This is a genomic window from Dyadobacter sp. AC419 (genome assembly GCF_979253085.1).
Genome location: NZ_CEEDCD010000027.1, coordinates 171,450 through 402,135, shown reverse-complemented (window position 1 = coordinate 402,135; position 230,686 = coordinate 171,450). Strand labels below are relative to the sequence as shown.

194 protein-coding genes, 4 tRNA genes and 11 pseudogenes (2 of these 209 only partly in view) are annotated in these 230,686 nt (G+C 45.1%); 108 read left to right on the top strand and 101 right to left on the bottom strand.

Going from position 1 to position 230,686, the window contains the following annotated elements:
- From AC0IYG_RS26700 to AC0IYG_RS26690, 3 genes and pseudogenes are all read right to left on the bottom strand, one after another.
- Nucleotides 1-613: pseudogene (locus tag AC0IYG_RS26700) on the bottom strand (outer membrane protein assembly factor BamB family protein) (it extends 1,482 nt beyond the left edge of the window).
- A gap of 22 nt (nucleotides 614-635) precedes the next feature.
- On the bottom strand, nucleotides 636-1,259 hold the full coding sequence (locus AC0IYG_RS26695) for a sugar phosphate isomerase/epimerase family protein (RefSeq protein ID WP_471714149.1): 624 nt from the start codon (nucleotides 1,257-1,259) through the stop codon (nucleotides 636-638).
- A complete protein-coding gene (locus tag AC0IYG_RS26690) occupies nucleotides 1,240-1,590 on the bottom strand; it encodes a twin-arginine translocation signal domain-containing protein (RefSeq protein WP_471714148.1) in 351 nt (116 codons plus the stop codon). The genes AC0IYG_RS26695 and AC0IYG_RS26690 overlap by 20 nt, the downstream gene beginning before the upstream one ends.
- A 273-nt stretch (nucleotides 1,591-1,863) precedes the next feature.
- Here AC0IYG_RS26690 and AC0IYG_RS26685 point away from each other — a divergent pair, with 273 nt between their 5' ends.
- The 9 genes from AC0IYG_RS26685 (at nucleotide 1,864) to AC0IYG_RS26645 (ending at nucleotide 11,559) form a co-directional block, all read left to right on the top strand.
- Nucleotides 1,864-2,550, top strand: a complete 687-nt coding sequence (locus AC0IYG_RS26685; protein ID WP_471714147.1) for a Gfo/Idh/MocA family protein — start codon at nucleotides 1,864-1,866, stop codon at nucleotides 2,548-2,550.
- Nucleotides 2,540-3,151 (top strand): hypothetical protein, encoded by a 612-nt coding sequence (locus AC0IYG_RS26680; protein ID WP_471714146.1) that lies wholly within the window; start codon nucleotides 2,540-2,542, stop codon nucleotides 3,149-3,151. Before AC0IYG_RS26685 ends, AC0IYG_RS26680 begins: the two co-directional genes overlap by 11 nt.
- A 158-nt stretch (nucleotides 3,152-3,309) precedes the next feature.
- Nucleotides 3,310-3,732, top strand: a complete 423-nt coding sequence (gene tsaE / locus AC0IYG_RS26675; protein ID WP_471714145.1) for a tRNA (adenosine(37)-N6)-threonylcarbamoyltransferase complex ATPase subunit type 1 TsaE — start codon at nucleotides 3,310-3,312, stop codon at nucleotides 3,730-3,732.
- 28 nt (nucleotides 3,733-3,760) lie between these two features.
- Nucleotides 3,761-4,987: an alanine dehydrogenase gene (locus AC0IYG_RS26670; protein WP_471714144.1), complete on the top strand. Its 1,227-nt coding sequence runs from the start codon at nucleotides 3,761-3,763 to the stop codon at nucleotides 4,985-4,987.
- Nucleotides 4,988-5,017: 30 nt separating this feature from the next.
- Nucleotides 5,018-5,422, top strand: a complete 405-nt coding sequence (locus tag AC0IYG_RS26665; protein ID WP_471714143.1) for a hypothetical protein — start codon at nucleotides 5,018-5,020, stop codon at nucleotides 5,420-5,422.
- 132 nt (nucleotides 5,423-5,554) lie between these two features.
- Nucleotides 5,555-5,989, top strand: a complete 435-nt coding sequence (locus AC0IYG_RS26660; RefSeq protein WP_471714142.1) for a hypothetical protein — start codon at nucleotides 5,555-5,557, stop codon at nucleotides 5,987-5,989.
- 170 nt (nucleotides 5,990-6,159) lie between these two features.
- A complete protein-coding gene (locus AC0IYG_RS26655; RefSeq protein WP_471714141.1) occupies nucleotides 6,160-7,074 on the top strand; it encodes an ABC transporter ATP-binding protein in 915 nt (304 codons plus the stop codon).
- A gap of 33 nt (nucleotides 7,075-7,107) precedes the next feature.
- Nucleotides 7,108-8,433 (top strand): ABC transporter permease, encoded by a 1,326-nt coding sequence (locus tag AC0IYG_RS26650; RefSeq protein WP_471714140.1) that lies wholly within the window; start codon nucleotides 7,108-7,110, stop codon nucleotides 8,431-8,433.
- 153 nt (nucleotides 8,434-8,586) lie between these two features.
- Complete coding sequence (locus AC0IYG_RS26645) at nucleotides 8,587-11,559, top strand: glycosyltransferase family 117 protein (protein WP_471714139.1); 2,973 nt, start codon at nucleotides 8,587-8,589, stop codon at nucleotides 11,557-11,559.
- Nucleotides 11,560-11,674: 115 nt separating this feature from the next.
- On the opposite strand, the gene AC0IYG_RS26640 is transcribed toward AC0IYG_RS26645, so the two are convergent.
- The 3 genes from AC0IYG_RS26640 to AC0IYG_RS26630 form a co-directional block, all read right to left on the bottom strand.
- Nucleotides 11,675-12,853 (bottom strand): endonuclease/exonuclease/phosphatase family protein, encoded by a 1,179-nt coding sequence (locus tag AC0IYG_RS26640; protein ID WP_471714138.1) that lies wholly within the window; start codon nucleotides 12,851-12,853, stop codon nucleotides 11,675-11,677.
- A 98-nt stretch (nucleotides 12,854-12,951) separates the two neighbouring features.
- On the bottom strand, nucleotides 12,952-14,118 hold the full coding sequence (gene dnaJ / locus AC0IYG_RS26635) for a molecular chaperone DnaJ (RefSeq protein WP_471714137.1): 1,167 nt from the start codon (nucleotides 14,116-14,118) through the stop codon (nucleotides 12,952-12,954).
- 16 nt (nucleotides 14,119-14,134) lie between these two features.
- The gene (locus AC0IYG_RS26630; protein WP_471714136.1) at nucleotides 14,135-14,767 is read right to left on the bottom strand and encodes a nucleotide exchange factor GrpE; all 633 of its coding nucleotides are present in this window, start codon (nucleotides 14,765-14,767) and stop codon (nucleotides 14,135-14,137) included.
- 112 nt (nucleotides 14,768-14,879) lie between these two features.
- On the opposite strand from AC0IYG_RS26630, the gene queG reads away from it, so the two are divergent.
- From queG to ppk1, 20 genes and pseudogenes are all read left to right on the top strand, one after another.
- Nucleotides 14,880-15,827, top strand: coding sequence for a tRNA epoxyqueuosine(34) reductase QueG (gene queG / locus AC0IYG_RS26625; RefSeq protein WP_471714135.1), 948 nt, complete (start codon nucleotides 14,880-14,882; stop codon nucleotides 15,825-15,827).
- Nucleotides 15,828-15,929: 102 nt separating this feature from the next.
- Nucleotides 15,930-16,343: a DUF1761 domain-containing protein gene (locus tag AC0IYG_RS26620; protein ID WP_471714134.1), complete on the top strand. Its 414-nt coding sequence runs from the start codon at nucleotides 15,930-15,932 to the stop codon at nucleotides 16,341-16,343.
- A 380-nt stretch (nucleotides 16,344-16,723) separates the two neighbouring features.
- A complete protein-coding gene (locus AC0IYG_RS26615) occupies nucleotides 16,724-19,786 on the top strand; it encodes a SusC/RagA family TonB-linked outer membrane protein (RefSeq protein ID WP_471714133.1) in 3,063 nt (1,020 codons plus the stop codon).
- Between the two features lie 26 nt (nucleotides 19,787-19,812).
- A complete protein-coding gene (locus AC0IYG_RS26610; protein ID WP_471714132.1) occupies nucleotides 19,813-21,384 on the top strand; it encodes a SusD/RagB family nutrient-binding outer membrane lipoprotein in 1,572 nt (523 codons plus the stop codon).
- A gap of 104 nt (nucleotides 21,385-21,488) precedes the next feature.
- Nucleotides 21,489-22,466: an FG-GAP repeat domain-containing protein gene (locus AC0IYG_RS26605; protein ID WP_471714131.1), complete on the top strand. Its 978-nt coding sequence runs from the start codon at nucleotides 21,489-21,491 to the stop codon at nucleotides 22,464-22,466.
- Nucleotides 22,467-22,509: 43 nt separating this feature from the next.
- Complete coding sequence (locus tag AC0IYG_RS26600; RefSeq protein ID WP_471714130.1) at nucleotides 22,510-23,259, top strand: CRTAC1 family protein; 750 nt, start codon at nucleotides 22,510-22,512, stop codon at nucleotides 23,257-23,259.
- Entirely contained in the window at nucleotides 23,222-24,802 is a 1,581-nt protein-coding gene (locus AC0IYG_RS26595) for an FG-GAP repeat domain-containing protein (RefSeq protein ID WP_471714129.1), read from the top strand. The genes AC0IYG_RS26600 and AC0IYG_RS26595 overlap by 38 nt, the downstream gene beginning before the upstream one ends.
- A gap of 237 nt (nucleotides 24,803-25,039) precedes the next feature.
- Nucleotides 25,040-28,146, top strand: a pseudogene (locus AC0IYG_RS26590) (SusC/RagA family TonB-linked outer membrane protein).
- A pseudogene (locus AC0IYG_RS26585) lies at nucleotides 28,143-29,762 on the top strand (SusD/RagB family nutrient-binding outer membrane lipoprotein). The pseudogenes AC0IYG_RS26590 and AC0IYG_RS26585 overlap by 4 nt, the downstream one beginning before the upstream one ends.
- A gap of 137 nt (nucleotides 29,763-29,899) precedes the next feature.
- On the top strand, nucleotides 29,900-33,214 hold the full coding sequence (locus tag AC0IYG_RS26580; protein ID WP_471714128.1) for a VCBS repeat-containing protein: 3,315 nt from the start codon (nucleotides 29,900-29,902) through the stop codon (nucleotides 33,212-33,214).
- The gene (locus AC0IYG_RS26575; RefSeq protein ID WP_471714127.1) at nucleotides 33,211-34,530 is read left to right on the top strand and encodes a vanadium-dependent haloperoxidase; all 1,320 of its coding nucleotides are present in this window, start codon (nucleotides 33,211-33,213) and stop codon (nucleotides 34,528-34,530) included. Before AC0IYG_RS26580 ends, AC0IYG_RS26575 begins: the two co-directional genes overlap by 4 nt.
- Nucleotides 34,531-34,612: 82 nt before the next feature.
- Complete coding sequence (locus tag AC0IYG_RS26570; RefSeq protein ID WP_471714126.1) at nucleotides 34,613-35,284, top strand: outer membrane beta-barrel protein; 672 nt, start codon at nucleotides 34,613-34,615, stop codon at nucleotides 35,282-35,284.
- A gap of 166 nt (nucleotides 35,285-35,450) precedes the next feature.
- A complete protein-coding gene (locus tag AC0IYG_RS26565; protein WP_471714125.1) occupies nucleotides 35,451-36,317 on the top strand; it encodes a ThuA domain-containing protein in 867 nt (288 codons plus the stop codon).
- A 43-nt stretch (nucleotides 36,318-36,360) separates the two neighbouring features.
- Nucleotides 36,361-39,535, top strand: a pseudogene (locus AC0IYG_RS26560) (PVC-type heme-binding CxxCH protein).
- Nucleotides 39,536-39,821: 286 nt separating this feature from the next.
- Nucleotides 39,822-40,313, top strand: coding sequence for a hypothetical protein (locus AC0IYG_RS26555; protein WP_471714124.1), 492 nt, complete (start codon nucleotides 39,822-39,824; stop codon nucleotides 40,311-40,313).
- The gene (locus AC0IYG_RS26550) at nucleotides 40,223-42,382 is read left to right on the top strand and encodes a beta-galactosidase (RefSeq protein ID WP_471714123.1); all 2,160 of its coding nucleotides are present in this window, start codon (nucleotides 40,223-40,225) and stop codon (nucleotides 42,380-42,382) included. Before AC0IYG_RS26555 ends, AC0IYG_RS26550 begins: the two co-directional genes overlap by 91 nt.
- A 199-nt stretch (nucleotides 42,383-42,581) precedes the next feature.
- Complete coding sequence (locus AC0IYG_RS26545; RefSeq protein WP_471714122.1) at nucleotides 42,582-43,463, top strand: hypothetical protein; 882 nt, start codon at nucleotides 42,582-42,584, stop codon at nucleotides 43,461-43,463.
- Between the two features lie 2 nt (nucleotides 43,464-43,465).
- Nucleotides 43,466-44,281: a hypothetical protein gene (locus AC0IYG_RS26540; RefSeq protein ID WP_471714121.1), complete on the top strand. Its 816-nt coding sequence runs from the start codon at nucleotides 43,466-43,468 to the stop codon at nucleotides 44,279-44,281.
- 185 nt (nucleotides 44,282-44,466) lie between these two features.
- Nucleotides 44,467-46,424, top strand: a pseudogene (gyrB, locus tag AC0IYG_RS26535) (DNA topoisomerase (ATP-hydrolyzing) subunit B).
- A 168-nt stretch (nucleotides 46,425-46,592) separates the two neighbouring features.
- Nucleotides 46,593-48,923 (top strand): polyphosphate kinase 1, encoded by a 2,331-nt coding sequence (ppk1, locus tag AC0IYG_RS26530; RefSeq protein ID WP_471714120.1) that lies wholly within the window; start codon nucleotides 46,593-46,595, stop codon nucleotides 48,921-48,923.
- Here ppk1 and AC0IYG_RS26525 read toward each other — a convergent pair whose 3' ends face one another.
- From AC0IYG_RS26525 to AC0IYG_RS26515, 3 genes are read right to left on the bottom strand one after another with little or no spacing between them, the layout of a single operon-like run.
- Nucleotides 48,924-51,398: a bifunctional UDP-N-acetylmuramoyl-tripeptide:D-alanyl-D-alanine ligase/alanine racemase gene (locus tag AC0IYG_RS26525; protein ID WP_471714119.1), complete on the bottom strand. Its 2,475-nt coding sequence runs from the start codon at nucleotides 51,396-51,398 to the stop codon at nucleotides 48,924-48,926.
- 36 nt (nucleotides 51,399-51,434) lie between these two features.
- Nucleotides 51,435-52,526 (bottom strand): magnesium/cobalt transporter CorA, encoded by a 1,092-nt coding sequence (corA, locus tag AC0IYG_RS26520; protein ID WP_471714345.1) that lies wholly within the window; start codon nucleotides 52,524-52,526, stop codon nucleotides 51,435-51,437.
- 52 nt (nucleotides 52,527-52,578) lie between these two features.
- Nucleotides 52,579-53,427, bottom strand: coding sequence for a universal stress protein (locus AC0IYG_RS26515; RefSeq protein ID WP_471714118.1), 849 nt, complete (start codon nucleotides 53,425-53,427; stop codon nucleotides 52,579-52,581).
- Nucleotides 53,428-53,783: 356 nt separating this feature from the next.
- On the opposite strand from AC0IYG_RS26515, the gene AC0IYG_RS26510 reads away from it, so the two are divergent.
- Nucleotides 53,784-55,184 carry a dicarboxylate/amino acid:cation symporter gene (locus AC0IYG_RS26510; RefSeq protein ID WP_471714117.1) on the top strand — a complete coding sequence of 467 codons (1,401 nt, stop codon included), beginning with the start codon at nucleotides 53,784-53,786 and terminating at the stop codon, nucleotides 55,182-55,184.
- A 22-nt stretch (nucleotides 55,185-55,206) separates the two neighbouring features.
- Nucleotides 55,207-55,560 (top strand): ArsC family reductase, encoded by a 354-nt coding sequence (locus AC0IYG_RS26505; protein ID WP_471714116.1) that lies wholly within the window; start codon nucleotides 55,207-55,209, stop codon nucleotides 55,558-55,560.
- Here the strand turns inward: AC0IYG_RS26505 and AC0IYG_RS26500 are convergent.
- Nucleotides 55,557-56,786 carry a THUMP-like domain-containing protein gene (locus tag AC0IYG_RS26500; RefSeq protein WP_471714115.1) on the bottom strand — a complete coding sequence of 410 codons (1,230 nt, stop codon included), beginning with the start codon at nucleotides 56,784-56,786 and terminating at the stop codon, nucleotides 55,557-55,559. The genes AC0IYG_RS26505 and AC0IYG_RS26500 overlap by 4 nt on opposite strands.
- A 254-nt stretch (nucleotides 56,787-57,040) precedes the next feature.
- On the opposite strand from AC0IYG_RS26500, the gene acs reads away from it, so the two are divergent.
- Nucleotides 57,041-58,930, top strand: a complete 1,890-nt coding sequence (acs, locus tag AC0IYG_RS26495; RefSeq protein WP_471714114.1) for an acetate--CoA ligase — start codon at nucleotides 57,041-57,043, stop codon at nucleotides 58,928-58,930.
- Nucleotides 58,931-59,001: 71 nt separating this feature from the next.
- Here acs and AC0IYG_RS26490 read toward each other — a convergent pair whose 3' ends face one another.
- The 7 genes from AC0IYG_RS26490 to AC0IYG_RS26460 are packed head-to-tail and all read right to left on the bottom strand — an operon-like array spanning nucleotide 59,002 to nucleotide 62,716.
- Entirely contained in the window at nucleotides 59,002-59,151 is a 150-nt protein-coding gene (locus AC0IYG_RS26490; protein ID WP_471714113.1) for a FeoB-associated Cys-rich membrane protein, read from the bottom strand.
- Nucleotides 59,152-59,171: 20 nt separating this feature from the next.
- A complete protein-coding gene (locus tag AC0IYG_RS26485) occupies nucleotides 59,172-59,705 on the bottom strand; it encodes a YfiT family bacillithiol transferase (protein ID WP_471714112.1) in 534 nt (177 codons plus the stop codon).
- A 50-nt stretch (nucleotides 59,706-59,755) separates the two neighbouring features.
- Nucleotides 59,756-60,547 (bottom strand): inositol monophosphatase family protein, encoded by a 792-nt coding sequence (locus AC0IYG_RS26480; RefSeq protein ID WP_471714111.1) that lies wholly within the window; start codon nucleotides 60,545-60,547, stop codon nucleotides 59,756-59,758.
- Between the two features lie 7 nt (nucleotides 60,548-60,554).
- On the bottom strand, nucleotides 60,555-61,388 hold the full coding sequence (locus tag AC0IYG_RS26475; protein WP_471714110.1) for a hypothetical protein: 834 nt from the start codon (nucleotides 61,386-61,388) through the stop codon (nucleotides 60,555-60,557).
- Nucleotides 61,357-61,743, bottom strand: coding sequence for a lipoprotein N-acyltransferase Lnb domain-containing protein (locus AC0IYG_RS26470; RefSeq protein ID WP_471714109.1), 387 nt, complete (start codon nucleotides 61,741-61,743; stop codon nucleotides 61,357-61,359). Before AC0IYG_RS26470 ends, AC0IYG_RS26475 begins: the two co-directional genes overlap by 32 nt.
- Complete coding sequence (gene rsmI / locus AC0IYG_RS26465) at nucleotides 61,733-62,434, bottom strand: 16S rRNA (cytidine(1402)-2'-O)-methyltransferase (RefSeq protein WP_471714108.1); 702 nt, start codon at nucleotides 62,432-62,434, stop codon at nucleotides 61,733-61,735. Before rsmI ends, AC0IYG_RS26470 begins: the two co-directional genes overlap by 11 nt.
- A 36-nt stretch (nucleotides 62,435-62,470) precedes the next feature.
- Entirely contained in the window at nucleotides 62,471-62,716 is a 246-nt protein-coding gene (locus AC0IYG_RS26460; RefSeq protein WP_471714107.1) for a 4a-hydroxytetrahydrobiopterin dehydratase, read from the bottom strand.
- A 261-nt stretch (nucleotides 62,717-62,977) separates the two neighbouring features.
- Between AC0IYG_RS26460 and AC0IYG_RS26455 the strand changes: the two genes are divergently transcribed.
- Genes AC0IYG_RS26455 through AC0IYG_RS26445 form a run of 3 tightly spaced genes read left to right on the top strand, consistent with a single transcriptional unit; the run spans nucleotide 62,978 to nucleotide 64,885 of the window.
- Nucleotides 62,978-63,406, top strand: a complete 429-nt coding sequence (locus AC0IYG_RS26455; protein ID WP_471714106.1) for an OsmC family protein — start codon at nucleotides 62,978-62,980, stop codon at nucleotides 63,404-63,406.
- A 39-nt stretch (nucleotides 63,407-63,445) separates the two neighbouring features.
- On the top strand, nucleotides 63,446-64,267 hold the full coding sequence (locus AC0IYG_RS26450) for a thymidylate synthase (protein ID WP_471714105.1): 822 nt from the start codon (nucleotides 63,446-63,448) through the stop codon (nucleotides 64,265-64,267).
- A gap of 9 nt (nucleotides 64,268-64,276) precedes the next feature.
- Nucleotides 64,277-64,885 (top strand): trimeric intracellular cation channel family protein, encoded by a 609-nt coding sequence (locus tag AC0IYG_RS26445; RefSeq protein WP_471714104.1) that lies wholly within the window; start codon nucleotides 64,277-64,279, stop codon nucleotides 64,883-64,885.
- Nucleotides 64,886-65,098: 213 nt separating this feature from the next.
- Here AC0IYG_RS26445 and AC0IYG_RS26440 read toward each other — a convergent pair whose 3' ends face one another.
- Nucleotides 65,099-66,334 (bottom strand): DUF2911 domain-containing protein, encoded by a 1,236-nt coding sequence (locus AC0IYG_RS26440; protein WP_471714103.1) that lies wholly within the window; start codon nucleotides 66,332-66,334, stop codon nucleotides 65,099-65,101.
- 75 nt (nucleotides 66,335-66,409) lie between these two features.
- On the opposite strand from AC0IYG_RS26440, the gene AC0IYG_RS26435 reads away from it, so the two are divergent.
- Nucleotides 66,410-66,946, top strand: coding sequence for an NUDIX hydrolase (locus AC0IYG_RS26435; RefSeq protein ID WP_471714102.1), 537 nt, complete (start codon nucleotides 66,410-66,412; stop codon nucleotides 66,944-66,946).
- Here the strand turns inward: AC0IYG_RS26435 and AC0IYG_RS26430 are convergent.
- The 5 genes from AC0IYG_RS26430 to AC0IYG_RS26410 form a co-directional block, all read right to left on the bottom strand.
- Nucleotides 66,936-68,600, bottom strand: coding sequence for a S8 family peptidase (locus tag AC0IYG_RS26430; protein WP_471714101.1), 1,665 nt, complete (start codon nucleotides 68,598-68,600; stop codon nucleotides 66,936-66,938). The genes AC0IYG_RS26435 and AC0IYG_RS26430 overlap by 11 nt on opposite strands.
- Nucleotides 68,601-68,691: 91 nt before the next feature.
- A complete protein-coding gene (locus AC0IYG_RS26425) occupies nucleotides 68,692-70,269 on the bottom strand; it encodes an FMN-binding glutamate synthase family protein (RefSeq protein ID WP_471714100.1) in 1,578 nt (525 codons plus the stop codon).
- Between the two features lie 25 nt (nucleotides 70,270-70,294).
- On the bottom strand, nucleotides 70,295-71,530 hold the full coding sequence (locus AC0IYG_RS26420) for a 3-phosphoshikimate 1-carboxyvinyltransferase (protein ID WP_471714099.1): 1,236 nt from the start codon (nucleotides 71,528-71,530) through the stop codon (nucleotides 70,295-70,297).
- Between the two features lie 100 nt (nucleotides 71,531-71,630).
- Nucleotides 71,631-72,203, bottom strand: a complete 573-nt coding sequence (locus tag AC0IYG_RS26415) for a hypothetical protein (protein ID WP_471714098.1) — start codon at nucleotides 72,201-72,203, stop codon at nucleotides 71,631-71,633.
- 86 nt (nucleotides 72,204-72,289) lie between these two features.
- Nucleotides 72,290-72,913, bottom strand: coding sequence for a DUF502 domain-containing protein (locus tag AC0IYG_RS26410; RefSeq protein WP_471714097.1), 624 nt, complete (start codon nucleotides 72,911-72,913; stop codon nucleotides 72,290-72,292).
- 159 nt (nucleotides 72,914-73,072) lie between these two features.
- Here AC0IYG_RS26410 and AC0IYG_RS26405 point away from each other — a divergent pair, with 159 nt between their 5' ends.
- The 10 genes from AC0IYG_RS26405 (at nucleotide 73,073) to AC0IYG_RS26360 (ending at nucleotide 84,492) form a co-directional block, all read left to right on the top strand.
- A complete protein-coding gene (locus AC0IYG_RS26405; RefSeq protein WP_471714096.1) occupies nucleotides 73,073-74,152 on the top strand; it encodes an Ldh family oxidoreductase in 1,080 nt (359 codons plus the stop codon).
- 57 nt (nucleotides 74,153-74,209) lie between these two features.
- Entirely contained in the window at nucleotides 74,210-75,247 is a 1,038-nt protein-coding gene (gene mltG / locus AC0IYG_RS26400) for an endolytic transglycosylase MltG (RefSeq protein ID WP_471714095.1), read from the top strand.
- Nucleotides 75,247-75,660, top strand: a complete 414-nt coding sequence (locus tag AC0IYG_RS26395) for an acyl-CoA thioesterase (RefSeq protein ID WP_471714094.1) — start codon at nucleotides 75,247-75,249, stop codon at nucleotides 75,658-75,660. Before mltG ends, AC0IYG_RS26395 begins: the two co-directional genes overlap by 1 nt.
- Before the next feature lie 11 nt (nucleotides 75,661-75,671).
- Nucleotides 75,672-76,610 carry a YihY/virulence factor BrkB family protein gene (locus tag AC0IYG_RS26390; RefSeq protein WP_471714093.1) on the top strand — a complete coding sequence of 313 codons (939 nt, stop codon included), beginning with the start codon at nucleotides 75,672-75,674 and terminating at the stop codon, nucleotides 76,608-76,610.
- Nucleotides 76,611-76,718: 108 nt separating this feature from the next.
- The gene (locus tag AC0IYG_RS26385; protein WP_471714092.1) at nucleotides 76,719-77,711 is read left to right on the top strand and encodes a glycosyltransferase; all 993 of its coding nucleotides are present in this window, start codon (nucleotides 76,719-76,721) and stop codon (nucleotides 77,709-77,711) included.
- 30 nt (nucleotides 77,712-77,741) lie between these two features.
- The gene (locus AC0IYG_RS26380) at nucleotides 77,742-78,368 is read left to right on the top strand and encodes an L-threonylcarbamoyladenylate synthase (RefSeq protein WP_471714091.1); all 627 of its coding nucleotides are present in this window, start codon (nucleotides 77,742-77,744) and stop codon (nucleotides 78,366-78,368) included.
- Between the two features lie 103 nt (nucleotides 78,369-78,471).
- Entirely contained in the window at nucleotides 78,472-79,131 is a 660-nt protein-coding gene (locus AC0IYG_RS26375; protein WP_471714090.1) for a WbqC family protein, read from the top strand.
- A gap of 66 nt (nucleotides 79,132-79,197) precedes the next feature.
- Nucleotides 79,198-81,738: an ATP-dependent Clp protease ATP-binding subunit gene (locus AC0IYG_RS26370; protein WP_471714089.1), complete on the top strand. Its 2,541-nt coding sequence runs from the start codon at nucleotides 79,198-79,200 to the stop codon at nucleotides 81,736-81,738.
- Between the two features lie 153 nt (nucleotides 81,739-81,891).
- Nucleotides 81,892-83,574 carry a carboxylesterase family protein gene (locus AC0IYG_RS26365; RefSeq protein WP_471714088.1) on the top strand — a complete coding sequence of 561 codons (1,683 nt, stop codon included), beginning with the start codon at nucleotides 81,892-81,894 and terminating at the stop codon, nucleotides 83,572-83,574.
- 33 nt (nucleotides 83,575-83,607) lie between these two features.
- Nucleotides 83,608-84,492 (top strand): sugar phosphate isomerase/epimerase family protein, encoded by an 885-nt coding sequence (locus tag AC0IYG_RS26360; protein ID WP_233795724.1) that lies wholly within the window; start codon nucleotides 83,608-83,610, stop codon nucleotides 84,490-84,492.
- 70 nt (nucleotides 84,493-84,562) lie between these two features.
- Here AC0IYG_RS26360 and atpH read toward each other — a convergent pair whose 3' ends face one another.
- The 6 genes from atpH to AC0IYG_RS26330 all read right to left on the bottom strand — a co-directional run bounded on the left by atpH (nucleotide 84,563) and on the right by AC0IYG_RS26330 (nucleotide 87,815).
- Nucleotides 84,563-85,099, bottom strand: a complete 537-nt coding sequence (gene atpH, locus AC0IYG_RS26355) for an ATP synthase F1 subunit delta (protein ID WP_471714087.1) — start codon at nucleotides 85,097-85,099, stop codon at nucleotides 84,563-84,565.
- 23 nt (nucleotides 85,100-85,122) lie between these two features.
- Nucleotides 85,123-85,617, bottom strand: coding sequence for a F0F1 ATP synthase subunit B (gene atpF, locus AC0IYG_RS26350; protein WP_471714086.1), 495 nt, complete (start codon nucleotides 85,615-85,617; stop codon nucleotides 85,123-85,125).
- A gap of 139 nt (nucleotides 85,618-85,756) precedes the next feature.
- A complete protein-coding gene (gene atpE / locus AC0IYG_RS26345) occupies nucleotides 85,757-86,020 on the bottom strand; it encodes an ATP synthase F0 subunit C (protein ID WP_471714085.1) in 264 nt (87 codons plus the stop codon).
- Between the two features lie 46 nt (nucleotides 86,021-86,066).
- Nucleotides 86,067-87,161 carry a F0F1 ATP synthase subunit A gene (atpB, locus tag AC0IYG_RS26340; RefSeq protein ID WP_471714084.1) on the bottom strand — a complete coding sequence of 365 codons (1,095 nt, stop codon included), beginning with the start codon at nucleotides 87,159-87,161 and terminating at the stop codon, nucleotides 86,067-86,069.
- Nucleotides 87,162-87,184: 23 nt separating this feature from the next.
- A complete protein-coding gene (locus tag AC0IYG_RS26335) occupies nucleotides 87,185-87,544 on the bottom strand; it encodes a hypothetical protein (protein ID WP_471714083.1) in 360 nt (119 codons plus the stop codon).
- Between the two features lie 22 nt (nucleotides 87,545-87,566).
- Entirely contained in the window at nucleotides 87,567-87,815 is a 249-nt protein-coding gene (locus tag AC0IYG_RS26330; protein ID WP_471714082.1) for an AtpZ/AtpI family protein, read from the bottom strand.
- A gap of 195 nt (nucleotides 87,816-88,010) precedes the next feature.
- On the opposite strand from AC0IYG_RS26330, the gene porW reads away from it, so the two are divergent.
- From porW to uvrC, 4 genes are read left to right on the top strand one after another with little or no spacing between them, the layout of a single operon-like run.
- Entirely contained in the window at nucleotides 88,011-90,155 is a 2,145-nt protein-coding gene (porW, locus tag AC0IYG_RS26325; protein WP_471714081.1) for a type IX secretion system periplasmic lipoprotein PorW/SprE, read from the top strand.
- A gap of 50 nt (nucleotides 90,156-90,205) precedes the next feature.
- The gene (locus AC0IYG_RS26320; protein WP_471714080.1) at nucleotides 90,206-92,503 is read left to right on the top strand and encodes a transglycosylase domain-containing protein; all 2,298 of its coding nucleotides are present in this window, start codon (nucleotides 90,206-90,208) and stop codon (nucleotides 92,501-92,503) included.
- Nucleotides 92,504-92,524: 21 nt separating this feature from the next.
- Entirely contained in the window at nucleotides 92,525-93,658 is a 1,134-nt protein-coding gene (locus AC0IYG_RS26315) for a glycerate kinase (protein WP_471714079.1), read from the top strand.
- 30 nt (nucleotides 93,659-93,688) lie between these two features.
- A complete protein-coding gene (gene uvrC / locus AC0IYG_RS26310) occupies nucleotides 93,689-95,497 on the top strand; it encodes an excinuclease ABC subunit UvrC (protein WP_471714078.1) in 1,809 nt (602 codons plus the stop codon).
- Between the two features lie 5 nt (nucleotides 95,498-95,502).
- On the opposite strand, the gene AC0IYG_RS26305 is transcribed toward uvrC, so the two are convergent.
- Nucleotides 95,503-96,720, bottom strand: a complete 1,218-nt coding sequence (locus tag AC0IYG_RS26305) for a BaiN/RdsA family NAD(P)/FAD-dependent oxidoreductase (RefSeq protein WP_471714077.1) — start codon at nucleotides 96,718-96,720, stop codon at nucleotides 95,503-95,505.
- Between the two features lie 110 nt (nucleotides 96,721-96,830).
- Here AC0IYG_RS26305 and AC0IYG_RS26300 point away from each other — a divergent pair, with 110 nt between their 5' ends.
- From AC0IYG_RS26300 to AC0IYG_RS26265, 8 genes are read left to right on the top strand one after another with little or no spacing between them, the layout of a single operon-like run.
- On the top strand, nucleotides 96,831-97,013 hold the full coding sequence (locus AC0IYG_RS26300) for a Rossmann-fold NAD(P)-binding domain-containing protein (RefSeq protein WP_471714076.1): 183 nt from the start codon (nucleotides 96,831-96,833) through the stop codon (nucleotides 97,011-97,013).
- Nucleotides 96,973-97,884 (top strand): saccharopine dehydrogenase family protein, encoded by a 912-nt coding sequence (locus AC0IYG_RS26295; protein WP_471714075.1) that lies wholly within the window; start codon nucleotides 96,973-96,975, stop codon nucleotides 97,882-97,884. Before AC0IYG_RS26300 ends, AC0IYG_RS26295 begins: the two co-directional genes overlap by 41 nt.
- 27 nt (nucleotides 97,885-97,911) lie before the next feature.
- Complete coding sequence (gene amaB, locus AC0IYG_RS26290; protein WP_471714074.1) at nucleotides 97,912-99,450, top strand: L-piperidine-6-carboxylate dehydrogenase; 1,539 nt, start codon at nucleotides 97,912-97,914, stop codon at nucleotides 99,448-99,450.
- Nucleotides 99,451-99,510: 60 nt separating this feature from the next.
- On the top strand, nucleotides 99,511-99,780 hold the full coding sequence (locus AC0IYG_RS26285) for a PqqD family protein (protein WP_471714073.1): 270 nt from the start codon (nucleotides 99,511-99,513) through the stop codon (nucleotides 99,778-99,780).
- A 4-nt stretch (nucleotides 99,781-99,784) separates the two neighbouring features.
- A complete protein-coding gene (locus AC0IYG_RS26280; RefSeq protein ID WP_471714072.1) occupies nucleotides 99,785-100,225 on the top strand; it encodes a lasso peptide biosynthesis B2 protein in 441 nt (146 codons plus the stop codon).
- Between the two features lie 15 nt (nucleotides 100,226-100,240).
- On the top strand, nucleotides 100,241-101,158 hold the full coding sequence (locus AC0IYG_RS26275) for a serine kinase (protein WP_471714071.1): 918 nt from the start codon (nucleotides 100,241-100,243) through the stop codon (nucleotides 101,156-101,158).
- The gene (locus AC0IYG_RS26270) at nucleotides 101,124-101,435 is read left to right on the top strand and encodes a hypothetical protein (protein ID WP_471714070.1); all 312 of its coding nucleotides are present in this window, start codon (nucleotides 101,124-101,126) and stop codon (nucleotides 101,433-101,435) included. Before AC0IYG_RS26275 ends, AC0IYG_RS26270 begins: the two co-directional genes overlap by 35 nt.
- The gene (locus tag AC0IYG_RS26265; protein ID WP_471714069.1) at nucleotides 101,374-102,297 is read left to right on the top strand and encodes a nucleotidyltransferase family protein; all 924 of its coding nucleotides are present in this window, start codon (nucleotides 101,374-101,376) and stop codon (nucleotides 102,295-102,297) included. The genes AC0IYG_RS26270 and AC0IYG_RS26265 overlap by 62 nt, the downstream gene beginning before the upstream one ends.
- Here AC0IYG_RS26265 and AC0IYG_RS26260 read toward each other — a convergent pair.
- From AC0IYG_RS26260 to rsfS, 3 genes and pseudogenes are all read right to left on the bottom strand, one after another.
- Nucleotides 102,294-103,241, bottom strand: a complete 948-nt coding sequence (locus tag AC0IYG_RS26260; RefSeq protein ID WP_471714068.1) for an aldose epimerase family protein — start codon at nucleotides 103,239-103,241, stop codon at nucleotides 102,294-102,296. The genes AC0IYG_RS26265 and AC0IYG_RS26260 overlap by 4 nt on opposite strands.
- Nucleotides 103,242-103,330: 89 nt before the next feature.
- Nucleotides 103,331-105,391, bottom strand: a pseudogene (ftsH, locus tag AC0IYG_RS26255) (ATP-dependent zinc metalloprotease FtsH).
- 73 nt (nucleotides 105,392-105,464) lie between these two features.
- Nucleotides 105,465-105,849: pseudogene (gene rsfS, locus AC0IYG_RS26250) on the bottom strand (ribosome silencing factor).
- Between the two features lie 141 nt (nucleotides 105,850-105,990).
- Between rsfS and AC0IYG_RS26245 the strand changes: the two are divergent.
- Together AC0IYG_RS26245 and AC0IYG_RS26240 are read left to right on the top strand one after the other, a co-directional pair.
- Nucleotides 105,991-106,452, top strand: coding sequence for a biotin--[acetyl-CoA-carboxylase] ligase (locus AC0IYG_RS26245; protein WP_471714067.1), 462 nt, complete (start codon nucleotides 105,991-105,993; stop codon nucleotides 106,450-106,452).
- 4 nt (nucleotides 106,453-106,456) lie between these two features.
- A complete protein-coding gene (locus AC0IYG_RS26240) occupies nucleotides 106,457-106,669 on the top strand; it encodes a hypothetical protein (RefSeq protein ID WP_471714066.1) in 213 nt (70 codons plus the stop codon).
- A 38-nt stretch (nucleotides 106,670-106,707) separates the two neighbouring features.
- On the opposite strand, the gene AC0IYG_RS26235 is transcribed toward AC0IYG_RS26240, so the two are convergent.
- Both AC0IYG_RS26235 and AC0IYG_RS26230 read right to left on the bottom strand, forming a co-directional pair.
- Complete coding sequence (locus AC0IYG_RS26235; protein ID WP_471714065.1) at nucleotides 106,708-107,001, bottom strand: transmembrane 220 family protein; 294 nt, start codon at nucleotides 106,999-107,001, stop codon at nucleotides 106,708-106,710.
- Between the two features lie 82 nt (nucleotides 107,002-107,083).
- Nucleotides 107,084-107,785 (bottom strand): tetratricopeptide repeat protein, encoded by a 702-nt coding sequence (locus tag AC0IYG_RS26230; RefSeq protein ID WP_471714064.1) that lies wholly within the window; start codon nucleotides 107,783-107,785, stop codon nucleotides 107,084-107,086.
- 282 nt (nucleotides 107,786-108,067) lie between these two features.
- Here AC0IYG_RS26230 and fsa point away from each other — a divergent pair.
- Together fsa and AC0IYG_RS26220 are read left to right on the top strand one after the other, a co-directional pair.
- Nucleotides 108,068-108,729: pseudogene (fsa, locus tag AC0IYG_RS26225) on the top strand (fructose-6-phosphate aldolase).
- A 6-nt stretch (nucleotides 108,730-108,735) separates the two neighbouring features.
- Complete coding sequence (locus tag AC0IYG_RS26220; protein ID WP_471714063.1) at nucleotides 108,736-109,413, top strand: cell division ATP-binding protein FtsE; 678 nt, start codon at nucleotides 108,736-108,738, stop codon at nucleotides 109,411-109,413.
- Nucleotides 109,414-109,484: 71 nt separating this feature from the next.
- Here AC0IYG_RS26220 and porX read toward each other — a convergent pair whose 3' ends face one another.
- Nucleotides 109,485-111,053, bottom strand: a complete 1,569-nt coding sequence (porX, locus tag AC0IYG_RS26215; protein ID WP_471714062.1) for a T9SS response regulator signal transducer PorX — start codon at nucleotides 111,051-111,053, stop codon at nucleotides 109,485-109,487.
- 158 nt (nucleotides 111,054-111,211) lie between these two features.
- Nucleotides 111,212-111,952: a 3-deoxy-manno-octulosonate cytidylyltransferase gene (kdsB, locus tag AC0IYG_RS26210; RefSeq protein ID WP_471714061.1), complete on the bottom strand. Its 741-nt coding sequence runs from the start codon at nucleotides 111,950-111,952 to the stop codon at nucleotides 111,212-111,214.
- 54 nt (nucleotides 111,953-112,006) lie between these two features.
- On the opposite strand from kdsB, the gene AC0IYG_RS26205 reads away from it, so the two are divergent.
- The 4 genes from AC0IYG_RS26205 to AC0IYG_RS26190 are packed head-to-tail and all read left to right on the top strand — an operon-like array spanning nucleotide 112,007 to nucleotide 114,862.
- Complete coding sequence (locus tag AC0IYG_RS26205) at nucleotides 112,007-112,795, top strand: DUF4905 domain-containing protein (RefSeq protein WP_471714060.1); 789 nt, start codon at nucleotides 112,007-112,009, stop codon at nucleotides 112,793-112,795.
- A gap of 3 nt (nucleotides 112,796-112,798) precedes the next feature.
- Nucleotides 112,799-113,842: a LysM peptidoglycan-binding domain-containing protein gene (locus tag AC0IYG_RS26200; RefSeq protein WP_471714059.1), complete on the top strand. Its 1,044-nt coding sequence runs from the start codon at nucleotides 112,799-112,801 to the stop codon at nucleotides 113,840-113,842.
- Nucleotides 113,843-113,859: 17 nt separating this feature from the next.
- On the top strand, nucleotides 113,860-114,072 hold the full coding sequence (locus AC0IYG_RS26195) for a hypothetical protein (protein WP_471714058.1): 213 nt from the start codon (nucleotides 113,860-113,862) through the stop codon (nucleotides 114,070-114,072).
- Nucleotides 114,059-114,862 (top strand): TIGR02757 family protein, encoded by an 804-nt coding sequence (locus AC0IYG_RS26190; protein WP_471714057.1) that lies wholly within the window; start codon nucleotides 114,059-114,061, stop codon nucleotides 114,860-114,862. Before AC0IYG_RS26195 ends, AC0IYG_RS26190 begins: the two co-directional genes overlap by 14 nt.
- Before the next feature lie 76 nt (nucleotides 114,863-114,938).
- Here AC0IYG_RS26190 and AC0IYG_RS26185 read toward each other — a convergent pair.
- The 4 genes and pseudogenes from AC0IYG_RS26185 to AC0IYG_RS26170 form a co-directional block, all read right to left on the bottom strand.
- Nucleotides 114,939-118,347: pseudogene (locus AC0IYG_RS26185) on the bottom strand (ThuA domain-containing protein).
- A gap of 91 nt (nucleotides 118,348-118,438) precedes the next feature.
- Complete coding sequence (locus AC0IYG_RS26180; RefSeq protein ID WP_471714056.1) at nucleotides 118,439-119,491, bottom strand: sugar phosphate isomerase/epimerase family protein; 1,053 nt, start codon at nucleotides 119,489-119,491, stop codon at nucleotides 118,439-118,441.
- Between the two features lie 18 nt (nucleotides 119,492-119,509).
- Nucleotides 119,510-120,655, bottom strand: a complete 1,146-nt coding sequence (locus AC0IYG_RS26175) for a Gfo/Idh/MocA family protein (protein ID WP_471714055.1) — start codon at nucleotides 120,653-120,655, stop codon at nucleotides 119,510-119,512.
- Nucleotides 120,656-120,692: 37 nt separating this feature from the next.
- Nucleotides 120,693-121,820 (bottom strand): Gfo/Idh/MocA family protein, encoded by a 1,128-nt coding sequence (locus AC0IYG_RS26170; RefSeq protein WP_471714344.1) that lies wholly within the window; start codon nucleotides 121,818-121,820, stop codon nucleotides 120,693-120,695.
- Between the two features lie 243 nt (nucleotides 121,821-122,063).
- On the opposite strand from AC0IYG_RS26170, the gene AC0IYG_RS26165 reads away from it, so the two are divergent.
- The gene (locus AC0IYG_RS26165; protein ID WP_471714054.1) at nucleotides 122,064-123,299 is read left to right on the top strand and encodes an MFS transporter; all 1,236 of its coding nucleotides are present in this window, start codon (nucleotides 122,064-122,066) and stop codon (nucleotides 123,297-123,299) included.
- 71 nt (nucleotides 123,300-123,370) lie between these two features.
- On the opposite strand, the pseudogene AC0IYG_RS26160 reads toward AC0IYG_RS26165, so the two are convergent.
- Nucleotides 123,371-125,780, bottom strand: a pseudogene (locus tag AC0IYG_RS26160) (endonuclease MutS2).
- A 4-nt stretch (nucleotides 125,781-125,784) separates the two neighbouring features.
- Nucleotides 125,785-126,303, bottom strand: coding sequence for a DUF7935 family protein (locus AC0IYG_RS26155; RefSeq protein ID WP_471714053.1), 519 nt, complete (start codon nucleotides 126,301-126,303; stop codon nucleotides 125,785-125,787).
- A gap of 134 nt (nucleotides 126,304-126,437) precedes the next feature.
- On the opposite strand from AC0IYG_RS26155, the gene AC0IYG_RS26150 reads away from it, so the two are divergent.
- Complete coding sequence (locus tag AC0IYG_RS26150; protein ID WP_471714052.1) at nucleotides 126,438-126,734, top strand: HesB/IscA family protein; 297 nt, start codon at nucleotides 126,438-126,440, stop codon at nucleotides 126,732-126,734.
- Between the two features lie 13 nt (nucleotides 126,735-126,747).
- Here AC0IYG_RS26150 and AC0IYG_RS26145 read toward each other — a convergent pair whose 3' ends face one another.
- Nucleotides 126,748-127,320: an NUMOD4 domain-containing protein gene (locus tag AC0IYG_RS26145; protein WP_471714051.1), complete on the bottom strand. Its 573-nt coding sequence runs from the start codon at nucleotides 127,318-127,320 to the stop codon at nucleotides 126,748-126,750.
- 147 nt (nucleotides 127,321-127,467) lie between these two features.
- On the opposite strand from AC0IYG_RS26145, the gene AC0IYG_RS26140 reads away from it, so the two are divergent.
- Entirely contained in the window at nucleotides 127,468-127,827 is a 360-nt protein-coding gene (locus tag AC0IYG_RS26140; RefSeq protein WP_471714050.1) for a CoA-binding protein, read from the top strand.
- Nucleotides 127,828-127,833: 6 nt separating this feature from the next.
- On the opposite strand, the gene AC0IYG_RS26135 is transcribed toward AC0IYG_RS26140, so the two are convergent.
- The 5 genes from AC0IYG_RS26135 to AC0IYG_RS26115 all read right to left on the bottom strand — a co-directional run bounded on the left by AC0IYG_RS26135 (nucleotide 127,834) and on the right by AC0IYG_RS26115 (nucleotide 131,933).
- A complete protein-coding gene (locus AC0IYG_RS26135) occupies nucleotides 127,834-128,835 on the bottom strand; it encodes a 3-oxoacyl-ACP synthase III family protein (protein WP_471714049.1) in 1,002 nt (333 codons plus the stop codon).
- Between the two features lie 52 nt (nucleotides 128,836-128,887).
- The gene (gene pssA, locus AC0IYG_RS26130) at nucleotides 128,888-129,607 is read right to left on the bottom strand and encodes a CDP-diacylglycerol--serine O-phosphatidyltransferase (protein ID WP_471714048.1); all 720 of its coding nucleotides are present in this window, start codon (nucleotides 129,605-129,607) and stop codon (nucleotides 128,888-128,890) included.
- The gene (locus tag AC0IYG_RS26125) at nucleotides 129,604-130,281 is read right to left on the bottom strand and encodes an MBL fold metallo-hydrolase (RefSeq protein ID WP_471714047.1); all 678 of its coding nucleotides are present in this window, start codon (nucleotides 130,279-130,281) and stop codon (nucleotides 129,604-129,606) included. The genes pssA and AC0IYG_RS26125 overlap by 4 nt, the downstream gene beginning before the upstream one ends.
- A 152-nt stretch (nucleotides 130,282-130,433) precedes the next feature.
- Entirely contained in the window at nucleotides 130,434-131,138 is a 705-nt protein-coding gene (locus AC0IYG_RS26120; protein ID WP_471714046.1) for a hypothetical protein, read from the bottom strand.
- Between the two features lie 90 nt (nucleotides 131,139-131,228).
- A complete protein-coding gene (locus tag AC0IYG_RS26115; protein WP_471714045.1) occupies nucleotides 131,229-131,933 on the bottom strand; it encodes an SAM-dependent methyltransferase in 705 nt (234 codons plus the stop codon).
- A gap of 144 nt (nucleotides 131,934-132,077) precedes the next feature.
- On the opposite strand from AC0IYG_RS26115, the gene AC0IYG_RS26110 reads away from it, so the two are divergent.
- The gene (locus tag AC0IYG_RS26110) at nucleotides 132,078-132,443 is read left to right on the top strand and encodes a hypothetical protein (RefSeq protein WP_471714044.1); all 366 of its coding nucleotides are present in this window, start codon (nucleotides 132,078-132,080) and stop codon (nucleotides 132,441-132,443) included.
- On the opposite strand, the gene AC0IYG_RS26105 is transcribed toward AC0IYG_RS26110, so the two are convergent.
- Nucleotides 132,436-133,212, bottom strand: a complete 777-nt coding sequence (locus tag AC0IYG_RS26105) for an alpha/beta fold hydrolase (RefSeq protein ID WP_471714043.1) — start codon at nucleotides 133,210-133,212, stop codon at nucleotides 132,436-132,438. The genes AC0IYG_RS26110 and AC0IYG_RS26105 overlap by 8 nt on opposite strands.
- A gap of 350 nt (nucleotides 133,213-133,562) precedes the next feature.
- On the opposite strand from AC0IYG_RS26105, the gene AC0IYG_RS26100 reads away from it, so the two are divergent.
- Complete coding sequence (locus AC0IYG_RS26100) at nucleotides 133,563-136,913, top strand: TonB-dependent receptor (RefSeq protein ID WP_471714042.1); 3,351 nt, start codon at nucleotides 133,563-133,565, stop codon at nucleotides 136,911-136,913.
- 64 nt (nucleotides 136,914-136,977) lie between these two features.
- Here AC0IYG_RS26100 and AC0IYG_RS26095 read toward each other — a convergent pair whose 3' ends face one another.
- Together AC0IYG_RS26095 and AC0IYG_RS26090 are read right to left on the bottom strand one after the other, a co-directional pair.
- A complete protein-coding gene (locus AC0IYG_RS26095) occupies nucleotides 136,978-137,868 on the bottom strand; it encodes a glycerophosphodiester phosphodiesterase family protein (protein ID WP_471714041.1) in 891 nt (296 codons plus the stop codon).
- Nucleotides 137,846-138,790, bottom strand: a complete 945-nt coding sequence (locus AC0IYG_RS26090) for a patatin-like phospholipase family protein (RefSeq protein ID WP_471714040.1) — start codon at nucleotides 138,788-138,790, stop codon at nucleotides 137,846-137,848. Before AC0IYG_RS26090 ends, AC0IYG_RS26095 begins: the two co-directional genes overlap by 23 nt.
- Before the next feature lie 173 nt (nucleotides 138,791-138,963).
- Between AC0IYG_RS26090 and AC0IYG_RS26085 the strand changes: the two genes are divergently transcribed.
- Together AC0IYG_RS26085 and AC0IYG_RS26080 are read left to right on the top strand one after the other, a co-directional pair.
- Nucleotides 138,964-139,938, top strand: a complete 975-nt coding sequence (locus tag AC0IYG_RS26085) for a polyprenyl synthetase family protein (protein ID WP_471714039.1) — start codon at nucleotides 138,964-138,966, stop codon at nucleotides 139,936-139,938.
- A 118-nt stretch (nucleotides 139,939-140,056) separates the two neighbouring features.
- Complete coding sequence (locus tag AC0IYG_RS26080) at nucleotides 140,057-141,433, top strand: leucine-rich repeat domain-containing protein (protein ID WP_471714038.1); 1,377 nt, start codon at nucleotides 140,057-140,059, stop codon at nucleotides 141,431-141,433.
- Between the two features lies 1 nt (nucleotide 141,434).
- Here the strand turns inward: AC0IYG_RS26080 and AC0IYG_RS26075 are convergent, their stop codons facing one another.
- The 7 genes from AC0IYG_RS26075 to AC0IYG_RS26045 form a co-directional block, all read right to left on the bottom strand.
- Entirely contained in the window at nucleotides 141,435-143,612 is a 2,178-nt protein-coding gene (locus AC0IYG_RS26075; protein WP_471714037.1) for a DUF5916 domain-containing protein, read from the bottom strand.
- A 46-nt stretch (nucleotides 143,613-143,658) separates the two neighbouring features.
- Nucleotides 143,659-143,958, bottom strand: coding sequence for a DUF3817 domain-containing protein (locus AC0IYG_RS26070; RefSeq protein ID WP_471714036.1), 300 nt, complete (start codon nucleotides 143,956-143,958; stop codon nucleotides 143,659-143,661).
- Nucleotides 143,959-144,123: 165 nt separating this feature from the next.
- The gene (ccsA, locus tag AC0IYG_RS26065; RefSeq protein WP_471714035.1) at nucleotides 144,124-146,718 is read right to left on the bottom strand and encodes a cytochrome c biogenesis protein CcsA; all 2,595 of its coding nucleotides are present in this window, start codon (nucleotides 146,716-146,718) and stop codon (nucleotides 144,124-144,126) included.
- Complete coding sequence (locus tag AC0IYG_RS26060) at nucleotides 146,715-147,149, bottom strand: cytochrome c maturation protein CcmE domain-containing protein (protein WP_471714034.1); 435 nt, start codon at nucleotides 147,147-147,149, stop codon at nucleotides 146,715-146,717. Before AC0IYG_RS26060 ends, ccsA (AC0IYG_RS26065) begins: the two co-directional genes overlap by 4 nt.
- A gap of 6 nt (nucleotides 147,150-147,155) precedes the next feature.
- Nucleotides 147,156-147,380 carry a CcmD family protein gene (locus tag AC0IYG_RS26055; RefSeq protein ID WP_471714033.1) on the bottom strand — a complete coding sequence of 75 codons (225 nt, stop codon included), beginning with the start codon at nucleotides 147,378-147,380 and terminating at the stop codon, nucleotides 147,156-147,158.
- Between the two features lie 71 nt (nucleotides 147,381-147,451).
- Nucleotides 147,452-148,138, bottom strand: coding sequence for a cytochrome c biogenesis protein CcsA (gene ccsA / locus AC0IYG_RS26050; RefSeq protein ID WP_471714032.1), 687 nt, complete (start codon nucleotides 148,136-148,138; stop codon nucleotides 147,452-147,454).
- Nucleotides 148,139-148,173: 35 nt separating this feature from the next.
- Nucleotides 148,174-148,851 carry a heme exporter protein CcmB gene (locus tag AC0IYG_RS26045; protein ID WP_471714031.1) on the bottom strand — a complete coding sequence of 226 codons (678 nt, stop codon included), beginning with the start codon at nucleotides 148,849-148,851 and terminating at the stop codon, nucleotides 148,174-148,176.
- A gap of 170 nt (nucleotides 148,852-149,021) precedes the next feature.
- Here AC0IYG_RS26045 and AC0IYG_RS26040 point away from each other — a divergent pair, with 170 nt between their 5' ends.
- Complete coding sequence (locus tag AC0IYG_RS26040; RefSeq protein WP_471714030.1) at nucleotides 149,022-149,249, top strand: FeoA family protein; 228 nt, start codon at nucleotides 149,022-149,024, stop codon at nucleotides 149,247-149,249.
- Nucleotides 149,250-149,278: 29 nt separating this feature from the next.
- Nucleotides 149,279-151,414, top strand: a complete 2,136-nt coding sequence (gene feoB, locus AC0IYG_RS26035) for a ferrous iron transport protein B (RefSeq protein WP_471714029.1) — start codon at nucleotides 149,279-149,281, stop codon at nucleotides 151,412-151,414.
- A 183-nt stretch (nucleotides 151,415-151,597) separates the two neighbouring features.
- Here the strand turns inward: feoB and AC0IYG_RS26030 are convergent, their stop codons facing one another.
- Nucleotides 151,598-153,079: an NAD(P)H-hydrate dehydratase gene (locus tag AC0IYG_RS26030; protein ID WP_471714028.1), complete on the bottom strand. Its 1,482-nt coding sequence runs from the start codon at nucleotides 153,077-153,079 to the stop codon at nucleotides 151,598-151,600.
- 132 nt (nucleotides 153,080-153,211) lie between these two features.
- On the opposite strand from AC0IYG_RS26030, the gene rplS reads away from it, so the two are divergent.
- Together rplS and dapF are read left to right on the top strand one after the other, a co-directional pair.
- The gene (gene rplS / locus AC0IYG_RS26025) at nucleotides 153,212-153,574 is read left to right on the top strand and encodes a 50S ribosomal protein L19 (RefSeq protein WP_233796335.1); all 363 of its coding nucleotides are present in this window, start codon (nucleotides 153,212-153,214) and stop codon (nucleotides 153,572-153,574) included.
- Between the two features lie 128 nt (nucleotides 153,575-153,702).
- On the top strand, nucleotides 153,703-154,488 hold the full coding sequence (gene dapF / locus AC0IYG_RS26020) for a diaminopimelate epimerase (RefSeq protein ID WP_471714027.1): 786 nt from the start codon (nucleotides 153,703-153,705) through the stop codon (nucleotides 154,486-154,488).
- Nucleotides 154,489-154,510: 22 nt separating this feature from the next.
- Here the strand turns inward: dapF and AC0IYG_RS26015 are convergent, their stop codons facing one another.
- Both AC0IYG_RS26015 and AC0IYG_RS26010 read right to left on the bottom strand, forming a co-directional pair.
- Entirely contained in the window at nucleotides 154,511-154,816 is a 306-nt protein-coding gene (locus tag AC0IYG_RS26015; RefSeq protein WP_471714026.1) for a rhodanese-like domain-containing protein, read from the bottom strand.
- Nucleotides 154,817-154,818: 2 nt separating this feature from the next.
- Entirely contained in the window at nucleotides 154,819-155,961 is a 1,143-nt protein-coding gene (locus AC0IYG_RS26010) for a DEAD/DEAH box helicase (RefSeq protein WP_471714025.1), read from the bottom strand.
- A 177-nt stretch (nucleotides 155,962-156,138) separates the two neighbouring features.
- Between AC0IYG_RS26010 and AC0IYG_RS26005 the strand changes: the two genes are divergently transcribed.
- Nucleotides 156,139-156,960, top strand: a complete 822-nt coding sequence (locus AC0IYG_RS26005) for a hypothetical protein (RefSeq protein ID WP_471714024.1) — start codon at nucleotides 156,139-156,141, stop codon at nucleotides 156,958-156,960.
- A gap of 4 nt (nucleotides 156,961-156,964) precedes the next feature.
- On the opposite strand, the gene AC0IYG_RS26000 is transcribed toward AC0IYG_RS26005, so the two are convergent.
- From AC0IYG_RS26000 to AC0IYG_RS25915, 18 genes are all read right to left on the bottom strand, one after another.
- On the bottom strand, nucleotides 156,965-158,695 hold the full coding sequence (locus tag AC0IYG_RS26000) for a M14 family metallopeptidase (protein WP_471714023.1): 1,731 nt from the start codon (nucleotides 158,693-158,695) through the stop codon (nucleotides 156,965-156,967).
- A 20-nt stretch (nucleotides 158,696-158,715) separates the two neighbouring features.
- Nucleotides 158,716-159,870 (bottom strand): lipase family protein, encoded by a 1,155-nt coding sequence (locus AC0IYG_RS25995; protein WP_471714022.1) that lies wholly within the window; start codon nucleotides 159,868-159,870, stop codon nucleotides 158,716-158,718.
- Nucleotides 159,871-159,949: 79 nt separating this feature from the next.
- Nucleotides 159,950-160,978: a hypothetical protein gene (locus AC0IYG_RS25990; protein WP_471714021.1), complete on the bottom strand. Its 1,029-nt coding sequence runs from the start codon at nucleotides 160,976-160,978 to the stop codon at nucleotides 159,950-159,952.
- A 5-nt stretch (nucleotides 160,979-160,983) separates the two neighbouring features.
- Nucleotides 160,984-163,668, bottom strand: a complete 2,685-nt coding sequence (locus AC0IYG_RS25985; RefSeq protein ID WP_471714020.1) for a DUF3352 domain-containing protein — start codon at nucleotides 163,666-163,668, stop codon at nucleotides 160,984-160,986.
- 11 nt (nucleotides 163,669-163,679) lie between these two features.
- Nucleotides 163,680-164,423, bottom strand: coding sequence for a glycosyltransferase family 2 protein (locus AC0IYG_RS25980; protein WP_471714019.1), 744 nt, complete (start codon nucleotides 164,421-164,423; stop codon nucleotides 163,680-163,682).
- Nucleotides 164,424-164,499: 76 nt separating this feature from the next.
- The gene (locus tag AC0IYG_RS25975; protein ID WP_471714016.1) at nucleotides 164,500-165,618 is read right to left on the bottom strand and encodes an acyltransferase family protein; all 1,119 of its coding nucleotides are present in this window, start codon (nucleotides 165,616-165,618) and stop codon (nucleotides 164,500-164,502) included.
- Between the two features lie 2 nt (nucleotides 165,619-165,620).
- Entirely contained in the window at nucleotides 165,621-167,315 is a 1,695-nt protein-coding gene (locus tag AC0IYG_RS25970; protein ID WP_471714014.1) for a hypothetical protein, read from the bottom strand.
- Nucleotides 167,312-167,842, bottom strand: coding sequence for a transketolase family protein (locus AC0IYG_RS25965; protein WP_471714012.1), 531 nt, complete (start codon nucleotides 167,840-167,842; stop codon nucleotides 167,312-167,314). Before AC0IYG_RS25965 ends, AC0IYG_RS25970 begins: the two co-directional genes overlap by 4 nt.
- Nucleotides 167,826-168,233 (bottom strand): transketolase family protein, encoded by a 408-nt coding sequence (locus AC0IYG_RS25960; RefSeq protein ID WP_471714010.1) that lies wholly within the window; start codon nucleotides 168,231-168,233, stop codon nucleotides 167,826-167,828. Before AC0IYG_RS25960 ends, AC0IYG_RS25965 begins: the two co-directional genes overlap by 17 nt.
- Nucleotides 168,234-168,254: 21 nt before the next feature.
- On the bottom strand, nucleotides 168,255-168,443 hold the full coding sequence (locus AC0IYG_RS25955) for a hypothetical protein (protein ID WP_471714008.1): 189 nt from the start codon (nucleotides 168,441-168,443) through the stop codon (nucleotides 168,255-168,257).
- An 11-nt stretch (nucleotides 168,444-168,454) separates the two neighbouring features.
- Complete coding sequence (locus AC0IYG_RS25950) at nucleotides 168,455-168,748, bottom strand: type II toxin-antitoxin system HigB family toxin (protein WP_471714343.1); 294 nt, start codon at nucleotides 168,746-168,748, stop codon at nucleotides 168,455-168,457.
- 76 nt (nucleotides 168,749-168,824) lie between these two features.
- Nucleotides 168,825-170,819 (bottom strand): NAD-dependent epimerase/dehydratase family protein, encoded by a 1,995-nt coding sequence (locus tag AC0IYG_RS25945; RefSeq protein WP_471714006.1) that lies wholly within the window; start codon nucleotides 170,817-170,819, stop codon nucleotides 168,825-168,827.
- Entirely contained in the window at nucleotides 170,812-171,639 is an 828-nt protein-coding gene (locus AC0IYG_RS25940) for a transketolase (protein WP_471714004.1), read from the bottom strand. The genes AC0IYG_RS25945 and AC0IYG_RS25940 overlap by 8 nt, the downstream gene beginning before the upstream one ends.
- Before the next feature lie 115 nt (nucleotides 171,640-171,754).
- Nucleotides 171,755-173,623, bottom strand: coding sequence for a glycosyltransferase family 39 protein (locus AC0IYG_RS25935; RefSeq protein WP_471714002.1), 1,869 nt, complete (start codon nucleotides 173,621-173,623; stop codon nucleotides 171,755-171,757).
- Between the two features lie 108 nt (nucleotides 173,624-173,731).
- Entirely contained in the window at nucleotides 173,732-175,783 is a 2,052-nt protein-coding gene (locus AC0IYG_RS25930) for an OmpA family protein (protein WP_471714001.1), read from the bottom strand.
- Nucleotides 175,784-175,872: 89 nt separating this feature from the next.
- Entirely contained in the window at nucleotides 175,873-177,156 is a 1,284-nt protein-coding gene (locus AC0IYG_RS25925; RefSeq protein WP_471713999.1) for an apiosidase-like domain-containing protein, read from the bottom strand.
- Nucleotides 177,157-177,209: 53 nt separating this feature from the next.
- On the bottom strand, nucleotides 177,210-177,857 hold the full coding sequence (rpe, locus tag AC0IYG_RS25920; RefSeq protein WP_471713997.1) for a ribulose-phosphate 3-epimerase: 648 nt from the start codon (nucleotides 177,855-177,857) through the stop codon (nucleotides 177,210-177,212).
- Between the two features lie 30 nt (nucleotides 177,858-177,887).
- Complete coding sequence (locus AC0IYG_RS25915) at nucleotides 177,888-178,409, bottom strand: Uma2 family endonuclease (RefSeq protein ID WP_471713995.1); 522 nt, start codon at nucleotides 178,407-178,409, stop codon at nucleotides 177,888-177,890.
- A gap of 198 nt (nucleotides 178,410-178,607) precedes the next feature.
- Between AC0IYG_RS25915 and ligA the strand changes: the two genes are divergently transcribed.
- The 12 genes from ligA to AC0IYG_RS25855 all read left to right on the top strand — a co-directional run bounded on the left by ligA (nucleotide 178,608) and on the right by AC0IYG_RS25855 (nucleotide 190,753).
- Complete coding sequence (ligA, locus tag AC0IYG_RS25910) at nucleotides 178,608-180,698, top strand: NAD-dependent DNA ligase LigA (RefSeq protein ID WP_471713994.1); 2,091 nt, start codon at nucleotides 178,608-178,610, stop codon at nucleotides 180,696-180,698.
- A 61-nt stretch (nucleotides 180,699-180,759) separates the two neighbouring features.
- Nucleotides 180,760-181,650, top strand: a complete 891-nt coding sequence (gene dapA / locus AC0IYG_RS25905; protein WP_471713992.1) for a 4-hydroxy-tetrahydrodipicolinate synthase — start codon at nucleotides 180,760-180,762, stop codon at nucleotides 181,648-181,650.
- Between the two features lie 6 nt (nucleotides 181,651-181,656).
- Nucleotides 181,657-182,715, top strand: coding sequence for an aminotransferase class V-fold PLP-dependent enzyme (locus AC0IYG_RS25900; protein WP_471713991.1), 1,059 nt, complete (start codon nucleotides 181,657-181,659; stop codon nucleotides 182,713-182,715).
- A gap of 73 nt (nucleotides 182,716-182,788) precedes the next feature.
- Nucleotides 182,789-183,502: an NUDIX hydrolase gene (locus AC0IYG_RS25895; RefSeq protein WP_471713990.1), complete on the top strand. Its 714-nt coding sequence runs from the start codon at nucleotides 182,789-182,791 to the stop codon at nucleotides 183,500-183,502.
- An 88-nt stretch (nucleotides 183,503-183,590) separates the two neighbouring features.
- Nucleotides 183,591-184,160 (top strand): MarC family protein, encoded by a 570-nt coding sequence (locus tag AC0IYG_RS25890; RefSeq protein ID WP_471713988.1) that lies wholly within the window; start codon nucleotides 183,591-183,593, stop codon nucleotides 184,158-184,160.
- Between the two features lie 44 nt (nucleotides 184,161-184,204).
- Nucleotides 184,205-184,669 (top strand): pyrophosphohydrolase domain-containing protein, encoded by a 465-nt coding sequence (locus AC0IYG_RS25885; protein WP_471713986.1) that lies wholly within the window; start codon nucleotides 184,205-184,207, stop codon nucleotides 184,667-184,669.
- Between the two features lie 25 nt (nucleotides 184,670-184,694).
- The gene (gene pepT, locus AC0IYG_RS25880) at nucleotides 184,695-185,930 is read left to right on the top strand and encodes a peptidase T (RefSeq protein ID WP_471713984.1); all 1,236 of its coding nucleotides are present in this window, start codon (nucleotides 184,695-184,697) and stop codon (nucleotides 185,928-185,930) included.
- Between the two features lie 61 nt (nucleotides 185,931-185,991).
- Complete coding sequence (locus AC0IYG_RS25875) at nucleotides 185,992-186,627, top strand: ribonuclease H1 domain-containing protein (protein WP_471713983.1); 636 nt, start codon at nucleotides 185,992-185,994, stop codon at nucleotides 186,625-186,627.
- A gap of 7 nt (nucleotides 186,628-186,634) precedes the next feature.
- Nucleotides 186,635-187,357 (top strand): tRNA1(Val) (adenine(37)-N6)-methyltransferase, encoded by a 723-nt coding sequence (locus tag AC0IYG_RS25870; RefSeq protein ID WP_471714342.1) that lies wholly within the window; start codon nucleotides 186,635-186,637, stop codon nucleotides 187,355-187,357.
- A 61-nt stretch (nucleotides 187,358-187,418) separates the two neighbouring features.
- Nucleotides 187,419-188,387 (top strand): glycosyltransferase family 2 protein, encoded by a 969-nt coding sequence (locus AC0IYG_RS25865; protein ID WP_471713981.1) that lies wholly within the window; start codon nucleotides 187,419-187,421, stop codon nucleotides 188,385-188,387.
- A gap of 57 nt (nucleotides 188,388-188,444) precedes the next feature.
- A complete protein-coding gene (locus AC0IYG_RS25860) occupies nucleotides 188,445-189,056 on the top strand; it encodes an inorganic pyrophosphatase (RefSeq protein ID WP_255699004.1) in 612 nt (203 codons plus the stop codon).
- Nucleotides 189,057-189,157: 101 nt separating this feature from the next.
- Nucleotides 189,158-190,753 (top strand): peptide chain release factor 3, encoded by a 1,596-nt coding sequence (locus AC0IYG_RS25855; protein WP_471713979.1) that lies wholly within the window; start codon nucleotides 189,158-189,160, stop codon nucleotides 190,751-190,753.
- 72 nt (nucleotides 190,754-190,825) lie between these two features.
- Here the strand turns inward: AC0IYG_RS25855 and AC0IYG_RS25850 are convergent, their stop codons facing one another.
- From AC0IYG_RS25850 to AC0IYG_RS25830, 5 genes are all read right to left on the bottom strand, one after another.
- Nucleotides 190,826-191,230, bottom strand: coding sequence for a hypothetical protein (locus tag AC0IYG_RS25850; RefSeq protein WP_471713977.1), 405 nt, complete (start codon nucleotides 191,228-191,230; stop codon nucleotides 190,826-190,828).
- A 68-nt stretch (nucleotides 191,231-191,298) separates the two neighbouring features.
- Nucleotides 191,299-191,583 (bottom strand): hypothetical protein, encoded by a 285-nt coding sequence (locus AC0IYG_RS25845; protein WP_471713976.1) that lies wholly within the window; start codon nucleotides 191,581-191,583, stop codon nucleotides 191,299-191,301.
- Complete coding sequence (locus AC0IYG_RS25840; RefSeq protein WP_471713975.1) at nucleotides 191,555-192,043, bottom strand: DUF3307 domain-containing protein; 489 nt, start codon at nucleotides 192,041-192,043, stop codon at nucleotides 191,555-191,557. Before AC0IYG_RS25840 ends, AC0IYG_RS25845 begins: the two co-directional genes overlap by 29 nt.
- Nucleotides 192,040-192,678 carry a hypothetical protein gene (locus AC0IYG_RS25835; RefSeq protein ID WP_471713973.1) on the bottom strand — a complete coding sequence of 213 codons (639 nt, stop codon included), beginning with the start codon at nucleotides 192,676-192,678 and terminating at the stop codon, nucleotides 192,040-192,042. The genes AC0IYG_RS25840 and AC0IYG_RS25835 overlap by 4 nt, the downstream gene beginning before the upstream one ends.
- A gap of 82 nt (nucleotides 192,679-192,760) precedes the next feature.
- Complete coding sequence (locus tag AC0IYG_RS25830; protein ID WP_471713971.1) at nucleotides 192,761-193,051, bottom strand: hypothetical protein; 291 nt, start codon at nucleotides 193,049-193,051, stop codon at nucleotides 192,761-192,763.
- 80 nt (nucleotides 193,052-193,131) lie between these two features.
- Between AC0IYG_RS25830 and AC0IYG_RS25825 the strand changes: the two genes are divergently transcribed.
- Nucleotides 193,132-196,158 (top strand): amidohydrolase family protein, encoded by a 3,027-nt coding sequence (locus AC0IYG_RS25825; protein WP_471713970.1) that lies wholly within the window; start codon nucleotides 193,132-193,134, stop codon nucleotides 196,156-196,158.
- A gap of 26 nt (nucleotides 196,159-196,184) precedes the next feature.
- On the top strand, nucleotides 196,185-197,510 hold the full coding sequence (locus AC0IYG_RS25820) for an amidohydrolase family protein (protein ID WP_471713968.1): 1,326 nt from the start codon (nucleotides 196,185-196,187) through the stop codon (nucleotides 197,508-197,510).
- A 36-nt stretch (nucleotides 197,511-197,546) separates the two neighbouring features.
- Here the strand turns inward: AC0IYG_RS25820 and AC0IYG_RS25815 are convergent, their stop codons facing one another.
- From AC0IYG_RS25815 to AC0IYG_RS25785, 7 genes are all read right to left on the bottom strand, one after another.
- Nucleotides 197,547-198,386, bottom strand: a complete 840-nt coding sequence (locus AC0IYG_RS25815; RefSeq protein WP_471713967.1) for a CvfB family protein — start codon at nucleotides 198,384-198,386, stop codon at nucleotides 197,547-197,549.
- A 48-nt stretch (nucleotides 198,387-198,434) separates the two neighbouring features.
- Nucleotides 198,435-200,840: a TonB-dependent receptor gene (locus AC0IYG_RS25810; RefSeq protein WP_471713966.1), complete on the bottom strand. Its 2,406-nt coding sequence runs from the start codon at nucleotides 200,838-200,840 to the stop codon at nucleotides 198,435-198,437.
- A gap of 177 nt (nucleotides 200,841-201,017) precedes the next feature.
- Nucleotides 201,018-202,301: a TolC family protein gene (locus AC0IYG_RS25805; RefSeq protein WP_471713965.1), complete on the bottom strand. Its 1,284-nt coding sequence runs from the start codon at nucleotides 202,299-202,301 to the stop codon at nucleotides 201,018-201,020.
- A gap of 78 nt (nucleotides 202,302-202,379) precedes the next feature.
- Nucleotides 202,380-205,484 carry an efflux RND transporter permease subunit gene (locus AC0IYG_RS25800; protein ID WP_471713963.1) on the bottom strand — a complete coding sequence of 1,035 codons (3,105 nt, stop codon included), beginning with the start codon at nucleotides 205,482-205,484 and terminating at the stop codon, nucleotides 202,380-202,382.
- 39 nt (nucleotides 205,485-205,523) lie between these two features.
- On the bottom strand, nucleotides 205,524-206,621 hold the full coding sequence (locus tag AC0IYG_RS25795) for an efflux RND transporter periplasmic adaptor subunit (protein WP_471713962.1): 1,098 nt from the start codon (nucleotides 206,619-206,621) through the stop codon (nucleotides 205,524-205,526).
- Between the two features lie 147 nt (nucleotides 206,622-206,768).
- Nucleotides 206,769-208,016 carry a chorismate-binding protein gene (locus tag AC0IYG_RS25790; RefSeq protein WP_471713961.1) on the bottom strand — a complete coding sequence of 416 codons (1,248 nt, stop codon included), beginning with the start codon at nucleotides 208,014-208,016 and terminating at the stop codon, nucleotides 206,769-206,771.
- Between the two features lie 49 nt (nucleotides 208,017-208,065).
- Complete coding sequence (locus AC0IYG_RS25785) at nucleotides 208,066-208,491, bottom strand: hotdog fold thioesterase (RefSeq protein ID WP_471713960.1); 426 nt, start codon at nucleotides 208,489-208,491, stop codon at nucleotides 208,066-208,068.
- An 85-nt stretch (nucleotides 208,492-208,576) separates the two neighbouring features.
- On the opposite strand from AC0IYG_RS25785, the gene AC0IYG_RS25780 reads away from it, so the two are divergent.
- The 4 genes from AC0IYG_RS25780 (at nucleotide 208,577) to AC0IYG_RS25765 (ending at nucleotide 212,011) form a co-directional block, all read left to right on the top strand.
- A complete protein-coding gene (locus AC0IYG_RS25780) occupies nucleotides 208,577-209,221 on the top strand; it encodes a histidine phosphatase family protein (RefSeq protein ID WP_471713959.1) in 645 nt (214 codons plus the stop codon).
- A gap of 102 nt (nucleotides 209,222-209,323) precedes the next feature.
- Complete coding sequence (locus tag AC0IYG_RS25775; RefSeq protein ID WP_471713958.1) at nucleotides 209,324-210,391, top strand: sensor histidine kinase; 1,068 nt, start codon at nucleotides 209,324-209,326, stop codon at nucleotides 210,389-210,391.
- 48 nt (nucleotides 210,392-210,439) lie between these two features.
- Nucleotides 210,440-211,174 (top strand): LytR/AlgR family response regulator transcription factor, encoded by a 735-nt coding sequence (locus AC0IYG_RS25770; RefSeq protein WP_471713956.1) that lies wholly within the window; start codon nucleotides 210,440-210,442, stop codon nucleotides 211,172-211,174.
- A gap of 27 nt (nucleotides 211,175-211,201) precedes the next feature.
- On the top strand, nucleotides 211,202-212,011 hold the full coding sequence (locus AC0IYG_RS25765; RefSeq protein WP_471713955.1) for a DUF3298 and DUF4163 domain-containing protein: 810 nt from the start codon (nucleotides 211,202-211,204) through the stop codon (nucleotides 212,009-212,011).
- Here the strand turns inward: AC0IYG_RS25765 and radC are convergent, their stop codons facing one another.
- From radC to AC0IYG_RS25745, 4 genes are all read right to left on the bottom strand, one after another.
- Entirely contained in the window at nucleotides 212,012-212,716 is a 705-nt protein-coding gene (gene radC, locus AC0IYG_RS25760) for a RadC family protein (protein WP_471713953.1), read from the bottom strand. It lies immediately after the preceding gene.
- Nucleotides 212,717-212,777: 61 nt separating this feature from the next.
- Entirely contained in the window at nucleotides 212,778-214,085 is a 1,308-nt protein-coding gene (locus AC0IYG_RS25755; protein WP_471713951.1) for a hypothetical protein, read from the bottom strand.
- A gap of 291 nt (nucleotides 214,086-214,376) precedes the next feature.
- On the bottom strand, nucleotides 214,377-215,123 hold the full coding sequence (locus AC0IYG_RS25750) for a zinc ribbon domain-containing protein (RefSeq protein ID WP_471713950.1): 747 nt from the start codon (nucleotides 215,121-215,123) through the stop codon (nucleotides 214,377-214,379).
- Nucleotides 215,124-215,167: 44 nt separating this feature from the next.
- Nucleotides 215,168-216,268 carry a Nif3-like dinuclear metal center hexameric protein gene (locus AC0IYG_RS25745; RefSeq protein ID WP_471713949.1) on the bottom strand — a complete coding sequence of 367 codons (1,101 nt, stop codon included), beginning with the start codon at nucleotides 216,266-216,268 and terminating at the stop codon, nucleotides 215,168-215,170.
- Nucleotides 216,269-216,428: 160 nt separating this feature from the next.
- On the opposite strand from AC0IYG_RS25745, the gene AC0IYG_RS25740 reads away from it, so the two are divergent.
- The 3 genes from AC0IYG_RS25740 (at nucleotide 216,429) to AC0IYG_RS25730 (ending at nucleotide 217,235) form a co-directional block, all read left to right on the top strand.
- Nucleotides 216,429-216,505: transfer RNA gene (locus AC0IYG_RS25740), tRNA-Asp, on the top strand.
- 25 nt (nucleotides 216,506-216,530) lie between these two features.
- A tRNA-Asp gene (locus AC0IYG_RS25735) sits at nucleotides 216,531-216,604 on the top strand.
- A gap of 497 nt (nucleotides 216,605-217,101) precedes the next feature.
- Nucleotides 217,102-217,235 (top strand) — tRNA-OTHER (locus tag AC0IYG_RS25730).
- A gap of 89 nt (nucleotides 217,236-217,324) precedes the next feature.
- Here AC0IYG_RS25730 and AC0IYG_RS25725 read toward each other — a convergent pair.
- The gene (locus tag AC0IYG_RS25725; RefSeq protein WP_471713948.1) at nucleotides 217,325-219,040 is read right to left on the bottom strand and encodes an arylsulfatase; all 1,716 of its coding nucleotides are present in this window, start codon (nucleotides 219,038-219,040) and stop codon (nucleotides 217,325-217,327) included.
- Between the two features lie 36 nt (nucleotides 219,041-219,076).
- On the opposite strand from AC0IYG_RS25725, the gene AC0IYG_RS25720 reads away from it, so the two are divergent.
- From AC0IYG_RS25720 to AC0IYG_RS25685, 8 genes and pseudogenes are all read left to right on the top strand, one after another.
- Nucleotides 219,077-219,445 (top strand): iron chaperone, encoded by a 369-nt coding sequence (locus AC0IYG_RS25720; RefSeq protein WP_471713947.1) that lies wholly within the window; start codon nucleotides 219,077-219,079, stop codon nucleotides 219,443-219,445.
- A gap of 85 nt (nucleotides 219,446-219,530) precedes the next feature.
- Nucleotides 219,531-222,414, top strand: a pseudogene (locus tag AC0IYG_RS25715) (PVC-type heme-binding CxxCH protein).
- Nucleotides 222,415-222,956: 542 nt separating this feature from the next.
- Complete coding sequence (locus AC0IYG_RS25710; RefSeq protein WP_026630987.1) at nucleotides 222,957-223,427, top strand: Lrp/AsnC ligand binding domain-containing protein; 471 nt, start codon at nucleotides 222,957-222,959, stop codon at nucleotides 223,425-223,427.
- Nucleotides 223,428-223,523: 96 nt separating this feature from the next.
- Nucleotides 223,524-223,877 carry a PadR family transcriptional regulator gene (locus tag AC0IYG_RS25705; RefSeq protein ID WP_471713945.1) on the top strand — a complete coding sequence of 118 codons (354 nt, stop codon included), beginning with the start codon at nucleotides 223,524-223,526 and terminating at the stop codon, nucleotides 223,875-223,877.
- A gap of 37 nt (nucleotides 223,878-223,914) precedes the next feature.
- Nucleotides 223,915-224,937 carry a TonB family protein gene (locus AC0IYG_RS25700; RefSeq protein WP_471713944.1) on the top strand — a complete coding sequence of 341 codons (1,023 nt, stop codon included), beginning with the start codon at nucleotides 223,915-223,917 and terminating at the stop codon, nucleotides 224,935-224,937.
- A 111-nt stretch (nucleotides 224,938-225,048) separates the two neighbouring features.
- Nucleotides 225,049-225,576 carry a 3'-5' exonuclease gene (locus AC0IYG_RS25695; RefSeq protein WP_471713943.1) on the top strand — a complete coding sequence of 176 codons (528 nt, stop codon included), beginning with the start codon at nucleotides 225,049-225,051 and terminating at the stop codon, nucleotides 225,574-225,576.
- 70 nt (nucleotides 225,577-225,646) lie between these two features.
- Nucleotides 225,647-225,823, top strand: coding sequence for a hypothetical protein (locus tag AC0IYG_RS25690; RefSeq protein WP_471713942.1), 177 nt, complete (start codon nucleotides 225,647-225,649; stop codon nucleotides 225,821-225,823).
- Nucleotides 225,824-225,944: 121 nt separating this feature from the next.
- A tRNA-Ala gene (locus AC0IYG_RS25685) sits at nucleotides 225,945-226,018 on the top strand.
- A gap of 114 nt (nucleotides 226,019-226,132) precedes the next feature.
- Here the strand turns inward: AC0IYG_RS25685 and AC0IYG_RS25680 are convergent.
- Both AC0IYG_RS25680 and AC0IYG_RS25675 read right to left on the bottom strand, forming a co-directional pair.
- Nucleotides 226,133-227,530 carry an MFS transporter gene (locus AC0IYG_RS25680; protein ID WP_471713941.1) on the bottom strand — a complete coding sequence of 466 codons (1,398 nt, stop codon included), beginning with the start codon at nucleotides 227,528-227,530 and terminating at the stop codon, nucleotides 226,133-226,135.
- A gap of 292 nt (nucleotides 227,531-227,822) precedes the next feature.
- Nucleotides 227,823-228,065, bottom strand: a complete 243-nt coding sequence (locus AC0IYG_RS25675; RefSeq protein ID WP_471713939.1) for a hypothetical protein — start codon at nucleotides 228,063-228,065, stop codon at nucleotides 227,823-227,825.
- Between the two features lie 441 nt (nucleotides 228,066-228,506).
- On the opposite strand from AC0IYG_RS25675, the gene AC0IYG_RS25670 reads away from it, so the two are divergent.
- Nucleotides 228,507-229,730 (top strand): hypothetical protein, encoded by a 1,224-nt coding sequence (locus AC0IYG_RS25670; protein ID WP_471713938.1) that lies wholly within the window; start codon nucleotides 228,507-228,509, stop codon nucleotides 229,728-229,730.
- A 57-nt stretch (nucleotides 229,731-229,787) separates the two neighbouring features.
- Here AC0IYG_RS25670 and AC0IYG_RS25665 read toward each other — a convergent pair whose 3' ends face one another.
- On the bottom strand, nucleotides 229,788-230,291 hold the full coding sequence (locus AC0IYG_RS25665; protein WP_471713937.1) for a GNAT family N-acetyltransferase: 504 nt from the start codon (nucleotides 230,289-230,291) through the stop codon (nucleotides 229,788-229,790).
- Nucleotides 230,291-230,686 carry the 3' portion of an arsenate reductase ArsC gene (locus AC0IYG_RS25660; protein ID WP_471713936.1) on the bottom strand. It continues 18 nt past the right edge of the window, so only the last 396 of its 414 coding nucleotides appear in the window; its start codon lies off the right edge, out of view; it ends in the stop codon at nucleotides 230,291-230,293. The genes AC0IYG_RS25665 and AC0IYG_RS25660 overlap by 1 nt, the downstream gene beginning before the upstream one ends.

The following is a 230,686-nucleotide window of genomic DNA, read 5'->3' as shown; positions in this document are numbered from 1 at the left end:
CATCGCCCAGAAGCGCAGTTTCATTTTCTGCAACCCTGCCTCCAACAATGATCAGGTTTTTATAGGTCGTGTTCGGCGTGTTGGAAGATATAAAATCGTCTGAGCCAGGCCGTTCAATGCCGGTTTTAAGATTGATCTTTCCGTGATCGCCAAAGGAATCGATGCTTTTCCCGGTTGTTGCGTCGAGCGCATATAACCAGTTTGCAGCACCAAAAAAGATGCGTTTATTCTGATTGTCAGACCAGTAAGTGACGCCTCGGCTCAATGTTCCTGCAACGTCAGGCAGATCGCTTTTCCAAATTTCTTTTCCCGTCGCCGCATCAACGGCAAACGCTTGAATGGAACCCGAAACGCCATAAAGAATGCCATTGATGATGATCGGATTGCATTGGATCTGGCTGCGGTTACGCGCCGTGTCCGCCCCGCCCGAGGCATACGTCCAGGCGACTTTTAGCTTTGCAACATTATCCTTATTAATCTGATTAAGCGCCGAATAGTGGCTCCTTTCACCATTTCCATTGTATTCCGGCCAGTCTACATTGTTCAGCAGCGGAGCCAGCACAAAACCGGACACCACGATGGAAATCAATGAAAATAAGGCCAGACGTTTCATAGTGACAGGTTGCAGTTTATGGTTATGCTTCCTGCCAAAGTTCTTTTGCTCTTTGCAAATCCCTCTTCATCGCGTCGAAAACGACTTTCTTATCCACAGTAATTTTATCAGCGCCCTGATCCGCACCGCCTAGCGGATATTCCAAATGCAGGCAAATAGGGACGTCCACCTTATTGTCTTTCAATAATTTAAAATAGGTTTTGAAATCTACCATGCCTTCACCCAGCGGAACGCTTTTCGGTCCCCATTTTCCATTGGTTTTTTCCCACATAAAATCTTTCAGCACAATGGTTTTAATGCTTGGGCGAATCAGATTAAAACCCGTCTGCCACGAAAGTCCTCCTTCCAATGTCGCATGGCGAATATCATATTGTGCTCCCATGCTCTTCGGGTCGGCTTTTTGTAGAATTTGCCAAATCTCAAACATACTAGCGCCAACCAGCCGTCCCGCATGATTTTGATAACATCCTGTGAGTCCAAGCTTGTTGTTCAACTGACTTAGCTCAGCCATTTTATTCTTATATTCTTCCAGCGATTGTGGAATGGTTTGCTGCTCATTGTATTTATACCAATTCATGCGGTAGTATTTGAAACCTAGCTTGGAAGCCGTTTCAAGCAGTTTTTTGTCAAACCGGATTAGCGGCATCTTCCACAGCCGTGCAAAACATCAGGGGCGTAAAGCCCACTTTTTTCATGGCTTCAGTCGCCTTAGGCAAGTCTGTTTCAACATTTTCTGGCAAAACGTGGCCTTTCGGACGAATCGTTAAGTCAATGCCATCAAACCCGAGCTCCTTAGCCGCATCGGCCATATCGCTATAATTCAGGAAATGCAGGTGTTTTGAGAAAATATTGATCTTAGGAACATCTGCAAATGTCGTTGCCGGTTTTGCAAAAGCATTTTCCGCAATGAATGGCGCTGCCGTTGCGGCCATTGCGCTGTTGATAAGGAAATCGCGTCGTGTAATGTTGTGTGGCATGGGGGTTAGGAGTTTATTTTCATATGAAAATTCAATGATGATAAGTGTGAAAAAATGATTTTTTACTAAATGATGACAATGTTTATGTCCATACGAATGCTCCAAAAAAATTTTTCATAATAAGTATTTTCCGTTGGTTTAAACCAACGGGAATGGGGCATTTGCATCGGAATGGGGCATTTGCATCGGAATGCGGCACGGGATATGGAATTTTTTAGTAGAATATCGGGGTTCTGGGGTTTTGAAAAATATCGGCACTCAATTTCTTGTAACATGGAAATCAATACATTGAATCGCAGAAACTTTCTGAAAGCAGGGGCGGTTATTTCATCTTTCATGATCGTTCCCAGGCATGTTTTGGGGAAAGGATATCTTGCTCCGAGTGATAAAATCGCGCTGGGCTTCATTGGCTGCGGCCGGCAAAGCGGTGGTTTGCGCAACCGTTTTTTAGACACAATGGAAACGCAGATCGTGGCTGCTTCGGACGTGTATGCGATCAAGCGGGAAAGTTTTGTGACCAATGTGAATAAATGGTATGCTGAAAAATCAGGTCAAACAGATTACAAATCTGCCGTCGGTATTGCGGATTTTCGTGAACTGCTTGCCAGAAAAGACATCGACGCCGTGGTCATAGCAGCACCCGATCACTGGCATGCTTCCATGGCGGTGCGTGCTGCTGAGGCCGGCAAAGACATTTATTGCGAAAAACCTTTATCCTTAACGGTGAAAGAAGGACGCGCAATGGTGGATGCCACCCGGAAGCACAAGCGCGTTTTTCAAACCGGCAGCATGCAGCGGTCAGCCAAAGAGTTCACGCAGGCTGTGCAATTAGTGCAAAGTGGCGCAATCGGAAAGGTTAAGCAGGTTTTTGTCAATGTTGGCGGACCGCCGAAAGCCTGGGATCCTGAAAGAAGAAACGAAGCCCGAGGGCCTGAACTGGGAAATGTGGATGGGCCCTAATGCCACGAACAGACCTTATAATAACGAACTCGCTCCTGCGATGGACGCCACATTCTGGCCCAAATGGCGCGATTACATTGAATTTGGCGGCGGCGGAATGACCGACTGGGGCGCGCATATGTTTGACATTGCACAATGGGGACTTGGAATGGACGACAGCGGGCCCGTTGAACTGTTTTATTCCCAGCCGGGGAAAGGCTTGGTTTATAAATATGCCAATGGCTCCGAAGTGGTACACAGGCCGATGGAAGGCAAGCAGCATTGCCATTTTGTGGGAACGGACGGGGAGGTTTTTGTGGCAAGAGGAGAACTGAGAACGACGCCCGAATCACTGAAAGACAAGGTTTTCAACGAAGAAAACTCGAAAGTTTACGTCAGTACAAATCATTATAAAGACTTCCTGAATGCCATACGCACGAGAAAGCCGCCGATTTGTGACGTAGAAGTCGGGCATAGAACGGCCTCAATTTGCAACATTGGCAACATTGCGTACCGGCTGCAGCGTTCATTGGAATGGAATCCCAAAAAAGAAGAGTTCAAAAAAGACGCCGAAGCCAATGCGCTTCTCGGACGTGATATGAAAGCCGAATGGAAAGTGTAAACTTTTGATCAAAAATATATCTCAAAAAACCGGTGGTACGTTAAGCGCGCCTCCGGTTTTTGAGTTTTTATGCCAGCCGTGTCACAACAGTCGGCGATTAATGTCATGAGTTTTTCCAAATTGTGTATTTTTGTAGCATGGTCGGAGCGTCTGCTATAATGCATTTTAAAGAACTGGATGAACTCGACAGGGTTTCTTCGGAATTGCTGGAAATTGGTAAAAAAACGCCTGTATGGCTGTTTGAAGGCCATATGGGTGCTGGAAAAACAACCCTTATCAAAGCACTTTGCAAGCAACTGGGTGTTAGGTCACACGTTCAAAGCCCGACTTTTTCTCTGGTCAACGAGTATGAAGCAGAAGGAAAGCTGGTTTATCATTTTGATTTTTACAGGATTAAGGATGAAACGGAAGCGCTGGATATGGGCGTGGAAGAATATTTTGACTCCGGGTATTTTTGTTTCGTAGAATGGCCAGGGAAGATCGAGTCATTATGGCCGTTGAATTATCTTGCTGATCCACTTGGAGGCGGACGAAGACGGCACGAGAACATTAACAGCCAAAAGGGTATAAAGAGGTTATAATCATTTTTCACATTCATTTTGCTATTCAATGCCACAACCTCAGATTACCGGTTTCGAAGAGCTAGCCAAGCAGTCGGCATTGTATCCGCAGGAGTCGCTGCTGGCGGTTCGTAAGGATCAGAATTCGTTGCATATTGGCTTGCCGCGTGAAGTTTCATTGCAGGAAAACCGGATTGCCCTCACGCCCGACGCAGTTAAGATTCTGGTCCGTAACGGACATGAAGTATGGGTTGAAAAAGACGCAGGAAAAGGAGGCAACCTCTCGGATCACGAGTATAGTGAAGCCGGCGCGCAGATCGTGCAAAGTGCAAAGGAAGTTTATCAGGCCAATGTGATCCTGAAAGTGGAGCCATTGGTTGAAGAGGAATTCTGTTATATCCGGTCAGGCACGACGCTTATATCAGCAATGAACCTGCCGTCGCTTGAAAAAAAATATTTTGAAAAACTCAACGAGCTGAAAATAACCGGCATTGGTTACGAGCTCATTGAAGATAAAGTAGGAGGGAAGCCCATCATCCGGGCCATGGGGGAAATTGCGGGCAGCACGGTTTTGCTTATCGCAGCCGAATATCTTTCAACACCCAATGGCGGCCGGGGCATTATTCTGGGCGGCATAACCGGCGTTCCACCCACGAAAATTGTGATTTTAGGCGCAGGAACAGTTGCTGAATATGCAACCCGCGCAGCCATCAGCGTAGGAGCGGACATTAAGGTTTTTGACAAACATATATACAGGTTACAAAGATTAAAATACGCCATTGGCCAAAACCTTTACACTTCCATCATTGATTCAGATACATTAGGCGAGGCCATTGCGCGGGCCGATGTGGTTATTGGCACCATGCGTGCAGAAAACGGGATCAGTCCGTTGGTGGTGACGAAGGAAATGGTGTCGCAGATGAAGCCGGGTTCGGTCATTATCGACGTCAGCATTGATCAGGGCGGTTCTTTTGAAACTTCCCGCATGACGACGCACAAGCATCCGACATTTAAATACAATGATGTCATCCACTATTGCGTCCCCAACATTCCGTCACGCGTTGCGCACACGGCGAGCACCGCATTAAGCAATGTTTTTCTGCCATTTTTGCTTCAAACGGGCACAATTGGAGGCATTGAGGAAATGATTTTTGCCAATCGTTGGTTTATGAAAGGAGTGTATTGCCACAAAGGAACGCTTACAAATTCGCACATCGCAAGGAGTTTTAACATGCGTTATAAGGATTTGACATTGCTGCTGGCAGCGAGAATGTAAGCTTAACGGCTTTTTTAATTTAACACAATCATGATCAATAATAGTAATGAAAATGCCCTCATGGATGATGCCAACTCGCCGGAGTTGAATCAGAAACTGATGGGTTACATATCGCAGGATTTTATCAAAGTGGCGGATCAGCTTAAAGACGCGTCTTACCAGATCCGCAAAAGGGGTTTTTCCGACTATCCGATCTTTATAGTAACCAATAGTGAGCTTGAATTAGGCGCATTGCTGATCGATCGGACGGAGCTTACCAACAATTATGCATATCGGGCGAGTTTCATGCAGGAGTTTGTGGATAGGAAGCTGATTGGCGAAGAATCGGTTTTAATGTTCACCGAGAATTACAAGAATGCAGATGAATATTGCTGCTTGTTTGCTTTGATCGGTGATTTCTCCGGATTTGTTTTTGTGCCTTATCCGGAAGATTAACTTACCACCAAAGTGCAGTGTGCCGGTAAATAACCATTCGGGACGGTTACGAAATCAGTTAGAAAGGGTGTGGCGGTTTCTTTATAGTTTTAGTTTTTAAATTATTGATTTTCAGCTAAACATCCTCTTTTTATGGATTCAAACTTACCATTGGAAAAAGAACTTGCACCCATTTTTCTAGACAAATTTCCTCCCTTTTCAGAGTCAGTTAAAGAGTTTTTGGTTCAGTATGGACCTTACATTATCCTGGTTTTATCAATTATCGGGGTTCTGGGGCTGCTTACCGCATTGGGAATCGGCGGCGCGGCACTTGGCCTTGGCGCAGTTTCGGTCGGCATTGGCTTTAACTTTTATCTGAGCATTGCGCTGGGAATAATCACGCTGATCATGTATCTGATGGCTTTTTCACCATTGAAAGCACGGAAACGGGCAGGCTGGAACTTGCTTTATTACGCACTGCTTGTTGGGTTGGTAAGTAACCTGATACAACTCAGCATTTTAGGCGCATTAATCAGCGGCATAATCGGTTTTTGGGTTTTGTTCCAGATCCGCGAAAAGTATATCTGAAAACTTACAGCACATTCAAATTGAAAGCGAGCGGTCATCCGCCCGCTTTTTTTATTTTACCACTAATCAGGCAATTTTCAATGCTCATAATGTAACTTTAATCCGGTCACATATTACTTTGCATTTTTGGCTGCCGTGCGTGCGGCATTCTCACAGACGTATCCATACATATGAATATCATCGAAGTCAGGAATGTTACAAAAGAATATTCCAATCATGTCGCGTTGGACGATGTCAGTATTAATATTCCAAAAGGTTGTATTTTCGGTTTGCTTGGTCCGAATGGAGCGGGAAAGACTTCTTTGATCCGCATTATCAATCAGATCACAGGTCCGGACAACGGCGAAATTCTTTTTGATGGCCAGCATTTGAATGAAAACCACATTTCGCGAATCGGCTATTTACCCGAAGAACGCGGGCTTTATAAAAAGATGAAAGTGGGCGAGCAATTGCTTTATTTGGCGCAATTAAAGGGTTTATCTCAAAAGCAGGCCATGGAAAAGCTCAAAACCTGGTTTATCAAATTCGACATTAAGACCTGGTGGGATAAAAGCGTTTCTGACCTGTCAAAAGGAATGCAGCAAAAAGTGCAGTTTGTTTCCACCGTTCTGCACGAGCCCGACCTGATCATTCTCGATGAGCCGTTTTCCGGTTTTGACCCCATTAATGCCAATCTGATCCGCGACGAGATTTTAGAACTGAAACAGAAGGGCAGCACAATCATTTTTTCAACGCACAGAATGGAAACGGTTGAGGAGCTTTGCGACAACATTGCATTGATCCACAAAGCCAAAAAAGTGCTGGATGGGCCTAAAAAGCTCATTAAGGAACAATTTAAAACGCACACGTATTTCGTTGAATATAAAGGAGATCTGAGCGGGCTGGAAGATTTTTACACGCTCACGCCTGAAAAAGAACTTGAAAACGGTTACCGGCGCATCAACATTCATTTGGGACAATGTGCGAGTCCGAATGATCTGTTGAGAGACTTACTTCCCAAAGCCGAAATCAGGTCTTTTGGTGAAAACATCCCGAGTATGAGCGACATTTTTATGCGTTCGGTCAATGAAATTCCGGAAGCTTAGCAGCCGCTGTTCCCCACATCTAAACCTTTCCCAATGCGCAATATATTTTTAGTAATCCGAAGAGAATATCTGGTCAGGGTCAAAAAGAAGTCGTTTTTGATCATGACCTTGTTAGGGCCGTTGCTTTTTGTTGCCTTTTACGCCGCGGTCATCTGGATTGCAATCGGTTCGGTCGACACCAAAACGGTCCAGGTTCTCGATGAGAGCGGTTTGTTCAAAAATGAATTCAAGGATATTGAGACATTGAAGTTCAGTTACCTGGATTCTTCGCTCGATTCGGCCAAAGCAGCATTCAAAAATAGCGAGGCCAATGCATTGGTTTACATTCCTCAAAACGTCATTAAGGAGCCGAAAAGCGTGCGGATTTATGCTGCAAAGAATGTCAGCATGGATTTGAAATCGGAAATTGAAAATGTTATTGAAAAGCAGATCGAAGACATTAAGCTCGGAGAGGCAGGGATAACGCATAAAATTCTGGAAGATTCGCGGGTGAATGTTAATTCAGAAACCATCAGCCTGAGTGAGGAAGGTGAAAAGACGAGCAGTTCAGGCGCCGCAACGGTCATTGGCGGCATTTGCGCATTCCTTATTTATATGTCGGTTTTCATTTACGGAACGCAGGTTATGCGCGGCATTACGGAAGAGAAAACCAGTCGCATTGTCGAAGTGATCATTTCGTCGGTCAAGCCTTTCCATTTAATGTTGGGTAAAATCATTGGTGTTGCATTGGTTGGACTAACTCAGTTTGTTCTTTGGATTTTGCTTACAACGGCCTTAACCAGCGCAACTTCGGCGATTTTGAGTAATAAAATGTCAGAACAATCTCCCGAAATGGCGCAGGAAATGCAAAAAGTTCAGGAAGGAATGCCGGGGCCGGGAATGCCTGGAAACAATGTTGAAAATCCGGTTTCGGAAGTTTTGGGTGCCATTAACAGCCTTAATATTCCTTTGATCCTGGGTTGCTTTTTGTTCTATTATTTAGGAGGGTATCTGCTTTACAGCGCTTTGTTTGGTGCAGTTGGAGCCGCTGTTGACAATGATGCAGACACGCAGCAATTTATGCTCCCCATCACTTTGCCCATTATTTTCTCCTTCGTTTTTGCCCAGTTCGTACTCCGCGATCCCGACGGCACACTGGCTTTCTGGACCTCCATTATTCCTTTTACGTCCCCGATTATTATGATGGTCCGGATTCCATTTGGTGTCCCGGCCTGGGAAATCGCACTTTCAATGGTTCTTTTGGTGCTCGGTTTCATGGGCACAACCTGGCTGGCAGCGCGCATTTACCGTGTAGGAATTTTAATGTATGGTAAAAAAGTGAGTTATCGTGAGCTGGCTAAATGGATCTTTTACAAGTGAAATGCACGGGCTAATTAACACTTTTTAAGAGAAGGAAGATCTTGCCGTTGTGGTAATTTTGCTAATTTTGGCCGACCATTGATAAAACTGCTCAACAAGAGTTGCCATCTTTGCGCATCGTGCTTATAACATTTTAAATTTACCGTCTGTCAAATGACCCGTTTCAACCGTTCCAACAACCTTACGGGTTGGATTGTTTTCGCAATTGCACTAATCACATATACGCTTACAGTCGAACGAACTGCCAGTTTCTGGGATTGCGGAGAATTTATTGCTTGTGCTTTTAAATTACAGGTGCCACACCCTCCGGGAGCACCTTTTTTCCTGTTAATAGGACGCCTTTTCTCGCTCCTAGCATTCGGTGACCTCACCAATGTTGCTTACTGGGTGAACATGGTCTCGGTAATGAGCAGCGCATTTACGATTCTTTTCCTTTTCTGGACCATTACATTGCTTGCCCGCAAGCTGATCGCTAAAAGTGATGAAGAGCTCACTTCCGGCGATATTATTTTGTTAATGGGAGCTGGAATCGTTGGTGCACTCGCTTATACATGGTCCGATTCGTTCTGGTTTTCGGCTGTTGAAGCGGAGGTTTACGGGATGTCATCATTCTTTACAGCAATCGTAATCTGGGCTGTTTTCAAATGGGAGCGCGTCGACGATCCAGCTGCTGAAAACCGCTGGCTGATCTTTATCGCATATCTTGTCGGACTTTCGATTGGTGTCCATTTGCTGAATTTGGTTACTATTCCGGCATTGGCGCTTGTTTATTATTTCAAAAAATATCCAAAAAGAAGCGTTGGCGGTGGCATTTTAGCTTTCGTTGGCGGACTTGTAATTCTGGCGATCATCAACTCCGGAATCATTCCGGGCTTGCCTAGCATTGCCGGTAAATTTGAGATCTTCTTCGTTAACTCACTCGGACTTCCTTACAAATCTGGTGTGATCTTCTTCATCATTATCTTCATCGGAGCCATCATTTGGGGAATTCGTTATTCGCACCAAAAAGGCAATGTGCTGCTCAATACAAGCCTTCTTTCACTTGCATTCGTTTTGATTGGTTATGCAAGTTATCTGATGGTGCTTGTTCGTGCAGAGTATAACCCGCCAATCAATGAAAACAACCCTAATGACGTCCTGAGCTTTGTTTCTTATTTGAAAAGAGAGCAATACGGCAGCCGTCCTTTGCTTTACGGGCCATCCTATGTGTCCCGTCCGGTGAGCCAGAAACGGGGCGCGCCAATGTATCGCAAGCAAGATGGTAAATATGCGATTTACGACTATCGTCCTGAGTATGAATATGAACCGGGAAGCAGCATGCTGTTGCCTCGGATGTATTCAACACAATCAGGTCACCCGCAGCTCTATCAGCAAATGACCGGCCTGGCAGAAGGTCAGAAACCGACAATGGGCGCTAACCTGTCGTTCATGTTCTCCTATCAGATCGGGCACATGTACTGGCGCTATTTCCTGTGGAACTTTGTCGGCCGCGAAAGTGACGAAGAAGGAGCTGGTAACATGCTTCCCTGGGATGCCGGCAAAAAATATCCTGCTCCGATTGCTAATAACAAAGCGCATGACAACTATTTCATGCTACCGTTTATTCTGGGGCTGCTTGGGATTGTGGTTGTTTATTTCAGACAAAAACGTGATCTGCTTGTTCTTGGATTGTTGTTTGTCCTAACCGGCGTAGCACTCGTTGTTTACCTTAACTCTCCGCCGACAGAACCACGCGAACGTGACTACATTTATGTTGGATCATTCTATATTTTCTGTATCTGGATTGGTTTCGGTGTGATTTCAGTGGCAGATGCGCTGAGCAAATTTGTCAAAAGCGCGACTACGCGTGCAGGTGCTGCAACGGCCATTTGTTTAGTTGTGCCCCTTATTATGGGTGTAAAAGGCTGGGATAATCACAACCGTGATAACAGATATCATTCTGTTGATTTTGCCAAAAACCTTTTGAATTCCTGTGCACCCAATGCAATTCTTTTCACAGGCGGTGACAATGATACATTCCCGTTATGGTATGTTCAGGAAGTGGAAGGCTTCCGGACCGACGTGCGCGTTTGTAACCTCAGCTTGCTGGGAACGGACTGGTATATCGATCAGATGAAGCGGAAAACGTATTTGTCAGAAGCATTGCCGATTTCATTGGATAAAAACAATTATGCTTTTGGTAAAAACGACATTGTGCCTTTCTATGAGATTCCAAGTGTGAAAGCCGGGATCAATTTGAAAGAATATCTTGGACTGGTAAAACAAGAAAATAAAGCCATCCAGGTGCCGTTAACAAGTGGCGATATGACATCGATTTTGCCATCTTCTGTTCTGTTTTTGCCTGTTAATGCAGAAGCGGTTAAGAAAATGAACATTATCAAAAGCGATCTTATTCCGTTCGTAAGCGATTCAATTAGCTGGACAATCGGTAAAGGTGATTTGTATAAATCAGATCTGATCATGCTCGACATTATCGCTACAAATGACTGGGTGAGACCAATTTATTTCTCATCAACATTGGGCGGTTCAAGTTATCTGAATCTAAAAGAATACATGCAGCTTGAAGGCTATGCATATCGTTTGCTGCCGGTGAAAGTGCCTGGTGCAAGCGATGGTTATGTGAACTCGGATGTGATGTATAACAATCTGATGACTAAGATGTTCTGGCGTGAACTGGATAATCCGAACACGTATTATGATAACACTTATCTCGGATCTCCAGTTGCCACAGCACGTATCGCATTCTTACGCCTTGCAGGTCAGCTTATCGCCGACGGCCGCAAAGACGAAGCGAAGAAAGCACTTGATAAATCACTTGCTACAATGCCAGACAAGAGCATTCCATACGATCAGTTCTCGGCTAACTTCATTGGACCATTGTTTGATCTGGGAGAGACAAAACGTGCATTGGAAATCGCCGAAACGATGGCAACCCGCGCAGACGAAGTGCTGACCTGGGCACAAGACAACGGCACCACCAAGCGCCGCGACACCAACGTGTATCTCTACATTATGCAGATCATCGTCCAGGAATGCCGCGAAGCCAAACAAGAAGCCGTAGCAAAAAAATACGAAGCCATCTTCCAAAAGCATCTGGCCGCTTTCAATATGTACGGTCAGCAATAGATTTTTAGATTGAAAAGCAGAAGGGGCGTTATCTAGTCAGATAGCGCCCCTTTTGCTTTTTGGGAAAACAACAAAGCCTTTTCTGTCGGCAATGTCGAACGGAAATCTCTAAATATCAATCCAACTTAACCTTTACCCAAACCAACCGGTGATCCGAAGTTAGTTCTCGCTTCGCGACCAGCTCGGCCATGGGTTCGCCTGTTGCTGGCCAGAAGACGCCGCTGTCAATTACTTTTAGTCCGGCTCTTGAAGGCAGCACATAGTCTGCGCGCATGCGCCATATGGCTGTGTGATTTTTGGCGAATGGGTTGCTGCTGCTGTGCTGCGGGCCGCCTTTGCTGGCAGGAGCTGCGTCGTTGTTGATTTTTGGATGAGCAAGTAATGCCTTGATTCCCGCTCCGATGGCATTTCCTTCATCCGGCGAAGCATTTTGGTCACCCAGGATGACGAATGATTCGTTTTGTGCGAGTGCCCCGCGCTGTCCTTTGTCGTCATAAATGTAAGCGCCTTGTTCACCGCTGATATAATCTTTCCAAAAGCGGATCTCGTCATGATTGCGCTTGCCATTGCGGTCCTCGGTGCCGTCAAAACTCGGTGGGGTAGGATGGCTGGCCAAAATGTGGATGGTCTTGTCACCTGCTTTAACCGGAATATCCCAATGCGACTTGGATGAAAGCGGAAATTGTTGCCACGCTTCGGGGGCATACCAGTCTGTGTTATCAGGTTTTTTGGTTTGTAACGCTTCCGGTATGTCCTTCCATTTGAAATGCTGGAAAGTCCTGACATGCTCCATATCAATCGGGTATTTCGACAAAAGTACCATTCCATACTGCCCTGGATATAAACCATAACCCCAAGCATCCGCACCAAACCGCTCCGCTTTTCCATTATTGTCCAGATCAAAAGGGCTGGGCTGACCGGTGTTGACAGTCGAGTAATAATAATATGGATAATCAATCGCTTTCTGACCATCCGAATCCGTGTTCAAATATGCTTTCACGAATTGCAAAACACCTTGCTTCGGGTCTTGGACGTAATCAAATTCATTCAGCAAAATCACATCCGGACGCACGGTTTTGATGATCCGGGCAATGTTATGGATCTGTGCATTGCTGCCCGAAGCGAGCTCTTTAATCAGTATTTGTTCAGAGATATCTTTGGTGCCTTTTGGAACATAATTCTCCGCTTCCATACTCACATTGTAAGTTGCAAAAGTCAGTTCAGAAGGTTTATTGGTTTGTGCAAACAGCATGCTGGGAAGTAAAAGGGCAATCGAAACAAAAATGTTTTTCATAATAAGGTGTTATTCAAATAAGCATAAAGGGTCAAAATAAACAAGCCGCCTCATTGCTGAAACGGCTTGTTCTATATTTAATGATTTATTAACGACGATCAATGAAAGAAATCTTTCATTTTGTCAAAAAATCCTTTCTCGTTTTTGCCCGGTTTCGGTTGGAAATTAGGTGAATGACGAAGCGATTCTAAGGTTTCACGCTCGTCGGAAGTCAGCTGCTGTGGCGTCCATACGTTAATGTGAACCAGTTGATCTCCTTTGCCGTAACCATTCAGGTCTTTTATTCCTTTTCCTTTCAGGCGCAGGATCTTGCCGGCTTGTGTTCCCGACTCAATGTTGATTCTGGCTTTGCCGTCAATCGTTGGAATTTCCATTGAAGTTCCCAATGTCGCGTCAATAAAGCTCAGATGCATATCGAAAACAATGTTGTTTCCGTCTCTTTTCAACTGCGCATCTTCCTCTTCTTCGATCACAATCAGCAGGTCACCCGCCACGCCACCGCGCGTAGGCACATTTCCTTTGCCAGACATGGATAGTTGCATGCCTTCCGCCACACCGCCCGGAATGTTCAATGTGATCAGGTCGTCTTGCAGCAATCTGCCTTCGCCTGCACAGGCGTCGCAACGCTCGCTGATGATCTTTCCATCGCCATTACAAGTTGGACATGTGCTGGTAGAAACCATCTGGCCAAGCATTGTGCTCACCACTTTTCTAACCTGGCCTGTTCCGTTACAAGAATTACAGTTGGTCAGCGAAGTGCCGTTTTTAGCACCATTGCCACCGCAGGTGTTGCAGGTAACATGTCTTTTAACCTTTATTTTTTTCTCAACACCATTGGCAACTTCTTCCAGGTTCAATTTAAGCTTGATCCTCAAATCAGAACCTTTGCGAACCCTGCGACCGCCTCCGCCGCCACCGCGTCCGAAAATATCGCCAAATGGACTGCTATCGCCGAAAATATCGCCGAATTGCGAGAATATATCGTCCATCGTAAATCCGCCGCCGCCAAAACCGCCAGCGCCGGCTCCTGATGCGCCGCCCACACCCGCATGGCCATATTGGTCATAACGCGCACGTTTGTTTTCATCGCTCAGGATGCTGTAAGCTTCCGCAGCTTCTTTAAATTTATCTTCCGCTGTGGGATCATCCGGGTTTTTATCCGGGTGAAATTTGATCGCGAGCTTGCGGTAAGCCTTCTTAATGTCGTCAGCAGCTGCGCCGCGGTCTACGCCGAGAATTTCGTAGTAATCTCTTTTCTTTGCCATTTTTTGTTGCTAAAAATTAAGCTCCTACGATCACTTTCGCGTAACGTATCACTTTGTCGTTAAGATAATATCCTTTTTCAATCTCATCGATCACTTTCCCTTTCAGGTCATCCGACGGTGCCGGGAACTGCGCTATGGATTCATGCAGCTCAGCATCGAATGCCGCGCCTTTCGATTCCATTGGTTTAAGTCCCTTGGCTTCAAGCGTTTTTAATAATTTTGTATAAATCAGATCCACCCCTTCTTTCAAGGCGTCAATTTCGGAAGAAGATTCAAAAGAAACCTTTGCGCGTTCGAAGTCGTCCACGATTGGCAGAATAACCTTCACCATGTCTGCACTTGCACCGGAGATCATTTCAAGCTTTTCCTTCGCAGTCCGGCGGCGGAAGTTCTCAAAATCGGCATACAGACGAATATATTTATCTTTCAGCTCAGCAATTTCAATCCTGGCTTCTTCTAATGGATCTTTTGCCGGTGCCTCAGCTGCTGGCGCTTCACCCTTAATTTCCTGGCCTGCGTTGTCCAATGGAACAGAATTAGCCGCAACTGTTTCTTCGTTTTCTGTATTGTCAGCCCCAAGCGGCGCTTTTTCTTCGTTCATTTGGTAACTTTTGTCTTGATCTATGTTGGATTCGTTGTTTTCAGGCATAATTCTAAATGATATTGTGACGTTTTAATCAACCTTTTTCAACCTAAATTATTTTGCCAGGCCTAAAATACTGACAAGATGGCATTTTACAATCAATTCGTAACTTTGTATTATGACAACAGAAGATCTTGTACGGCAGCAGAGGAGTCAGTTTATCAAAGCAAAAGCATTGGAAGCTGGGTTCGATTTCTGTGGCATATCGAAAGCAGATTTTCTGGAAAGTGAAGCCCCGAGACTGGAAAACTGGCTTAATAAAAATCACAATGGGGCAATGGCTTACATGGCCAACCATTTTGATAAAAGGCTTGATCCCCGCAAACTTGTCGACGGCGCAAAGAGCGTCATTTCCGTTCTCCTCAATTATTACCCCGAGCAAAAGCTGGCCGAAGGTCCGGATGATCTCAAAATTTCCAAATATGCTTACGGAACAGATTATCATTTCGTATTAAAAGAGAAATTAGGCCAGTTGCTTGCTGCGATCCAGGAAGAAATCGGGGAAGTGAGCGGCAGGATTTTCGTCGACTCCGCGCCGGTTATGGACAAAGTCTGGGCTGCAAAAAGCGGTTTGGGCTGGGTAGGAAAGCATTCTAATCTGCTCAACCGGGATATGGGCAGCTTTTTCTTTATTGGTGAAATCATTTGTGACCTTGACCTGGCTTACGACGGCGCGGTTCAGGACTATTGCGGGACTTGCACACGTTGTCTGGAGGCTTGCCCTACGGATGCGATTACCGAGCCATTCGTCGTCGACGGAAGCAAATGCATCAGTTATTATACAATAGAATTAAAGGAAGCAATTCCGCAAGAAGCGCAGGGGAAGATGGAAAACTGGATCTTCGGCTGCGACATTTGCCAGGACGTCTGTCCGTGGAACCGTTTTTCTAAACCACATACAACCAAAGAGTTCAACTTGCCGGGAAGTCTGACAGACTTCACCAACAGCGACTGGCAGGAAATCACGGAGGAAGTTTTCCGTGAACTTTTCAGACGTTCTCCCATCAAACGGACCAAATTTGAGGGTTTAAAGCGCAACATAGAATTTGTTCGACCTTCCAAATAAAAAAACACAACTAATTCCGAAACATCTTATATTTGAGATCGGACGACCCGTCCTTTGGAGGCGCTCCAAGTTGCGCCGATGACTGAATAAAACACTCAAAACATGAGAAAACAATCTGTCAATCTTTGGGCCGTGCTTGTATGTGTGGTGTTAGGTCAAATCATACCAGCGCTATGGTATACCATCTTTTCTGAACGCTGGATGGCGCTGAACGGCTTCACTATGGAGCAGATCAAATCCGCAACGAGCCCCATTCCTTATCTTGCCAGCATTGTTTCCAGCTCTTTCATGGCTTACACATTAGCCTGGGTTTTTACAAAAATTCCTGTAAAGTCACTTGCCTCAGGTCTAATAACCGGTCTGCTTTTTGGCGTCGTTTTCGTTCTCTTCGAAATCATTGTGAAAGACATGTTTTCGATGCGCCCGCTGATGCTCTCATTCATTGACGGCGGTGTAAGTGTGCTCGTTTACGCAGTAACGGGAGCAATCCTGGGCGCGTGGCGGAAATACGACTGAGCTGCACTTTTTTTTCGCGTTACTTCTTGCAATAATACTAGTTATGTCGCCTGTGCGATGTATAAAGGTCACCGTGCGATGCTTTAACAATTCTAATATTTCCCATTTTCTTTTTCCCGAAATCCGTAAATAGGATCATTTGCAGAAACTGCGTTTGCGTGCCTGTGTTTCGAGCACGCAAGAAAAAAGGCGCTTTTGTAATAAATGTTGATCAGACAAATAATATTTCTTTCTACGTCTTTAATGTCGCTTTAATGTCTCTTATGTAGCAAAAAGGCGAAATATTAGTTTAGTGCAATTAAATTTCGCCAAATAAATTGTTTGTCTTCTTTATTAATTATACATTTCATAAAAATTCAAAGAAACCCAATTTTTAACCTATGAAAAGAAGTGTACTTCGTATGCTGCTCATGCTTCTTGCTGCGGCATCTTTTAGCTTACCATCCTACGCCCAGGACCGACAGGTTACCGGGAAGGTTAGTGATGAAAACGGCGCGGGACTTCCCGGTGCCAATGTGCTCATTAAGGGTACAACACGGGGTACAACATCAGATGCAGATGGTGCTTTTTCTATCGGGGTTGCTCCATCAGGAACAACACTGATCATTTCTTCAGTTGGCTACACATCCAAAGAAGTAAGCGTAACATCGGCCATGACAACCGTGCAGGTAAGTCTTGAACCGGATGTCAGAAATCTGGGTGAAGTGGTGGTAACCGCTCTTGGGATCGAGAGAAGTGCCAAGTCATTGACTTATGCAACGCAGCAGATCGATGGTAAACAGCTTACTGACGTCCGTGATGCCAACTTTGTCAACACATTATCTGGTAAAGTGGCCGGGATTGTGGTAACGCAAGGTTCAAGCGGTCCTGGTTCTGCAACGCGCGTCGTGCTTCGTGGTAACCGTTCGATCAGTGGAAATAACAATGCATTGTTCGTTGTGGATGGGGTGCCTATCGATAACACGGTGCAAGGCCAGGTTGGAAACGACTTTGGAGGAACAAACGGAAGTGACGGTGCGTCCAACATTAACCCGGACGACATTGAATCAATGAACGTATTGAAAGGTGCAGCTGCATCCGCCCTGTACGGAAGCCGCGCTGCCAATGGGGTCGTAATGATCACCACCAAAAAAGGTAAAGCTGGCGCAGTAACTGCAAACATCAACTCAGGTGTGGTTGTTGAAAATCCATTTCTGCTTCCTGAATTTCAAAACACATATGGCCAGGGCGCGGGTGGAACAACATCCAATTCTTACGGCAGCTGGGGTCCTGCAACGACCACTTTTCCTGACAATGTGAAGAATTTCTTTCGTACAGGTGTGTCAACCAACAATTCTTTCGGCATTTCTGCAGGAACGGACAAAGTTCAGACTTACACTTCCTACGCCCATAGCGGTGTGCAAGGCATTGTTCCAAACAACAGCCTTCAGCGTCACACATTCAATGTGCGTATCAACACCCAGTTGTCAAAACGTTTCTCCACGGATGCAAAAATCACTTACGTAAATCAGGACATTAAGAACAAGCCTAAGTCTGGTGAAGAAAGCGGTTTGGTAATGAATGTTTACAAAGTGCCGAGAAGTGTTGATTTGAACACATATAAGGAATTTGAGGACGAAGCGGGCGAGCCGACTTACTGGACTTCTTCATCTATTTATATGAATCCATATTGGACCATGAACAAAACGGCGGACGATGAAAAACGTAACCGTATCACAGCGCTTGGTTCCGCAAAATACAACCTTACCGACTGGCTTAATGTGCAGGGCCGTATCAGCTATGACCGTTACGACGACCGCATCAACAGAAGCTGGGCTAACCGCACATTGCTTTTCGCTGGCCCGGGTGGATCTTATCAGGATTTCTCCGTTGCAATTCTTGAAAAAAACCTTGACGTGATCGTTTCGGGAAATAACAAGATCGGTGAGAATGTTGCTTTGACTTACAACTTCGGTGCAGGACAAACTTACAAGCGTTATTCACAAGTGGGTGGCAATGCAAACGGCTTGCTCGTTCCTAACAAGTTTGACCTTTCTTTCGCAGCAACATTATCGCAGATCGCCAATTTCAATGAAAAGGAATTGCATTATGTTTTCGGAACTGCATCTTTCTCTTACAAGGATTTCTTCACGGTTGATGCAGCTGCAAGAAATGACTGGTCGTCTACATTGCCAAAGCCTTACTCATTCTTTTATCCGTCATTCGGTGCTAACCTGATCCTTACTGAGGCATTCCAACTGCCAAATTTCATCAGTTTTGCCAAAATCCGCGGATCCTGGGCACAAGTGGGTAACGACACAGATCCTTATCTGCTTTCGCAGACTTACACATTCACCCAGGGCGGCACAGGCGGTTATGTTTATCGTGACCCGACTCAGCCTGCTACTAACCTGAAACCTGAAATTTCTTCTTCTACGGAATTCGGACTTGACCTGCGGTTATTTGGCGGAAAACTTGGACTTGATGTTACATACTATAACTCGAACACGGTTAACCAGTTGCTTTCACTTTCTCTGGCACCGGCGTCAGGTTTCTCTCAGCAGTTTATCAATGCGGGGAAAATCAACAATAAGGGTTTTGAGCTTTCTGTTACAGGAAAGGCAGTGAAAACGGATAATTTCAGCTGGGACGTAACATTGAATCTTGCCAAAAACAAAAACACAATTGTAAAGCTTGATCCAAACGTAAAGCGTGCATTCCTGGGCGGCGGATTTGGTCGTACAGCCACACCGGTTGTTGAAGAAGGCGGTTCTTATGGTGACATGATCGCGCAGCGCTGGAAGAGAGACAGCCAGGGCAGATTTGTCGTAACAGCACCTGATACAGCAGGCAATAATGGTGGAAAACCAGTTGTAAGCGATCAGAATGAGTTTATCGGAAACTTCAACCCTAAATTTACTGCTGGTTTGAACAACTCATTCTCTTACAAACGCTTCACGGCAAGCTTCCTGATCGACGGTCGTTTTGGTGGTGTAATGACTTCCGGAACAGCTGCTAACCTTGCATTTGACGGGACAGGTGATTTTACAACTGAGCACCGCGAAGGCGGCTGGGTGTTGCCGGGCGTAACGGCTGATGGAGAAGCTAACACTTCACCGATCAATGCGGAAACTTTCTGGACAACCGTTTCAGGCGGGCGCTATTCTTGGGGTGAGTTCTTCACTTATTCGGCAACCAATGTTCGTTTGAGAGAACTTAGCGTTGGTTACGACATTCCAACCGGATCAGGCTTCTTTATCAAATCGGCAAGATTGTCATTCATCGCTCGCAACTTGTTCTTCATTTACAGAGGATCTTCAACGCTTGACATTCCTGGTGTGAAAAAACGCAAGCTGCCATTTGACCCGGATGTAAACCTGGGTGCGGGTAACTTCCAGGGAATTGAATACGGAAACCTTCCTTCTACAAGAACAGTAGGATTAAACCTGAAACTAGGATTTTAGTAAAAACCACTTCTTTCGATAAAAAAATGAGCATTTTAAAAACATATAAAAAACTTGCATTTGCAGGACTGGTAGTCGGCTCGGCGGGTCTTATGCAGGCGTGTACGGGTGATTTTGAGGAGATGAATACGAGCAAAACCAAGCTCACACAGCTCTCAGCAGATGAATTGCCTTTCCTTTTCTCCCGTGCGGAGCAGCAGGCATCGTATCAAAGCGGAACTTATCAGATTGCACAAAACTTGTTCGCTGACCTTTACGCGCAGTATTTTGCAACATCGGCCACTTATTTCCCGTCGGATCGCTATGTAATGCGTTATGACTGGCTGACTGGTCACTGGAACCCGATCTATACGCAGGTGGTGCCGCAGCTGAAAACGCTTTTTGAACAAACTGATCCGGGATCAGCGGAATATGCTTTGGCCAACGTAATGTGGGTGTACGCATTCCACCGCCTGACGGATTATTACGGACCCATTCCATATTTTGATGCAGGTGTTCCGGCTATCAGCGTTAAATATGATGCGCAATCAGAGATTTACAAAGACTTTTTTGTTCGTCTTGATGCCGCATCCACCGCTTTGAAAGCCAATGCTGCTGCAAAACCTTATGGCACTTTTGACCTGATTTACGCTGGTAATGTGGCCAAATGGATCAAATTCACCAACACATTGCGTCTTCGCCTTGCGTTGCGGATTTCAAAAGTGGATCCTGCAGAAGCCAAAAAACAAGCGGAAGCTGCTTACGCAGGCGGTGTAATGACAGAAATCGCGGACGACGCTTACATGGTGAAAAAACTTGTGGGTGATGATGCCAACGGATTGAGCCGGATCGCGGTTTGGAATGAGTTCCGTATGAGTGCCTCCATGGAATCGGTTTTGAAAGGTTATCAGGATCCCCGGATGGGCATTTACTTCCAGCCTGCAACCACAGGCGGAACTTTTGAAGGCTTGCGCAACGGACTTAACCCGACTCAGCTTGCACTTCCTAAAAACCTGAACAATGCAAACTCAAATGTGGGAACACGCTGGGTAACCGGATCAGGAGCTGCATGGAATACCAACTTTGAGACGCCACAAAACATCTTGCATACTGCGGAAGCATATTTCCTGCGTGCAGAAGGTGCATTGAACGGATGGAACATGGGTGGAACACCTAAGGAATTGTACGAAAAAGGAATCGCCGCTTCCATGGCACAGTGGGGACTTACGGGCGCAGCAGTAACTGCTTACATTAACAGCCCTGCAAAACCTGTTGCACCTGGTGATCAGCAGAATTCACCTGCATTGTCTGATGTTTCCATTAAATGGGATGAAGCTGCGACATTGGCTCAAAAGCGTGAGAAAGTCGGAACGCAAAAATGGCTGGCACTTTATCCGGACGGAATCGAAGCATGGGCTGAATACAGAAGAACACGTTTCCCTAAACTGTATCCGGTTGTTAACTCCGAAAACGCGGACGTTCCCGCAGGAGCAGTGCTGAGACGGATTCCGTTCATTACAGCAGAAAAAGAAACAAATAAAGCAGCCGTTGAGGCAGCTGTCCAGTTATTGGGTGGTCCCGACAAAGCAAGCACACCACTGTGGTGGGATAAAAACTAAGCAGGCAAATGTGCTAGGAATGAGCAAAAAGGCGGGCGCTATGCCTGCCTTTTTGTTATAGGAAGTATTCCTTTCTTTTGTAATACAATCAGTACGAATTGATAATGAAAAATAGCTGCGCCCTCTTCCTTTTCCTATTGCTGCTGGCTTCATGCCAGTCAAAAGATACACTTTACACATCGCTCAGTGCCAATGAAACGGGCATTGATTTTAACAACTTTATTGACGAGGACGCCGAGAACAATGTTCTTGAATACGGTTATTTCTACAATGGCGGCGGCGTAGCAGCGGCTGATTTCAATAATGACGGACTTGTTGACCTGTATTTCACAGGAAATATGGTGGCGAATAAGCTCTATCTCAACAAAGGTAATTTTGAATTTGAAGACGTTTCTGAAAAATCTGGAACAGCATTAAATCAGGGCTGGAAAACGGGCGTTTCTGTGGTCGACATTAATGATGACGGCTGGATTGATATTTACGTTTGCCGGGCAGGCGCACAGGATCCGCGTCTGAGGAGCAAGCTTTTATATGTCAACAATGGTAAAACCGCAGACGGCATTCCAACATTCACCGAAAAAGCTGCCGAATACGGACTCGAAGACAAATCTTACACCACGCAATCTGTTTTCTTTGATTACGACCGCGATGGAGACACCGACTGTTTTTTGCTTAATCACTCCGTTCAAAAATATGCGGGTTTCAGCAATTTACTGGGTAGTTACAGAGCGCAGCGCAATGATGCTTATGGCAATAAACTGCTTCGGAATGATGGTGGAAAATATGTAAATGTGACCGATTCTTCGGGCATCGTTTCAAACGTATTGAGCTTTGGGTTAGGCATTAATGTCAGTGATTTCAATGACGACGGCTGGCAGGACATTTACATTTCCAATGATTACAACGAGAATGATTATCTCTATCTGAACCAAAAAGACGGGAAATTCAAAGAGGTGATTCGCGAAGCAACCGGTCACGTTTCCCTTTATTCGATGGGGACCGATGCGGCTGATTTGAACAACGACGGACTGACGGATATTCTGACTCTAGATACTGCTGCCCGCTTCCAACGAGCGCATTAAGCTCACGGCCGGCGACGACAATTATGACAAATATCAGCAGCTGTTGAGAGCGGGTTTTCATGAGCAAACCATGCGGAATATGCTGCAATTGAACAATGGAGTGAATGCAAATGGCGTCCCGGTTTTTAGTGAAATAGGGCAGTTGGCAGGCGTTTCCAACACAGATTGGAGCTGGGCCGCATTAATGGGCGATTTTGATAATGACGGCTGGAAGGACATTTTTATTTCCAACGGTTATGCGCGGGATTATACGAATATGGAGTTTTTGAAATACTCCACCGACGTTCAGGTTAAGGCTGGACAAGGAGGAAAAGTGCCAAACCAAATGGAGATCATTGCAGAGATGCCGCCGATCAATGAGCCCGATTTTATTTTCCAAAATCAGAAAGGACTGACTTTTAGCAAAAAGGTGAAGGAGTGGGGTTTTGATCAGGCAAACCAGTCCAATGGCGCTGTTTACGCAGATTTGGATAATGACGGCGACCTGGACATTGTGACCAACAATGTGAATCAAAAAGCATTTGTTTATAAAAACAATGCAGAAACCAAGATCAAGAACAACTTTCTGAAAGTGAAGCTGGAATCGCCGAAATATGCCTTTCTAGCTGGCGCCAAGCTGACCCTCTATTCAGATTCATTGACACAAACGCAGCATTTTATGCCTGTTCGCGGGTTTCAGTCTGCGCAATGGGACGATGTGCATTTCGGATTGGGTGGTGATAGCAAAGTGGATTCTCTTAAAGTCACCTGGGCCGATGGGAAGCCTGCAGGTTTTGAAAAATCCGACCATTAACAAATCGCTTCTTGTAAAATATGCCGATGCTCGAAAAGCCGTTGAAACGCCTTTAATGAAGGCGTCAACTTACTGGGAACCAGTTTCCGGCATTGATTTTACACACACGGAAGACACACGTAACGATTTCAGAATACAGACATTACTGCCCAATATGCTTAGTTATCAAGGTCCGAAACTAGCGCAAAAAGATCTGAACGGTGACGGGACAGATGATATTTACATTGGCGGCGGAAGAGGGCAGGCTGGCAATTTATTTGTGAGCAAAAACGGCAGTTTTGTCAAGTCCGCGCAGGCCGACTTCGAAAAAGATGCAGCATATGAAGACGCGGATGCCGTGTTTTTTGATGCGGACGGCGACGGAGATGCGGATTTACTCGTTGCGAGCGCAGGTTATGAATTGAATTTGAATGATCCGTTATTGCTGCCGAGATTGTATTTGAACACCAGCGGCACATTCAAAAAAGCAACATTTCCGCAAGCAGGCGTGAACGCGGGAACAGTTGCGGTTTCGGACATTGATCAGGATGGTGATCTGGATATTTTCCTGGGCAGCCGCGTAACGCCAGCCCGTTTTCCCGAAAGCACTGGTGGCATCATTTTGCGCAATGACGGAAAAGGCAATTTTACAGATGTTACCAAAAGCATTGCGCCACAACTCGCTCAGTGTGGCATGGTTACGGGCGCAACATTCCAGGATTTGAATAAAGACGGCTATCCTGAATTGGTTATTACAGCTGATTGGAGCCCTGTTCAGGTGTTTGACAACCGCAATGGAAACCTGTCTAATGCCAGCGAAGCCAGAGGAACGTCAGCACTGAATGGTTGCTGGAATGTGATAAAAGCAGCTGATCTGGACAAGGATGGCGACATGGATTTTGTGGTAGGAAATATGGGCGCCAACTGGCAGTGGAATGTCACTTCTCCTTCCGGGCTTTCCATGTACGCCGCAGATTTTGACAATTTGAACCGCGTCGTGCCAGTCATTGCTGTAACAGAAGGCGGTGTAGAAATGCCTTATGCAAGCCGTGACGAGCTATTAGACCAAATTCCATCGCTTAAAAAGACATACACCGATTATGTCAAATATTCAAAAGCCACACTCGCCGAAATTCTTCCCGCAGAGAAACTGAAAAGCGCCCGGAAGCTTTCCGCCAAAGTTTTCCAAAGCGGAATCCTTGAAAACGAGAACGGAAAACTTGTTTTTCATGCATTACCCGTTGAAGCGCAGTTTGCGCCGGTGTACGCGATTTCCCTTTTTGATGTCAATGCTGATGGCAAATCCGACATTATTCTGGGTGGCAATCTCAAACAAACGCGCGTCCGAATGGGAAAAAGTGACGCGAATCTTATTCAGGTTTTCCTCAACAAAGGCAATCTCAAATTTTATTATCTTCCTCAAAAACAAAGCGGTCTTTTCACAACCGGCGAAGTCCGCGACCTGGCCATCATTACATCTGGTCAGGAAACACATTTGCTCGGAGCCATGAACAACGCACCGTTGGTGACTTACCGCCTTCTCAAAAAGTTCGCTTCCAAATAGTCTGACTACACCAGAAACTCACAAATTTTCGGGCACCTGCACTATAACTTAATAGTTATTAAAATGTGTTATTCCAATACAAAAAGTTGGAAAAAAAAATAAATATGTCCGAATGCATTATTAAAATTATTTAATTAGCACAGAACTTAGGATATTTGCCCACCAAAATACGCACCCGTGTATTCTTTGGCAGATACCAATTTTAACATAATTTTTTAGTACTAATTAATCCTAACTATGAAAGAAAAGCTATCAAAAAGCTGTTCAAGGGGATTCGTCTCGCTTGCAGTCTTTCTGCTATTTACTTCATTATCGGTCTTTGCGCAAGACAGGACGATAACTGGTAAAGTGTCAGATGAGAAAGACCAGGGCCTTCCTGGTGTGGCGGTGACAGTGAAAGGTTCCACAAGAGGGACCAATGCAGATGCCGAAGGAAACTACTCCGTTTCCGGCGTTAAGGACAGCGATGTGCTTGTTTTTAGCTCTATCGGTTATTTGAAACAAGAATTGAGCGTTGGAAACAGAACGACACTGGATGTGAAAATGGCTCCGGACGTAGCAAATCTTGAAGAAGTTGTTGTAACAGCACTTGGTATTTCCAAAGAATCCAGAAAACTGGGTTATGCAGTAACTACAATCGGTGGCGAAGTGATGACAAGAGCGCGCGAAACCAACGTAGCGAACTCATTGGCAGGACGTGTTGCCGGTTTGAACGTAAAAGGAACAAGCAGCGGTCCTGGCGGAACGGCCAAGATTTTGATGCGTGGTATGCCAAGTATGAACTCAGGCGGTTCACCATTGATCGTGATCAACGGCGTTCCGATGGATAATACGCAGCGGGGAAGTGCAGGAGAATGGGGTGGCGCTGACGGCGGAGACGGAATTGGTAACCTTAACCCGGACGATATCGAGTCAATGACCGTTTTGAAAGGTCAGGCTGCATCTGCTTTGTTTGGTGCACGTGCATCCAATGGCGTTATTTTGGTTAAGACAAAAGCAGGTAAAAAAGGCGATTTTTCAGTTGATTACAACATGAACTATTCGCTGGATCAGCCTCGCGATATGACTGATTTTCAATATGAATATGGTCAGGGAATCGGCGGTGCAAAACCTACGACAGCACCATTGGCGCAGCAAACTGCACGTATGAGCTGGGGAGCAAAACTGGACGGTTCACAAGTGATCCAGTTTGACGGCAACAATTATGCATATTCTGCTCAGAAAGACAATGTGAAGAACTTCTATCGCAATGGTTCAAACTTCACAAACAGCGTTTCGGTAACAAAAGGCGGTGATAACGGCTCATTCCGTTTGTCATTGGCGAACCTGGACAACAAATCCATCATCGAAAACAGCGGTTTGGACAGAAAAACGGTTAACCTTACTGCCGATCAGAACATTACAAAGAGGCTGAGCATCAATGTAATGGCTAACTACATCGACGAGAAGATCAAGGCGAAGCCTGTTTTGAGCGATGGCCCTATGAACGCAAATAACGGAATGTTCCTGGCAACAAACATTGATCAGCGCATCCTTGCTCCGGGTTACAATACAGAAACCGGAAAAGAGGTTGTTTTCAGCGATGATGAATATGTTACCAACCCTTACTTTGTTACAAATCAGTTTGTTAACGACGTAACACGCAAGCGTATCATCTCTGCACTGGCAGTAAAATACCAATTCGCAGACTGGCTTTACGCACAGGCAAGATTAGGTTATGACAATGCAAACGACCGCATTTTCAAAGTAACACCTTGGGGAACAGGTTTTTCTAACGCAGGAAAAGGTGCTTTGGATGAATTGTCCAATGCACAGCGTTCAGAGCTTAACGTGGACGGTTTGATCGGTTTCAATAAAACGTTCGGTGCGGATGATTTCAGCATTGACGCGATCGTTGGAGCTAACCTTCGTAAAAACAATTACGAGAAAGTACAGGTTGGCGGCAGCCCGTTCGTGCTTCCATACTTGTACAGCTGGAACAACGTGGTGAACTTCAACCGTAACTACGAAGTGAGCAACACCGAAGTGCAGTCTGCTTACTACAACATTGACCTGGGTTACAAAGGCATTTTGAACCTGAGCACAACGGGACGTTATGACACTTACTCCACATTGCCAAGCGCAGCAAGAAGCATTTTTACCCCTTCGGTAACGGGAGCATTCATCTTCACAGATCTTGCAAGCATTCCAGAACTGAGCTTTGGTAAAATTCGTGCTTCGTATGCACGTACAAGCGGCGAGCCAGCAACGGCTTACGGAACAGCGATTTATTACGGTGTTGGTAACGCATTCAACGGCGTGGCAACAGGAAATTTCAGCGATGAGCTTCCTAACCTTTTCCTGAAACCATTTACAAAAAGCGAAGTGGAAGTTGGTCTTGAATTGAAATTCTTCGGAAACCGTTTAGGATTGGATCTTGCTTATTATGACCAAAAAACCAAAAACGAAATCATGCCTGCCAATTACAGCAGCGCGACGGGTTACGTGAGAGGTGTGATTGGATCAGGTTCTGTTCAAAACCGCGGTCTGGAAGTAATGCTGACAGGTTCACCGGTAAGAACTACGAAGTTTGACTGGAATGTTTCCTTCAACCTGACTTCTGTTAAAAACAAGATCCTGAGCACAGATGCGGACAACAACCAGATCACTTTGGGTTCCAACCGTGCAACATTGGGTAATGCAGTAACCGCGTTCGTAGTAGGAGAGGCCGGCCCGCAAATCCGCGCTTATGACTACAAATATGCAAGCAATGGTCAAATCGTGGTTGATGCATCGGGCTTGCCGGTTCGTGGCGATCTGAAAAGCTACGGAACTGTGCTGCCAACGTTATATGGTGGTTTGAACAATGATTTGAGATTCGGAGACGTGAACTTGTCATTCCTGGTTGACTACAACTTTGGTAACAAGATCCTTTCCGCCACTGAAAACTACGCTTACAGACGCGGATTGCACAAGGCAACATTGGAAGGCAGAGAAGGCGGCATTACGACCGGCGTATCTGAATCCGGCGCTGCTAACACGGTAACCGCAACTGCTCAAAATTACTACACAGCATTGGCCAACAATATCACTGGTTTGAGCGTTGTGGATGGTGATTTTATTCGAATTGCGCCAGATCACATTGGGTTACAATCTGCCTGCTAAAATGGTAGAAAAATGGCCTTTGATCCGTGCGGTGAATGTTTCAATCGTAGGACGTAACCTGTTCTACCTCATGAAGAAAACAACAAATATTGATCCGGAAGCAACTTTCGGAGCTAACCTGAGATACGCTGGTATCGAGGGAACCAGTTTACCTGCCAGCCCGCAATTATGGTGTGAACGTAAACTTCAAGTTTAAATGATAAGCAATATGAAAAAGAGACTGTTATCAATAATAATACTGGCGGGATTGCTTCCATTGTCTTGTACAGACGAATTTGACGCACTCAACACCGACCCTACAAAGGCATCAGGCGAAAGCTTTGATGCAAACCTGTTGCTGCCATCGGTTCAGCAAAACCACGTAGCGGCCACAGCAGGTTATAATGGTGGTATTTTGTTCCAAAGCATGTGGATGCAGATTTTGTCCTCAACCACTTCCGGTGCGGCAAATTACTATTCCAATGGAGACAAATATGTGATTTCCAGCAACACCAACTCGTATCTGGCGAGCACCTGGAACACGGATTTCCGTGCGGCCAGCCTTGCATACGAAATGGAGCAGCTTTCCAAGGACAAGCCTGCACTGGCTAACCTGATGAACATTGCGATCATTATGCAGGTGCAGACAATTTCTACGATCTCGGATGTTTACGGAGACGTGCCTTACACGCAGGCATTGCAGGCGAAATCAGGCATTACGCTTCCTGCTTACGACACGCAGGAATCTGTTTACAAATCATTGCTGACACGCCTGGAAACAGCCACTGCCAGCGTTATCCGCAGACGCAGCGTTGCCAACCAATGACGCATTCGCAGGCTACAAAGGTGATATTACCAAATGGAAAAAATATGGTTACTCACTGATGTTGAAACTGGCGATGCGCCTGGCGAAAGTGGATCCGGCAACGGCAAAAACTTACGCAGAAAAAGCAGCAGCAGGCGGAACATTCGCCAGCGTTGCAGATGATGCATATGTGGTGATGGACGATGCAAATGGTTATACAAATGGAAACGGCGCAGCATTGTCTACACCGGCTGACATTTATCAGGTAAGATGGAGCGAAACTTTTGATCGATTATCTGAAAGCGACTAATGATCCACGTTTAGGTAAAATTGCAGAAGTTCCTGCTGCCGGCTTGCCAGCAAACCAGGAATTCACAGCAGGCGGAAACGCATCAGCAGCAGTGCAATTAGGCCTTCCAAATGGTTTTGACATGAATGGTGGCGCGACGGATATCAGCAGATCGGCTGGCTATCCTGGCGGAACCGGAACAGGCGCGAATGTTACGCCAATCGGCAGATATTCACGTCCGGTTGCAGCATACAGAGGAAGAAGTGCACCGCTTTTTGTATTGACTTATGCTGAAACGGAATTGTTGCTTGCAGAAGCGGTAACAAGAGGATTTGCGGTCGGCGGAACAGCCGCAGCACATTATAAGAATGGTGTTTCTGCCGGAATCCAGTCGCTTGCAAGATATGGCGCAACTTTGGAAGTTCCTGCGGCAACAGCAGATGCTTATGCAACAGCCAACCCATTGGTTGCAGCAAACGCATTGAAACAGATCAACGAGCAGATCTGGGCAACGACGGGCATTCTTTTCAACTTCACAGAAGCCTGGAACAACTGGAAACGCTCAGGTTTCCCGGTGTTGAGCTCCGGTGAATTATGTGGGTAACTTCTCAGGAGGCGCTATTCCAAGAAGACAGCCATATCCGACAACGGAAGCAACACAAAACAGCGCGAATTACAGTGACGCAGTAGGCAGACTTGCCAGCGGCGACAACTGGGTGTCACGTGTTTGGTGGGACAAATAAATAAAATTAAAGCGGTAAGAAATGTAAATTTTCTTACCGCTTTAAAACAAATTGAATGCACTAAGTTTTAACTTCAACCTTTCGTTGAAGTTTTTTATTTACAGGAGATCTTCCTCTTTAACAGGCAAAAAAGCTTAATGCTCACACAAAAGCGCCATCGTTACTTTGTTTTTGTATTGCTCCTGTCGCTGCATTTAACCGCAGTGAGGGCGCAGCAGCCATTATTCCAGCTTCTCCCTGCCAAGCAGACCGGCATTGCTTTCGCCAACATGATCATCGAGGACGAAAAGCAGAATGTGATGTCGTACGAATACTTTTACAATGGCGGCGGCGTGGCCGTAGGCGACATTAACAATGATGGTTTTGAAGATCTTTTCTTCACCTCCAACATGGGCGATAACAAGCTCTATCTCAATTTGGGAGCCACAAAAGGACAGGCTTTAAAGTTCAAAGACATTACCAATGCAGCCGGAAAAGGCCTCGAAGGTCGAAAAGGCGGCTGGAAAACGGGCGTGACCATGGCCGATGTTAACGGCGACGGATTGCTGGACATTTACATTTGCTACTCCGGAAAAGTGGCCGATGAAATGCGCAAAAACCAGCTTTTTGTCAATCAGGGCAACCTTAAATTTTTGGAACAGGCCGCTCAGTATGGCCTCGATAATATCAGTTACAGCACACAAGCAGCATTTTTTGACTACGACAACGACGGCGACCTGGATATGATGCTTCTGAACCATAGCGTCAAAAAAATTGACAATATGGAGCTAGCGAAGTTCAAGCAGGAAACGGATATGCTCGCAGGCAACAAGTTATTTGAAAATAACAAAAATTATTTTGAAGAAGTAACCCAAAAATCGGGCATTCACCAATATCCGCTCACATTCGGGCTCGGAATGGCCATTGCGGACGTGAACCAGGACGGTTGGCAGGACATTTACGTAACCAACGATTATAACGAGTCGGATTATTTATATATCAATAATAAAAACGGAACATTCACGGATGTCACGCAACAGTATTTCAGGCATTTAGCGCAATTCTCGATGGGGATCGACATTGCGGATTTCAACAATGACGGCCTGCCCGATGTGATGTCGCTTGACATGTTGCCGGAAGATAATCAGCGTCAAAAATTGTTGCAGTTGCAGGAAAATTATGAAGCATTTGAGCTCATGATGAACCAGAAACTGCACAAGCAATACATGCGTAACATGTTGCAGCTCAACAACGGTGACGGCACATTTAGTGAAATTGCCCAGTTTTCCGGCGTTTCCAACACGGACTGGAGCTGGACGCCGCTGCTCGCGGATTTTGACAATGATGGTTTCAAAGACCTTTTCGTTTCCAATGGTTATTTAAGGGATTACACCAATAAGGATTTTCTCAAATATTGGGGCGATTACAAGATCAGAAGGGCGGTGGATAAAGAGCCTTTCCAGCTCATGGACCTCATTAAGGCGATGCCTTCGACCAAGCTGGCCAGCTATATTTTCCGCAATAATAAGGATCTTACATTCACCAAAATGCAGGAACCGTGGGGAATGGCGCAGCCTGCGATTTCCAGCGGGGCCATTTACGCAGACCTCGATAATGACGGCGACCTGGATCTGGCGGTGAACAACATTAACGACCCCGCTTTTGTGTATCAGAACCTGAGCCAGGAGCAAGCCGGGAATGCCTGGTTTCAGGTTAAGTTGAAAGATAATGTGGCCAACAAAAATGCCGTGGGTGCGAAGGTTTATGTTTATTCCAATGGCATTCAGCAATATCAGGAAGTGAATCCCAACCGCGGTTATTTGTCCTGCACGCCCACGCGGCTGCATTTCGGCTTGGAGAAAGCGACTGCGATTGATTCCGTAAAAGTGATCTGGCCGGATGGGGCAGTGGAGGTCTTGAAAAATATCAAAGCCAATCAATTATTGGTTTTGGAAAAATCTGTAAAAGCGAATGCCAAGCCCTTAATGGCAAAAAATGCCGTGCCCATTTTTCAAAAACAAAACAGCAGCATTGCATATCAGCACGAAGGATTTAACGAAAATGATTTCAAGCGCCAGCCTTTAATGTTGTCGATGTATTCGCAAACCGGGCCGATCGTGGCGAAAGGGGATGTGAATAAGGATGGCTTGGAAGATGTTTTCGTGAGCGGCGACCAGAATAAGCAGGCGAAGATCTGGTTGCAGCAAACAGACGGAACATTCAAGGAAATGCCAGACTTTGCGGTCGGTGACGAGAACATTTCAGCAGCCACTTCGGCCATCTTTTTCGATGCCAATGGCGATGGTTTTGATGATCTGTATGTGGCCAAGGGCGGTTATTCCATGTTTGAGCCGAATACAATTTCGTTGCAGGATGAAATGTATCTTAATGATGGAAAAGGCAAACTCAGCTTGTCAGTTCTGTCTTTGCCTAATCTGAAATCCAGCAGCAAATCCTGCGTGCGTGCATTTGATTTTGATAAAGATGGTGATCAGGATTTATTCGTAGGCGGCCGCATTATCCCCGGCCGTTATCCCGAAACGCCCGTTTCCTATTTGTTGATCAATGATGGAAAAGGTAATTACAAAGTAAAAGATTCGCCGTTCTTCAAAATCGGCATGGTAACCGATGCGCAATGGGCGGATCTGGATGCAGACGGCAATGTGGAGTTGGTTATGTGCGGTGAGATGATGGCCGTAAAAGTGTTCTCTTTCAGTAACAACGACTTTACAGACAAAACATTAAAGTTTTTCAAAAGGGAAGAATCCGGTTTCTGGTCATCCCTGCAAATTATCGATCTGGATCAGGACGGAAAGCTGGACATTGTCGCGGGAAATATGGGTCTGAACACGCAGATCAAGGCATCAGAAAAAGAGCCCGCCGAGCTATATTATGCCGATTTTGACAAAAATGGCTCCATTGACCCGTTTTTCAGTTTTTACGTGCAAGGCAAATCTTATCCCTTCGTAAGCCGCGATGAGTTGAATGATCAGATTTATCCCATGCGCAAGAAATTTCCTTACTATAAGGATTACGCGAATGCTTCGATCACCAACATGTTCACACCCGAAGACCTGAGCAACGCAACCAAGCTGGAAGTCACAGAAATGCGCTCCGTTTGCTTTTTGAATAAAAACGGAACATTTGAAAAACAGTCCTTACCCGTGCAGGCACAATTTGCCCCGGTAACCATGATCGCTTCCGGCGATTATAATAAGGATGGTAAAACAGATCTCCTTTTATTAGGAAATAAAACGGATAACAGGCTGAAAATCGGGAGTATGGATGCCAATTATGGCTGCGTGCTGGCAGGCGATGGCAAAGGCGGTTTTAATTACCTAACACAGCCGGTTTCGGGTTTATCAGTTGTGGGTGATGTGAAATCCTGCATTCAGATTGACATTAATAAGGAGCCCTGTCTGGTGATAGGCGCATTCAATGAGTCGTTACAATTTTATAAAAGAGCAAAGTGATCCGTGTATTTTTCATGTTGGCGTTGCTGGTGAGCCAGGTTGCAGTGGGGCAGAAGAAAAAAGTGGATCTGCGCACGCATTTGCAGCCTTCCGTTTTTGCCGTCACCATGGTGATGATCCACGACGTGGTTAACCCACCCGCTGCAAGTCGGTTTTACACTTATTGCATGATGGGCGCTTACGAAATCGTGGCCCAGAACAACAAGCAGATCACGTCTCCAACCGCATTCATCCGGAGCATTAACCCGATCACGATCACCGCCGCACGTGCTTATAATTACCAGATTGCGGCACTTTACAGCATTCTGGAAACGGGCCGGCTCATTCTGCCGTCGGGTTACATGCTGGAAGAAGATCAGAAAAAGCTGATCATTAATCTATTAAGAGAAGGCCATAAGCAGCAAACGATTGATGATGCCGTGGCCGTAGCCCAGGAAGTTGCCAAGAAAATCGCTGCCAATGCGGCCACAGACGGTTATCTGAAATTAAGCACGCGACTGCGTTACCGTCCCAAAAAGGGCGATGCTTACTGGTATCCCACGCCGCCGGGTTACATTGAAGGCATTGAGCCGCATTGGAAAACCATCCGGCCAATGATGCTCGACACGTGCAACCAGTTTTTGCCAAAACCACCCGTAGAATTCAGTAAGGACACCGCAAGTGCATTTTTTAAGCTGACCAGGGAAGTTTACGAAGTTGGCAATAAGCTGACGGATCAGCAGCGCTTTATCGCATCTTATTGGGATTGTAATCCGTTCGCGATCAACACTTCCGGGCATATGTCTATCGGTTTCAAAAAGATCAGTCCGGGCGGACATTGGATGAACATTACGGGCATAGCAACGTCCAAAGCCGGTCTGGACCTCGACAAAGGCATTATGGTGCACGCCATAGCAGCCGCAACATTAATGGACGCATTCATCAGTTGCTGGGACGAAAAATACCGGAGCAGCCGCGTCAGGCCTGAGACCGTTATCACCCGCATGATTGATCAAAAATGGCAGCCGTTGCTTCAAACGCCACCGTTTCCTGAATATACAAGCGGCCACAGCGTCATTTCCACTGCCATCGCCGAAACATTAACTTATCTGCTTGGCGATAATTTTGCCTTTCGGGACGACACCGAAGTGATCTTTGAATTGCCTGTGCGCGATTTCAAATCATTCCGGCAAGCAGCCGAAGAAGCGGCGATTTCAAGGTTGTACGGCGGCATTCATTATCGCGACGCCATCGAAAACGGACAAGATCAAGGGCGGGAGATCGGGCAGTTTATTGTTGAAAAATTAAAAAGCAATGGCATAAAGCCCGCAATCTGACAAATATGCATGTTGCCGTCCGTTCTTTTTTGCTCCTAAATCAGTAGTTTTGGGATCGATGCATTTCAGGTTCACTCACATCATGATGCGATTTACGGTTACTTTCCTGCTGATCACCTTTTTATCCTGCCTGCGGTTAAGCGCGCAGGATGTTACCAAGGCCGAAGCGCAGGTGAGCAATTCGAAATGGGGCTTCGGGGTGAATGGCGGTTATGGTCAAAGACTTTTCCGTCCGTCCGGGCTGATTAACCAGGAACGAAAGCGCTACATCAAGGAATTCAAATCGGGCATTGCGTTTGGCGGCGAAGTCACTTATTTTCCCTGGAAAAAGGTTGGTTTTGGCGTGAAATACGATCGCTATCAAAGCAAAGCAAGCCAGGACAATGAATTGACGGAGGACGTCGCAATACAATTTTTGGGTGGAGAAGTGATTCACCGTTCGGTGATGAAAAATCCCAAAAACAGCGTGCTGACATCCTTATTGCTTGGTTATCAGCCTTATCAAAACAAAACGCAAGTCGGCGAGAACAACTTTACATTCAACGGAAAAACAATGGGCTGGGGCGTGTGTGTTGGCTTCGAGCATCGCATCAGCCAAAAGTTCGCGATCAACTTAACCGGTTCCGCCATCATGGGCGCCGTTTACCGCCTGGACCGCACCACGGCATTCAATAAAGAGACACTTCATTTATCCAAAGACGACAGCGTAGACCTTTCCAGGTTTGCTGCGACGATCGGATTCAAGTTTTACTAATGCCACTTTTTAAGCGTCAGGCGCTTGTTTTGCCAATTACTTAGCTTATTTGTATAATAAAGTAAGGGAAAAATTGGATGAAACAGTCTTCAAAAAGAAGAACAGTAGTTATTCAGGTTCTTTGCGTTATATCTCATAGTTAAAGACATTCCTAAATCGCTTCCTAATGAGTTTGAGACAACGTTTCACTTTCCTTTTTGCATTGCTGTTTATCGTTTTATCCAATGCAACCGGTGTTTTTGCCCAAAAAGATAAAAAACCGCTCGTCGTATTTGTCACCGGCGACCATGAATATAGCGGCGAAGAAACATTGCCGCTCATTGCCGCAGAACTTGAAAAAAATTACGGCATGCGCACCATCGTGCTCAAAGCCTATCCAGGCCCGAACAGTGAAAATGACATTCCCGGTCTGGAAGCTTTAAAGGACGCAGATCTGGCTGTTTTTTATCTCAGATGGAGACAACTTCCCAAGGAACAGCTCGCTTACATCGACGCTTATCTTAAATCCAAAAAGCCATTAATGGGCTTCCGCACCACGACGCACGCATTCAATTATCCCAAAGGAAATGAAAATGAAAAGTGGAATGCATTCGGTGAATTCGCGTTAAACTCGCCTCCGGGCTGGGGCGGCGCTGCCAAGCACACGCATTATGGCCACACCAGCAGCACGGATGTGACTGTAATTCCGGATCAAGCCAAGAACCCGATTCTCACCGGTGTTACCACGCCATTTCACGCCAGATCCTGGCTTTACAGAGTTCTTCCCGATTATCCAACCAAAGGTTCTACATTATTATTAATGGGCAAAGCGGTTAACCCGGAGCACGCTGCGATTGAAAATCCGGTTGCCTGGTCGGGGACAAATTCGTTTGGTGCGAAAATATTCATGACCACATTAGGACATCCCGATGACTTCAAGATCGAATCATTTCAGAGGTTGATTATCAATGCCATTCACTGGGATCTGGGCTTGAAAATTCCGAAATGGAAAGGCAAAATGGACATTAATGTTCAATACAGAGAAGCGAAATAATTGAAAGAATACATCCTGAATCCCCACTTAAAGTTTACCGAAAATGTCTAAACCCAAAAAGATCAGTCTTCACGTATCACTTATTGTGTTTGCGCTGGTGATTATCGCGTTCAGCGCATTCAAATTCAATCAATCTGCAACGCTTCCCATTAAGAAAGGCTCCCGCATTGTTTTGCTGGGGAATAACCTGGGTTCACGGATGATGAATTACGACAATTTCGAAACCGAATTGCAGGTTCGCTATCCAGAGGACATGCTTTATATCCGCAATATGTGCGATGGCGGCGACACGCCCGGGTTCAGGCCGCATGCGAGCAGGAATTCGCCATGGGCGTTTCCTGGAGCTGAAAAGTTTCAGACCGAACTCGCGAATCCGTCTCAAAGCGAAGGACATTTTGACACGCCGGATCAATGGTTAACGCGCTTGAAAGCAGACGTTATCATTGCTTTTTTTGGTTATAATGAGTCGTTTCAGGGAAAAGAAGGGCTCGAAAACTACAAAGCTGAGCTTGATGCATTTATCAAATACACATTAAGCCAGAAATACAATGGTGCCGCAGCGCCGCAGCTCGCTATCATTTCGCCGATCGCTTTCGAAGATCTCTCTGCAAAGTTTGACCTTCCTAACGGCAAAAAGGAAAATGAAAACCTCGCGCTTTATACAAAAGGAATGAAAGAGGTTGCCGAAAAAAACAATGTGCTTTTTGTCGACGCATTCACGCCTTCTAAACAATGGTATGCCGACAGCAAAGACGATCTGACCATTGATGGCTCGCAATTGAATGAAGCGGGTTACAAAAAACTGGGCTTGCTGCTTGCTGATCAGGTTTTTGGCAAAGCATCGCCGAAAGCGGAGGCAAACCGCAAACTGGTGAAGGATGCTGTCGATGAAAAAAACTGGATGTGGCACAACGACTTTAAAGTTCCGAACGGCGTGCACGTTTATGGGCGTCGTTACAACCCATTTTGGGCCGGATAACTATCCAGCGGAAATCGAGAAAATTCGTGAAATGACAGACATCCGGGACAAGGCGATCTGGCTGGCGGCTTCCAAAGGTGAGAAAACCGATCTTGCTGCTGCGGATAAAAATACTAGGCAGCTTCCGCCTGTTAAGACCAATTTCAATCCCGAAAAAAATGGAAGTCTGGAATATTTGTATGGAAAAGATGCATTAGCAAAGCTAAAAGTGCCGGAAGGTTATAAAATCGAGCTTTTCGCATCAGAAGAAGAATTTCCTGATCTGGCGAAACCGATGCAAATGTCGTTTGACAACAAAGGCCGACTTTGGATCGCGACCATGCCAAGTTACCCGCATTATAAGCCGGGTGATACGAAGCCGAATGACAAGATCATCATTCTGGAAGACACCAATAATGATGGTAAGGCGGATAAGCAAACCGTTTTTGCGGACGGCCTGCATTTGCCCCTTGGATTTGAAATTGCACCGGAAGGCGTTTATGTTTCACAAGGCACAAACCTGAAATTTTTCGCAGACACGGACGGCGACGGCAAGGCAGATAAAAGTGAAATTTTGCTAAGCGGATTTGACGACCACGATACGCACCACAACAGCCACGCATTCACAGTCGATCCTTCCGGAGCGATTTATTCTGGCGAAGGTGTGTTTTTGCATACCAATGTTGAAACTTCTTATGGTCCTGTGCGGGCAACGAATGGCGGTTTTTACAGATATGCGCCACAATTGAAAAAACTAGAACGCACTGCGCAGCTTTCCATTCCTAATCCCTGGGGCATTGCATTTGATGATTGGGGACAGCCATTTTTTGCTGAAACTTCAAGTCCTGACGTTCGCTGGATGATGCCGGGTTCGATTTTGCCACGTTATGGCGAAGCAAATCACAAGTCTGTGCAGCTGATTGAAGAAAAACACAGGGTAAGGCCAACGTCCGGACTTGAATTTGTTTCCAGCCGCCATTTTCCTGATGAGCTGCAAGGCGACTTTTTGATCAATAACACGATTGGTTTCCTTGGAACAAAAGAACATACATTGAAGGACGAAGGCACGGGTTACAAAAGCACGCACCGCATGGATCTTGTTGTGAGTGAAGACCGTAATTTCCGCCCTGTGGACATGGAATTCGCACCCGATGGCTCACTTTACGTGATTGACTGGCACAACATTCTGATCGGTCACATGCAGCACAATGCCCGGGATCCTTTGCGTGACCATTCGCATGGACGTGTTTATCGCATTACGTATCCATCACGTCCATTGGTTAAGCCATCGAAAGTGGCAGACGCCAGCATTGACGAACTCCTTGAAAACCTCAAATTGCCCGAATATCGGACGCGTTACAGAACAAGACGTGAGTTACGCGGCCGTGATGCGTCACAGGTTTTGCCAAAAATATCAGCCTGGACTGCGGCATTAGACAAGAAAGATCCACGTTACGAACATCATTTGCTTGAAGCGCTATGGGTGACGTGGGGACTTGATAAAGTGGATCAGAAACTTTTAAAGCAGGTTTTGAATGCCAAAGATTACCACGCGCGGGCCGCTGCCGTCCAAGTGGTGCGTTACACGGGGCATCAGGTTAAAGACCAGGCCGAACTGCTGATGGCTGCTGCACGCGATGAAAACAGCCGCGTAAGACTCGTTGCAATCGTTGCTGCATCCTGGATTGGTAAAGAAAAAGGACTCGCCGTGCTCGCAGAGGCCAAGAAAATGCCGCTCGATGACTGGACTATTCACGCCTACGAAGGTGCTTATGCACATTTGAATGGCCAGAATATGAAAAAGGAAAAGGTGGAAGTTGCTCAGTCGGGTCTGAAAGGAAAAGCGCTTGATATGTACACATTGGGCAAAACCATTTATTCCAAAGAGGGATATTGCGCAACCTGCCACCAGCCCGATGGAAAAGGATTGACGGCTTCGGGATTCCCACCGCTAACGGCAAACAACTGGGTGCTAGGAAGCGACGAACGCTTAATTAAGCTTGCATTGAAAGGATTATTGGGGCCGATTGAGGTGAGTGGTCAAAAGTATCCGGGACAGGTGCCGATGACGCCGTTTGCAGGATTGCTGAATGATGACGAGCTCGCAGCCGTGCTGACTTATGTCCGGAATTCATTCGGTAATAAAGGAGCGGCCATTATGCCGGAGCAGGTGAAGAAAGTTAGGGCGGCGACGGAGAGCAAAAAAGACTTCTATTCGCCCGAACAATTGCTCAAAGAACATCCGATGGAAAAAATGTAGTATATCCGCCTCCGTGCGCTGAAAAGGCTATTTTCTGGAAACGGAAAATAGCCTTTTTTTTAGATTCACATGAGTCACTTATTCCTGTGTGTTGTAGAATATTTTTGTAGTTATCCGGGATGATAAAAACCGTTTAATCATTCATTCCAGCCGAATATTCATTTTTTTAACGGAATAGTATTATTTATTTAAAATATGCTAAAAATTTTAAAAAATTGCGAGCCGTAAAGTAGAATTATTTACATTTACAAATCGAATAATTTGTAACAGGCTGTTGATAAAGAATATGAAAAAACGTATATTCGTTGGTTGGAACATTTGCACACTACTATTTTCTTCCTCACTATTATTTTCCCCGCTGGAATCAGCAGCACAACAACCCCGCTATTTTGCAGTTTCGCTTGTCAACGAGAATGACAAGCCATCACTGGAAACAATTGAGTCGGCCAAAGGGCTTGGCTGCAATGCGGTTGCTCTGACAGTGCAGTGGGGAAGTATCGAGGGTAAACTTTCCAGGATTCTCAAATCAGAAAATGGACCGGGCTACAATGTCTGGAAACAGTATGATGATCAGATTGCCAAGGCGCTGTCCCTGGGCATGAAAGTGGCGCTGAACATTGCCGTAAGCACGGGCGATGATGTAACAAATGGCATTTCGGACCGTTACGGCGTGGACACGGGTGACGGTTGGAAAAAGAAGAGCGTATGCTCGTTGCCAATTACAATGGTCAGGAAGCCGTGTTTCAAAAACAAGGCGGACCGATCAGGCCGAATGTGAATTTGCAGTTTGTAATGACCTCGCTCGCAGCACAATCTACACGCGATCGCATTACCGACTTTGCTTCGAAAGTGATGAACCGCTATAAATATGTTCAGGATGGCGGTAACCTGCTTTATGTGAGCTTAATTTATTCACGCCAGGGTGAAGGTGAGTTTGAAATGGGCTCGACGAAATATCATTACGAGCAGCAGCTGGATATGTCCGACGCATTGACGGATTACTCGCAACCAATGACTAATGCTTACCGAAACTGGCTTAAATCAAAATACGGTCATATCGAGTATCTGAACTCTGCATGGGGAAGCAATCATTCCTCATTTGATCAGGTTGGACCAAAAAGACCTTCTAACTCAACATTCACCGGCCCGGACGGAACCGACTGGTTTACATTCCGGACACTTGTTCTGAAAGAAACCAATAATCTTTTCAAGAATGTTGTAAAAGGGATTAGTCCAAATACAAAGGTGCTTGCGCATCACGGATCGGTGTATGACAAGCTTTCACGTGCCCGTGGAACATTGCCTTTCAACGAAATCGGCGCTGACCTGGACGGTGTGAAAATCAACGACGACATTCATTATGATCACCGGTTCGGGATAGATTTACTCCGCTCCAACCTGCCCGGCAAGTTATATGTTAACGAAGCGGCCTATGTAACAGGCACGCAATCGATTATCAACCTCACCACGGAAAGCTATACACACGGCGCCCAGATTGTTACTGTTTTTTATCTGGAAAACGCATTGCAGTCTCCGCAGGCAGTTAGCGACTTAAAAGCGCTGACTGCCCAATGGGTTAAGGACAAGCAGGTTACAACGCCGTCGGCTTCTAACGGAGATAGCTTCACATTGTCAAGCCTGATCGACAGCGATGGCTGCACGACGCAGCGTGATAACTATTCCAATGATTGTGACGCCTATAAAAATTGGAGATCTGCCTACCAGAATGCGGGTAACAAGCCGGTCAATATTTATTTGCAAAACAATGTGATCCAGTCAGGCTGCTTTTACAACAGTATGTCGCTCGCAACCAGCGGACAGCAGGCTTCTTCAACAATTCCTGACAACAAATTTACACACCTTACCGGGCCTGGCTGCAAGCTGATCGGAACGGTTAAAGGCGCAGGGTTGACTAATGGAAATAACCAGTTTGTGGCCAAAGTAACAGTGGATCCGCAGGTTAAGATGCATGCCGGACAGCCATATGTACAACGACATTTTGAATTTACGCCAGGAGGCGGCAACCCGAAAAGCGCTAACATTACGCTTTATGTAAGTCAGGATGAATTGAATGCATTCAATGCAGTGAGTTCTGTAAAACTTCCCGGCAATGCGTCCGACGCAGAAATTAACAGAAAAAACCTGCGCATCCTGCAATGGCACGGCACAACGATGACGCTCAAACCGGATGTGATCATTGACCCGGCGGACAACGACATCCAGTGGGATTCTGCATTGAATTTGTGGCGCATCAGATTCGATGTGACCGGATTTTCATCATTCTACATCACAGCCAATAATGCAGGGCCACTTCCTGTTACGCTGGTGAACTTCTCTGGTAAAAAGCAGGAAAACGCAGTTGCGCTGGACTGGCAGACATCGGAGGAAACCAACAGTGCTTATTTTGAAATTCAGCACGGCGTAAATGGTAAGGATTGGACGAAAGTAGGTGAGGTAGAAGCTTCTACGGAAAGCAAGGTTTTGAAAACGTATAACTTCCTGCACGCTGCTCCGCTTGCCGGCGAAAATCTTTATCGCCTCAAAATGGTCGACAGAGACAGCACATTTGCTTATTCGCGGATTATCACGGCAGGTTTTGAAGGCAAAGACGAAGTGACACTTTATCCGAACCCGGTAACGGCAGGCATATTTTCAATCCAGTACACCGGCTCTAAACCAAGCATTACGCTCAATGACATTACCGGAAGAGTCGTTCCTGTGGAGACAGAGCAGGTTGCTACGGACAAGCTGGAAGTGAGAGCAAAATCTAAGCTGGTGCCCGGATTGTATATTCTCAATGCAGGATATGGAGCGAGGCAGGTGAGGCATAAGCTCGTTGTTAATTAGCAAATCGGGATTACGAGTAAACGAAAGCACAGCGAAAGATCATTTCGCTGTGCTTTCACTTTTTAGCGGTCATAGTCACGTTGCAAATCCGGAAAAAAGCAGGTGAAATTTACAATTCCGGTTTTAATGGTTTAGTTTTGAACCCATAACTCCGGGTGCAAGTATCCTGGTAAGCAAAGTCAAATCTAGTCTACTTTCTATGAAGTTACGATTTCTCTCGGGTGTCGTTATATGCTTGGTCATTCTTGTATACATTGTTTACAACTACTATTATTCTGTCAATTTCCCCTATCAGGACGATTTTCTGCTCATTCAGTTTATTGAGGTCGTATCGCAGGGCGGACTTGGTTTTACGGGCCTTATAACCGAGCTTTTCCGGACATTCAATGATCATAAGGCTGTAATTCCGCGTACGATTTCGCTCATTGAATACACCATAACGGGTCATTTGAACTTCCGCTTTTACATTGCGCTGGTTTCATTTAATGTAACCTACATTTTCTACTTCATTTACCTGCAATACAGGAAGACAAAGCTTCCCTTATATTATTTCATTCCTGCCGCTTTTCTGTATTTTCAGCCGCTTTACTATGACATTTCGGGCTGGGCATTGAACGGCATGCAGCATTCGTTCCTGACGGCTTTTACGGTTACTGCAATTATCCTGGCATCGAGGCGGACCAATCTGGCGCTTTACGGGGCCATGCTTTGCTGCTTCCTGGCCACATTCACGCATGGAAACGGCATTCTCTCGTTTCCCGCGATTATCTTCTATTTTCTTTGTTTCAAAGATTTCAAACGTGCGATCATCACCGGTGTTTTCATGGTGCTCTGTCTGGTCATTTACCTTGCTGGTTATGAGTCTGGGCAGGCCGTTAATTTGCCGAAAGATCTGGTGGTTTTCTTCTCATCGCTTTTTGGGTTTATCGGATCTGCGATGTCATTGTGGGCGTATCCAGTGTTCTTTTCAGCGGTTTGGGGCGCGATTATCATTGCGTTTATGGTTTACATCACCTGGCGCGTTGCGGCTATTTATTTTAACAAACCGGTCAACATTAAACCGGGACTGCAGAGTTGCTAACATTGTTTGCATTTATCTTCATTACCAGCTCAGTTATCGCACTTTTCCGCTCGTGGGCAGGAAGCACCATTGCCAGCCGCTTCCAGATTTACGCCTCGCTCTCGACGGTCATATTTTACATTCTGCTGCTCGATTACACGCATTACTTCCGTAAACGGGCGGTTTTTTACGGCATTACAGCATTCAGCATTTTCTATTGCGTTTATTCCTATTACAAATTCACAGGCTTCGTTGCGGTAAAGCGCACCACATATCTGGCCGATGTTTACAATTGGAAAACCAATCGGAATATGTTCTCGGTTGAAAAAACGATCACCAGAAACGGAAGTTTTTATCTGATTCCAGGTTATGAAAAGGGTTTTTTCAAACTGCCCGAAGCAATTGTGGAGAAGGGTGAGCTGGATTCCATGTTCAATGCAGAGCCTATGGCATCCAGGAATTATGAGTTATACGTGGAGGAATGGCCGGTGGAGCGCATGATCCGCGATGGCGTTGAGCACCTGACTTATTACTACGTGGCAAGCAATGCGCTTCCAGAACGAAAAGGGCTTGCCGGCGACCGCTTCCTGATTTTACGCGATCAGAAAACAGGCGTAATCCATATGGCCAACGCAAATCCGAAAGTGGAGGCCCGAAAAGTGATTTTAACAAGCATGCATTACTACAAACCCGGTTTCAGCACCCTTTTCCGACAGGACGATCTCGCCTCGGGGACCTATGACCTGGGCGTGCTGGACGTGAGCAATAATGGCGGTAAAATCTTTTACAAGCTCGACAAAGCGCTCTTTACATCCGGTACGGAATACAGTCTGCGTTAGGTTTCATTCCGAGGTTATCGCCTTTTAATACTGACTTTCAACCCGGAAAAGTCATAACAGCCGAACATTCATTTCGTGTCATCTTCATTGCTTTTTCTGCTAGGTTAAGCGGTAAAAAAATCGTATCTTTACGTGCTTAAAAAGCCTGAAAATGGTTCTTTTTATCCAAGTGTAAAACAAACTTTATGTCAAACGAAACAGTGATAGAAGTAAATAGTTATTCAGCCGAAAACATCCAGGTTCTTGAGGGTTTTAGAGGCCGTTCGTAAACGTCCGGCCATGTACATTGGTGACACTGGTTTTAAGGGGGTTCACCATCTGATTTGGGAAGTTGTCGACAACTCCATTGATGAAGCGATGGCTGGCTATTGCGACACCATCAATGTTACGATTGAAAAAAATAACTCCATTACCGTTCAGGATAATGGCCGCGGGATTCCGACAGGAATGCACCCAAAAGAGAAAAGATCCGCATTGGAGGTCGTTCTGACCGTTTTGCACGCCGGCGGTAAGTTTGATAAAGATACATACAAGGTTTCCGGAGGTTTGCACGGCGTAGGGGTTTCCTGCGTTAACGCGCTTTCAATCCATTTGAGAGCTGAGATCCACCGTGAGGGAAAAATATTTGAACAAGAGTTTAGCGAAGGCAAGCCGCTTTATCCTGCAAGGGTGATCGGTGACTCCGAAAAAACAGGGACATTTATTCATTTCCTTCCGGATGCAACCATTTTCACGGTTACAGAATTCAAATACGAGACCGTAGCAACGTGGTCTCCGGGAATTATCCTATTTGAACAAGAAAATCAGAATCACGCTGGAAGACAAACGTGAGGAAGATGAGGAAGGGAAATTCAGAGGCGAAGAGTTCTATTCCGAAATCGGTTTGAACGAATTTGTTACTTATCTGGATGCAACCCGTCAGCCGCTGATTCCGGAGCCGATCCACATGGAAACCAATAAGGGATCTGTGCCTGTGGAAGTGGCGATGATGTACAACACTTCTTACAGTGAAAATGTGTTTTCTTATGTGAACAACATTAACACGGTGGAAGGCGGAACGCACGTTTCTGGTTTCAGAGCGGCATTAACGCGTACATTGAAAAATTACGCGGAGAAAACAGGGATTCTTGCCAAAGAAAAAATCGAGATCAGCGGGGACGATTTCCGCGAAGGTCTGACTGCCGTTATTTCCATTAAAGTTGCTGAACCGCAATTTGAAGGACAAACAAAAACGAAGCTTGGTAACTCAGAAGTGACGGGTGTTGTAAGTCAGGTTGTGGCTGAAATGCTTGACACATATCTTGACGAACACCCGAAAGAAGCGCGTGTGATCATTGATAAAGTGATTCTCGCTGCGAAAGCTCGTATCGCTGCTAAAAAGGCACGTGAAATGGTGCAGCGCAAGAACATTCTGACGGGAACCGGATTGCCGGGTAAATTATCCGACTGCTCTGAAACAGATCCGAATGTTTGCGAACTCTATTTGGTCGAAGGAGACTCGGCGGGTGGAACTGCCAAACAAGGCCGTAACCGCGCTTACCAGGCGATTTTGCCATTAAGGGGTAAAATTCTCAACGTTGAAAAAGCACAAGAATACCGGATCTACGAAAACGAAGAGATCAAAAATATGTTCACCGCTATGGGTGTTCAGATCGGAAAAGATGGCGACGAAAGAGCTTTGAACATTGACAAGCTGCGTTACCATAAGATCGTGATCATGACGGATGCGGATATTGATGGAAGTCACATTCGTACGCTGATCCTGACATTCTTCTTCCGTTATATGAAGATCTTGATCGATCACGGATACATTTACATTGCTCAGCCGCCGCTTTATCTTGTTAAAAAAGGTCGTGAAGAGCGTTACTGCTGGACAGAAGCACAAAGAGAATCTGCAATCCGTGAAATAGGAGCGGGACGTGAAGAATCGGTTAACGTGCAGCGTTACAAAGGTTTGGGAGAGATGAATGCGGAACAATTATGGGAAACAACCATGAATCCTGACAAGAGAAGCCTTAAACAGGTTTCGATTGAATCGGCAGCCGAAGCAGACCATTTGTTTTCGATGCTGATGGGTGATGAAGTTGCACCGCGGCGCGATTTTATTGAGAAAAATGCCAAGTACGCACGAGTTGACGTATAGCTGTTAGCTCCCATAAATTTTTGGAAACGGATGGCTGTCAAATTCAGTCATCCGTTTCTATTTTTAAGGCCAAAATTTAACAGAAACTTCACGTATCCAAAACAATACATGCCTAGATTCGTTGAATTTTTAATGCCATTTACAACACAACCCTTAAAGAAATAAGTTATGTCAGGCTCAGGCGATCCAATATATAGCAACGGGAAAAAAGGCAGATTGAATAATCTGTTCGCTTTTTTTAAAAGTACAAAAGGAAACGTTTCCACGGACGAGGCGAAAATCATCAGCCCTTCGTCAGAAAAAGCCAACACGCTTGTACAGCAAAGTGACCTGATCAGCAGGGATTTAAGCTGGCTTAAATTCAATGACCGCGTCCTGGAACAAGCGACCAACAGCGAACGGAATCTATTTGACCGCCTGAAATTTCTTGCCATAACGTCGTCTAACCTGGACGAGTTTTTCACGATCCGGGTCGGTAGCCTTTATAATTATCTCGATTTTGGAAAAGAGCGCCTGGATTACTCGGGACTGAGAGAAATTCCTTTCCGCAAAGTGCTGATGCGCGAGCTGCACGAATTTGTCAGGAAACAAAACGATTGCTACAAAAACCAGCTTTTGCCATTATTCGAAAAACATGGCTTCAAGATCATCAAACTCAATGAAGTCCATGACGATGAAAAAGCGGCGGTTGAAGAATATTTTGAAAGAACGGTGTATCCAATGTTGACGCCGATGCTTTTTGATTACACCCACGCATTTCCGGTTTTGCTGGCGAAAGTGCTCATTCTGGGTGTAATTACGCAGGTTAAGGGCACGACGGCAGAAGAGGATCGGAAGCTTTCATTTGTGCAGCTGCCGCTGAATCTGCCTCGTTTTTATGTGATCGACAGGGAAGACGAGCTGTTGTTTTTGCCAATTGAAGACATTGTCAGGGCTTATATTTACAAGCTTTACCGCAATGTTGACATTGTTTCTACGAACCTTTTCAGGATCATCAGAAATGGTGATTTCTCGCTGGAAGAAAGTGATGATGTCGAGTCGGATTTTATTGATGAGATCAAACAAAAGATAAAAAGCAGGCGTTTGGGGCGTGTAGTGCAGGTTTCTGTTGAGCACGACACCAATCCGGACTTGCTGAGCCTGATTAAGAAACGTTGGGAAATTGACGACTATAATGTTTTCCCGATCGATGGTTTTATCGATTACACGTCTTTCTGGGGCATTATCAAGCATCCGGAATTTAAGGATCAGATTCCGGCAATCCATCCGCCCGTGCCACCGCTCGGATTGGACCGAGATCGCATTCCGGATATTTTCGAAGTAATGCGGGAGCGCGATATTCTGTTGCACCATCCTTATAACAACTTTGAACCCGTTTTGCAGCTTTTGGAGCAAGCCTCCGAAGATCCCAAGGTTTTGTCTATCAAGCTGACTATTTACAGGTTAGCGAAAAATTCAAGGGTTACCGAGGCACTTTTGCACGCGGCAGAAAATGGCAAGCACGTGGCCGTGCTGTTCGAGGTTAAGGCGCGATTTGACGAAGAAAACAACATCAGGGAAGCGCAGCGCTTGCAGAAGGCAGGCTGTTTTGTCATATATGGCATTGGTCTGCTTAAAACGCACACGAAACTGCTTCTTATCGTCCGTAATGAGGGAAATCGTGTGCTTCGCTACGCGCATTTGTCAAGCGGAAATTATAATGAAGACACATCCCGGCTCTACACGGATACGGGTTTACTGACTTCTAATGAGAAATACACAGAAGACATTTCGGAGTTTTTCAATGTCATCACCGGACATTCCATCCCATCAGAATATCAAAACCTGATTACTGCCCCGCGTTATATGCGTGACAAGCTGGTTGCTTTAATCCAGCAAGAAGCGGAAAACGCTCGTGCGGGTTTGCAAAGCGGCATTTGTATAAAAATCAATTCATTGGAAGACCGGACGACGATCCTTGAACTATATAAAGCATCCGAAGCTGGCGTGCCCATTAAGCTGATTGTGCGCGGCATGTGCTGCTTGCGTCCGCAGCGTGTCGGACTGAGTGAGAATATCACGGTCAGATCGCTGGTAGGAGACTTTTTAGAACATTCCAGGATATTTTATTTCCATCAAAACGGCGATCCGGTTGTGTATGGCGGAAGTGCCGATGCAATGGTCCGCAGCTTTGATAAACGCATTGAATCCCTGTTCAAACTCGTTGATCCGCGCGTAAGGCAGCAGGCGATTCACATTCTCTATTATAGTTTGATGGACAATGTGAATGCCTATGAAATGCAGGAAGACGGCAATTACATCAAGTGTGAAATTGAAGAAGGCGTGGAGCCGCTGAATGTGCACCAGGCCTTTTATAATGTGACTTTGGACGAGGTTATGGCCACACATTTGTTCGAAGACGAGCCTGTAAAACCGGCGCAACCGGACTCAGCCGAAACCGTTCTCGAAACAGAAAATGTGGCTGTGCAACTTCCGGTTGACGGCGAAGCGCAGGTTTGATTATTCTTTAAAAAAGACCCTTTTAACACGGTCCCCGATTCCTGTCAGGAGTTCATAAGGGATCGTGTTTATTTGTTTTGCGAGCTCAATGATCGGCATTTCCTTGCCAAAAACAATCACTTCGTCGCCTTCATTTGCATGGGCGCCCGTGACATCGATCATGGTCATATCCATGCAAATGTTACCTATGGTCGGGCATAGTGAGCCATTGACCCAGATCTTTCCCACACCATTTCCAAGCCCCCGGTCATAACCGTCCGCGTATCCAATGGCAAGTGTTGCAATGGCCGCATCGTGATCCAGATGTCCGCGGCGGCTGTAACCCACGGTTTCGCCTGCTGACAGATATTTGATTTGTGAAATAACGGTTTTTAGAGTGCCGGCCGATTGTAAAGACTGCTGTTCCTGCCCCGTTGCCTCAACGCCGTAAAGTCCAATGCCTAATCTCACCATATCGAGCTTATACTCAGGAAAACGGACGATTCCAGCCGAATTAAGGATATGTTTGATCGTTTCATAGCCCAATGCATCCTCAATGCGTCTCGCTCCTTCCAGGAATAATGCATATTGCTGTTTGGAAAAAGCATTGTGAACGCCTTCATCCGCACCCACCAGATGCGAGAAAATGGAAGCCACCTGAATGGCCGGGTTCGCTTTCAATGTGTCAATGAGCCATTCGAGATCATCATTAATGAAGCCGAGCCGATGCATGCCGGTGTCCAGTTTCAAGTGGATCTTTGGAATTTCGGTTGTAATGCGGTTTTTATTAACAAATGCGATCCAATCTGTGAAAATCCTTCGACTGTAAATCTCAGGTTCAAGCTGATATTGCAGCAGCAAATCAAAAGCCTGAACGCTTGCGTTCATCACCATAATGGGAAGCGTAATGCCGCTTTGACGCAATACAACACCCTCATCCGCATACGCAACCCCCAGATAATCAACGCGGTGAAATTGCAGCAATGACGCCACCTCGCTGCTGCCGCTTCCGTAAGCAAATGCTTTCACCATGGCCATGATCTTCGTCTGCGGTCCGACTTTGGATCTGTAAAAATTCAGGTTGTTAGACAATGCATCCAGATTGATTTCCAGAACCGTCCCATGCGCTTTTTGCTGCAACCGCTGCACGATCTTTTCAAAAGAAAATGGCCGCGCACCTTTAATTAAAATCAGGCTGTCGGACAGTGAGCCAAATGGAAAGTCGCGCAAAAAAGCAGTGGTGTCCGGGAAGAAATCAACGCGTTCGACATCAAATAATGCGGCCTGGCTGCTGATTTCAGGGCCTATGCCGATTAAATGCGTGATCATTTTCTCATCCAGCAGCTTGGCGACAGTTTTATAAAGCTCAACAGGCGCCTGACCGGTTTGCAAAAGATCAGAGAGAATTAGGGTTCGCTTTTGTCTTTGTTCTTGCAGCGAAAGGAAATTGAGCGCCATCGACAAACCGTTAATGTCGTTGTTGTAGGCGTCGTCAATAATGTAATTATGATTAATGCCTTCTTTCAGCTCCAAACGCATGGAAACGGGCTTCAACAAGCGGATGCCATCTTGGATCGTCGCAACATTGAAGCCAAAGTCGAGCAGAAAAACAATGCAATGTGTGAGGTTTTCGAGCGAAGCGTCATCAGTGAATCCTGTTTCAAATTTAAGATCTCCCAGTTTTCCTGATAATGTGATTGCGGTTTTTGATCTTTCTTTTTGGAATAAAACATTTACATCAGCTCCGGAAGCAGGTTTTCCCCAGCTTAATGTTTTCAAAAACGTGTTGACCGGTTTTAAAATCAGATTGATCTCCTCGTCGATTTCAGTATAATCCTTGCTATATATCAGTTTTCTGACCTTTGTAAAAAGGCGCAGCTTCTCAGTAATTTTTTGTTTTCTGCTTTTGAAACCATCGTCATGCGCAGGGCCGATATTGGTAAAAATTCCGATCGTTGGCTGCATGACCGGTTGCAGATATTCCATTTCATGGGCTTTGGAAATGCCTGCTTCAAAAACGCCGAGCGTATGCGCGTCCGTAATGTTCCAGACCGATAACGGAACGCCTATCTGTGAGTTGTAACTTTTTGGGCTGGCTACAACATGCACCTGAGCAGCAGCCAGTTGAACGAGCCATTCCTTAACAATTGTTTTTCCATTACTGCCCGCAATGCCAACCACCGGCAAGTTGAAATGACGTCTTTTCTCAGCCACGAGCATTTGCAACGCCTTAATGCTGGACGGCACCACCCAGATTTTGGCATCGTCCCAAGCAGAGGTTTCCAGCCTGAGCTTTTCATTGAATGAAGCCTCTTCAACCACAAATTCCCGAACGCCTGTTGCATACAAATCGGCCAGAAACTGATGCCCGTCGTGCCTTTCTCCTTTGATAGCGAAAAAGATGCTTTGTTTGGGAAAAGAGATTTGGCGGCTGTCTGTAAGCAGGTAAGCTGCGTCGGTCGGGATAGTTTGAAAGCTGTTTGCGGTAAGGTTCATTCCAATGCGTTTTTCAGGCCACAAATGTATCAAACCTTACATCCATTTTTTAGACTTGAAATAAAATATAAGTGCTGTCGTCACCACCGTCATCAGTCCCCAAACGTAGAAATAACCATATTGAAGCCTCAGTTCGGGCATATAGTCGAAGTTCATGCCGTACACACCGACGATAAAAGTAAGCGGCATAAATACGGCTGAGAAAATGGTGAGCGTCTTCATCACCGAGTTCATGCGGTTGCTCATTGTAGACAAATGCACGTCTGCAAGGCTGGCCACAAGCTCGCGATAGGAGTCGATGGTGTCCAAAACCTGCATAATGTGGTCGTAAAGATCCCGGAAATAGGGGATGGATTCTTTGCTGATCAGCGGGTTGTCTTCCCTGATCAACTGGTTGATCATGTCGCGAATCGGCCAGATGAGCCTTCTCGCAGTCGTAAGCTCCCTTTTTAGTGCGTAAAGCTCTTTTAAAGACAGGTCTTCGTCTCCTTTTATAACCTGATCTTCAATTTGATCCAGACTGTCGCCAAGTTTTTCAAGGACAATAAAGTAATTGTCGATCACAATGTCCATTAATGCAAACAACAGATAATCAGGACCATTGCGGCGGGTTTTCCCAACAGAAGCCTGTAGTCTGTCAAGCACCGGCGTGAAAATATCAGACGTTAATTCTTCCTGAAACGAAAGCAAATATTTGTCACTCAATACAAAACTGACATGTTCCGAGGATATGCAAATGGGCGATTCCACATCCACATGCAGCATTTTCATGGTCAGGAACATGTAACCGCCGGTGTCATAAATTTCCAGCTTCGGTTTGTGTTCCGTGTTAACCACGTCTTCGAGCAGCAGCGGATGCAGCTTGTACAAATTGCCCAGCTTGGCTATTAATGTGGTGTCATGAATGCCATCGACGTCCAGCCAGGTCACTGTTTGCTGTTCTGAGCCATCCAATGTGCATTCCTGCAAAGACTTTACCAGATCATTGCGGAACACCGCCTCATTGTAAACGATGCGCCGCACTTTGGTTTTCAGCCCGATCTCCGGGCCAATGTAAGTAAGTGTTCCCGGCGAAGTAAGAAGGTTTTTTCGCTTGTAGCGCCTGGCCTTGCGGTCCGTGTGCTTCAATTCATCTGGCTGAAAGGTCCGTCTGTTCTCTGCCTTGTCCAATGTTTTTTACTTAAAGGTGAAATACCAGCAATGGCACGTGTGTATCAATAATCAGCTTTCTGGTAACGCTCGGATTGATCAAAAATTCTTCAATAAACGACCGTTCTCGAGAAGACATGATCAGCAGATCCGCACCGACTTCATCACAATAATCTTCAATCCCATCTAGCACATGACGCGCTGTGCGGAAAACGATCTGGTCATCCGAAATCGTGAACTTTGATTTTAGCTCGGTAATGTATTGATTATCGGATTGAATGTTAGGCTGAGAATCTGAATGCACTTTTAATAAGGTAAGATTGGCGCCCAAATGATTTAACAAAACAAAAACCTCTTTGAGAATGTCCGCTTCGTCATATTCAAACTGCGCTGCATAAACCACTTTTTGAAACCGGTTTGGCGCGCTTTGCGGCGGGATTACCAGCACCGGACAGGTTGCGTGCAAGCCGATATTTGTGGCCGAGCTTCCGATTAACTTGTCCATAAAACCACCCGTTCCGGTTCTTCCAATTACGATCAGATTAGGCTTATGCTCCTTAATGGCCTCTTCCACAGTAGATTGTACACTTCCTATTGCCCATATCGCCCGCGCATGATAGCCTTCCGCAATGACCGCATCAACATAAGTGTTTAGCCTTTTCTGAAATTCTTCTTCCAGCTCTCCGGTCATTGAAAGGAAATCCGTTCCGTCGATGCCCGGCAGCACATTGCCCGGCGTAAGGTTCACATCTGCAATGTATGGCTGATAAGCGTGCAGGATCAGTAACTCGGTGGCTTCTTTTTCTGCTAAAATTTTTGCTGCTGCCAATGCACGCTCTGCGTTTTCAGAAAAATCAATCGGAATGAGGATTTTGTTCATGCGTTCGGGCCTGTTTTTGAGTTGGAAATAATGTAATTTCCGAACATATCAAATTTACTGACTCAAACCAAAGAATCATGCCCCTTTTAAAATAAAGATAATGTGGGTGTAAAATCCGGCTGAGATGCCAGCGTTAATAAGAAGGATTTCAATTTTTTAATGGCTTAGCAAAAAATCGTTGAACCAACATTTATTTTAAATATATAGTTTAGTTTAATACAAACAATAAACATTTTAGTCCAATACATACTAATAATTTTGCTTTTCGTCTCAAATGCATTTATTGAGATAGTTGGTCTTAAATTGATTTTTTATAAGTTTACCGTACAAATGAATTCCTCATCTTAATATCCTGTATGAAGAGCAAGATTACCATCATCAACATTGCCTTAGTTACCATTGCTGCAATAGCCACCGTGCTGGATGCTTACAATTTCATCTCGTTATCTGATACTGTTTTACTTAGCCTGCGCTGGGCTGCCCTGATTGGGCTCATCATATTTGCCATTATCAAAAAGAATCTGACGACATCGATCCTGATTTCGATGCTGGTCGGGACTGAAATCGGATATGACTTTCCAAAGATGGGCACCGAGCTCCATTTCCTGAGACAGATCTTTTTGCAGATGATCAAAACCGTGATCGCTCCGTTGCTTTTTGCAACGCTTGTTACGGGGATCGCCGGACATTCGGACTTGAAACAAGTGGGCCGGATGGGTTGGAAATCTTTACTTTATTTTGAAGTCGTAACGACTTTTGCGCTGTTAATCGGCTTGTTTTTTGCCAACTGGTTCAAGCCCGGTGTCGGCATCATTCCTCCCGCATCATTGAATGCAACATTGCCGAAAGTGGCTGAGCAAACGTGGCAGGACATTGTTTTGCACTCGTTTCCTGAGAACATTGCAAAATCCATTTACCACGGAGAAGTGCTTCAAATCGTTGTATTCAGCGTTTTGTTCGGCATTAGCCTTGCATTGCTGCCAGCTGCGAAGAAAGAGAAATTTGTCCACGGCGTTGAGCTGCTTGCCGAGGTGATGTTTAAATTTACCAAAATCATCATGCTATTTGCGCCGATCGGCGTGGGAGCGGCCATTGCCGAAACGGTTGGCCATATGGGCATCGATGTGTTGAGAAACCTGGCGCTTTTGCTGGCGACATTGTATTGTGCGCTGATCGTTTTCATCCTTATTGTTTTCGTTCCAATCGCCTTGTTCGCAAGAATTCCTGTGATCAAGTTTGCGAAAGCCATTTTTGAGCCCGTGTCCATTGCATTTGCAACCACAAGTTCGGAGTCCGCGCTTCCTAAGGCGATGGAAAAAATGGAAAAATTCGGAGTGCCCCGGCAGATCGTTTCCTTTGTCATGCCAACCGGTTACAGTTTCAACCTCGATGGTTCCACGCTTTATCTGGCGCTTGCCACCGTTTTCGTAGCACAGGCGACCGGAACGGAAATGTCTATCGGACAGCAGCTTACAATGGTTTTATTGTTAATGTTAACGAGTAAAGGTGTGGCCGGGATTCCAAGGGCAACGCTGGTGATCCTGCTTGGTGCCATTGCAAACTTCGGCATGCCGGAATGGCCCGTGCTGCTAATTATGGGCATTGACGAGCTGATGGACATGGCCCGGACTTCCGTTAATGTTACCGGAAACTGCCTTGCAACTGCGGTTATCGCGCGCTGGGAAGGAGAACTGGACGATGAAAAAATGCATAACTCGGACCTGATTAAGGAAGAGCCGGTTGTTACAGAAGCTTAGTTTTAGTGAATAAATATTTTTTATGTTGACGGTTTACGGAATCCCCAATTGCGATACAGTTAAAAAGGCCCGCACGTGGCTGGATAAGCACAATGTTAAATACGCTTTCCATAATTACAAAACGGAAGGAATTAACGAAGACAGGATTAATGTCTGGTTTAAAAAATTTCCATGGGACAAGGTTGTGAATAAAGCCAGTGCAACCTGGAAAGGGCTTTCTGACAACGAAAAAGCGTTGGTAACCGACGAAAAATCAGCTGCCAACCTCATGATTTCCCACACTTCGGTGATCAAAAGACCATTGATAGAAGACGAATCCGGAGCAGCTGTGGCACTTGGCTTTTCTGAAAAAGACTACGAAGAAAAATTCCTTTAAGCGTTTTCCGGCTTAATAGTAACGATAACAACTTTGGAATGATCGGCGAGGGTGGTGGCGAAAAGATAATATTTGCCACCATCTTTCAGCTTCCATTTCTTTCTCAACTCCTCACTTTTCGCTGGAAAATTACGGACGGTGATATTGGCTTTATCGCCATCCATGTGCTTGCCAATATCACGCATATCGGGTTTGCAAACTGCAATCACTTCAAATGAACGGCCCGGAAAATCAGGATGCAATTGGTGCGACGTATATAACTGGCTGTTAATCGAAAGTTTATCCAATTGAAATGCTTCACTCATCGTTTTGAAAGCGCCTGCCTTCAACACAGCTGCATGCGGCTCGTATAAATATTGCAGCGGATCGGCATAAGCGACCTTTGCTAAACGCTCACTTTCCCGATCAAAATCCAGCTTATGAAGGACGGCTCCTGAGCCATCCACAATGCGCACTTTAATGTCGAATGTGTCCGAATCATGGCCTTTCTGCATGACAAATAACAATTCCTTACACTCACTTTCATACCCGATCACGTGCACTTCTTTCAGGTTTTCCAGGGATTTTACGGCAAGGTCAATGTCCAGAAGCGGAGATGTTTTTAAGAGAATATTCGGCGCGCTTTGAAACAAAAGGTCCAGATTGGTCACAATGTCCGGGGTGCAGTCGGAAAGGAGCACGACTTTCTCCCGGTTCGCATTGCGTCTGGCAGGATCAGCGTAAATCCAGTCTGCCTGGATTGCATTTTGTGCCAGACTTTCGAGCGAATTTACCGCATTAACCATCACATTTCGCAAGCCTAATTGTTGAAAATTGGCTTTGGCCGTTGCCGCCACTTCGGGTTGCTGTTCAAAATAATGCACATTTTGAAACTGCCGGCTCATGTAATAGCAATCAACGCCCATGCCGCCCGTAATGTCAATCAGCTGATTGCCAGACACAATGCTCGCTTTATAACGCGCTGTGCCTTCGGAAGAACTTTGCTCGACGGACAGGGCAGGAGGGAAAATCAATGCGGGATTGGCGGACCATTCGGGAAGCTTTTTCAGGGCTTTTTGCCTCGACTGGATTTGTAAGGCCAGCTTTTTTATGTCAAAACCTTTGAACTGGTTCGCGCGCAACATAAGCTGGCTCACGTCGTCATGCATATGCGCCTGAATGAAGCTGATTTCCTGTTCTGAAAAACCGGTTTCCTCTTCTTCACCTTCGGACATTATTTTGCGCATGACATTCATCTCAGATCATTGAAGCCCGAAAATACATCTTTTTGTCCGCGGGTCACAGTTTTGCGTCGTGTTAACGAAAGCTATCAACATTATTAAAAAAGCTGCTGCACTGCATTATCCGGCTTGCGCTTGATAATCAATGTAATGCGTTTTTTCAGCGGTATTTTCTGTTTTGCATTAAGTAGGACTAACCAAATGAAAATTATAAATTGTCGCCTCATATCCCTTAATCCTAAGTCTAACCTTTATTTATCATGAAAATTAAGACCTTTGAAGCGTATCAGGCTGCCTACAAACAAAGTGTAGACGATCCCGAAGGTTTCTGGGCGGAAGTTGCCCAACAATTTGAGTGGCGCAAACCTTGGAAAAAAGTCCTGAGCTGGGATTTTAATGAAGCCAATATCAAGTGGTTTGAAGGCGGAGTGCTCAATATTACTGAAAATGCTTTAGACCGGCATCTTGCAGAGCGCGGCGACCAGCCTGCCATTATCTGGGAATCCAATGATCCCGAAGATCCATCCGTAACCATTACATACCGCGTTTTATACGACCGCGTTTGCCGTTTTGCCAATGTGCTTAAAAAGCATGGTGTTAAAAAAGGCGATCGCGTCTGCATATATCTGCCTATGGTGCCCGAGCTTACCGTCGCGGTGCTCGCATGCGCGCGCATAGGGGCCATTCATTCCGTTGTTTTTGGCGGATTTTCAGCAAAATCAATTGCAGACCGCATTAATGATGCAGAGTGCAATATGGTGATCACATCCGACGGTTCATTCCGCGGGTCGAAGGTGATTCCGATGAAAGAAACGGTTGATGCAGCATTGGATCAATGTCATTCGGTGAAAAAAGTGATCGTTATGACGCGTACCCGGACGCCTGTTTCGATGTTGAAAGGCCGCGATCTTTGGTGGGAAGAGGAAGTGAAGCACGTTGATTCCGTTTGTCCGGCCGAGCCGATGGATGCAGAAGACACCTTGTTTATCCTTTACACGTCAGGTTCCACCGGCAAGCCAAAAGGCGTCGTACACACCTGCGGAGGTTACATGGTCTACGCGACTTACACATTTGCGAATGTGTTTCAGTATGAACCCGGCGAAGTTCATTTTTGCACGGCAGACATCGGCTGGATCACCGGCCACAGTTACATTGTTTACGGACCGCTTTGCTATGGAGCCACTTCGGTGATTTTTGAAGGCGTTCCAACTTATCCGGATGCAGGTCGCTTCTGGGAAATCGTTGCCAAACACAAGGTTAACATTCTTTACACGGCTCCGACGGCCATTCGTTCGCTAATGAGTTTTGGATTGGATTTTGTTAAAAAACATGATCTTTCCTCGCTTACCAAACTGGGCTCTGTTGGAGAACCGATTAATGAAGAAGCTTGGCATTGGTTCAAAACAAACATTGGCCACGATCATTGTCCGCTTGTCGACACCTGGTGGCAGACAGAAACCGGTGGAATTATGATCTCGCCACTGGCCGGCATCACGCCTGAAAAACCCACATTTGCAACATTGCCATTACCAGGAATTCAGCCCGTTTTGGTGGATGAAAACGGTCAGGTAATCGAAGGGAATGGTGTTAGCGGAAATCTTTGTGTCAAATTCCCGTGGCCGGGCATTATCCGCACCACTTATGGCGATCATGAGCGTGCAAAGCAAACTTACTTCTCGACTTATCCTGGCATGTATTTCACGGGTGACGGCTGTTTGCGTGATGAGGAAGGTTATTACCGGATCACAGGCCGTGTTGATGATGTTTTGAATGTTTCGGGTCACCGGATTGGCACAGCAGAAGTTGAAAATGCCATTAATATGCACTTAGGCGTTGTCGAGTCGGCTGTCGTTGGTTATGCCCATGACATTAAAGGACAGGGAATTTACGCCTATGTGATCGCAGAAAATGAGCCGGACGATCCCGAAATGTTTAGAAAAGACATTGCCGCCACGGTTTCCCGGATCATCGGCCCGATTGCGAAACCGGATAAAGTCCAGTTCGTGACAGGCTTACCCAAAACCCGTTCAGGTAAAATCATGCGCCGGATTTTAAGAAAAATTTCTGAAGGTGATATGAATAACCTGGGTGACACTTCTACATTGCTTGATCCCGCCGTTGTGGAGGATATTAAGAAGGGGGCGTTTTAAAAAAGCAAACAAACAGAAAGAGGGAGCTCCATCCGGAACTCCCTCTTTCTATATATAAATAAATGTGTTGATTAACTTTTAGCCATCGCTTTATCGGCGGCGCAGCCGCAGCCTTTCGCGCATCCGCCGCCGTTGCGGTTGTCAAATGCTTTCCAGATTCGCCAGCCCATGAAACCGGCCGCCGCCAGAAATAATATGAGGATGATAATTTGCTGCGCCATGATTTGTTAACAGCGGGGATTTACCAATTGTTCCTTGCCGCAAGTCTGAAAGCATGCTGGTAATGGTGCTCGCTATGCCACGCATAGTTCGCGATCACTTCGTCCAAACGAATGGTGCGGCCCGAAGCGGGGTGCACATAAGTCCTCGCCAGATCATTTTCATCCAATGAATTCAAAAGCAGCACCCAGCGCAAATGAATGTAGCGCAGCAGCTGCAACGACAACTCAACCTGAGCCGTTTTGGCATCCGGAAGTTCTGCCCAAAGTTGCTCTTCATAAGGCTTGATGATTGGATTTTCTTCCGTCATAGCAAGTCTGCAACGCACGTAAGCATTCATGTGACTGTCTGCAACGTGGTGAATGAGCTGGCGGATTGTCCAGCCATCCGGCCGGTAAGGCGTGTTATATTGATCATCGTTCCACCCACCAAGCAAATTGATGAACTTGGAAGGCAAGGCGCTGATAATCTGAATGTTTGATTTTATTTCGGCAGGCGTGTAAATTTCCTGCTTTTCAAATCCGCCTATCGGGTAACGTAATTCGTCTAAGGGCATGACTGGGTTATGAATGGTGAATGACCGGCTTACGGTTGAATGTTTTTTAACTAGAAATTTTCGCGGATTACTTCAACGAGTTCCCTGTGGCCACCGGCTGCTGCAACAATGTCGCCGCCAAAAAGGTAATTATCGCCGCCGCTGAAATCGGTGACTGTTCCGCCGCCTTCTTTGATCATCAGCACGCCAGCCGCCATATCCCAGGAATTGAGATTGTATTCATAAAAGCCGTCAAACCGGCCGGCTGCCACGTATGCAAGGTCCACAGCCGCTGCGCCCATTCTTCTGATGCCATGCGTTTTTTGCATGAGCAGTTCAAGAATGTACATATAACGTTTCTGTTTCTCGAATTTATAATAAGGAAAACCGGTTGCAATGAGGCTCTCAGCAAGTGACCCGACATTCGAAACCTTCATTGGTTTGCCGTTACACCATGCGCCGCCACCTTGCCAGGCGTAGAACATTTCGTCCAAATTCGGTTCGTGGATAACGCCAACCAGCAGCTCTTTTCCACGCGCAAGGCCTACGCTCACGCAATAAACCGGAATGCCGTGAATAAAATTAGTCGTTCCATCCAGCGGATCAATGATCCAGTTCAATGCTGCCGGATCGGGTTCCTGGCCCGTGGTCCCTTCTTCGGTGATGAAGCTAGCCTCCGGAAGTATTTTTGTCAGACCTGCAACCAGCAGCTTTTCAGCCTCCTTATCCACGTAAGAGACCAGGTTATTGAGGTCTTTATATTCAATTTTATCTCGTGAAAATGACGCAGCTTCCTGTTGGATAAAAGCAGAAGCTTGTCTCACTAGTTCAATGGTTTGTTGTGTAAGCTGTTCGAGATTCATTACTATATTATCCTTTTTCGGGGATTTTAGAAAGTGAATTATTGATGTAGTAAACCCTGATAATCAGTGTTAAAAGGATTGGAATAACAACATAATTGTGTTTTAAGACATTGCCTGTTGCGCAAAGTAAGAGAAATCCGTAAAATATCAACAAGAACTGGAACCACGATGGTTTCTTTGTTTTGGAAATAAAGAAAATAAGCGGCATCCAGAGCGGAAAGGCCCAAAGGATATCGTAATTCCACTTTGTATCGCTGTGTTCTGTTGCAAACCATAATAAGGAAAGCAGCCAGCCGACCAGTCCTACGATGCCAAAAAGCACTTTATCGAAAGTAAAATCAACAATCTCTTTCTTAATCTGCCAGTAACTGAGCGCCATGGTAATAACGGCCAGGATCCAGAAAACAACAGAAGGTTTAAAAATCCCTTGATATACAATAGGTTCGGCCGTGAAATAATCGTGTTTGTTAAGCACCAATGGTGCCAGGCCGGTCGCAGTCTTCACCTTTGCGTCTGCAAAAGCAATGGCCAGATTATCGGGTAAAAATGTGGCTTGTTCGGGCGTAGCAATCTCATCCGCAGGCGTGCCTAACGCAAGGTCCATGCCAAAGTCCGCCCAGGGATTTTGCTTGTAAGCGTAGCGGTCGATCCATTGCCGGAAACTGAGTTTTTCGTGCGTGTAACCTTTGTAAACGAGGCTGTCGCCACATGCTGCTTTTAGGGCAATGGCAAGTCGGCTGGCGCAATTATCATAAAAGAATTTGTAAGGATAAACCCTGTTTTGGGGCAGATAATTGTTTTCTAAATAATTATAAAGCTTTTGTTTCTGGGCAGTTGTCAAATTTAGGACCTGCTCGAGAAATGGAGCGGTTTTCTGCGCGATAGTAATCCAGCTGCGGCCCCAGCGGATGCACAGAAATGCTGTAAGGCAAGTAACCGCGCATGAAATTGATATAGAAATTGCCCTGATCGAAACTGAAAGTGCCATAACTATACGCATTATCCAGCCGGAGAACGGGATCATAAATCCATAGCACGCTATGGCCGAATCCGGAATAAAGCTCATTGCCGGGCCCGAAAGTCACGAGACTAACCTTTGCCTCGGGGCTCAATGTTGCGAATTGCGCTTTCGCAAATGCAGTCGTGAAAATGAACAAAAAGGCGAACAAAACAGACCGCAGCATATTAATCCTCATATTTTTCTGATTTCTTTTTTTCTTCGGGTTTTCCGGCCAGTATAATGACAATTTCTCCCTTAATCGTTTTTTCTGAAAAGTAGGCGATGACTTCCTGCAATGTTCCGCGCACATTTTCCTCATAAATCTTGGTCAGTTCACGCGCAACCGAAACCTGACGCTCCGGCCCGAAAAACTCGACAAATTGCTGCAATGCTTTCACCAGCCGATGCGGCGACTCATAAAATATCATCGTTCTTTCCTCGGAAGTGAGATTTTGCAGGCGCGTTTGCCGGCCTTTTTTATGCGGCAAAAAACCTTCAAATGTAAAACGGTCGCTTGGCAGACCTGAGTTCACCAAGGCAGGAACAAAAGCGGTCGGGCCCGGGAGACATTCAACGGCAATGCCTTCTTTAATGCATTCTCTCACAAGCAGAAAGCCCGGATCAGAGACAGCAGGCGTACCCGCGTCAGAAACCAGCGCCATCGTTTCGCCTTTCAAAATGCGTTCAACAACGCGCGTAACCGTCTGATGTTCATTGTGAATGTGGTAACTGTGCATCGGTTTCGAAATGCCCAGATGTTTGAGCAGCAAGCCCGAAGTCCGTGTGTCTTCCGCCAGAACGACATCGACATTTTTCAAAACATTGATGGCACGGAGGGTAATGTCTTCCAGATTGCCGATCGGCGTGGGGACTATGTAAAGTTTCATTGAAAGCAAATGGGCCTTGATTGGCCGGCCACGCAGTTATTTTTTAAATTCTTCAACTATTTTGTCAATGGCGTCCGCAAGCTTTTTGTCTTTATCTGTAACGATATCGCCCGCGTCGTGTGTGTTCAGTTCGAACGTTACTTTGTTGTAAGTGTTTGTCCAAAAGGGGTGGTGATCCATTTCATCGACCGTTTTTGCGACTGCTGTCATAAATGCAAATGCCTCCTTGAAATCTTTAAAGGTGAAGCTTTTTTTCAATTTGTTATCCTCTTCTTTCCACATATCGTTTCGCATTTATTTTACTAAAAATCCATTATACAGCATAATGAAACGAATATACAAGGATTATGCTTCTTTTTAAATTATTAGGGTAAATAGCCGAAACGGGTTTGATGAAGTATATTTGAACTTTGATCCGGTTCAGATCCTTATCATAGTAGAGCGGTCAAACGAAGCATTTATAGATTGCAAAACTTCGCTTAACGTGCTTTTTTAACTCATTTATAATCAAACAAACCTCTGCCTATCAGCTGAGTAAGTATCATGAAAGTAGAACTCGTTCGTGTTAATGACGCCTTTCACTTCGAAGGCACCGGTTCATCAGAAGTAAAAGTCCACACCGACGGATCGCCTGAAATTGGCGGCGGCGGTTTTGGTGTAAGGCCAATGGAATTGTTGTTAATGGGTTTGGCCAGTTGCAGCGCCATTGACGTTGTGCTGATCCTCAAAAAGCAACGCCAGGACATCACCGATTTTCGCATCACTGCCGACGGTGACCGTACGCAGGAAGAAAATACACAGCGTAAGCCGTTTACAAAAATTCACCTGACATTCAAATTCGCAGGCAACCAGCTGGACGAAAGCAAGATTAACCGCGCAATCGGCTTGTCTATGGAAAAATATTGCTCGGCAACCGCACAGCTTGAAGCACTTGCTGAAATCACTTACGCGGTTGAGATCGCGACTGTTTAAACTTTGATTTTTTTATAAAGCATTAATAAATACCCCAAAATGCAGCAATACCACGATTTGTTACGCCACATTCTTGATAACGGCGTGCGTAAAACAGACCGGACCGGCACAGGAACGATCAGTGTTTTTGGCTATCAGATGCGCTTTAATTTGAAGGACGGTTTTCCTTTGGTAACCACCAAGAAAGTGCATACGAAGTCGATCATTTACGAGCTTTTGTGGTTTTTGAGAGGGGATACCAACATTCAATATCTGAAAGAGCACGGGGTGTCGATCTGGGACGAGTGGGCAGATGAAAACGGCGATCTCGGACCGGTTTACGGCAAGCAATGGCGCAGCTGGGAAGGCCCTAACGGCAAGACGGTCGATCAGTTGCAAGAAGTGTTGAAGCAACTGAAAAACGCACCGGACTCGCGCCGCATCCTCGTTTCGGCATGGAATCCATCGCAGTTGTCAGAAATGAAATTGCAGCCTTGTCACGCGTTATTCCAGTTTTACGTGGCGCCACCCAATGAAGATGCAGGCGAAACCAAAGGTAAACTGTCCTGTCAGCTTTATCAGCGCAGCGCCGATGTATTTCTTGGCGTGCCGTTCAATATTGCCAGCTATGCATTGCTGACGATGATGATTGCGCAGGAATGTGATCTGGATCTGGGAGATTTTATCTGGACCGGTGGCGATACGCACATTTATCTCAACCATTTGGAACAGGTGGATCTGCAACTGAGCCGTGAGCCACGCGCGCTTCCTGTTATGGCGATCAATCCCGATGTAAAAAGTGTTTTTGACTTCAAGTTTGAGGATTTCGAGCTTCAAAATTACAATCCGTGGCCCGGAATCAAGGCGCCTGTCGCGGTTTAAGGCAAGGGGATGAGTATCCAATATATTTTAGAGATCATCGGAACATTCGCTTTTGCCATTTCCGGGGCGCTGGCTGTGAAAGACCAGAAGCATCAGGATTGGTTTGGCGCGAGCTTCACGGCGTTCATTTCGTCGATCGGCGGAGGAACGCTGCGTGATATTTTGTTAGATGCTTACCCGTTGGTCTGGATCAGTGACATTACGATCATTTACGCCATTATGGCCGGGATTCTGGTCACATTTATTTTTTACAAATTTTTGTTGCGACTGCGAAAGACGCTGTTTCTTTTCGACACATTCGGGATCGCATTGTTCACCATTGTAGGAACGGAAAAAGCCCTTCACTTAGGTGTAAGGCCAGAAATTGCAGTGATTATGGGCGTTTTTACAGCCACAATGGGCGGCGTAGTGCGCGATATGATGACGAATGAAATCCCCATCATTTACCGGAAGGAAGTTTATGCAACTGCTTGTCTGGCAGGAGCCTGCGTTTATTTGTTATTAGACGATTTCGGCGCCGGGCGGAACATTGCGTTTATTTCCGGATCAATTGTCATCATCGTCATCCGCATATTGGCCGTCCGTTACGAATGGAGCGTTCCGCGGTTTTTTCGTTGATTGGATTTGTTGCGTCGGAAGCGCGTTGTGGACGTTGTTGCATGCCTCCGGCATTTAATTTTCCTTCGAACATATTTTTCTACCAATATTACGTCGCGCCGCGACTTGCATTGGTGCACGTAATGCCAGAGGCATGAAATATCGGTCGCAACTAAAGGATGTGATATCGGTAGCAAAAGGAAATCACACGTAAGCGGAAATGCCAGAGGCATGTTAATATCGGTAGCAAACGGAAATCACACGACAGCGAAAATGCCAGCTGCATGCAATCTTGGTAGCAAAAGCATGTAACACGAAAGCGGAAATGCCAGAGGCATGCAATCTTGGTAGCAAATGGATATCACACGAAAGCGGAAATGCCAGAGGCATGCAATCTCGGAAGCAAAAGATATCACACGAAGCGAAAATGCCAGAGGCATGTAATATCGGTAGAAATGGTCGTCCATGCGTAAATCGCAAATCCCGGCAGGGATGTAACAACGTGTAAAACGCAAAATGTCGGGACGCAAACGACCACGCTGCATCCCGACACAAATTACTTCTTCTTTTTCCCTTCACGTTCGAAACTGCTTGTTTCGGAGCGCTGGAAACTTTTGACTGCATCTGCGTGATTCCTTTTTCGATCTGACCTTTGTAGAAACTTGTGAATGCGCCGTTAGGCGTTGCGGTTCCTAATGTCAATGCTTTCTGAGCGACAGGCAATGCTTCTGCATTCTTTCCTAATTTGCTTAAAATCTGTGCTTTCAGCCACAAGTTGGAATAGGATTCTTTCAAACCAATCGCCTTATCTGCCAGGGAAAGCGCCACTTGCAAATCTTTGCCTTGCGATAATAAATAACCCGCTGTGCTTTGCAAAACCGCAATGTCTTCGGGCTTTTCGGCCACAGCTTTGTTCAAACCGGCCATTGTCAATGTTTCTGTGGTTACTGCCAACGGAACCGGCACATTAACCGATGACCATGAAATGTTCAGGAAGCCGGTGCTGTCCGATGTCGGGTCAATGCTGATCTTGAAGCTTTCGGTGTACTCAGCGGAAGTTGGTACGACCATTATTCTTGCTACATCTTCCGATTCTTTGTAATCCTGCGTTCCACCCTGGTTGAAATTTTTATTCAAAATTACCGTCCACGCAGCGCCCGATGGAATGGAGAATAACGCATACTTTCCTGCTGGCACTTTTTTGCCGCCAAATGAAAAGTCAGTTCCTGCTTCCAATGTCGTTGCCATGTTTGCGCCGGTGCGCCAGATTTGATTGTAGGGAGCCAGTTCGGAGCTGTCGGTGAACACTTTACGTCCTTTTATCGCCGGGCGGGAATATTTTACTGTGAAATCAGTGACACCAATGCTTTGCATAACGCTCGCGGACGGACTGGCTTGCGGCGTGCGCTGCGCTATGGCTGAGGTTGCGAGTAAAGCGGCAATGGACACTGATAAGAAGTATTTTTTCATTTTCAAATAAGGTGGTTTATTTCTTGAAGTATTAAACTTGTGGTGAAATTAGAATGAAAAAATCACATAGCCTACATGAAGCGAAACAGTTTATTGGCCCTTTTGCACGCATATACGCCTGAAATCGGACTCGAAAATGAAATGTATCTTGAAACCATTGATTTTATCGAAAATCACGAAGATTGCTTCGAGCGAAGCTTGCAAATCGGACATGTAACTGCTTCTGGGTTAATGCTTTCCGCGGATGGAAGCGCTGTTTTGCTCATGCATCACCAAAAGTTGGGACGATGGTTGCAGCCTGGCGGACATTGCGACGGAGATCCTGATACGGAACGGGTTGCACGCAAGGAAATATGGGAAGAAACAGGCATCAAGGAGCTTGAATTGGCTAAGGAAGGCATATTTGACGTCGACATTCACCTCATTCCGGAACGGAAAGGACTTCCGGCACATTATCATTACGACATTCGTTTTTTGTTCAAAGCCGTTGAAGGTCAGGAAATTGTCGTGAACGACGAGTCATTGGATGTGCAGTGGATTCTGCTTAAAAATGTTGGTGAGCTGAATGATTCTGAATCGGTGGTTCGGATGATCCGTAAGGTTACTGCTTGATAAATTTCAGGGCTTTTTCCTGATTAGCAACTTTGATTTTGACAAGATAAAGTCCCGCAGGAAGTTGTGAGGAAGTAATGGGCTGGTTAGCGGTCAGCTTGGCTTCCAGGGTGTTTAATGTTTTGCCATTTTGCCCGTAAAGACTTAGCACCGCCTTTTTCCCAACCAAATGTTGCGGAATTGACAGACTTGCATTTTCCTGAACAGGGTTTGGCGATAAGACAATGGAAGTGAGTAAATTATCTTCCGTGCCAAGCGGAGAAAACTCTTCCTGAATAATTTGTTCAGCCCGAACAGCGCTTGGCACGCCGTAACCAAGGCGATTGTCAGGTGCACTTGCCTGGTGCCCCGATTTTTTGATGACATAAATAAGCTGTTGCGCGGTCAGATTGGGATAAGCCTGCCAAAGAATAGTCGAAAATCCGGCCATTAATGGTGAAGAAAATGACGTCCCGTTGCTGCTGGAAACATTGCCCGATGTGCTTCCGACAACTGCTCCCAAGCCAACCGCCGCAACATCCGGCTTCTGCTGTCCGGCTGCATTCGGGCCCAGGGAACTCAATGCGGCATAACTCCGCTCATAATTTGTCGCGCCGACGGTTAGCACAGAATCCACGTCCGCAGGCGCGCCCACGTAACGCCAGGCTTTGTTGCCATCATTCCCGGCCGAATTGACCACCAACATTCCCGTGCGTGTCGCAAAACGGGCTGCACGGCTCACAATGGTCGTTTTGCCGTCCATATCTTCGTAAGTGTAACTGTATTCCGGCTTGGCAAATTCGTCATCAAACTGCGTGTAACCGAGTGAAGAGTTAATTACATCGGCTCCGACGCTGTCGGCACGCTCAGCTGCCATAAGCCAAGCGATTTCTTCATAAGGCGATTCCAGGAAGTCGTTTTCAGTGCGGTAAAGTGCGTAAGTTGCTTTAAATGCTGCGCCAATCATTACACCGGATTGCTCGGCAGCCATGGTTGAAATCACATTTAAGCCATGCGAGCCGTCATTGTAAACATCAGTTTCGCGGCCCATGAAATCATATGTATCAATGATTCGGTTTTCGTCACGGAGCGGTTTGAGGAACGGCACCACGTCACCATTTGCAAATCCGTTGTCAATAACGGCGATGAGCATTCCTTCTCCATGAAAACCTTTGTTATGCAAGCTGGGGACGTCCATAAGTGCCAGCTGCGCATTCATATTGCCATAATTCAGATCTTCGGTTGTGCCAAATTTCCGGTTTACACTGCCTATGCGTTCCACTCCGGGTGATTTTGAACCAATGTTTGCCACAGGCAAATCAAATTCAATGCTCTTGAAAAATGGCAGTTTTCTGATGTCGGCAAGCTGGGCAGCTGTTGCTTCCACAACGGCGCCATTAAACCACCGGGACGTGAAAATCACAGAAGCGCCCACTTGTTTGATCGCAAAAACATAACCGGGATTTACAGGGAAATCCTGCGTTCTGATGGGAATATTTTGTCGCGTTCTACGGGCGATTGCACGTGCGGAAAGAAATTCAGCTGGCTTTTCAGTGGAGAAAGTCGTGTTGTTTTTGTCTTTAAATAAAACAAAATAGCGCGGATTACTTTGCGCAGCGCTGTAACCAAAGCTCAGAAAAAACACGAAGAATGTAAATAGCAGAGTTCTGGTCATAATTCACACATTTAAATGGCGCTCACTTCATAACAAACCAACGCCGGCAGCATAAGTTTCCATATGCTTTGTTTTAAACAAATATGTGAAATTATTTGCTTTTTCTTCCGCCCAGATGCTGGCAATCCAGTAACGGTTTTATGCCCGCATACGGAACTATGGTTTTCAGATAACCATAATTGTCGGCCAATGTGATCGTGCGGTTGTGGTCGCCCATGGAAATGTCAATGTCGTTCATTCCAAACTGGCAGGGATGCTCGTAGCCGGTCGCGTGGGTAATCTCGATAATTTCCTTCGCCAGCGTGCTCATATAACTGTTGAAACGCTCACTTTTCAGTGCAGGATCAATGCCTGCTTCGAGCCATTTGTTATTTGTTGCTATGCCGGTCGGGCAGCGGTTTGTATGACAAATTTGCGCCTGAATGCAACCGATGGACATCATTGCTTCGCGCGCTACATTGATAATGTCGGCGCCCATAGCAAATGCCATCGCTGCCTGCGCGGGAAGGCCGAGCTTGCCGGATGCGATGAATGTAACTTTATCCGTGAGATTTCTTTTTTGGAAAATCTTGTAAACCGTGCTGAAAGCAAAAACAAGCGGTAACGAAACGTGGTCTGCAAATGAGGGCGGTGCCGCTCCCGTGCCGCCTTCGCCTCCGTCAATTGTAATGAAATCGGGTCCTTTTCCAGTCTCAGCCATCAGATTGGCCAGTTCTTCCCACATGTCGGTTTTGCCAACTGCCGATTTTATGCCAACTGGCAAGCCGGTTTCCGCAGCCATGGATTCGATGAAATCGACCATGCTTTTGATGTCGGAGAATGCGCTGTGATAAGGAGGCGAGACCACATCTTTTCCAATGGGCACGCCGCGGATCTCAGAAATTTCGGCGGTGATTTTACTGGCTGGCAGCACGCCGCCTTTTCCCGGTTTTGCGCCCTGCGAAAGTTTGAGTTCGATCATGCGCACGGCTGGGTTTTCCTGCGTCATTTTCACCAGCTTTTCCATGACAAAATTCCCTTCGTCATCCCGCACGCCAAAATAGGAGGTGCCCATATTGAAAACCACATCCGCGCCAAACTTGTGATAAGGCGACAATCCACCTTCGCCGGTGTTGTGATAATTCCCGAATTGAAATGAGCCTTTGTTCAAAGACTCAATGGCACGTGAGGAGAGCGAGCCGAAGCTCATGGCACTAACGTTCACGACCGAACGCGGGCGATAGGGTCTTTTTCTGTTATGAAATTCACCGATAATCTTGGCCGACGGAATGGTGTAATGATGCGGATCGTTGCCGTTTTTTACATGGTGATTATGCGTTGCATCCAGCTTAAAAGGCAGCATAGCAGGTTTTATGAACACATATCCCGGCTCTTGCATATTCTGGTCGGTCCCAAAACCCTGATAATTGTTTTCTTTTTTGGAAGAAGCGTAAATCCACGAACGCTGGCGGCGATTGAACGGCAATTCCTCCCGATTACTGGCAACGATGTATTGCCGCAACTCCGGACCGATCGTTTCGAGCATGTAACGAAAGTGGCCGACCAATGGAAAGTTATGCTGAATGGTGTGCTTCCGCTGCAAAACGTCCCGGATTGCAATGGCAATGGGGACAATCAGGATATAAACCCAAACTGGGATCGCGGCAAAGAACGAAGCAAGCATTTCCATAAGTCAGTGTGTAAATTGAAGCAAATCAGACTTCTTCCCAGGTTGTGACAACGGAAAGATCTTTCCAGTAACCCGGATAGGATTTAACTACAACACCCGGTTCTTCAATTGTAATTGGTGCAACCATTCCAGCCGGTGCGAAGGCCATCGCCATCCGGTGATCGTCGTAAGTATGAATGGACGGCGTTTCTTTTTGTTCAAAATCCGGAATGCGGCTAACTTCGTAAAGATGGTCTTTTTCAACTTCTTTAAGCGTTGCGCCTAATTTTTGCAACTCCTGTTGTAATGCAAAAACACGGTCCGTCTCTTTAATTTTCAAGCTTTCAATGCCGGTTAGTGACAGGCGAATTCCTTTTACAGCGCAACAAACGGCCACGGTTTGGGCCAGATCCGGACAATCTGTAAAATCCCAGCCTATGGAAGCTGCGGGCGTGGTTTTGGTCAACAGCACACCGCGTTCGGTGAATACACTTGCAACGCCCAAATGTTCCATAATCTGAACAATGGCACTATCGCCCTGCAATGAATCTTTTTTCAAACCCAGGAGCTCAACTTCTGCATCTTCGGCTAATGCCACAATGCTATACCAGTAACTCGCGCCAGACCAGTCCGATTCAATCGCATAAGGATGCGGCTGATATTTGAATGGCGGAACGATAATCGTGTTTGCCTGCCAATCTGCCTTGTATTCAATGCCAAAATGCGCCATTTGGTTAAGCGTCATTTCAATGTAAGGCTTCGATCCAACTTCCCCTTCCAGATTTATTTTCAAACCGCTTGGCAAACTCGGCGCAATAAGCAGCAAAGCAGAAATATACTGGCTGCTTACGTCGCCGCGCATCACAATTTCATTTGTGCCCGAGTAAGAAAAACCATTCAGTTTTAATGGCGGATAACCTGTTTCCTGCTGATATTCAATGTCTGCACCCAAAATCCGCAATGCGTCCACCAGAATGCCAATCGGCCTTTCACACATGCGTGGCGTGCCGGTCATGATTTTGTTCTGATTTGTAACAGCAAAATAAGCAGTCAGAAACCGCATAGTGGTGCCGGCATCGATCACGTCGGCGATGACATCTGGCGAATCAAGCAGTCTCAGCATGGTTTGCGAGTCGCGGGCTTCGGAAATATTGGAAAGCTCGCATTGAAAACCTGTTAATGCATTGATGATCAGCGCGCGGTTGCATTCACTTTTCGATGCTGCCAGTCTTATTTCTGCGCGTATGGATTGTTTGGGTGGGTGTACTAGAATGGATTTCACTTCAAAAATCAGATTAGGGAAAGCAAAGGCAACTTGGCCTTTGGGGCATTGTTCGTATTAATAGGTTTCGAGGACTTTCAATTTGTTCCTGCCATTGATCTTAAAGTGAAGAGAATGTCAGTTTGTAACAAACAAAACCTGCTGCCATAAACGCTCCGCCAACGACCAGCGACGAAGCATCGGTTGTATATCTTTTATTATCAATTCCTTTGTTAAAAAAGTCGGCGCCAATGTAGATCAGTCCGGCAAGCGGAAGCAATGGCGCTAACTGCGAAATGAATGGGATACGGCGCGAAACTTTCATGAGCCTGATGTCTTTCAAAAGAATTTCCTGGTAATCCATCCGGCCTACTGCTTCATTAATAATCGCAATGCTGAATGATGAATCTGTCACGCTTGCAATGGTTTCGTTGAAGCGAATGGTTTCATTGTGCATCCGGAACTTAATGTTGTCGCCGGGGAAAAAGCGATATCTGTGAAAGCCGCCGATTGCGGGCGACGCGTCGAGTACAAGATATTTTTGTCCGGGTGAGGCGATTACGCGGTTTGCGCTGCCATTTTTAAGGAAAAGTTCTTCGCTGGAAAGTGCTTTTTTGGCGTCATAATGGTCCTGGGACCATGCTTGGAAACTCCCTGTGAGTATAAAAACGACAATATAGAAGAGTTGTCTCATAGCATTAAAAGAATGGTTCAAATATAGGGAATCATTCTTTTAAACGGGCAAAAGTGTTGCATTGTTGCCCATATTTTAAGTGTAAATTAATCTTCCTCAGCCGTTTCCTCTCGCGGAACTTTCACTGAAACACCGCCAGAAATCAGCATTTTCATCACGTCTGTCGCACTTGCATCGAGCACCGAAACGTGCTCGCAAGGCACAATGAAGAGCTCGCCGGACAAGGAGTAGGAGAGCGGCATGTAAACTGCCACATGCCCCGCAATGTTCAGATGTCCGAGATCGGTTTGCGTGATGAAGCCTATCTTTTTGATCTGCGTTTCCTGATACATGGTCACCAGCACGGGCTGATTAAATTTCTTTTTGTCACCAACAAATGCGAGAATAAGGTCTTTGACAGAATAATAAATCAGGCTCACCAGCGGAATGCGCCGCATAATGCGCTCCGTAAACCTGAAAAACGATTGTGGAACGACCGTCGAGAAGAAAAAGCCAAGAAAAATGATGAACAGAAGGATCAGCAGGATTCCGAGGCCGGGGAGATAAACATATTGGTTGTTGGAAATCGGAATGTCAACGGAAATGATGTTATCCAGATATTCGACGCCTGTCCATATGATAAGTGCCGTTGCATATATGGGCACCACAAGCACGAGACCGCGGATAAAATATCTTACAATGCGTTTAATGAGACCATTTTTACCTTCCATGATGGTGATCTCCGTTTGCTTGCGGAGAAATGTGTTGCGGTGAACAGATTTTTATGAAATATTGGACGATGCCAATTGAATTAGGATATTTGCAGCATTCCGGGTGCTGATCAGCAGCATGCGGGTAAAATTAAAAAGAAGTTCACTCATTTGACGTATATGTATCAGGCCAGCTATTTAAAACATTTTACGGAAGAAGTTTTCATTGCCATAGGATGTTCAGCAGAAGAGGCCAGGCTGGCTGCGACGGTTTTGGTAAGTGCAGATTTGCGGGGCGTGGATTCGCACGGCATCGCCAGACTGGCAGGTTACGTTCGCTTGTATGATCATGGCCGATTGAATCCGAAACCGGAGGTCAAAGTCGTTTATGAAACGCCCAGCACAGCGGTGGTGGACGGTGATAGAGGATTAGGCCTTGTGGTTGCGCCGAAAGCAATGGAGATCGCCATGGAAAAAGCGGAGAAGGTTGGTTCCGGTTGGGTCTCGGTTCGTAACTCAAACCACTTCGGCATTGCCGGTTATCATGCGATGCTTGCATTGGAAAAAGACATGATCGGCTGGACAATGACGAATGCTGCACCATTGGTAACGCCTACTTTTTCTTTGGATAAATTGCTCGGAACCAATCCGATAGCTGTTGCTGTGCCAGCATTGGAAGAGCCAGCTTTTGTAGCTGATTTTGCTTCGACAGCCGTGGCTTATGGGAAGTTTGAAATTTTGCAGCGCAAGGGTTTGCCTGCACCGCTGGGTTGGGCGCAGGATGCGGAAGGCAATGCAACAACGGATTCCAATGCCGTAAAAAGCGGAGGCGGTTTGTTGCCTTTGGGTTCGGATAGAGAGCACGGCAGCCATAAAGGTTACGGACTCGGCGCCATTGTCGACATTTTCTCGGGCGTGCTTTCGGGTGCTAATTTCGGGCCGTGGGTTCCGCCATTTGCAACAGCCGGATTTATGACAGCGCAGCAGGGAGTTGGATTGGGAACCGGACATTTTCTGGGTGCCATGCGTGTTGACGGCTTTCGTCCTGCCGAAGAATTCAAACAGGATATGGACAAATGGATCAAAGCATTCCGCGGCGCACGGGCAGTGGAGGGCCAGAAAGTGCTTATCCCCGGCGATCCGGAACGTGAAAGCGAGGCTGATCGCGGCGTAAACGGAATTCATTTGCTGGAACCAGTTGTTGTGTCTCTGGATGAGCTTGCAAAAAGATTTGGAATTCCATTTGAGGTTAATCTATAACATTTAAAGAACAAAAAGCCGACGGCTGCCCGCCGGAAGCTGATAGCCATGTAACTTATGTCGCGTAATTTTAAAGTAGGATTGTTTATTACGATCGCAATCCTTACAACAACATTTACATTTTATTTCTGGCAGATTTTCAAAACGCCCAATTTGCTTGTCGAAAAGCAGTCAAACTTTGCATTGCTGATCCCGGAAGGAGGCACTTATCAGAATGTCCTGGATTCGCTGAATAAGTATGAGGTAATCAATGATCATATCTCCTTTCAGTTTTTGGCCAAACTTTTGAAATATCCTGAAAAAGTGAAGCCGGGAAGATATGTTATCAAGCCTAATTCAAACAATTATCAGGTTGTTAAAAAACTTGCAGCCGGAAGTCAGGACGCTGTAAAACTGACTTTTAACAATATAAGGCTTAAAGAAGACCTCATTACGCGCATAGGAAGCCGTTTTGAGTTCGGCGAAGCAAATTTCAGAAAAGCGCTCAGCGATCCGAAGGTTTGTAACAAATATGGTTTGGATACGCTCACGATTGTATCCATGTTCCTGCCAAACACTTATGAAATTTACTGGACAACGGGCACAGAAAAGTTTCTGGACCGGATGCACAGCGAATACAAAAAATATTGGACAGACGAACGCGTTGCCAAAGCCAAATCGATTGGACTGACGCCTGTACAAGTTTCTATTCTGGCATCCATTGTAGAAGAAGAGCAAGCGAGAAAAGTGGATGAAAGACCGAAAGTCGCTGGATTATACATTAACCGTTTGAATGCGCAGATGCCGCTGCAAGCCGATCCAACGATCAAATTTGCGTTACAGGATTTTGCTATCAAACGCATTTTGAATGGTCAGCTTTTGATAAAATCGCCTTATAATACTTACGTTAATGTGGGTTTGCCTCCGGGCCCGATCCGCGTTGCCGACCTCAATTCCCTGAATGCGGTGCTCAATTATGACAAGCACGATTATGTATATATGTGTGCCAAAGCGGACCTGTCGGGTTATCACGCGTTTGCGACCAATTATGCAGATCACTTGAATAATGCACGCATGTATCAGGCTGAATTGAACCGACTCAAAATAATGAAATAATGTTTGTTTACGAAGTGAAGGGCGTCCGGGTCCGTTATGCAGATACGGATCAGATGGGTTATGTATATTACGGAAATTACGCCCGATATTATGAGATAGGGCGCGTTGAGGCGCTTCGGAGCCTGGATTTTCACTACAAAGTAATGGAAGACGAAGGCGTAATGATGCCGGTTTATGAAAACCATTCACGTTATTTGAAACCCGCCCGTTACGACGATGAGTTGTCAATCCGTGTTACATTGCAGCAAATGCCGGGGATAAGGGTCATTTTTCAGTATGAAATACGCAATCAGGATGAAGTCCTGCTGAACACCGGCGAGACGACGCTCGTTTTTCAGCGCCGTGACAACGGGAAATTGTGCGTGGCACCGGAAAAGCTGCTCAACAAGCTCAAACCGTATTTCGACATTTAATTATTTTGCCTATGCTTGAAAAACTGTTAGGAAACCGTCATGTCAAGCGTATTATTGTCTGGTTGCAGCGTAAGGTTTATATTGGCAACACAGTTTCCTTGTATGACATTCTGGTTAATCTGGTCCGCAGCAACCGGAAATATGACATCGATCAGCGCGCGTCGGCAGTTGCTTACAGTCTGACGCTTGCCTCTTTTCCTGCTGTCATTTTCCTTTTTACACTCATTCCTTACATTCCCATTGAGCATCTGGATCAGCAGATTATGGAGCTGCTGCGCGAAAACATTCCAAGCGGCATTTACGAAGATGCAGACCAGACCATCATGGATATTATCAGCAGGCCCCGGAAAGGCGTACTTTCGTTCGGTTTTATCTTTGCAATGATTGCCTCCACCAATGGAATGATGTCGCTGATGCGCTCGTTCGACATGGTTTACGACGACATTGAAACGAGGGGTTTTCTGAAATTGCGGGGCATTGCAACACTCTTAACATTGCTGCTGATCCTCGTACTTTTCCTGTCCGTCATTCTGCTGATCGTCGGCGATGCGGTCATGAACATTCTAAGCGACTGGAATATTTTGCAGGACACGTGGATGATCAATCTGCTGAATATCACGCGTTATCTGATCAGTTTCGGGTCGCTGATGCTGACGATTTCGCTTATTTACAGGTTCGCGCCGTCTCACGGCAGGCAGTTTTCCTTCATCAATGCCGGTGCAGTCATTGCATCCGTTTTAATACTCGCGGCGACTTACGGTTTTTCTTATTATTTGTCCAGATTTAGCTCCTATAACAAGCTTTACGGCTCTATCGGAACGATGATCGCGTTAATGATCTGGCTTTATTTACTCGCCTTTGTGATCATTCTCGGATTTGAGATCAATGATGGAATTGCAGCGGCAGCAAAGGGCAAAGTGGTCCCTAAGCAGCGATTTACCGCAAACTAACAACTTCTCTTACCTGAGTTGAATGTTGTTAGTTTTGTGACTGGCAGCCACCATAAAAATTGCAAAAAACCAGGCTGCAAGACTGGAATTGCGATACTGCGTGTTGAAATGAAAGAGAAGGAAAAGCCATTGGTAACTGTTATCCTGACAGCTTATAATCAGGAAAAATACATTGAAGAAACACTTCATTCGGTCTTTCAGCAAACTTACACCAACATTGAACTGATTGTTATCGACAATGCCAGCACTGATAATACGCTGGTTGTGATTGAAGATTTAAAATCAGCTTCAAATCAATTTTTAGTAATCAAAAACAGGTTCAATTCCGGGCTTTGCAAAGCATTTAATAAAGGGCTTGCAGTTGCCAAAGGAAAATACGTCATCGACCTCTCCGGCGATGATGTGCTGCTGCCTGAGCGCATTGAGAAACAGGTTGAAGCGTTTGAGCAGCTTCCGGATGAATATGCAGTTGTTTTTACCAATGCGCTTTACATTAACATTGCCGGCAAAGATTTAGACAGTCATTATCTGATTGATAAAGCTGGGAAAGCTGCGATAGCAGTGCCTTCCGGTGATGTTTACAAGAATGTTCTGGAAAAATATTTCATCTGCACACCGACCATGATCATGCGGACAGAAGCATTGCTTGAAATGGGCGGATATGACGAGTCGCTGACATTTGAAGATTTTGATTTTTGGGTGCGGTCGGCTGCCAGGTTCAAATATTTTTATCTGGATGAAGTGCTTACCAAAAAGCGGATCGTTCCTTCGTCACTTTCTTCCATGGTTTACAAAAAAGGCAGCGGCATGCTCGCTTCCTATTATACAGTTTGCAACAAAGCCTACGACCTCAACCGCGACCAGCGGGAATTTGACTTGCTGGCGGCACGCATCCGGACATTTATCAGGAAATGCTGGTATGCACAGGAATTTGAGCTGGCGGTGCGTTTTCGGGTGTTGCTCAATTACATTGAAAACCCGGGATGGCAAACGGAGCTGATCGTTTTCATGTGCAGAATGCACCTTCCGGTTAATTTTGCCTATCGATTTTATATCAAAAATTTAAAAAAAGCACTTGGACAGGAAGGATTTAGCTTTTAGAATTGTTAATCTAAAAATTTGCTATTGCCTATGCCTGCTGAGTTCATAAAAATTTACCCCCAAAATCCTGACGAAAGGAGAATCCGACAGGTCGTTGATGTGCTCCGGAATGGTGGTCTGGTCATTTATCCAACCGACACAGTTTACGGATTGGGCTGCGACATTTACAATTCCCGGGCCGTCGAAAAAATTGCCAGGATCAAAGGCATCAAGCCACAGAAAAACGACTTTTCCTTCATTTGCTACGATTTGAGTCACATTGCGGATTATGCCCGCGTTGACAATTCGGCTTTCAAAATTATGAAGAAGGTGCTGCCCGGACCTTACACATTCATTCTCGAAGCCACCAGCAACGTCCCAAAATTGCTTAATACGAACAAAAAAAGCGTCGGGATTCGCGTTCCTGATAACATGATTCCGCGCCTGATTGTAAAAGAATTAGGTAATCCGATCGTTACTACGTCGATTAAGGATGACGATGAAATTATCGAGTATTCAACTGATCCTGAGCTGATTTACGAGAAGTTTCAGCACCAGGTGGATATGGTTGTGGATGGCGGTTACGGAGGCAATGTTGCATCGACGATCATTAAATCGGACAGTGGCGGTTTCGAGATCATCCGCGAGGGACTTGGAGACGTAAGTTTGTTTTTATAGTGCGAAATTGTAATGATTTAAGTTCGCATTGTACATTGCCACCCATACAAAATATTTATTATGAATTTTTTGATAATATCATAAGCCTTTACCATATTTGATAGTGTCAGAAATTTTAATTAAAGATGATGAGCGGACTGATTTGCGGATCGAATTACAGTATTTACCTAGTTTAGCGTATTTTACCTGTTTACTAAGTCACGACCGCATTTTCATCGACATTGAAGAGCGATATGTCAAGCAGAGCTATCGCAACAGATGCAGTGTACTTACTGCCAATAAGGTTGATTTGTTAACGGTTCCGGTCAAAAAGTACGAGGCAGCCACCCCCACAAAAGATATTAAGATTGACTACAGCCAGGACTGGATGCGGCGTCATCTGGGCTGTCTGAAATCAGCTTACGGAAAATCCCCGTTCTACGAGTTTTATGCCCCTTATTTTTTGGAGATTTATGACAAGAAACTAGCATATCTCGTTGATTTGAATTATGAATTATTGACAATTTGTCTTAGATTGGGAGGAGTCAAAAAGGAGTTACAGTACAATTTGTCAGGTTCGGTTGAGGAGGAAAGTCAAGTAACGAATGCTATTTCCCTTATTAACAACAGGAAAAGCCATATTCCTACTGAATATTATCAGCCAATCCCTTATTATCAAACCTTCGGGAATGATTTTGTAAGTAACTTAAGTATTATTGATCTGCTATTTAACATGGGTCCTGAGGCAAAGAGTGTTTTGTTAAGATCCTGTAAGTTTCAATAAAGCTATTTTGAACAAACGAGGATCAAGTAGCGTTTAGAATATTAAAACACTTTTTATTGCTACACAATGGAAGCAAAATTTTCGAATAGAGTGAAAGAGGTAATCACGATGAGCAGGGAAGAAGCACTTCGCCTCGGTCATGATTACATTGGAGCGGAGCATTTGTTGCTGGGGATGATTCGTGAGGGAGACGGAGTGGCGATTGGCTTATTGAAAAAGCTGGGCGTTTCTCTGGATGATGTACGACAAACCATTGAGCAGGCAACAAAAGGAGCAGCGACCAACAACGTTAAGAATTTACAAAATATACCCCTGACCAGACAGTCAGAGAAAGTTTTAAAAATTACTTATCTGGAAGCCAAAATATTTAAGAGTAATTTGATCGGAACAGAGCATTTGCTGCTTTCGATTTTGCGCGACGAAGACAATGTAGGCACCCAGATTCTGCATAAATTTAATGTTAACTACGAAGTCATCAAGGAAATGTTAGAATATCAATCATCAGGATCCAAACCTCACATGGGGCCGGAGACCGAAGACGGAGATGATGAGGCAAGAGGAGGCATGTTCGGAGGAGGAAGCGGCTCTGCATCTGGAAAAGAATCAAAAGGAGCAGAGAAATCACGGACTCCTGTGTTGGATAACTTTGGACGCGACCTGACCAAAATGGCCGAGGTTGGTAAATTGGATCCGATCGTTGGACGTGAAAAAGAAATCGAGCGTGTTGCCCAAATCCTTAGCCGTCGTAAAAAGAATAACCCGATCCTTATCGGTGAGCCGGGTGTAGGTAAAACTGCAATCGCAGAAGGTCTTGCACTAAGAATTGTTCAGAAAAAAGTGTCACGTGTGCTTTTCGGAAAACGCGTTGTTACACTTGATCTTGCATCATTAGTTGCTGGAACAAAATACCGGGGACAGTTTGAAGAAAGAATGAAGGCAGTAATGAATGAATTGGAAAAATCTCCGGATGTGATCCTGTTCATTGATGAGCTGCATACAATCGTTGGCGCAGGTGGTGCTTCCGGTTCTCTGGATGCTTCAAACATGTTCAAGCCGGCATTGTCACGTGGAGAAATCCAGTGTATCGGTGCGACGACATTAGACGAATATCGCCAGTATATTGAAAAAGATGGTGCATTAGCACGTCGTTTCCAAATGGTGATGGTGGATGCAACTTCAATCGAAGAAACCATTCAAATCCTTGAAAACATTAAGGATAAATATGAAGATCACCACCACGTGAATTATACGCCTGAATCGATCAGCACAGCGGTTAAGCTTTCTGAAAGATACATTACAGACCGTTTCTTGCCGGATAAGGCGATTGACGTTTTGGATGAAGTAGGAGCAAGAGTTCACATCAGCAACATTACAGTTCCGGAAGACATTCTTGTTCTTGAAGAGCAGATTGAAAATATCAAGCAAGAAAAGAACAGGGTTGTTAAAAGCCAGAAATACGAAGAAGCAGCTCAATTAAGAGATCGTGAGAAAAAATTGATCGATCAATTAGAGCGTGCGAAACTGGCTTGGGAAGAAGAAACAAAACAAAAACGTTACACTGTAACTGAGCATAATGTAGCCGAAGTGGTTGCTATGATGACCGGAATTCCTGTAACGAACGTCTCGATGGATGAAGGCAAGAAATTGCTCAACATGGCCGACGAATTGAAAGCCAAAGTAATTGGTCAAAACCCACCGATCGAAAAGCTTGTAAAAGCGATTCAGCGTACAAGGGTTGGTTTGAAAGATCCGAAAAAACCAATCGGTTCATTCATTTTCCTTGGACCAACTGGTGTAGGTAAAACCGAGCTTGCTAAAGTGCTTTCAACATATTTGTTTGACAAAGATGATTCTTTGGTGCGGATCGATATGAGTGAATACATGGAGAAATTCAGCGTATCGCGTCTGGTAGGAGCGCCTCCGGGATATGTGGGTTATGAAGAAGGTGGTCAGCTGACTGAGAAAATCAGACGGAAGCCTTACAGTGTAGTCCTTCTGGATGAGATCGAAAAAGCGCACCCGGATGTTTTCAACATTCTTTTGCAAGTGCTTGACGATGGGATCCTTACAGACGGTCTTGGTCGCAGAGTCGATTTCAGAAACACGATCATTATCATGACTTCTAACATTGGAGCACGTGATTTGAAAGATTTCGGATCTGGAATTGGTTTCTCTACAAAAGCGAAAACAGAAAATCAGGACGATATTATGAAAGGCACCATTCAAAGTGCGCTTCGTAAAGCATTTTCTCCTGAATTCCTAAACCGTTTGGATGATGTGATTGTGTTCAACTCGCTTCAACGCGAAGATCTGCACCGCATTATCGACATTTCACTTGGCAAATTGTTTAACCGCGTGAAAGGTTTGGGTTATGAAATTGAATTGACAGTTGCTGCGAAAGACTTCTTGTCTGAAAAAGGATACGATCCGCAATACGGCGCGCGTCCTTTGAACCGGGCGATTCAGAAATATCTTGAAGATCCCGTAGCAGAAGAAATATTGAAAGGCGATTTGCGCGAAGGCGATGTGCTGGTTGCCAATCACGAAGAGAACAGTGAACAACTCGTTATCAGTGTTCGTAAGAAAGAAGAAGAACTTGCCAATTAACAGGCAGCTCTTTTAACAACAATGCTTGAAAAGGCGGATCATCTGATCCGCCTTTTTTTGTGTTAACATTCATTAGCAAGAATGAAATGCACATTTAGGCAAATAGTCGTTATGATTTAGTTTATATTTAGCCCAAGAAAATTATCATATCAAATGACCGTCAAATTCCGGAATCAAGCAGTTTTAATTGTACTGGGCTTACTGCTGGGCTTTACCAATTTACAAGCGCAAAAGCTTGCTACCGGCCCGCAAGTCCTGACTTTCTTCTCAGACGCCGACGACACCGAGCAGCCATATGGCCTCTATCTTCCCAAGAATTTCGATGAAAATAAAAAATATCCGCTGGTAATTATGCTGCATGGCGCTGGTTCCAACCACCGTTTGGACTTGCGTCGTGTTTTTGGAAAAAGCAATGCAGAGGACGAGACAGATAAAGAAGCAACCCGCTATTTTCCACAATGGGAAGATGTCGATTTCATTGTTGCTGCGCCATTTGCAAGAGGAACAGCAGGTTATCAGGGCATCCCGGAAGAGGACGTTTACGATGTGTTGGACGATGTAAAAAAGCGCTTTAAAATTGATGAAAATAAAACCTATCTCACGGGTTTGTCCATGGGTGGGGGAGGAACGCTTTGGCTCGGACTGACAAGGCCGGACATATGGGCAGCAATAGCTCCTGTTTGCCCTGCACCGCCGAATGGAACGTTCGATCTGGCAGCCAATGCATTGAATTTCCCTATACACTTTTTCCATGGCGATGCAGATCCCGTGGTTCCTGTTGCGGACACGCGTAAGTGGGTGCAGCATTTGCAGGATATTGGAGTGGAAGTGAGTTATAAAGAGTTTGTGGATGTCAAACATGACAGCTGGGTAAGTGCCTATGACAATGAATTTATCTTCGAATGGTTCGGCCACGCGGAGCGTAATCCGTTTCCGGATCGTGTGAAGTTTGTCAGCAAGCAATACAAATACAATAAGGCATTCTGGGTTCAGTTTGATAAGATGAACCTGGGAACGCTGGCAGAGATCGACGCCAATCTGAACAAACCCAATGCTGCGACTATTACTACGAAAAACCTTTCTGCATTTACATTCAACCTGAAAGGTCACCCGAAATTTAATGCGGCAAGCAATGTAACGTTCAGCATCGATGGAAAAGCGCTTTCGGCGAAAGTGGACAGTTCGGTTTCATTCGTGAAAAACAATAATGTGTGGGCAGTGGCTACAAATCCTATTGCGACAGGCCTGGTTAAGAAAAAAGGAGCAGAAGGTCCAATTTACGAAGCATTCTCAACCCCTCATATTTACGTGTATGGCACTGCTGACAATCCTTCACCCGAAGAGTTGAAAAAGCGCGTAGACGCTGCCACGCAGGCCGCGAACTGGTCCTATTACAGAGGTGAATTTGTAGGCAGGATCATGTTCTTTCCGAGGACTTTGTCTGATAAAAATGTGCGGCCAAGCGATATAGAGCATGGCAATTTGATTCTGTTCGGGACAAAAGAAACCAATTCGCTGATTGCAAAATATGCCGACCGGCTGCCGGTGCATTTGAATGCTGCTGATAAGTCACATGGCCTTTTTTACATATTCCCTGTGGATAAGCATTATGTGGCGGTAAGCTCCGGTTTGCCGTGGTGGACTGGCGCGGATAATAAGGATGCTGCGTTCATATCTCCTGTGCACCGCAGGCTTCCGGAATTCAAGGACCTGTTTTTCTTTAAAGATTCGTCCACCAATGTGATTGTCGACGGAAACTTTTCGGAAGACTGGAAAGTGACGGACGAAATGAAGACGAAGCTTTCCAATTCAGGAGCAATTACGATTACCAAATAAATATAACCAACCCCAATTTTCGACAGAAAACAAATGAATTACAACGAGAAGATTTCACGGAAATCATTCATGAAAGCGAGTGCTTTTATGTTGGCAGCTCCTATGCTTTCAAAATTTGATTTGACGGCTAAGGCATCCTCTAAGATCGGTTTGCAGCTTTACACGCTACGGACAGACCTTGCGAAGGATTTGGAGGGGACATTGAAAAAAGTTGCGGCGATCGGATACAAGGAAGTTGAGCTTTTTGGATATAACGACGGCAAATTTTTTGGAAAAACACCAAAAGAATTCAAAGCGATCCTGGACGGCCTGGGACTCAACCCGGTAAGCGGACATTATGGCGCAGGCGTTCAGATGAAAGATCAAAAAGGCACACTATCCAACGACTGGCAACGTGCGGTTGACGACGCAGCTGCTATCGGACAGAAATACGTGAACTGCGCTTATCTGACGGACGGAGAAAGAAAGTCAATTGAAGATTATAAGAAATACGTTGACCTGTTTAACAAATCAGGAGAGGTTGCCAAGAAAGCAGGTTTGCAGTTTGGTTACCACAACCACGATTTTGAGTTTAAGAAAATGGACGGCCAGCTTCCTTACGATTTGATTGCAAGCACGGATCCTGACTTGGTTAAGCTTGAATTGGATTTGTACTGGATCGTAAAAGCAGGTCTTGACCCAGTTGATTTGTTCAAAAAATATCCGGGCCGTTTCCCATTGTGGCACGTGAAGGATATGGACAAAACCGATCAGTCTTTCGCAGAGGTGGGAACCGGTTCTATCGACTTCAAAAAGATCTTTGACGCGCGCAAAATCGCTGGTCTGCAGCATTTCTTCGTCGAGCAGGATGTAGCGAAGCGCCCGGCTTTGGAAGCGATCGACATCAGCTTCAAGAACGTTACAAAAATGAAAGTATAGCAACATTTGGACATAAAAAAAGACCTGGCCGCATAGCAGCCGGGTCTTCCAAATTATGCAGATAAAAATATCAGTTTACAAACTGTAATTTAAGCTCGTTCAAACGGCTTCTCAAAGATGCGTCGATCTGACGGTCATCGATTTTCAGCACATATCCACCGATCAGATTCGGATCGATTTTCTCAGCCAGCTGCACGGTGCGGCCGGTTTTTGCAGTAACCATGTCAGAGAATTGCTTGCGAAGCTCTTCCGTAAGCGGGATAGTTGTGGTAACCGTCGCTCTCTGGATTCCCTGGTTCAGGTTATAGCTTTTGATAAATTCGTTTGATATTTCGTCAAGGATCGCCTCCCTGTTTTTCTTGGTAATGATGGTGAAAATCGCGTAGGAAACCGAATTGACACGCGTTTCAAATAGCGCTTTCAAAATATTCAGTTTCTTCTCGTGACGTACAACCGGGCTTTTCAATGCAAGCATTAAGCCCCTGTTTTTCTCAGCCGTATCCTTAAATAAAAGCATATCCTGATAAACTGCTTCAAGAACATCTTGTTCTTTCGCCAGCTCAATCAGCGATTTTGCATATCTGGAAGCAACTATACTTACTGACATTGGATTTTAATTTAAGAGACTGATTAGTTTAAGCGGGCAGAGGTAGCAAGTTCTGCGATTAATTGTTCCTGCGCTTCCTTGTCTTTCAATTCGCGGTGCAAAACTTTCTCAGCGATTTCAAGTGAAAGTGTAGCAACCTCTTTTCTGATCTTCGTAACAGCAACTTGCTGTTCGTTACGAATCGCTTCGCGAGCGCTTTCGATCATTTTTTGAGCTTCAACAGCTGCCTTGTCTTTTGATTCAAGGATTGTGCGGTCTGCTGCGTCTTTCGCATCGCGAAGGATCTGGTCACGCACTGCATTCGCTTCTGCGATCAATTTTTCGTTGTCCGATTTCAATTTCACCATTTCAGCTCTTGTTCTTTCAGCAAGATCAAGTGCACCCTGGATTTCGTTTTCACGGTCTTTAAGGCCTTTAATGATTGGTTTCCAGGCGAATTTTGCCAAAATGAAAACAACCAGCAAGAATACCACAAGCATCCAGAAAATAAGGCCTGGGTTTGGAGTAAGCAATGACATAGTATAATGAGTTTTGAGTGTAAGAACCGCTCTCTTTTATTTCTTAAAAATCGTGGAAGCCTAATGCTTCCACGAGAATTTCAATGTTACTTCCAACGCCTAATGCAAGAGAAGTAAGGACCGGAGTCCAATGTTTTTACTACAGCTTGAACGAAATCAGCAGACAGATAACTGCTGCGAAAAGCGCAACCGCCTCGATAAGAGCCGCGATGATAAGCATTGCAGTCTGGATAGCACCAGCAGCTTCTGGCTGACGAGCGATACCTTCAACAGCGCTTCCACCGATTTTACCGATACCAAGACCAGCACCAATAGCAGCAAGACCAGCGCCGATAGCAGCACCGAATACAGCTAGACCAGCACCACTTTGTTCTGCAGCTTGAAGCAAGATTTGAAACAACATAATTGTGTTTTGTTTAAAATATATAATTAATAAAAAAGAGATTCAATCAATGTCCGTGATCTGCGTGGCTGTGCTCTTCAATGGCACTTCCAATGTACATGGACGACAACAGGGTAAAGATAAATGCCTGGATAAACGCAACCATAATCTCGATAAAGTTGAGGAACAAGGCGAACAGCGAGATGACCGGAGCGATTACAATGCTTTGGAAAATAAAGATCAGACCGAAAAGGCTTAGCAAGATAATGTGACCTGCTGTCATGTTGGCGAACAACCGGACCATTAAAGAGAACGGCTTCATAAACACACCTACGATCTCAACAGGAATCATGATCAGCAACAATGGCACAGGAACGCCGTCTGGCTTCACAAGGTGTTTGTAATAGTTTCCATTTGCGTTCAGGTGAACAACGATAAATGTCAGAACGGCAAGTGTCATTGTCACTGCAATGTTACCCGTTACGTTAGCCGATCCCGGAAGCAACCCGAGAATGTTGTTCACCAGAATGAAGAAGAACAATGTAAGCAGGTAAGGAAGATATTTTTCGTATTTCGGGCCGATGTTCGGCTTAACAACGTCGTCACGGATAAAGAGGATAATGACTTCCATTGCGGATTGAAATCCTTTCGGCGCTTTTCCTTTGCTGTTTTTGTAAAATCCAGCAATGCTAGTGAAGATCAGGATCAGAATAACAGCGCTCAAAAGCATGGACGCTACGTTCTTAGTTATTGAGAAATCGTAAACTTTGCGCGACTCGTCAACAGGAACAATCGTTTCGGCATCACCGTGAACGAGGTGATAACCATTGTACTCGTGGTGTTCATTGTGAAACTTGGAAGATGAGAAAACTTCAATTCCGCGGTCAGCTGAGTAAAGGATAACCGGAAGCGGAAGAACCACACCATGCGTAATTTCCCATTCGTGAGAATCAGCAATGTGGTGCATGATCATCTGGCCTATATTGAACTTTTCCTCTGACTCTTCAAGATTATGTTCAATTTCGTGCTCTTGCTTATTAATGCCTTCAACCACATTTTCAGCCTCATGCTGTACGGGTTCGTCCGCCTTAGCTGGACCATTTAAAAGGCAAGTTGCTGCTATCAGCGCAGTAGTAAAAAACAGTCTCAAATGGGTGTACATATATGCTAAAATGCTATGCTTTGTCAATTGCGGCGCAAGTTACGATACAAACCATATATTTCAAAGCATGTATAAAATAAATAGAGTGCAAAAAAGTTGGTTATAAATAAGAATGAATCACTTAGCCCTTTGAACAAAAACAGTGCAATGAAGATCAGGCTGAGCACGATCCTGCCCGCGATGACGGCAATGTAAAAAGTGACGAATTTTTCACGATTGTTTCGAAACCCGATCTCCATCAGCCGGTGCGCAAAAAACGAAAGCCCGAAAAAGAAGACCAGAATGTACCAGATATAAGGGTGCAGCAAGCTGTCGAAGTGAAAATGCTGAGCAAGGAAAAATGCAATTCCGATAATGATGGTTGCAGCAATGGTGCGTAACATGCCTGACGGTTTTTTGTAAAATCTATTTTTTTGTAAAACCCCGGATGAGCATATATAAGGAGCCCGCAATGGAGAGGAGCGAAAGCACAAGCGTCCACACCGGCACATCGTTTTGCTGCCATTCATCGAGCTTGTAGCCACTATAAGTGAAGATCAGGATGGTGCCGAGCATCTGCGTAGCCATGCCGGAATATTTCAGGAAACCCGAAGATTCTTTTTTCAGCGCCCTTTTTCGTTCGTCCTTCCCTGCTTGATTGCTGTCTGGTTCCATGTAATTGCCCGATGTCGTGCAGCAAAATTGCTTCAATTTTTACAAATGCCCTTATCTTCGATACGTAATTATTTAAATTACCGTTTTAGATTTGCTCATAAGAAGACAAAAGACATCCCTAACTTCGTATTTGTGACCAACCGTTTTGCCCTCTACATCTGCCGGACAGCACTTTCACTAACTCTAATCAGTTTGATGGTGTCCTGTTCACAGTACAGTACAAAACCTGCCGCAATCGGTTTTCACAATCTTTCTGCGCGTTATAATGCTTATTTCATGGCCGAACAAAGCCTTTCCGAGGCTGAGTTTCTGATGCAAAAAGCATATAAAGAGGATTACAATCAATTGCTTCCAATCTTGCTTCCCATAGACTCTGTTTTATCGTTGCCGGTAAAGCCGCAGTTGCAGGATGCCATCAAAAAGTCGTCGATTGTTGCTGAAAAGCATCAGAACAGCAAGTGGATGGACAACAGCTACATTGTTTTAGGTAAATCGCGTTTGTATCTGGGCGAATGGGCGGACGGCCTTGAAGCGCTGCGCTATGTTTATGCAAACGGGCGCGATGAAGATGATAAAAATGATGCGCTGATCCTGCTCATGCGCGCATACATTATGCATAAAGACTATTCGAATGCGCTGGGCGTTGCCGAATATCTAAGCCAGCAGCCCCTTAAAAAATCTTCGGCTCGCGAATTTTACCTTACCAAAGCTTATTTACACCAGCAGAACGGCGAATATCTTACTTCTGTCGCTATTCTTGAAGAAACATTTCCGCTTCTAAAAAAGTCCATAGAAACCGCACGTATCCATTTTGCGGCTGCTCAAATGTATGACCGTTTGGGACAATATGCATTGGCCAACAAGCATTACCGCAGCGTAAACAAGAATCGCCCTAGTTATGACCTGGGCTTTTATTCCTCCATGAATTCGTTGCAGAATGATGTTGTCTTAAACCCGGACAAGAATCTGGACGATGTTGGTTTTGCAAGAATGCTGCGCGACCGTAAGAATGATGATTTGCGGGATAAAATCTATTTCACAATGGGCTTGCTGGCTGAACACAGAAAGCAAATTCCCGAAGCAATTGGTTATCTGCAAAAATCCGCCGCTGCTTCCAAAGGCACGAATATGGAGCAGAAAGCTTACACTTATTTGCAGCTGGCGCGAATCAATTACGAATCCCTGGAAAAATTTGAGGTCTCAAAAGCATATTATGACAGCGCATTGACAATCCTGCCGCAGACGGCACCAGAATACAAACTTGTGTCGGAAAGAAAGCGGGCGCTCGATGAATTTGTAAAACAATACACAGTTGTCAACACAGAAGACAGTTTGCAGAAACTGGCACAATTGAATCCTGCCGCATTGGACAACCGAATTGATGCAATTATAGAGGCGCAGGAAGCTGAGCGAAAAGCGGAAGAAATCAGAACTCAAAAAGCATTGCTGGCCAGTCAGAACACCAATGTGCAGAGCATTCAAAATCCGTTAATCAACGGAAATGAACGCAGATGGGAATTGTATGATCCGGCATTGATTAATCAGGGGAAACTGGATTTCAAGAGAGCCTGGGGAAACAGGCCACTCGAAGATGATTGGCGCAGAAGCAGCCGTCAAATGCGATCATTAGCAAACAACGGCATTAATACACCCGATTCTCTCGCTGTCGCAACGGAAGCTGTTGTGGATAATGGTTTGAAAAAAGGAACGCCTGAGTGGGATGCCCTGCATGCATCGCTCAAACAGAATATTCCGCTTACAGAAGGCCAGATGGGCGATTCTCAGAAAAGAAAAGAGGATGCTCTTTATAATCTAGGAAAGATTTACAGATTCGATTTACAAGAGCAGCAACGCTCCATTAAAGCATTTGAACGTGTTTTAGCCGATTATCCTAAAACACAATACAAGGAAGAGATCTATTATTTATTGTATCTGACTTACGAAAGTGAAACCGATAAAAATGCGTGGAAGGCGAAGTTGCTGAACGAGTATCCAACATCAACTTATGCACGTCTGGTTGGCAAAGCTGCTGATCAGGCAGGGAGCCTGGCGGGTGTGGGAAATCCGGTGAAAGAATACGAAGCAGCTTATGCGCTTTACAGCAAAGGCGATTACGCCAAAGCGCTTGAAGAAATTGAACAAAACCTGCCTGCTTATAAAGGTCACGCCATTGAAGATAAATTTGCCTTGCTGCGGGTTTTTCTGATCGGAAAAGTGCGCGGTAAAGATGCTTATACACAAGCCATTACCGAATTTATGAGATTATATCCTTCCAGTATTTACCTGCCTCGCCTCAAAGAGATGCAGGAGCTGAATTCCCTTTCGATGGGAAAGAGATAATTAGCTGAAATCGTATATTTGTCTGTTTCCAATTACTTAACTCCGTTTATATGCTTGAATTCCAACCCGGAAAGTATCGCCGCACCATAATCCGTCTCTGGCGGTTTATCGGAATTGGACTGGGTCTTCTAATACTTTACATTGTTGCCGTTAGCTTCAATTTTTTCTGGCTTTTTGGAGGAATGCCGGATCTTAAAACACTTGAAAATCCTAAAAGTGAACTTGCATCAGAACTGATCAGCGAAGACGGAAAATCGCTCGGAAAATATTTCTTTGAAAACCGGACACAAATTGACATTTCGCAGATTTCACCAAACCTCATTGACGCGTTGATCGCGACGGAGGATGCGCGTTTTGTGAACCACTCAGGCATTGACCCGCGAAGTTTGCTGCGCGTTTTTAAAGGCGTGGTTTCTGGAAATTCAAGTTCAGGAGGAGGCAGTACACTAACTCAGCAGGTTGCAAAAAACCTTTTCAATACGCGTTCAGAGGAGTTTGAAGGGCTATTAGGCAAAATTCCTTTGGTGCGCATTGTCATTGCGAAAACCAAGGAATGGGTGCTGGCAGTAATATTGGAAAGAAAATACACCAAGCAAGAGATCATGCAAATGTATCTCAACACAGTTTCATTTGGTAACAACACTTACGGGATCAAGGTCGCTGCAAAAACTTATTTTGACAAAGAAGCCTGGGATCTGAATGTTACCGAGGCTGCGCTGCTCGTCGGAATGCTGCAAAATCCAACACTTTTCAATCCATTGCGTTTTCCAAATAATGCATTGAACCGCCGAAACACGGTTTTGGCGCAAATGGCTAAATACGAATACATTCCAAGAGAAGATTTTGAAAGATATAAGGAAAAGCCGCTTGGCATGAACTTCACCGTGGACAGCCACAACACAGGACTCGCGCCTTATTTCAGAGAGTCCATGCGCGGTTATCTGAAAAGCTGGGTGAAGCTGTATAATGAGGAGCATGACATGAATTATGATCTGTATACCAGCGGTTTACGGATTTATACAACCATTGATTCCCGTATGCAGCGTTACCAGGAAGATGCGCTTACCGAGCATATGAAGGGGCAGCAAAAGCTGTTTGACGAACATTGGAAAGGCAGAAATCCGTGGACTTACGACAATGGAAAGGAAATTCCTGGCTTCTTAATGACTGCTGCAAGAAGATCACCACATTTTATCTCGCTAAAAAGAGACTTAGGCGAAGACGAAGCCTGGAAAATCATGCGCAGGCCTTACAAAATGAAGGTTTTTACCTGGAATGGAGAAAAGGAAGTGACGATGAGCCCGCTCGATTCTATCGCTTATTATAAGCGTTTTCTTCGCGCAGGGATGATGTCTATGGACCCGAGAAATGGCCACGTAAAAGCTTGGGTAGGCGGCATTAATTTCAAATATTTTAAGTATGACCACGTAAAACAAGGTTCACGCCAGCCGGGCTCGACATTCAAGCCTTTCGTTTACGTTTCGGCATTGGATAAAAACTTTTTGACGCCTTGCGATCACGTAACGGACGCGCCGATTTATTTTGGGCCTTCGGACGGCGTGCCGGGCGGATGGTCGCCTAAAAACTCCAATAACAAATATTCTTACCAATCGCTGTCATTAAGGCAGGCTTTGGGTAAATCGGTGAATACGGTCAGCGCTTATCTGATCAAAATGGTGAAAGCCAAAACGGTTGCCGAGTATGCGCACAAGCTGGGCATAACGAGCAAATTACAGGAAGTGCCATCCCTTTGTCTAGGCATCAGTGATGTTTCGGTTTATGAAATGGTTGGCGCTTACAGTGCATTTGCAAACGGCGGTCACAGAACCGAACCGATGACGATTTTGCGCATTGAGGATCGGTATGGTAATGTTTTACAGGAGTTTTTCCAAAAGCAAAACCAGGAAATCAGCGAAAATATGGCCTATAACATGCTGTATCTGATGCGCGGAGCGGTGGAAGATCCGGGTGGAACTGCTGGCCGTCTGAAACAATATGGCGTTACTGAAGGCAATGAGATCGCTGCCAAAACGGGAACGACTTCAAACTATTCTGACGGTTGGTTCATGGGTATGACACAGCATTTGGTTTCAGGCATCTGGGTAGGCGGTGAGGATCGCAGCATTCACTTCCGGACCATTGCTTACGGACAAGGAGGACGCATTGCGATGCCAGCCTGGGGAATGTTTATGAAAAAAGTTTATGACGATCCAACATTGGTTCAATATAGAAAAGGCCCTTTCAACAAGCCTGAAAACTACGTGCGCGAATGCGGCGGAGTGACTTCTGACAGCACGGACACCTATGTTCCGCCATCCCGTTCAGACGACGAGGGTGTTTTATTTTAAACATTAACCCCTTCTTTTTCGGTGAACATTCTCGTAGCGCCTGACAAATTTCGCGGTTCATTGGAAGCGACTGATGTTTGTCAGGCGATCAGGGAAGGCATTTTGCTTGCATATCCCGAAGCAAATGTTACCACAATTCCGCTTGCTGACGGAGGAGAAGGCACAGCACGCATATTAACCCAGCAAGCCAACGGGCGAACCATTACAACAACTGCCCACGATCCGTTGGGAAGGCCGATAAATGCTTCCTATGGCCTTTCAGCCGATGGAAAAACAGCATTCATTGAAATGGCAGCGGCATCAGGGCTTGCTATACTTTCAGCAGAAGAACGAAATCCTTTAAGTACAACCACTTATGGAACTGGCCAGCTGATCCAGCATGCTTTGAATCAGGGTGTTGCACACATTATTCTTGGCATTGGCGGGAGCGCTACAACGGATGGCGGCTTAGGAATGGCCATGGCGCTGGGTTATCGTTTTTTAGACAAAAACGGTGCATTACTAAGTCCGGAAGGTGCGTCGATGAACGACATTGTGCGCATTGAAAGAGATCAGGCGGATCAACGCCTTTCCACGATTTCCGTAACAGTTGCCTGCGATGTTACAAATCCATTATATGGTCCGAACGGTGCCGCTTACATTTACGGGCCACAAAAAGGCGCTGATCCGGAAATAGTGAAAATTTTGGACAAAGGGTTGCAAAATCTTGCCAAAGTTGCAGCCAAGACATTCGGTAAGGAAGTAAGCAATGAGCCGGGAGCTGGCGCTGCGGGTGGGCTGGGAGCGGGTTGTCTGTGGTTTTTAAATGCTGTGCTGAAAGATGGCGTGCGGATTGTCATTGAACAATCGCATATGGATGAACTGATTAGTCGCGCTGATCTGGTCATCACCGGCGAAGGAAAAGTAGACGAGCAGACATTAAGCGGCAAAGTGGTGAAAGGCTTGGCCGATTTTTGTGGAAAATATAATGTCCCGCTGGCAGTTGTTTGCGGCACATTGCAGATTACGCCGGAGCAGGCACGGGCTGCGGGCATGACTTATGCAGTATCCGTTTTGAACCGGCCAATGGATTTAAATGCTGCCCAGAAAGAGGCATTTGCACTGGTAAAAGACGCAACTTTTAACCTTGTACGGTTGTTTTTTAGCAATAGATGAGCAAGGAAAGACTGTCAAGAAAAATATTCAATGTCCGAATTCAATTATAAAGAAGAGCTTACAAAAATCCCGCTGGACCCTGGTGTATATCGCTATTTTGACGAAACAGGCGAGGTTATATATGTGGGGAAAGCAAAAAGTTTGCGTAGCCGGGTTTCAAGTTATTTTCTAAAATCCAATCAACACGACCGGAAAACCAGACGGCTGGTCAGTCAGATCCGTCGCATAGAATACACCATTGTTCACAGCGAATGGGATGCGCTGCTGCTTGAAAATCAGCTTATTAAGCAATTGCAGCCGAAGTTTAACATTCTGCTCAAAGACGATAAAACCTATCCGTTCATTTGTGTGACAAATGAGCGTTTTCCAAGAGTTTACGTTACACGTAACCTGGATCGCAGTAAAGGCACGTTTTATGGTCCCTTTGCGAGTTTGCGGACGATGCATACGCTTTTGGACATGTTCAAATCGTTGTACACGATTCGTTCGTGCCAGTTGCCTTTGAGCAAAGCGAACATTGAAGCAGGCAAATTCAAAGTTTGTCTTGAATATCACATTGGTAACTGCAAAGGCCCTTGCGAAGGACTTCACGATGAAGCGGATTATAATGCAGAAATCGAGCAGATCCATAACATTCTCAAAGGCAATCTCACTCTTCCGCAGCAATATTTCAAAGACAAAATGCTGCAAGCCGCCGAAGCGATGGAGTTTGAAAAAGCGCATTCGTGGAAAACTAAAATCGAGCATCTTTCTAATTTCCAGAGCAAAGCAACGGTTATCAATCCGAAAATCGGCAACATTGATGTGCTGACCATTGTGTCTGACGAGGAAGCCGCATATCTCAATTTTATGAAAATAAAACAGGGATATATGGTTGCCACACAGACCGTTGAGGTTAAAAAGAAGCTGGAAGAAACCGACGCCGAGATCCTTGCGTTGATGATCATTGAAATGCGTTCGAAGTTCGGTGCGGAAGCGAGGGAACTGCTTTCTAACATTAAGCCCGACCTCGAAATGCGGCTTGAAGTGACCGTCCCGCAAATTGGCGATAAGAAAAAGCTGCTGGATATGTCCATGAAAAATGTGATGTATTTCAGACGTGACAAAGCCGAGCGGCGTGAGGTGGAAGCTTCTGCAACTTCTTCCAAAAAGGATCGCGTTTTGATTCGGTTAAAGACTGATTTACAATTAAAAACGCTTCCCCGGCACATTGAATGCTTTGACAACTCCAACATTCAGGGAACAAACCCGGTTGCGGCCATGGTGTGCTTCAAAGATGGAAAGCCATCCAAAAAAGATTACCGCCATTTTAATATCAAAACGGTTATCGGCCCCAACGACTTTGCATCGATGAATGAAGTGGTTGGCAGGCGTTATCTCCGGTTGATTGCAGAAGAGCAGCCGCTTCCCGACTTGATTGTGGTCGATGGTGGAAAAGGCCAGCTTGGAGCCGCATGTGACGCTTTGAAGAATCTTGGTATTTACGGACAAGTCCCGATCATAGGCATCGCAAAAAGGCTGGAAGAAATTTATTTTCCGGAAGATTCGCTGCCGCTTTACATTGATAAAAAGTCGGAATCCTTAAAGCTGATCCAGCAAATCCGGGACGAAGCACACCGGTTTGGGATCACATTCCACAGGGACAAGAGAAGTAAAGCCAGCTTAATCAGTGAATTGGACGGGGTTGAAGGCGTTGGAAAAGTGACGGCCGCGAAACTGCTCAAATTCTTCGGATCCGTTCGCGGAATCCGCGAAAGTTCGTTAGAGCAGCTGGCTGGTTTGGTGGGAATCGACAGGGCCAAAAAAGTGCGGGCGTATTTTGATGCAATGGCGGAATAGCAGGACTATTGCGCCATATTTCTGCCTGCAATGAAACCTGTTGTCCAAGCATTCTGAAAGTTAAATCCACCCGTAATGCCGTCAACATCAATGACTTCTCCGCAGAAGTAAAGCCCGGGAACGGCCCGGCTTTCCAATGTTTCATAGTTAATGCTGCTCAGCGCAATGCCTCCGCAAGTGACGAATTCTTCCTTGAATGTGGTTTTGCCCTTAACCTCAAACTGACTGTTTGTCAGCAACTCCGAAAGGCGGTTAAGCGCTTTTTTGGTGGCATCTGACCAGCGCAGATCATCCGCAATCTCACATTTCTCCACAAAGGTTTTCCATAACCGCGATGGAATTCCGAATCTTGAATGTGATGAGATCTGTTGTTTAGGCGTTTTTACTTTTTCTGCCAAAAGGAATTCCCTAACCTGCTGTTCGTTCATCTGCGGCAGCCAATTAATCTTGCAAACAAAGTTGTAATCCTTCTCCGCAAGGTCGCGCGCCGCCCAGGCTGACAATTTCAGCACCGCCGGGCCACTGAAACCCCAATGCGTGATCAAAAGCGGTCCCTGCCATTCGTGCTTTGTTCCTGTTATTTTGACAATCGTATCCTGAACGGAAACGCCCGCCAACGGAAGCAGATAATTACCCGGCGTGTTAAAAGTAAACAGGGAAGGAAGCGGCGCAATTACTTCATGATCGTGCACTTGCAGCCATTCAAACCCACTTATCTTTGGATAACCTCCGGTTGCAATCAGCAGCTTGTCCGCCCTTATTTCCTCGTCATCCAACTGGATAATAAATTGTCCGCTTGCGGCATCCTTGGCAAATGCTTTGACTGATGTGCTGGTCCTGATCTCGATCTTTAAATTTCGCGCAGTTCGAATCAAACATTCAATCACTGTCTGGGAAGAATCTGTGATAGGAAACATCCTTCCGTCTGGTTCTGTTTTGAGTTTTACTCCTTTTGTTTCAAACCAATCGATAGTTGCTTTTGCATCAAATTCATGCAGCAGCCTGCGCAGCAACTTTTCACCTCTCGGATAATTTTTAACAAAAAAACGTAGATCCGAAGGGTTATGGGTCACATTGCAACGTCCGCCGCCCGAGATCCGCACTTTGTTCAGGACAGTTTTATTTTTTTCCAAAATCAAAATTTCAGCATTCGGATTATGTTCTGCCGCCGTTATGGCCGCCATAAATCCTGATGCTCCTCCACCCACAATTACAATCTGCATGTCACTTTTATTAATCATACAAAAATGACATGTAAGTTTTAAAAACTGCAATTTCTTTTCATATCTTTCTCGGAAGCACTGCCCGCAACCACTTAAACAATCAACTATACATGCAAAAAATCCTGGTTATTGGTCTCGGAAAAGTCGGTTCTCTGGTGGGAACATTGTTGAGTAAAAAGTTTGAAGTGACAGGCGTCGACAAGACCCAGCCCTCTGTTTCACTGCCATTTCCTGTAAAATCGGGCGACATTAGTGACCCTGCTTTTTCTGGATGCAGCATTGGCAGGATTTGATGCTGTGGTCTCGTGCATGCCTTATAATCTGAATCTCCCCATTGCCCGCAAAGCTTGTCAAAGCGGGATACATTATTTTGATCTGACCGAAGACGTTGCCACCACAGCCGCGATCCGCGAAATGGCCAAAGATAGTCATAGTGTGCTGGCACCGCAATGCGGACTGGCGCCCGGTTTTATCGGCATTGTAGGAATGGATCTTGCCAAAAAATTTACCCAACTGCGAGACATTGAGCTGCGCGTTGGCGCATTGCCGCGTTATCCAAATGGGCTCATGGGTTACTCGTTCACTTGGTCACCCGCAGGCGTTGTAAACGAATATATTAATGATGCCGAAGTGATTCACAATGGTGTCAGAAAAATGGTGCCGTCGCTCGAAGGCATTGAAATGATCAACATTGAAGGCCAGGAATTTGAAGCATTTATCACTTCCGGCGGCTTAGGAACAATGTGCGAAACATTGGAAGGCAAGCTTGACACATTGAATTACAAGACGATCCGTTATCCGGGACATTGCAGCTTGATGCGTTTCATGCTTTATGAATTGTGCCTGAAAGACAAACGCGAACTGATCGAGCAGATCTTAACAGAAGCCAAACCGCCTGTGCAGCAAGATGTTGTGTATGTATATGCCGTTGTGGAAGGCTGGAAAGATAACCGGCTCGAACGTGAGGAATTTTACAGGGCATATCACCCGATTGAAATTGACGGCAAACATTGGCGCGCTATTTCCTGGACAACCGCGGCTTCGATTGCTTCTGTGGTTGAAATGGTCGCAGACGGCATTTTGCCTGACAAGGGTTTTATCAGGCAGGAAGACATTTTGCTTGAAGCATTTTTGCAAACAACAAATGGTGCTTATTTTAATTAAAATGGCCTTTTAACACACATCACATTAATGGATCGCATTCAGGATATTTTAGACACGCTGGGCATACAGCCACTCAATAACGGAATCAGCACGGGCAAAATCAGCCAGCTGGGAAATGGTGGATTTCTGGAATCGACTTCGCCCGTGGATGGCAAGCGCATTGCACAAGTGAATGTTGCGGATCGTTCAGATTATGATTTTGTAGTTGAAAAAGCAACCGAAGCTTATAAAATATGGAAGCTTATGCCCGCTCCTAAGCGAGGTGACATTGTGCGGCAAATGGGCAATGAACTTCGGAAGTTCAAGTCAGAGCTTGGCACATTGGTCAGTTATGAAATGGGCAAAAGCTTGCAGGAAGGGCTGGGAGAAGTTCAGGAAATGATCGATATATGTGATTTTGCTGTTGGTGTTTCGCGACAATTATATGGACTTACCATGCATAGCGAGCGCCCGCTCCACCGCATGTATGAGCAATGGCATCCGATCGGCGTCGTCGGGATTATTTCTGCATTTAATTTTCCGGTTGCAGTTTGGTCCTGGAATGCCATGCTGGCCTGGGTTTGCGGTGACGTCTGTGTCTGGAAGCCTTCCGAAAAAACGCCATTAACTGCGCTCGCTTGTCAGCATATTATCAAAACGGTTTTAGAAAATAATGAGGTGCCCGAAGGCGTGTCCTGCATTGTGACGGGAGGCCGGGACGTAGGCGAGTGGCTGGCAAATGACAAGCGCATTGCACTGGTTTCCGCAACAGGAAGCACCAGAATGGGCAGATCCGTGGGAGAAGCCGTTGCCAGAAGATTAGGAAAAAGTCTGCTGGAACTGGGCGGCAACAATGCAATTATCGTAACGCCGCATGCTGATCTGAATGTAGCCATTCCGGGAATCGTTTTTGGCGCAGTGGGAACGGCAGGCCAGCGCTGCACTTCGACGAGGCGTGTTATCATTCAGGCCGACATTTATGAAGAAGTAAAACAGCGACTGGTCAAAGCTTATGCCCAGTTAACCATTGGAAACCCTTTGGAACCGCATATCCATGTCGGACCGTTGATTGATAAAGACGCTGTTGCGCAATATCGTGCTTCCGCTGAGCAGATTATAGAAGCGGGTGGCAATTTCATTGTGGAGCCGGAGGTTTTGACAGGAAATGAATTTGCTTCCGGGTGTTACGTGGCGCCGTGCATCGCCGAGGTTTCCAATCATTATCCAATTGTGCAGCATGAGACATTCGCTCCCATTCTTTATTTAATCAAATATAATGAGCTGGAAGAAGCCATTAACATTCAAAATGATGTTCCGCAAGGACTTTCTTCGGCCATCTTTACGTTGAATATGAGGGAATCCGAAATGTTCCTTTCGCAATCCGGCTCTGACTGCGGGATTGCAAATGTGAACATAGGAACTTCCGGTGCGGAAATCGGCGGTGCATTCGGCGGTGAAAAAGAAACGGGTGGAGGCCGTGAATCGGGCTCCGATGCTTGGAAAGCATATATGCGCCGGCAAACGAACACCATTAACTATGGAACAGTGCTTCCATTGGCCCAAGGAATAAAGTTTGAAATTGAGTAATTAAAGTTTTTAACTTTGTGCCAATCAAAAACACATTATATCAATAGAAACGCCTTTCTCATGACTAAATATCAGCTTACATCCGATCAGATCTCTTCCAAAGTAGCTGGCGAAACAGTAATTCTCAATCACAGCAAAGGTGCTTATTACGGACTGAACGAGGTCGGTGTGCTGGTCTGGGACAATCTTGAAAAAGGCCCGCAAACGCTGGATGCACTTTGCGAAGCAGTAACCAGCGAATATGAAGTAGATCCCGAAACTTGCAAATCTGATATTGATGTTTTGCTAAAAGACCTGATCTCCGAGAAGCTGGTCGAAGTAACTGAGTAAGCCATTGAAACAACTTAGGCATCACATTGGCAAATGGAACACATTATCCGTCAAAGAGAAACTCGTTTTTCTCAAAGCGGCCGTTTGCCTGATGCTTATCAAAATTGGACTCGCGAATCTTCCGTTTATTAGATTTCGAAAGATATTTTATTGGTTTTGCAATACCCAATCAACGATTGAAATTTCCCAGAAGCAAATTGATCTAACCGTTTGGGCTGTTAATACTGCCGCCAATCTGTTGCCACTGGAATTGCTTTGCCTTCCGCGGGCGCTCGCCACTAAGTATATGCTAAAAAACGCTTCCGGGTTGACGTTGGAATTTGGTATTGAAGTCGATCCTGCCAAGCAGTTTGAGGCGCATGCCTGGGTGGAGAAAAATGGCGCCATAATCATTGGAAATTGGCCTGAATCTGTGCTTTATCAGCGCATTTGGGTCTGGAATTAATTTACTATAACACACATGTATTCTTACAAAGCCTTCGGGTTGAAGATCCTTTCTGAAATTGAACTGCCGGAACTCAGTGATGGCGACGGAGGTGAAACATTTGATCTGCAAATAAAATCAGGCACATTCGACCTGCCGCCGCTCCAAAATACACAATTGTTCAGAAGAGGCATTCAAGCCACTTTCGCGAGCGACACTGACGAAAATCTTTATCTGCATTGGGAAGGCGTTGCGGCCTTCAAAGCGACCGATGGAAATCTCCTGACGGTTGATCAGCTTGTTGATGACCAAAATTTAATCAGCTTATTCACTGTCAGTGAAGCAATTGGATTGATCTTGTTTCAACGCGGATTGTTTCTGCTGCATGCCAGCGCGGTGCAGGTTGGAAGTGAGGCGTGGTGTTTTATGGGCACGCCCGGAGCTGGCAAGTCGACCACGGCTGCTGCGTTTATAAAGGCCGGTTGCAAGTTGCTAAGCGACGACCTGACTGCCATTGGATTTGATTCCGATGGTTTGGCGCAAATTATTCCTGCATATCCACAGTTGAAAATCTGGGATAAAACGGTTAATGGGCTGGATTATGCAAAAGCCGATTTGAGTCCGGTTAGCGAAGGGGTTAACAAGTTTTCTTATCAACCCAAGGCTGACTTTCCACAGGAACCGGTCCGGTTAGGAGCGATTTTTTTTCTGCATAAGGCGCGAAATCAGAAATCGCTTGCTTCATTATCTGCCATTCAAATCCCCACGGAGACACTCAAAAACTTTCCGTTGCCTACACAGTTGCTAACTCCGGAAATATTGCGGGATTATTTCCGTCAGAGCATTCAATGTTCCAGATCCGCCCAGTTGTGGAAAAAACGGCGGCCAGAAGGTTTCCAAAATCTCGAAAAATGGGTGAATGAGTCTATCCAGCAACAACTTATTGCCGGATGATATGCCCGAACTGAAAGTTTCCCCCGAACTGGCATTACTGATTCAAGCAGCCATCGAAATTAACGAAGAGGCTGCATTAAAGACAGACAATGCAAATGTTGATTTTGGCAAACTGGTTAAACTTGCAAAATGGCATCAGGTAAGGCCATTGCTTTTACATCACATCGAAAAGTTCTTCACAACATTCAGCTATTCCAGCGCAACATTTAGCGTCATTGAAGGAGTTTGCATTGGGGCAAGCCGTGACGAATATGGCGTTTCTTGGGATTTCCGTTAATCTTTATAAGCAACTTTTAGCAGCCGATGTAAAAGCCTTTTTGATGAAAGGTGCGATTTGGGCGTGGCTTTTATACGAAAATCCCACGCAGCGAGAATTCGGCGACATTGACTTTTTTATCGAGAAAAGTGACATTAATAAAAGCCTCGCGGTGCTGAAAAGAAACGGCTTTGCACCAGATGCTTACCGTAAATATTTACTTGGTCAGGACGCTTTGCAAAATGCGTATCTGGACACCGATTACCAATTGCCATTAGAGCCGATCGAAGATCACACGCTGCAATCGCTTGAAGTGCAGTGGCGGCCGAGTTATCCACGATATTGCTATGATTTTTCTTGGGAAGAGCTCACTGGCAACATGATTTCAGTCAAAATGCACGGCTCAGACATTCAAATCCCACGCATGGAAAATCAGCTCTTAATGATGATCATTCACCATGGCGGCGTAGAGCAGTGGGATAAGCTGAAATATATGGCTGATTTTGTGCGGTTACTGCGCAAACACGCGGATGCGTTGGATTGGAACTACATTCACAATGTTACCAAGCAAAAGGGCTTCAATCGCTTGCTTATGGAATCGCTGGGAATGGCTGGCTTGCTGACGGGAGAGTCATTCTTTTTTCCTGCAACTTCGAGTGCTTCCGCTTTTCCTTCACCAAGTTTCCGCGATGAAATTTTAAGTCATTGGGAAAATGAGCGGCCGGTTTTAAAATCAAAATCATGGCGCATATTTCTTTATAATATGCGCCTGAGGGACAATGTGGCTGTGAAGACTTCAATTGTTATGGCCCACCTTACCTATCTGACCAACTGGCGCTTGCTTTGGTACAAGGCGGTTTGGTATAAAAAGCACAGGTTTTAAGCCAGGTTCAATGTTATCTCTCCTGTAATTGTGCTTCCCGGCGAAAGGATGTTCAATCCATCTCCGGAATTGAACGAATCCACATTGGCAGTTAATGGCTCAATGGCAATGCAATCGCGCGTAGGCGGCGTGTAAACGACCAGATAATTGAACTTTCCGTCGCCCGTTTCCTGACGAACCTGCAATGTGACATCCTGATTTTCAGAAATCAGTTCGGTCAGTGCAGTCCCGCCGGATGCATTAATGACGAAGCAGTTATCGAAGGCTTTACGGAATAATTTTGTCGGCCTTTCAACAACGAAAGGTTTCCTGCCAACAGGAATCATGTTGCTATTGAAATCTACAATCTCATCAGATGGAATGTTAATCTTCCAGACATCGGCCGTTTCATTTCCCAGTACAAAATACGGATGCCATCCGAACATGATAGGAGCAGGGCCTGCGCCATCATTGGTCGCTGCATAGCGCAATGTAAAGCGTCCATCCGCATGTAATGTGTAAACAATCGAGAACATCACTTCAAACGGATATCCCTCCGATTCGCGCAGTTTATATGACAGCTTTAATGCTGCAAAATTCGCATCAACGATCTGCTCTTCGACATTGAATTGCTGCTTCCTTACGAGTCCGTGTATGGCGTTTAAATTGCCTGTATCGTTTTTAGTCAGTTGATATTCCTTGCCCAGAAACTTATACTTTCCATCAGGGATGCGGCTTGCAAAGGGAAATAGCAATTCGCTTGCGCTCTGCGTGTCAGCAACCAATGTGTCCGGCGTAGGCGGGGTTTTCAGCAGGGAAAACAATGTTACGTCCTTGCGGAGGGAAAGCTGTCTAAGCAATCCGCCGAGTTCAGGAATTACAATGCAGCGGTTGCCGGTAATTGTGTCTTGGATAACGATCTCGGTTAAATCGCCAAATTGTTGCTCGGATATTTCGAAAGGCATTTTTGCAGGGGTTAGTTATGAGTATGGACAAAAATAATAGCCAAACAGTGCGTTTGTCCGGCTATTAGAATATTAATTATATCAGGAAATTACTCGTTGGAAGCACCTTTTTCAGCTTCCGCCATTTCCTCTTCTTTTTTCTCATTTTCAAGCGTATGCTTCACAACTTCTTCGTGAATCGCAGCTTCTTCGTTTGAACGACGGTTAATGTAAGCCTGATAGCTTGTTTCCTTCTCGTAAGGACGTTTTCCAATCAGTTTTTCAAGATCACTTTGGAACAAGATTTCTTTTTCCAAAAGCTCTTTTGCCAACACTTCCAGTTTATCGCGTTTCTCGCTCAACAGATTTTTTACAAACTGATAAGCCTGATCGATCAACTTTCTAACCTCTTCGTCAATCGCTTGTGATGTCGACTCAGAATATGGTTTTGTGAATGAATAATCGCTTTGTTTAGAGTCATAGTAAGAAATGTTACCGATGCGCTCGTTCATTCCGTACATAGTAACCATGCTGTAAGCCACTTTCGTAACACGTTCAAGGTCACTTAATGCGCCGGTTGAAATTTTACCGAAAACTACATCCTCGGCAGCACGTCCGCCTAATGTCATGCACATTTCGTCAAACAGCTGCTCTGTACGATACAAATACTGTTCTCTCGGCAAATACTGCGCATAACCTAACGCTGCAACGCCACGTGGGACGATTGAGACTTTCACCAATGGATCGGCATGTTCAAGGAACCAGCCAGCCACTGCGTGACCTGCTTCGTGGTAAGCAACGATTTCTTTTTCTTCTGGTGAAATCAGCTTGTTTTTCTTTTCCAAACCACCAATTACGCGGTCCATTGCATCCTGGAAATCCTGCATTGTAACTTCATCGCGGTTACGACGTGCTGCGATCAATGCAGCTTCATTACATACGTTAGCAATTTCAGCACCTGCAAAGCCAGGAGTTTGAGAAGAAAGCTTTTGAATGTTAACGTCAGTCGACAATTTCAAAGGTTTTAAATGCACTTTGAAAATTGCTTCACGACCAATAACGTCTGGCTTATCAACTGAGATCTGACGGTCAAAACGGCCTGGACGAAGCAAGGCAGGATCTAAAACGTCAGGACGGTTGGTCGCTGCAACGATGATAATTCCTGAATCGGTTGCAAAACCATCCATTTCAACCAAAAGCGAGTTCAATGTATTTTCGCGTTCATCGTTTGAACCTGGCATTGCACCACGGCCACGTGAACGTCCAACTGCGTCAATTTCATCTATAAAGATGATACAAGGCGCTTTTTCTTTTGCTTGTTTAAAAAGGTCACGAACACGGGCAGCACCCACACCGACGAACATTTCAACAAAGTCAGAACCGGATAGGGAGAAGAACGGAACACCCGCTTCACCAGCAACGGCTTTTGCCAACAATGTTTTACCAGTTCCCAGGAGGTCCTACAAGCAGTGCACCTTTTGGAATCTTGGCACCCAGTTTCTTGAATTTGTCCGGACTTTGCAGATATTCTACAATCTCCTTAATCTCTTCTTTTGCCTCATCAAGACCTGCAACATCATTAAATGTGATCTTAACCTTGTTTTCAGCGTCAAATAATGTAGCGCGTGAACGGCCAATATTGAAGATTTGTCCACCGGGTCCAACTCCACCTGACATTCTGCCAAGTATAAAGTACATGACCAGGATCATGACAATAAAAAAGCCCCAGGTTCCAAGGAAACTGGTCCAGTCGTTGCGCGTATCCACCACAAAAGGCACCTTATCATCATCCGGAATGCCTTCCTGCATCTTATCAAAGTCTTTCTTGAAAGTTTCAGCAGACGTTACCTGGAATTGATAATGTGAAGCAGTTTCCCCTCCGAAATAATTATTTTCCTTTGCAACAACCTTATATTTATCTTGTTTTAGCGCCTCTGGTTTCAGCGTCACCTCAACCGACTTGTCATTTACAATCGTCACACGCTCAACTTCTTTGTCAGCCATCATTTTCTCGAAGCGTTTCTGAGTCGTTTCGCGGATGGTTGAAGTGCGGTTCAGGTATGTAATTCCAAGTATAGTGGCAATCAGAGCGGCGATAATCCAGCCCTGATATCCCTTCTGAGGACTTTTAGCGGACTGAGAGGCCCTCTTTTGTTATCGTTTTCAGACATTCTGTGTTTTTAATTAAGAGGAAATATAATAAACAACATCCGGGATCAGGTGAATGTTCACCTGTCCGGCCATTTATACCATGGAGTCTTCCAGGTATGTCACCTCTGCATCTCCCCAAAGTTCTTCCAGATCATAATGCTTGCGGCGGTCTTTATTGAAGATATGCGCGACCACGTCGACATAATCAATCAGAATCCACTCTCCATTCGCCTTTCCTTCCTTCTGCCAGGGCTCTGTTTTGGAAATTTTGTAAACTTCATCTTCAACCGAATTGGCCAAAGCATCTATTTGTGTGTCGGAATTACCCGAACAAATTACAAAAAAAATCAGTTATTGAATTTTTTACTTTTCTGAGGTCAAGTATTGCGATGTCCAAGCCTTTCTTTTCTATCATTCCTTTTGCTACCAGCTCAGACAGATCTTTTGAAGATAGTTCTTTATTTTTGCGTTCTTTCATGCGTAGTTAATTCCTTTTCTAAACCCTAAAGTAAAGACTCAAAAAAATTGTACAACTCTATACAGGATTACCTTAATAATTGGTAAAAAAGTTATATATCTGCCAACTTGTCACTCTACAAACGACATAGCGGCTGAAATAGTGCATGCGGGTTTGTTTGATGAGGGGACTATTGTCATAACCGACAATCAGGTCAAAGGAAGAGGTCAGCGGGGGACAGAATGGCTTGCTAATCCAAGTGAAAACCTCACATTTTCAATCATATTATCACCGCAATTTTTGCCCGTTTTCGATCAGTTTTTACTTAGTCAGACGATCGCGCTTGCGGTGCGTGAATATGTAGGTGCGTACGTGAATGAGGCTTTGGTTAAATGGCCCAACGATATTCTGGCCAATGGCAAAAAGACTCTGCGGAATCAGCCGATCGAAAATGCCATTCAGGGGAGCGAAATTATGAGCTCCATCATCAGGGATTGGCCTGAATATCAATCAGGACGTTTTCGGAAATCCCTTTGCAACGTCGCTATGCAAGGAAGTGGGCCGCACATTTTCTTTGCAAGAAGAATTTGTGAAACTTGCGCTCGTCATCGAATCCTATTATAGTAAGTTGAAGATTGCTGCCAATCACGAATTCATCCGTACGAAATATTTGCAGCATTTATACGGTTACAAGCAACCAGTCCGCTTCAAATATGCAGCCCGCACGCTGGAAGGTGTCGTTGAACACATTACACCGCAGGGAATGCTGGTTATGCAATTGCTTTCCGAGCCCGGAAAAATAGAAGCCGGACTCAAAGAGATTGAATGGCTCAGGGACTGATCAGCCCCATTTGCCGATAATAACCATTACCAAAGTAATTATCCCCCAGGCCAAGCGATTCCCTTCGCAAGCTCGATACTCAGGCTCCTCATTGCCGTTTCTCCAAAAAACACGCCTTCAAATTCAGGCGGCCATTGAAATACGGCTGCGACGAAGTAGCCCGCTGCCAATGCATAGAAAACCCAGTTTGGCCAAAGCTCGCGGATGCTCATAAAACAAGCCAGTGCGGCGAAACTATAAATGGCAATCCAAAGCCCGGAATCAGGGTCATTGAGCTGCAAATAGGCAAAAATCACAAAAAGTATTCCGAAGAAAATCTTAAAAAGTCTCATCACTCTGCATTTAGGCGTACTGATAATGTTGTAATGTTATAAGCACACGGCTTGTAATTGCTAACTACTGAAAACTATTTATTTACTGACAAAACTGGGCCATCGCATTCGCAGCATCAGAATAGCCAAGGTTCAGCGATTGCTTCAAATTAGAGCAGCCAAGGTCCTTTTCGCCATCATTCCATTGCGCAAGGCCGAGTCCGTAAAATGCTTTGCCATAACTTGCATCTAATTTTACAGTCTGCCGAAAAGCCAGCGTCGCTTTTTTGTAATCCTTATTCCGATAATAGGTGTTTCCAAGGTTATACCAGGCTTGCTTGTTGTTTTCGTCAAGCTTTCGTCGCTTTTCAAAATCCGCAATGGCGTCATTGCTTTTTTCCATTAAAACCAGCAACTGGCCCCGGTTAAGGAAGACATCCGCCGTGTCGGGCGCAAGGGTTGCGGCTTTGTTATAATCTGAAAATGCAGAGTCCAGCCGGTTTTCGTCTGTGTAAAGCAAAGCACGGTTGAAATATGGTCGGTCGGAATCAGGTTTTAGCTTGATCGCCTGTCCAAAATCCAGCGATGCGGTCGGGAATTCTTTCAATTCGTAATAAGCAACGCCGCGGAGGTTGAATGCTTCGGCATTAGCGTCGTCTTTTTCTATCGCTTTATTAATAAATTCAATGGCTTCACGCTGTTTCCCCTGTTGCATCAGTTCCTTGCCTTTTTTGAGAAAAGCGTCAGAAGATTGGGCACAAGAGGTGACTAAAAAGATAAAAATTAAAAAAAAATTACGCGGCATAACTGTTCATTTCTAATTGATTCGCACAAAAGTAAGCGCAAACCTTAAATGAATGTTTTCTTTTTGTCAATAAAATGTCTTTATCTTTGCACCTGGCAAATCGGAACTACCAGCTCCTTCCAGAATCCCCCAGGTCCTGACGGAAGCAAGGGTAGGTGGTCGATGCGGTGAGATTCTCGGTTTGCCTTTTTTTATGTCCTTCGGTTCTATTCTCCTCTTTCTTTTTGGTTTTGACCAGCGTTTCCTACTTTTGTGGAATATTCTAACCAATAAATTCCCGTTATGAAATTTTTTATTGATACTGCTAACCTGGCGGAGATTCAGGAAGCGCAGGCACTTGGTGTTTTGGACGGTGTTACTACCAACCCATCGTTAATGGCGAAAGAGGAATCACGGGCAGAGATAACATCATGCGCCATTACAAGGCAATTTGTGACATCGTTGACGGGGACGTGAGCGCAGAAGTTATATCGATCGATTTGGCTGGGATGATCCGTGAAGGAGAAGAACTGATTGAAATTGATGATAAAATTGTTGTTAAAATTCCAATGACAAAAGAAGGTGTGAAAGCACTGAAATACTTCTCTGGCAAAGGTGTTCGCACCAACTGTACACTGATTTTCTCTGCGGGACAGCACTTCTAGCTGCGAAAGCAGGCGCAACTTACGTTTCTCCTTTCATCGGACGTCTGGATGACATTTCAACAGACGGTATCGCATTGATCGAGCAGATTCTTTTGATTTACAGAAATTACGGTTTTGATACGCAGGTTTTGGCAGCATCAGTTCGCCACCCAATGCACATTATCCAATGTGCAGAAGTTGGTGCTGACGTGATGACTGGTCCATTGAGCGCAATGGAAGCGTTGTTGAAACACCCGCTTACGGATATCGGCCTTTGAGAAATTCCTTTCAGATTACAAAAAAGGAAATCCAAATACCTAATTTTTTATGACGGAGTCAACAGAGCCAATTATCATACTGGATCGCGCAGATATTTATCAGGGTGAGCGGCCTGTTTTAAACGATGTACATTTTGAAATAAAGAACGGCGAGTTCGTCTACATGATCGGACGGACTGGAAGTGGTAAAAGCTCTCTGCTGAAAACGCTTTACGCGGATTTGTGGCTGCATACGGGATCTGCCAAAGTGGCTGGTTACGAGCTGCACAACATTAAGAGAACGGATATTCCCTTCCTTCGCCGCAAAATCGGCATTGTTTTTCAGGACTTCCAGTTACTTTCTGACCGTTCTGTTGAGGATAACCTGTCTTTTGTATTAAAAGCGACGGGTTGGGATGATAAGGGTAAAATCTCGAAACGCATTGCTGAGGTTTTGATGCAAGTGGGACTTGGGACTGCCCAGAAAAGAATGCCGCACCAGCTTTCCGGCGGTGAGCAGCAGCGCGTGGTAATTGCCCGTGCTATGCTAAATGAGCCGCGGATACTGATCGCCGATGAACCCACGGGTAACTTGGATCCGGAAGTAGCGGAGCAGATTATGCAGGTTTTTAAAACGATCAACAATGCGGGTGTTGCAATTTTAATGGCGACTCACAACCATGAGTTCCTGCGCAAATTCCCGGCACACGTGCTGAAATGCGAAAACGGCAGTGTGATAGAAGGTTAATTCATTATAAGCATAAAAGGAAAAGCATCCAATCACCAGTTGGATGCTTTTCCTTTTATATCATTCAGTTTTTACTTCGCTTTCAGATCAATGATCGGAATAATCATTTCCTCTAACGAGACCCCTCCGTGCTGGAAAGTGTCACGATACAAGTTTACATATTGATTGTAATTGTTGGGATAAGCAAAGAAGTAATCCTCTTTTGTGAACACGTAAGATGTCGAAACGTGCGGCTTAGGAAGGAAAATGCGTTCCGGTTTGCGGCAAACCATCAGGTTTTTATCATCAAAACCTAAGTTTTTACCATGCTTGTAACGCAGGTTCGTGTTCGTTTCGCGGTAACCAATGATCTTAACTGGTTTTTGCACGCGGATCATGCCATGATCCGTAGTCAGGATCAATCTGCATTTTTTCTCAGCAACTTTTTTGATAAAATCCAGTAAAGGAGAATGCTGGAACCACGACCTCGTAATGGATCTGTAAGCAGCTTCATCAGGAGCAAGTTCTTTGATCATCTGAACATCTGTGCGCGCATGCGAAAGCATATCCACAAAGTTGTACACAACCACATTCAGCTGGTTATTCAGCATGTTGTTGAAGTTGTCGATCAATGCTTTTCCCTGATTGGCGTTCAGGATTTTGTGGTAAGAGCTCTTAACATTGTTAAGGTGGTTCATTTCCAGCTGTTTTTGAAGGAAATCGTGCTCATGGTTGTTCAAACCTTCTTCACCTTCCGGCGTGTTTTCATCACTAACCCACCATTGCGGATGCTTGCGCTCCATTTCGCTCGGCATAAGGCCTGAGAAAATAGCATTGCGCGCATAACCGGTCGTTGTCGGCAGAATGGAGTAGTAAGATGATTCTTCCTCGATGTTAAAATATTCCTGCAAGATCGGCTGGATCATTTTCCATTGATCATAACGGAAATTGTCAATCAGCAGGAAAAACAATGGCTCGTCAGACCCTTTAAGATGTGGGAAAACCTTCTGTTTCATCAACTGATGAGATAAAATAGGTTTATCCGAACGCGGATCATTCAGCCATTCTTCATATTCGTCCTCGATGAACTTGCAGAAATTGGCATTCGCCTCGCTTTTTTGCATGCTGAAAACTTCTGCCATGCCTTGATCTTCGGAGCTTTCCAGTTCCAATTCCCAATAAATCAGCTTTTTATAAATGTCAGCCCATTCCTCGTGACCAATGCGGTCCTGATATTGCATGGCCAGGTTTCTGAATTCCTGCTGGTAACTGAGCGTTGTTTTTTCGGTAACAAGCCTTTTGTTATCAAGGATCTTTTTAACGGAAAGTAATATTTGGTTGGGATTCAGCGGCTTAATAAGATAATCATCGATTTTAGAACCGATTGCATCTTCCATAATATGCTCTTCCTCACTCTTTGTAATCATCACAACAGGCAAATTCGGCTGTTGCTGTTTTATTTGTGCCAATGTTTCGAGGCCAGTCATACCCGGCATCATTTCGTCAAGAAACACAATATCGAACCTGTCATTTTCTATCCGATCCAAAGCATCTGCACCGCTGTTCACCGGCGTTACGCTGTAACCTTTGTTCGTTAGGAACATGATATGTGGTTTGAGAAGGTCTATTTCATCATCGGCCCAAAGAATGTTATATTGCATAGATATGGTTTTTCAATTAATAATAAGAAATCAATATAAGGGTAACGCCCTGGTTTCAATGGGTCGTATAAAAATACCCATTTTAACGTTTTTTAAGAGAATCAGATCTGAAAGCGTCTTGTCGTAAAAGTTACAAATAGTGTTCCAGATTGCCGTATTTAAAGCAAAAACTTTCTGCTTACCCGGATAAGATCTTCGGGTGTATCCACGCCGTGAGAGTCATCGGAAGTGATCACAGCCTTGATTGCATAGCCATTTTCCAGCCAGCGGAGCTGCTCCAGTGCTTCCGCTTTTTCCAATGCCGAAACAGGCAACTTTGTAATCTCCGCAAGCACATCGGCACGATATGCGTAGATGCCTATATGTTTGTAAAAAGTATGAGCACCAAGCCATTGGCCCGACTCCGGATTACGCAGATAAGGGATCGTCTGCCGGCTGAAATACATCACTTCATTCCGCTTGTTAAGCACTGCTTTGGGCACATTATGATTGAAAAGAATCTCGTCGCTGTCAATGATTTTCACCAGTGTCGCCAATTCCGTTTCGCCATTTAATGCTTCGGCAAGGTTATCAATAGGCTCGGGACTAATGAAAGGTTCGTCACCCTGAATGTTGATCACATATTCGTATACGCCACCCGTTTTGGTCAACGCTTCAAAGCAGCGATCGGTCCCGCTTTGATGGCTGCTGTCGGTCATAACGGCTTTGCCGCCAAATTCCTGAACGTGATCGTAGATTCTTTCGTCGTCCGTAGCAACAATAACCTGATCGAGTTGTGTAGCTTTGGATGCTTGTTCATAAACCCGCTGGATCATGCTTTTTCCGCCAATATCCACCAATGCTTTGGCAGGAAAACGGGTTGAAGCGTAGCGGGCAGGGATAATTCCTAATATTCGCACGAGGTTTGTTGGTATGGTCTTTGTTTAATTTGCCGTCAAAATAAAGCTAAAAAATTGCAAAAAGTCTTTTCACAACCGTTTTCCCAAAATATCTGGCGGATTTTACCCAATGAAAATCCGCACAGCAGCCTATGGGTCATCGAACTGCGGGACACAGATGCGAAAAAAGTGTCCTATGCCTTAGTCGATACAGCGAAACAGCAGCTTTTGTGGCAATGTGCACCCCAAGAGGCAGATTGGTGGAGTTCGCTGACGGCGTTTTCGTACGATCAGTTTTTTTTACATAATTACCTTTATCCTGAAATCCCTGAACCCACGGATCTGCTTGCTTACAATGCATCGGATGGCCAGCTTTTATGGGTTTTGCCCAATTATCTGATGGTTAAGCCGCTGACGAGCAAGCACATTGAAGTGGCGAGTAAGACAGGAGAACAGTTTATTTACAACGCCTGCGAGGCCCAGACAGGAAAATTGCTGCCTCTGGAAGAAAATGATGCGCAGGATTTTGAAAAAATAATTTTACAGGAACCGGTTCGTTACAGGAAAGACAGCATATACTTTGAAAAGCTTGCCACATTTGTCCAAAAAATGACGAATGGACACAGGGCGGTGAGCATTGATTATCTGGAGAAAAGGCCCTATATAATGTTTTCTTATTATATTTACGAGCAGGATAAATCAGTTCAATATCTCCTCATTGTGACAGATCAGAAGCAGCTCGTATTGCACGAACAACTGTCCGAAGAACGCGAAGGAATGGGCCGCTCAACGATGATGTTAAAAGCATCAACGCTGGTTTATCTAAAAAACAACAACGAATTTTCGAGTTTAACACTTTCATAATAAATGAAATACATTTTTTGCCTGACCTTTTTGGCAGGTTTGTTGACAGGGTTTAGTGAAGTCCGGGCTAACGGAAATTATGTTGTTGACTCCGTTGGAGCCGAAAGAGTGGGAGGGAAGGTTTTCGTCCTGCATAAAGTAAATCAGGGGCAAACAATGTTTGCAGTTGTGCGTCAATATGGCACAACCATTCAGGCCCTTAGGGAAGCCAACCCTGGCATGGCTGACCAGATCCAATCGGGCCAGACCATCCGGGTGCCTTACACCGCCAAGACGGGAAAGAAAGAATCCAAAAAAGAGGAAAAGAAAGAAGAGAAGAAAGAAGCTGCAAAAGCTGAGGAAAAGGAGACAAAACCAGCCGTGAGCGCACCTGTGGCAACTGTTCCTGCGCCGACTGCGCCAGCTCCATCCACCACGCCAACCCCAACGACAACTTCGGCCCCGACTGCAAGTGCCACCATTCCCGCTCCTGCAAATGGTCTTCATAAAGTAGAACCGGGTGAAACACTTTATCGCGTAGCCGTGAAATATGGCGTTTTAATGGCCGATTTAAGAAAATGGAATAATCTGGCTGATGATAATTTAAAAGACGGACAAGAGCTGATCGTTAGTGAAAAAGGAACAGAAAAGGCTGCCCCGGTTGCGACCGTTGCGCCGCCTGCTCCGAAAGTGACAACTACAACGGTTGTTAAAGATTCAGTTAAGGCGAAAGCCGTTGTTCCGGAAAAAGTGGTGAAGCCGGTGGAAGAAGTTGCGCCGCCAAAAGTGGTCCGCGGCAAGAAGAAATCAGAATCCGGATTGGCAGAGGTTATTGAGACGGACGAAAGCACGAGCAAATTTTTAGGATTGCACCGCACGGCTCCGGTCGGCGCATTGGTTGAGGTTTTGAATGAATATAATCAGGAAAAAATCATCGTGCGTATCATCGGCAGAATCCCCTATACGAGCATTAATGACGACATTGTAATTAAGTTATCTTCAAGGGCTTTCGAGAAAGTTTCGCCCAATAGCAAACGTTTCCGGGCCGTTGTCAGTTATCTTGAATAGCAATTCTACATCAACATATGAAGCATTCCCCGCAATTTCGTTCCAAAAGAGAAGAGGAGCGAGCCGCACTTAAAAATACAGCAGGATATAAAGTATGGAGCGTCATGTTCACATTGCTTTATCCATTCATTGCCATTTTTACATTCGTGTTTTCTGGCATAATCATGTTTTTTTCGGGTATTTCAAAGGTTTTGGCTTACCTGTTTGGAGGAAGCCATGCACGGCGCTGAGATAATCATTCCCACATTTTCACCATTTGTTACTGATTTATTGGAAGAAAAGGCCGAGCAATACAATCAGCCCGCTTTCATTCCATTTGATCCCATCTGCATTCCGCATTCATTTTCTGTAAAACAGGACATTGAGATTATGGGTTTCTGGGCTGCGGTGCTGGCTTGGGGGCAACGCAAAACGATCATTAACAAGTGCAACGAGCTGTCCGCAATGATGGATGGCGCTCCGTATGACTTCGTTCTGAATCACACAGACAGCGATTTAAAGCCATTTCTTCATTTCAAACATCGCACATTCAACGCGACGGATACGCTTTATTTCCTGCATTTTTTCCAGCAATATTACAGGCAGCACGATTCGTTGGAATTCGCATTTAGCAGTCATTTGCAAGAAGGCGAAGAAACGATTGAAAGTGCATTGATCGGCTTTCATAATCTTTTTCGGGATTCAGAGGATTTTCCCGCGCGAACTGCAAAACACATTGCGACGCCCATCAGAAAATCATCCTGTAAACGCCTGAACATGTTCTTGCGCTGGATGGTCAGAAAAGACGATAAGGGCGTCGATTTCGGCATTTGGAACAACATTAAACCTGCTCAGCTCGTCTGCCCTTGCGATGTTCACGTAGACCGCGTCGCCCGCTTGCTGGGGCTTATCAAACGCCCGCTCACCGACTGGCAAACTGCGAAGGAGCTCACTGCATCATTAAAGCAACTAAATCCTGATGATCCTGTAAAGTATGACTTTGCTTTGTTTGGACTGGGGATTGAGGGATTTGCGAAATAAGTCTGATCATTAGAAAACAAAAAAAATGCTGACTCCATTACAGAGTCAGCATTTTCATTCAGATCAAAATCAATGTTTACATCACCGCATTGTCAAATCGAATCCAATCCACTGTAAACAATGGCTTCGGACCAGCTGACGGGTTTTTGAAGACGAAGAAAACTTTGTGCATTTTGTTGTCTGCCGGCGCTTTAACCGGAACATTAACCGTTCCCGATTTGTCCACTTTTGCTTCTCCTATCTTCGTTCCGGCAACGCCATCGAGGCGGATCTCTAATGTTCCACCGGCGGTTCTGCCTTCTGCAACGCCTGCCGCCACTGACACATTGGATATGCCTGTAAGATCAATGTCATTGAAGGCCACAAAGCTTCCGTCTTTCAATCCAACGACCACTTCGCCGCCTTTGTCATTCTTGAAATTCATGGTGCTGGCTGTGGTGTCTCTGCTGTTGGCCATGATCGTTGCGGGACGCAAAGCAATGGTTTTAGAGCCCGTTAATGGTCCCATTGATGCATTTCCTTTGTCCGTATAGCTGGCTGTGAAAATGTATGAACCTTCTTTTTTCTTCGCCTCAGTCACATAAGTGCTTTTCAATGGTTTTTTATCAACCACTTTTTCCTGAGCCAGAGACAGAATGTATTTCACCATTTCCTCTGCTTCTTCCGGCTTATGCTGGGGGTGTGCTGCCATAGCCTGCTCGCCCCAAACACCGCCTCCTCCTCTTATCACCTTCTCTGCCAATGTTTTTACAGCATTACGCTCTTTCTCATAGCGTTTTGCCACTTCAATGTAAGCCGGTCCGATGGATTTTTTAGTGATCGAATGGCAAGCCTTGCAATCGCTCAGCTCAATCAGGCGCTTGCCTGTTTCAAAGCCTGTGTTAGCCACGTGACCTTGTGCCAATTGCGTTTTATCAAAACCTTCTAAATAGTTGATTGTCAATGTTACTTCGTCCTCCGGAATTTTCTTGTCGGCCAGACTTCCGTCTTCCTTATCTGCAACCGAAACTTCGTAATTAACCGGTTTGTCATTCCAATAGAATGTCTTATTGCCTTTGATCGCAACATCAACTTTCGGAACTGCATTACCCGCTTTAATCGTCACTTCGGATGTGTTTGTGTTTCCAGCGCTATCCGTAATTTTCAATGTTGCGACATATTCGCCGGGCTTTGTATAAGTAAAGCTTCGGGTTCGCAACAGTGCTTTTTGGCAGGCCTTTACCAAAATTCCATTCGTATTTAATGGCGTCACCGTCATAGTCTTTGGATCCTTTTGAAAGAAAATTAACTTTCAAAGGAATCGCTCCAACCGTGTTTGTCGCGGAAGCAATTGCAACCGGTGCGCGGTTTCCAGCATTGTAAGTGATGTGCGATAAGCTGGCTTCGTCATTTTGGGCAAACCAGTTCGGGCCGTATTCCAATGTGTAAAGCGAACCGTCGTTAGCAAACTGCATATCAATCGGATGGCTGAATTTTGCATTCGGCATGAAGCGCTCAATGTTCATCAGATCACCCTGCTCGTTCATCGTTACAATGTTAATGTAGTCGCGAATCCAGTCATAAGCGAAGAATTTGCCATTGTAATAGCTTGGGAATTTGCTTTTGCTATCTGGGAAATCAGCTGCGTAATAAACCGGTCCTGCCATTGCATTACGTCCGCCTTTGCCAACAATCGCCCCGAAATCAGGAGAATCAGCATAAGGATAATAAATAAATGCAGGTTGCGCAGGAGGCAGCTCTTGCAAACCTGTGTTATGCGGCGAGTTGTTGATTGGCTTAGCCGGATCAAATGGTTTGCCCGAAGTGCTATCCGCAAAATTGAACTCAACGTAAGGTTTGTTGTCAGCAATGAACAGGGGATAGCCGAAGTAACCCGCTTTTCTAGCCTGATTCACCTCGTCATAACCGCGAGGACCCCGTTTTGGATCGTCATTCGAAGCATCCGGGCCGACATCACCCCAATACAAATATCCCGTATGCTGGTCAATTGAAATCCGGTAAGGATTTCTGGTTCCCATTACATAGATTTCAGGACGTGCTTTCGGGTTACCAGCAGGGAAAAGGTTTCCTTCCGGAATGTCGTATAGATTGGTTCCGCCCGCCATATTAGCACGGCGATCGCCATATCTTGGCTTGATTCTCAACACTTTACCACGAAGCGAATTGGTGTTAGATGAGGAATGTCTGCCATCCCAGCCTTCACGTCCTGGACGCCCATCGATAGGGCCATAACCGTTTGATTGGAAAGGATTTACATCATCACCTGTTGATAAATACAAGTTTCCTTGCGCATCCCAAGCAATCGAGCCGCCTGTGTGGCAGCAATCGGTTCTTTTCACAGGAACAGTCAGCAAAACTTCTTCCGTTGAAAGCAGCAAGGTGTCTTTTACATCATCATATTTGAAACGAGACAAATGTTGTGCAGTGTCTTTTTCAGTCGAAGGCGGTGAATAGTAAAGGTAAACCAGCTTGTTGGTTTTGAAGTTTGGGTCAATGTTCAGACCCATTAAGCCGTATTCCTGTTTAATATAAACGGGAACATCAGCCACAACTTTGATCTTGCCAGTTTTTGGATTGTAGAGCTTCAATTTTCCTTTGCGCTCGCTTAAAAGCACGCGCTGATCGTCCAGCACAACCAGTTCAGTTGGTTCGTCCAGCTTTGTGGCTAGCACTTTCTTTGTAAAGCGGTTTTCTTCAGGACGTGATTTGCTGTAATCCAGTTTGGCAGCCATTACATAATTCAGACCACCGGTTAAATGTTTTACAAAAACAGGATTGACAAATGTCGCATCCTCGTGACCGAAATTGGTGTAAAATGCCTTTCCGCCATCATATTCGTGATACCAGGACATTGGGTGGTCATCACCCATTTTGCCGTCTTTGTAAGATTTTTCATCAATCTTAACCAGCACATTCACCTTCGGATTGAAGTTTTTGAAGTCATAAAACTCATCCTTAATCTTCCATTTTTTTGGAAAATCAGTCATGGATTCATGCTTGTCATTGACCATGTAAGCCTCGCCTTCCTGCACGTTCGGGTTGCCCGGATGGCTCATGAACTGCGCACCTGCGAGCTTGTTATACCAGGGCCAGTCATATTCTGTGTCGGTGGAAGCGTGAATGCCCAGATAGCCGCCGCCAGCCTGAATGTAACGCTCAAATGCGTCCTGCTGCTTGTCGTCCAGCACATTGCCTGTGGTGTTCAGGAACACAACGGCGCTGTATTTCTGCAAATTCTTCTCATTGAAAACGGACGAATTCTCCGTTGTGTCGACGGCAAAGCCTTTTTCCTTGCCTAGCTTAATAAGTGCGGTCCGCCCAGCCGGGATTGATGAATGCCGGAAGCCTGCGGTTTTTGAAAACACCAGCACGCGTTTCTCAGGCGTGACGGTTTGTGCGGTTGCATTTACACAAAAACAGGCCATTGCCACTATGCCAAGCTTCCGCAGCTGTTTCGGTAAAATTCGATTTAAAAAATTACTCATTCTTAGAGTCATATTGGGGTTAACTGATATAGCAAAAAAACCTATCTTCCATAAGGAAAATAGGTTTTCAATATACTTGTTACTTCGACAATTAAAGTCCTAACACCTTGCGGTTGAAGGCCTCATCTGCGCCTGTTCCGGCGAAGTCGTCAAATGCTTTTGTAGTTACTTCAATAATGTGGCTTTCAATGAATGGCGCACCTTCGGCTGCTCCTTGAACAGGAGATTTGATGCAGCATTCCCATTCCAAAACAGCCCAGCTATCATAGTCATACTGAGACAATTTTGAGAAAATGCTGTTGAAATCAACCTGACCATCGCCTAGTGAGCGGAAACGTCCTGCACGATCAGCCCAGCTCGCAAAACCGCTGTAAACGCCTTGCTTACCAGTAGGATTGAATTCAGCGTCTTTTACGTGGAATGCTTTGATGCGGTCGTGGTAAAGGTCGATGAATTGCAGATAATCCAGTTGCTGCAAAACAAAGTGACTTGGATCATAATTAATGTTCGCACGCGTGTGGCCGTCCAGATAATCAACGAACATTTCGAATGTTGAACCATCGAACAAATCCTCGCCCGGGTGCAGCTCGTAACAAACGTCCACGCCGTTCTCGTCATACACATCCAAAATCGGCTTCCATCTTGCCGCCAACTCTTTAAATGCAGTTTCAACCAAACCAGCAGGGCGTTGCGGCCACGGATAAAGGAATGGCCAGGCCAATGCGCCTGAGAATGTTGCACTTGCTTTGAGTCCAAGATTAGCGCTGGCTTTGGCAACATATTTCAAATGCTGCGTCGCCCATTCTGCGCGTGCTTTCGGGTTATTGCGGACTTCCGGAACGGCAAAGCCATCATACATTTCATCATAAACCGGATGCGAAGCAACCAATTGTCCTATAATGTGAGACGCTAGTTCTGTAATTTCCAGTCCCTTGTCTGCTAATTTTCCTTTCAGTTCATCTGCATAAGTCTGTGATTCAGCAGCCTGTTTCACATCAATAACCCGCGGATCCCAGGTAGGAAGCTGCAAACCCTTATAGCCCAAACCAGCCATATAGTCCGCAATAGAATCCAATGTATTAAACGGAGCCTCGTCGCCCAAAAACTGAGCAAGGAAGATTCCAGGTCCTTTTATTGTTTTCATAATGTTAATGAGTCAAAATTAAATAGTTACCCAGGCCTGAGCTTTATTGCTTTCCAAAATCTTTTCACAGATCAAAAGCTCGCGGTAGCCGTCGGCGAAGGTTGGGAATGTTGGGTTTTCTGGTTGTTTTCCGGCGGCGATGGCGGCGTACACTTCTTTGAACATTTGTTTTGAAGTGTCGGGGAAGCCTTCGTTGTGTCCGCCTGGGAATGTGATTGTTGAGCGCACATCTTCGTTCACCAATGACGGGTCGCGCATCAGGATTTCATTGGCTTTATCACGGTTACCGATCCACATTTCATTCGGCGATTCTGAACACCAGCTGAAAGTTTTCTTGGAGCCAGAAATTTCCAAACTCATGCGGTTTTTACGACCGGCAGAAACCTGTGAAACGGTGATAACACCCTTATTACCATTGTCAAAACGAAGCAAAACGTTGGCATGATCTTCGGTTGTAATGGGGACGTCTGCGTAATCCTCCGGCTGCAACATTTTGCCAGAATAGGTTTCCACAGCTTTGAGCGGCTTTTTACGTGTTTTATGAACCGTGTTGAAATCAGCCATAACAGCAACCGTTTTCAATCCGGTAATGTATTCCAGAATGTCCATTAAGTGTGAACCGATGTCGGCAATGGCACGGGAATCGCCGGATTTGTCTGGTTCAAGGCGCCAGTTGTAATCTGTTTGGTAAAACAACCAGTCTTGCAGATATGAACCGATGAAAGAATAAATCTCACCCAATTCACCTTTTTCACGCATAGACTTCATCTGGCGCGCCAAAGGATAGTAACGCAAATTAAAGTGAACCGCATTAACCAGGCCGGTTTCAGCTGCAAGCTTCACCAGTTCTTCTGCTTCGTGCAAATCTTTGGCAAGTGGTTTTTCGCAAATCACATGTTTCCCGGCAAGCAATGCGGCTTTTGACTGGGAATAATGCAGAAAGTTAGGTGTGCAAATGTGAATCGCCTGGATATCATCTTGTTTAAGCAACTCATCAAATGTATAGGAACGCGAAATTCCAAGTCCATCAGCTTTCTCTTTGGCGAGTTCGGCGGTTACTTCGCAAAGTGCAGCAACTTCTACATTTGGAAGACGTCTCAATGCTTCAATATGCGCGGGGCCAATGAAGCCGGTTCCGACAACGCCAACTTTAATTTTGTTCATAAAACGGGTATTGAATGAAAGGTGAAAAAAGATAAGATCAGAAATTCGTCCATTTGGTGTCCGAATTATTTGAAGCAATGACGGTGTCAATGAACTTCATACCCCTAAGGCCATCCTGCGCGGAGGGGAAATCGTAAACCGGATCGGCTTTGCGGCCTTCCCAATAAGCCCTTACGTGGATCGCGAAGTTGCGGTAAAGATTTGCAAAAGCTTCAAAATATCCTTCCGGGTGGCCCGCTGGAATGCGCGTATGCACCTGTGCAGCCTTGGAAAGGTTACCAACGCCTGTGCGGATAATGCGCGCACCCTGATTGGTTTTGTGGATCAATGTGTTGGGATCGAGTTGTTTCCATTGCAAACCGCCGGTTTCGCCGTAAACACGAATATTAAGGTCGTTTTCCTCACCGTTCGCGATCTGGCTGTTTTGTAAAATTCCTTTTGCACCATTATTAAAGCGCAACAGCACATTGGCATCATCGTCCAGCAAACGTCCTTCAACGAAAATCGTAAGATCGGCGCAAACCTGTGTGATTTTTAATCCTGTAATGTACTCAGCAAGATTTTCGGCATGCGTTCCGATGTCGCCTAGCCCGCCCGCTGCGCCTGAGCGTTTGGGGTCTGTGCGCCATGCTGCCTGCTTGTTGCCGGTCACTTCAACTAATGTGGCCAGCCAGCCCTGCGGATATTCAACAATCACTTTCCTGATTTCGCCAATGGCGCCGGAAGCAATCATTGCCTTGGCTTCCTTCACCATGGGATAGCCTGTATAATTATGGGTAAGGCAGAAAACAAGGCCTGTTTGTTCAACAAGCGCAACTATTTCTTCTGCTTCCTCCGTATTCAGCGTAATAGGCTTATCGCAAACAACGTGAAACCCGTTTTCAAGTGCCAGCTTGGTTGGCGCCTTGTGCATGTGATTTGGCGTCACTATGGAAACGAAATCCATGCGCTCGCCTTCGGGAAGCTGTTTTTCTTTGAGGATCATTTCCTCGAAATCGTTATAAACTCTGTCCTCCGGCAAATAAAGTGCCTTTCCAGTCTCTTTGGATTTGGAAGGATCTGAGCTAAACACACCGCAAACCAGCTCTATTTCACCATCCATAATCGCAGCACGGCGATGGACCCCGCCTATAAAGGCATCAAGCGATCCGCCAACCATACCCATCCTGATCTTTCTTGACATTCCAGTTGGTTTAAAGTTTTGAAAAGATTTTTACAATATTAAAGAGTAGTAAGGATCACTCTTACTTCTTACAAATATAATTTTAACGCATAAAAAACACTGCCCAGGCTTCATTAAACCAGTAGAAAAAGCGTTAATTTGTTTTTTCTGTGAAATTCTTTCATAAAAACATTAGTCGTCAGGCTCGTAATTATCTCATTTTAAATAACAAACCCTTTTAGTCTCATGACTCAAACAATCAATAGCGGCAGGCTTTTTAATGCAAGTTGTTTTGCCCTTATTACTACGGCTTTTTCTTTTAGCATCCGGGCGGGGATCCTGCCGCAATTGGGCGCTGAATTTGGCCTGACCGGAGAGCAGCTTGGTTTTATTAACCTCATGTTTTTTCTCGGGTTTCCATTGTCAATGATCATTGGCGGACTCGTTTACCACACCGTGGGCCCAAAAATCATCATGCAAATTGCATTTGTTTGTCACGTTATCGGAATTCTGCTTACCATATATGCAGGCGGTTATACCGGCCTTTTGATCTCGACATTTTTTATTGGAATTGGAAACGGATGTACGGAAGCAGCTTGTAACCCGATGATCGCGGATACTTACAGCGGCTTGAAAATGAACAAGATGCTTAACCGTTTTCACATGTGGTTTCCGGGTGGAATCGTTGTCGGAAGCTTAATTTCAAAGTTCATGACGGATGCTAACCTGGGATGGCAGGCGCAGATCTGGGTGATTTTGATTCCAGCGATCGTTTACGCGTTCTTGTTTTTCGGACAAGCATTCCCAAGACCACACGTTGCGGGTGTAACTTCAATCGGCGAAAACCTGAAAGCAATGGTTTCTCCGCTATTCATATTCATCTTCGTTTGCATGATGTTTACCGCGATTTCTGAGTTTGGACCGCAGCAATGGACAGGTTTGATCATGAGTAAAAGCGGTGCCAGCCCAATGCTTATCCTTGCTTTGGTAACCGGCTTAATGGCCTTAATCAGATTTTTCGCTGCACCGATCGTTTCGGTGCTTGGTGCAACGGGTATTCTTTGGGGATCTTCAATTCTGGCGGCGGTCGGCATTTATATGTTCAGCACAGTAACTGGTCCTACGGCTTACGCAGCGGCGGTTGTATTTGCAATGGGCGTTGGCTTGTTCTGGCCTACAATGGTTGGTTTTGTTGCTCAAAATGTGCCATTGAGCGGTGCATTGGGCATGTCAGTAATTGGCGGCGTGGGCATGTTCTCAACTGCTATTTTCCAGCCTATCATTGGTAACTGGATCGACGAATCGAGAGCTGAGAAAATTGCCGCAGGTTTGACAGGCGATGAAATGGAGCTGGCAGCCGGACAGGCGACGCTGAGCACGATGATCATCTTCCCAGCCATCCTGATCGTTGCATTTGGTATTTTGTTCTTCTGGATGAAAGGCCGTAGTGCAACTACAACTTCGACAGCAGGTGCACATTGATTTTGTGCGGGTTATAAAATAGGATAGGGTGCCATTTGGCACCCTATTTTTTTGTTGTCTTCGTCAAAAGTTTATTTCAGTTTCACAATCGTGACACCAGCGCCGCCGCGGTCCGGATGCTCGTCCTGCATGCTTGCGACCTGGGAATAACCGCGAAGGTGATTTCTGACCAGCGTCCTGAGAATGCCGTCGCCTTTGCCATGAACAATGCGCAATTCGTCGTAACCGAGCATAATGGCATTATCCATAAACTGGTCGACAAGTCCCAATGCTTCTTCGCCACGTTTTCCGCGCATATCCAGGTTGAAACTAAAATTAAGCATCCGCTCATTCAGGTCAACGCCTTTTGCACTTGTTTTCAGCTTTTTCTCGCCAGTTGCCGCTTTATAGGTTTTATTTGAAACCTTTTCAAGTCTGTTCAGTTTAATGGTCGATTTCAGATCGCCAATGCGCACTTCCGCATCCTTGCCCCGCAATCCGATCACTTCGCCGATTGCAGTTTGGCCGAGGATCCGGACATAACTTCCGGGAACAATGTCGCCGCTCTCCGGTTCAAAAACCTCTTCCGCCGGAACCGCTTCAACAACTTGCTCCAGTTCAAGGTTTTTTCTTGCCAAATTTTTCAAGCTCCGTCCTGACTGTTTTGGTTTTTTCTTTCTCCGCTTTATTCTCCTTAATCTCCCTGATCGTGTTTTCAATCAGCTGGTTAGCATCGGAAATAAGCGTTTTTGCTTTTTGCTTGGCCTCGTTAACGATCTTCTTTTCGTTGTTTTCAAGGTTTTCTTTCAGCGAAGTGTATTCTGCCAGTTGCTTGGTGAGCTTACGCTCCTTAATGCCGACTTCTATATTTTTTTCGGCAAAAACCCTTCTTTCAATGTCAAGCTCTTTAAGTAATTTCTCAAACTTAACTTGCTGCGTCCCCAGTTTTTCCTTTGCGCGATCAACGACTGAATTGGGCAACCCGATTTTTGAAGCAATCTCAAACGCAAACGAACTGCCCGGTCTGCCGATTTCCAGCTGGTAAAGCGGTTCCAAATGTTCTCCGTCAAATCGCATCGCTCCATTTACCAAGCCTTCTGTCTTGTCAGCAAGCACTTTCAGGTTGGTGTAATGTGTATTAATGACGCCATATGCGCCTGATTTGGTCAGATTTTCGAGAATGGCTTCTGCGATTGCGCCGCCAAGTCCGGGTTCAGTTCCGGTTCCAAATTCATCAATTAAAAACAATGTTCGCCTGTTCGCCATCGCCAGAAAGTGGCGCATATTGGTCAAATGCGAGCTGTATGTGCTGAGGTCGTTTTCAAGCGATTGTTCGTCACCAATGTCAATGAAAATGTTTTGGAAAAAACCCATGGACGAACCTTCTGCAACCGGCACCAGTAAGCCGCATTGGAACATATACTGGATTAATCCGACGGTTTTGAGCGAAACGGACTTCCCACCCGCATTGGGTCCGGAAACAATCAGGATCCGCTCTTTTTCCTGCAATGTAATATTCAGCGGGATAACTTTCTTGCCTTGTTTTTGGAACGAAAGATGCAGTAACGGATGCCGTGCGTCACGCCAGTCGATGAATTGCTTGTTAAAAAAAGGCGGATTAATGGCACTCATTTCGGCGGCCAACTTTGCTTTTGCACGCAGAAAATCCATCAGTCCCAGGAAGCCGTATGCCTTTTGGAGGTCGGGCACGAAAGGCCGTAATGTTGCCGTGAGTTCAAGTAAAATGCGGTTGATCTCGCGTCGCTCTTCATATTCAAGCTCGCGAATTTCATTATTCGATTCAAAAACGTCTGTTGGTTCAATGAAAACGGTTTGTCCCGTTGCCGATTCGTCGTGGATAAAGCCGCGCAATTTCCGCTTGTGTTCGGCGGCGACTGGAATTACCATGCGACCATTGCGGACAGTCAGCGAAACGTCGTCACTGATCCAGCCATTGCTTCTTGCCGATTTTAAAATTGTGTCAAGCTTTTTACGGATGCCAGCTTGCTCGGAAATAAGCCGTTTTCTGATTCGGGACAATTCAGACGAAGCCGAGTCACGGATTTGCCCGCGGTCGTCGATAATGCGGTCTATCGCATCCGTAATGGATTTTTCGACCCGGATTGTCTTGGCATATTCGCCTAAGATTGGATAAGCTTCGGGTTCTTCGTTTTCAAAAAATCGCAGGCAAAGTCGGATGGTCAGTAGCGAGACTTTAATGTCCGAAAACTCTTGCTGTGTCAGCAGCATCCCTTCAATGGCCGCTCTTCTCAGATATGGAGTTGCATCAATATAGTTTTGGGAGGGAAAGTTCTCGCCGATCTGCATGATCTTTTGCATTTCAGCAGTCTGGCTCACCAGCTTTTCAACCAGTCCGAAGTTTTCTGAAAATTTGATCTTCTCAACAAAATTCTGCCCCAGCGGGCTAATACAAGCTTCTTTCAGCCGTTCTCGCAGCTTGTCAAAACCTAATTTTTGTTCTAATGTATTTGGATATAACATTTTATTAAAATAATGTCCTAATCTCTTCTTTGAGCACTTTTAGCGCATGAGCAGATGGCTGGACTTCCTTTTCGATAACGTGTGAAAATATTTTTTTGGCCAGATCAGCGGGAGGGGCTTCTCCTGAAACCTCCGTTGAGGCCTGGTTAATGATCGCCACTGTTTCATTCATTGCGCTGGTAATCTGTTCCCAAGCATTGCCGCTGATATACATTTGCTGCGCAACATTATGATTGTATTCTTCCCGGATGTCCTGCAATAATATCTGCTGCAATTCAAGCGCGCTCATTGCGGAAGGCACCAGTCTTAATAACAAATTATTGGGTGCAATACGTTCTAGAAAGAGGCACATCCGTTCATAGGCCTGCAACCGCAGTGGCAATGTAATGCCCACGTTTTTATTGCGGATTTCCCATTTTTGCTTTTCAACCAATTTGGCGGCAACAGTTGTGATTGTGGCATACACGCCGTAGATGATTGCGCCGCCTAGGATGACAATGACTAATAGTGAGTAATATTCCATAATTTTAGTATGCTGATTTATCAATTAAACCGCAAAATTAAAGGAATAACTACATTAAGCTGAGATTTATTTGAAATAGCGAATGGATTGCAAGTGAATGTTGTTGCCTGATATAATTCATAAAAGTATTGCACATGGAAAGTCCCGTTCAGCTTTCGGATAAAGCGAAATACGAAATCAAGACAACATTAGCGGCCAATAAAATACCTGACACTTACGGGTTGCGGGTGGGATTGAAGGGCGGTGCATGCAGCGGAACATTCCTGCTGGGTTTTGATACAGCCACAGAACATGATCAGACCTATCTCGTAGACGGGATTAAAGTTTTTGTAGACAAAAGACACCTTATGTATGTAATCGGCTTGTCCGTCGATTACGAAGAAGGAGCGAACGGCACAGGTTATACGGTCTCCACCGAAGACAGAAAATAATTAAGTTGTTCCTTTAATCCTCAATGGTTACATGCTTCCAGTTTTCTCCTGAACGAATCCTGTTTAGCTGTGTATGCGTGATGCCAAATTGCTTAGCGATCATTTTCAAGCGGTTGTTATCATTTTTCAATAACTTCTTGATAATGCGCACTTTACTTTCTGTCAGCTTGTAATTTTTAGTTCTTCTTGGAATAACCCGATTGATAAAAGCAGGATTTTCACGGTTATGATCGATCATTTCTGCCTTCGTCACCCATTTCAAATTTTCGAAATAATTGTTCTGTTTTTCGAAATCTGAATGGATTACAAACACATGTTCGTCACTTGGTTTGTCTACAAAGTGCTCAGCCACAAGTTTGTGCACATATCTGTTAATAGTCTTTCCCCCAGCCACACGTATATTCAGCGATCGGTAACCTTGTATTACAGATCCTTTTATCACAACTCCTTCTTTTGGATTGTTTTGAAAGCTTTTCAATCGTCCGTAGTTTGATACTTCGTAATGAGGAGCATTCTCGATTTCGTCGAATATAATTTTAGCCCACTTTTCGTTCCAGAAACTCCGACTTACATTTGACTCATTCATTTTGATACAATATATAATTAGTTTTTATAGCTATTTAAGGCATTCATCGCGACCTTTTTTGAATTGGGAAACGATTTGGCAATCTTTCAATGTTTATGATAGTGTTCAAGGAACCTGATTCCTTTTTGTCAACTTAAACTGAAAAGTATGAAGCGCACGCTGATAATCGGAGCAACCTCAAACCCATCCAGATACGCCTATCTGGCGGCACAGAAACTTCTAAATTACGGACATCCGATATTGTTGCTTGGCCGGAGAAAAGGCAATGCATTAGGCGAAGAAATTCATTTGGATAAAGTAGAATGGCAAGATGTAGATACAGTAACGTTATACATTAATCCTAGCCATCAGCCCGAATACTATAATTATATAATTTCTTTAAACCCTAAACGTGTCATCTTCAACCCTGGCACCGAGAATCCTGAATTTAAAAGCATGTTGTCTGATAAAAATATCATACCACTGGAAGCATGTACACTTGTAATGCTTTCGGTGGGCCAATATTAAAATTTCTTACCACCTGAGGAGCGCAGATGCCCAGGTAAAACCACTTCCAAAGGCTGCGAGGCAAATCAGTTCACCGTCACGCAGCCTTCCTTGCTCCCAGGCTTCGGCCATCGCAATAGGAATTGAAGCGGCGGTGGTGTTGCCAAAGCGCTGGATGTTATTAACCACCTGAGACTCTTCCAGACCCATTTGTTGGCGGACATAGTCGCTGATACGGATATTTGCCTGGTGTGGAACCAGTAAATTCAGGTCGCTTTGCTGTAAATCGTTGGCTGCGAGGGCTTCATTGATCACTTCTCCAAAACGCACGATGGCATGCTTGAAAACAGCATTTCCATTCATGTGCACATTAAAGCCGCCCGCATCGAGCATCTCTTTGGTAGCCGCCCGGTCCGGTCTGCTGCTGCCTGGTTCTTTTACATAAAGATCTTCTGCAAAACGGCCATCAGCGTGAAGGTGTGTAGATAATATACAATGTTGGGGATCTTCAGTAGCGGTAAGAACGGCCGCTCCCGCGCCGTCTCCGAAGATTACGGCCGTATTTCGGCCAGCCGTGCTTTTGTCGATCCAGGAAGATTGGATTTCGGATCCGACGACCAATGCTGACTTGTACATGCCGGATTTGATAAACTGATCGGCAATGGATAATGCGTAAACAAAGCCGGAACATTGCTGCCGGATATCGATAACGGGCTTGCCGTCCATGCCGAGCTCGCGCTGCATGAGAAAAGCAGAGCCCGGGAAAAAGTAGTCGGGTGTAATGGTGGCGTAAACGATAACCTCAATGTCGTTGGGCTCCAAACCTGCGCGTTCCAATGCTTGTCGCGATGCGGCAGTGGCCATGCTTGCATTCGTGTCCTTTCCGTGCTCAAAGTAACGTCTTTCCCGGATTCCTGTGCGCTCCTGAATCCATTCGTCCGAAGTCTCCATCCATCTGGTCAGGTCGTTGTTCGTGATAATGTTATCAGGGACATAATAGCCAAGACCAGTGATTCGAGAGAAAGCCATACGCAATTGCAAATATTAAATGTGAAAGTTCTAAGCAAATTTGCAACAAAAACTATATGTTACCAATGGATCGGTCCTTTTTCGTGAGGTTATCAGCGACCGATAGGAGAATGTAGAGAATGATTATAGCAGGGATTGCCAGGATTTTTAATGCTAAAAGCAATACAATGGTCATCGCGATGAGGATGAAGCGGAACTCATTGCCCTTCCAGCCAAAATTCTTGAATTTCAAAGCAATCAGCGGCATTTCCATCACCAATAGAAACGACATGACAACCGAGAATATCAGCAGATTGGTCGTGTTCACAATGATGTCTTTCCAAAACGGATCCTCTGTTAGCAGAATAATAGGCAAGGAAGCGATCAGCATGGCATTGGCCGGAGTAGGAACGCCAATGAAAGAGTCGGATTGACGGGGATCATTGTTGAACTTGGCCAGTCTGACGGCCGAAAACACAGCAATGATAAATGCCGGGTAAGCTTTCCATATGCCAAACAGATCGGGAATGCTTTGCATTAACAGCTGATAAACAATGATCGAAGGAAGCAATCCGAAAGTGACCATGTCGGCAAGCGAATCGAGATCTTTGCCAATCGCGGAACTTACCTTTAATAACCGGGCTAAAAAGCCATCGAAAAAGTCAAAAATCAATGCTACGCCGATCAGAATGCAGGAAATGACGAGGTTGTTATGAAATGCTTCTACAACTCCGATGCATCCGCAAAGAAGATTTCCACAAGTAAGGGCATTGGGAAGGTTGCGGCGGATCATATAATTGGTAAAAGGGTTTGAGGATTTGTTGACTTTACTTTCAGAAACGGATTGTTTCTCTTTTCAAAACCAATGGTTGTTGGCTGCATATGGCCTGCATAAACTTTATAATCGTCCGGCAGAGTGAAAAGCTTGTTCCTGATGCTGGCCAGCAATGTAGCATGGTCGCCGCCGGGCAGATCCGTCCTGCCAATGCTCATGTAAAATAATACATCTCCGCCAATGACAAACTTGTCGGCTGCGCTGACAAACGCAACGTGACCAGGCGCGTGGCCAGGAACAAAAACCACATTCAATGTTGAATTTCCAAACTTTACAACTTCTCCTTCCACCAGATAACGATCGATTTCGGGCTCGTCAAACTTGTAAAAGCCGTAATTGGAAGCGTAAGTTTTTACGGCTTTCAGGTAGGGCTCATCAATTTGATGCAATGCGAACGGAATGTTATATTTCCTTTTCACCCCCGCAACACCCAGAACGTGGTCAATGTGCGCGTGGGTGTTGATGATCTCGACCGGCTTTAATCCATTGGAAGAAATGAATTCATACAATTCCTCAAACTCCTCTTGCTCAGAGCAGCCCGGATCAATGATGACCGCTTCGCCCGTTTCGTCATAAAGTACGTAAGTGTTTTCCGAAAACGGGTTGAAAGTAAATTCCTGAACTGATATCATTTATTTGGTATAAAATGCCACATTAGGTTGGGCGAAGTTACAAAACACTTTGGAATCCCGCCCTGAAACGCTTTCCAATATTGCCTTAAATAACAACGCGCCGTTACGAGAGCGTAACGGCGCGTTGTGCAATTCAAGTTCCAAAAATCAGATCATTGCGCAGAAAGGAAAACCCTGATGCGGTCGTAGTATAAAGTAGTCAATCCTTCATAACCCGAGTCTGTTCCTACGAAAAGCCAGATTTCCCCGGCATCATTGGCTTTAACGGTGAAGGTTTTGCTGCCGTTGTTCTTTTCTAAGAGTTTGTAAGTTGTCGACGTTTCGCCATTTGACACATTGCCAAGCAAAACTGCGGCAGGACCTTCCTGTGCCTGCTGGCCTTTGTCGAGGTTAAATTCGTAATAACCGTCTTTCAGCTGGCGGTTCGGCTCGAACGGCGATGCACCTGCTTTCAAATAAACGGAGCCTCCCGGCGATCCGCCGATGCCGAGGCTGTTTTCAGGATATTGCGTGCCCAGCAGAATTTGAAACGAAACATTGTAAGTCTGGTTGGGATTAAAGCCCGTCACCTTTTTCTTCAGATACATAAATATGTCATCCGCGCGGTTGTGACTGCTCAGGCGATAGGCATATCTGCTTGTATCGAGGCCAATCGGCAATCGCGTGCGTCCTTCGCTCAGTTCCAGCGTCGACGAATCCGTTCCTGGTGAGTATTCTGCAAATTGTGCCGTCCATCCATCTGTTCCTGTTTCAAAAGCCGAATCTGATACGAAAACTGGATCCAGTGAATCGTCATCCTTGCAGGCGGACAACAGGCCTGTAAGGGATAATGCTGTCCATAACATCCATTTCTTCATGGCGTATTAAATTTGGTTGAGTTATTTAATTAATCACAACGGAGATCATTGAAATGCACATATGGTTGGAATGATCGGTTGCTTTTTCTGCTAGCCAATCAGAAATATCGTCGGTTTTTTGTGCAGGTCCGGTTTATTCACTTTCCAGTTTTTCACGGGTAATGTTTTGATAAATTCGTCTGTTCCAGTCACATTAGCCGCAATGCAAAGCAATGTGTCCGGGGCACAGGCTTCTAATATTGCGTCTAAAAAAGTGTTGTTACGAAACGGCGTTTCCATGAAAATTTGTGTCTGTCCGTATTGTCTCGCTTCCCGTTCGAGGTGCTGCAATGCTTTTTTTCTTTCTGATTTATCAATGGGCAGATAACCGTGAAACGCGAAAGATTGTCCGCTCATTCCGGAACCCATCAACGCCAGTAAAATGGAAGACGGCCCCACAAGCGGCACAACCTGCATGCCAAGCCTGTGCGCGATGCCCACCGCCACTGCTCCCGGGTCCGCAACGCCCGGACAGCCTGCCTCCGAAAGCACACCCGCATCCTCGCGAAGATTGCGCAAATGTTCAAATGTTTCGTTTTCGGGCGTGTCCTTGTGCAGCTCAATAAATGTAAGTTCGTCGATTACTTTGCCGATTTTAAGGCTGCTTATAAATCGCCGCGCCGTCCGCACGTTTTCAACAAAAAACACATTGAGGTTCCTGATGCTGTCGACAATCTGAGGGCTTAGCACTTGGTGCTGTGTATCTTCTGCTAAGACGGTTGGGATGAGGAAAAGTCTGGTACGGGGCTGATTCATAAGTTAATGCAAAATTTAAGTTTTCTTCCAACCTTATGTCTGTGATTTGGATCATAAAAGAAAACAAAGTTAAATACAATGAAACGACTACTATACATTCCCTTCTGTATAGCCATGCTTTTATGTTGCAAAGAAAGTGATAGCATGGACGCTATAAATACGGCTTCTTTCACCACTATGCAAGGAAAATGGTATCTCACGGCAGTAGAAAGAAACGCGCTTAACGGGCAGAATGTCTGGGAACAGGTCACGCCCGGCAAGGCCGATACACTGGTTTTCAGGCCAGACGGTGTGGTGCTGGATGCTTCCGGCAAACCTGCCTGCTGCGTGCCAGGGAAGTTTTTTATCAATGGCAACCTGATGGAAGTAAAGCCACAAACTCCCGTTCCTGCCAATCCATTGTGCGCAGGTGTGAATTGTATCAATTGTCAGAGCTGGGATATTGAACTGAGTGCCAGTGAAATGATCATAACACCCTGCAATAATCCCAGGCTCAAATATGTCAGATAGGCTTTTCGAGAAAATGCATTAAAGCAGCGACGAATGCTTTGGGCTGCTCTGCCTGCACCCAGTGACCGGAGTCCGCAATGGTTTCGAGCTTTGCATGTGGACAAATATTCAGTATCCCTTCCCAGTCTTCATCTTGAATGTAATTGGAGTTCGCACCCCGCATAAAAAGGGTGGGGGCTTCAATTTTTTGTTTTGCAACAATCTCCGATCCCACTTTTGACATATCCGTTGTAAGCAGCGGCAGGTTGAAACGCCAGCCGAAACCGCCTTCATCTTTTCTATACAAATTTTTGAGCAGGAACTGGCGCACCGTCACGATCGGCTCATAGGCGCTTAAAATCTCATCCGCCTGATTTCTGCTTTCGATCTCATTAATAGGAATCGCATTCAGCCCTTCCAGAATTTTCCTGTGGTGAATGGGATAAGCCTTTGGTCCAATGTCGACGATCACAAGCTGGGAAAATGTGCCCGGATAAGTAACTGCATATTCCATCACCGTTTTTCCACCCATCGAATGGCCCACTAAAACAGGATCGGTAATGTCGTGCTCATCCAGGAAACCTTTCAGATCTGCGGCCATATGAGGGAAGTCCAGCGGCGCCTCATGCGGTGACCTTCCATGATTGCGCTGGTCGACGAGGTACACTTTGAAGCCATGTTCGGAAATGGTTTTACCAATGGTAAGCCAGTTGTCCAGAAAGCCGAAAACGCCGTGGAGGATGATCATCGGCTTGCCACTTTCACCAATTTGTTTATAATTAAGCTGCATCAAAATAGGATTAAAGTGTTGCTGTGGTTCAGCAGTAATACTAATGTTATGGTTGTGAAAGTAGTTCCTGCACGAATCAGTAAAAAAACTTTTACGAGGCCAAAAATACGTTTAAAAGCACTGGGACGCATCTGTTGGTTTCTTAACAATTTGATAATCTGAAAAATATTGAAGTATTGGTACAGATTTCTGTATTATTCCAACAAATCAAGCAGTTACGCGGATTAGTATTGTATTTTAATAGGATTTGCGTTTTTGTTATTCAGGTAAAAAAAAACTTATTTTGCGGTAAATATTACTCATCGGTCGTGGTGATGCTACTAATATTACAAACCAAATCAACCAAATTTATGAACGGGAAAAGTTTACTTTTCAGGGCAGCGGGACTTGCGCTGGTCGTCTTTCTATTAAGCCTGTTTAGCCCAAATGTCCAGGCGCAGGTAACTTCATCAGCAATCTCGGGTCGTGTATCAGACAGCAAAGGCGAATCATTGCCAGGTGCAACAGTCGTAGCGATCCACGTTCCATCAGGATCAAGGTATGGTTCTGTCACAAACGATCAGGGTCTTTATACAATCCCGGCTGTGCGCGTAGGCGGACCTTACACCGTGACTGTATCTTTCGTTGGTTTCAATGACAAATCACAGGAAAACATTTACGCAAACCTGGGAACCGCTGCAAACGTAAACTTCGATTTGCAGGACGGCGGAACAGAATTGAGCGAAGTGGTTGTGACGGGAGCGGGAAGCGACATTTTTAGCTCGGATCGTACGGGAGCAGCAACGACATTTAACAAAGGCTTGATTACCAGCCTTCCGACACTTGGCCGGACGCTTAATGACATTACGAAATACAACGCATACAGCAATGGCCGCTCATTCGGTGGCCAGGACAGCCGTTATAACAACTTTACAATTGACGGTTCTGTATTCAACAACGGTTTTGGATTGGGTAACGAGGCAGCAGCAGGTGGCCGGACAGGTTCCACTGCGATTTCTCTGGACGCGATTGAAGAAGTTCAGATCAACATTGCTCCTTATGACGTGCGTCAGTCGGGCTTCGCGGGTGCGGGGATCAATGCGGTGACGCGTTCGGGAACAAATGAATTTTCAGGCTCTGTTTTCCATTTTTTTAAAAACAAAAGCCTTGCGGGTGACAAGCCAGACGGTAACACGATCAAGATCAACGAATTCAATGAAAAAACAACTGGATTCCGTCTGGGTGGGCCGATCATTAAAAACAAGCTTTTCTTCTTTGTTAACGGTGAATTTGTAAAACGTTCAAGCCCTGCGCTGGACTTTGTTCTTAACCGTGGCCAGACAGGAAGCAACGTTTCGCGTACAACCGCTGCCGATCTTGAAGATCTTGGCGCTTTCATGCGTGACAAATTCCAATATGACATTGGTGCAATCGATGGTTTTAACAATGAAAACAAGAGTAATAAATTCCTTGGACGCATTGACTACAATATTAGCGACGCGCACAAACTGACATTGCGTTACTCACACCACGACTCTGATTCGGATGTTTTGATCAGCCAGAGCAACAGCAGTAACACGGCAGGTTTTGGTAACCGTACCAACTCACTTTCAGCGATTTCTCCTGAAAACACAGGTTACATTATCCAGGATAACACGCGTTCTTTTGTAGCAGAATTGAACTCTAACTTCGGAGGCAAATTTGCCAATAACCTGATCGGAACATTCAACAAGCAGATCGAGGACAGAAAATACAAGGCGCCGATTTTCCCAACCGTGGAAATCCAGAAAGATGGTTCTACTTACACAACCATCGGTTCGGATCCATTTACACCAAACAACCGTCTGGATTATTCAACATTCAACATTACGGATAACCTGACTTATTTCGCCGGAAAGCATACGCTGACTGCCGGTGCATCTTACGAGCACTTCAAGTCTAACAACTTGTTCTTCCCGACTTCAAATGGTGTTTACGTTTTCAGGTCGATCCAGGATTTCAAAAATGCTGCAAATGCATATCTTGCTAACCCGAATCTGACGGTTGCGCCGGACACATTGGTTCGTTTCAACTATCGTTATTCATTGCTTCCAGGCGGCGCAGCACCTTGGCAGGAATTCAAAACGCAGACATTCAGTCTTTATGTTCAGGACGAATATCAGGTTGCGCCAAACTTCAAGCTGACAGCCGGTCTTCGCGGAGATTATATCACCATCCCGAACACTTCAAAGCAATATTATAATGCGCAAGTGGATTCTATCGCATTTAGAGATCCAGCTGGCCAGCCTTACAATGTTAACACCGGTAATGTTCCAAAATCACGCATTTACCTGTCACCACGCATCGGTTTCAACTGGGATGTAAAAGGAAACCGCACTACGCAAGTTCGCGGAGGAACGGGATTGTTCCTATCCAGAATTCCTTACGTTTTGATTTCTAACCAATTAGGTAACAATGGTGTGAACTCTGCAACAATCGGATTTAATAATACGACTGCTTTCCCATTTACATTAGATCCTTCCCGCTACAATCCGACAGGAACTACAAGATTAACGGGATATCAAGTCAATGCTTCGGATGAGAACCTGAAATTCCCACAGGTTTGGAAAAGCAACATTGGTATCGATCAGCAATTGGGCTGGGGTGTAGTTGCGACTGTTGAAGGGATTTTTAACAAAAACTACAATGCACTTCGCTACATTGACGTAAACTTAAAGGCACCAACTGCTCAGTTTGCAGGTGCTGATACGCGTGATCGTTTCCCGGCATCAGGTCTTACAGGACAAGCTATTAATCCAGCCCGTCTGGTTAATACGACTGTATCCAACGTTTACGTTTTGACAAATACAAATAAAGGTTACTCTTACACGATCACGGGTAAACTTGAAAAAGCGGCAACGCGTGGTTTTGGTGGAATGATCGGTTATACTTACGGACAAGCGAAAGACATCGCATCCGTATCGAGTACAGTTGAAGGAAACGTTCCCGGGGTGAATGGTTTGAACTATTTGGATCTGGGATGGTCTGGTAACGACTTGCGTCACCGTTTCGTAGGTTATTTGACTTACCGCAAAGAATATGGCGGTAAAATCGGTGGAGCGACCATGTTCACATTGGGTGGTGTTTCAAACAGCGGAACCAAGCTTTCCTACATCAGTTCTACGGATTTGAACGGCGATGGTCAGAACAATGACCTGTTGTTTGTTCCAAGAAATGCTTCGGACATTACATTTGCTCCATTGACTACAACTGTAAACGGCAAATCTTACACATTCTCGCCTGAGCAGCAGTCAGCAGCATTCCAGCAATATGTTGATAATCACCCGTATTTGTCAAAGAGAAAAGGGCAATACACAGAGCGTAACGGCGGTGCATATCCTTGGTTGACAAGATTTGACTTCACTGTGGAGCAGGATTTCTATGTAAAAGTTGGCGCGAAGGACAAGAAAAACATCATTCGTCTGAGAGCTGATATTTTCAATGTTGGTAACCTGATCAATAACAAATGGGGTGTAGGAAACCAGGTGACTGTTTCTTCAAACAGCACACAGTCTAACCCGCTTAACTTTGCAAGCGTGTCAGCAGACGGCGTTCCTTCATACAGAATGGGAACGCAGGTTGTGAATGGCGAGCCTGTTTTGGTTCGTGATGCATTTGTGAAGTCGCAAACGATCAATGACGTTTGGCAGGCACAGATTGGTATCCGTTATATCTTTAATTAATATTCGTCCCCGATCCGGTCGGGACATACAGCAGAAAGGGTCCGAATTATTCGGACCCTTTTTTTTATTCTTTTCTCTTGAAAATGCTTTGGACCAATATTGGATTGTCTGTGCAGATAATGTCAGGTCCGCTAGCTGCGATCTTCTGATATAAGGGAACGGCGGCGTCAGCGCGCAATGTGTCGATATTACCATTTGTGCCTAATGAAGAAATTACTTGTAAAGCATGGATTTTGTCATAAAATGGCTTCTCCTGCAACTCCCGCGGCGTTAATGCAACGAGCATATCCAACGGGATTCCAGATTTTTCAACGGCTGCAATGTGATCGTTACTATTAAATCCCACAGCAAGCATCAAGTCTGGGGCAATGCGGTGCGCTTTTTTAGCCTCGGTCAACGAATAGCAAATGAGGATAGATTTGTTCAGGTTACCGGTTGCCTTTACGAGATCAATCGTCTTTTGAATGTCGGTTTCGGGCTTTTTGTCTATAATAAGGATTAGGTTTTTGTCTTTACTCCAAGTGAGCACATGCTGGAATGTAGGGATTCCGTGCTCGGTCATGCTGCCGTAAGGATCTTTCAATTTGAGCTTGCTGGCGTCTTTCCACTTCATTTTGCTCAGCAATCCTGTTCCGCTTGTTTTCAGTTTCAATTCGTCATCATGCGAAATCACGAGCAGGCTGTCGGCTGTCATGCGCACGTCGAATTCAAGCATTACGCAAGGCACTTTTGCATAAGTCCTTTCAAAAGTGGCCATGCTATTTCCCGGAAAACCGTCTTCCGTGCCGCCCTGATGCGCCATAATGATCGGCATCGCCCGGCTTGCTGGTTTTAAAAATGCCTTTAATGTGCCCGCGCTATTGAAATTGCACGGACTTTGTTTTTGAGCCATAAGTGCGCCAGGCAATGACAGCATTGCAGATAAAACGATCTTATTCAGGCTTGATACTTTCATGTTCAGAAGTTTGTTGTTTGTTGAGCTTGGTCGCGGTCAAAATTGTCTCCATTCCTGCCCGGTAACCTTCCACGATGAGCCTGGAAATGTCATCCGAAGTGAAATGCTGCAGATCCAGGAAAAGCGGCACCGCCGGACGGATGACGGTCAGCTTCATAGGTTTACCGCGCAGATTGGAACGATCGACATATGATTCGGCCCAGACAATGTTGCTGTTAACGATTTGATTTACTGTAATGTCTCGAACGCGTTCAATAAGCGTGATCAGGTTGCGGGAATTCATGTCTTCGGGCTGATACAAAAGCGGTGAATGGCATGCGATAAGCACAATTTCAGTTGCACCGTCTTCAATCGCCTGCCGGATAGGCGCAACTTCGCGCATGCCTCCATCCAGATAAAGTTGCTTTTCAATTTCAACGGCCGGCATCAGCATAGGAATGGAGGAACTGGCATATACATAGCTCAGAAAATGCGGATTATCCGGTGAAGCATATTTGATTTCGCCACTTTCAATATTAACCGCGCCTACTTTTATCTTGACAGGGCTGTTTGTGATAAATTTGTCGGTGACATGATTGCGGATCAGCTTATGCAGCGGCATAGGATCGACAATGCCTTCAAAACGGCTCATTAATGTGGCCATTCCGAGACTTACGCGTGAGCGCAGCATGGAAATATCCTGCGGCTGCGTAATGTTCTTGATCCAGAATTCGAGCAGTTTTCTGCCGGCAAGCGGCCATTTAACTTCCTTTTTCTCTTCGAGTTGCTTGCCAGCCTCATTGACCAGAAATGTAGCATTCAACGCACCGACCGAGATGCCATAAATCATGTCAGGCTCGAAACCATTTTCCAGCACCGATTGTATCACCCCGACCTGAAAGGCCCCTTTCATTGATCCTCCTCCCAGGACTAGTGCTTTCATGCGAATCTAATTTTTTCAATTCTAAACATTTTCAAAATAAAATTGATATAAACAGAAGATTTTATTCCAAATTTGAAGATTAGAGTTCAGAAGCGTAAAAAGGCAAAAATATGATGCTGTTTCTGTTCTGCGCCTTTTATCAGGAGGGACCTTAGAGGCCCTCGTTCATTAATATGACCCTTTCAGTAAAGGAAATTCAGGTCCCGATTGCAGATGAAATGAAGGCTTTTGAGCACAAGTTTCGTCAGTTTATGAAGAGTGATGTAATGCTGCTGGACCAGATTATGAATTACATTGTCCGTCGCAAGGGAAAGCAGCTCCGCCCGATGTTCGTATTTCTTTCGGCGGGCGTTTGCGGACAAATCACCGAGTCGACTCACCGGGGCGGTGCATTGATAGAACTCCTGCACACCGCCACGCTTGTCCACGATGATGTTGTGGACGATTCCAATTACCGCCGCGGATTTTTCTCAGTTAATGCATTGTGGAAGAACAAGATTGCTGTGCTGGTTGGCGATTATTTGCTGTCACGTGGATTGCTTTTATCTGTTGATCATGGCGAATTTGAGATCCTGAAAATTGTTTCTACAGCAGTGCGTGAACTCAGCGAAGGCGAGTTGCTGCAAATTGAAAAAGCGCGTCGGCTGGACATTAATGAAGAGGTTTATTATCAGATCATCAAACAAAAAACGGCTTCTTTAATCGCTTCCTGCTGTGCTGTGGGCGCAAGTTCTGTGGGTGCAACGGCTGATATTGTAAAGCGCATGCACACTTTTGGAGAAAAAGTAGGAATGGCTTTTCAGATTAAAGATGACCTTTTCGATTACGGCGAAGATGAGATCGGAAAGCCGCTCGGCATTGACATTAAGGAAAAGAAAATGACATTGCCGCTGATTTACGCGCTTAACAAGGCGGGCTGGCTCGAAAAAAGAAGGATCATCAACATTATCCGAAACGAAAGTCACAAACCTAAGAAAGTAAGCGAAGTTATTGCGTTCGTTAAGGAGTCGGGCGGGCTGGGTTATGCGCAGCAAGTGATGCAGGGCTATGTGGAAGAAGCCCGCGCTTTATTATACGAATTTGCGGACTCACCGCACAGGCGTTCGCTCGAACAGCTTGTTCAATACACCATTGATCGCAGTAAATAGCTGATTAACAGCGCTATTTTCAGTCGCTGTGACATTGAAAAGGAAAATATGTAAGTAACTATAATAATATGACTAAACTTTTAGTTATGTTAGTGCTTCCATAATAAACCTTTGTGTCATGAAAAAAATCCTAACTGCATTAATGTGTTTGTGCCTGCATTATGGCTATGCTCAAACCAAGGTGATTTCCTCAAAAGATGCTGAAAAAGAAGGTCTGGACATGGTTTCGTTGTCCAACAATTATGCATCTGCGGAAACGGAGCTGACCAACGAGGTCATGAAAAAGTTAGCCGGGCTCACTGATGCTGCATTTCCCAAAAACCTGTATCCGGGCATATCCATTCTGGGCCAATTTTACTTCAACGCATCGGGCGGCGTGGATTATTTAATTTATGACATTCAAGCGAGCGATAAATACGATAAAGACTCGCTCGACAGTCACACCCGAAAGTCCTTCTTAGCCAGCCTGGAAGGATGGAAAGTGACCAAATCGCCTGATAGGAAGTTCTCTGTAATGGGTTTTACCCATGTTGGAAAAATGGAGGTTCGGCGGGAAGTGCGCCGTGGCGACAGCGCCGTTATCGATTTGAAAACGGCAGTGGTTTTTGAAGATACATTGAAGATCAAGAGATTGTTTTTGAACCAGCTGGAGCTTAAAACATTGCCGGATGCCATTTACCGGTTTCCTAACCTGGAAGAACTTTACCTCGGTAATAATGAGTTCACGGCAATAAACATTAACATGCAGCGCTTGCCGAAACTCAAACAGCTTCATCTGCAAGGCAACAAACTTACTAATGACGGTTTCAAACTGTCGTCAAACAAGACACTAACCTTGTTAAATCTGAAAGAAAACAAGTTTACCGACATTCCAAAGACAATTCGGGGTTCTAAAAAACTTTCGGTTTTGTGGCTTGGCGGCAATGATCTGCCGGATCTGTCTAACCGCAGTTTCAGCAAATTGAGACAAGTGCAGGATTTGAATTTTTACCGGTCCGGAATTGGAGCATTGCCCAAAGGGATCAAGAAAATGAAGAACCTGCAAGTGCTGGATTTGTATTACAACAATCTGGAAACGCTTCCCGCTTCCATTACGAAGCTTAAAAACCTGACGCATCTGGCTGTTTCGCACAATCAGATTACTGCATTACCCACGAAGATTGACAAAATGAAGCGCATTCACACGCTTTATGCGCATCATAACCATTTGAGCAAGCTTCCAGAAAGGATCACCAAAATGCAGAATCTGAAAATCCTGGATTTGGGTTACAACTGGTTTACAAACTTCCCAAAAGAGCTGACGGCATTTGTGCAATTGCAGGAACTTGATTTGTCTTCCAATAACTTTCCCGATTTTCCGGAGCAGCTTTTGGAGATAAAGCAATTGGAAAAACTTTATCTCCGTGGCAACCCTTTTGTTGATCAGGACGCTGACAAAAAGTACAGCAGGCAATTGGGGCAGCTGAAAAGCAAGAACATTGAGGTGTTCTATTGATTTACAAATTCCACCAATAAGTGAATTTCAAGACGATCGCGCGGTTCTTAACGCGGAAGTTTTCAGGCAAATAATTATCCGTATAAACGATAAATAGGTCGGAAGCAGGCTTGTAACGCCATTGCAGACGCGCATTCAGGTTAATGTTATCCGCCTGATTGTTATACTGCATAAATGTTGTGAAAAACAGCTTGTTAGTGAATGTAACATCCACACGCGGGCCAACAAGCCACAATTGCGTCCGTTTCCAAGGCTCAGGCAAGCGAATGTCGTTGTAATTTCCGGCCATTGTGATGGCAACATACGGCTGCACGCGGTAACCCAGCTCAGCGCGGAGGTTATTGCGGTGACCGTTTTGATAATAACCGCCAAAAATACCCGAAGCAGCGTAAGTAAGGCGGTTTTGCGGGCCGGAGACAATGTCAAAACCTGTTGCTTTCCAATTGTGCTCGCTGCCGGTTACCAATGTGCCGATGCCAAGATTCGTTGGGTCAAATGGCCTTAACAAGCGCACATAATTGCTCGATCCCCAAACGGAAACGGTTGCTCTGTTGATAAAATTTAGGTTATAGGAAAGGATAAACTCGCGGTCGCTGAGGTCAAACTTTTTGTCCCAAAACACATTGCTGATCAGCTTCGGCCCGTGGCTAATGATCTTAGGGTTTTTGATAAAAAACAGATAACCGACATTCGGGCTGATTTTGTAATAACCCATCCGGACCGCATTCGGAACATAACCGACTTCTGCATTGAAGTTTTTGCCAACATATTCATGCTGCCATTGCCAGAAAAAATTGGCTTTGTTGAATTTCAGGTCGGCGGCGTGGGTGAAATCGTCCGTGGTTTTACCTGGTGTGAAGGATTTGAGCACCATCACCTTCCCCGTCCAAAGGTTTTTTGCACTCGCCAGGTTGAATTCAGCACCAATGTTGCGGTTATAGCGGTTCGTGGCGCTGTGCTGCTCCATCGAATAATTTGTCGCGTCCTTATTTACGAAAATGAAACGGACATTGGAGCGGGCCAGCAATTGCCTTTGCAGCGCGAAAACTGCATAATTATTTCTCGGTGTCAGACTGTCCGAAGAACCGGTCTGCACGTCCAGCACACCGATCCGCCAGTTCTTGTTAATCTTTCCGCTCATGCGCGCACCGAACTGGATGGGGACGCCCAAACCGATGCGCCGGGAGAAAAATGGCCGAATGGTAGCGTACCCGAAATTTGCGAAAAGGTCAGCGTTTTCGAGAAAGAACTGACGACGCTCGGGGAAGAAGAGCTCAAAACGGTCGAGATTGGTCTGCTGCACATCCACATCGACTTGCGAAAAATCCGGGTTAACCGTTAAATCCAGGTTAAGCGAAGGCGTAAGTCCGATTTTGACATCGCCGCCGACCGTTGGCTTGTATTTGCTGGGCGTATCTCTTTGGTGATCTTTTGTCAGCCGATTTGCGAAATAGGGAATGACCGAAATGTTCGGGCCTGGATTAGGCGGCGGCACATCCCAGGCGAGCACGCCCGTGTATGCGAGCGAGGCGGAAGGAAACTGCCGAGGAACGGGCGCCCAGGCCGATTTTTCCGAAATGGTCAGATCCTGACGGCTGAAATTAATTCCCCATTTGGTGATTCCAGGCTTGTAGCGAATGCTTTTGAAAGGAATTGCAGCTTCCCAAACCCATTTGTCATCATCATTTTTAACCGCGCTGACCCACTTATTGTCCCAGCTCAGATCGACAGTTCCGCCATCGCCCTGCTGACCGTCCCACGGCGCCCCCGCAGCATTCGCACCGAAGGAGAAACCATTGGTCTTGTCATCAAATGTGTCCATGAAAAGCAGGAAATTGTCATTTTTTCCAAAAGCAAAGTCCCGCTTGAGCGACTCGACAATGATCGAACCTTTGATAGGTTTGTAATTGACTACTAGAATGTAAATGTTGTTTTTGTCATAACACATCTTTACATCCGTCAGCGCCCTCGAGAAGCTCGTGTCCATGGGCGTGATCATGAAGAAATTATTGGCGGTTTCTGCGGATTCCCATGCGAGATCATCGGCAACGCCATCAATGTTTAGCGAGGAAGTCGCAGAATGAATGTTGTATTGGTATTTTTCATTGGGTTTCTGAGCAATGCTTTGGACGGTGATTAAACAGAAAAAAATTAAGATTAGGATAAAGGTTCGTTGCACTTGATCGGGGTGTAGGAATGTATGGAAAATTTAGGTTTAGGCAATTTCAGCTTCTAAACCACTTGGCGTCGGCATAAAAAGTGCCGAACGGGACCAGTGACGAGAAGAACGATAATATGGATTTTTTGAATGACCAGTTTCTTTCAACTGCAACTTGAATTAGTAATAACACGAAAAGCACAAAAAGGACGCCGTGTGCCATGCCGACTACGCGGACAGCCTGCGGAATTCCTGCCAAGTATTTCAAAGGCATGGCAATGCCGAGCAAAACAAGATAAGATATGCCTTCAAGAAACGCGACAATACGGAGGCGGCCGAGAGCCGATTTGATCAAATTGGAAACCATAATGAATGAAAGTGGGCGAAAGATTCTTAACTGTAAATATAACTATTCACAGCTTTAAATTTTTATCACACGGCCATAATCTCAACTGCGGCGTGCACACCAGAAGCATAAAAAAGGGTGCGATCACATCCGGATCGCACCCTTTTCATATCAAAATCATTGCTATCAGGCAGGTTGTACTTTAACCTTTACCTTTTTATCATTCGATTTATTCTCCTTGTCTCTGGCTTTGATGAAGTCTTTAAACCTCCTCACCGTGGCCATGATAAAGCCGATCACCAGCACAAATGTTCCAAGCCATAAAACATTAATGAGCGGTTTTTCAATGGCTTTCATTACGATGAAATCACGCTGTGTTGTGTTGACAGAGAATGAGAACTGGCCCGTCTGCGGATTGATTTCCTGGAATTGGATGCGCATGCCCAGGTCGTTGTTAACCTCTGGCTTGCGTGCAACCATGCGGTCCCGGATCACAAATGATGGCGTAACCACATATTCTTTGTCTTTATCCAACACGCGGATTATCGCTTTTACAGCCGCATCGCCTTCACCCAATTTCACACCTTCAACTTGCTCGGTACGAACAACATTGTCAAGAATAGCGACGTAATCATTCACAAAAAATGTGTCGCGTAAGCTGATCGTGAAGTTTTCAGTCTGACTCCAAACCGGCTCAGCAGTCGGGTTCGTAACCATGTTCACGTGGGTGTAAAGATCTTTGTCCACCTTACGCTGAATGTCCGGAGATGAAACGATCCCGCCCATTCTCGGGTTAATCTGAACCCTTGGGAACAAGCTGAAAATCCGGCCTGATGGCTCGCGATATTCAATTTCGTAGTAAAAGTTTTCAGGGAACAACTCAATGGTGTCACCTTTGACATTATACTTTTTGCCGTCAACAACAATGTCACGCAAAGCCACCGCATGAAAGTCGCCTTCAATAATGTCGACCCAGCTCTTCGGAATGTATCCCGGAATCTTGCGTGGTTCCACACGGACATCGCGCCAGGTTAGCATATAGTCACCCATTTTTTCAGGCTTATTGAGCCATAGGGTGATGTTTTCTTTGTTTTCCTTATTGTCGTTGTTGGTAAATTCTTCGCTGCGGGAAATCATCAATCCCGAATTATTGATCGAAACAACTTTCGTGTAAGCAGAAGAAAACAAGATCCCGATCAGCATTAATGCGACGCCAATGTGCGTGATCGCGCCACCAGACAAGTTGTAGTTTCCGCGAATAATGTTCAGCAGAATTGTTCCGTTCGCAACAATTGCAAACACAGCTGCGGTCAACAATGCGATATACTGAATCTCTTTTACACCTTGAATCGTAATGATGGCTGCACTGATGATCAGCGAAATGAGCAATGGATTGTAAAGCGCTTGCAACTTATCTTTACCCACTCTTTTCCACCAAAAGAACTGTCCTACGCCCGTTAAAATGACGATAAGCGAGAAGAACCAAAGCTGGAATTTGTTGTAATGTCCGATCTGATCAGCCGGAAGCGCCATGTTAAGCACTGTTCCGAATGCTTCTGCAATTTTGTTATAAACCGGAATTGAAGTTGTGGCAAGGATTTGGAAACCAGACAAACAAAGCAATGTTGCTCCGATGAAGATCCAGAATTCCTGAGAATAAGTCGAGACTTCTTCTTCGTCACTTGGCAAATCTTTCCAGCGATAAACCAGCAGGACAATCGACAGAATTGTGAATGTAAATAAGTAAATCAGCAACTGTCCTGAAAGGCCCAAATCCGTAAATGAGTGCACCGATGCATTTCCCAAAACACCACTTCTGGTCATGAATGTGGAGTAAAGGATCAGGATGAATGTCGCGATCGTTAAGATAAATGACGTTTTCAGCGCTGTTGCATTTCTGCGGCCGATAATCATTGTGTGAACCGCTGCAACCAATATCAACCAGGGCACAATGGAAGAGTTTTCCACGGGATCCCAGTTCCAGTAACCGCCAAAGTTCAGCGTTTCATAAGCCCAGTAAGCGCCCATTAGAATCCCGATACAAAGGATCATAGCAGAGAAAAGCGCCCAAGGCAATGCCGGACGGATCCATTCCTGAATCTTTTTGGTCCAAAGACCAGCAATAGCAAATGAAAATGGAATTAATGTTGTCGCAAAGCCCAGGAACAGGGTAGGTGGGTGGATTACCATCCAATAGTTTTGCAAAAGGGGATTTAAGCCGTTACCATCTTTCGGGATGAAATTCGCATCCATTTGATAGACGGGCAGATCCGGCATTACTTCTTTTAACAATAAAAATGGTGTCGAACCAATTTTTAAATCGAGTCCGGGAATGACGACACCGAGGATCATGGAAGTCAAAAATGCCTGAACCAATGCGAAGATGGTCATTACCGGCGCTTCCCACGACCGGTTTGTAAAAATCAAAACAGAACCTAAAACGACATTCCAGAAGATCCAAAGCAAGAAACTTCCTTCCTGATCCTGCCAAAAACTGGAAATGGTGTAACCCGTAGGCAAGGATAACGAAGAGTTTTTCCAGGCGTAGTGATATTCGAAATAATGATTTCCAATGATCCAGTAAAGGGAGAAAACGACACCGATAACGGCAGCAACGTGCGTGTAAAAAACGCCGCGTGCAAATCTTTTCCAAACTGTGCTTTCTTCAATGGAAATGCCTGACGATGAGGCTTTGAAGTAGGCGAATGTTGCAACTAATGCTGTTACAAAGGCAATGATGACAAGCAGGTGACCTGCACTTCCGATTGTGCTATGAATCATGATTGTTCTGCTGTATGTTCAGTGGTTTCCATTTTGCCATTCTCATATTTCGACGGACATTTCATCAGGATCTTCTCAGCTGTGAAGGCGCCGTTAACCATTTTGCCAACGACAACAACTTGCTCTGATTTGTCAAAATCCTGTGGTTTTGAGCTTTTATAAACCACTTTCTGTTCCACCTGATTGTTGTCAATAAGTGTGAAAACGAAGTAATTAGGGTCAATTTGCGGCTGATAATCCATTTCGAGGATTCGGCCGGAAGCATCTTTTTTCAGCTTTCCTACCACGTGAATACTTTCGGCGTCACCTTCCTGCGCCATTTCTTTTGCTTTGGTAAAATCAACGTAAGTGCTCGCGTCACCGGCAGTAGAAACGATGATGCCGATGGCAACTGCGATGATGATAAGGCCGAATATTTGTATCTTTTTCATGAAAGTTTACTTGATATTTAGATCTTTTTCAATTTTGCTCAATTTGGAATCGATGCGGAGCATGTTAATGGCAATGCCGGCAAAAATCACTGCAATAACGGCCACGACAACCCAAATCTTACCGTCTTCGCGCAGCTTGTCGGCCATGGCAATGCCATTATCCGCAGCTTGGGCAAACAGGTTTCCTGAAATCAAAAACAAGGTGAGCAGGATGAGGGAGACTTTTTTCATTGTATGAACAGGGACTAGAATCTTAACGAAAAATTGAATTAAAATGTTTGTCAAAACTTAAATAACCAGACTTAATGCACTTTATCTGATGTGATCAAAGCTTCGTCACGCACTCTGTTGATGACTTTGATCCGGATCCGGAGCTCAGCCAGCCATAAGCCCAGCAGAATGTATCCGATCACAGCGGGATAGAAAACCTTCCGGATATCATTGTTGAAATCGTAAGATCCGAATGTGCTGTTCCCGCCGCTTCCGGGATGCAATGAATCCGTAAGTCTTGGCAAAATGTAAATGATAGGAATAAAGACTGCGAATGCAAAAATGTTGTAAACAGACGAAATCCGCGCCTTACGCTGCTCGTCTTCAAATGAGCTTCTCAACAACAAATAAGCGAGATAAATCAGAATGCCGACCGCGGCACCATTCAGTTTAGGATCATTAGGCCAGGGATCGCCCCAGGTGTAATTGGCCCAGATCGAGCCAGTAAGACAGCCTAATATTCCAAAGAAAATGGCAGATTTGGCCAATTCGCTGGCAATGTCATCGTCATTAATGCGGCCTTTGCTCAGATAACGGATTGAAAAAATCATGGAAGCGAAGAGCAGCGTTGTCATCGCCAGCCACAGTGCCACGTGAAAGTAAGTGTTGCGAATGCTTTCGTTAATAATGGCAAGACGCGGAACAGGGCCCATTATGCCCATAATGATCACATAGAAAATGATTACTATGCAAAGGATTTTCCACCAGATCTTTCTCATTTTATGCTTTACTTTAATTCTTTACTTGCTGATTATCAGCTTCTCCATAAATAAGGAAAAAGCAGAACACTCAGCGTAATTACTATGAGATCAATTGATAATAGTGTGGTGATTTCGTCCGTGCTAACCGACCAGTCCAAACCGTCCATCGCGTTTTTCGCCAGACGGATCGTCATCAGCAGCATAGGCAGAATGATTGGAAAACTTAAAACAGCCATTAATGTTGCGCTGTTGTCGGCCTTGGAAGCGATGCCAGCCACGAGTGTCAATACAGAAGCGAAACCGATTGCCGCCAGAAAAAGGCACAATGTGAAAAGCCCCATATCGCCAACCGGATTGCCCATTACAAAAGCGTAAAAAACAAACCCCATTCCGGATAACAACAACATGATGAACGAGTTGTAGATGATCTTGGAAATGATGATCGCTTGCGGACTGCAAAGACTGTAATAGTAAAGCAGGCGGCCATATCTTTCCTGGGAAAAGCTTTTGGCAATGGCATTAACCGCTGTGAACAATATAATGATCCAGAATAGTGTGTTCCAGACAATAGGAGTGAGTTGATTCCTGCGCAGATTAAAGCTGAGATAGCAGACAAAAACGGTGCTGATCACGTAAAGCAACATGCCACTCAGCGCATATTTTTGACGCCATTCGAGTGTAATTTCTTTCCAGATAAGGGTTTTAATCTCGTTCAAAATTCCGCTGCTCATTTACTCTTTGCGCTGCAAAAGTACTACATAAAGCCCGAGGGAAATAATAAATGCACATGATTTTGCGCGAATTGTGACGGGTAAAATACAATTCGAAAAGTAATGTTTGAATTACGGTCTGATAGTGCTTAATTTGCAGTTTAAATAAAATGAATCTAAATAAGGAGCGTATGTCAGCTCGTACAGTCAGTCAACTTCGAAAGGGCGAAAAAGGGATCATCAAATCTTTTACGGATCGGGCTATGTCTTTGAAATTGCTTGAAATGGGCTGCCTGCCCGGTTGCGAAGTGCGACTGGACGCTGTGGCGCCATTCGGTGATCCGATCTGCATCAATGTTGGTGGATCTTATTGTCTTTCTTTACGACTGAATGAAGCTGCGGTGATTGAGATTGAGTGACAATACATTCCGCTTATTAAGCCTCTCCATTGAAACAAGGGAATATAAAAGTTGCGCTGGTTGGTAACCCCAATGCCGGCAAGTCTACATTATTTAATGCATTAACCGGTTTACGTCAAAAAACAGGGAATTTTCCGGGCGTCACAGTTGAGAAGAAATCCGGCTCGTTTAAGCTTTCAGGCGCTGGCGCACAGCCAGATTTGTCCGTTGTCATCGTCGACCTTCCCGGAACGTACAGCATTTATCCTAAGTCCCGCGATGAAACCGTCGTAATGGACATTCTCGCAAACCCGAAGCATCCTGATTTTCCGGATGTGGTGGTCGTTGTGGCCGATGCTTCCAATTTGCAAAGAAACTTACTGCTTTTTACTGAGGTCAATGATTTGGGTTTGCCTTGCGTGCTGGCCCTTAATATGTTAGATGTTGCAGCGAGCATGAATCTGACGGTTAATGCTGTCCAGCTCGCCATGAAACTGAATGTGCCGGTTGTACGCATTAATGCGCGGACGGGTGAGGGAATTGATAAGCTCAAAGAGGCGGTTCGCCAGGTTGTGGAGCGCTCAGAGCAGCCTGCACTTTCTTATTTTTATGAGCCCAAAGAAAATGAATTGGAGCTTATTGAGGAAGTTAAGGAAATGTATGCGCTTGATAATGATTATGTTGCCTTGCAATATGTTTGTCAGCACGATAATTTTTCTTTCCTCGAAACGCCGGCGCGTGTTGCATTAGATAAGCTCATTGAAAAGCATTCCTTTGATGAAAATGTTTTTCTGGCCGAAGAAACGGTTTCCCGTTATGCAAAAATAAAACCCATTGTAAACAAATCGGTTAAGTCAGCCGGTCAGACGGAGCAGCCTTTTTGGACCCGGAAGCTGGATAGCGTGTTACTGCATCCGTTTTGGGGTTACGTAATGTTTGCGGCAGTGCTGATCCTGGTTTTTCAAGCTATTTTTTCCTGGGCAACCTATCCGGTCGATATGCTGGATGCGGGCATAGCGGCCAGCATTGAGTGGACGAAAGGCGTTTTGCCGGAAGGTATTTTGAACGACCTGATCACGGACGGCATTATGGCCGGTTTGGGCGGCATTTTACTGTTTATTCCTCCTATCGCCATTTTGTTCGCACTCGTTTCGATTTTGGAAGAATCGGGTTACATGGCGCGTGTTATGGTAATTATGGATAAACTGATGCGTAAATTCGGCCTTAACGGTCGAAGTGTGGTGCCGCTTATTTCAGGTGTAGCCTGTGCAGTTCCCGCCATTATGACCACCAGAAGCATCAGCAGCCGCTATGAACGACTTTTAACAATTTTGGTGACGCCATTAATGAGCTGCTCGGCCCGTCTTCCTATTTATACAATTCTGATTGCATTGGTTGTGCCGCCGACAAAAGTGCTTGGCTTTTTGAATATGCAGGGACTTGTGCTGTTCGGGCTGTATTTTCTGGGATTAGTCGGTGCATTGGGGACAGCGTGGATTTTATCATTGTTTGTTCCAAGAAAAGAGCCGGGCTATTTTATGCTAGAAATGCCTTCTTACAAGCTGCCGCGCTGGGGACATGTGGCATTTACAATGTTTGACAGCGTCCGCTCATTTGTATTGGAAGCCGGAAAAGTCATTATGGCAATCTCCATTATCCTTTGGGTGTTGTCTTCATACGGTCCGGGCGATAGCATGGAAAAAGCCGAAGCCGAGGTGATTTCAACGATGCCTAATGCTCCACAGGACCAAATTGACGCGGCCATATCATCGGTTAAGCTCGAAAATTCCTATGCAGGTCAGTTCGGACATTTCATCGAACCGGCAATCAGACCATTGGGTTATGACTGGAAAATTGGCATTGCATTATTGGCTTCATTTGCAGCCAGAGAGGTTTTTGTAGGAACAATGGCAACAATTTACAGCATCAGCGGCGATTTTGAGGACGTCCCGACTGTAAAAGAGAGGCTGATCAAAGAGAAGAATCCGGAAACCGGCCAAGCCATGTTCACGCCAGCCGTATGTTATTCCTTACTCGTATTTTACGTGTTCGCCATGATGTGCATGAGCACCATAGCAGTAGTCCAACGCGAAACCCACGGCTGGAAATGGCCCCTAATTCAACTGGCCTATCTCATGACGCTGGCGTATGTTTCGGCTTTTGTAGTTTATCAGGTTCTGAGTTGAAATAGCTCGTCAATGTCTCTTTTTGTAATTTTTTCTTTTTTACCAGAGACTTTAAGTAGCGCTTCAAACTCATCAATGGTCAACTCCGTATCGAAGTCGCTTAGCCGAACATGTTTTGGAATAGTTGGCACATAGAATATTTTATTGCTCATAAAATGTCACATTGACTTACATATATATATTTCACCAACCCAAACTCTCCACCACATCCATCGCAATCAAAGCACTCTCACCACGCTGCTCCGCAGCTCGGTCACCAGCCAATCCGTGCTGATAAACCCCTAAAATCGCTGCTTGAGAAGGCTCGTATTTTTGTGCCAAAAGGCTAGTTATGATTCCGGTTAGGACGTCGCCGGTGCCGCCGGTTGCCATGCCTGGGTTGCCGGTGGAATTGAAATGGACTTCTCCGTTGGGGAGGATAACGGCTGTGTTGGCACCTTTCAGGCAGATGATCACTTTGTGTTTTTTTGCAAAATCAATCCCGATTTGCAACCGCTCGAATTCATTTTTGCTTTCTCCGACGAGGCGCTGGAACTCTTTTGGGTGAGGAGTTAGGATAGTATTTTCTGGTAATTTCTGTAATAAATGTCGATTCTCGGATAGAATGTTCAATGCATCTGCATCCATAATAAGCGGAACTTTTGCAGATTGAAGCAGCTGTTCGATCACCTTTACCGTGTCTTCGTCCTTGCCAATTCCCGGCCCGATTCCGATCGCAGAATAGCTTGTCAAATCACTTAATTTGCTGATATGGTTACGATTTTCATCTGTCACGGCCATTGCTTCAGGAATGGATATCTGAACAATCTCATAACCACATGACGGAATGTGCATGGTCAGCAAACCTACGCCGGACCGCAGACAAGCTTTTCCAGAGAGCACGGCAGCGCCCATTTTACCATAACTTCCTGCAATAAGCAGCGCATGTCCGAATGTGCCTTTGTGCGAGAATTTATCCCGAGGCTTAATCAGTTTTTCAACCGTCATTTTATCATTATAATAAAACGGCGTTTTCACTTCTTTGATAAATTGTTCATTCAGCCCGATTTCAACCAAATGCCAGGAGCCGACATATTTGGCATTTTGAGGCATTAAGAAAGCCAGTTTTGGCAGCTGGAACGACACAGTGAAATCCGGCTCAATGATTGGATCCGATTTTTCATTGCTTTGATCAGTGTAAAGGCCACTCGCAATGTCAACGGATACGAGCTTGTGTGGCAATGCATTTAAAAAATGGATCACTTCGGCCAAAAGTCCTTCGGCTGGGCGCGACAAACCAGAACCCAGAAGCGCATCAATGCAAATGACATTTTCAGATAATGTTGGCAACTGGTGACGTGAAGCAATGCTGACGGGTTGCAAATGGTCTTTCAATCTTGATAAATTGCTTTGAAAATCATCGGAAGCACGGTCTGTATAACCAATAATGTAAACCGAAACATCATAACCGCCGACACTAAGGATGCGCGCAACGGCAAGTCCGTCTCCACCGTTATTTCCTTTGCCACAAAAAACGGCCACCGGACGTGTGTTCACAAATTGATTACAGAACCATCTGACAAATGCATTGGAGGCGCGTTCCATTAAATCGAGTGAAGAAACCGGCTCATTCTCAATAGTATAAGTATCCAGAGCGCGAATCTGTTTTACATTGAGTATTTTCATCTAAAATGCTTTTACAAACAAACAAAAAATCTTAGCTTTGCACTCGTTTTCGCAAGAGCTGTTTTGAATGAAGGGGCGTCACCTCATCCGCTGGAAGCAAGCTATCATTTTAAATCCAAAAAAGCATTCGTCATGAGCGAACTTATTAAACTCGTAGAAGCAACGATTGAAAATCGTAAATCCGAGTATCCTGAATTTACTTCAGGCGACACGATCAACGTACACGTTAAGATCCGTGAAGGTAACAAAGAGCGTGTTCAGCAATTCCAGGGAACTGTTATGCAACGTCGTAACCTAAGCGGAAGCGGTGAAACTTTCACAGTACGTAAAATCTCAAACGGCATCGCCGTAGAACGTGTTTTCCCAATTCTTTCACCAAGTATCGCTAAAATCGAATTGATTCGTCGCGGTAAGGTGCGTCGTGCACGTCTGTTCTTCTTACGTGGCCGTCAGGGTAAAGCCGCTCGTATTAAAGAGCTTAAAGTATCGAAGTAATATAAATTTTCTTCGGACAAAAATTTTGAACCCTGCAAGCGATTATTTCTTGCAGGGTTTTGTTTTTAAAATACCCGTCGGCAAACCCCATTCCCGTCGGCTTAAGCCGACGGACAAAAAAAATTATTATGAATGTTGTATTTTATAAATATCAGGGCACGGGAAATGATTTTGTGATGATCGATGACCGTGATCGGTCATTTCCTGTTTCCAAAGAATTGATCGCTTCTATTTGCCACCGCAGATTTGGAATCGGCTCAGATGGATTGATATTGTTGCAAAATGAGCCTGGATATGATTTCCGCATGGTTTATTTCAATGCGGACGGGGGAGAAGGCAGCATGTGCGGCAACGGTGGTCGCTGCGTTGTGCGGTTTGCTCATGACCTTGGCTTGTTTACTGATTCGACCACATTTATTGCTGTTGATGGTTTGCACGAGGCAACGGTTTCCGGTGATGTCATTAGTCTAAAAATGTCTCCGGTAAACACGGTTGAGCGTTACGATGAATTTGATTTCATGAACACCGGCTCTCCGCACTATGTCACTTATGTCGATAATGTGTCAGAAACGGATGTCTTTAACATTGGAAGTGAAATTCGCTACGGCTCCGTTTATGGGCCAAAAGGTGGGACTAATGTTAATTTTATCGAAGTGATTGAAGACAATCATTTGAGCGTGAGAACTTACGAGCGTGGCGTGGAAGATGAAACTTACTCATGCGGCACGGGCGTAACGGCCTGCGCATTGTCTGCGCATTTACGCAAAGGTTTCGATGGGCCTATTAAGATCGAAACCCTCGGCGGAACATTAAATGTAGATTTTGAAGAAACAGCGTCAGGATTTGACAACATTCATTTGATTGGCCCTGCGATAAGGGTTTTCGAAGGAAGCTTAGACTTGTCAGTTCTTTGAGAAACTGGTGAGTCCAGCACTTTCATTCAGATTCAATTATTCCACCCTTAACGTGGAATATTTTTTTGTCCAGCCATTCAGGAACGCGGCAGTAATCCATGGCGGCAACCTTGCTTCTCACGCCGTTTGTGCAGATCACGATAATGTTGTTGTAAGAAGCAAGATCATTTCTCCGCTCTCTTATGTCGGCAAGCGGAATGTTAACTCCGCCTTCATTAAACTCTTCAAATTCCCAATTCTCCCGGACATCAACAAGCACGGCATCTGACTGATTTGCCAATTGCCGTGCTTGTTGAAGTGAGATATCCGTGTAAGTATTCCTTGTCATTGTCACCTGCCGACAGCGTACGGATGGTCGTTCACCACCGGAATATTTTTTGCGATCAATTTATGAATGTCTTTCAAATAAGGTTTTTCATCCAGGTCACAGAATGAAAATGCGATCCCTTTTGCTCCTGCGCGACCTGTACGGCCGATGCGGTGCACATAAGTTTCAGGAATATTCGGGATTTCATAGTTAATCACGTGCGTCAAATCATCGACGTCAATGCCGCGTGCAGCAATGTCTGTTGCAACCAAAACCCTTGTAGTCTGGCTTTTGAAGTTTTTCAATGCATTCTGACGGGCATTCTGTGACTTATTGCCGTGAATCGCTTCTGAGCTTACGCCCGCTTTTCTCAAAACCTTCACCACTTTGTCCGCACCGTGCTTTGTTCTTGTAAACACAAGCGCCGTTGCAATAGACTCATCTTTCAGAATGTGCAGCAAAAGTGAGTTTTTATCTGATTTATCAACAAAATAAACAGATTGACGGATCGTATCAGCAGTCGAAGAAACAGGAGTAACTTCAACTTTAAGTGGATTTCTTAAAATCGTATTAGCCAATGTAACAATGGCTGGCGGCATAGTTGCCGAGAAAAATAATGATTGCCTTTTCGCCGGAAGCAGCTTAATCACCTTTTTAACGTCATGAACAAAACCCATGTCGAGCATGCGGTCCGCTTCATCCAAAACGAAGAATTCAAGCTGGTTTAATTTGATAAATCCCTGGTTAATCAGGTCAAGCAAACGTCCCGGTGTTGCTATCAACACATCAACGCCGCGTTGCAATGCATCCGTTTGCGGTTTCTGTCCAACTCCACCGAAAACAACCGTATGCTTAATGTTTGTATGGCGACCATAAGCTGCGAAACTTTCACCAATTTGAATGGCAAGCTCGCGCGTAGGCGTAAGGATAAGTGCTCTGATATGGCTTTTTTCGAATTTCCCAATCGGGTTATTGTGAAGCAATTGCAACATCGGAATAGCAAATGCTGCCGTTTTTCCTGTGCCTGTTTGCGCACAACCAAGTAAATCTTTTTGATCCAGAATTACGGGAATTGCTTTTGCCTGAATGGGTGTGGGAGTGGTATATCCTTCTTCTTGAAGAGCCTTAGCAATGGGCTCAATGAGCTTTAAATCTTGAAATGTCATTTGGTTTTTTTAAAGAGCTGCCATCGAAATGTTAATTTAAGCAGCCTGAATAATGTAAAAGGCCTTGTGAGACAAGGATATAACAGAAGTGAATTTTTAAACGTTCAGTCCATATACTCTGCAAAAGTATCGAGGATTATTTAAATTTGACCAACATTCATCAACCCAAATCACATTATGATCAGGATCGTTACGCTAACTGTATTATTATCAGTCACATTTCTGTTTGCAAATGGACAGGATGTTTTGGTTAAAAAAAATGGCACCACGCTGGAAGGAAAGGTTGTAGAAGTGGGTGTCGACCGTGTTTCTTACAAAATCAGTTCGGAAGAAGGCAGTGCTAATTTCGTAATCCGGAAAAGTGAGCTGAACCGGATTGAATTCGGGAATGGCCAAACTGTTTTTTTCGACGAACGCAATTTGCCTAATAAATCCAGAACCCAAAAAGAACCTTCAAACAATGCTTTTGGCAGACATTTGATAAATTTCTCTCCTTTTAAGGCGCTCGACAGCGGTCCCGGTTTGGGCCTTAGTTATGAATTTATAGCAGATAAGCGCGGTTATTTTGGTGTTATCCTGCCGGTTAGCCTCATTTTTCCCGACCGTTTCAGTTATTCTTTTGATGGAACAAGCAATCAGAATGAGAACTTTTACTTCGCCCCCGGGGTGAAAATCTATCCATTTGCACAAAGAAAAGTCACTTATGCCGTCGGGCCTAATCTCTTTTTAGGATTCGGAAAAGGCACACAAAGCGGAGGATTTTATGATCCGAACACGGGCACTTACACAGGAACTCAGACAGAAACCAAGGTTTTTCGTTTCGGAATTATTGTCAATAACTACGTCAATTTCCAGATCACGTCTCATTTCCAGATTGGCCTGAGCGGTGGCCTCGGATCCAGATATGTTGACAGGGAAACTTATAACGCAGTCAGGACCACCGAGGGCGGCATTAACATTACAGGCGAATTCAACTTCAACTTGGGATTGAGATTCTAAACAATCACTTCATCAAGCGGAAAACAGGATAGCGCATGTATTCCTTTTCCCGGTAAGGCGAATTGTCGTAAATAAAGTCCAGTTGCGCATTTCCGCTCTTCGCGAAATCGGGATCATTTTTGCGCTTTTCCTGTAATTTGGCCCTAAGTCCCGGCGTTTTTTCCAGCATTTCCGCCGCAAGATCCTCGAAGACGTATCCCGAATAATGTTCTTTCGATTGCAGGATGGTGTCAAAGAAATTCCATTTGAAGAATGAATCAACTCCCTTTGGTTCAAGGGTTTCTATAATGTATCGGTTCGTCCATTGGTTGACAGCAATGTACCAGTCGCCCTTTTTGAATGCAACGTTCTTTTTTACTGTTTTCAATTTCACACTCGTGTGCCAGTAATGTCCTTCAAACGGCTGTTTAGGCGTTTCCAGGTCTTCAATATAATAAGTTTCGACCTCCATTTCCTTGTCCTGTTCCAGCTGCTTCACTTCCACGCCATTCAGTTTCAGCAGGTCAACTACATTGTGCCAGCCTTGCGGAATAATGTAGGCAACCGGCTTTACAATCTCATCCACAGGCATATAAGTGTCGTAAAACGGGATTTTTTTGGTAAATGGTTTGGACCGGTTGTAATAAAGCCGTTGCGCACCGCTCACTTTGCTTGGAATGTATTCTGGTTCGTAACCTTTGAAGTCGATCTGCGTGCTTTTTGCTTTGTTAACTTCCCATGTTACCGCAAATTTTTCCTGCGTTTTTACAGCTTCTTTCGTGTCGCGACGAAGTTTCAGCAGCTCTTTCCTGTTTCTTGCCAAAAACTTAATGTTACCCAACAAATACGAATAAGTCGACGCAACGCGCTTGTCATATGGTTTCAGCATGTGCGTTTCGGTCATGACGCCGATCGTATGAAACAATGCAGCATAACCTGTCGAATAGCGCGGCCAATCCGGGAACTGCACGAAACCTTTGTCAGGCGTTTGCCCCCAGGAATTAACGTAAGGCGTGGCCTCAAAGCCTGATTCCTTCAAATGTTTATACATGTAAGGCAGGAAAACCTTGTCATTGAAATAGCCTAATTTCCCGCCTAGCTTGTCTTTTTGCGCATAATCGAGTGTCATCACATATTGGTAATCGGCGCCATTGCTTACGTGCGTGTCGGCGAAAAGATCCGGGTCGAGTTCATGGAAAATAGCTGCAAAGCTGCGCGCATTTCTTGTGTCACTTTTGATAAAATCCCTGTTAAGGTCATAATTCCGGGCATTTCCACGAAAGCCATATTCTTCCGGCCCATCCTGATTTGTACGCGTCGTGATATTTCTGTTCAATGCTCCGCCAATGTTGTAAAATGGAATGATGGCCAGAACAACATTGTCGAGCTCAGGAAACTTTTCGGGATTAACGGCAATGTCACGCAGCAACATCATGGAAGCGTCCACACCATCCGATTCGCCTGGGTGAATGGCGTTATTGACCAGCAGAATGGCTTTTTGCTGTGATTTTAGTTTCTTAATGTCAAACGTTTTGCTTTTGGAAAACAAAACCAGGTGAAGCGGTTTGCCGCTGTCCGTAAGCCCTTTTTCGGTGATCTGAATTTGTGGAAAATCTTTTGCAAGCAGTTTATAAAATGCAATCCCTTCTTCATAGGTCGGGGTTTGTTTGCCGCCGCTGGTCTCGAACCGGGTTTTGTATTGAGCGTTTGCTGAAAGTGTTAGGAGAAAGGCAAATAGGAGGAAAGGTAATCGCATAGGTTGAGTTATTCTTGTAATTAATATTTGTATTGCCGCATTAAATACAAATATGGATCGGGTAAATGATGAATAAAAATTTGTTTTTCTGAATCCGGGAAGCGTTTGTAATATTCCGCATCCGGGATAAGTGCAATGGTGGGGCCTATCCGCACGTAATTATTGCTTTTGTAATAAACAGGCGGCTGAAATTCAGGAAGTGCCTTCACAATGGACTTGGACGCGTAATTGCCTAGATATTTCTGATAATTTCTCTGCGCCTTCTCGCTTGGCTTCTTCATTTGTTTGTAAGCATGCTTTAAGGCAACACGGGTCAGCAGGTTTTGTTTTTTGATAACCGGCTCAATGTTTTTGAAAGGATTGGTCTCATTGAAGTCATTCAATGTCTGAACAGAAAAGGGCAGCTCCGGCACCCAATCCGCTGCATTGACCACATTATAACCCCAGCCTCCATCGACGAGGCTTTCATATTCATAGGCATAATAAGTGTTTCCTGCTTTCGGGCTGGCGCTGGCGTAGGTTTTAAACCGAATGTCGGCAGGCAACTTTTTATCTTTTTGTAACTGGTAAAGATGCGATGTAAGCAGAAAACTGATGGCGCCGCCCTGGCTATGCCCCATGATCACAAATTCTTTGATGCCGGTTTTATAACAGGAATCAATTTTTGGCAGCATATCCTTTGCCAAAAAAGCCATCCCAACGAGCCAGCCAATGTGAACAGCGGCCTTTGGATTGTCTGCCAGATGATATTGAAATGTGTAAGCATTGGTGAGCTTCACTTCGCCTTTTGCAGGAACCATCGCCGCATAAAAATTTTCCAGCCAGCCAACCGGATTCAGCGTCGTGCCCCGGACATTGAGCACGGCAATCGGATGCTTTTTATTGATCCATAATGCCCATTTGTTATCCAGACCGATCACAGCGGAATTGTACACATTCGTAAAATGTGTCGGTTTGGTGACTAATGATTTCGGTTTGGAAGTGTCAGCTTTCGTAGAGTCATACAAAAGCACGTGCATGCGCAGGAGTTCCAGATATTCTTCTTTGTCAAATCCGGGTTTCAGCTTACTATTTTGCGCTTTTGAGGCAGCGGAGGAAAGAATCAGGATAACAAAAACGAGGCCGCTCGCCATTTTTACCAGGCTTTGCAAGCCATACGCACGTTTATCATTCATGGGATTGATCTTAAAAAGCGGGAAACCAGCATTTGTTATTTTTAAATGTAGGAAATCCGGCTGATAAGCAGGCAAAACATTACATATTTTCCTGACCGACGAAGCTGTTGATCAATGTATTGACCTTGTTAAGCCACAAGTTTTGCGCCTCGCAGGTCCAGTGAGAGTCACCTTTCAAGTAAGCAGCCGCTCCCATTTTACGGAAATCGCCCAGCACATCAATGTAAGGCATGGGAAGATCGGGATGTTGGTAAACGCGCTCGATCAGGCGGTTATAAGCGCCATATTCGGGATGAATGACCGAAACTTTGTTAGGAATGATCGATAAGGCAACAAAATCAAAACCCATGGCGTGGGCTGAATCTTTGCTCAGTTTCAAATTCAAAACAAGCGAATCCAGTTGCGTATCGCGTATTTCTGAAAAAGATGAGGTCACATGCGGCGTGTCCGTGTCCATGTAAGAAACCACGCTCCGGTCTTCATCCACAAGCGTTACGCTCGTATTGACGCGATGGAAAAAGTGATAAGTAAAATCAGCTTTCCACTCTTTGACTTTCAGGAATGCTTCGTTTTGAAATAAAAGCGCTTCGAATCGATCCTGGGCCTGTTTTCCGTTGAATGCATCATCGAGCTTGTTCATGAATTGGGAAGAAACGACTTTTTGAATAAATGTCGCCGAATCTGGCAAAATCAATGTAACGGGAGTTTCCAGATGCTGCCTGAAATGTCTTTCAACCGATTCCAGGAGCAGAATGTTGGTTTTAGAAGTGTCGAGTTTGACGTGCAGCATTTCGGACCAATGAACCCTTGTGTATTCGTCCACCGCAAAATCCTGCTTGCCAACGCGCTCTTCTTCGCTAAAACTGTCGCCTATAATGTATAAATGGACTTTTTTGTCAGACTTATTTTTGGCAGGCGGTGTGTAAGGAGGACATTGCTGTTTCGGATCTTTAAATGCAGAAAGGTTGGCCATGCGGTAAAGGTCACCATACTGATAGCCGTCGGTGATCAATTTGTATTTTCCAACCAGCCCCAAAAGGGTAGGATTGAGCCCGCAGGCCCAGATAATGCTTCCTAAAATTAAAATCGTGTATTTTAAAAACTTCATATCTGCTAACGAAGCTTAACGGACCAAACCTGAATCTTTTTCTCCGACCTGCTGAATATCAGCAACTTATAGTAACCTGGCTGATAAGTCAGCTGCACAGGCATTTCCGACGGAATCGCTTTGTCGCCAAGCCGTTTTCCGGTCATGTCGAAAACAGTGGTGTAATTGCCTGACTTAATGGTGATAAAGCGGTTATCGACGCCAAAGAAATGATATTGAATAACGGAATTCGGTAGAATGTCTTTTATCTCAAACAGGTCATTCCCATCTTTCGTAATAATGGCTGTTTTGGAATTCAATGATCTGATCAAAATCCAGTCAAGAGAATTTCGGTCAAAAAGCGTTTTGAACTTTGAGCCCGGTTCCGGACGCAGTAATTGCTTCCGGGAAGTGATTTTACCGTCCAGACTAATGCGGATCAGTTCCCCCGAAACGCTTACGCCCACCAACTCCGGCTGGCCAGTTTCAGAATTCTGTGTCCAGGTGAAAGCACTTTCAGTCCGGGTCAGAATGTCAACTGGAAAGCCTTGCCGAACGCTTCCATTCTCTTTTAACAAGAATATCTTTCCATTTTTCTGAGTGACGATGAAGCCGCGATTGCCGATTTGATTTAAAGCAACCACCGGACTTTGCACATTCTCAAAATTCACCGAACTATTCAGTCGCCTGATTGGCTTCGTAACGCTTTCCCAAAGAAATAATTCTTCTGCTTTGTTCTTGATAATGAACCGGTTACTGCCATCATCTCCGCCGTCGATTGCGTATAAAGCTGCAATGTCTTCGGAGGAAGGAAGCGATGCCGTGAATGTTGTTACTGTCGTTGAATCGTCTTCATCCAACGCGTAGACCGTGCGGTTTGTGGCGAAAATGCGTTGCTGTCTGCCGATATTCAGGAAATCGACTTTATATGCAGCCGTGGCGATGGGCCCGTTCAATTTAGCAATAGTCTCCGTTTTTCCCTCCCTTAAATTGTTTGTTCTGAGCAGGTTATGCGCTTTGTCAGTCAAAAGGATTTCGGAACTGCCGTCAATCGGGTTTTGCAATGCGGCAAGCTCACTGTCGAAAATATCCGGCCACTCAATGTCAATGTTCAGGAATGTGCGGTTGAGAACTTTGCTTGCCGTTTGCCGTTTTTTGGCAAGAAGCGTGATTTCAGGAAATGCTTCGCCGTCATCATATTTACACTGAAACACAAGCGATTCCATTTTCGAAACCAGGTCAGCATATTTTTTTATGCCATCATTTCCAGCCCGCGATTGCGCCTTGCGTAAGTTAACAATCAAAGAAAGCTGCGCCTCGGACTTTGCAGATGTCAGCACGCTGTCATACTCGGGGGACTGCTTCCAAGTGATCTGATTTTCGTAGTCAACAATGTAATTTTGAAGCACTTGCGAGTTATTACTGATCACCAGATACGGCGCAATGTAAGTAATGTAACTTCTCGGAAAGCCCGTAAACATGGGACCGTAAAGTCCCGAAGGAAGTTCAGAAATGGGCACTGAATAAATATCGTAACCTTGATATTGGTCAATCGATACATTTGTTTCTTCGTTTGCTAACGCCGAAAGCTTCTTCAAAACGGGTCGAAGCTTTTCATAATTTGAGAATTCTGCCAGCAAGATCTTGCCGTCGCTAATGCTGTTATTTTCTTCTAACTGGCACAGGATCAGTTCCGCTCCAAGGTTGTCAATCAGCAAATTGCTTTCTTTTCCAATGTAATAATTGAGCTTGTTCCAGGATTCGGATTTGTAACCTTTATGCCATGCGGCAAATTCCTTTTGAAACGCCTCGCGATCCACAACCGCGGATCTGTATAGAAAAGAAGTTTGTTGCGAAATGTGCTTATGACCTGTGAATGGTGCCCCCGGAATGTCTTTTACAATGTCGGTCAAATAATAATCGGGTGCGCTTGTGCCGGTGGATTTTAGAGAAAGGTTACTTTTCGTCTTGGCTTCGTCAATGTGAAAGTCCTGGAAATTGGGAAAGTTTCTGCCAAACTCATAAAAATTCGCATTGACATTATCACCTGAAATAACCGATTTCCACGCATCATTCCGCAAATAAATGCTAGTTCCATAATCGGAATCATTAATGCCAGCAAACCTTGATTTCAGCTTGAAAGAATCAATGTTAAGTGAAGAAGCCCGGACCGCATCCTCGATCAGATCGCCATAATAACTTACAATAAGATAATGATCTTCAACCAGATAGGAGAAAAGCGGACGGGAATTGCTGTCAATAATGTCGGTAATTCGGTGATCCTGAAAGTTATGGTGCAGCGCCCGGATGTTCGGATGTTGCGGCTTGCTCAGCCATTTTGTTTCTTCCTCATTGTTGATGGGAATATACATGATCACACCCCATTCCGTGCTGGTTCTGGGATGATAGGAATACGATATCGCCTTGTCTTTCAGAAAGTTGTTGAGCTTTTTCTGATCATTGGTAAAAAGATTGAGCAAGGAAAGATTGTCACTTGCAATGTCCAGTAACGGCAACCTTTTAATGTCGAGAGAAGCGTCGGTTGCAACGTACGTGGAATCTTGAAGATGTTCGCTGGTAATCACCACAATTGCGCTGGATGGAATGAATTTCCAGGCAGCCGCAGATCCCCGTGCATATTGGAACAGAAAATATCCTGCTGCCGCAATGACAGCAGCGAGCAGGATAGCAAAAATGTATTTTTTCGACACAAGCCTAATGTTTAAGCACGGATCGCTTTTACTTTTTGATTGAGTTCAAGACGAAACCGTAACAGTTCTTTGAAGCTGCGTATACAAACCTTCCAGAGGTTCCATTTTACGATTGAAACCGTTCCGGTTTCGCGATCTTTATGTGTAATGGGGATGTCAAACAATTCCTGACCTGACTTTTTAGCCATAACGGATAGGAATATATTTGGTGCAAACGGCTCTGGATCAGGAAGCTGGTTCATCAGTTTTTGCAAGAATGTTCCTTTAATCAAACGGAAAGGAATATTGCTGTCCATGATGAATGTTCCGTAAACCGTAGAGATGGTGCCGCGGAGGAATTTGGTGATAAACAAACGCACACCGGCATCGTGCCTTACTTCTCTATATCCCAGGATAAATTGCGACTGGCTGCGTTTATTCCAAAGTTTGTCAAAATCATCTGATACAAACTGGTCATCGCTATCTGTTTGGAAAACATATTCAGAATTGAGTTCCAAAGCCTTGCGATAGCCATTTACAACTGCATTGCCATGACCACCATTTTTCTGATTGATAACCGTCAGATTGGTAACTTCCTGCTGCAGTTTGTCCAAAAGCACTTTTGTATTATCCTTGGAACCGTCGTTGATTACAATCAGCGTTGTATTGTCGTTGGGAAATTTATTTTTAAGAAAATTAGTCCAATTATATACTACCTTTTCGATACAATCCTGTTCATTGTATGCGGGCATTACTATACTAAGAAGGTACGACATGCAGAAACTTATTTGGTATGGTTGCGCGAAATTAATAAATAAAGCCTGTAACCGGGCTATCGGTAATGATAAATTACTATGCGTACCTGTCTTTCAGCGCATTAATTGGCTTCTCGAAAAAATGCCACGAAATGGATGCGACAGCAATCGTCAGCGAAATTACTACGAATGCTTCGAAGGCAACTGATCCTTTTAAGTCGGGCGCATATTGGTATATTTTCCGGAAAAGCCGGACCGTCGGATGCATTGGGCCGCTGTGAAAATGATTGTAAACAAAGTTGTGATAGAGATATAAACCATAACTGATTTTACCCAAATAAATGCTCACGGGATTCTCTAAAAATGCTGCCATAATGCCGTTGTATCCCATCACAGCCCTTCCTATCAGGAAAAACCCAAACAAAGACGAAACGGTTCTGTCCAACACCACAAAAGAAACGTTGAAACGGTTATCAAAGGATTTGGACCAGAATTGAAGCAGCACCCAGCCTGCAAACGCAAGCAAAACGGGCCATGACTTATTGAAAAGCTTTACGAAAAAATCATTCCTGTAAACTTGCAGCCACGCCAGCAATCCACCCAGGGCGAATGAATCAAGACAAGCGGGCGTGCTCACGTAAGTCACAATCCAGTCGTCGATTGCAAAATCCGGATTAGCGAAATAATAGTAAAATCGGAATGCGATGCTCAACAAGCCCATGACGCCCAAGACGGGGACAAGCTTGTTTTTTGGAATAAAAAAGATCAGAAAAGGGAAGAATAAATAAACCTGCTCTTCCACAGCCAGCGACCACAAATGGTCCATAGAACCCATCCAGGTCTTGTTCCAGGCCATGTAAATGTTGGTGCCATATAAGGCAAGCCAGCCCAGCTTTTCCCGCACCGGCGGTACATTGAATATGTAAAGCAGGAAAATCGTCAGATAATAAACCGGAAAGATGCGGATCGTTCTGCGAATGAGGAACTTACCCAGATATTTCCTGAAACCGCCTTCTGTTCCGTAGTTCTTTTCTTTGCTTTTTAACAGGATCCTGGAAATCAGAAATCCACTTAATACGAAAAATATAGTAACTCCGGTCGCACCGACGGGCACCGTGTTTACTTCTACAAAAAGATGTTCAATTAGGACCAGCGCAATGGCAATGAACCGGATTCCATCAAGCTGGATAATGTGTCCTTGTGAATTGCTGCGCATGTTTACCAGTTTACCTTCACTTTATTCTTTTTAACTTCATTAACACGGACCTTTTGATTTTGAAACAAAATGCCCGTCTGATCACCTTGCTGGCGAATCAATGCTACATCATAAACACCTTTGTCCATTTCTGCAAAGGGAATGTCCGCCCTGAACCCGGGTGCGAAATAATATTGCTTCAAAAACAGCTCTTTCCTGCTTGTATTACGCGTTCTTTTGGCTGGAAAAAGATAATAACGGTCTTTTGAACTTAGTAGAATGTAAATGCCGCTGTCCTGCAAGCGCTGACTGGTAAATGTGTTGTTTTCAACAATCAGATTCTCTTTGCCAGGGGTGAATGTGGTGCGATCATACAATTCGGTTAAGCCGCGTGAGTTTCCGGCATAAGTCTGCCGATCAGCAAGCGAGATCAGCGGAAGCAGCTTATCGTAGAAAACAGGCGTTTTCTCGACAATGTTTGCAGCCAGGGACGTGTCGGTGGGATGGGCCAGTTTTTTATCATTAAAAGTCCAGTTGAACTGATAAGTCGTCAGGTCTTTTCGCAGATTATAGGCTTCAACCAAATGATAATGATAGCTGAAAACATTGAAAACAATGCCCAGGAAGATGATAGCAGTAACATAAGGGGACAGAAAACTCCCACGAATAGGGATCACTACATATAAATACGCGACGATCAGTAGCAGAACTGAGTATATTTTATAGCGGCTCGTTACTAATGTATCGAAACCAAATCCTGCGCGGCTGTAAACAACGATTAATGCAGTTCCCAGGATAAAAAGAACTGTCCCGAGGCAGAATAGATCTGTAATGCGCTCAAATTTGTTCGCATATTTATTTCTGACGATCCGGAAAAGTGTCGTGGAAACAATAGAAACCGCCACAAGAAACAGAACAATCCCCATCAGGAAGCAAACCCTGATATGATCAGCAACCGGGAAGGATTCTGCAAACGACCCGATAAAGGCCATATAACCTTTTATGAACTGAAAAATAGACGCCTTGGATTCCGGGTTAGATTCGGGTTTGGAATACCAGTTGAAATAACAGAAAATCTCAACTGCGCTGAGGATCAGCCATAGCGCAAACCGTTTCCGGTTTCCGGTCAAAAACAGCAACAATGCGCCTAAGGGAAGAACGAGCAAGCCATTTCCGCTGGTAAGAATTGTAACCGCAGCCAGAAACAGAGAAATAATGTAAGGAAGCGTCTTGAAATTGATACACAAATACAATGTCCAAACCGTCAATGTAACGACGCCAAAGTTTTGGATCGCTGCCATTCCCCAATACATATTTTCCCAATATGCAAGCGTAAGCCAGAGAAAAGGGATCGGGACAAGTGCGAAAAGCGGCTTTTTGTTCTTTTTAAGGAGTTCATACCAAAGCGGGATCACGGCGAGGAGCAGCAAGTTTCCTGCAGTCATCAAATGCCTGTAATTCAGCGCACCGAACAACGAATAATCCCACCATGCTATGAGGCGGGTCAGTGAGATCCGGTGTTCATTATGTTGTTTAAAAAGCAGCCATATCTTTTCCTTCCAGGTGTCAGCCTGCGAATAGAAAAGGATAAATTCCTTTAAAGCGTGGTCGTCCCATTTTGGGATGTTAATAGCATAATAATTCCAGACCGTAAAGTATATCAGGACCGGTAGCAGCAGGATCAGGCTCAGAATGATGGTTAAAGCCTTTTTTGTCATGCCGGAATCATTAGTTGGCCAATATGTGAGATAATGGAATCGGGGTCCAGTCCGGATAATTTCTGATGATAAGTCTGGCTTCCGTAACGGCTGTTTGGATAACCTTCTGCTTTCAGACTCTTGAAACTGCGCGGGAAAATGCCTCTTTCGAGCAACTGAACAGACAATTGCTGCGCCAGTCCGCCCGTGCTGATATGCTCTTCCGCAACCAGGATCGACGGCGCTTTCCGGATCATAGTAACCAGATCATCGTTGATCTGCAAAGGAAAATGCAAAGCAGTAACAACATTGACTTTCGAAGCCAGGTCATCAGCAAGCGATAGGGCGGTCATTACATTATTAGCAATCGGTCCCAGTGCAAAAACCGTGATTTCGGCCGTTTCAGGCGCATGAATAATCTTGAACGAGCCACTTGCGTAGCTGTTATCAGGCGTTGTTTTGCCAGCACCCAGACGTAAGTAAGCAGGGCGTGCGTCAGCTACAATTTGCTGAATAACGGGTTCTACTTCGTCAGCAAATGCAGGCACCCAGACATTGGCATTTTGCTGCCCCGCTAAGACATGCCAAATCCTCAATTGTATGGTGGCTGCTGCCCATGATTCCATAACCATAACCACCGCCATTTCCCACAAGGAAAACGGGTAAATTATTAAAGCACACGTCGTTACGGAATTGTTCCAGGCATCTGTAAACAATAAAAGGGGCAATGCTGTAACAGAAAACTTTGTATCCTTTATGAGCAAATCCGGCTGCAACGCCGATCATATTCTGTTCTGCAACGCCTGCATTGATAAAGCGCTTACCCATTTTGGCCTGCAGGTTTTCCAATGCATTATAGCCAAGGTCGCCCGTTATAAAAACAATGGAATCGTCCTCCATTGCCAATTGCTCCATAGCATTCGAAAATTCTTTTCTCATTCGGTTTGTATGATGATGCTGTTAGGCACTTTTTATTTCAGCAGTTTCCAGTTTTGGAAGCGGATACGTTTTTCTTTCGTATTCCTGAATTGCTTTCGCAACCTTCAAAAACGCTTGCCGCTTTTTTATGTCTTCCTCAAAATTCTCAGCAATCAGATTGTCAATAATCCTGAGCGCTTCATTATATTCTTGTTCAGTCAAGAGTTTCATAGCAATGTCCTTTAAATCTTTGAAACATTGATCTTATCATACTCGCTATGCGATCCGAACCAGCGGATATATACCGTCCGAACGCTGAAAAATATCATTGCAACCATGCGATATTGATTTCCCTTGATATTAAAGACAAACCTGTTATCGCCAACGTAATCGACACTATTGAAAACGGATTTCACGTCCGTGAAGTTTGCCCAGTTTGCTGATTCTGTCTTATCGGCCCATTCAGCAATTGCTGTTTTGGCCTCAGGATATTTAATGCAATAGTCGTGTAATGTCTTTTGTTTGATAATAACCATCAAGCTTCAACCTTAATTTGAATTTATTCAATTCCATTTGAGATTTCAAAGTTGTTGAGCTTGCTTAAACATTACATTATTTCCTCAATTGCTTAACCAAAGTCCGGATCTCATCGGCGGTTTTGTATGCTTTTGAGCCGCGGCGGATTTTGGTTCGGATGTATTTTGGTCGTTTTTTGGTCTCTTCAAAGATCTTGGCAATGTATTCGCCCAGGAATGAAATGCCGAGAATTGTTAACCCCCCAAAGAAAACAACGAGCACTATAACTGTGCTGATTCCTTGTGGCGTATCCGGGAAAAACACGAATTTGGCCAATATTTGCCAGATAATGCCCAGAATTGAAAGTCCGGTTAATGCAAAACCTGCATAACTCATCAATTCCAAAGGAGCAAAACTGAATGAGAAAATCGCCTTCTTGGCCCACCAAATGTTCTTTGTCCAGTTATTCGTCGAAACACCGAACATTCTTTCTGGTCTTACATAGGGAACGCCCGTTTGTTTAAAACCAACCCAGGCACGCAATCCTCTTAAAAACTGCTCAGTCTCAGGCAGATCCACCAATTCTTTGACAACCTTGCGGTCGATCATTGAAAAGTCACCTGCATCGCGGGGAATGGCAATGTAGCTGAGGCCTTGAAAAACTTTGTAAAACGATTTGTAAAAAAAGTGAATGTGCGGCTTCATTTCGCGTTGCACGCGGACGCCGTAAACAACGTCATTCCCATCCATCCATTTCTCGTAAAAAGCAGGAATAATTTCCGGCGGATCTTGCAAATCTCCATCCATTAAAACCACGCAATCGCCTGTTGCAATTTCCATTCCGCTCAAAAATGCGGACTGAGAACCGAAATTTCGTGAGTGGCTGATCCCAACGACATTAGGATCTTTGTCACAAATCTTATTAATCACTTCTTCCTGATTATCAGGCGAGTTATCATTTACAAAAATGATCTCATAACGCACTTTCAGATCATTGAATGTCTTCACAAGGCGCTCATACATGAACGGAATCGCCTGCGCATCCTTATAACAAGCGATAATGGCGGTAATGATCGGGTTCAATTTCGGATTTTCAAAAGCAGGGATTACGCGCTCTTCATAACGCATATCCGCCTGCCATTGACTGTATTTTGAAAGTCCGGTTTCCAGTGGCGTCCGTGCTTTCCAGCCAAAATCCTGCTCAAAAGCAGTCGGGTCGCCATACCATTCGGCCAGGTCCCATTTCCTGTTTGACATGCTGCCCCACTGCGGTTCCTGTGCAATCGAAAAAGTCCTTCTGGATGTGTCAACGAGGTCGCCCATGGTCGTTTTACGGCCCGTTGCAATATTGTATGACTTACCGGATGTCTCTTTATTGATTTTAAGCGCAGCGTCCAAAAACGCTTCCACGCAGTCTTCAATGAACACGAAATCGCGGCTGATGTCAGGTGAAACCAGCGAAGGAAGCTGTTTCTTTCTGGCGTTTTCAATCAATTTCGGGATCAGCCGGTCTGGCTCTTCCCAATATCCATAAATGGAATAAAGTCTGAGATTAAGGGTTTTCAGATCAAAAACCTTTGCATAATATTCAAGCAAATAAGCCGCTGAAACCTTGGAAACCGCATAATGACTGTTTGGCTCAACACGGTCCGTCTCTTTCGGCGAAGTGCAATTGAATCCATATTCCGAGCTGCTTCCGGCATGGATATAAACCATTTCCTTCGTGCAGTTTTGAAGAATGTTGACCGTCCCGATCACATTCGTTTCGTAAGTCAGGTTAACATTGCTTTGCTTGCTGTATGCGCCGTAAGCTGCAAGATTGAAAATTGTCTGCGGCTTGTATTTTTCAAAAACCTCCTGAACCGAGTTGTGGGACAGGATGTCGCAATGCACGATATTTTCGAAAGGAACATTAAGCAATTTAAGTCGCCACGCCTTTGTCGCATCGTGTGTCAATGCGTAACAATCCTTGCGGATCTTGAAAATTTCGTTGAATAAATTGGCACCGATAAAGCCGCTTGCACCAAAAACAAAAACAGGCCCTTTTAAACTTTCTATTTTTTCGCGGTAAACCGGCAATTGGTCAAGCATTCGTCAATTCATTAAAGTAGCGTTCCTTTACTTCCAGCGTGGCTTGCTCGTATTGGTCCTTATTCATCGGTAAATAATGCCACTCCAGTTTGTTTTCCATGTAGGAAACTCCCTTGCCCTTCACCGTATTTGCGATAATTGCCTTAGGAAGACCGTTTTTATGGGTTTTCAATTCATTAATAGCCAAACTAATCGATGCAATGTCATGGCCGTCGATTTCAATTGTCTCAAAACCAATGGCATTCCATTTTTCCACAGAAGCCGTTTCGCCCAGGACTTTGTCTGTAAAACCGAATCCCTGCAAACCGTTTTTATCAATGATCATAAAAAGGTTATCCAGCTGATTTTGAATGGCATAATGTGCTGCCTCCCAGGTTGTTCCTTCATTGGTTTCACCATCAGAAAGCAATGCGAATGAATAAGTTTCATCGCCGCTTACTTTGGCTGCATGCGCAATGCCCGTTGCGATAGGCAACCCGTGTCCTAATGAGCCGGTTGCAAATGGAATTCCTTTGTATTGTCTTGGAGCAGGGTGGGCGGGGAGTGTTGTTCCGTCCTGGTAAAATGTGTCGAGTTCTTCGTCGGTGATCTCGCCGGCAACATTCAGGCATGCGTATAATGCTGCTGCTGCGTGGCCTTTGGATAAAATGAAGGTGTCTTCCTCCGACTTTTGCAGAAAAAGGACCGCAATCATGAGGTCGATGCAGCTTAACGAGCAGCCGATGTGCCCAGCATTTGCTTTATGGTAAAGACCCAATATTTTAAGCCGAAGTTCTCCGCTTATTTGTCTGGGGTCATTCAATATCTCTTCTGCAGTCATGCCTGTGTATATGTCGATATTAAGAAAATCTCACAAAATAAAGGTCCAAACTTCTGTTTTGCGTGTGCAATATACAAAATCTTATTTGTCGGCTTTTGCCGGCAACGCACATTGCTTACTCCAATCCATAGCGCAGACCTTTCAATTTCTTGATCACGATCGGCTCCGGTTTGCCTGCTTTTTTGAGCAAAATATGTGTGGTTTGCGTCGTATCCATCACCTGCACATATTGGGCATCTTTTGGTAAATACAAATTCGTAACCTGCGCATCCTGAACAGAATAAGGCAGGAATGTGCGGTCCATTTCAGACAAAATCTCGTAACGCGAGGCCGGATACAGGATGGTGTCTCCTTTTTGATACAACTTTGTAATCTCCTGAGCCGCTTCGTAATATGGATTTGGTTGTCTCGGCGTCGCAAAATATCCGTATTTCGGAGACCGGTCTTCGTAAAGCTCCACAAGCCTCACAGAAACGAAATAAAGCTGACAAGCCAACCCAATAAACAGCAATGTCCTGAATTCAACCTTAATCGTATTGTAATATTGTAATAACAGACTTAAAAGAATGATCACATAAGGAAACGAAAAACCTGAATAGCGCTGCATTAATCCATATGTGTGCCCGTTTTTGAAGGACATTAATATCAAAAAGAAGGTTGGAAAAAGGGCCATAATGTAAATCATCCAAAGCCGCCTCCTTTGCTGTTTGTCAGCCTGCCTGTGCACGTCAGGAATAAACGATAGGGCAAAAATGCTGATCGAGAAAATTACGAATTGCAATTTATGATTGTTATAAAACAAAGCTCCTGTCAGCACCAAAACGAAAGGGATGGCCATTTTCAAGCCTTCCGCGATCTTTAAATAATTACGCAAGCGGTAAAAAGCAATGAGCAGAATGCCGATAAAAAGCGCGGCAAACACATTCTTTTTTCCTGCCAATGCATCCGTTAATCCATTTGTAAAAATGACCAGATCGGCGAAAATGGGTAACGATTTGGTAAAAACATTGCCTAACGTCGCTGGCAAAATCACCCCAAAAGGATTGTCATAAGGCTTCGTTTCAGCCATTCTCCGGTAAAGATCCGCCTGATAATTAAGCGTATACAAAGTATAAATGCCGCCGCCAAAAAGCATCCACCACGTCACGGGCGACAATGCTGCAACTGCCGAAACCGCCATTTTGATCCAGCCCTTTATATTGCGCAAATAAAGCAAAGCATAAGCCGCATGCGCTACCAAAACTGCAATGGTTAAAAAATGGGACATTAATCCAAGTCCGGCGGCGATGATGTAGCCAATGTATAACCCAGTGGTTTTACGCTTACTCCCTTCATTTTCAATAATTTGTAAAAAGAAATACGTGGCAAGCAATGTCAGGAAGAAAGTCAGTGAATAGCTGCGTGCCTGATGGCTGTATCCGATGAAGAAAGGCTCAATCGCAACAATGGCTGAGGCAATTAATCCCGTATTAACGCTGAAAAAGCGCCTTGCAAACAAATAAGTGAGCCCGATAATGAGCACACTAAAAATAACCGAAAGCATGCGGATAGAGAAATCGGTTAACCCAAACACTTCGATCCAGTTGTGCAAAAGCAGATAATAAAATGGGCTGTTGCCGATATCGCTGCGGTTATTGGCTTCGTAATAATCGTCTAATGTTTTTGGAGCCCAAAACTCAGCCGGCGTAAAAGCGCGCGGCGAGTAATGTTCATTATAAGTAAAAGAGCGCAGCACGCCAGGCGGCCTCAGACTGAATTCGGGTGTTTTCCAGAATCCGGAATTGGATAATGTCAGATTTGAAAAAACTTCCTTCTGATTGGCCCCTTCCAAAACAACACCCTGACTGATCACCAATGTGCTTCTTTCATCGAAAAAGATGCTGTAACGGTCCAGGCGATAGACCCTTAGCGCGATTCCCGCAATTAAAATAACGGCGAAAATGAGCCAGGTTTTCAGGTTCTCGTTCGTACGGTTTGGAGACATTTAAGAAAGTTGATGTGCGCAGATGTTTCCGTTTTGTTGTATTTGTTCAAAACCGGAAATGGTTGACTTGCCGCGAAATTAAGCAAATTTCCCTTTATAGGATATTTTTTAGATTTTAAGAATCGTAAACTCCACTCTGCGGTTCTTCTGGCGCGTCTGTTCTGTGAGGTTGCTGGCGATGGGTTTGGCAGGCCCCCAGGCTTTGGTTTGGATCCTTTTGGCCGTAATGCCTTTGGATAAAAGATACTTTTTCACCTGCTGCACGCGGTCTTCTGCGAGCTTCACATTTTTCTGCACTTCTCCCTGATTGTCAGTATGTCCTTCCAGCAGAATTTCCATTTCCGGATATTCTGTCATCGTCTTCACAATGCGGTCGAGCTCAGCGTAAGACGAGCGGATCACTTCGGCGCTGCTTTGGGCAAACATGGTGCTGCTAAGCCTGATTTGTTGTCCCGGCTTGATCGGTTGCAGATAAAGATCTTTTCTGATTGTCCTGAGCGTGGTGTCCACGGAAAGGTTGATTTCTTCCGTAAAAGGAAAATAACCCTTTTCTGACGCAGTAATGCGGTAAGTTTCTTTGAGCGGAAGAATGATCCGATATTCGCCCGTTTCCGGATCAAATGTCGCTTTGGTGAAAACTTCATTGTTCTTTTTTATCTCAGCAATCAGGTCTGAACGCAATGGTTTGTTCGTTTCAGCTTCCATAATGGTCCCCGTAATGATCGCAACAGGGTCGGGCCGCAGCTCGGGTGTAAGCCGTACGCGAAAAATATCTTCTTGTCCAACAACCTTCTCACTTGCGCTGAAATAAGCATAATCTCCCGTGGCCGGAATGTTAATGTAAGCATCCCAAAGTGCCGTATTTATAGCTGGCCCCAAATTTTCAGGCGTCGACCAGTTGATCCAGGTGTCATCCAAACGCCTTGTAACAAACAAATCACCGTCACCATAACCGCTGTGACCTTGTGAGGAAAAATATAATGTCCTGTTATCCAGTGCCAAAAATGGTGTTCCTTCGTAATCGGCGGTGTTAATCACATTTCCCAAATGCCGCGGCTCAGACCAGCTGTCATCCGATTGCAGGAATGAAACGTAAAGATCCTTTTTCCCCTCCGTATCGCTGCGCTGCACTGAAATGATCATCACATTGCCATAAGGCGACACGGTTGTTTCCATGCTTTCAGCCTCGCCTTGCTGCTTGGAATTATAATTTTCACGGAGGTTATTGATCTTGTATTCTTTGGGAAATGTCCACCCTGTTTTGGTTTGAAAAGAGCGCGATAGGCCCAGTTCCATGGTGCCGTCGGGACGATAAATGTTGATCACATAAATCGTTTTTCCATCTGCAGAAATGCTCGTGATCGCATTATCGCCATAATTATTGATTGGCGGGCCCATATTCACAGCTGGCCCCCAGACATTCTTTTCATTGAGTTTGGAATACCAGATGTCTTGCGATTTGGGCGAGCCCACATTGCCCTGAAAGTTACTTCTTGTAAAATAAAGCGTCTTACCATCCGGCGAAATGATCGGTGCAACTTCCTGTCCCATGCTGTTTATGGCAGGACCCATATTCTCGCGTTTTGTTTTAGCGAGTGGCCCTTTGGCAACATTAATAACCGCCTCAATCGGGTTAGCCGCATCAGAAATGGCAATTGCGTCCACTTGATTAAAACCTGAAACCTTCGAAGGCTGCATGACAATTTTGATCGCGTTAGCAAGCAAATTTTGTTGTTTAGGGAAAATCCGGAGCATTCTTCCTTTCACCGTAAGCTGCGCAGCAGGCGTGTCGTAAATCAAGAATTCCTTGCCGGATTCATCATATGCATAAACACGAGCAATGGCGCCGGGATTAAAATTTTCAGCGATTGCAACCTGTTTCAGCGGAAGTGGTTTCTCAAATCCAACCTTAATCCATTCTTCATTCCGTCCATCTGCATCCGCGGGCGACCATGCACACGGGCTATTACCAAAGTCAGGAAGTTTATTGGGGATGCCGAGGATTTGTTTGGAACGATAAGCGTGGCCGTATTGTGCCGGTCTGTACTCAGAGGAGTAACCCAGCACTTTATTGGCCCAAAAAATCTGTTGACAGAATCCTTTATTTGCAAAAACTGTCAAAAACAGAAGGAACGCTTTGATGAGTATGCTATTATTCATGGGTGCATTGGTGCGGGCAGGAATCAAAAATCGACGCAATAATATGCTTAAAAGAAGAGATTTATACAAGAAATCTCACTGGAAAATGGTCATTTTTTCGCGCCAATCAAAAGAATCCAGTCCCAGCCCGGCTGTGAATCCGGCGGCTGCACAACGGCCTGTGGAGCCGCTTTAAATTCCCCGCCCGACCAGCGTTTTCCTGTTCTTGGACTATACCAGACTGCCGCAAAATCGCTTCCGTTCAAATAACTCAGATCCAGCTTCACTGGCCGCGATTCGGGCAGATAAAGCATAGACATTTTCTTATTAGAGAGCGAAACAATGCCAATTTCCGCCTTATCAACGGAGTCGGGCAGGAGTTCAGGCACATTTTCCGGCTGCATGTATTCCCACGGAATGCCTTTCAGGATTTTGACGAGTTCGTGAATGTATTCTGCGCCGTCTTTATTGATATTGACTTTCCAGGTTGGGTTAAAATTTTTAATGGTGCTCATGTGACAAAATCCCGCAGCAGCGCTCATTATCGACTGATATGCCTGGTTTCGTATCAGCACAGACTGGTCCGTTATTTCTTTTGGAAATTCAGAATTTGCGATCAAAAATGGCCTTAATGCTGCTTCTGCTGAATTTTTCTGCCAATTGGCCAATGCTGCATATTCGGCGGGCGTCACAGTGGAATCGGGAATGATGAATTTCAGGTCTGAACGAACTGTTGAACTGTCATTAACGCTTGTCGGCGAGCAGGTGCTCAGAGAAGCGATAATTTGTCCTTCGGAATTGGAGCGGATGCCGTCGGCAATGGCTTCAAACTGAGCAGCAGTCTGATATTCTTCTTCGCTTACAATCCAGATAATGTTGTTGTATTTTGCAAATTGCCTGCCGACAAATGCGCCGTAATTTTTCCAAACCGCCGCATCCCTTGCGTCAAAAAGTGCATTCCAGCTTTTTCGGGAAACCACAATGCCAACAACCAGATTACGCTCTTTAGCAGCAGCAATTATTTTTTCAAAATAATCAAAATATGCCTTATTGGGTTTCGAAATGTCGTTATCAACGAAGGGCAGGGCTTTGCTGAAATTGCGCTGATTGGGCAGAGCCGGTAAAAGTTGAACCAAGAACGTGTTGAATGACTGCGCTTTACGCGTGTCCATATATTGCACCGCCTCGGTGTAACTCAGCTTTCGAAGCATTTGCCAGGCCACGTCGGCCACCATCAAAAACGGAATGCCATTGTTATCCGTGATGTGGCGACCATTCGGGCTTACCTTCAATGGAAAACGGGGGACAGCAAGTTCGCGAGGCTGCGGAATGTTGATAACGGCAAGGCAGGATGCCGCCAAGATGCTGAAAATGAAGTATCTAAACCACTTCATGGTTTTTGCCTGGAAACTTTTCTGAACATATATTGGTGTCTGGAAACAGGTATTTAGCTGTTTTTCAGGTCAGCAATGGTTTGGGAAGGATTTTCCGAACTAAATACGAAGCTTCCTGCAACCAAAATATTGACCCCTTCACGAACCAGCAATGGCGCGTTGTCAAGATTAACGCCGCCATCCACCTCAATCTTGAATGTGTAGCCAAATTTTTCTTTCAAAGCCTGTAATTTGGCAATCTTCTGGTAAGTATTCTGAATGAACTTTTGGCCCCCAAATCCTGGGTTAACAGACATAATCAACACCAGCGAAAGGTCACCAAGAATCTCAGAAAGCACTTCAACAGGCGTATGCGGGTTCAATGCAACGCCCGGCAAAACGTCAAGCTCTTTAATGTGCTGAACCGTTCTGTGCAAATGCGGACAAGCTTCATAATGTACAGTCAGCCCGGCGGCGCCAGCCTTTTTAAATGCTTCGAAATACCGGTCAGGCTGCTCGATCATTAAATGCACATCCAGCGGTTTTGTCGCATGCTTGTTAATGGCTTCGCAAACGGGAATTCCAAATGAAATGTTAGGCACAAACATGCCGTCCATTACGTCAACATGAATATAATCTGCCGGGCTCGCATTAAGCATTTCTATGTCATGCTGTAAGTTCGCAAAGTCGGCAGCAAGTATGGAAGGAGCAATTTCAGCCATGAATGTCAAAAAAATTAGTACAGGCCGAAATTAAAATATAATGTTCAACTTGAATGCCAGATCGTGAAATAATGGTGAGTTGACCACATCGTTTTCGCTAAACAAAGCATAGACGTCATATCGCCCGTCGACTAACGTGTAAATTTCCAACGCTCGCATTTCCGGCTTCAAAAGCCAATATTCCTGGACGCCATAGCGCTCATAAATTTCTTTCTTGACAACCGTATCCATTTTTACGGTGCTTTTGGAAACAATTTCAACCACCATATCAGGAACACCACGAATCCAGTCCTGGATAATGTCTTCTTTTTCCTTTGGGATAAAAATGAGGTCGGGCTGTAAGCGGTTGTAGTCTTCGTCAAATATTACATCCATTGGAGCAGACAACATTTCGCCTAAATCCTGCTCTACGACATAGCGATCAAGGATTCGTTGCAGATTACGCGAGGCTATTTGGTGATAAGATTTCGGGCTAGGAGACATAATTTCCTCCCCATTGATGATCTGCGAAAGATCCCAGTCCTGCCAAACAATTGTTTCTGTGCTCTTCATGTGCATAGCGAGTTTTTACTAAAATTAATGAAAAATTCAAGAGATTCATAGGTGTCAATATATCAGGTAAAACAAGCGGATTGCTCCGTTTCTCACTTGATACGTCACGCTCAGAAATTGGTAACACAATTCTCACATTGTTTGAATCGGCGCGGACGCTTCTTAAATTTGGCCACAATCCCTTTTAGCCGCTATAACATGAATCCAGAACAGCAAATCCAGGCCCTTACCGAAAAACTGCAGCATTATAATTATCGCTATTATCAGGACAATGTTTCTGAAATCAGCGATTTCGAATTTGATCAGCTGCTGAATGAGTTAAAAGCGCTTGAAAATCAATATCCTGAGTTCCGGCAGGAAGACTCGCCGACATTACGCGTTGGCGGGACGATCACCAAGAATTTTAACACCGTTTATCACCGTTATCCGATGCTTTCGCTGGATAACACATATAATGAACTGGAACTGCGCAACTTCGACGACCGCGTGCGGCGGGGATTGGACGGAGAGGCTTACGAATACATTTGTGAGCTGAAATTTGATGGAATTTCACTCAGCTTCACTTACGAAAACGGCGTGCTGGTGCGTGGTGTTACGCGTGGCGACGGCACCCGCGGAGACGAAATCACGCACAATGTTAAAACAATCCGTTCATTGCCTTTGCGCGTAAAATCCGACAATCTGCCACCTGTTTTTGAAGTCCGTGGTGAAGGTTTTATGCCGATCACGTCTTTTCAAAAGTTGAATGAGGAAATGGAGACTTTGGGCGAAAATCAATATGCTAATCCGAGAAATGCGGCTTCTGGTTCTTTCAAATTGCAGGATTCGGCTGAAACCGCGCGTCGTGGGCTCGATTGCTATCTTTATTCATTTTTAACCGACACAGCATTTTTCAAAAGTCACGAAGACAGCTTGCTGGCGCTGAAATCCTGGGGCTTCAATGTGTCGCCGGGCTGGCGGAAAGTGCAGACCATTGATGAGGTGCTGGCATTTATTCATGAGTGGGAAGATAAGCGCCTGACATTGCCGCTGGCAACGGACGGGATTGTAATCAAGATCAATTCATTTGAGCAGCAGCGCGAGCTTGGTTTCACAGCCAAAAGCCCTCGTTGGGCCATTTCATTTAAATATAAAGCAGAAAATAAACCCGCAATTTTGCGCATGGTGACTTATCAGGTGGGCCGCACGGGAGCAGTCACTCCGGTTGCCAATCTTTGCGACATTACGGAACGTGCGCTGCCTTATAACAAGGTGAAGGGTGTGCATCTTTCTGGGACGCGTGTTAAGCGGGCTACATTGCACAATGCCAACGAGTTGCTAAGGCTGGGGATAGAAATTGGAGACACGGTTTTTGTTGAAAAAAGCGGTGAAATCATTCCAAAAATTACCGGAGTTGATATTTCCCAACGCGAGAAATATCCCACCGAACCCCTTATTTTCCCAACACATTGCCCCGAATGCGGCTCGGAACTGCAGCGAAATGAAGGGGAAGTCGCGTTTTTCTGCCCGAACGACAGCCATTGTCCGCCACAACTTAAAGGCCGCATTGAGCATTTCATTCACAGAAAGGCGATGAACATTGAAAGTCTGGGGGAAGGTAAAATTGAATTGCTTTTCGATCTGGGCCTCGTGCGAACGCCCGCAGACCTTTACGACCTGAATGAAAAGACATTACTAGGGCTTGAAAAAAGCATTCTAAACGAAGAAACTGGTAAGGTTAAGAAGATCAGTTTTAGAGAAAAAACAGTTGAGAATATCCTGAACGGAATTGCATTGTCAAAAACAGTTCCTTTCAAAAACGTACTTTTTGCGCTCGGCATTAGGTTTGTGGGCGCCACAGTCGCGGAAAAACTGGCTGCTTATTTCAAATCCATGAGTGCATTGCGGCTCGCCACTTATGATCAGCTGATCGCCGTTCCGGAAATTGGCGGACGGATTGCACTAAGCATTGCATCCTATTTCGACGTGCCTGAAAATCAGCAGCTCGTGGAGCGTTTGCAAGCTGCGGGCGTTCAAATGGAAAGCGATGAAAAACCCGTTGAGCTGGAAAGTGACGTGCTGGAAGGAAAGACATTTGTGATATCAGGTGTCTTTGCAAATTTCGACCGCGACGACCTTAAATTGAAAATCGAAGTGAATGGCGGGCGCGTGCTGAGCGGCGTTTCAGGCAAGCTCAATTATCTGCTGGCCGGTGACAATATGGGCCCGTCCAAGCTGGAAAAAGCCAGAAAGCTGGGCGTCACAATTATCACCGAAGAAGAATTTTTGGCGATGATCGAGAATAAATAGAGAAAAACGAGCCAGAAGGCTAACTTTGTGTTTTGAAATCTAACAATTATATAAGTAAATAATGCCATTGGACCAACGTTTCAAAGGGGTAGGAGCGGCGCTGATTACACCTTTTGATGAGCAAAATCAAATTGATTATACCGGATTGAAAAAACTGATCGACCTCGTATCCGAAGGCGGGTCCGATTTCCTTGTCGTTCAAGGCACAACCGGGGAATCTCCTACGGTAACTTCCCGCGAAAAGCGTGAGATCCTGGCATTTACGATTCAGAATAATACAAAATCGCTTCCTATTGTCTACGGTCTGGGCGGCAATGACACGCAATCCGTTCTGGATTGCATTGCTGAAACCGACTTCACCGGCGTTGACGCGATCCTTTCTGTTTGTCCTTATTACAACAAACCCACGCAGGAAGGAATAACAGCTCATTTTACTGCCATTGCAGACGCTTCTCCGGTTCCTGTGCTGCTTTACAATGTTCCCGGCCGCACAGTCGTCAATATGAAACCAGACACGATTGTTAAGCTGGCAGAACACAATAACATTATTGGAATTAAGGACGCGGGCGGCTCAATCGAGCAAAGTATGGAGCTTGCAGCGCGTGTTCCCGAAGATTTCCTTTTGCTTTCTGGTGATGACAACCTTGTAACAACAATGGTCAGTGTTGGCTGGCATGGCGTTATATCCGTGATTGCCAATGCTTTCCCAAAAGAATTTGGTGCGTTAACCTGGCATGCATTAGAAGGCCGTTTCAAAGAAGCTGCGCAATTGCAGCTGGCTTTTCTGGAATTTGATACACTGCTTTACATTGAGTCAAATCCGGTCGGCATTAAAAAATGTCTTGAAATCAAAGGCATTTGCAGCTCAGCGGTGCGTTTGCCATTGCTGAAAGCGTCTGAGGAATTAGGCCAGAAGCTCGAAAAAGCAATGATTCGTGAAGGATTTATCTGATATAAGATGATCACTTTTTATCCGGGACCTTCCAAAGTTTACGATCAGGTTGGCCAATATTTGCAGGAAGCATTCGAGAGCGGCGTAATCAGCGCTAATCACAGAAGTGCGGCCTTTATGCAAATGCTGGAAGAAGCCATCCGTGGTTTGAAAGCAAAATTGAATGTTCCGGATGATTATGAAGTGTATTTCGTCTCTTCTGCCACAGAATGCTGGGAGATCATTGCCGAATCACTGATCTCAGACGGAAGCGTTCATATTTATAATGGCGCTTTTGGTGAAAAATGGATGGAATACACCCATAAGCTCACCGGAAGTGCTCATTCCTTTCCTTTCGAAGCCGATGAAAATCCAGTTTTGGACCCGACGCTTCAATTTTCTCAACAAGCTGTTTTTTGCGTAACGCATAATGAAACGTCCAATGGCACTGCATTAACCGCCGATTTTCTGGCTTCACTGCGCCGACAGGTTCAAAATGTAATCGCTGTTGATGCAACTTCCTCCATGGCGGGCGTCTTACTTCCATGGGAAATGGCTGACGTTTGGTATGCTTCGGTTCAAAAATGTTTTGGACTGCCTGCCGGAATGGGTGTAATGATCGTCTCGCCGAAAGCGATTGATCAGGCCAAAGCAGTTGGAAACCGTGCACATTATAACAGCCTGCTTTTTGTCCGAGATAATTTCCTGAAATTCCAGACGCCTTACACGCCGAATACATTAGGCATTTACCTGATGAACAAGGTGATGCAACAGGTTGCGCCCATTGAAAACGTTGCTTCAAAAGTCGAGGCAAGAGCGCTTGATTGGTATGCATTTTTGCCTGAACATGGTTTCGAACTTTTGATAAAAAACGTGACAGTCCGCTCGCAAACGGTGATCGCCGTGAGAGACACAAAAGAGCGCATCAGCGATATCAAAAAAGCCGCTTTGGCACAAGGCATTGTGCTCGGAAACGGTTATGGAAAGGACAAAGAAACGAGTTTCCGGATCGCAAACTTCCCCGCGATTACGGACGATGAAATCCGGACATTGAAGGATTTTCTGGTTTTATATGCTTCAAAATAGCGAATGAGTAGTAATAGAGGCGTTTTGCTTTATTAACTAAATATTAACTTACTCACTCCCGCAGTTTCAAGTTGTGCGATTAGATATATTAAAACAATATCAGGCCCAAACCAAGTGTCTGGTCGCTCTGGACTCCATTATTTTTGGCTTTGACGGCGAAGAATTAAAATTATTACTGGTTAAAAGAGGCATTGAAGATGAGCATCATACGTGGTCTTTAATGGGTGGATGGGTGCAGCCGGACGAGAGTCTCGAAGGCGCATCTTCACGGATCCTTTTCGAACTGACCAACCTAACAGACATTTACCTTGAACAGCTGCATACATTCGGAAGCCCGCAGCGAGATCCCGTCGAAAGGACCGTTTCTGTCGCCTATTTTGCACTCATTAATGTAGAGGATTACGACCATAAGCTTTCCAAAAATTTCGAAGCGCAATGGTTTCCGATCCAGGAATTGCCAAAGTTGTTGTTTGACCACGGCGCAATGGTTGAAATGGCCATTCAGCATCTGCGTTACAAAGCTTCCCAGCATCCGATCGGGTTTGAATTGCTTCCCGAAAAGTTTACAATTCCGCAGCTTCAGAAGCTGTATGAAGCTATTTTTGGAACGGAACTTGACAAGCGTAATTTTTCGCGTAAACTGCTTTCTACTAACCTATTAGTAAAACTGGATGAGAAGCAGAAAGGCTTTTCCAAGAAGGGCGCATTCTTCTACAAAATTGACGAAGAGAAATACAAAAAGCAGTTCAATACATTCCTGAACTTCCTGCCCGGAAGCGCTAATTAATGCGCTAATTTTGGTGCAAACCGCATTAAGGGTTGTGTAAGCAGTCGGTTTTAAGCAACTTTGCGGACAGATCACCCCGGCCAGCCCCATGTTCAATTTTAAGGAAATAGTTTCCGTCACGCTTATCCTTTTCTCGGTTATCGACATCTTGGGCTCACTGCCACTGATCGTTGATTTTCGCAGGAAGCTGGGGAAAATCGAGTCTGAAAAAGCGACATTAGCAGCTGGATTTATCATGATCCTTTTCCTGTTTCTTGGAGAAAGACTGCTCAGCTTATTTGGGGTTGACGTGGCTTCATTCGCAATCGCGGGTGCGATAATCCTTTTCCTATTGGGTCTGGAAATGATCCTCGGCAGGAACATTTTCAAGCATGATAACCTGGACGTTGGCGTGGCTTCAATTGTTCCCATTGCATTTCCGCTCATTGCCGGCGCCGCAACCATGACCACGCTGCTTTCGCTTCGTTCCGCTTATCAAATTCAGAACATTCTGATCGGAATTTTGCTCAATTTATTCTTCGTTTATCTGGTTTTGAAATCATCAACCTGGCTCGAAAGAAAGCTTGGGCAGGGTGGGACAGACATTCTGAGGAAGGTTTTTGGCATTATCCTGCTCGCGATCTCCATTAAATTATTTAAGACAAACCTCTCAATGTGAGGTGATTCATTGCTTTTTTGAATTAATTTAACACAACATAAATCATGCAACAATTGGACAGCCTTAACCAGGTCGCTGAATTTCATAAAACATTTAAACACCCGATTCTGGAAACGCCTACAATCCCGTCGGAAGACCGCAGCAAGCTTAGAGTTGCGCTTCTTGCAGAGGAACTGAAAGAGCTGGAAGTGGCTATTTTGGAAAAAGACATTGTCGAGATTGCTGATGCGCTCTGCGATTTGCAATATGTGTTGTCCGGCGCGGTTTTAGAATTTGGTTTGGGCGAAAAATTCAGAACGTTGTTTGATGAAGTGCAGCGTTCCAATATGTCCAAAGCGTGCAATAGCGTTGAGGAAGCCGAAGCAACTGTGGCACATTATCAAGCCAAAGGAACCGATTGTTATTTCAAGGAAGACAATGGTAAATATTTGGTTTACCGCACTGCTGATGACAAAACGTTGAAAAATATCAACTATTCGCCTGCCGATCTCGCATCGATTTTAAACTGATCCGACATTCCAATCTGACCCGCTTATGACATCCGCTCTGGAACGATTTCTTCGCTATGTGAAAATTGACACGCAATCGGATCCCAATTCCGACAGTTTTCCAAGCACTGCCAAACAACGCGATCTGAGCAATCAGTTGGTCGTTGAATTGCAGGAAATGGGCATTGAAGACGCACATTTGGATGAGCATGGCTATGTATATGCAACCATTCCGTCTAATTCGGACAAAACGGACGTTCCGGTAATCTGTTTTTGCTCACACGTTGACACATCGCCGGATGTTTCGGGCGCACACGTAAATCCCATCGTGCACGAGAACTGGGATGGATCAGACATTGTGCTTCCCGACGATCCTACGCAGGTTTTGCGGATAGGAGAACTGCACGATCTTGATCAGCAGATTGGCAATGATATCGTTACTGCAAGCGGAACGACGCTTCTGGGCGCTGATAACAAAGCGGGCGTTGCCGAAATTATGGCAGCTGCTGACTATCTCGTAACGCATCCTGAGATCCAACATGGCGACATCCGGATCCTGTTCACCCCGGATGAGGAAGTGGGCCGCGGGACCGAGCATGTGAACATGACTAAATTGAATGCGGACTTCGGTTATACGGTTGACGGAGAGGCGGTAGGAACGCTGGAAGATGAAACTTTTTCGGCCGACGGCGTCAAAATCACGATTCACGGCGTCAGCACGCATCCGGGTTATGCATTAGGCAAGCTCGAAAATGCATTAAAGATCGCTGGTGAAGTTCTGGCAGCGCTTCCAAAAGATTCATTATCACCCGAAACAACCGAAGACAAGCAGGGTTTCATTCATCCGGTCCAGATCGAAGGCATTCAGGAAAAGACCGTTTTGGGTTTCATTATCCGTGATTTTACAGTTGCCGGACTGCATGAAAAAGAAGCGCTGTTGCAGGATATTGTGAATAATGTGCTTACCCGTTATCCCAATTCAACAGCGGAATTCAAAGTGACAGAGCAGTATCGGAATATGAAAGAAGTGCTGGATCAGCATCCACAGGTGCTTGAAAATGCTTTGCTGGCCATGAAAAAGGCAGGATTGAATCCAATTCAGCGCAGCATCAGAGGCGGCACGGATGGATCGAGATTATCATTCATGGGCTTGCCTTGCCCCAATATATTTGCAGGCGAGCATGCATTCCATTCCAAGCTGGAATGGGTTTCTGTGCAGGACATGGAAAAAGCGGTCGAAGTGATCGTCAACATTGCAGAAATCTGGGAGCAAAAAGCATAACAACCGCATTGGCCCAGTCAGTCATTCATCGCACCGGCGACCCGGTCATTCAAAATTAAGCTTGGCAAAGAAGACAAAATATTATGTGGTTTGGCAGGGAAGAAAAACGGGCGTTTTTACCGATTGGAAAGAATGTGAAGCGCAGATAAAAGGCTTTGAGGACGCGCGTTACAAGTCATTTGACTCCGTTCAGGAGGCGGAAGCGGCGATTCAGAGAAATTATTGGGAGTTTGTTGCCAAAAAGGAAAATAAGCCCGCCATAACCAAAGACATTCCCGCCAACATTGGCAAACCCATTAAAAACAGCATTGCCGTCGACGCAGCCTGGAACACGGCTTCGGGCGACATGGAATATCAAGGTATTTATTACGCAACCGGCGAACGGATTTTTTTGCAAGGCCCGTTCAAGGACGCAACCAACAATATCGGCGAATTTCTGGCAATCGTGCATGCATTGGCCTATTTACAAAAAAAGGAAAGTGACCTGCCCATTTACAGCGATTCAAGAACGGCTATTGCATGGATTAAGAAAAAGCACGCCAACACGAAATTGGCTCTGACACCGAGAAATAAGCCTGTTTTTGAAATGCTGCAACGTGCCGAGCGCTGGCTGGCAGCCAACAAGTTTCCGAATAAAATCCTGAAATGGGAAACCGAATACTGGGGTGAAAACCCGGCTGATTTTGGAAGAAAATAGAACGGTTATGGCTCGAAATGCATCTTTTCGGTTTAAGAATTTTGTCGTGCAGCAAGATCAGTGCGCGATGAAAGTTTGTACGGACGCCTGCGTGCTGGGCGCCTGGGCGGACGTTACGGATGCAGATCACATTCTCGATATCGGCGCCGGAACGGGTTTGCTATCGCTCATGGTGGCGCAAAGAAACAGTTATGGCATCATTGACGCCGTTGAAATCGATGCGGAAGCTTTTTACCAGGCGGGAGAAAACGTTGAAAAGAGTCCATTTCATGACCGCATCCGGTTATTCCATTCCGCTGTGCAAGAGTTTAGTGCCGATCATAAATACGACGTTATTGTCACGAATCCGCCATTTTTCCAGTCGGATCTGCTTTCGCCGCTGGACAAAAAGAACATTGCACATCACGCCAAGTCGCTGGATTTTGCTGAATTGCTAACGGCCATTGACCGGCTTTTATCGGCAGAGGGCAAATTCAACATTCTTTTTCCAGTGGATGAGGGCAATCAGTTTTTGATAAAAGCGCAGCAGGCAGGCTGGAATTTGAGCAGAAAACTGACTTTGTTCCATCATTCAGGCAAGAAGGCTTTTCGGCAGCTGATGACCTTTCAGCGGAGCGAAGTCGTTCACAATGTGTATCTTAACAAAGTGCTTCACATTTATGAGCCGGACGGCGTGACGTATGACAGCGCTTTTAAAGAATTATTGAAGGATTTTTATTTGATATTTTGATCGGGAAAAACACGAACTTTACAATGTAATGCCGTTAGGGCACTGCAATTGACCGTTATTCATGACTAATTCAGCTATCCAGATTTCCGTTGTCGTTCCGCTTTACAATGAAGAAGAATCATTGCCTGAGCTCAGTGAATGGATTGCGCGGGTAATGAATGAAAATGGATTCACTTATGAGGTCCTGTTTGTGGACGACGGCAGTAAAGATCGCTCCTGGGACGTAATTACAGACATTTCAGCGCAAAATCCGAATGTACGCGGGCTCCGGTTCGTGCGTAATTATGGCAAAACAGCCGCACTACAAACTGCATTTCAGGCTGCCAAAGGCGATGTGATCATCACAATGGACGCCGATTTGCAGGATAGCCCGGACGAGATCCCCGAACTTTACAAAATGATCAAGGAAGATCGTTATGACCTTGTTTCGGGCTGGAAAAAGAAGCGTTACGATCCTATAACCAAGACAGTTCCTACCAAAATATTCAATGCTGCCACGCGCAGCATTTCGGGCGTTTCTCTGCATGACTTCAATTGCGGGCTCAAAGCATATCGCAAAGATGTCGTTAAAAACATCACGATTTACGGAGAAATGCACCGCTACATTCCGGTGATTGCCAAGTGGAATGGCTTTGCAAAAATCGGGGAGAAGGTTGTCCAGCATCGTCCCAGAAAATACGGCACCACAAAGTTTGGACTGGAACGTTTCATTTTTGGGTTTCTGGATTTGCTTTCGATTGCCTTTGTGAATAAGTTTGGGCGTAGACCCATGCATTTATTCGGCAGTCTGGGAACACTTATGTTTTTTCTAGGAACTATTATAGCTTTTTGGCTTCTTGGAAAGAAAATTTACAATATTTATCATTTGCAGCCTTACCGCAATGTAACCGAAAACCCATTGTTCTTTTTGGCATTGGTGGCAATCATGGTCGGGTCTCAATTATTTCTTGCAGGATTTCTTGGCGAATTGTTTGTGAAACAGTCAATTTCAAAAACCGGGGATTACAACATTTCTGAAAAGGTCGGATAAAACCAACACAACGTTATTTAATAAATTCATTTAAAAGTTATTACTATTACACAAATAATGATCGCCAACGTACACAAAGCACATCCCTGGCATGGAATCCCGATGGGGGATAATGCACCAAACCTTGTAACTGCATTTATTGAGATTGTTCCTACTGATACAGTTAAATACGAGATTGATAAGGCAACCGGTTATCTGATGATCGACCGGCCGCAAAAATACTCCAACATTGTTCCGGCACTTTACGGTTTTATTCCTAAAACTTACTGCTCAGAAAAGATCGCGGCGCTTGCACGCGAACGCTCTGGAAGAGACGTAACGGAAGGCGATGGTGACCCATTAGACGTTCTTGTGCTTTGCGAAAAAATCATTTCACACGGAGACATTCTTTGCACAGCGAAGCCAATCGGCGGAATCCGTTTGATCGATGGCGGCGAGGCGGATGATAAAATCATTGCCGTGTTGAAAGGTGATGAAGTTTATGGCGGTTTTTCAGACCTTAGCGAGCTTCCTGAGGGAATTGTAGAGCGTTTGAAACATTACTTCCTGACTTACAAGAACTTGCCAGGTGAGAAAGCACATATTGAAATTACGAATGTGTACGGAAGAGAAGAGGCGCATGAAGTGATCATGACTTCTGTTGAAGATTACAAGCACTCTTTTTACTGAGATCCGACTTTCGGAAAGACGTTTGAATACAATGTTATTTTCGGGCCGCTCCGGTTAGGGGCGGCCTTTGTTTATTCTTATCTTTGTGCAAATTTTTAGATATGAGTAATTTACAGGAGATAAAGAAGCGCCGCACATTCGCCATTATTAGTCACCCGGATGCGGGAAAAACAACCCTTACGGAAAAGCTCCTGCTGTTTGGAGGTGCGATTCAGACGGCTGGCGCGGTAAAATCCAATAAAATTAAGAAGACTGCCACTTCCGATTTCATGGAAATCGAGAAGCAAAGGGGAATTTCGGTTGCTACTTCCGTAATGACATTTGAATATAAAGACTTGCTGATCAACATTCTCGACACGCCCGGTCACAAGGACTTTGCAGAAGACACTTACCGCACATTAACGGCTGTGGATAGTGTAATCCTTGTTATTGACTGCGTAAAAGGCGTTGAGGAACAGACTGAACGATTGATGGAAGTTTGCCGGATGCGTAACACGCCGGTGATTGTTTTTATCAACAAACTGGACAGGGAAGGGCAGAACCCGTTTGAGCTGCTTGACGAACTGGAAACGAAACTGAGCATTCGCGTTCGCCCGCTTACGTGGCCGATTAATATGGGCGTCAATTTCAAAGGCGTTTACAGCTTGTATGAGCAAATGCTTTATTTCTTCAAAATCAATAAAACGAAGATTGAAAACGACGTTGCGAAAGTCAGTCTGGAAGATGAAAATCTGGCCAATTTGCTTGGAGAAAGGGATGCGTCGCAGCTAACCGAAGATGTGGAACTTGTGGAAGGCGTTTATGACGTGTTTTCAGAAGAGGCTTATCAAAAAGGTCAGTTAGCTCCCGTTTTCTTTGGAAGTGCGATCAATAATTTTGGCATTAAGGAGCTTTTGGACACATTCTGCGAGATTTCCCCGATCCCTCAGCCGCGGCCAACGGATGTTCGCGAAGTGTCGCCGATGGAGCCTAAGTTTACCGGTTTTGTATTTAAAATCCACGCTAACCTCGACCCGCGCCACCGCGACCGCATTGCGTTTTTACGGATCTGTTCAGGAAAGTTTGAGCGCGGAAAGTTCTATAAACATGTGAGAATGGGCAAAGATGTCCGTTTTTCTTCTCCGTTTACATTCATGGCTTCGGCTAAAAGTGTGATGGACGAAGGCTTCCCGGGAGATGTTGTGGGGCTCTATGACACCGGAAGTTTCAAAATCGGTGATACATTAACAGAAGGTGAGAACCTTCAATTTTCAGGAATTCCGAGTTTTTCACCCGAGATTTTTAAGGAATTGATCAACCTGGATCCGATGAAATCCAAGCAATTGGAAAAAGGCATTCAACAGCTTACAGACGAAGGCGTTGCGCAGCTTTTTACTTTGGATTTAGGGAATCGGAAAATTGTGGGCACCGTGGGTGAACTGCAATTTGACGTAATTCAATATCGCCTCGAACATGAATATGGTGCCAAATGTCGCTGGGTGCCGATGAACATTTCACGCGCTTGCTGGCTTACTGCGGACGAAAAGCCCGCTATGGATCAGTTTGTGCGTCTCAAAGGAAACCAGATTGCTTACGATAAGGACAGAAATCCAGTTTTCCTTGCCGAGTCTGAATGGATGATCCGGATGAACAGGGAAAATAATCCAGCTATTCATTTCCATTTTACATCAGAGTTCAAGACTGAAATGGCCATCTGATATTCAGGTTATACAAAAGTAAAAGGGTTGAAATCAAGCGATTTCAACCCTTTTTTTCTGATAAAAGAGAGCTTAGTTGTTTCTTGGGCCTCTTCCGCCTCCGCTACGATCACCTCCGCGACGGTCGCCTCCGCGAGGGTCACCACCACCGCGGCGATCTTCGAGCATTGTTTTGTATTTTTCCTGCTGTTCCACAGTCAGTAACTTGGCAACCTCATTGTTATAGGTTTCCATGGAAGCCCTCATTTGTTCGCGGTCAGCGGTTTGCGCTTCTCTTAACTCCTTCATTTTCTGCGTTCTTGCGAGGGTCAGATTATAAATTTGCTTTTGCTGATCTTCTGAGAGGCTGAGCTTTTCGGTCATCATTTTCACTTGATTTTCTGCACGCTGCTCAGGCGTCACGTCCGAATTTTGACGCTGGGCAAAAGCGGTTATGCTAAAAAATGCCATTAACATGGCCAGCATCGTTTTCTTCATGGTTACAAAGTTTAGTTACCCATGTTAGAGCAATGTTTGTCGTGAAGGTTTAATCCGCCCGGAAATTTTTAGTACAAGGTTTTGACAACCAGCGCAACTGCAATGGCACAAGTGTAGCTCATTAATGTGCCCACAAGCACATATTCCGACTTTTTGCTGATGTAAGCCGCTGAAATTTCCCCACTGGCAGATTTATCATTATAGCGCAGCAGCGACTTTGCTGCAATCAGAAACCCAATCGCCGAAAACTGGCTCACCAGCACAAATACGAAGATTAGTAACCTTTCCGACATGCCTATCCAGCGTCCGGCATTGGCCAGGTTGTCATCTGCATTCGGAGCCAAAGGCTGCAAGTTCTTCCCGCCAGGGCCTTGTTAATATGCCCACAAAAAAGGAGATCGGGGAGAGGGAAAGCAACGCGCCGGAAAGAATAGCGAGCGTTTTAGGCGTGTACAGCCATGTTTTGAAATTGTCCAGGCCAACGGGCAGTTTATTCGTAATAATCAGCGCCGTCAATGCAATGCTAATCACATGCACAACCTGATCGCCAACAAACCATGCAAGTGTTCCTTTTTTATCAAAGCTGATCTTTATAATGTCAATAATGCCGTGCACAAGGCCCAATGCAATGGCTGGAACCGGATTGGACCAATGACCGAGCAGAATGTAAGAAATGGCAATTACGAGGGCAATGTGGAGATAAAGAAACTTGGAACGAAGCGATTTTTCCTTTTTGTCAATAACCCATTTGGTGGGCTGCCAGTAAAAATCAACTAGAATGTGTGCGAGCAAAAGCTGTAAAAACTCAATCATGATTTTGTTTTTGTGTATAGTGATAAATGTTTTGGAAAGGTAGCCAGAAAATTTTCAATCGCCCACCATTTCGAGGAAGCAACCCGCTGACTGGCTGCCGGCTGGCTGATGCTAAGCTGTTCCGCGATTTGTGTAATGGTTTTTTTCTGAAGCAAGGCCAGAACAACTTCACTTTGAGAAACCGTCCAGTTCTCAATAAGCGTTTCCAGTAAATCCAATGTTGCGTTCAGCGGCTCAGACGGAACGGGCAGCGCAATGCCTATCCGAGCTTTTTGCTTTCGAATGTTATCCGCCAGCCGCCCGGACAGCCGAAATGCTTCCCCGTCCGAAGTGCCTGCGCGATCGGTAAGCTGCTCTGTTTTGCCAATCCCGATCGCAATCCGCAAGTCCGTGTTCGTTGCGTGCATGCGCATGGATGCACGTGCGAGAATGGCCGCGTGCATGGCTTCATTATAGTTTTTTAAAACACCCTGAAAGCTGTCTCCCCGATATATTTCAGGTTTAAGCGCCCAGTCAAAAGATGGATTATCTCTGAGCAAATCGATCATTTCACCTAGCCATTCTGTGGTTTTTTCACGTGGGTAGCGCGTTGAGTTAACCATATCAGCGGTGATTACGGCCTGATATCTCTTCATATGATATAAGCTTTTAGCCTTATAATCGTCAAATATAAGGTAAAAGCCTTATATTACTCATATATAAGGTTAAAACCTTATGTCATTTCACTAATAATCGTGCTAAAGCTTCCCATTCTTCTTGCAGTGACCCTTTAAAAACAGCCTCTCCTGCACGCCTGTACCAATATCCGGCATTCCAGGTGTCGCCTTCAACACGATGCAGATAAGCATGCAAACGATCATAAACAGGTGTCCCTTCTTTGCTTTGCGCAATGTTGTGCGCAGCCTCCCAATCGTCGTTTGCAGCATACCAAAGTGCCTTTAAGGGCTCAGAAATGCCTTCGGGCGGTGCGGGCAATGTGATTGATTCTTTGAATTGATTGTAATTCATCTTGAAAAGCATTAAAAATATTACTTAATAATGTAAACATAAGTATCTTGTAAATCTCTAGTGCAATCAAATACCAACATATGTTTAAACAATTATCAAGCCTGCTGACTTGTCTTACGTTCAGTGTGATTTGTCATGCGCAGGAAACGTTCCCCCAAAACGGAGCTTATGACGAACGGCCGGGACGCTATGCATTCACCAATGCAACCATTGTGGTCGATTCGAAAACGACAATCCTGAAAGGAACCATGCTCATTGAAAACGGACTGATCCATGAAGTGGGTAAGCAAGTGAAGATCCCTGCCGGAACGGTGGTGACAGATTTGAAAGAAAAATACATTTATCCATCGTTCATTGACCTGGATTCGGATTATGGGATGCCGGAAGTGAAGAGGGAAAGAAGCGGAGGCGGCAGACAGACACCACAGCTGGAATCCAATAAAAAAGGTGCATATGGCTGGAACCAGGCCATTCAACCCGAAAATGATGCGAGCCAGCTGTTCATGCCTGACGCTAAAAAAGCGGAAGAACTCAGAAAGATCGGTTTCGGAACCGTTTTGATCCACAGCCATGACGGCATTGTAAGAGGAAACGGCGCCGTGGTAACGCTTACCGACGAAGGCGCTAACAAAGCATTGCTGAAAGGAAAGGCTTCGGCTCACTTTTCATTCAGCAAAGGGTCTTCATCACAAACATATCCATCTTCCACAATGGGCATTGTGGCGCTGCTGAGGCAGAATTATTACGATGCCGATTGGTATGCCAAAACAAACAAGGCAAAGGAAATGAACTTGTCCCTGGAAGCATTTAACCAGATCAAAACCCTTCCTTCATTCTTCGAAACGAATGACAAATACAGCGTTATGCGTGCCGATAAGGTGGGCGACGAATTTGGAATACAATACATTATCAAAGGCGGCGGCGACGAATATCAGCGCCTGAAAGAAATCAAGGACACAAAAGCAACGCTGATCCTGCCTCTTCAATTTCCGGATGCATATGACGTTGCAGATCCCTGGGACGCTGATCTGGTTAGCATGGCCCAGCTGAAACATTGGGAATTGGCACCGAAGAATCCTTCGGAAGTGGCTAAGGCGCAGATCCCTTTCGCGCTGACGGCTTCAGGCAACAGAAACAAATCTGAATTCTGGAAAAACCTTAAAACGGCTGTTGAATACGGACTTTCGAAAGAGAAAGCCTTGGAAGCATTAACGACCATTCCGGCGGGCTTGATTAAAGCGGAAGGTCAGGTTGGGAGTCTGAAAAATGGATTGCTTGCCAATTTTATCATCACTTCGGGCGATCTGTTTGCCAAGGATAATGTGATCTACGAAAACTGGATCCAAGGCAAAAAATACATCCTCGCGACAATGAATGCACCCGACGTGCGCGGGACTTACACGCTTTCGCTCAACAATCAGCCCACGGGTAAATTGCAGATCACGGGCGCAGCAGACAAGCCGGAATACAAGGTGGTCGTGCGTGATTCGGTCAAAATAACGCCTAAGGTAATTCTTGCGGATAAGTTGCTTACCATGACTTATCAGCCTGATAAAAGCTTAGGGACAATTCGTCTGACTGGTTGGTTGAACGGGACAGGATTGTCGGGAGAAGGCGTTTTGCCTGATGGAACCGTTGTTCAGTGGACTGCAACTTTAACCGAAAAATATCAGCAAACTGCGGCAAAGGATTCCACCATTGCCAAAATTAAGGAGACTGGCCCCGTATATTATCCGTTCGTGGGTTTTGGAAATGAAACATTGCCTGTTGCCGAAACCGTTTTGATTAAAAATGCAACCATCTGGACCAACGAGAAAGAGGGAATCTTGCAAAATGCAGACGTAATTGTTCAGAATGGCAAGATCAGCAAAGTAGGGAAAGGGCTTTCTGCGCCTTCGGGAGCGAAAACGATTGATGGAACCGGCAAGCATTTAACAAGCGGAATCATCGACGAACACTCGCATATCGCACTTTTTACCATTAACGAAGGCGGACAGACCAGCTCGGCCGAAGTGCGGATGAGCGATGTGATTAACCCCGACGATGTGAACATTTACCGCCAGCTTGCGGGAGGCGTTACCACGTCGCATTTGTTGCATGGCTCTGCGAATTCAATCGGTGGGCAAAGCGCATTAATCAAGCTTAAATGGGGCGCCAGTCAGTCTGAAATGCTGGTTCCGGAAGTGAAAACGATCAAATTTGCGTTGGGGGAAAATGTGAAGCAATCCAACTGGGGCGACATTGTCAGAACGCGCTTTCCGCAAACGAGAATGGGTGTTGAGCAGGTTTTCTTCGACCATTTCTTGCGTGCAAAAGATTATGCAGCTTCCTGGAAGGCTTACAATGCCAATGCTAAAAAACAGGGAACGAATGCACCAAGACGCGACATTGAGCTCGACGCAATTGCTGAAATCCTGGCAAGTGAGCGCTTTATAACCTGTCACTCTTACGTGCAGTCAGAGATCAATATGCTCATGCACGTGGCCGACTCGCTGAATTTCAAGATCAATACATTCACCCACATTCTGGAAGGTTACAAGCTGGCAGACAAAATGGCAAAACGCGGCATTGGCGGCTCAACATTTGGTGACTGGTGGGCTTATAAAATGGAGGTGAAGGAAGCAATTCCTTACAATGCAGCACTCATGTATCATGAAGGCGTAACGGTTGCCATCAACTCAGATGATGCTGAAATGGCACGGAGGCTAAATCAGGAAGCGGCTAAAACAGTGGAATATGGCGGCGTCCCCGAAGCGGAAGCCTGGAAAATGGTGACGCTTAATCCTGCTAAATTGCTTCACGTTGACAATCGCTTAGGAAGTGTAAAAGCAGGAAAAGATGCGGATCTGGTGCTCTGGAATGCGCATCCGCTGTCCATATATGCGCGGCCGGAGTTTACAATGATCGAAGGCGCAATTTATTTTGACCGAAAAAAGGATGAGGAAAAGCAAAAAACAATGGCCGTTGAACGCGAAAGGCTCATTCAGCAAATGTTAGGTGACAAAGCCGAAGGCAAGCCGACGCAAAAACCACAGGCAACGCAGCCAAAAATGTGGCATTGCGAAGACATTGTAGGCGTGCACACCGAGCATGAAGCAGCGCATTAATTTCATCCAGATCTCAATTCATTGTTATGATAAAAAATAAATTCATTAAGCCGCTTGCGAGCCTGGCATTGAGCTATTTTTCGCTCATTCCGTTCAGCAATGCGCAAAATCCAGCTCCCGCAGTCGCTCAGTCAAAACTGATCGTGCTTACCGGAGCGACCATTCACACCGGCACCGGACAAGTGATTGAAAATGGTGTGATCGCATTTGACAAAGGGATTATTACCGCAATAGGCAGCTCCGGCTCAGTTACGAGCACGAATGGTGCTGAGGTGATCGATGCGAAAGGAAAACACATTTATCCCGGTATTATCTCACTGAATACAACTGTTGGTTTGCAGGAAATTGCTTCTGTGCGTGCCACGCTTGATTACAATGAAATCGGTCAGATTAACCCGCACGTAAGGGCGCTTGTGGCCTATAACACAGATTCGGAAGTGATTCCGACGCTTCGTGGCAATGGGATTTTGTTATCGCAGTCGGTGCCGCAGGGTGGCGTGATCTCGGGTTCTTCTTCCGTTTTTTATATGGATGGCTGGAACTGGGAAGATGCAGTTTTGAAGAAAGACGATGGCATCTGGATCAGCTGGCCGCCATTTCTGGCTAGCAGCTTCAATTATGACGATTTTACGGTTTCTGTTAAGAGAAATGATAAGCGCCAGGAAGTGCTTAATGTATTCCAGGCAACATTTTCGGATGCAAAAGCCTATGCAGAAACGCAGTCGCCAAATCCTGTAAACTTGCGTTTAGCGGCAATGAAACCTCTTTTTGACGGTTCGGCCAACTTGTATATTCGCGCTGAATATGGAAAAGACGTCATCGAAGCGGTAAATTTTGCAAAAGAAATGGGCGTCAAAAAAATCGTTATCGTGGGTGGCGACGAAGCTTACAAAGTCTCTGCTTTCCTGAAAGAAAACCAGATTCCGGTTATTCTGAACCCGACGCACCGCCTGCCCGGGCGTGTTGATGAGAACGTATATCTTCCTTACGAGCTGCCCGGAATGCTCCATAAGGCGGGTGTAAAAGTGGCCATCACATATGCGGATGAATGGTGGCGGACGCGTAATCTCGCTTTCCTGGCCGGGACTTCATCAGGATTTGGTAATGTTACGCCAGAAGAAGCATTGCAATTTGTCACAAAAAATGCTGCCGAAATTATCGGTGCAGACAAAGAAGTTGGCACATTAGAAAAAGGCAAGCAGGCGTCATTTCTGGTTACAACCGGCGATATGCTCGATATGCGCGGCAATGTAATCCAGATGGCGTTTATTAAAGGAGGAAAAGTGAATCTCGATGATAAGCAGAAGCGGCTTTACGAGAAATATAAAGAGAAATACGGAAAGAAGCAGTAAACAAAAATGCCGGTTTAAAGCCGGCATTTTTTATATTTAATCTTCACTAACAAGTCGAATTCCGTCATCGGCAATCTTGATCAGGCCTTGCTTATAAAGCCCACCAATTGCCTTTTTGAAGACTTTCTTACTCATTTGCAGTTTCTTGTAAATGTCCTCCGGCGAGCTGCTGTCCGAAAGGTTCATGAATCCATTCGCCTTTTTGAGCTGATCTAAAATAAGCTGTGCAGACGGTTCCACAATTTCATAACCCGATTTCTGCAGGCTTATATCCAGCTTGTTTTCCTCTCTGATCTTCTTCACATAACCTTTCAGCGAGTCACCGACATTGATTTCGCGAAACACTTCATTGGCATAAATAAGCCCTTTATGATATTGATTCACAATCGCATTATAGCCGAGGTCTGTCTTGGCGTAGATTAGCAAATCCACTTGGTCACCCTCGGCAACAGTAAGACGCTCATTTTCCAGAAAGCGGTCAATTTTTGTTGAAGCGATCAGGCGGGAAGATTTTTGATCCAGATAAAGAAAAACCACATGCCATTCGCCAACCTGCATAGGCGTGCTCTGCTCGCGGAAAGGAACAAAAAGGTCTTTTATCAATCCCCAATCCATAAAAGCGCCGTGCTCCGTAACATCCGTCACTTCCAGAAATGCGAATTCGTTGCGGATAATTTTCGGAGTTTCTGTCGTTGCAACAGGCCTGTCCTCGGAATCAAGGTAAACAAACACCTTAATGGTGTCGTCAATCTGCATTTCGTCTGTCAGATATTGATTAGGCAAAAGCACTTCTTCGCCTTCGACATCGCTCAAAAACATGCCGACACTCGTCAGGCGCTGAATGGTGAGGTGATTATATTTTCCTATAAAAAGCATTCGCTATTGTACAAAGTTTGCGCAAATGTAACGTTTTCGGCCGTAGAATCAGTCTTCGTCCTCGCCGCCGCCTTTGTTATCCATGTTTTGTTTTTCTTTCGAACGGTTCAGACGATAGGCAAAAGTCACCAGAAACTGTCTTGCCCGCCATTGAAACTCGGATCGCGAGTAGTAACCCGCATTTTCAACAATGCTGCGCCTTTTTTGAGAGTTCAGTAAGTCACGAACGCTCGCAGTTACTGTTGCGCGTCCTTTCATAATGTCTTTCGAAAGTCCCAGATCGATGAAATAAATGGAAAGATCTCTTCCCTGCGTCGTTCTTCTCGGCGCACGATAATTGAATGAAGATTGAAAATCAACGGATTTAAACAGCGTTAATCGGGAAGAAAGGCGGCTTGTCCAGGAATAAGTGTCACTTTTTAAAACCTTATCATTGTAAAAACCCTCATTAATAGCGCGGAATATGTTGGCATTGGCGGTAAGTTTCCACCAGGGCGCCGGGTCATAAGTCAGGTTAAATTCAAAACCATAGGAATCTCCGGTTGAAAGGTTGACGGGCGTTATCGTCGTAAAACCGGTCGAGTCCACGGACGTGATATTTTCAACCACACCCAGGCGGTGACGATAATAAATGCTTGAAAGGAGAGAACCTTTTGGCATATTCAGCAAATGTCCCGCTTCAAATGAATGCGTAAATTCAGGGTTAAGCAAGGGATTTCCGGCTCGGAAAACGCGAGAGTCGCTAAAATTAGAGAAGGGAAGCAGATCGCGAAAATTGGGTCGGCTCAGGCGATAACTGTAACTCAGCTGGACCGTTTGCATGTCCTTCAATTTATAGGACATGTGAACGCTTGGAAACAGGTTGAAATAACCGCGGTGATTGCTCTGATTCGTCTTTTTCAGCTCGGTTGTAATGTCCGAATATTCGCCTCGCAAACCCGCCTGCAAGAAAACTTTTCCGAACTGATTGCTGGCCATCACATATGCTGCGTGTATTTTTTCGTCGTACGCAAACCGGTTATCATATTGATCCAGAATGCGCCAGTCGCCCTGCTCATCCTGCTGATGCACTGAGAAATCATTATCCAGTAACCGGATTGAACTTTTGAGTCCGGCCTCCACTTTTCCATCCTTTCCAATGGGTTGAATGTAATCGAGCTGCGCCAGGAAAGTCTTTTCATCCTCTGTATTGAATGATCTTTGGAAAATTCCGGTCGTGTTAATGTTGGAAAACTCACGGAATTTGGCAGATTCCGTTTCATCGCTGATAATATATTTACCATTAAAAGTCAGGCTCTGGCCTTTTTTGTCAAACTTCTTCTCATAATTCAATGCGCCTTCCAAATTGATCCGTGGTTCGGTTTCGCGTTCGGTCCTGGTGACGGTTTGCGTAAGCACATTGTTCAAATCAAAATCCCTGTATTGCAACTCTGAATTGTTGTTATTCATGGAGTTACGATAAGAAAGCGTTGCAGTGATCGTGTTATTATTATTTAAAAAATAATCCAGTCCCACCATGAAATTATTCGAACGGCCAGTCCTGTTTCTTGAACTGTTTTGCTCGTAAACAAAGCTCGTATCAGCACTTGTATAGGCCTGCCGGGAGTTGCCGCGGCCCGGCCCTTCGCGATAGATCAATCCGTAATTGGCGATCAGGTTTACTTTCTTTCTTCTGTAATTCAAATTAAATGATCCTCCAAAATTGGCAGGATAACCGGCAGTTGCCGTAAAAGAGCCATTTAATCCATATCGGACATTTTTCTTCATGACAATGTTCAGGATCACGACTTCACCTTCCGCATCGTAGCGTGAAGACGGATTTGTAATGATCTCAATGCTCTCGATAAGGTCACCCGGAATTTGCCTTAATGCTTCCGCAGGGTTCAAACCCACCATTCCGGATTGTTTTCCGTCAATCAGAATGCGCACATTCTGACTTCCGCGCAGGGCAACATTTCCTTCCACATCGACCGTCACGGATGGCATATTATTTAAAATGTCAGACGCATTACTTCCGATATTGCTTAGGTCTTTGCCTACATTAAAAACACGCTTGTCCAGTTGCAGCTCCATCTGGCTTTTTTCACCTGTTACGACAACTTCTTCCAACACTTTTGCATTGGGTTTTAGCAAAATTATTCCCAGGTCAAGATCCTGGCTTGCAACATTGACATTGGGGACAATCTTCTCATCCAAAGTGAGATACGTGATTTTGAGAAAATAGTTACCCGCAGCCGCAGGGATCTCGAAGAAGCCTTTGTCATCCGATGCAATGCCGCCGGTGAGCGTCGAATCTTTAGCCGAATACAAGGCAACATTGGCAAACAGAACAGGGTTTTTATCACCATCTTCCAGCTTACCCTTGATAGAAACCGTTTCCGCAGGTTCTTCCTGAGCATAGACGCGGCACGTTGTCAGCAGGGCAATGAGCATGTAAGGAAGAAGATTTTTCATAAGGTGAGTTGAAGGAAGTAAGACTGTTAGATCAAAAAGTCAGGCAATGGTTTAATCACTTTTTAATCTTATTCCTCCAACAGGAAAAACCTATGCCAGAAACGGCAGGTTAGCAGCAAAAGAAAACGGGCTGACTTTGTTGAAAGTCAGCCCGTTGCAATGTAAAATCTTGAATGCTTACTGTAATGTGTTGCTTAGTCTTTTCAGCTCAATTTCTGCTGCTTTGGCGGCGTAGTTGAGGTTGATCATCCGGTAACCGGCATCTTCAAAGCTGCGTTGCGCCTCGCGCACGTCGATAATGGTGGCCTGAATGAGTTCGAAGCGCTGCAATGTTAGCGATAACAATTGACGGCTCAGATCATAATTCTGTTTTTGCGTTTCGAGCTGTTGCAGCGAGCTCAAATAAGTCTGATACATTTTCACAGCTCCCGCGTTATAATCGCGGACAATCGTGCTGCGCTGTAATTTGGCGCTTGAAGTGTTGATCTCAGCAACTTGCTGCTGCCTTTTGAAAGCCGAGCCATTGTAAATCGGAATGGCAAGGGAAATTCCAGCATTAGGCCCTACGGCTCGGTTAAGCAAGGTGAAACCAGCCGCATTCTGGTTTCTTGAATAATTGTAAGCCGTATTGAAGCGAACAGTCGGATAGCGCAGCGCGGCTGTTTCCTTGACGATCAACTCATTGATTTTAATTTGCAGATCCGCAGCTTTCACATCAGCATTTGTTGTAATGCGGTCCAGAATGGCGTCCAGGTTCATGTTATTATCCACCATAATGGTGTCCTTAATGGTCACCGCCACTTTTGGATCTAATGTCAAAATGCGCAAAAGCTCTGTCTTGGCGACCTGTGCGATCATTTGCTGATCCAACAGCGTTTGATTCAATGTGTTAAGGTCAATTTGCGCCTGGAAAATATCCGCGTTATTCGCCATTCCAGCCTGCTGACGCACTTTTAAAATTTCAAGACGTTTCTCGGATGCCTGAATTGAAGTCCTTACCGTGTTCACATAACTCAATTGTCTCACGACATCATAATAACTCGTCATCACAAGCGCGATCGTATTTTGAATCTGCGAATTCAGCAGTTCTGCACTTTGATTTTGTAATTCAGCAAGTCGTTTTTTTGTTGAAACAACCCTTTTTCCATTGTATAAAAGAATGCCGACATTCAAGCTTGCCTGGGTGTTGTTACCAGCAGCCGCATTCCTACTGATTTCAGTTCCATCGGTCAGCTTCTGATTGATTTGCGTGATTTGCTCCGTGTTGGAAGCTGCGGCAGTCACCAGTGGCAAGCCGCCTGCGACGCCGTAATGGTTCAGCAGCGTATTGGCTTCAACATTGTTTTTTGCAATCTCAATCTCATAACTGTTTTTGAGCGCAAGGGCAATGGCCTCATCCAGCGTGATCGTAAGGCTGTCGGCAGGCATTGAAAACGCGTTGCCGGCCGCCAGCAAAAGCAATATCAGTATGTTTTTTTTACACTTCAAAATCAGGAGTGGGTTCATGCAACGTCAATGATTGATTTAAAAATTATCCGTTTAGGCGGGGTTATGCTGAACAGCAAGCTCTTCTGCCATCTTTTGTTCTTCTGTCATTTTATGCTTTTTAGGCGAAATGAATGTGTAGACAGCTGGAATTACAAACAAAGTCAGGATCAGTGAGAACATCAGACCGCCCACGATTACAACGCCCAGCGGAACGCGGCTGGTGGCAGCAGCACCAAGGCTTAGCGCAATCGGTAATGCACCAAATGCAGTCGCAAGGCTGGTCATCAAAATCGGCCTTAAACGCTGTGTTGCGGATTCTATCGCAGCTGCCGTTCTGCCCATTCCCTGTTCTCGTTTCTGGTTTGCAAATTCCACGATCAAAATCCCGTTTTTGGTCACCAGTCCAATCAGCATGATCATCCCGATCTGGGAGAAAATGTTGATCGTTAAACCAAAAAGATAAAGGCTCAAAAGTGCTCCTGCCAACGCAAGCGGCACGGTGATCATGATAATAAATGGATCTGTAAAACTTTCAAACTGACCCGCTAACACCAGATATACAAGCAATAATGCCAATCCGAATGCGAAGCTAGTATTGGACGAGCTTTCCTCAAAGTCACGCGACGAGCCTACCAATGATGTCTGGAATGATTCGTCGAGCAATTTGGCAGCGATCCTGCGCATGGCTGCAACGCCATCGCCGATCGTTTTTCCTTCAACCAGCGACGCAGAAACAGTTGCGCTTTTGTAACGATTATAGTGATAAATTGTAGGTGGACCGCTTTCTTCGCGCATTTGCACAACGGCCGTCAGCGGAATGTTTTCGCCCCGGTTGTTGCGGACATATAGTTTCGAAATGTCAGCAGGCTTGTTACGCTCAGTGCGCTCCACTTGCCCAATTACCTGATATTGCTGCCCGTTCATGATGAAATAAGCAAGGCGTCTTCCGCTGAATGCAGACTGAATCGCGCCCGCAACGTCGGTGGTCGACAAGCCAAGATCCCTTGCTTTCAGCCTATCAATGGTCAGGCGAATTTCAGGTTTGTTAAATTTCAAGTTCACATCCACATTCTGGAATGTCGGATCCTGACGCGCTTCTTCAAGAAACTTAGGCAGCACATCGAAGATTTTATTGAAATCAAGATTTTGCAAGACAAACTGAACGGGTAATCCGCCTCTTGAACCCTGTCCAACGGCAATGGTTTGTTCCTGAGTTGCAAAGATCCGGGCATCATTAAATCGCGCCAGTTTTTTGTTAATCTCTTGTGCAAGATCATTCTGACTCTTTTTCCGCTCACCGGCATCAACGAGCCCGATACGCGCCGTGCCGCTGTTTACACCCCCGCCACCGAAACCAGGCGTTGCTGAGAATGTAAATGCTTTTTCAGGAATCGAATCATTAAGGAAGTTTGATAATTGATCCGATATGGTCTGCATTTGGTTAAAGCTCGTGCCTTCGGGGGCTGAAAGGTTGAAACGAATGCTGTTTCTGTCTTCCATTGGTGCAAGCTCACTTTGTAGATTTGTATAAGTAAACCAAATGAGCACGCCGCATGCTGCAACCAGCACCCAGGCAACCCATCGCGCTTTCATAAATCCGCGCAACGAACGGTTATAGCCATCTTCCATCCCGGTAAAGAATGGTTCGGTTTTGTTGTAGAACCAGCCATGACCAGCTTTTTTGCGATTAAGGAACACGTTAAGAACCGGTGTGATCGTCAGCGAAACAAATGCTGAGATAAGAACTGCGGAAGCAACGACGATACCAAATTCCCGGAAAAGACTTCCTACAAAACCTTCCAGAAAGATTACGGGAAGAAAAACAACGGCAAGTGTAAGCGACGTAGAAATAACAGCAAAAAAGATCTCGCGACTTCCTTCCAATGCAGCCTGCCTGATCGGAAGGCCACTTTCAAGTTTTCGGAAAATATTTTCCGTGACCACAATCCCATCATCGACCACAAGTCCGGTTGCCAATACAATGCCTAGAAGTGTTAATATATTGATTGAAAACCCAAACAAATACATAATAAAGAACGTCGCGACAAGGGAAATCGGAATGTCGATAAGCGGGCGAATGGCGACGACGAAGCTTCGGAAAAAGAACAGGATCACAATTACAACGAGGGCGAACGCAATCAGCAGCGTTTCTTCCACTTCCAGGATCGAGCGGCGGACAAGTGTCGTATTGTCCAGCAGGACGTTGAATGTAATGTCTGATTTATTTGATTTCTGGATCTCAGCCAATCGCTTGTTGAACTCGTCGGAGATTTGAACATAATTCGCTCCGGGCTGCGGGATAACGGCAAGTCCTACGGCATACATTCCGTTGTATTTCCAGCTTTGTTCCTCATTTTCAGGACCTAGCTCCACTTTGGCAACATTAGCCAGACGGACAATTCCAGCCGTGTCATTTCGGATAACCAGGTCACTGAATTCTTTTTCACTTGTGAGGCGGCCCATCGTGCGGATGGTTAGCTCCGTGTTATCGCCATAAATCTTACCGGCGGGCAGCTCTACGTTTTCTGCACTTAATGTGTTGGAAATATCATTGAAAGAAATGCCATAAGCGCTCATTTTGTCCGAGTCTAGCCAAATGCGCATGGCATATCTTTTTTGACCAAAAATGTTGATTGCACTTACGCCGTCAATGGTCTGGAGACTTTGCTGCAAGACATTTTCAGCATATTCACTAAGCTCCAATAATCCTTTGGAAGGACTTTGAACGGCTAGCAAGAGGATGAAATCACTGTTTGCATCGGCCTTGCTCACAACCGGCGGCGCATCCACATCCTGCGGAAGATTCCGTTGCGCCTGGCTCACTTTATCGCGAACATCATTGGCAGCGCCTTCGAGATCGGCTTCGAGGTTAAATTCAACCGTAATGTTACTTGAACCGATCTGGCTGGAAGAGCTGATACTTTTGATCCCCGGAATACCATTAATGCTCTTTTCAAGCGGCTCAGTGATCTGACTTTCAATGATATCGGCGTTTGCACCGGTGTAACTTGTGCGCACATTGACTACGGGCGGGTCAATGGCGGGATAATCGCGGAGCGAAAGAAAGTTGTAACCTACGACACCAAACAGGATGATGAGCAGGTTCATGACGACGGCCAAAACGGGCCGCTTCAGAGATAATTCGGAAATATTCATAGAACAGGTTTCAAAGGAATAGTCATTCTAAACTCCAACTTACATAGCAACTTTCACGCTTTTTACGCTTCTCACTTTCACAGGAGCATCAGGACGGGCAAATAACACACCCGAAACGACCACAGTATCGCCAACATTCAGACCACTCGTCACTTCCACCACATCTTCGCGTCTGTCTCCGGTTTCAACAGTCACAAAAACGGCTTTTCCACCTTTAACGGTTACTGCCTTTTTACCTTGTGCTTCGGGAATAATGGAGTTTGTGGGGATCAGGATACTGTTTTTATTTGAACTGGCATTTAAATATACTTTGGCAAATGAACCAGGGCTGGTTTTACCTGAATTCAGCACGGCGCGAACTGTAATGTTCCGTGTTGCCTGGTTAACCTGCGGCTCGATGGCGATAATGCGGGCAGTTTCGCGCTTGCCTGCATTTTGGTCCAGCAGCACTTCTACATTAGCACCTTTGGCAATGTATTTTTGATAAGTTTCCGGAATTGTGAAGTCAATCCGGAGGTTGGAGAGCTGCTGCATGGTGGCAATCACATTGGTAGGCGAAATGTAAGAGCCCTCACTCACTTTTCTTAGGCCAATAACGCCTGTAAAGGGAGCGCGAACAACGGTTTTATCAATTAGCGCCTGCGTGTAAGCCATGTCCGCCTTTAATGTGTTGACCGAATTAATCGAAACATCATAATCAGCCTGATTAATGCCATTTACAGCAACCAATTGTTTGAGTCTGTTCTCTGTCGTAATGGCAAGATCCAGCTGAACCTTTGTTCTGTTAAGCTGTGCTTGTAAATCCGCATCGTTAATGCGGGCAATTACAGTGCCTTTGGTTACGGTTTGACCTTCCGGAACATTCAGGTAAGTTAATAGTCCGCTTACTTCCGGCCTCAATTCGGCAAATTCGTTGGCAACAATAGTCCCGTTGACTTCGACTTTATCACTTACTTTTTCTGACTTAGCGATGATCACATCCACAACGGTTGGACCACCGCCTCCCTTTTGCTGGAAGGTGTCTTTCTTTTCTTTGCAGGAAAAAGTGGTGAGGAGCGTGCCCGAGAGGAGGAAAATAGAAAGGGTTTTATGCAGGTTCGGTATTTTGGTAAATACAGAAATCGTGTTTGAATTCATAAAATTTAATATTCCTGGTCGTAAAAGGTTTAGGGGTCGTTAGATATATTATATAAACTCCGGGCTGTTTTCCAAAATTATATATTAATCTAAAACCTATTGGACTTTTTTCTACTATAAAAGTTTAAAACCAGAAAATATATTTTTTTAGAACTCTTGGGCAATCACTTTTAATAAGGTGTCACATTTCATTTCCGTTTCTTCCCATTCACGTTCGGGAATAGAATCTTCGGTGATTCCTGCTCCGGCAAAAAAAGTAGCCGTTCCTTCTTTAAATCTGACGGTTCTCAGGTTTACAAACAGATTTGTATCGCCACCAACCTGCGCAGGCCCCAGGAAGCCGCTGTAAAATGAGCGGTCATAACCTTCGATTTCTGACAAAAATTTTAAACTTGGAATCTTCGGAACCCCGCAAACGGCAGAAGTTGGATGCAATAATTTGAGCATTACGGAAGCCAATTCTGGGAAATTCAGTGCGACGGCATCGACTTCGAAATCGGTGCGCAAATGATATAAATTGCCAGCTAGAACAGTTTTAGGGCCGGTTTCAGTGTATTCCCGTAAACGGATTTTCTTGAAACATTCTACAATGTATCGGCTTACCAATGCTTGTTCCTCAATTTCCTTTTCACCCCAGCGGATATCGAATTTTGGAATGAGCTCGCCTGCTTCGTTTCGCGCATTTTGCGTTCCGGCCAATGACATTGTTTTAAAAACACCTGCCGAATCCTGCCTTACAAGCGCCTCAGGACTCGCGCCAAGCCACATTTCGTTGCATTCGGGCAGATTTACCAATGAAACAAATGCATGCGGATATACTTTTGAAAGTTTGCAAAAAGCCTGAGCCGGCTGGAAATTTTCAGCGTATGCCAGATCTTTTGTTCTGGATAAAACGACTTTTTTAAACTGATTCTGGCGAATCGCAGAAATTGCAAGCTCAACGGTTCGCTGAAAACGCAATTTTGCATTCATATCAGGCAATGCCGGAATCAGCAAAGGATTTTCGGGGCTGTCCAAATGGGTTTCCGCTTCATTCGCACCCGCCAATTGTACAAGGCGCGCGACTTCCGGATGCTCTTCGCCGAGTTTATTTTCTACACGCTTAATTTGATTATCGTCCGAAAATGTAATGATGATATCACCTTCCAGAAACAGCACTTCTTCATCCGTTTCCCAATGAAAATTGCTCATTACAAAACCTGGCGAAAGTTTTTCAAGCTCAGGCTGGCATTTTTTGACTCCATCCTGAATGGAGATCAGCAGCTGAATTTCATTTTTGTGTGGTAAACGCCATAGCGCCGACGGAAAGCCCAATTGTCTGGATGCGTTCCAAAGCGCTTCAATCTGTAATCCCTCAAATATGGAAGTTTCGGTTCCGGTTTGTGTTGAAAGCATTTATATTGATACTAAAAGATTCTTAATCTCACTTTTCCGCAAATTAAGGTCAACGGTCCGCATTCACAATAGCCACTGTCAGCCTGCTTATACACACCAGTTTACCCGCTTCATTCTTAATCTGAATATCCCAAATGTGCGTTGTCCGTCCCAAATGAATGGATCTCACCGTTCCATAGACAAAACCTTCCTTAACCGAACGAACGTGATTGGCATTGATTTCCAAACCAACTGCATGCTGCTTTTCCGGATCCGGCAAACATAAAAACGATGCAATGCTGCCCAATGTTTCAGCCAGGACCACCGATGCGCCGCCATGTAAAATCCCGAACGGCTGATGTGTCCGCTTGTCGACTGGCATTCTTGCAGTTATATAATCCGTCCCAATTTCAGTAAATTCTATTCCCAGATGATGTGCGATTGTGTTTTGGCCAAAAGACTGAACCGCATCAAGCGTGATTGTTCTAGTAAACATATATAAAAAATGTATAAATTTGTATCAGCTATAATGGCCGGAAACAAGGTATTTGCAAAATTAATATTTAAATTATCCTATTATCTTGAAAAGAAAGTCTATCTATCTTATTCGCCACGGTGAAACGGATTTTAATCGCAGGGGAGTTGTTCAGGGAAGTGGTGTGGATTCCTTGCTGAATGAATGGGGTGAAGCCCAGGCAGCTGCATTCTTTAATGCTTATCAACATGTTCCTTTTGATAAAATATATACTTCTAATTTAAAACGAACACAGCAAACTGTTCGCGGGTTCATCAAGTTGGGCATCCCTCATGAAAGCTATGCGGGGCTCAATGAAATTTCCTGGGGAAACCGCGAAGGACGTGAGCCAAACACGGGTGATAACAATTATTATCGTGAATTAGTAACGGCCTGGAAAAACGGACACGTCGAGCTTGCAGCCGAAGAAGGTGAAAGTCCCGAACAAGTTCGTGCACGCCAAATCCCTGTTATAGAGACGATTCTGTCAAGACCGCACGAAAGAAATATTCTTATTGCCATGCACGGCCGCGCTATGCGGGTGCTGCTGACTACGCTTTTTGATCAGCCTTTGGTAAAAATGGATGACTACGAACACAGCAATTTGTGTTTATATAAAATCAATTATTCCTACGAAACAGGTAAATTTGAGTTGGAGGTTTCCAACGACATTACACATTTGTTATCTCTGGAAATACCCCAAACTTTGTAAAAACCGCTCGTGTAGATTCATCTCCTTTGGTGTATTTATAAGCACAAGTGGAGGGAGCGTCAATACATTTGCCGGAGTACAAACAGCACAACGGAGATCTTCATGTCCAAAAAACGTACTTATTGGACGCTACAAATACTGGGCTGGACCTTACTTATCATGTTTGAGTACGTTCCTTATGCCCTTGAATTCGGTTTTGAAGCCAGCGTATTTTACACAGCATTAGCCAATATCCTTCTCGTTATCTGTCTCACCCATGTTTACAGGCTGGTGATTCAAAAATGGAATTGGTCATCATTGCCTGTTCCCAGGCTTGCAATGCGCGTTATCGGATCCGTTTTATTATTAGGCCTGATCATGACGCTGGTTAATCAGCCGATGGACCGCAAGGTTTTGGAACAAAATTTACTGAATCAGCCATTGGTTTTCTGGGGTTATTATGCCAACTGGTGTAAAAACCTGCTTGCCTGGATCCTGTCTTACACTGTTTACCATTATATCGAACAAAACAGGTTGGTGGGTTATGAAAAGATTATGCTGAAAATGTCGATGCGGGAAGCGGAGGCAAAGGTTTTGCGTTCTCAGCTCAATCCACACTTTACTTTTAATGCATTAAACAGCATTCGCGCACTGGTTTTCGAAGATCCTAAAAAAGCGCAGCTCAGCATTACGCAGTTATCCAACATTTTAAGAAATTCATTGCTTGCAGACCGAAGAAAAACGGTTGATCTGCAAGAAGAGCTCAGGACTGTTGAGGACTATCTAGAATTGGAAAAAGTGCGCTACGAAGACCGTTTGCGTTATTCCATAACCACAGATCCGCAAGCGATTTACTGGCAGGTGCCACCAATGATGCTGCAAACTTTGGTTGAAAACGGCATTAAGCACGGTGTTTCCAAAGAAATGGGCGGTGGCTTTATTGATGTGAAATCCGAAGTTGCCAATGAACTGCTGATCATTACCATATTGAATTCAGGAAATCTAGGAAACACGGATTCGGGTGGAGTGGGATTAAAAAACACAGCCGAGCGGCTTTCCATATTATATGGTAAAGCAGCAGCGTTCCGAATTTTTCAGGAGAAACCGGATGTGGTTTGCTCAGAAGTAAGAATCCCCATGTTGTCGGAAGGCGTGATGATGGTAGGCGAGGAGACGGGCAAGGTTGATTGACAGGCATTTATCAATTTTTAACATTATTTTATTCCTAACTTATCTGCTATGAGGACCCTGATTGTCGATGACGAACGCCTTGCAAGAAATGAATTGAAACGATTGTTGGAGCCCTACACGAAAATCGACATTGTAGGTGAGGCTGCGAATGCTGAAGAGGCGCTGGTTATGATCGAAGAGTTACAGCCGGAACTGCTTTTTTTAGACATTCAGATGCCGGGTAAAAATGGTTTTGAGTTGCTCTCATCCATTGAAGGGAAAAGTCCGGAGGTGATTTTTACAACCGCTTATGACGAATATGCGATCAAGGCTTTTGAATATAATGCGCTGGATTATTTGCTCAAACCCATTGATACAGAGCGTTTAAAGGAAACCATTCACAGAATTGAAGAAAACCAGGCACAACCCGAAACGGCTGCTCACGCACATGAGCGCGTTGAGAAAGTTTTGGGTGAAAATGATCAGGTTTTTGTAAAGGATGGAGAAAAGTGCTGGTTTGTAAAATTGGGCAAAATCAGGCTTTTTGAATCAATGGGTAACTATGTGCGCCTGCACTTTGATGACCAGAAACCGTTGGTTTTGAAATCGCTGAACAACCTCGAAGAGCGTTTGGAACCGAACACATATTTTCGTGCAAATCGCAAGCATATTATTAATTTGCATTGGATCGAAAAAATTGAGCCATGGTTTAGCGGCGGATTGCTGGTAACCCTGCAAGGTGGCGACAAAATCGAAATTTCCCGTCGTCAGGCCATCCGCTTTAAAGAGCTTATGAGTTTGTAAGCTTATTTCACTCGATCTCAACGTCATATGCGCTTAACTGGAATTTGCCTGTCCTTATTTGCTGTTCTTTTTATTGTTTCCTGCAACCGGTCCGCTGAGCAGGGCGGTTCACAAAAAAATATCCTGAGCGGAGCAGCGCGCCAAATTGCGTTCGGCGGCTGTGACACCGTTAAAAATCAAGGCATTTCGATCCGCCTCAACCTTTGGGAGCCAGCGGATTCTGGCAAAGTAGGAGCGTCAATCAGAAATATCCTGACCGCTAAATCCATCCAAAGAATTAACTCTTACGGCGATTCTGCCAGCATTGCTGCAAATCCCGGGGCAAACAGGAGCGTTAAGGATGCTTTTGAAGTTTTTGAAAAGAATTACAACGACTTCAAAAAGGATTTCCCAGACGCCCCCGGTTGCTGGGAAGTGGAGTTAAAAGGTGACACTGTGTTTTCAACGCCAAAAGTGCTTTTTTATCAATTAGATCATTATGCGTTCACCGGTGGTGCACATCCCAATAGTTTCCGCTCTTACCACGCCTTTGACCTGAAAACCGGTGAAGAGCTGCCGTTCAAAAGCTTTGTTTCTGATTCAGTTGCATTAAAAAATTTAGTAGAAAAATATTTCAGAAAAACAGAAAAGCTCGGCACGGATGTAAACCTCGAAGAAGAGGGTTATTTTTTGCTGAACAATCAATTTGCGATTCCTGCCAATTGGGTTTTTACGCCAAAAGGCGCATTCTTCTACTATAACCCTTACGAAATTGCGGCATATGCGCGGGGTGCAATCCAGTTTACAATTCCTTATGCTGAGCTGAAAGGTATCATCGACAGAGAAAAGATTTTCTGATCACATTTCGCCTTCATCTTTATAGCTGTAATAGCCGTTATCGGTGAAAATCATATGATCCAAAACAGGCATGTCAAGCAATTGGCCTGCCTCTTTTATTTGGCGGGTAAGTTGCGAATCGGCTGCACTTGGCAAAAGCTGTCCCGAAGGATGGTTATGGACAAGGATCACGGAACTGGCCAGATTGTCAATTGCAAGTTTGAAAATCACTTTAATGTCCGCAACTGTGCCTGAAATGCCACCAATGCTTATTTGAAGCGTTTGCATTACATCATTTGCGCGATTGAGCAGCAATATCCAGAATTCCTCATTCGGTTTATCAAGCAGATATTGCTTCATTTCTTCATATACGGACTTTGAATCCGTGATCTTTCGCTTTTGCTTTTCAACAATGTCATCGCGTCTTCTTCCAAGTTCCAGCGCTGCAAGAATGGTTATCGCCTTTGCTTCACCGATCCCGGGATGTTTTTTAAGATCGTTCACACTCACGCGCGCCAGCTTGTTAATGTTGTTCCCGACGGTTTTCATGATAATTTTTGCCAGATCAACGGCGGACATTTCTGTCGTTCCTGAACCGATTAAGATGGCGATCAGCTCTGCATCGGACAATGCTGTCCGGCCTTTCAGCCTAAATTTTTCGCGCGGCCTGTCTTCCTCAGACCATGCCAGGATTTTTCTGGGGTTCTCGTATCCATTCTTTGTCATAGCGGTATTTTAAACAGATTAAAATACTTTGACGCAGAAATTCAAAAAGGTAACGCAGCCATTATTGACCAAGTCGCGTCAGCGCAGCACGGGCTTTGTTATCAATGCTGTTTTTATACTCGTGTTTTTTGAAAGACATTGCTTTTTTGAAGAAGCTGATTGCCTTAGCATTATCTTTCGCTTCCAACGAAATGTAGCCTAATTGCAGCGCAGACGCAGCTCCGAACCCGGCGGCTTCATTTTGTGCCAAAGCAAGCGCGCGGTTATAGTAGGGAGTCGAGCGCTCGTTTTGCACTGATTTTTGCAGGATTCTGGCCTTACGATAATTGAACTCGGCTTTTTCTTCGGTAGATATAAATGATTTTTCGGTCACGGTTTCCATCAGTGACAATGCTGTTTTCAGGTAGCCGCCATCTGTTGCATAGCGCGCCTTGTAAAGCAATTTTTGCTGGGGGGGTATTTTCCCAGACAGAAATTCAGCTGCGATCCGCTCGGCAAACTGGTCGGCTTCAATAATGGTGCTGCCGGAAATCTTCACTTTTTTGATGTAAATGTCTGCATCGGCATCTTTATTCGCCAGCCAGTTGCACATGAACAGTTTAAGATAACTGTCTTTGATATAATTAAAGCCCGTATAATGTTTTAGAAAAGAGAGATAATGTGAGTTGGCTTGGCTATACTGGCCTTTTTGCAAATTGATTTCGCCTTTCAAATATTCAAGAAAAGGGAAGGCAATGTAAGAAGGGCCGAAAGGAGCCTCATTGACATAAAATTCTGCCTCATCGCTTTTTCCTTCTTTCATCAAAACGGTCGTAGCAAAAAAATGTAAGAGTAAATTATCAGGCTGTTCTTTGGGCCATTGTCTGATCCTTTGCTGCTGAGCAGTCGAAAGTTGTAAAGTGTAGGCATGTAATAACAAGTCGATCAACTCAGCCTCTTGTTTGAAAAAGGGTGCTTCTTTCGCTGCAAGCCGCAACTCATCAATGCCGTTTTGAATGTTGCCTTTCAAGCCCAGCATGCGCGCCACCCAGCCATAGTTTTCGGGTATGGAGCCGATCAGGACATGCAGAAGTCCCAGCGATTTCAATGTCGGAGCGAATTCTGGAAAGCGTTTTCTATTCTCTTCCAAAAGTTTATACGCTTTAATAATCTCCCACGAGCCGCTCACCTCGTTGCCAAATTTAAGTTTTGCAAATGCCCAGTGCATCCGGATTTCGGCCTGGAAAAAACGCTTGTAAGGGGAATTGTCGGGAAGCTTGCCAATGGCATCTAGTCTCGGCGTTTCCTGTTGCGAAAGCAGTTTGTAAGCCTTTTTATCCTCTGAAATCAGCAGATAATGCAGGTCCGCGTAATTATCAAGATAGGGCACAAATGCATTATTGTTTTGCGCATTCCGTTCCGAATCGATCAGCGCGCGCGCGGTGGGCAGGCGGAGTTTTTGAATCTCGAAATATGCCTTTTGTAGTTTCGGGAAAAGTTAACTCCATAATTCAGATCTTCACTTTTTGCGGAAAAGGTGAAGAGTAAAAGCATAATCAGCAATCCCGTTTGAATATTTCCGGATGGGCTAAATAGCTGCTTATTAGGAGGTTGATTCATTGCTGGCACATAAAAAAAGGTTGCCTTTTGTAAGACAACCTTTCAATTCTTATTTTAATTTCTATCGACGTTGGTGAACTGGCTCCACGCTTTCTACATCCGCAAGGATACGTCCGCAATGTTCACACACGATTAGTTTTTTACGTTCACGAATGTCAGCCTGGCGTTGTGGTGGCACAATGCTGAAACAGCCTCCGCAAGCACCGCGTGATACGTGCACAACAGCAAGACCATTCATTGAGTTATCGCGGATTTTCTGATATGATTTCAACAGACGATCCTCGATTTTCTTCACATGCTTTTCTCTTTCTGCAATCAGCGCTTTTTCCTCAGCCTCACTTTCACTTGTGATTACATTCAGTTCACCTTTTTTCGCTTTAAGGTCTTCATTTCTTTCATTCAAAACCGATTCAGCGCGATTGGCGTCATCTTCGATCAACCTGATACGTGCTTTGGCCTCATTGATTTTCTTATCAGCCAATTGCATATCGAGTTCCTGCAATTCTATTTCTTTGGTGATCGCGTCATATTCGCGGTTATTGCGAACATTCATCTGCTGATCCTTGTATTTTTTGATCAGCTTTTCACCTTCTTTTTGCGCGTTTTTGAAATTGTCAATCTCGGTATTCAAGTTCGCAATTTCACTTTTAAACTTGCTTAAACGTGTTTCAAAGCCAATAATCTCGTCTTCCAGATCCCGTACTTCCTCAGGAAGATCACCACGCGTTTTTAATATTTCGTCAAGGCTTGAATCAATTTCCTGCAATTTCAGGAGAGCGTCTAATTTTTGTGCGATTGTGTTTTCCATGTATGTCTTTAATGGACTTGTTTCAATGCGTAATAAGTGAAGGTTTAAACAAAATATCGTACCGGATTGGTATTGACTTCTGACAAACAGAGTGCAAAATTAGGAAATTTTCCCGATAAATAGTTATACAGTAAATTTTTCGTAAATACTTCGCTCTCATAATGGCCAATATCGCAGATCATAATGCGGTCTTCGGCATCGAAAAACTCGTGATATTTATAGTCTGCCGTCACGAAAATATCGGCTTGGTTTTGTAATGCGTTGGGTAAGAGAAAGCTGCCCGCCCCGCCACAAACCGCGACTTTCTGAATATGGTTGACATGCGGTTGCGTATGCTTAATGACATTCAGATTCATCTGTTCCTTCAAGAAACGAAGAAAAGAAGTGATTTCCATCGCTTCCGGCAGTTCTCCGATCGCCCCGGCACCCACTTCCTGATTCTCATTTTCGAGGGTTGAAATGTAATAGGCAACTTCTTCGTAAGGATGTGCAAGGCGCAATGCCGTCAAAATGCGGGATTCAAGATAGGAAGGAAATATCAGCTCTGCCCGGTGCTCTGGCACTTCCTCTTGTTCGCCCCGCTGACCGATTACCGGATTTGAAGTTTCCCCGGGTTTAAATGTGCCAGTTCCTTCGGTGCGAAAGCTGCAATTTGAGTAATTACCAATGTTTCCTGCGCCCGCTTTGTGCAATGCGTCTAGAATTTCCTGTGTATTTGCTATCGGGGAGAAAAACGTAAGTTTTGAAAGGATCTGCTTCTTAGGAGCCAGAACGCGGATATTTTGTAATCCCAGCATATTGGCAATTTGCCAGTTTACACCATTGGTCACGTGATCCAGATTGGTGTGCGTCACATAAATCGCAATATCATTTTTGATTGCCTTCAAGACTGTTCTCTCAACGTAATTCTTTCCATTGAGCCTTTTAAGGCCTTTAAATACGATTGGATGGTGCGCTACAATCAGATTGCAATTCCTCTCAATGGCTTCCGCCACAACAGCTTCCGTTACATCCAATGTCAGGAGCACTCCGGAGACTTGTTCTTGGCCGGAGCCAACAATTAAACCGGCATTATCGTAACTTTCCTGATATGAAGAAGGAGCAAGTTGTTCCAATGCGGCGATAACTTCTTTAATAAATGTCATTTTTATGATTGAGACAACTGTTTCACTTTCAGATTCTTCAAATTTTTGGCACTATTATTTTGCAAATAAAATAACTAAATTGGTGTCGCAAGTATTGCAATGGAAAATAATAATACTAGTTTTGCACCACGTTTTACAGAAAAGTGCTGTGAAATAATCTGGTTTGGTAGTTCAGTTGGTTAGAATACATGCCTGTCACGCATGGGGTCGCGGGTTCGAGTCCCGTCCAGACCGCCAGAAAGTTTAAATTGTTGAAAGAATTGGTTTGGTAGTTCAGTTGGTTAGAATACATGCCTGTCACGCATGGGGTCGCGGGTTCGAGTCCCGTCCAGACCGCAGAAAGCTCAGAGAAATCTGGGCTTTTTTCGTTTTAAATGCAATTCAGTTGGTAAGAATGCATGCCTGTCACGCATGGGGCGGGCCGCGCAGGCTCGCGGACGGTCCGCCGCCCGGGTTCGAGTCCCGCCGGGATGCCGTACCACCAGACCGCAGAAAGCTCAGAGAAATCTGAGCTTTTTTCGTTTTAAATGCAATTCAGTTGGTAAGAATGCATGCCTGTCACGCATGGGGCGGGCCGCGCAGGCTCGCGGACGGTCCGCCGCCCGGGTTCGAGTCCCGCCGGGATGCCGCACCACCAGACCGCAGAAAGCTCAGAGAAATCTGGGCTTTTTTCGTTTTTAATGTTATTCAGTTGGTTAGAATACGTGATTGTCACGCATGGGGCGGGCCGCGCTGGCTTGCGGGACTTCTGCAGCCCGGTTCGAGTCCCGCCGGGATGCCGTACCACCAAACCGCAGAAAGCTCAGAGAAATCTGGGCTTTTTTCGGTTTTAATGTAATTCAGTTGGTTAGAATGCATGCCGCGCCACGGTGGCCCGGCTCACGTTGAGTGTCACGCATGGGGCGGGCCGCGCAGGCTCGCGGACGATCCGCCGCGCAGGTTCGAGTCCCGCCGGAATGCCGTACCACCAGACCGCAGAAAGATCACAGAATCTGGGCTTTTTTCGTTTTTGAGCAATCCGCTTTTTTGCCACGGATTCACGAATGTCCACGAATGTTATTGTTGCTTTCCTGGCTTGGGATAAACTTGGTGCGTTTTTGCCCATTGGCTCCATAATGCCGAAAGCTGCCGGACTTTGTCGGGATGTTGATTTGCCAGATCGGTTGTTTCTGAGCGGTCATTGGCCAGATCGTAAAGTTGCCAGGTTGTATCACTCGCGAGTGAAACGAGTTTCCAATCGCCTTTTCTTGCAGATCTTGCTCCGAAATGTTCGTTGAAAAGCTCATCGTGACCTTGCGAAGTTATTTTGCCAAATGAGGTAACGAGGCTTTTTCCGGTCGTTGGCGTTATTTGATTTCCGTTAAAATCTTTCGGGTAATCGGCTTGTGCGATTTCACAGAAAGTGCTCATTAGATCCATTACATGGCCTGTGTGATCGCTGAAACTTCCTTTTTTCGCGGTAATTCCTTTTGGCCAAAATGCAATCATTGGCGTGTTTGTGCCGCCTTCCATTGACTCGGCTTTCCAATAGCGATATGGCGTGTTTGAAACCATTGCCCAATGCGGGCCGATAGAAGCATAACTGGTTTGCGGTCCGGGCAGCACCTGCTTTTGTGTTGCGTATTCAATTTTTCTGCCGTCACGCGTTTCGTCAGGTCGATCAAATCCTGGTCCGTAGCGTGCGCAATCTTCGGGGCTGGCGCCGTTGTCGGTTAAAAACAGGATAAGTGTGTTATCAAGGGTTCCGTTTTGTTTTAATGCATTGATAATGCGGCCAATGCCTTGATCCATACGGTCCACCATTGCTGCATGAACGGCCATCGCTCGGGCGTCGAATTCTTTGGTCTTATTGTCCTCCCAGCGCTGAAAGTCTTTCGGGTTTGCAGGAAGCTTGGTTCTATTAGAATCAATCAGGCCCAGTTTCACCATTTTTCGATATCTCGCTTCCCTAATGGCGTCCCAGCCAACTTTATATGTGTCTTCATACTTTTTAATGTCCTCAGGCTTAGCCATTAACGGCCAATGTGGAGCATTATGAGCAACATACAAAAAGAACGGTTTGTCAGATTTGGAAAATTGATTGATGTAGGAAACCGTCGTGTCATTAATTGCGTCCGTGTGATAGTAATCCTTTGGAACAGCGGTCACCTGATCTTTACCGTTGACAAGGCTGAACGGATCAAAAAAATCAATTACTCCCCAAATTGTACCGAAAAATTTGTCGAAACCCCGACTCGTTGGATATTGATCAATCGGAGAAAAGTCTCCGAAGACTTTTTGATGGTTAAGCCAGGCCATATGCTCTTTGGGATCTTTTTGGGCAAATGTGTTGGAAACGTGCCATTTACCGGTCATGCCTGTCTGGTAACCTGCTGATTTTAAAACCTCTGCTAATGTTACGGCATTCTTGCTTAAACGTCCTTCATACCCAGGTTGCCCTTCGGGAAAAGTCATTTTTCCTATGCCCGCCTGGTGATTGTATAAGCCGGTTAACAAGCTCGCACGGGTGGGGCAGCAGCGTGATGTGTTGTAAAATTGTCGGTAACGGATGCCGTTTTGTGCTAAATAATCAAGATTTGGTGTCTGGATTTCTCCGCCATAAGCGCCCAGATCAGAATAGCCCAGATCATCCGCCAGGATAACGATAATGTTGGCCCGTTTCGGTTTAGCAGGTTTGCTGTTACCTGGTTTTGCTGTCTTCCAGGCGATTGAACCGGCCAGGCACAGCGTGCAAATGAGTAGAAGCAGTATCCATTGTTTTTTATTTATCATTGGTTGCATTCATTTGAAATACACTTTCATAAACATATGTCAGGCAAAGCTAAAACCATCGATGCATATATAGCAGCGTTTCCTGCTGAGGTGAAGCAAATTTTGGAACAGATAAGAGCAATTGTCAAAAAAGTGGCCTCGGATGCTGAGGAGACGATTTCTTATGGCATTCCAACATTCAATTTGGGGGGCACTTATCTGGTTTATTTCGCCGCATGGAAAAAGCACATTGCTTTATATCCCGTCTCTCCGCAGCTTGCGGAACAGCTTAGTGAAGATTTATCAAAATACAAAGGCTCAAAAGGATCTGTCCATTTTCCATTAAATAAGCCAATTCCATTTGATCTGATTGAAAAAATTGTGGCATGGAGACTGAAAGAGCATGCGTCGGAGCAACACAATTAAGGTGCGAACTCATCCTGACACAACTAGTTTCCATGTTTTTTTCTAATTTTAAGTATAAAAATCATACATTATCTTGATGACATCTATGTCAATTTTTCGAAAACTTTCTCCTTTGTTGCTCCTTACAGTTCTGACTTTGTCACAAAATCAGCTTTTGGCACAAAGCAAAACATCGCCTGCTAAGCCAGCCTCGGCGAAGGTGGACACAGCAAAATATGACCGTGAATATGCGCTGGAAGCAACTATGCTTGGATTTTTTGCCAAAGACGGCACACGTAACCCGACATTAAAGGCAAATAAAGGCGATAAAGTCAGGATTAAGATTACGAATGGCGAGTTAATGACGCATGACATTTCGCTGGAAAAGTTGGGTCTCAAAAGCAAAGTGATCCTGGAAAAGGGTTCGAGTACGAGCATTAATTTCGTTGCCCTGCAAAGTGACATATACTTCTGTTCTGTGCCGGGGCACCGCGCTGCTGGAATGGTGGGAAATTTTGAAGTTGTAGCGGGAGAGGTGAATGAGAAAACAGTTGCCGGGCAACTTCCCACGAAGGACGGACAGCCATTGAATCTAAATTTTGAAACCGGAACATTGAAGGACTGGACGGCAACAGGCGACGCGTTTGCCAATCCGCTTTTCAGCGCTGATCCCTCGCCTGTTCATGAGAAGGAGATGAACATTGGTTTTGATGGAAAATATTTTCTGAGCAGCGGCGGAAACGTCAATTACAAACTGACGGGGACACTTACTTCGGCTCCTTTTAAAGTAACACAACCGTTTGCTGCATTCAAAGTCTCAGGTGGAGCATTGTTGGATACGCGCGTGGAATTGCTTCTGGCAGGAACGGACAGCGTCATTTATCACATTACAGGTCAGGGCCGTGCAACATTGCAGCCGGCTGTTGTTGATTTGCAGCCTTATTTAAATAAAGAAATCATTATCAAAATAATCGATAATGAGACTGGAAGTCTCGCAAATTCCTTACATAGCAGATGACAAATGGGCACATATTAATTTCGACGAATTTTTGTTCTACCCAACTCCTCCAGAGTTTCCGAATGAGCTGAAACAGAAGGATATCATCATTCTCCCGCCATTGGATCCGGTTCTTAATGCTGGCCTTTCGGGCGAAAAAGCTGCTGCTGCAATGACTCCGCCAAAAGGATTCAAGGTGACCTTAGCAGCTTCGGAGCCAGAAGTTGTCAAGCCGATTGCCTTCACAATCGATCCAAAAGGCCGGTTATGGGTTGTGGAAGGGCACACTTATCCGGTGCGTGCGCCGGAAGGGCAGGGTAGGGACCGGATTCTGATCTTGGAAGATACGAATGGCGACGGGACGCTGGACAGTAAAAAGGTGTTTACTGAAAACCTGAATCTGATCAGTGGCATTGAAGTTGGAATGGGTGGTGTTTGGTTGGGTTCTGCGCCTAATCTGCTTTTTATTCCGATGGATCCAAAGACAGACAAGCCCTCCGGTCCGGCCCAAATATTACTCGACGGCTGGGGCTTACATGATACGCATGAAGTGTTGAACAGTCTGCGTTGGGGACCAGACGGCTGGTTATACGGAACCCACGGCGTTTTTACGCATTCGGTTGTTGGTAAGCCCGGCACGCCCGAGTCCGAAAGAACGAAAATCAACGGCGGAGTTTGGCGTTATCACCCGACGGCGCATTCATTCGAAGTTTTTGCAGAAGGTTCAAGCAATCCGTGGGGCATCGATTTTAATGATTACGGACATCCGTTTATCACCGTTTGCGTAATCCCGCATATGTATCATGTCATCCAAGGCGCACGCTATCAGCGCCAGGCTGGTAACCACTTCAATCCGTACACTTATGACGACATTAAGACCATCGGCGATCACGTGCATTGGCTTGGAGAGCGCGGGCCGCACGCAGGCAATTTCCGTTCAGCTGCGGCTGGTGGCGGTCATGCGCATGCTGGTGCAATGATTTATTTGGGAAATAGCTGGCCGAAGGAATATCGTAATGAGATTTTCATGAACAATATCAATGGTGCCAGAATGAACATTGATCATTTTGAAAAGAAGGGATCGGGCTATGTTGCGTCGCACAGGCCGGATTTCATGGCAATGAATGATTCGTGGTCGCAATGGTTGAATTTCAAATACGATGCAAGCGGCTCGGTGTGGGCGATAGACTGGTATGATAAAAATCAATGTCACAGTCCGAATCCGGATGTGCATGACAAAACAATGGGCCGCATTTTCAAGATCACCCATGAGAATGATAAATGGGTGAAAGTGGATTTGATCAAAGCTTCGGATATGGAGTTGGTCAACTATCAGCTTAATGACAATGAGTGGTATGCAAGGCAGGCCAGAACGATTTTACAGGAGCGCGGACCTAATAAGAAGGTTCATAAAGCACTTAAAGAAATCCTTGCTAAAAACCCGGACGTAACACGCAAGCTGCGTGCATTGTGGACGCTGCATGTAACCAAAGGTTTGGAAGATAAAGAACTGGTTGATTTGCTGGCAAATGAAAGTGAATACATTCGCAGCTGGTCTGTTCAGTTGTTGACTGAGGATAAGTTAGTTTCTCCGGAAATATTGAAAAAGTTTGCAGAAATGGCGCAGAGCGATAATTCGGCCATGGTAAGACTTTATCTAGCATCCGGAATGCTTAGGCTGGATCCGGCGCAGCGCTGGGAAGTGGTTGAGGCATTAATGCAAAAAGAGGAAGATAAAGACGATCATAACCTGCCTTTGATGGTCTGGTACGCTGCCGAACCACTGGCTGCACTTGACATGAAGCGTGCACTTCAGTTGGCGGAAAAGTCGAAACTTCCCAAAATATTGCCTTACACCATTCAGCGCGTGGCTGCAATTGGGACAGAAGATTCAAAGAAGGTTTTGAAAGAGCTTAACCAGAAATTAGGTCAAAATGGCTCGCACGAAAATCATGAAAGTCAAATGCTGATTGGAAAAGTATTGGACGAATAAGTCCAGCATATACGCAGCGATACAAATGCATTTTACCAAAAACAATGAGGCCCGGAATAATTCCGGGCCTCATTGTTTTTCAGCTTGTTACAAAAGAAAAACACGCAGGTTTCAAAACGAACCCGCGTGTCAAATTACACTTCATCAACAAACTAAAAACCAAATAAAACTAATACGAAAAAAATCGCTTGTCAAGTTTTTTTTGCTGTAGGAGGGGGATTCGAACCACCCACGGTGCGGTTAGCTACGGTACAAATACTGTTGGTGGTCCACCCCAGTCGACTTGCGTCGGCATTATGCCGCGTTTATCCCTTATTCACCACCCCCGAGACAGGAGGGCATGGCTGCCAATTTCATCACCCTACAATGTGATAATTTCCATTGCAAAAAGCATTCTAATAGATGTGCCTCGTACTTTGGTTCTGCAAAACTAAAAATTAAGCAGATAAATATAAAATATTTTCATTTAAAATTGTCAAAATTTACAATTGTTTCATAATTTAGATAGGATTATTGTGAAAAATTCAAACATTGAGTGCTAAATGCAGAAATATTCAGATATTGACAGCACCGATTTACGCATACTTTCTTTGTTAATCGAGAATGCAGCGTTACCCTACACGGAAATCGGCAAAAGGGTGTTTGTGTCCGGTGGGACCGTCCATGTCCGCATGAAAAAGCTGGAACAAATGGGAATCGTAAAAGGCTCTCAGCTGGTGATCGATCCTGCCAAATTGGGTTGGGACATCAGCGCTTTTCTGGGAATTTACCTTGATAAAAGTTCTTTATATGAGCAGGTTGCTACTGAGCTTGAAGGAATTCCGGAAGTTGTGAACATTCACTATACAACGGGCATTTACAGCATTTTTTTGAAAATCGTCTGCCGCGACACCGGCCATTTGCGCGAAATCCTGCACGACAAAATCCAAAAGGTCAACGGAATCCAGCGCACAGAAACATTCATTTCACTGGAAGAAAGGATTAATCGCTCTATCCCCTTGGCAGAAAGTTAAAATTTGCAAGAACATTTGGATCAGAAAATAAATCCGATAATTTTGCATTGTATATATAAAAAACTTATATATATTTGGTCAGAAACAAAATAACTCATGGAGAATAACGCAACCAGCAACGAGTATGTACGCGGTACATTGAAAACTATAGTGTTAAACCTACTGGCAGAGCATGATCGGATGTACGGATATGAAATAACCCAGGAAGTAAAAGACAGAACTGGCGGTGCTATTGCCTTGACGTTCGGCGCATTATATCCGGTTTTGCATAAATTAGAACAAGAAGGCATGCTCGTAACTGAGTCTGTTGAAGTGGATGGGCGTTTGAGAAAATATTATTCTCTCACAACCCCAGGAAACGAAGCTGCGCGTAATAAAACCAATGATCTTGAACGTTTTATAGATGCGGTAAGATTATTATTGGCTCCCAAAAGCCTGGCAACTGAGTAAACCTTGATACATGGCTCATATCTAAACAGATAATCCGATGAAACGCCTTCAAGAACATCGCATCAATTTGATTAACAAATATTTGCAGTCAAGCAAACTGGATCCGGAATTACTTCCGGAGATTCTCGACCATTTGGCTTGTGAAGCAGAAGAGCGTCTTTGGGATGGTAAGCCGTTTGAGCAGATTTATACCAACATTATGGAAACTGCCGATACGCAAACCCTTCTCAATTTGAGTGTGGATCATCAAAATCTGTTAGCCATGAAAAAATCATTGAATGATGTCGTTTTTGAGGGCCGTAACAAACTTTACGGAGCATATGATTTGAGAAAAAGTTACGGGCAAACCATTCAGCGATCGATGCTGATGGGTGTAACGCTGTTTCTGCTACTGGTAATGCTGCCTAATTTGTATGCGCGTCTGGTTCCCGAGTCTAAGCCGGACGACATTGCCTACATTATAGAAGCGAATCCGATTGACATTGTGCCGGAAGTTACGCCAAAACCATTGATTGAAGAGGAACCAGCGCCTGCGCCTAAAACGGTCCGTTCGCTGCCACCAGTTGTGTTGCCCGACGATCAGGTTGAGGTTGAAAACCTGCCGCCAGCAATTGAGGAGTTGGAAAATGCGCAGCCCGCGGCTGAAACAGTTGACGGAAGTGAGGATGTGGTGACTATTATTCCGCCGGCTCCGGAAGCAATTTCATCAAAACCGGCAACGGCTGGGATTGAGCCGATTAAAGAAGAAATATTTGAGCGTGTTGAACAATCACCTCAGTATAAAGGTGGAATGGCGGAAATGGGTGCTTTCCTCCAAAAAAACCTGCGATATCCTCCCAAAGCCGCGCAAGCCGAGGTTCAGGGAAAGGTGTTCGTTGAATTTACCGTTGCATCTGATGGAAAAATTGAAAATGTTAAAGCAATTAAAGGAATAGGGTTTGGTTGCGATGAAGAGGCGGTTAGGGTAATTAAAATGATGAAAAACTGGATTCCGGGAAAACAAGCTGGCATCCCCGTTAAGGTTCGTTTTACAATGCCGATTGTGTTTCAGCTCAATTAAACCTCACTCCGAAATTGCGTGAATGCCTCTCTATTATTGAAAAAATCCTCGCTTTGCCGGGGATTTTTTTGTTTTTTTGTAATACAATCAAAAGCAGAGGTCAAGAGGTTAATGTACGCGATAGTAGATATTGAAACAACAGGTGGGGGAGGTGGAGCGCGCATTACTGAGATAGCCGTTTTCAGGCACGATGGACAGCAGATCGTTGACATCTTCCATTCTCTTATCAATCCCGAAATATACATCCCACCGTTCATAACCCGACTCACGGGTATCGATAATGAAATGGTCAAGGATTCACCCACATTTTATGACGTCCAGGATTCTGTTCGAGCGCTGACAAAAGATGCCTGGTTTGTTGCCCATAATGCGAAATTCGATTACGGATTTATCAAAAGAGAGTTCGGCGCAATGGACGAATATTTCCAGCGCGATTGCCTTTGCACAGTGCAATTGAGCAGGAAAATCTTTCCGGGACTTAAATCTTACAGCCTGGGAAACTTGTGCCAGAGCTTGGAGATTATGATTGAAAACAGGCATAGGGCGCATGGCGATGCGCAAGCCACTGTGCAACTGTTTGAGAAGCTGCTGACTAATGACAAGCACTCGCTGATTCCCATGGACTTCTTGTTAAAATAAGGTTAAAATCGGCCAAGTGGAATGATTTTTTAAGATAGAGCCAAAAGTTCTAACCTAAATTTTCCTTTACATGAAAGCTATCATTAACTGCCTCGTCATTCTTCTGCTGTCTTTAACGCTTACCAGCTGCGAAGTTGTCGGCGGCATCTTCAAAGGTGGGGTTTGGACGGGTGTCATTCTGGTTGTCGCAGTCATTGCAATTGTTATATGGGCATTATCAAAAGCATTTGGAGGCGGGCGAAGGTGACCATTGCACCGCTACAAAGCGCTTTTTACAATAAAAGATAAAATTTCAAACATGCTTGCTTATCAACATTCTCCGGTTCATCTTTGCACTCCTCTAAAACAGGTCTAAGCGAGAATGATTCGGGGGATTAGCTCAGTTGGCTAGAGCGCTTGCATGGCATGCAAGAGGTCGTCGGTTCGAATCCGATATTCTCCACATTGACAATTAACCACTTACAAGTATATTGTAAGTGGTTTTTTTGTTTTTCCTCAAAAGACACTCACCGCTTGAATATTTCAAAAAGTTCTAGCTTCCCAAGATAATACGGTGTTAAACATAATCATTTGGGCTTGTCTTGCTAAGCTTCGTAAACACGTAACTCGACCCAATGGTAAGCATGGCCAGCGTGATAAATGTATAATGGAATGCTTCTGACAGGTTCAGTTCTAACGCGCCGGAGCTGAAGAATGAAAGTACAAGGCTGGAAACGGAGATCCCAAAACTCACAGAAAGCTGCTGAGAGATCACGAGCATTGTATTGCCGCCGCTCGCTGAGCTTTCATCTAGTTCGGAAAGCGTGACCGTATTCATGGCTGACATTTGAATGGAAGTAAAAGCTCCGTAGAAAACCATAAGTAATATGTAAAGGCCTAAGGGAGTATTTTTGTCTACAAATCCGAGTACAACCAGACACAGTCCCAGTAAAATTGTGTTGCTGATCAAAACGGTCCGATAACCAAACGCGGCAATGATCCGAACCATAAATGGCTTAACCGCAATATTTGCCAATGCAGAAGGCAGCAAGAGCAGGCCGGAAGCGGATGGAGAATAACCAAAGCTGGTTTGAAGCATTAACGGCAACAGCAGCGGTAATCCGCCAATGCCAAGCCGGGTGATCAGGCTTCCGGATAATCCTACTTTTAAGCTGTTGATATTCAGTAATCTGAGGTCGATTAATGGCTTTTCTGTTCTTTTAAAATGCCAGTAATAAAACAATGAAAGCATTCCAAAAAGAAACAGCAGGCCGAGTATGACGGTTGAATGGCTAAATCCGGTGCCGACAAGTTCCAGCACCATGGTGATGGCTATGAGCGCTAGACTGAAATAAACGAGCCCTCTGAAATCGAACCTTCCCACGGCATGCTTAAAGTTGGGCATAATGCGGTAAGCCATTGATATACCGACAATTCCGACCGGAACATTCACCAAAAATATCCAGTGCCAGGACAAATATTCTGAAAGAAAACCCCCAAGGCTCGGCCCGACAACCATGCCTAATAAACCGAACACAGTAATGAAATTCATCGTTTTCAACAATTCCGCACGGGGAAACTGATATAAAATCGCCAGACGGGCAATGGGCACCATCATGGAAGCACCAATCGCTTGTAAAACCCTGGACATATTGAAAGTCAGCAAGTCCACAGAAAGTGCGCAGCACAGCGAACCAGATATAAATAAGCTCACAGCGATCATGAACATAGACCGTGATCCGAAGCGATCTGACAACCAGCCTGATAACGGAATAAACAAAGCCAATGTCAGGGTGTAAATAACGATGACGGAATGCATTTGCGTCGGCGAATAGCCCATGTCCTTCGCTATGGACGGCAGCGAAGTGTTTAATATGGTCCCGTCTAACGACTGGATAAACATAGCAACAGCCGTCACCCAGGGTAACAGATGTGCGGCTCTCAGTTCTTTTTTGTCTTGGTCGACTTCTAGCATTGATTCGAATATAGAATGTTATCCGGATCTTTTAAAAAATCATTCTCTGCAAAAGTTCTGCACAATGCTCTTACATTATGCAATGAATCAAAAAAGCCAGCATCAGGGACACTGGCTTTGAAAAACTACCGGGATTGTCAATGGCTAATTGACATGGCCCGAGTGGCCTCAGACCATAAACAAACGAAAGGCAGAACAACTAAAAAAGACTGGCGCCAAGGGCACCAGTCTTAAAACACATCACGTATCGAATAACCAAAATGTCGGCGTGTTTATAAAAATCGCGCCAGCATTAGCTTAGTTTGCCGGTATATTCCATAATTTTTTTTCCAACAGACTCGGCCAGTTTGCATGACGAGTTGCTGATTGCTTTCCAATAAAAACCTGCGAAATCTTTTTTCCTCATAATCGAGATTGCCGGACGGCCGTCGAGGAATGAAACCGAGAAAATCTGATGGCCTTTGTCGATTTGCCTATTGACCGTCATGATTGTCCCTTCAAATGGCAATTGAATGGATTTGCTGAATACAGACATAATAATGTAGTTGATGAAGTTAGTATTGAGCAAGTTACAATAACCGATCCAGCGTAGGCCGGGGTTTATGGAATTGCCGACAGGATTTCTAGTTAATTGAATCTTTTTGAGCGAGCAGAAATGGGTTAACATGCTCATTTCGGCATATTTCTAAAAATAGTTTAAATTTTCCTCAAATAAATTTTAAAATATCGTGTCGGGAGCTTACGTTTGTAACCGTTAGCTTAATTACCCAACTCTATATTTTATTAAAATGAAATCTCCGCACATCCTTTTCTCAACGACGCTTCTATAATGTCAGTCATCGTTTCGCCTAACGATTTCATCTATGGTCACAAGTCCGTATAGTGTGCATGGTTGGCTTAGAAAGGTTACTAAAGCTGTTTTTGAATGTCAATGTCGTGGATAGGATGAGCTTATGCCAAAAGTAACAACACAGCCATGTATCGTAGATTTACCAAATCAAACTTTATATCGCTTTCACTAATCATTATTCTGCTTACTGTTTCCGTATCAGGTGGTCTTTACTTATTTGAATACGCTTATGGGAATGCGGATGGAATATGGTTTGACAGGGATATCATGCATGCCACTTACAAGATTTTGCTGATCGAAATGGCAATTGTGGCGACCATTTTTGGGTTGTTTTTAACTAACAAAAGGATCAGCTATGTGCTGTTTCTGATCATTTCGACTTGCTTACTGCTGTTTGGTTTAGAGAAGGTCAGCAGTCTGATTGTAGGCATTCAGAATAAACCGAAGCATGTTATAAAATCGAATGTTCTGGTGAGAGTGGATCACGAACTTTCTGTCGAGCCCGATGATATTTTGGGTGTGCGAGCCAGGCAAAATGCACATTTCGACTGGACGCCAAAGGTTTTAGGTAAAAATCTCGGCTTGGTAAAGGTTAACATTGACAGTCTTTCCAGAAGGATTACCCCAGATGTTGCTGACAGCCATCCCGATAAATATGCGCTGTTTTTGGGCTGTTCTTACACGTTTGGCGACGGCGTTTCGGATGACCAGACGATGCCCTATTATTTTCAAAAAAACGCGCCAGTTTACAGATCCTATAACTTGGGTTATCTGTCTTATTCGCCGCTTCATGCGCTGGCGCTGCTGCAAAAAAAGTCTGTTGAGCAAAATGTGCCTTTGAAAAATGGTTTCGCGGTTTTCACTTACATTAATGATCACATTGACCGTGTAATCCCGGCAACAAGATGGATTGAGTTAACGAAGGGCAAATTTCCTTATCTGAATGAGAGCAGTATGCAAACGGACGGTTTGTATAAGGATCATAGAAGGGTTTACTCAGATATAGTGATGCGTGCACAGACAAGCGGCATCAAGCAATTACTAAAATTGAGTTACCCAAAGCACCATAGCGACGCACATTATAAGCTGGTCATCAACATTCTCCAAAAAACAAAAGAAGAATACAGCAAACGTTTTAAGAATGACAATTTCTACGTCGTTATTTTTCCAGGTAATGAAATGCCGTCCGGCCTGAAAAAAATGCTTATCGACAGCGGAATTAAATATTTCGATTATGCTTCGCTTACCAGCACTAATGATAAAATGCTTGCATTTGACAGCGCGCATCCCGCCCCGGCTTTGTATGAGATGGTCGCCAGGAAATTGTCGCAGGATCTTTCAAAAATCTAGGCCTGCCGTCATTTTTGAAAATAAAATGAATGACAAGGAGTGACCTTCATGTTGCATTTATTCAGTAGGAATTCCAACAACAGCGCTGCGGCGTTCGAGCAAAATCACATCCCGCCAAACGCCGTTTCGTTGTCCCAGCTTTTCACGGAAGCCAACTTTTCGGAAACCCTGCCTTTCATGAAGCGCAACGCTTGCTCTATTTTCAGGAAAAATCTGTGACTGCAATGTCCAGTAACCTTGCTTTTCACTCATAGAAACCAGCTCGGCCAAAAGCGCATTGCCGACGCCGCGCCCATGATATGCAGGATGCACATACACGCTCGTTTCAGCCACGCCACCATACACGCACCGGCTCGAAACCGCTGAAAGCATGGCCCATCCGATTATTTCGCCATTTTCTTCCGCCACAAGCTGTGAGTGGGGTAAAAACTTTACTTTAAGCGCCTCGGTTTCCGGTGCCCGCGTTTCGTAGGTTGCATCACCTGTGTCAATGCCCAGCTGGTAAATTATTTTTACGGCAGGCCAGTCAGTTTCGGTAAGCGAGCGAATGAGGATTGCCATTATTTCGAGAGTTTTTCTTCAATAAAATCACAACTGTAAGCTTTAATCTCATCCCTAACCCTGCGGAAAGACGTAACAAGATCTTCGCCAGGCGTGTGGCCGGGATCTGAAAAGCTATGGTGGATCATTTCTCCCGCCGAAGGAAAATGTGGACATTGCTCCCGGGCATTGTCACAGACCGTTATCACGTAATCGAATGCAATGTTCGTGTATTCGTCGGCGTGGTTTGAAGTGTGATGGGAAATATCAATGCCATCTTCGGCCATCACCTGAATTGCGACCGGATTCACGCCTTTTGGATCAACCCCTGCGCTGTAAACCTCCGCACGATCACCTGCAAAATATCGTAAATAAGCCTCCGCCAATTGACTGCGTGCCGAATTGCCCGTGCATAA

Excerpts from the sequence above, each read along its gene's own strand:
- AC0IYG_RS26305 (WP_471714077.1), bottom strand. The coding sequence starts at position 96,720 with ATGCAGATTGTAATTGTGGGTGGAGGAGCATCAGGATTTATGGCGGCC.
- AC0IYG_RS26125 (WP_471714047.1), bottom strand. The coding sequence starts at position 130,281 with ATGATATCAGTTCAGGAATTTACTTTCAACCCGTTTTCGGAAAACACT.
- AC0IYG_RS26180 (WP_471714056.1), bottom strand. The coding sequence starts at position 119,491 with ATGAAAACAATAAAAGGACCTGGAATCTTCCTTGCTCAGTTTTTGGGC.
- AC0IYG_RS26665 (WP_471714143.1), top strand. The coding sequence starts at position 5,018 with ATGATCAATAATAGTAATGAAAATGCCCTCATGGATGATGCCAACTCG.
- pssA (WP_471714048.1), bottom strand. The coding sequence starts at position 129,607 with ATGATCCGCCGCAACCTTCCCAATGCCCTTACTTGTGGAAATCTTCTT.
- AC0IYG_RS26320 (WP_471714080.1), top strand. The coding sequence starts at position 90,206 with ATGCTTGAATTCCAACCCGGAAAGTATCGCCGCACCATAATCCGTCTC.
- AC0IYG_RS26000 (WP_471714023.1), bottom strand. The coding sequence starts at position 158,695 with ATGCGATTACCTTTCCTCCTATTTGCCTTTCTCCTAACACTTTCAGCA.
- AC0IYG_RS26690 (WP_471714148.1), bottom strand. The coding sequence starts at position 1,590 with ATGCCACACAACATTACACGACGCGATTTCCTTATCAACAGCGCAATG.
- AC0IYG_RS26510 (WP_471714117.1), top strand. The coding sequence starts at position 53,784 with ATGAAGAGCAAGATTACCATCATCAACATTGCCTTAGTTACCATTGCT.
- AC0IYG_RS26015 (WP_471714026.1), bottom strand. The coding sequence starts at position 154,816 with ATGACAAGGAATACTTACACGGATATCTCACTTCAACAAGCACGGCAA.
- queG (WP_471714135.1), top strand. The coding sequence starts at position 14,880 with ATGACAACAGAAGATCTTGTACGGCAGCAGAGGAGTCAGTTTATCAAA.
- AC0IYG_RS26155 (WP_471714053.1), bottom strand. The coding sequence starts at position 126,303 with ATGGAATATTACTCACTATTAGTCATTGTCATCCTAGGCGGCGCAATC.
- AC0IYG_RS25925 (WP_471713999.1), bottom strand. The coding sequence starts at position 177,156 with ATGAAGTGGTTTAGATACTTCATTTTCAGCATCTTGGCGGCATCCTGC.
- AC0IYG_RS26455 (WP_471714106.1), top strand. The coding sequence starts at position 62,978 with ATGAAAGTAGAACTCGTTCGTGTTAATGACGCCTTTCACTTCGAAGGC.
- AC0IYG_RS26190 (WP_471714057.1), top strand. The coding sequence starts at position 114,059 with ATGCACGGCGCTGAGATAATCATTCCCACATTTTCACCATTTGTTACT.
- AC0IYG_RS25870 (WP_471714342.1), top strand. The coding sequence starts at position 186,635 with ATGGCTCGAAATGCATCTTTTCGGTTTAAGAATTTTGTCGTGCAGCAA.
- AC0IYG_RS26010 (WP_471714025.1), bottom strand. The coding sequence starts at position 155,961 with ATGACATTTCAAGATTTAAAGCTCATTGAGCCCATTGCTAAGGCTCTT.
- AC0IYG_RS25950 (WP_471714343.1), bottom strand. The coding sequence starts at position 168,748 with ATGGTTATTATCAAACAAAAGACATTACACGACTATTGCATTAAATAT.
- amaB (WP_471714074.1), top strand. The coding sequence starts at position 97,912 with ATGGATCGCATTCAGGATATTTTAGACACGCTGGGCATACAGCCACTC.
- AC0IYG_RS25675 (WP_471713939.1), bottom strand. The coding sequence starts at position 228,065 with ATGTCTGTATTCAGCAAATCCATTCAATTGCCATTTGAAGGGACAATC.
- AC0IYG_RS25840 (WP_471713975.1), bottom strand. The coding sequence starts at position 192,043 with ATGATTGAGTTTTTACAGCTTTTGCTCGCACACATTCTAGTTGATTTT.
- AC0IYG_RS26110 (WP_471714044.1), top strand. The coding sequence starts at position 132,078 with ATGGACGCTATAAATACGGCTTCTTTCACCACTATGCAAGGAAAATGG.
- AC0IYG_RS26275 (WP_471714071.1), top strand. The coding sequence starts at position 100,241 with ATGTATTCTTACAAAGCCTTCGGGTTGAAGATCCTTTCTGAAATTGAA.
- AC0IYG_RS26045 (WP_471714031.1), bottom strand. The coding sequence starts at position 148,851 with ATGAGCAGCGGAATTTTGAACGAGATTAAAACCCTTATCTGGAAAGAA.
- AC0IYG_RS25995 (WP_471714022.1), bottom strand. The coding sequence starts at position 159,870 with ATGAATGATAAACGTGCGTATGGCTTGCAAAGCCTGGTAAAAATGGCG.
- AC0IYG_RS25770 (WP_471713956.1), top strand. The coding sequence starts at position 210,440 with ATGAGGACCCTGATTGTCGATGACGAACGCCTTGCAAGAAATGAATTG.
- AC0IYG_RS26435 (WP_471714102.1), top strand. The coding sequence starts at position 66,410 with ATGAAGCGAAACAGTTTATTGGCCCTTTTGCACGCATATACGCCTGAA.
- AC0IYG_RS26235 (WP_471714065.1), bottom strand. The coding sequence starts at position 107,001 with ATGAGACTTTTTAAGATTTTCTTCGGAATACTTTTTGTGATTTTTGCC.
- AC0IYG_RS26090 (WP_471714040.1), bottom strand. The coding sequence starts at position 138,790 with ATGAAAGCACTAGTCCTGGGAGGAGGATCAATGAAAGGGGCCTTTCAG.
- AC0IYG_RS26490 (WP_471714113.1), bottom strand. The coding sequence starts at position 59,151 with ATGGCGCAGCAAATTATCATCCTCATATTATTTCTGGCGGCGGCCGGT.
- AC0IYG_RS25915 (WP_471713995.1), bottom strand. The coding sequence starts at position 178,409 with ATGAAGAGCACAGAAACAATTGTTTGGCAGGACTGGGATCTTTCGCAG.
- AC0IYG_RS25810 (WP_471713966.1), bottom strand. The coding sequence starts at position 200,840 with ATGAAAAATCTTCTTCCTTACATGCTCATTGCCCTGCTGACAACGTGC.
- dapF (WP_471714027.1), top strand. The coding sequence starts at position 153,703 with ATGAATGTTGTATTTTATAAATATCAGGGCACGGGAAATGATTTTGTG.
- AC0IYG_RS26485 (WP_471714112.1), bottom strand. The coding sequence starts at position 59,705 with ATGCCCTTAGACGAATTACGTTACCCGATAGGCGGATTTGAAAAGCAG.
- AC0IYG_RS26195 (WP_471714058.1), top strand. The coding sequence starts at position 113,860 with ATGAAGCATTCCCCGCAATTTCGTTCCAAAAGAGAAGAGGAGCGAGCC.
- AC0IYG_RS26175 (WP_471714055.1), bottom strand. The coding sequence starts at position 120,655 with ATGAACAAAATTAAAGTTGGCGTTGTCGGAACCGGCTTCATTGGCCCC.
- AC0IYG_RS25970 (WP_471714014.1), bottom strand. The coding sequence starts at position 167,315 with ATGACAAAAAAGGCTTTAACCATCATTCTGAGCCTGATCCTGCTGCTA.
- AC0IYG_RS25830 (WP_471713971.1), bottom strand. The coding sequence starts at position 193,051 with ATGAATTACAATCAATTCAAAGAATCAATCACATTGCCCGCACCGCCC.
- AC0IYG_RS25885 (WP_471713986.1), top strand. The coding sequence starts at position 184,205 with ATGCAACAATTGGACAGCCTTAACCAGGTCGCTGAATTTCATAAAACA.
- AC0IYG_RS25900 (WP_471713991.1), top strand. The coding sequence starts at position 181,657 with ATGATCACTTTTTATCCGGGACCTTCCAAAGTTTACGATCAGGTTGGC.
- AC0IYG_RS25690 (WP_471713942.1), top strand. The coding sequence starts at position 225,647 with ATGAAAGCTATCATTAACTGCCTCGTCATTCTTCTGCTGTCTTTAACG.
- AC0IYG_RS26505 (WP_471714116.1), top strand. The coding sequence starts at position 55,207 with ATGTTGACGGTTTACGGAATCCCCAATTGCGATACAGTTAAAAAGGCC.
- AC0IYG_RS26335 (WP_471714083.1), bottom strand. The coding sequence starts at position 87,544 with ATGTTACGCACCATTGCTGCAACCATCATTATCGGAATTGCATTTTTC.
- AC0IYG_RS26070 (WP_471714036.1), bottom strand. The coding sequence starts at position 143,958 with ATGGTTTCCAATTTGATCAAATCGGCTCTCGGCCGCCTCCGTATTGTC.
- AC0IYG_RS26620 (WP_471714134.1), top strand. The coding sequence starts at position 15,930 with ATGAGAAAACAATCTGTCAATCTTTGGGCCGTGCTTGTATGTGTGGTG.
- AC0IYG_RS25790 (WP_471713961.1), bottom strand. The coding sequence starts at position 208,016 with ATGCTTTCAACACAAACCGGAACCGAAACTTCCATATTTGAGGGATTA.
- AC0IYG_RS26640 (WP_471714138.1), bottom strand. The coding sequence starts at position 12,853 with ATGAAAAACATTTTTGTTTCGATTGCCCTTTTACTTCCCAGCATGCTG.
- AC0IYG_RS26140 (WP_471714050.1), top strand. The coding sequence starts at position 127,468 with ATGAAGCGCACGCTGATAATCGGAGCAACCTCAAACCCATCCAGATAC.
- AC0IYG_RS26030 (WP_471714028.1), bottom strand. The coding sequence starts at position 153,079 with ATGAAAATACTCAATGTAAAACAGATTCGCGCTCTGGATACTTATACT.
- AC0IYG_RS26610 (WP_471714132.1), top strand. The coding sequence starts at position 19,813 with ATGAGCATTTTAAAAACATATAAAAAACTTGCATTTGCAGGACTGGTA.
- AC0IYG_RS25855 (WP_471713979.1), top strand. The coding sequence starts at position 189,158 with ATGAGTAATTTACAGGAGATAAAGAAGCGCCGCACATTCGCCATTATT.
- tsaE (WP_471714145.1), top strand. The coding sequence starts at position 3,310 with ATGCATTTTAAAGAACTGGATGAACTCGACAGGGTTTCTTCGGAATTG.
- AC0IYG_RS26220 (WP_471714063.1), top strand. The coding sequence starts at position 108,736 with ATGACGGAGTCAACAGAGCCAATTATCATACTGGATCGCGCAGATATT.
- AC0IYG_RS26120 (WP_471714046.1), bottom strand. The coding sequence starts at position 131,138 with ATGAAGAAATGGATGTTATGGACAGCATTATCCCTTACAGGCCTGTTG.
- AC0IYG_RS25750 (WP_471713950.1), bottom strand. The coding sequence starts at position 215,123 with ATGGAAAACACAATCGCACAAAAATTAGACGCTCTCCTGAAATTGCAG.
- AC0IYG_RS26410 (WP_471714097.1), bottom strand. The coding sequence starts at position 72,913 with ATGGAAGGTAAAAATGGTCTCATTAAACGCATTGTAAGATATTTTATC.
- AC0IYG_RS25665 (WP_471713937.1), bottom strand. The coding sequence starts at position 230,291 with ATGGCAATCCTCATTCGCTCGCTTACCGAAACTGACTGGCCTGCCGTA.
- AC0IYG_RS26525 (WP_471714119.1), bottom strand. The coding sequence starts at position 51,398 with ATGAACCTTACCGCAAACAGCTTTCAAACTATCCCGACCGACGCAGCT.
- AC0IYG_RS26395 (WP_471714094.1), top strand. The coding sequence starts at position 75,247 with ATGTTTGTTTACGAAGTGAAGGGCGTCCGGGTCCGTTATGCAGATACG.
- rplS (WP_233796335.1), top strand. The coding sequence starts at position 153,212 with ATGAGCGAACTTATTAAACTCGTAGAAGCAACGATTGAAAATCGTAAA.
- AC0IYG_RS25940 (WP_471714004.1), bottom strand. The coding sequence starts at position 171,639 with ATGACTGCAGAAGAGATATTGAATGACCCCAGACAAATAAGCGGAGAA.
- AC0IYG_RS26685 (WP_471714147.1), top strand. The coding sequence starts at position 1,864 with ATGGAAATCAATACATTGAATCGCAGAAACTTTCTGAAAGCAGGGGCG.
- pepT (WP_471713984.1), top strand. The coding sequence starts at position 184,695 with ATGACATCCGCTCTGGAACGATTTCTTCGCTATGTGAAAATTGACACG.
- AC0IYG_RS25765 (WP_471713955.1), top strand. The coding sequence starts at position 211,202 with ATGCGCTTAACTGGAATTTGCCTGTCCTTATTTGCTGTTCTTTTTATT.
- AC0IYG_RS25860 (WP_255699004.1), top strand. The coding sequence starts at position 188,445 with ATGATCGCCAACGTACACAAAGCACATCCCTGGCATGGAATCCCGATG.
- AC0IYG_RS26515 (WP_471714118.1), bottom strand. The coding sequence starts at position 53,427 with ATGAACAAAATCCTCATTCCGATTGATTTTTCTGAAAACGCAGAGCGT.
- dapA (WP_471713992.1), top strand. The coding sequence starts at position 180,760 with ATGCCATTGGACCAACGTTTCAAAGGGGTAGGAGCGGCGCTGATTACA.
- AC0IYG_RS26135 (WP_471714049.1), bottom strand. The coding sequence starts at position 128,835 with ATGGCTTTCTCTCGAATCACTGGTCTTGGCTATTATGTCCCTGATAAC.
- AC0IYG_RS26170 (WP_471714344.1), bottom strand. The coding sequence starts at position 121,820 with ATGGGTATGGTTGGCGGATCGCTTGATGCCTTTATAGGCGGGGTCCAT.
- AC0IYG_RS26370 (WP_471714089.1), top strand. The coding sequence starts at position 79,198 with ATGGAAGCAAAATTTTCGAATAGAGTGAAAGAGGTAATCACGATGAGC.
- AC0IYG_RS26425 (WP_471714100.1), bottom strand. The coding sequence starts at position 70,269 with ATGGAAATGCTTGCTTCGTTCTTTGCCGCGATCCCAGTTTGGGTTTAT.
- AC0IYG_RS26360 (WP_233795724.1), top strand. The coding sequence starts at position 83,608 with ATGAATTACAACGAGAAGATTTCACGGAAATCATTCATGAAAGCGAGT.
- AC0IYG_RS25705 (WP_471713945.1), top strand. The coding sequence starts at position 223,524 with ATGGAGAATAACGCAACCAGCAACGAGTATGTACGCGGTACATTGAAA.
- AC0IYG_RS26270 (WP_471714070.1), top strand. The coding sequence starts at position 101,124 with ATGAGTCTATCCAGCAACAACTTATTGCCGGATGATATGCCCGAACTG.
- AC0IYG_RS26645 (WP_471714139.1), top strand. The coding sequence starts at position 8,587 with ATGACCCGTTTCAACCGTTCCAACAACCTTACGGGTTGGATTGTTTTC.
- AC0IYG_RS26115 (WP_471714045.1), bottom strand. The coding sequence starts at position 131,933 with ATGAATCAGCCCCGTACCAGACTTTTCCTCATCCCAACCGTCTTAGCA.
- AC0IYG_RS26040 (WP_471714030.1), top strand. The coding sequence starts at position 149,022 with ATGTCAGCTCGTACAGTCAGTCAACTTCGAAAGGGCGAAAAAGGGATC.
- acs (WP_471714114.1), top strand. The coding sequence starts at position 57,041 with ATGAAAATTAAGACCTTTGAAGCGTATCAGGCTGCCTACAAACAAAGT.
- ppk1 (WP_471714120.1), top strand. The coding sequence starts at position 46,593 with ATGTCAGGCTCAGGCGATCCAATATATAGCAACGGGAAAAAAGGCAGA.
- AC0IYG_RS25945 (WP_471714006.1), bottom strand. The coding sequence starts at position 170,819 with ATGCTTGACCAATTGCCGGTTTACCGCGAAAAAATAGAAAGTTTAAAA.
- radC (WP_471713953.1), bottom strand. The coding sequence starts at position 212,716 with ATGACAAAGAATGGATACGAGAACCCCAGAAAAATCCTGGCATGGTCT.
- AC0IYG_RS26055 (WP_471714033.1), bottom strand. The coding sequence starts at position 147,380 with ATGAAAAAAGTCTCCCTCATCCTGCTCACCTTGTTTTTGATTTCAGGA.
- AC0IYG_RS26680 (WP_471714146.1), top strand. The coding sequence starts at position 2,540 with ATGGGCCCTAATGCCACGAACAGACCTTATAATAACGAACTCGCTCCT.
- AC0IYG_RS26060 (WP_471714034.1), bottom strand. The coding sequence starts at position 147,149 with ATGAAAAAGATACAAATATTCGGCCTTATCATCATCGCAGTTGCCATC.
- AC0IYG_RS26430 (WP_471714101.1), bottom strand. The coding sequence starts at position 68,600 with ATGACCAGAACTCTGCTATTTACATTCTTCGTGTTTTTTCTGAGCTTT.
- AC0IYG_RS25835 (WP_471713973.1), bottom strand. The coding sequence starts at position 192,678 with ATGAAGAGATATCAGGCCGTAATCACCGCTGATATGGTTAACTCAACG.
- AC0IYG_RS26330 (WP_471714082.1), bottom strand. The coding sequence starts at position 87,815 with ATGGAACCAGACAGCAATCAAGCAGGGAAGGACGAACGAAAAAGGGCG.
- AC0IYG_RS26660 (WP_471714142.1), top strand. The coding sequence starts at position 5,555 with ATGGATTCAAACTTACCATTGGAAAAAGAACTTGCACCCATTTTTCTA.
- AC0IYG_RS25825 (WP_471713970.1), top strand. The coding sequence starts at position 193,132 with ATGTTTAAACAATTATCAAGCCTGCTGACTTGTCTTACGTTCAGTGTG.
- AC0IYG_RS26570 (WP_471714126.1), top strand. The coding sequence starts at position 34,613 with ATGATGCGATTTACGGTTACTTTCCTGCTGATCACCTTTTTATCCTGC.
- AC0IYG_RS26580 (WP_471714128.1), top strand. The coding sequence starts at position 29,900 with ATGCTCACACAAAAGCGCCATCGTTACTTTGTTTTTGTATTGCTCCTG.
- AC0IYG_RS26285 (WP_471714073.1), top strand. The coding sequence starts at position 99,511 with ATGACTAAATATCAGCTTACATCCGATCAGATCTCTTCCAAAGTAGCT.
- AC0IYG_RS25850 (WP_471713977.1), bottom strand. The coding sequence starts at position 191,230 with ATGAAGAAAACGATGCTGGCCATGTTAATGGCATTTTTTAGCATAACC.
- AC0IYG_RS25975 (WP_471714016.1), bottom strand. The coding sequence starts at position 165,618 with ATGCGCAGCAATTCACAAGGACACATTATCCAGCTTGATGGAATCCGG.
- AC0IYG_RS26595 (WP_471714129.1), top strand. The coding sequence starts at position 23,222 with ATGGGAAGCCTGCAGGTTTTGAAAAATCCGACCATTAACAAATCGCTT.
- AC0IYG_RS26145 (WP_471714051.1), bottom strand. The coding sequence starts at position 127,320 with ATGAATGAGTCAAATGTAAGTCGGAGTTTCTGGAACGAAAAGTGGGCT.
- AC0IYG_RS25820 (WP_471713968.1), top strand. The coding sequence starts at position 196,185 with ATGATAAAAAATAAATTCATTAAGCCGCTTGCGAGCCTGGCATTGAGC.
- ccsA (WP_471714035.1), bottom strand. The coding sequence starts at position 146,718 with ATGATTCATAGCACAATCGGAAGTGCAGGTCACCTGCTTGTCATCATT.
- AC0IYG_RS25720 (WP_471713947.1), top strand. The coding sequence starts at position 219,077 with ATGTCAGGCAAAGCTAAAACCATCGATGCATATATAGCAGCGTTTCCT.
- AC0IYG_RS26695 (WP_471714149.1), bottom strand. The coding sequence starts at position 1,259 with ATGCCGCTAATCCGGTTTGACAAAAAACTGCTTGAAACGGCTTCCAAG.
- dnaJ (WP_471714137.1), bottom strand. The coding sequence starts at position 14,118 with ATGGCAAAGAAAAGAGATTACTACGAAATTCTCGGCGTAGACCGCGGC.
- AC0IYG_RS26655 (WP_471714141.1), top strand. The coding sequence starts at position 6,160 with ATGAATATCATCGAAGTCAGGAATGTTACAAAAGAATATTCCAATCAT.
- AC0IYG_RS25795 (WP_471713962.1), bottom strand. The coding sequence starts at position 206,621 with ATGAATTCAAACACGATTTCTGTATTTACCAAAATACCGAACCTGCAT.
- AC0IYG_RS25775 (WP_471713958.1), top strand. The coding sequence starts at position 209,324 with ATGTCCAAAAAACGTACTTATTGGACGCTACAAATACTGGGCTGGACC.
- AC0IYG_RS26080 (WP_471714038.1), top strand. The coding sequence starts at position 140,057 with ATGAAAAAAATCCTAACTGCATTAATGTGTTTGTGCCTGCATTATGGC.
- AC0IYG_RS26200 (WP_471714059.1), top strand. The coding sequence starts at position 112,799 with ATGAAATACATTTTTTGCCTGACCTTTTTGGCAGGTTTGTTGACAGGG.
- AC0IYG_RS26615 (WP_471714133.1), top strand. The coding sequence starts at position 16,724 with ATGAAAAGAAGTGTACTTCGTATGCTGCTCATGCTTCTTGCTGCGGCA.
- AC0IYG_RS26095 (WP_471714041.1), bottom strand. The coding sequence starts at position 137,868 with ATGAAAGTATCAAGCCTGAATAAGATCGTTTTATCTGCAATGCTGTCA.
- AC0IYG_RS26565 (WP_471714125.1), top strand. The coding sequence starts at position 35,451 with ATGAGTTTGAGACAACGTTTCACTTTCCTTTTTGCATTGCTGTTTATC.
- AC0IYG_RS25930 (WP_471714001.1), bottom strand. The coding sequence starts at position 175,783 with ATGAATAATAGCATACTCATCAAAGCGTTCCTTCTGTTTTTGACAGTT.
- AC0IYG_RS26415 (WP_471714098.1), bottom strand. The coding sequence starts at position 72,203 with ATGAGACAACTCTTCTATATTGTCGTTTTTATACTCACAGGGAGTTTC.
- AC0IYG_RS26105 (WP_471714043.1), bottom strand. The coding sequence starts at position 133,212 with ATGCAGCTTAATTATAAACAAATTGGTGAAAGTGGCAAGCCGATGATC.
- AC0IYG_RS25700 (WP_471713944.1), top strand. The coding sequence starts at position 223,915 with ATGAAACGCCTTCAAGAACATCGCATCAATTTGATTAACAAATATTTG.
- AC0IYG_RS25670 (WP_471713938.1), top strand. The coding sequence starts at position 228,507 with ATGTATCGTAGATTTACCAAATCAAACTTTATATCGCTTTCACTAATC.
- porX (WP_471714062.1), bottom strand. The coding sequence starts at position 111,053 with ATGCAATATAACATTCTTTGGGCCGATGATGAAATAGACCTTCTCAAA.
- AC0IYG_RS26630 (WP_471714136.1), bottom strand. The coding sequence starts at position 14,767 with ATGCCTGAAAACAACGAATCCAACATAGATCAAGACAAAAGTTACCAA.
- AC0IYG_RS26605 (WP_471714131.1), top strand. The coding sequence starts at position 21,489 with ATGAAAAATAGCTGCGCCCTCTTCCTTTTCCTATTGCTGCTGGCTTCA.
- AC0IYG_RS25800 (WP_471713963.1), bottom strand. The coding sequence starts at position 205,484 with ATGAATATTTCCGAATTATCTCTGAAGCGGCCCGTTTTGGCCGTCGTC.
- AC0IYG_RS26555 (WP_471714124.1), top strand. The coding sequence starts at position 39,822 with ATGAAAAAACGTATATTCGTTGGTTGGAACATTTGCACACTACTATTT.
- AC0IYG_RS25865 (WP_471713981.1), top strand. The coding sequence starts at position 187,419 with ATGACTAATTCAGCTATCCAGATTTCCGTTGTCGTTCCGCTTTACAAT.
- AC0IYG_RS26100 (WP_471714042.1), top strand. The coding sequence starts at position 133,563 with ATGAACGGGAAAAGTTTACTTTTCAGGGCAGCGGGACTTGCGCTGGTC.
- mltG (WP_471714095.1), top strand. The coding sequence starts at position 74,210 with ATGTCGCGTAATTTTAAAGTAGGATTGTTTATTACGATCGCAATCCTT.
- AC0IYG_RS26365 (WP_471714088.1), top strand. The coding sequence starts at position 81,892 with ATGACCGTCAAATTCCGGAATCAAGCAGTTTTAATTGTACTGGGCTTA.
- AC0IYG_RS26085 (WP_471714039.1), top strand. The coding sequence starts at position 138,964 with ATGACCCTTTCAGTAAAGGAAATTCAGGTCCCGATTGCAGATGAAATG.
- AC0IYG_RS25990 (WP_471714021.1), bottom strand. The coding sequence starts at position 160,978 with ATGAAGTTTTTAAAATACACGATTTTAATTTTAGGAAGCATTATCTGG.
- AC0IYG_RS26650 (WP_471714140.1), top strand. The coding sequence starts at position 7,108 with ATGCGCAATATATTTTTAGTAATCCGAAGAGAATATCTGGTCAGGGTC.
- rpe (WP_471713997.1), bottom strand. The coding sequence starts at position 177,857 with ATGGCTGAAATTGCTCCTTCCATACTTGCTGCCGACTTTGCGAACTTA.
- ligA (WP_471713994.1), top strand. The coding sequence starts at position 178,608 with ATGAATCCAGAACAGCAAATCCAGGCCCTTACCGAAAAACTGCAGCAT.
- rsmI (WP_471714108.1), bottom strand. The coding sequence starts at position 62,434 with ATGAAACTTTACATAGTCCCCACGCCGATCGGCAATCTGGAAGACATT.
- AC0IYG_RS25815 (WP_471713967.1), bottom strand. The coding sequence starts at position 198,386 with ATGCTTTTTATAGGAAAATATAATCACCTCACCATTCAGCGCCTGACG.
- AC0IYG_RS25725 (WP_471713948.1), bottom strand. The coding sequence starts at position 219,040 with ATGATAAATAAAAAACAATGGATACTGCTTCTACTCATTTGCACGCTG.
- AC0IYG_RS25710 (WP_026630987.1), top strand. The coding sequence starts at position 222,957 with ATGCAGAAATATTCAGATATTGACAGCACCGATTTACGCATACTTTCT.
- AC0IYG_RS25680 (WP_471713941.1), bottom strand. The coding sequence starts at position 227,530 with ATGCTAGAAGTCGACCAAGACAAAAAAGAACTGAGAGCCGCACATCTG.
- AC0IYG_RS26380 (WP_471714091.1), top strand. The coding sequence starts at position 77,742 with ATGCCTGCTGAGTTCATAAAAATTTACCCCCAAAATCCTGACGAAAGG.
- AC0IYG_RS25890 (WP_471713988.1), top strand. The coding sequence starts at position 183,591 with ATGTTCAATTTTAAGGAAATAGTTTCCGTCACGCTTATCCTTTTCTCG.
- atpH (WP_471714087.1), bottom strand. The coding sequence starts at position 85,099 with ATGTCAGTAAGTATAGTTGCTTCCAGATATGCAAAATCGCTGATTGAG.
- AC0IYG_RS25695 (WP_471713943.1), top strand. The coding sequence starts at position 225,049 with ATGTACGCGATAGTAGATATTGAAACAACAGGTGGGGGAGGTGGAGCG.
- AC0IYG_RS25955 (WP_471714008.1), bottom strand. The coding sequence starts at position 168,443 with ATGAAACTCTTGACTGAACAAGAATATAATGAAGCGCTCAGGATTATT.
- AC0IYG_RS25935 (WP_471714002.1), bottom strand. The coding sequence starts at position 173,623 with ATGTCTCCAAACCGTACGAACGAGAACCTGAAAACCTGGCTCATTTTC.
- AC0IYG_RS26670 (WP_471714144.1), top strand. The coding sequence starts at position 3,761 with ATGCCACAACCTCAGATTACCGGTTTCGAAGAGCTAGCCAAGCAGTCG.
- AC0IYG_RS26405 (WP_471714096.1), top strand. The coding sequence starts at position 73,073 with ATGTATCAGGCCAGCTATTTAAAACATTTTACGGAAGAAGTTTTCATT.
- AC0IYG_RS26445 (WP_471714104.1), top strand. The coding sequence starts at position 64,277 with ATGAGTATCCAATATATTTTAGAGATCATCGGAACATTCGCTTTTGCC.
- AC0IYG_RS26450 (WP_471714105.1), top strand. The coding sequence starts at position 63,446 with ATGCAGCAATACCACGATTTGTTACGCCACATTCTTGATAACGGCGTG.
- AC0IYG_RS26470 (WP_471714109.1), bottom strand. The coding sequence starts at position 61,743 with ATGAGGATTAATATGCTGCGGTCTGTTTTGTTCGCCTTTTTGTTCATT.
- atpE (WP_471714085.1), bottom strand. The coding sequence starts at position 86,020 with ATGTTGTTTCAAATCTTGCTTCAAGCTGCAGAACAAAGTGGTGCTGGT.
- AC0IYG_RS25745 (WP_471713949.1), bottom strand. The coding sequence starts at position 216,268 with ATGACATTTATTAAAGAAGTTATCGCCGCATTGGAACAACTTGCTCCT.
- AC0IYG_RS25960 (WP_471714010.1), bottom strand. The coding sequence starts at position 168,233 with ATGAGAAAAGAATTTTCGAATGCTATGGAGCAATTGGCAATGGAGGAC.
- AC0IYG_RS26460 (WP_471714107.1), bottom strand. The coding sequence starts at position 62,716 with ATGTGGAAAGAAGAGGATAACAAATTGAAAAAAAGCTTCACCTTTAAA.
- AC0IYG_RS26390 (WP_471714093.1), top strand. The coding sequence starts at position 75,672 with ATGCTTGAAAAACTGTTAGGAAACCGTCATGTCAAGCGTATTATTGTC.
- AC0IYG_RS26165 (WP_471714054.1), top strand. The coding sequence starts at position 122,064 with ATGACTCAAACAATCAATAGCGGCAGGCTTTTTAATGCAAGTTGTTTT.
- AC0IYG_RS26385 (WP_471714092.1), top strand. The coding sequence starts at position 76,719 with ATGAAAGAGAAGGAAAAGCCATTGGTAACTGTTATCCTGACAGCTTAT.
- AC0IYG_RS26480 (WP_471714111.1), bottom strand. The coding sequence starts at position 60,547 with ATGAATCTCGAACAGCTTACACAACAAACCATTGAACTAGTGAGACAA.
- AC0IYG_RS26150 (WP_471714052.1), top strand. The coding sequence starts at position 126,438 with ATGGAAAGTCCCGTTCAGCTTTCGGATAAAGCGAAATACGAAATCAAG.
- AC0IYG_RS25980 (WP_471714019.1), bottom strand. The coding sequence starts at position 164,423 with ATGTCGTACCTTCTTAGTATAGTAATGCCCGCATACAATGAACAGGAT.
- AC0IYG_RS26230 (WP_471714064.1), bottom strand. The coding sequence starts at position 107,785 with ATGCCGCGTAATTTTTTTTTAATTTTTATCTTTTTAGTCACCTCTTGT.
- AC0IYG_RS25785 (WP_471713960.1), bottom strand. The coding sequence starts at position 208,491 with ATGTTTACTAGAACAATCACGCTTGATGCGGTTCAGTCTTTTGGCCAA.
- atpB (WP_471714084.1), bottom strand. The coding sequence starts at position 87,161 with ATGTACACCCATTTGAGACTGTTTTTTACTACTGCGCTGATAGCAGCA.
- AC0IYG_RS26440 (WP_471714103.1), bottom strand. The coding sequence starts at position 66,334 with ATGAAAAAATACTTCTTATCAGTGTCCATTGCCGCTTTACTCGCAACC.
- AC0IYG_RS26500 (WP_471714115.1), bottom strand. The coding sequence starts at position 56,786 with ATGCGCAAAATAATGTCCGAAGGTGAAGAAGAGGAAACCGGTTTTTCA.
- AC0IYG_RS26260 (WP_471714068.1), bottom strand. The coding sequence starts at position 103,241 with ATGCCTTTCGAAATATCCGAGCAACAATTTGGCGATTTAACCGAGATC.
- uvrC (WP_471714078.1), top strand. The coding sequence starts at position 93,689 with ATGTCCGAATTCAATTATAAAGAAGAGCTTACAAAAATCCCGCTGGAC.
- ccsA (WP_471714032.1), bottom strand. The coding sequence starts at position 148,138 with ATGAGAAAGATCTGGTGGAAAATCCTTTGCATAGTAATCATTTTCTAT.
- porW (WP_471714081.1), top strand. The coding sequence starts at position 88,011 with ATGGTGTCCTGTTCACAGTACAGTACAAAACCTGCCGCAATCGGTTTT.
- AC0IYG_RS26545 (WP_471714122.1), top strand. The coding sequence starts at position 42,582 with ATGAAGTTACGATTTCTCTCGGGTGTCGTTATATGCTTGGTCATTCTT.
- AC0IYG_RS26005 (WP_471714024.1), top strand. The coding sequence starts at position 156,139 with ATGATCAGGATCGTTACGCTAACTGTATTATTATCAGTCACATTTCTG.
- atpF (WP_471714086.1), bottom strand. The coding sequence starts at position 85,617 with ATGTCATTGCTTACTCCAAACCCAGGCCTTATTTTCTGGATGCTTGTG.
- AC0IYG_RS26300 (WP_471714076.1), top strand. The coding sequence starts at position 96,831 with ATGCAAAAAATCCTGGTTATTGGTCTCGGAAAAGTCGGTTCTCTGGTG.